The organism is Collinsella sp. TF06-26 (assembly GCF_002232035.1).
GTDB lineage: Bacteria > Actinomycetota > Coriobacteriia > Coriobacteriales > Coriobacteriaceae > Collinsella.
In genome coordinates, this window is record NZ_NKXR01000002.1 from 1 (window position 1) to 213,098 (window position 213,098).

Sequence of the window (213,098 nt, forward strand, 5' to 3'; positions counted from 1 at the left end):
CTGCGGAAACGCGGGGGCCGTTCAGGCTGTTGCGCTGAGATTGAAAATCAACCGGTTTAAAGTCTACTAGATTGGGGGACTCGATCGAGCCAAGTCGACAAAGACAGTTAACCGGCGGCTATTCATGCCTTGATTTAGAACCGCTCGAGAATCTCCGCGGCATTCTCTCGCAGATAGGTATCTAGGTCCGGCACGGCAAACTGCACGTAGCCCCTCTGCGGAGCCTGAATAACCTCTCTTTGTAGCAGCTTAGCCCTAATAGAGCTGACCTCATTGGTCTTTTTGCCCATGCGCTTAGCAATCTCAGATGATTTGAACTGCTGTTATCCTCGCACATGGCCAAAAGGTATTTGATATCGTTGAGTCCAAGTACAGAAATCGCGGGCTCGTGAACAACATCGTGAAAACGAGCCTCTGCCAGCGTAATGCCTTCGATAACATCGCGCTCGCTCACAATGGCACTTTTGGCACGATGCAAGTTGGCGCGCTGCCAAATGGAGTAACCGACCAGTTGTACCAGATAGGCATAGCCCTTAGTGACTTTAGCGGCTCTCGACAGCAAATCGTCCTCTATGGTCAAGCCGGTCGCGATAAAGCTATCGCCCATAGAAAGCGCCACCTCCACCTGGTTGATAGGCGCCAGATCTTCGGGGAGGGCACGACACGAGAATGTAAGTGCCTTGCTCTTAGTAAGATCCATAACACCAGCGGGCGATCCGGCAAATGCGAGAGCAATATCGACTTTCTCCCCTATTAGAAGCTGCACAGCAGAAGCAATAACACGCATATCGTCAATCGGGGCATCCTGCACCTCATCTATGGCGATAAACAGGCCCTTGGAAGACTTTGCGGCCGAGCCAAGCAACTTTCTAAGACTCGACTCTTTGGGCACAACATCGACTTTGGCGGAAACAAAGCCGGCATTTACGCCGACTGAAGCTTAGCTTTATTAGATTATCGCAAACTATATCGGATTATATCGAGTTGTATAAGCCTGTATAAACATATCGTGAAAGTATCGAGCTATCGTAATGCATCTCAGCAATAGCCTAAATGCTGCCTTCTTCCCAACTCGTGGCGAAGTCAAGCTGAGGGCCCTCTACAACCATTGTCTAAAGCGAGAAGAACTCACTCTCGGCAGATAGGTTCGGCCCCAACCACGGATCACCCGTCAAGAAATACTCCGACCAGCGCTGCATAAACAGTGCCTGCTCGCGCTTCCAACGGCGTAGCTTTTCCTCGTTGGCCTCTTCCCTGCCGCGCGAGGTGAACTCGTAGTGGTACAGCTCTGCATAGGGCGTAAAGATGGTGCGGTAGCCGGCCACACCCGAGGGCAAAAGTCTGCGTCGTTAAAACCGACGGCGAGTTCCTCGTTGGAGCCTCCGACCTGCTCAAATACGTCGCGTAGGACCATCTGGCAGGCGCCCGTCACGGCACTGAAGTTGCCCGGGCGCACAGCACGGGCAAGAATAGCTCCCACACTTTGCAAAAGACAACTTTGTAGCTGCAAATTAAATAAACGCAATTCTATGCCCATATCGATACGTCATATGCCAGCAGCGCATTCTATTGGTATGGAAACCGGTTTGAGTCATTGATTTAAACTGGAGCCTCTACAGCAATTAATAGCGCCCTAGACAGCATCAGCACCAGAGACATACCAAACTAGCCATCATCACCGATCTCAAATAATTCGCAACGGTTACCATGTCGGCCTTCGACTCAACCGGCCAGATTACAGCAACCTCGATGATAGTCGTCTTAGTTGCAACAACCGTGGGCGTTACCATGCCTCTAACAGGTTTTGCGTGCCCACGACGCGCTTTCCTAGATGATTATCGACCAATCCGCTACAACCAGTGAACGCTGGTTCGGAACCCCAATCGTCCCACCACCAGCGTAGCGGGATCGTCGTCAAATCACGTATGCGGAAGAAAATGTCAAAAGTCTTGGTTCTACGACAAAGCTTTATTAAACAAATCGAAAGGGCCGATAAAACGCATGATGAAACCAATCAAGAGTTTCCTGAGACCTTCCAACATTAAGCAAATCGCGAACACAGCTGTTGGAACCAGAAGCACCTGCAACATTCCCAGTCTAACGCCGACACGCGTAAAGGGAAACAGCGAGCTCCAAAGCCAACTTTGGATAGGCCCATAGTCAGAAATAAGATAAGTAGCGAAACAAAGTTTCGCTACAGCGTTAACGAAACGGGAGGAAAAATGCGGCATCTTTAAATCGATCAACAAGACCGAAATTGCTATAACTAACGAAAAAATAGACGCCGGTGATCCGAAAAAACCGTTATACAAATTCGCAAAGGTCGAGCCCAGCAAACCATCAAAATGGAATTGACCATAAAACGATATTGCAACTCCCACAAAGGAAGCAATACAACAAGTAACCAGGCGCCGTACATCCACTGTTGACAAATCTACATACCAGCGAATATAGCAAACAAGAACGCAAATTATAATAAAATCAACTAGTAGCCCGTCGATGGGAATCCAAAAGAGCGGCACATAACGCAGGAATCCAAAGGCGAAGACCAGAAAGATTGATAGATAAAGATGTAGTTTCTGGTCCAACACATGCAAAGCCGGAATTAAAAAGGGCAGCAAAAAAACAAGCCAAGCATAGACGGTTACAAACCACCAACTAGAACCAGTAAGAGTTGGTGCAAAAATATCTATCAAATTAGTTGGACTTACTTGAATATCGCCGCGAAGCATGAAGAAAAAACCCAGCACAATACTATAAAAGAGAACCGTGCCTTCGATTGAAGCTATCTGTTTAACAGCTTGTTTAATGGAGTATCCAGCTTTCCCCGCAACAAACCAGATTGTTATGGCAACAAAGCAGCCGACCGCAGTTCTTCCAATTGGATAGAAAAAGATATTGTAGAAAAACCTAGTAAACGAGCTAGGAAATACGGAAACAGAATCAGCGTTGTGAACAACAAAATGATGAGCCATTACCGTCCACATAAGGACAATGCGAAGTAATTCGATACGGGAATCTCGTATTTTTACCATAATGCCCCCAAGTAAAATCAAAGCCTAATAATACCTCGACCTAGAAGCGTTCGAGAATCTCCTCGGCATTCTCTCGCAGATAAATATCTAGGTCCGGCACGGCAAACTGCACGTAGCCTCTCTGTGGCGCCTGAATAACCTCTCTTTGTAGCAATTTTGCCCTAATGGAGCTGACCTCATTGGTCCTTTTACCCATGCGCCTAGCAATCTCGGATGATTTGGACTGTTGTTTGTCCTCGCACATCGCCAAAAGGTATTTGATATCGTTAGGCCCCAGTCCGGAAATCGCTGGCTCGTGAACAACATCGTGAAAACGAGCCTCTGCCAGCGCAATGCCCTCGGTGACGTCGCGCTCGCTCACAATGGCACTTTTGGCACGATGCAAGTTGGCGCGCTGCCAAATGGAATAACCGACCAGCTGCACCAGATAGGCATAGCCCTTAGTGGCCTTAGCGGCTCTCGACAGAAGATTGTCCTCTATGGTCAAACCAGTCGCGACAAAACTATCGCCCATAGAGAGAGCTACCTCCACCTGGTTGATAGGCTCCAGATCTTCGGGGAGGGCACGACGCAAGAACGTAAGCGCCTTGCCGTTAATAAGATCCATAACACCGGCGGGTAAACCGGCAAAGGCAAGTGCGATATCTACTTTTTCCCCTATTAAAAGCTGCACAGCAGAGGCAATAGCGCGCATATCGTCAATCGGGGCGTCCTGAACTTCATCGATAGCAATAAAAAGACCCCGTGATGACTTCGCCGCCGAACTCAGCAACTTTCTAAGGCTCGACTCTTTGGGCACAACGTCGACTTTCGCGGAAACAAAGCCGGCGTTTACGCCGACCGAAGCATTGCCCGCAAGGGAAGAATCAGCAACCTGATCCCTCAAGTCCAGCAATAGGTTAGGGCCAGCAGAGACAATAGCGGTCTTCCACCCAAGCTCTCGAGCACGATCCCTAAGATCACAGAGCAAAACAGTTTTTCCGGAGCCCCTCGGTCCAGCAATGCGCATGAGCCTCGCAGGTGCACCAATTCCCGCATTCAAACTCTCAGTAAACTCAAGGGCAATATCATCACGACCAATTATGCGCGGAGGCTCAGCGCCGGCAGTGGGACGAAACGGGTTATGGAATGCTGTGGCGCTCACTTGTTTGCCTTTCTAGGGAATCGATTATCAATTAATCGTAGCTTTATATTTATATCGTAATTTATATCGGATTTTATCGGTTTGTACATGGCTATATAAACTTATCGCGGAAATATCGCGCTTTCGTAACCTATCCTTGACCCTTGATCCTTGATCCTTGATCACATACGTTACTGGCCAATAACGCCCATCTAATGTGCTGCGATATAATCAAACTCATCAAATGCAAAGCCAACAATCCGAAGGGACCAACGTGCTAACAATTCACTATGGTGATATGGAAAACGTTATCTACAACACGTCGGTTTACTTCGATAACGTCTATTCGCCCCAGTGGTTTCAAGACTCCTTTGCTCAAAGGGTCATTAAATCCATCGACAAAGGCACCGTGGTGGGCCCCAATGCAATCGATACCAAGATTCTAGGCATCATTCCTCCCGAGAAACTATCCAGCGGCACCAAAACGCTGCTGCTTATGTACTTTATGCCGCAGAATATATATAACGCCTCAAATTGCGGTGATAATTGCGCCTACTGGATTCTGAGGATCGCCGCGCAAAGGGATCTAACAATCAATCTCTACCATTTAATGGATTTCGGAAACGGCAAATTCACGGCTGTCATTGCGAACACGGGTGATGTCGTTCACACGATGTTCGACCTTGTCCCCATAGCTGGAAAATGCCTAAGGGAGAACTCCTGATGCGCGGATCATACAAGGTAATTATTCAAAATAACCGGGTTCAGTTTAAACTGACCATCAATAGAAATCTGACCATCATCCAAGGCAACAGTGCTACAGGCAAGACAACTCTGCTTGATATGGTGGCAGCTCACGAAGAGCTTGGGGCACAAAGTGGCGTAACAGTCAGTTGCAAAGTGTCCTGTAAAACAATATCTGGAAAAAATTGGCGCAGAGATCTCCAAGAGATTTCCAGCAGCATTGTTTTTATTGATGAGGGCAATAGTTTTGTTCGATCAAGAGAATTTGCCCATGAAGCAAAACGTAGCTCAAACTACTACGTAATCGTCACCAGAGAGTCACTGCGCCAACTGCCCTATAGCGTTGATGAAATCTACGGTCTTAAGAACACCAACCGAACCACAACGAAGTATCCCGTTTACTCTCGTGTCTACACCTCTACATATCGTATTTACGGTGATACTAAATTTAGAGGCGAGAGGCCCGAGCTTGTCATCGTAGAGGACACAAATTCGGGCTACGAATTCTTCAGTTTGCTATGCAAAAAGAGCAGCATTAAGTGCATCAGCGCGGGAGGAAAATCAAATATTTGCAACTGCATTATGGACGCACCGGAAAACGACATCCTCGTGATTGCCGACGGCGCCGCCTTCGGACCAGAAATTGCGGAAGCAGTTGCTCTATTGCGCCGAAAGAACATCAAGCTATTCCTACCGGAATCGTTTGAATGGCTCGTGTTGAAGTCGGGATTATTCAACAGCAAACACATTAAGGACATGCTGCTTAACCCCGCTGATCATATAGAAAGCTCAAAGTTCTTTAGCTGGGAGAAGTTCTTTACTGCAGAACTCATCGAATGCTCACGAGACACGCGTTTTCGATATGACAAGAGCTGCTTGAACGAGGAGTACTTGAACCCTACCGCTCTTACAGCCCTTGAGGATACTTTGCCGGATCTTGGAATTACTTCGCCCTAAAGCGAGAAGTACTCGCTCTCGAGAGATAGGTTCGGCCCGAGCCACGGGTCACCGTCAAGGAAGAACTCCGGCCAGCGCTGCATGAACAGGGCTTGCTCGCGCTTCCAGCGGCGCAGCTTTTCCTCGTTGGCCTCTTCCCTGCCGCGCGAGGTGAACTCGTAGTGGTACAACTCGGCATAGGGCGTAAAGATGGTGCGGTAGCCCGCCTCCCACACGCGCAGGCAAAAGTCCGCGTCGTTAAAGCCGACGGCGAATTCCTCGTTATAGCCTCCGACCAGCTCAAATACGTCGCGTCGCACCATCTGGCAGGCGCCCGTTACGGCACTGAAGTTACCGGGGCGCACAGCGCGGGCAAGATAGCCCTCGCGCTTTGCCGAGAAGTCCTGGTTGGCATGGGCAAGTGCGCCACGCACGCCAACCACAATGCCGGCATGCTGCACCAGATGATCGGCAAAGTAGAGCTTGGCGCCCACCACGCCCGCATCGGGACGCTGCAGATACCCCATCATTTCTTCGATAAAATCGGGGCTTATGACCTCAGTATCGTTGTTCAGCAGCAGCAGGTAATCGCCCTTGGCATGCTCCACACCAAAGTTGATGATCTGGGAGTAATTGAACTCACCCGGCCAGTACACAACGCGCGCGATGCCCTTGCCTTCGGATGCAGCAGCCACGCGTTCCGGCAGGGTTTCGTAATATGCAAACGTCTCCGGGGCTTCGCTGTTGTTCTCCACCAAGACGATCTCGTAATTGGCATACGTGGCTTTCTGGGCGATCGACATCACACAGGCGTCGAGCGTCTCAATGTGATCCTTGGTCGGAATCACAATGCTCACCAGCGGCGCAGGCTCTGGCAGCGCATAGCGCATGCGGTAGACAAACGGTGTCTCGGTCTCCACGACCGTTCCGTGAACGCCCAGCGCGTTAAAGTGGCGCTGCAGCGCAAGGCGCCCGGCTTCAATAGCATACGGCTTGCTATCGGCAGAGCCATCGGCAGTTGAACCGGGATGCACGCGCCAGTGATACAGCACATGTGCAACGTGCTCAAAGCGCGCGCCGGCTGCAAGGCAGCGAAGCGTCAGGTCGTAATCCTGAGCGCCCGCGACGTCTTCCGGCGACATGCCAATACGGTCGATGAGCGCCTTCCCCACCATCAGAAAATGCGTCACGCAGTTATGGCTATAGAGCAGGTCGACGTTGAGCTTGGTCTTAAATACCGGCTGACCCCACTCCCCCGTTTTCTGGAACATGTCCTCGTCGCAGAACAGGACCTGGGGGCGGTCGCCCTCGGCAGCCTTATTCAGCGCGGAAACATAGTGGAATAATGCGTCCGGCTCCAGGATGTCATCGTGGTCCAAGAACGCGATGTAGTCGCCCATCGCTTGCTCAATACCTGCGTTGGTGTTGACCACAATGCCGCCGTTGCCGGACAACTCGATGCGGCGAACGCGCTCGTCATTGACGTCCGCCGCAAGGTCGGCCACCGCATCCCATTCAGGCGAGGCATCCATAAGAAGCAGTTCCCAGTTGTCATAGCTCTGGGCTAGCACCGAGTCCAGCAGCTCGCGCAGGTAGACCCGATCGGTCTTGTAGCACGGCACCACAATGCTCACGAGCGGCCTATAGGCAAAGGCCGCCGAAGCGACACGCTGGCACGCCAAATCGCCCGGCTTTGCGCGATGCTGCTCAAACCAACGTCGATAAGCTGCGCCGTCTGCACGCGCGTCCTTCATACGGTTCCAGCTGTCGTCGACCATGCCGTTGTACAGGCGACCATCCATGGCGCAAAAACCGCTCTGGATCCGCTCTGTGGGATCGCTCGCAATCGCGACATAATCCCGTATATCCTGAGGCATCTCTACGCTCAGATACGTTTTATTGACACGGCAACCGTTGCGCTGCGGCACATCGAACTGCGATTCAAACACATGCACGGTGGCATCGATGGCATTCATATGCGTATCGAAGATCTGGAGCTCAGGTGCGCACTGGGGGTCTCCCGCCCAGGTGGCCTCATAGCGCCACACCGCGCCGGCGTCTGCCGGCAAATAGCGAATGGCATCGATCTCGTAGCGACCGCAGCATTCGCCACGCTGCGCATCGCGGATAAGCGCGCACAGCGCAGGCTTTGCTTTGTAGTTAATCTTGGATTCCAGCTTGGCCACGCGGCTATCGAGGCAAATGGAGCCCAACCTTTGGCCACCGGATGCAAATGCGACGTCAATCGTAGAGCCGTCCAAAAAGGGAAGCACCAAGACGGCGAGCTCGCGCTCGCAATCGGAAACGAAAGGGCAAAGCGCCAACACACGGCCATGATCGACCGGGAGCACCAGCGACGGCACACAAGAACCGCTCGTCGTCGCATGGGTAAACGCTTGAGAACCCTCCCGCTCAATAAGCGCGGCGACATCCTGACCGGCAAAACGAAGCAGCACAAACAGACGGCCCTGACTGCGGCAAAGTGCCAAACGCTTGATACTCATCTACACTTCTCGCTTTCCCAGGGCGTTCGCCGCCATGCGTTTGCAGGCACCCAGGCGCCCAAACCTCAAGACATCGTAATCGAACATGAGCTTTTTGCATGCACGGGCATTGGGGGCCTTGCTGGTAAGCGCCGCACGCACCATAGCAGCAACAGAAGGAGCGCATTGTGCGAGCGCAGCATCGCTGCCCACGGCAGAACCGTTAAGCGCCGCGACAACGGCAGCAAACACCTTGCCACAGTCCGAACCCAGCAACCTGAGCGCATCGTACAGCACCAGATCGCACAGGAAGTACGCTAGGTCATCGGCATGCTGGACATCGAGACCGTCGCGCTGCCAGTCAGCCAGCACCGCGGAGTAAATCTTCACGTGCTCCAGCAGACGTGTCTCGTCGTCGTAGCGCATGGTGTCCATGAGCGAACCCTTGCGCGCCACGCGGTAGTCATACAGCTTGTTCGAGATAAGCGCGGTTTTGTGCGAACGACCGTACACGGCAAAATCGAAGACCTGGTCCTCGCCATACTTGACGGTTTCGTCGAACACGATCCCGTTACCCAGCAAAAACTCACGCTTGCAGGCGGTGCGCCATGCAAAGGGGCGAGACGCTTCCTTAAACAGCAGGTCGGAGCTATAGCCTTCAAACGACACATCGCGCGGGCTCAGCACATAGTTAAGCCACGGATACCCCGCCTCCAGCGGATACGGATTCGCACCAAAGGTCAAAACATCACAGCGCTCGCGCTCAAAGGCATCGACGATCACGCGGCATGCATCGGGCGTAAAGCGGTCGTCGGAATCCAAAAACGCAACGATAGGCGCCGTGGACGCGGCGATGCCTGCATTACGCGCACTCGACAGGCCGCCGTTCTCCTTATCGACCAGCGTAAAGCGCGCGTCCTTTTCGCAATAGGCAGCCGCAATATCGCGCGAACCATCCGGCGAGCCATCGTTGACCAGCACGCCTTCCCAATCGGGCATGTCCTGCGCAAGCAGAGAGTCCAGGCACCAGGCCAGGCACTCCTCCACGTTATAGATGGGAACGACAACGGAAATCTTGGGGGTAGCCATAGTCACTCGCTCCTACTGTGCGGCCGGAACGTCGTCAGGGTGCGGGTTGTCGCCGTAGGTGCGCTGATACGTCAGCACGCGCCAGACCAGCGGCAGGCCGCCAATCTTAAAGTAATGCTTAAACGTATTGAGCTTGCCCGGCTTCTTAAAGTCAAAGCGCGAATCGATATAGGCGCGGGGCGACTTGACCATCAGGCGCAAGTCGGTCTCGCCACGCGGATCGAACAGCGACAGGTCAAAGCGACCGGCATCCCAATCGGACTTGAGCTCGGGAGAGGCCTTCTCCCAAAACTGCTCGCGCAACTCATCGACGAGGCGCTCATCATTCCAACGGTACGTATCGACCTTCATGCGCATTAAAATGCCCTGGAGTTGAGCCTTAAGCTCGAGGCGTTCATCCAAAAAGCGCTGCATCTCGGCATATTCGTCGCAAACGCAAAACACCTTGTTGGGCGAATTAACGGAGCTCTTCTCGTTATCTTGCCGATAGCACAAAATGGGGTCCGCAATAAACGCGGCACGTTCGGCACAAGCCCAAACTTTAAAGTTAAAGCCTGCGTCCTGATACGAGGCACCCGGCGTGGGAAGGAACCGAATCTGATTGTCGTTGAGGAACTCACGCCGATAGATAGCCGACCAAATGGAAGGTTTGCGGTAGAAGATGCCCGGGCGATCGACGGGGCGATACGCGGCGCCCGTCATATGCTCGTCGATGATCCCAAACAGCTCACGGCGCTCGCTGGGCGTGGACCAATACAGGTAAAAGTCGCCCTTTACCACATCGGCATGCTCAGTATCGGCCTTGGCGACCAGCTTTTGGAGCGAATCCTCAAACATAAAGTCGTCAGACTCAAGGATGCCCACGTACTCACCGCGCGCCATCTCCAGGCCGCGGTTCATCGAGTCGCCGTAGCCGCTGTTGGCTTTGTCGATCATCTTTACACGAGAGTCGCGCTCCATGTACTCGCGGATGATATCCGGCGAGCTATCGGTGGAGCCGTCGTTGATACAGATGATCTCGATGTCCTTGAGCGTCTGAGCCACGGCGGAATCGAGGCACTCGCGCAGGTAGCGTTCGACATTGCAGATGGGGACAAGCAGCGAAACTTTAGGGGTATCAGAGTTCTGCAAGAGAACCTCCTGTTGAATAGCGTGTAACAGGGTTATTTTAGCAGCCGAGTTGCGGCGGGCGGCAGCGCTTGGAATTAAAGAAAGCGCTCCAGGCAGGCTTTGAGACCGCGAGTCGAAAGATAGAACAGCGTTGCGTCTGCCATCGAAACGCCCGCGGTCGCCGCAACGAGCTTGTGGGCAACACGGCGAACGGCGCCCTTAGCAGGCATATCCGCCCACTCCGTTCCCAAAAACGTCGTGAGGTCCATGTTGACGCGAGCCGCCACGCGGTGGAAGTCATCGGAATCCAAGCGCGCCAGGTCGAACACAATGAGGTCCAAAAACCAAGTTATCAGCTCGCCGGGGCACAGGTCCAAAAGACCGTAGGCCGCCCAGTCCTCCAAGACCTCCTCGAGCATCCTCATGTGGGCGTCAAGTTTTTTGGCGCGAGCCTCGACACTGTTGAACTCGTGCGTCGCCGATTCGCTCTCCATCACGTAGTGGTAAAACTTGTCCGGCATGACGACGGTCTTGCGGGCAAGCGCATAAGCCGCAAATTGGAAGACGACGTCCTCGCCCAAAGCCAAGCCGGGGGCGAAGCGAATGCCTTCGCGATTGAGCAGCTCGCGCGAAAAAGCCGCACGGCAGGCATACGGCTGCGCATTCGCATGGAACAGCAACTGGGGATCACGGGCGCCGAAGGTACCGGCTTTGGGGCTCATGAGTTGCTGGACGCGTTTGGGGGCAGCATCGGCTGGTTCACAGACGCCGCCAAAAACGGCGGCCTCGGCATCTACAGACTCCATGGCATGCAGTACGCGCTCGACCGTCTGGGCATCGATGTAATCGTCGGCGTCCACAAAAAAGACGGCCTCGCCCTCGGCGGCATCGATACCGGCATTTCGAGCACACGAGACGCCCGCGTTTTCCTGGTCAATCACCAGTACGCGATCGTCGGCCTGCGCGACCTGGTGCAACACGTTCAACGAATCATCAGTTGAACCGTCGTTGACGCAGACAACCTGAATCGAGCGCTCGGACTGAGCCAACAGCGAATCGAGGCATCGCTGAATGGAGCGCGCAGAGTTGTAAACGGGGACGATAATGGTAGCTTTAGGACACGAGGTCTCTCCCATGCCGACCTACCCCCTCAGCGATTCGATGAGAAAGGCGGCGACCACGCCTGGGCCTCCAACCGAGGCGTAATACTTAGCACGCCCCAAGGCACCATCCGTCGCAAAACTCGGATGCTCGTCAACCCAGCCCTCAGGATCTTTGAGGATGGCAGCAAGATTCGCGCGCTTCCACGGCTTGAGGTCGTCAAGCGAAAACTCCCCCGCGTCCAAGGCCGCCTGAAATTCCTTTGCCATCTGCACCAGGAACTCCTTATAGAACTTAGGCGCCAGGCGCACGTAGTTCCACATATACGAATCGTACTTAATGAGCTGATTGAACTTGAGCATGCGCGCGACATCGCCGCTTGCGTGGTCGCGGGCATAATCCTCTCGAATCCAACGCTCAATCTCGGCATACTCGGTATTGACGCAAAAGACCTTGGCCGAAGAATTGACCGAGGAATTCTCGTTGTCCTGGCGATACGACAACACGGCATCATGCAGGTAAATAGCCTTTTCGGCACACGCGATCACCTTAAAGGCAAATGACGTGTCCTGAAAGGATGCCCCCGGAGTCGGCAGGAACTTGATACCGTTGCGCTCAAGAAAATCACGACGGTACACGGCCGACCAAATCGACGGTTTTTGCTTAAAGAACTGCGTCGTATTGCTGGGATGCACCGGTTTGCCACAATCCCTTGCCTTAAACATCTCGTGCAGCGAACGGCGCTCCTCGGGCTTAGACCAGTAGAAATCAAAGTTCGCCTTCGCAAAGTCGGCATTATTGCTATCGGCGGCCGAGACAAGCTTTTCGAGTGCGTCGGGCGCCATAAAGTCATCGGACTCCAAGATGCCAACGTACTTGCCACGCGCCATCTCCAGACCGTGGTTCATCGAGTCGCCGTAGCCGCTGTTGGCCTTGTCGATCATCTTGACGCGCCCATCGCGCTCCATATACTCGCGGATAATCGCCGGCGAGTTGTCGGTCGACCCGTCGTTAATGCAGATGATCTCAATATCCTTGAGCGTCTGCGCCAGGGCGGAATCGAGACACTCGCGCAGGTAGCGCTGAACATTGTAAATGGGAATAAGCAGCGACAGAACAGGGCTGCCAGAGGCGTTAGTAGACAAATGTGCTCCTTAGGAAATACCTGTCGTTTCATGGTATCAAAGGGTCAGCGCGCCAGCGGACGTTTATATAATCTATGGAGCCTCTTGCGGGCAAAGTAGCCGCACGTCATGCGGCGGGCCCGTGGCAGGTTCCTGCGTTTTATTCAAAGCTTGCCGACAAGGTGCGGTGAGCCTTTACAATAGAACAGTCCCAAGGACGTATTCGATAGCTTCCGCGCAGCGCTCGCCCGCCGCGCGTGAAAGGATATATTGCCCCATGCCTTCAACCCTTCCCGCTCCCATCGATAAGCTCGCCATCGTTGTCGTTACGTACAAGCGCCAGGAACTCCTGGCCAACCTGTTCGACTCCATGACCGAGCTCACGGCAACGCCCTGGCGCATCGTGATTGTCGATAACGAGAATTCGCGCGAGACCGAGGCCATGTGCACCGCATTCAACGAGCGCCTGGCCAGCCTGTGGGGCATCGACACCGAGCAGCCCGACGCGCAGGGCGGCACCGACCGTGTCATCTACGCCCCGCAACTCGAAAACGGCGGCGGTGCGGGTGGCTTCTCCGCCGGCACTAAATGCGCCTACGATCTGGGGGCCCAGTGGTTCTGGGTGATGGACGACGACGTGCTCGTCATCCCCGAAGGCATCGAGCGTCTTGCCAAGTGGACCGACCGCTACGATGTCATCCAGGGTTCGCGCCTGGACTTTGACGGCGGCGCTTTCTTTTGGCAGTACCAGCTCATCCTTTCGCTCGGCATCCCTAACCCCATCGCCAAGTGGGACTTGGGGCCCGAGGGCTACCGCACCATGAACCAACTGTGCTTTGAGGGCGGCATGTTCTCGCGCCGCGTGGTCGACAAGATTGGCCTGCCCGACGCGCGCTTCTTTATCTACGGCGACGATGCCTGCTACGGCTACGTGGCCAGCCAGCACTTCCCCGCCGCCGTGGTTGCCGACGTGGTGCTCAAGCGCGCCCGCGCCGTCTCCAACTGGGACATCGCCGGCAAACGACAGCTCAACTCCACGAGCGACACCAACCGCTACTACATCATGCGCAACCGCGGTTATCTGGCACGCTACATGCAGATCTACGGCGACTACCACCCCGTGCTGTTCCGTCTGGGCAATGCCGCGACCTTCTGCAAGGAGTTCATTCGTCTGGCAGCAGTCGACAAATGCTTTAAGACCGGTATTCCGGCGCTGCGCCGTGGCATGAAGGACGCCCGCAAGATCGTTAAGGACCCCAACTGGAAGCCCATGCCGCCCCTGAAGGACGCCGAGTAGTAAAGGGCTTTCGCCCGCCGCTACAGTCGTTGACACACCACGGACACACGCTGACCGTCAAAACCAAAGCCCCAACGCATGCGCCCGACGGCGGGGCGCGGCACGCGGATATCATCGATGCCGTCGCGCTCGATTTCGAGCAGTGCCTGAACCGCCAACAGTTCCAGGCCCAGGGCATCGACGCCAGGGTCGTACATCATGTTGATCGTAATGAGCGGTCGCTCATCGAGCATGCCGAACGTGTCAGCCACGTCAAACACCCGACCGGTGGGAATCACCTGGATATCCCAGCGATCCGAGACGCCACTTCGCTTGGAGCTGGGATTGCAATAGCCAGGCAGTCCAAAGCAGAGCCCCTGAAGCACCAGATGATAGGCTGTCGGCATATCTGATTGGCCCACATCGATGCCCAGATCGCCGATAGCACAGCTCAAAGCTTGCTTTACAGCGTCCTCGTCTCCTCGACACAGCCCGTCATGGAACGAGTCGATAACTCCAACGTCCTCAACGGCGCACTCAAACCATTCCAGAATTACAAGACGGAGCGCCTGACGCACTTCGTTGTTAGGCAGACGCAGGGAACGAAGGCACGCGCCGTTTTCCGAATGCCCCGTCATGTCCGTCGTAAGAAATCCAGACAGATACAGCGCTGTCCAGATATCTTCGGGCTTGGCGGCATCGGCCTCCTCGGCATGCACATGCACTGGCACCTCAATAAACCCATGCGCCTCAAGTAAATCGAACAATGCGGACAGGCGCATGAGATTCCAGTCGCCGACGCATGCGCTCAGACGGTCGGCGTAACCATACAGATCTGCCCGAACGGGCGCGACGCAACCGCGATGTGCGTAGTCCACCACGCGCTCCGGGCTCGAGCAATAAAAACCACCAAGCAGATAGCCCTCGAGCCACTCACGCGCGTCATCCAGACAGCCGTTGCGACCGATGCAATCCAACAGCACTTGGACTTCGTCGTCCGAAAAACCGAACCATCGATCACACCAACTCGACAACGCTGTCGCCGACCGATAGGAAACCCCACGTTGGGACAACGCAAACTCGGCATGACCGGGGCGTTCGCACATCAGACACGTCAATCGCAACGAGTCGCCGGCATCGGCAATGGTGTCGAACAACATTCGGCTGAGCGACTCTAGGGAATCCACGCTACCGTCGTCCTTAGCGTCCAAACGCTTTGGACATACCGCGTCGTAGTCGTCTATCAGAAGAACAACCTGCTCATCGAAAGCTGCCTGGAGCAGTTTAATAAGCACGCCAAGCGCCGCATCGATCTCCTTATCGCTGGCCACCCCACGCGCCGCCCTCTCGATAAGACGAACCTCACGTCTTGACAGATCAGGCGCGGCAAGCAGCGGCAGTAATCGGGCGCACTCGCGCACGACAGCCCCGCGAATTGCTGCCGCAGCACCAGCGCCATGCCTCGAAGCGGCAGCTGTAAAGTCGAGCATGATGACCGGATAACTCGCGTACTCATCACGATAGCGACCGCCGCCCGCCTGCCAAATCTGGGTACCAGCGAACAGGCTTCGATCCGGCAGCCGGCGATCAGGTCGTTCCAAATAGCACTTGAGCATCGATAAATTCATGCTCTTGCCAAAACCCTTGGGCCGACAGCAAAGCGCAACAGGTGCTTCACTGTCCAATATATCGGCAATAAACATAGTCTTATCGACGAGTAAACACCGATTGATTGCATCGGAAAAGTCGCGTGCATCAACCGGTAGAGCTGCGCTATCCGCATGATTGAGCAACCGTGCACCAAACGCATGAGTAAAACCACAATTCACCTGTTCAGACACCGTAAACTCTCCTTCTAACGCAGCACGATGCCCATTGTAGCGAGCGGGTAGAGCGCAACAATATCGACATGCAAACGTTTCGGGCAGCGGTAGCAACAGACCCCCGAGGGGGCATAACAAATCGTTGCACAACAAAAAAAGGGGGGGGCCGATGCCGCCGCACCGGACCCCGTCTCAAAAGCTTATAGAAAACGATCTGGAAGATTACTCCTCCAAGCCGTCCTCCCCAGAAGCCTTCTTCTGCTGATCGAGCTTATGCTTACCACTTACGATAGACGTAGCGCCCAGTGTGGCCAAGCTTACACTGGCAAGGCTCGCCATCACAATCAGATCACCCGTCTTGGGCATGTTGCCGCCCGAGGACTTGGTAGTTGTAGTCGTCGTGGTCGTGGTGGTCACCGTTTTGGAGTCATTTTGCTCTTGGACCTGGTTGTCAGCACCGCTCTTGTCGTCGTCTTCGGACTGTTTCTTTTCGCCCTCGGCCTTGCTCTTGTCCTTCTCCTCAGATTCAGACTTCTTATCCTCGTCCTTCTTCTGTTCGGACTTGTCGCTCTTCTCCTCAGAGCTAGAACCCTTATCGGATTCGGTCTTCTCGGAAGCCTTGTCCTTGGAGTCGCCCTTTGCGGCTTCGATCTTTTCCGTGGAAACCTGATCAGAGTTGCCCTTGTTCTGGGTCGAGCCGTTATTGACGCCAGCCATCAGCGAAGAGCCCAGCGTAGAACCAAGCTGCTCGGAGAAAGAAGGCTTCTTGTCCGGCGAAGCAACGGGAACGTCCGGCGCCTTATTCGAGTCATCCTTGGAAGCATCGGAACCAGGGGTTGCGTCAGAGCCGGAGCCGTTGTTAGAGCCGGTGCCAACGGACGAATCGCTCGAGCCGGTGGATGAGTTAGAGGTGCCAGCGCCGGTCGAACCAGAAGCGTCGCTGTCCGTATTGCCGGCAGAGCTTGAAGACGAATCGCCCGCAGCAGAGCCGTTTGAATCGGAACCGTTCGAGGTAGAGCCGTTGTTGGTAGTGCCACCAGCAGAGCCATCACCGTCAGCACCGGTCGAGGGCGCATCCATCCTGTCATCGTTGGCATCGTCGCTCGAGTCGTCATTCGAATCAGGCGTCGGCGAGGGCGCCGGCGTAGGTTCGGGCTGCACGGGCGTCGCAGCGGCCTCGTCCTCGGCGATATAAACCAAGCAGTCCTTCAGCTCATTGCGGTAGCGGTTCTTCCAGCCCTCATGATACTGGGGCTGGCTCGAATACTTGGTCGCCACGTTATTGACCACACTGTTGGAAAGCGCCGTCACAAACTCGCGGTCGGACATATCGTTGGAGAGATTCGCCCAACGGAAGAAGTCCCTGCAGCCACCGGTGCCGCACATGTTGGTGATGCTCCACACCATGCCCTTAACGCAATCGGCACGGCCCGAAATATCAATGCCCAGGCCACTCTTGAGCCACGCCTCGGTCACCGCATAGTACGAGTTGTACGCATAGGCATCTTGAAGAGCTGAGAACTCAACAGGATCGATGTTATAAGCGCCCTGGAAGGCCTCCTGCGCAATACGGCCCAACTCGGTGAGCTGGCCGTTCTCGTACATGGCATTGCTCATGTTGGAAATCTCGCTGCCGCGATCAATCGCATCCTTGAGCATGCTGTATTTTTCGGGGTTGTAGTTGTAGGCCTGCTTCATAAACGGAATGAGCGACCAACGACGGTCGAACTGGTAATAACCCAGCGCGTTATAACCGTCACCGTACGAAAAGCCCTGGTTATAGTTGCCGTGACTCTCATATTTGGTGAAGTACTTCATCTCGGGAGTCACGTTAACAAACGAAACGCCCTGGACCGACCTCAGCACGCCCGAAAAGGACTGCTGGGTATAGAGACCCTTATCGATATCGGTCGCATCCGAGGCAACGCCCGGCGTGGGCTCCTCGGCAGCGGCGGGTGCCGGCGCGGAAACGGCGCCAAACGAAAGCGCCAGCGTCAGGCCCGCGACAATCGCAGAATGCTTGGGCTGCATAAGATCCTCCCTGCATTGGTGTAGTTAAAGTGCAGTTTGCAAAGATAAAAATAAGTATTGCAGCTCGCCCGTTGTTGCACAACAACCCCTCGGTAAACGGCAACAACCCTCCGCGAAATCTTAAGGAATTAAACAAACTGGTCGTCGGGCGCCATCAGAAGCTCGCCGTATCGCTCCATCAGCCCGTCCCTCAACTGACAAAAAGCGGGAATATATACGTTCAAGATGCGCTGAATCAAATCTTGAGCGAGCTTGTTGTCATAGATATGGACGTTCGTATTGCGGTCTTTGAGCATATCTAGCCAGGCCGCCTCATCAATAAAGTCGTAGAATCGGTAGGACTCCTTCAAGATGGCACGAGGAGACCCCGACGCGGCAAGCGTGGCGCCCTCATACTCGAGCAGACGCTTAAGGAGCTTCCAGCTCAGTTCAAATTGAAGATTGAACTTATTAATCAAACCACTCTGAACAAAATCATTGTTGAGATCCTGATTGGGCGCATCCTCAAGATTCGCCAAGGCGCTGACAAAGTTCTCATATTTTTTCATACAGAATCACACCATCCCTGGCAATTTCATCGAGCAATTGACGCGATAAGGACTCGTCGAGATTGACGACATCTACATCTAAAAGAGTATCAAGACGCTCCTCGATCAAATATGACAACCGGCCGAAATCCCGGCAACCTGCTACGGCGATGTCAATATCGCTCTTAGGCAAGTTGTCACCTCGAGCGCGGGAACCAAACAGCACAACCTTCTCGGCGTCACATTCCCGAGCAAAAACTTCAATTTGCTTATACACCTTGTCGAGAGATGTCATTTGCAGCCCTACAGCTTAATGTCGAAGTTGATCTCGGGGACGGCAGCAAGGTCGGCCAACGTCACGCCGTCGACGTACTTTTCGATCACGTCGTCCAGACCGCGCCAGAATTTGACGGTCGAGCAAAGATCGCTGCGGGCGCAGCTGTTGTCGATGCCATCGCACGCCACCGGAGCCGTGCTGCCCTCGACGGCGCGCAGGATGTCGCCAGCACGCACCTCGGAGGGATCCTTGGCCATCATGTAGCCGCCGCCCTTGCCGCGCACGCTCTTAAGCAGGCCCGCCTTCATAAGCGGACGAACCAGCTGCTCCAAATACTTTTGCGAGATATGTTCGCGGTCGGCGACCTCGCGCAGGGCAATCTTGCCCTCGGCGTCGCCCAGCGCCGCGATATAGATCATCAGCCGGAGGGCATAGCGGCCCTTGGAAGAAATGAGCATACCTACCCTCCCATTGCATCTGGGACAACATAACCAAGTTTGTTTGTCCCAAATCTTAAGTAAGTGGGACAAACACAACAGGTTATTTTGTCCCAGAATTTGAAAAGTCGAGTGGATTAGTCGGGTTTTCCCTTGACTAACGCCGAACCCATAGTAACTTTATTCCGAGAAGATTCCTAGGGTTTAGTACACCTATGAGTACACCATATACAGAGAGGGACAGCATGAGCGCAAATCCGCTGCTTTCCATCGAAGGTCTGACCGCCTCCGTGGACGAGAAGACCATCCTCCACAACGTCAACCTGCAAGTCGCCGCCGGCGAGACCCATGTGCTGATGGGACCCAACGGCGCCGGCAAGTCCACCCTCGGCCACTTGGTCATGGGCGACCCCGTCTATACCGTGCAGGACGGCCGCATCGTCTTTGACGGCCAGGACATCACCGAGCTCACCACCGACAAGCGTTCGCGCGCCGGCTTGTTCCTGAGCTTCCAGGCCCCGGTCGAGATCCCGGGCGTACCGCTGTCGAGCTTTTTGCGCGCCAGCATCGCCGGCCGCCCCGGCCTGGAGATGAAGGGCAAGGAGTTCCGTCGTCGCGTCAAGGAGCTCGCGGCCGAGCTCAATATGGACACCGCCTACCTCAACCGCGAGCTGGGCGTGGGCTTCTCGGGCGGCGAGAAGAAGAAGGTCGAGATGCTCCAGCTTCTGCTGCTGCAGCCCAAGCTCGCCATCCTGGACGAGACCGACTCGGGCCTGGACGTCGACGCCCTGTCCACCGTCAGCCACGGCATGGACGCCTACCGCAAGAGCTGCGACGGCTCCATGCTCATCATCACGCACAACACGCGCATCCTGGAACACCTGGATGTCGATCGCGTCCACGTTATGGTCAAGGGCCACATCGTGCGCGAGGACGACGCCTCGCTGATCCCCTGGATCGACAAGAACGGCTTTGAGACCTTCGAGCGCGAGGCCGCCGAGCAGCGCGCCCAGGCCGAGGCCGCCGCTGCCGAGCAGCAGGCGTAAAGGGGCGACGCAATGACCAAGAACCGCACCGAGGTCGCGGACATCGACCGCAGCCTCTACGACTTCACCTATGGCGAGGAGGGATTCGAGCGCCTCGACGCCGGCATCACGCCCGACATCGTGCGCGAGATCAGCGCCAAGAAGGACGAGCCGCAATGGATGCTCGACCTGCGCCTAAAGTCCCTCGAGATCTTCAACCGCTTCCCCGATCCGACGTGGGGCCCCTCCATCGAGGGCCTGGACATGGACAACATCGTCACCTACGTCAAACCCAACACCGACCAAAAGCACGACTGGGAGTCGGTGCCCGACGACATCAAGAACACCTTTGAGCGCTTGGGCATTCCCGAGGCTGAGCGCAGCTACCTGGCAGGCGTCGGCGCGCAGTACGACTCCGAGCTCGTCTACCACAACATGCAGGACACGGCGTCCAAGATGGGCATCGTCTACTCCGGTATTGAAGAAGCCCTGCACGATCCACAGTGGGAACCGCTCATCCACGAGAAGTTTATGACGCTCATCCCGCCCACCGACCACAAGTTTGCGGCCCTGCACGGTGCCGTGTGGTCGGGCGGCTCGTTTGTCTACGTGCCCAAGGGCACCAAGCTCGACTTCCCGCTGCAGAGCTACTTCCGCCTCAACGCCAAGGGCGCCGGCCAGTTTGAGCACACGCTCATCATCGTCGAAGACGATGCCGACCTGCACTTTATCGAGGGCTGCTCCGCGCCCAAGTACAACGTGGCCAACCTCCACGCCGGCGCCGTGGAGCTCTTTGTGGGCAAGCGCGCACACCTGCGCTACTCGACCATCGAGAACTGGTCCAAGAACATGTACAACCTCAACACCAAGCGTGCGCGCGTGGACGAGGACGGCGACATCGAGTGGATCAGCGGCTCCTTCGGCAGCCACGTGGGCTACCTGTACCCCATGAGCGTGCTCAATGGCCGCCGCGCCCGCTCGAGCTTTACCGGCATCACTTTTGCCGGCGCCGGCCAGAACCTCGACACCGGCTGCAAGGTCGTGCTCAACGCGCCCGAGACCTCGGCGACCGTCGAGACCAAGGGCATCTCCAAGAGCGGCGGCATCCAGACGTTCCGCAGCTCCATCGTGGCCACGCCCAAGGCCGAGGGCTCCAAGGCAACCGTGAGCTGCCAGTCGCTGATGCTCGACGACCAGAGCCGCTCCGACACCATCCCCGCCATGGACATCCGCGCCAAGAACGTCGATATCGGCCACGAGGCCACCATCGGCCGCATCGGCGACGACAAGGTGTTCTACCTGATGAGCCGCGGCATCTCGGAGGAAGAGGCCCGCACCATGATCGTCAACGGCTTTGCCAACCCGGTCTCCAAAGAGCTGCCGCTGGAGTACGCCGTCGAGATGAACAACCTGATCAAGCTCGAGATGGAAGGAGCGATCGGATAATGAAACAGGAAACCAACACCGCTGCTACCACGCTCGAGCAGGTTAATGCGATGCCTGCTGCCACTTGGGGCTGGCTCAAGATGAACCAGACCAAGCTCGAGCTTTCCGACGAGCTTGTCACCGCTCCCGCCGGGGCCGTTGAGGTCGAGGGCTTGGACGAGCAGTTCTCCGGTGCCGCCGACGCCTTTGACGCCGCCATGGAAGCCATGGTCGAGCGCTTCCCCGAGCGCCGCGCCGCTGCCCCCGGCGACGCCGCCGACCGCGCCCGCATCACGCCCGAGACCGAGCTCGACGTGCCCGCCACCTCTGTCTACCAGGCCGGCGCCATCAAGCTCGAGGAAGAGCTCTCCCCTGCCGAGGCCTTCGAGACCGGCATGGGCGAAGCCGCCTACACCTACCTGGCCGACCACACCACCAAGCGCATCGTCATCGATGTGCCCGCATACCAGCACGCCACGGTTACCGTGCGCGTGAGTGGCGTCGACGCAGCGGCTGCGATTGCCACCATCGACGTCGTCGCCCATCCGCAGTCGACGCTCGACCTGCAGATCGCCCTGGACTCCCCCGTTGCCGGCGAGGGCGTCGTGGGTTCTGCGCTGCGCGTGTGCGCCCACGAGTACGCCACCGTCAACGTGACCTGCACGCAGACGCTCGACGACAGCTGGATCGCACTCGACGACACCGGCCTGTTCCTGGACGAGGGCGCACGCGTCAACGTGCAGCACACCGTCCTGGGTGCCGGTGCCAGCGCCACCGGCCTTGCCGGCGACCTGCTGGGCGACACCGCCAAGGTGACGATCGACACCGATTACCTGGGTGCCCGCGAACAGGTGCGCGACTTTAACTACGAGCTGCGCCATCGCGGCCGCAAGACCGAGTGCGAGATCGACGCCAACGGCGTGCTGACCGGCACGTCCAAGAAGGTCTACCGCGGCACCATCGACCTCGTGCACGGCTGCAAGGGCGCAACCGGCACCGAACGCGAAACCGTGTTGCTGGCCAACAAGGGCGTCGACAACAAGACCGTCCCCGTCATCCTCTGCGACGAGGATGACGTCGCCGGCAACCACGGCGCCACGATCGGTCACGTCCGCGACGAGCAGCTGTTCTACCTCGCCTGCCGCGGCCTCGACCAAAACGCCGCCGAGGACCTGTTCATCCGCGCCAAGCTGGAGGACGCCGCGCTTTCCGCCACCGATGAGCACACCCGCGCCGCCGTCGTCCGCCTGGGCAACAACCTGATCGATAACTTTGAAGAGGAGCTCGCATGATCGATACCGAGCACGTTAAATGCGATACCTGCACCGCCCCCGAGCCCATGGAGCTCGACGCCAGCGACGAGGCTTCGCGCGGCTGGCCCACCGTCGACATCGAGACCAACCCTTACAAGGCGCAGTTCCCGCTGTTCCAGCAGCATCCCGAGATCGCCTTCCTCGATAGCGCTGCCACCGCACAGCGCCCCGCCTGCGTGCTCGACGCCGAGCGCGACTTCTACCAGCGCATGAACGCCAACCCCCTGCGTGGCCTGTACTCGCTGTCTGTCGAGGCCACCGACGCCATCGCCAAGGTCCGCCAGCAGATCGCCGACCTCATCGGCGCTGCCCAGGCCAACGAAGTCGTCTTCACCCGCAACACGAGCGAGTCGCTCAACCTGGTCGCCAAGAGCTTTGCACCCACGGTGCTCGAGCCCGGCGACGAGGTCGTCATCACCATCATGGAGCACCATTCCAACCTGATCCCGTGGCAGCAGGTCTGCCGCGAGACCGGCGCCAAACTCGTCTACCTCTACCCCACCAAGACCGGCCAGCTCACAACCGAGGAGGTTCTGGCCAAGGTTGGCCCCAAGACCAAGATTCTGGCCGTGGGTCAGGTCTCCAACGTGCTAGGCGTCGAGAACCCGGTCAAGAACCTCGGCAAGCTCGTGCACAAGTATGGCGGCTATCTGGTCGTCGACGGCGCGCAGTCGCTGCCGCACATGCCGGTCGACGTGGCCGATCTGGGCGCCGACTTCTTTGCCTTTAGCGCGCACAAGGCCATGGGCCCCATGGGTATCGGCGTGCTGTGGAGCAAGATGGACCTGCTCAACGCCATGCCGCCCATGCTTACCGGTGGCGAAATGATCGATTCGGTCACCGAGCAGGACGCCGTCTGGGCGCCCGTCCCCGAGAAGTTCGAGGCCGGCACGCAGAACGCCGCCGGCATCTTCGCCACAGGCGCCGCCCTCGACTACCTCGTCAACACGGTTGGCTATGAAAACATCCAGGCACGCGAGCAGGCACTCGTCCACTACCTGATGGGCGAGCTCATGCAGCTCGACTTTGTCCAGATCATCGGCTCCATCTACTGGGACAACCATCACGGCGTCGTGAGCTTTAATGTCAAGGGCATCCACCCGCACGATGTCGCGAGCATCATGGACATGGACGGCGTCTGCATCCGCGCCGGTCACCACTGTGCACAGCCACTGCTCACCTGGCTGGGCGTCGAGAACCTCGCCTGCTGCCGCGCCAGCGTAGCCTTCTACAACGACAAGGCCGACATCGACAAGTTCATCGCCGGTCTGCATCACGTTTGGAGTACGTTCAATGGGTAACCTTTACACCTCCACCACGTTCATGGAGCACAACTCACACCCCGACTATAAGTACGAGATGGATGCCCCCACGCACGAGCACGACGGCATCAACCCCAGCTGCGGCGACGAGCTCACCTTGCAGCTGCGCGTCGAGAACAACGTGATCGAGGAGGCCTCCTTTACCGGCCACGGCTGCGCCATCAGCCAGGCCAGCGCCGACATCATGGCCGACCTCATTACCGGCGAGACGGTCGAGGAAGCACGCCGACTGGCAGGGCTATTCCTCGCCATGATTCGCGGCGAGCAGCTCTCCGATGAGGACCTGGAAGACCTGGACGAAGCCGCCCAGCTCCAGGACATCTCGCACATGCCCGCCCGCGTCAAGTGCGCCGAACTCGCCTGGCGCACCCTCGGCGGCATGCTCGAGGGCAAAGCTAACCAGTAGCGGATGTCCCAAATCCAAGCTTTTTGATGGCCGAGCCGCCCGATACGGGCGGCTCGGCTTTTTATAACGAGCACACACAGTCCACGCGTCCGGCGCCCCGCCTGTCATTAAACGCACGGCCAACCGCGAACACGGATGTTCTCCACAGCACCAATGGCTTGCGGCAGGGCCACGGACACTCCACGCAACGTCCCATATCCTGCCCCGCTGGACTCCGGTTCGCTTTGCGTCTGCCACAGACGGGTCCCCTAGGGTGCGGCGTGCATTTTTGCGAGTATTCAGCACGCCAAGCTGTGTGTATACGCATCGGAAGTGTTAATCAACATCTCAAGTCGCCTTTATATTGCGATTTAGAACAAGCATCGAGGTCTCAGGGGGCGCAAACATGAGCTTCGGAGGATCATCGGTAGGCACAAATCGCTTCGGAGCCCGTATGTTTCAAGATTGCGACGGTGCCGACAGTACCACGATGCTGAATACTCCGCTTTTTGCACGGAGTAGACGGGGGTAGGCACAGGCTAAACCTAACTAAGCCGTTATTATATGCATGAAGGCGACCGTTCTATGCAAATCTAGATGCGCAGTTACCGTACCAAGCTTTTAGAACAATAGTTGTGGCGAATGGGCGACCCCGGCTGCGGTGCACAGGCGACCCTACACCACGTTTCCACCAGTCAGCACCGCCGCTGGCGCACGAGCGCGCACGATGCGCGCAGCGGTACTTTTGCCAATCCCCGTATACCGCTCAATCTGACGCACCGTAAATCCGGCATCATGCAATCCAAGAATAACGATATTGCGCTGCGCCGACGATGCGGCTTTAACCTCGTGGAGCGGAACCCCGAGACCCTTCGCCAGCTTTTCGGCAAAGGCGTGCCGCTCCCACTCCGTCTCTTCCAGATCGGGCATCGCAGGCTCGCAGGCATCGGGCGTCGAAAGCGAATAGGCAATAAAGGCCTTGGCAGAACCAAAAAGCTCAAGCACGCAAGACGGGTCGGAAAATCCCCTCGTCATATCGTTGTCATAGGCCCGTAGATACTCGACAAAGCTGCTCCACACATAACGCTCGATTAAGCTGAAGCCAGCCTCCTGCGGATCAGCGTGTACAGAGCGAACAGCCTCCATCACCTGCGAGTCGATATCGAGCGAGCGGCGCTCAAAACGTTCACGAAATAGGCAGCCCGAGCGCCCAGTGCGCTTATTGAACCGACGAGCATACGTCAACAGCAGCCGCTGCATGGCTGCGCTCATTTTGTCCTCGTAATCCAAAAGCACCAGATCCACGCAGTCGCTCATGAGACACCACGCCACAATCGTCACCTGGGCCTCGCGGCAGCAGTTGCGCATCAGCTCCAAAAACTCCCACCGGTCTTCATCGCCCTCAAAGATGAGCTGCTTGCCCACACCGCGGGCACAGACATGGTAAAAGCCGGTAACCGTTCTCCAAACGCGCTGCATGGCGCTCCCTTCGCCGGGATCTGATTGCCATCCAATACAGCACGATTGAAGCGTGCCATCAAAACATTCACGCAAAACAATACACTCGCGCGGCCAAAGGCAGTAAACGGGCGGCGAACGGCACCGTTGCAACAGGTCAGACCCCGCAACGCATACAAGAGCTGACCAAAAGCTTGCCAAAGACGAACCCCCTCTACGGAAGTTCGCGACCACAGAACATATAGTTAAACCGTTTCAATTAAAACTTCCGGACTTCTCGCTACGAAAACTGAGCCGTTCGCCGAATATTCCGTGCATTTCGCGGTATTATAGGGGCTGCATGTCATGTCCCTTTCGAAGGGTCGCCCGGCAATCGCCAGCCACGACCCCCAGACGGGACGCCAACACGATAGAGAGGAGAGGCATGCAGTACTCACAGGAAGTGGAGAACATGTGCCCCGTTGCCAAGGGTGCATACCACGGCCCCGCACCCATCCCCGAGGAGGGCAAGTGGGTCCAGGCTAAGGAGATTTCCGACATCTCCGGTCTTACGCACGGTGTGGGTTGGTGCGCACCTCAGCAGGGCGCCTGCAAGCTCACGCTGAACGTCAAGGACGGCATCATCGAGGAAGCCCTCGTTGAGACCATCGGCTGCTCGGGCATGACCCACTCTGCCGCCATGGCTTCCGAGATCCTTCCCGGTAAGACCATCCTCGAGGCCCTCAACACCGACCTCGTCTGCGACGCCATCAACGTTGCTATGCGCGAGATCTTCCTGCAGATCGTTTACGGCCGCAGCCAGACCGCGTTCTCCGAGGGCGGCCTGCCCGTGGGCGCCTCCCTCGACGACCTCGGCAAGGGCCTTCGCTCTCAGGTCGGCACCATGTTCGGCACCAAGGCCAAGGGCGCTCGTTACCTTGAGCTCGCTCAGGGCTACGTCACCCGCATGGCTCTCAACGACAAGAACGAGATCATCGCATTCGAGTTCCTGAACCTCGGCAAGTTCACCGACGCCGTCAAGGCCGGCAAGACCCCCGAGGAGGCCATCGCTGGCGCTATGGGCCACTATGGTCAGTGGGAGAACGCTGCCAAGTACATCGACCCGCGCACCGACGAGGAGACTCACTCCGTCGCCAGCGTGTTCCCGGTTCACGAGTAGAAAGGGAGGGAAATAACTATGACTGTTACGTTCGAAGGTTACGAGCGCCGCGCTGACAAGATCAACAAGTGCCTCGCCGACAACGGCATCGCCTCCCTCGAGGAAGCTCTGCAGATCTGCACCGACAAGGGCTTCAACCCGCGTGAGATCGTCAACAACACCCAGTCCATCGCCTTCCAGAACGCCGAGTGGGCCTACACCCTCGGTTGCGCTCTCGCTGTCAAGCGTGGCGCCAAGACCGCTTCTGAGGCTGCCGCCATCATCGGCGAGGGCATCCAGGCCTTCACCGTTCCCGGCTCCGTCGCCGAGGACCGCAAGGTCGGTCTGGGCCACGGCAACCTGGGCGCTATGCTGCTCTCCGACGACACCGAGTGCTTCGCCTTCCTGGCTGGCCACGAGTCCTTCGCTGCCGCTGAGGGTGCTATCGGCCTGGCTCTGAACGCCAACAAGGCTCGCAAGAAGCCGCTGCGCGTCATCCTCAACGGTCTGGGCAAGGACGCTGCTCAGATCATCGCCCGCATCAACGGCTTCACCTACGTGAAGACCCAGTTCGACTACTACACGGGCGAGCTCAAGGTCGTCGAGACCATCCCCTACTCCGATGGTCCCCGCGCTGCCGTTAACTGCTACGGCTCCGACGACGTCCGCGAGGGCGTTGCCATCATGTGGCACGAGAACGTCGACATCTCGATCACCGGTAACTCCACCAACCCCACGCGCTTCCAGCACCCCGTCGCTGGCACCTACAAGAAGGAGCGCCTCGAGGCTGGCAAGAAGTACTTCTCCGTCGCTTCTGGTGGCGGCACTGGCCGTACCCTGCACCCGGACAACATGGGCGCCGGCCCTGCCTCTTACGGCATGACCGACACCATGGGTCGCATGCACTCCGACGCCCAGTTCGCCGGTTCTTCCTCCGTGCCTGCGCACGTCGACATGATGGGTCTCATCGGCATGGGCAACAACCCCATGGTCGGTGCCACCGTCGCCTGCGCTGTCGCCGTCGAGGAGGCCCTCAAGGCCTAATCGCGCCCGCGCGATGCTCATATAGTTGAGCTTTGGAGCCGCTACCTTTCGAGGTAGCGGCTCTTTTTGTTTGCGCTGCTGCAGGGTGGCTAACGCCAATATATCAGTTGGGGCGATATACGAGATGTGATGAAATGGAGCATCAGAACGCCCATGACGCCCACCTGCCATATGTGCCCTTTACCGATTTGCCGAGTCTTTGCGGCCCCATTGCCGATCACCCGTGCGACAATGCGCCGGACGAGAAAGGAATCCGATGGAATCGACTGATGTACTGGTAATTGGATCTGGCATTGCGGGACTTTGCGCCGCCATCGAAGCGGCACGCACGGGTGCAACCGTCACTGTGGCAAGCGCCGGCAAGACTATGAGTGGATCGAGCTTCTTCCCCGGAACCTGGGGCCTGGGGCTTATCGGACCCGTTAACGAAGACGACGAACAAGACCTCATCGACACCATCCAGACCGTTGGTGGCGGCGTCGCCGACCCCGAGCTTGTCCAGACGTTTGTCCGCGGCATTCCCCAGGCAATTACATGGCTCGAACGGGATCTGGGTGTTGAACTTCAACGCCCACAAAATGCCGAGAGCGCCCAGCAAAAGCAGTTTATCCCCTGCTTTGACCACAAGACGCGCATGTGGCGCGGCCTCACCCGCAAGCCCCTTGAGGACGCTCTGACGACCCGAATCGAGTCACTCGGCATTCGCCTGCTCCCCCGCCATGAGCTTATCGACCTTGTTGAGGACACGAACGGTAGAATAACCGGAACCGTGCTCTACGACCTCACCGAAAATCGAATCGTGCCCTTTGCTGCCAAGGCCACGATCATCGCAACCGGTGGCACAGGCGGCCTGTTCGAGCGCAGCCTTACGTCGGCTGATGTGCTCAGCTCCTCGCAGGCCATCGCGCTGGCGCACGGCGCAACACTTACTAATATAGAGTTCATGCAGATGATGCCCGGTTTCATCGAGCCCAAGCGCAACCTGGTCTTCAACGAGAAAACCTGGCGCTGCGTACATGTAGACCAGCCGGTAGATATTGCCGACGACAAGCTGGACGACCTGCTTGAGCAACGCTCCGGATACGGTCCCTTCACTTCGCGCCTGGCTTCCAGCGCCATCGATCTCGTCATCGATCAGGCAGGTGTCGAAGGCCTGGCACTCCACTACGACTTCCCCCGCGAGGATGTCCCAGAGTTTGTGCAGACCTTTGCCACCTGGCTGCAAGACGAGCACGGCATCGCCCCGACTGACGAGATGCGCGTTGCGATGTATGCCCACGCCGCTAACGGCGGCATCAAGATCGATAAGACCGCGCAAACGGGCGTTGAGGGCCTCTACGCTTGCGGCGAGGCGACAGGCGGCATGCACGGCGCCGACCGCATTGGTGGCTTGTCAAGCGCCAACGGCATCGTGTTCGGGCGCATCGCAGGCGCATCGGCAGCCCAAGCAGCACAGAAAGAGCCCGAGACAGCCCTGAAGGCGGATATCGCCCTCCCCCAGTACGGCATAGCCGCAACAGATGCCGAACGCCTGACACACAGCCTAAGGCACACGATGAGCACCTATTGCATGATCAACAGGACCGAAACAGGCCTATCCGAGGCACTACACGAGCTTGAAAACATTCAAGATGATGCCACAGCTCTAAATAAGCCGCATGCCAACGACAGCGAAATCGCTGCGCTCGCCCGCATACAGTCGCAGATTCAACTAGCACAGGAAATGGTCAAAGCCATGCGCAACCGAACCGAAAGCCTGGGCTCGCACTATCGAGCGAATTAAACTGGACACCTATCTAAAGCAGAACACAACTAATCGATATCTATGGGCCCCGTGAGCTCGAAGTGGCACGGGGCCCATTCGTGTCCGCACGGCAGCGTATCCTTATTCCGAATACAGAGCGTGCAAAGCCTGCATAGACAATAGACCAGCGAGGAGGAGATATGGACAGTAGAGATATCGAGAAGTGGCGTGTCAAACTTGATAGCTACGCCAATGTGGAAGACGGCGTTGAGTATTGGCTCGCACGCGATTTAATGGAACCCATGGGATACACTCGATGGGAGAACTTCGCCGAAGTTGTTAAGAGGGCAAAAGTCTCGTGCGAAACAAATAAAACTCCAGTTGATTCCCATTTTCGTGACACCACGAAAATGGTAACTGCCGGTGTCGCCGCTCGTGCGGTTAAAGACTACAAGCTTACGCGCTATGCATGCTATTTAATCGCCCAGAACGGAGATTCAAACAAGCCAGAGATTGCACTCGCCCAAGCATACTTTGCCGTGCAGACGCGCCGCCAAGAGCTCATAGAGCAGCGCTTCGCAGAGATTCAGCGCTTACAGGCGCGCCACTCGCTATCCGATTCAGAGAAACAGCTCTCGGGTATTGCATTCAAACGCGGCGTGGACTCCAAAGGATTCGCGATCATCAAGTCGAAGGGCGATGAAGCGTTATTCGGCGGCAGAAGCACGGCGGAAATGAAGCAGCAGCTCGGCATACCCAAGAGCGCGGCATTGGCGGACAGGTTAGCCGATGTCCTCATCAAAGCAAAGGACCTTACGAACTCGATGACGGCCTTCAACGCCGAGGAACACGACCTGTACGGTCTGGACAAGATCAAGCAAGAGCACGTCGAGAACAACACAAGCGTGCGTGGCAGCCTCATCGACCGCGGAATTGTACCCGAGAACCTACCGCCTGCCGAAGATACAAAGAAGCTCGAACGTCGCGTGAAAGCAGACGAGAAAAAGCTCAAGGAGGGTACAGACGGATTCACCGACCCCCAGGGCAGGCTCGACTTGTAAAGCGTCTGTGCCCTTACGGGTTCGGCCTCATGCGAGGTTAATAAAAAAGACAGCCAACCGAAGTTGACCGTCTTAACAATCTTTGGTGGGCCGTCAGGGGGTCGAACCCTGGACCTTGGGATTAAGAGTCCCCTGCTCTACCAACTGAGCTAACGACCCAAAGCTAAAGTCCGTCGTAGCGGACTTTAGAGGAGATATCGTGTGGTGGGCCGTCAGGGGGTCGAACCCTGGACCTTGGGATTAAGAGTCCCCTGCTCTACCAACTGAGCTAACGACCCGATATCAACACGAAGCAAGAACTGGGGTGGGTAAAGGGACTCGAACCCTCGACCTACGGGACCACAACCCGTCGCTCTAGCCAACTGAGCTACACCCACCGTGTCCTGTGCGCTTCGCGCTCGACTATTATTGCAAGGAACGCCACGCGATGCAAGCCCCAATTTTCAAGAATTTTGAAAAGAGTTTTTCGAGACCATTTCGAGCAATTCCCACCGGTTTCATAGGAGTAAACTTGCCCCACTGCAAATGCTCGAAAGGACAAGCATGAAAGAACTCTCCAACCGTACGGCAACGTTTACCGATTCGGTCATCCGCCGCATGACGCGCATCTCCAATAAGTATGGCGCCGTCAACCTGTCGCAGGGCTTCCCCGACTTCGATCCCCCGGCGCAGCTGCTCAACAGCCTGAGCGCCATCGCCAGCGACCCCAAGCCGCTCTATCACCAGTACTCCATCACCTGGGGCTCCCAGGCCATGCGTGAGGCGCTTGCCGCCAAGCAGGAGCACTTTATGGGCATGCCGATCAACCCCAACGAGAACATCGTGGTCACCTGCGGCTCCACCGAGGCCATGATGGCCGCCATGATGACGGTCACGAACCCCGGCGACAAGGTCGTCATCTTCTCGCCATTCTACGAGAACTACGGCGCCGACACGATCCTTTCGGGTGCGGAGCCTATCTACGTGCCGCTCAACCCGCCCACCTTTGACTTTGACCGTGAGGTCCTGGAGGCGGCCTTCCGCGACAACGATCCCAAGGCGATCGTTCTATGCAACCCGTCCAACCCCTGCGGCAAGGTCTTTACCCGCGAGGAGCTCACCCTTATCGCCGACCTGTGCAAAAAGTATGACGCCTACTGCATCACCGACGAGGTCTACGAGCACATCGTCTACGCGCCCCACGAGCACGTGTACATGGCCACGCTGCCCGGCATGTTTGAGCGCACCATCAGCTGCAGCTCGCTATCCAAGACCTACTCCATCACCGGCTGGCGCCTGGGCTACACCATCGCTCCTGCCGAAATCACCGAGCGCATCAAAAAGGTTCACGACTTCCTCACCGTGGGCGCCGCCGCTCCCCTGCAAGAGGCCGTCGTCACCGCCCTCAACTTCGACGACAGCTATTACCAGGAGGTCCTTGACCTCTACACCGCCAAGCGCGACCTATTCTGTCAGGGGCTCGATAGCATCGGTCTTGAGCACAACGTGCCGCAGGGCGCCTACTATGTGATGATGGATATCTCGGAGTTTGGCTATAACAGCGACCTCGACTTCTGCGAGGATTTGGCCTCCAAGGTGGGCGTGGGCGCCGTGCCCGGCTCGAGCTTCTTCCGCGAGCCCGTCAACCATCTGATTCGTTTCCACTTTGCCAAACGAGACGAGACGCTTAACGCGGCACTGGAGAACCTCAAGTCTCTGCGTGATAAAATCGAACCGCGCGGGTAAGGACGGTCAGTAACTAAAGGCACTATAGAAACCTCGTGAACCCGTTGGGCCACGAGGTTTCTTTTTATAGCGACCTCATTTATTTTATTGAGCGCTATACTTTAGTCACGGAGCAACTCGTCCCAGAGAGGAATACTATGGCAGAGCAGCTTATCGGAGCGCTCGAGGCCGGCGGCACCAAGATGGTCTGCGCCACGGGCTATGCAGACGGTATGGTCCTGGAGTGCGAGCAGATCGCGACCACGACCCCGCAGGAGACCGTCGAGGCCGTCAACGCATGGTTTGCGAACAAGGGCATCGCCGCGCTAGGCATCGGCGCCTTTGGCCCCACCGCAGTCAACCCCGCCTCGCCCCAATACGGCAAGATCCTGGAGACGCCCAAAACGGCATGGCGCTACTTTGACCTGCTGGGCACCATCCAAAACGAGCTCAATATTCCCTGCGGCTACGACACCGACGTCAACGTCGCCTGCCTGGGCGAGGTCACCTTTGGTTGCGCCCAGGGCCTCACGGACGTGGTGTATCTGACCATCGGTACCGGTGTGGGCGCTGGCGTGCTCTCGGGCGGTAAGCTCGTGCACGGCATGATGCATCCCGAGGCCGGTCACATCCTGGTCACGCGCGACCCGCGCGACACCATTGGCGAGCACAGCGCCTGCCCCTTCCACGACAACTGCCTCGAGGGCCTCATCGCCGGCCCCGGCGTTAAAAGGCGCTGGGATGGCAAGAGCGCCGGAGACATGGCCGATGACCCGGAGGCCATGGATCTGCTCGCCGGCTATCTGGCGCAGGCGCTCATGACCTTCATCCTGTGCTATGCGCCGCAGAAGATCGTCATCGGTGGCGGCGTGGCCGACCACACCCCCATCGTGCCGCTCGCGCGCAAGAAGTGCGCCGAGATGCTCAACGGCTACATCGTCACGCCCGAGATGGCCGACATTGATAGCTATATCGTCAACAACAGCCTCGAGGGCAAACAGGGCATTATGGGCTGCTTGGCCCTGGGCGCTCAGGCGCTTCAGTAGCAGACGTACCCACAGGGCGTGGCGCGCCCGGCAAATCCGACCTACGGAACGACGCCACCACGCCTCATATAAGCCCTCAAATAAAAAAGGCCGCCTAGGACCAAACAATACGTCCTAGGCGGCTTTTTTGGCGCGCATCAGCGGCCGTAAGAGATATCGGAGCACAACGCCCGTTGCCGCACCACAGCAGTCGATCATCACATCGGTGATCATGCCGGCGCGTCCCGGCACAAAGAGCTGAATCGTCTCGTCGATCGAAGGAATCAGCAGCAGGAACACCGCCGTGGGCAGCAGCACGTCAAAGGTGCGCCGGCCCTCAAAATCAAAGGCGTGCGTTGCCAGGATGCCGAGCACCAAATACTCGGTAAAATGCGCGCACTTACGAACAACAAAGTTGGTCACCCATTCATATGGAAGTCCCACGCCGCGCAGGAAACCGCGGATAGCTTCCATGACCGTTAGGCTCAGCGAACCCGACCCCGAGCCGGGAACCAGCGAATTGCCCCAGATCAAGAGCGCCATCAGGCAGGTCACGACCGCCCATTTTCGATTGATCTTAACCATGCAGAAGTTATGCCTCCGCGCGGAGCGGCGCGAAGCTGGCGGTACCGCCCTCGATAACGCTCAGATAGGCACGGCCCGTACGCTTGGCGGTAGAGGACTGCAGGCGCTCGATCTCTTCCTCGAGGATCTGATTGACGCGCTCGTGACGACGATTTTCCATAATGCCGGCGGCAATAGCCTCGGCTCGCTCGATGCCCTCGCGCGAGATACGGGCGGTATCCTCGGGGAACACAGCGCTGTGACGGCCGACATAGGCGGGTGCAGCAGGCTGAGGGGCAGCGACGGGAGCGGGAGCTGCAACAGGAGCAGGCTCGTCGATCTCGTCCAGAATCGCGGTGGCAGCGGCCCACATGTCCTCGTGGCCCGAGTAATCGGCCATGGGGACATCAACCTCGAGCGAGGCATCCGGAAGGTCGCCGGTGTCGATGCGATCTTGGGCATCAATCGATGCGGTGATGGCTGCAGGCTCATCGAGGTCATCGAGATCGATGTCCGCGGCACCGAAAATGATAGGCATGCTGGCGAGGTTTGCGTTGTACGGCGCAGCCTCAGCCGCCTGCTGCTGGGCAGGAGCGCCCCAAAGCGAGCTTTCGGCGGCACGGCGGGCGGCAACGGCCTCCTCGTCCGCGGTCATGGCTTCATCAACGTACGAATTATCGGCAGAAGCGTTCACGTCCGCCGAGGTGGCGCTGCAGGCGTTATTGGCTGCCGCGTTGGCAACGAGTGCCACAAAAGCCGCCGTGCTGCCCGCAGGGGCGGCCTGGGAGCCAGACACGGCGCGTGCCGCGGCGGCGATGTCGTCGCGATTGAAGGAGCCGGTCTGCCCGCCGTTGGTGAGCTCGTCGATGGCGACTTGATAGACGTCGCGCGAGCGCGCAGGGTCGCAGCTCACCGGCGAATCGTCGTCGAGCATACTGTCGATCATGGACCAAGCCTCGGCCTCGTCCATGGCATCTGCGGCTCGAGCGATGGTAGGGACACCATCATCGGCATGACGGCGCTGGAACGCACCAGTCAGGCCGGAAAGGAATGCCGAGGTAGACTGCTCCGACTGAGCCTGAGAAGCAGAAGCGGCAGCATATGGAGTCGCATCCTGCTGCTGAGCTGGAATCGAGGCGGTCTTGAACTCGCTTTGATGCTGATTGAGATTGGCGGCACCGCCCATGGCATCGGGCTGGAACAGACGCTCTTCACGCTGCGCACGGTACTCGGAGATACCCAGCGAGGCGGCATAGATGCCCACGCCCGCCACCGCACCGACGGCAAAGGGAACAGCGCCCGCGACAACCGTCTCGTTGACCGACGAGAACGGCAGCGTCGCGGCATACATCACCACGGGAGCGGCAAGGCCGATCCCGCAGGAAAGTCCGGCAAGGACTGCTCGTTGTGTTGCATCAGAAGAAGCCATGAGCTCTCCCCATCTTCCAGCACCCAAATCGCATCATTCAGTTGGCTGCGCGAGAGAAGATGAAGCGGGGCTATGCCCCAAAGCAACGGTATATGGTTCGTTTCATCTGCGTTTTCCGTCGCGAAGCTTAAAAGCTATTATGCGAAACCGCCCTGCCGATTGCAAGCGACGATGTCGGATTGAAACGGGAAACCTGCTGCTCGTCGGTCTTACGGTCAATAATAAGCGCGGAGCGGCGCTATAGAAAAGGGCCGAGGCTCAAAGCCCCGACCCTTTATCGCATTGATGACTATCGCTGCGTGTGGATGACAACCTAGAACGTCTGCTCGTAGTCGCTGTGTTTTTTGGCCGAACGCACCAGGAACTCCTGGTTGGTGTTGGTGCCCTTAAGACCCTTGATAAACGATGCGGCCGCGCGCTCGGTGTTGTTCATGCCGGCAAGAATGCGACGCAGACCAAAGACAAACGGACGCATCTGCTCGTCGACCAACAGATCCTCGTTACGCGTACCGGAGGCAACGGGGTCGATAGCCGGGAAGATGCGGCGGTCGGCCAGGTCGCGGTCGAGCTTAAGCTCCATGTTGCCGGTGCCCTTGAACTCCTCGAAAATGACCTCGTCCATCTTGGAACCGGTGTCGATGAGGGCAGAGGCCAGGATGGTGAGCGAGCCGCCGTTCTCGATATTGCGGGCTGCACCCAGGAAGCGCTTGGGCGGATACAATGCCGCCGAATCGACGCCGCCCGAAAGGATGCGGCCTGAGGCGGGCGCCGCCAAGTTGTAGGCGCGGGCGAGGCGCGTGATGGAGTCGAGCACCACCACGACGTCGCCACCCAGCTCTACGATGCGCTTGGCGCGCTCGATGACGAGCTCTGCCACGCGGGTGTGGTTGTCGGCAGGCATATCGAAGGTCGACGCCACAACCTCACCCTTGATAGAACGCTGCATATCGGTGACCTCTTCGGGGCGCTCGTCGACGAGCAGGCAGATGAGGTGCACCTCGGGGTTGTTAATCGAGATGGACTGGCAGATCTTCTTGAGGATCGTGGTCTTGCCGGCCTTGGGCGGGGACACGATCAGGCCGCGCTGGCCCTTGCCGATCGGTGACACGATGTCGATGGCGCGACCGGTAATAGAGTCCTTGCCGTGCTCCATGCGCAGCGGCTCGTTGGGATAGACCGGGGTGAGGTCGCCGAACTTGGGACGGTTGCGAATCTGCTCGGGGTCCAGACCGTTGACGGTCGTGATTTTGGCGAGGCCGGCGCGCTTGTCGCCGCCGCGCGAAGGACGCAGCGAGCCCTCGATGACGTCGCCCGTGCGCAGGCGCGCGGAGCGGATGAGGTAGGCGGGCACGAAGGCGTCGTCGTTGGACTTCATGTAGCCATGGGCGTGGATGATGCCGGAGCTGTCCGGGCGAATCTGCAGAATGCCCTTGATGTCGCGGAAGCCCTCGGCCTTCGCAGCGGTGACGTAGATTTCCTCGACGAGCTCAGCCTTCTTTTTGCCGGTCGTCTCGATCTCGAACTCTTTTGCCTTCTCGCGCAGCTCGGCGACCTTCATGGCCGCAAGCTCCTCGCGCGAAAGCGTTGGCTCGGTGGGAGCGGCATTACGCTCCTTGTTGCGTTGCTTGCGATCGCGCTGGCGGTTGCGACGGTCGTTGTTGCGCTCGTCCTTGCGCTCGTTGCGCTCCTCGTTGCGCTTGTGCTGGCGACGGTTGGGGCGAGCGCCGTCTTCGCCCTCGGCGGGGGCGGCACCATCGGTTGCGGTGGTGTCAACATTGGCCGCAGCGGCGTCATTGGCCTCGGCGCCAGAATCAACCTGCGCTTCGACATCAGCATGCTGCTCGGCGGCCTTGGCCTTAACGGACTTCTTGCGACCGCGCTTGGGCTTCTCGGATGCAGGCTGTTCGACGTCCTGGGGCTCGACGGCATTAGTCGATGCATCGGCGGTCGTCTCGGCGGAATCCTCGGACGCACCCTTCTTGGCAGCCTTAGCCTTGGACGTGCGCTTAGCAGCAGTGCGACGGCTGCGACCGGGACGGACGTCGGCGGGCTCGGCATCGGCAGAAACGGCCTCGGAAGTCGTGGCATCCTGGACGGGTGCATCGGCAGCAGTTGAGGACTTGGCAGTCGCCGCAGCATCCCGAGCGGCGGCGGCTGCGGCTGCGGCCTTCTCGGCCTCGACAAAGGCCTTGGGCTTGCGACCGCGACGGTGCGGGCGCAAAGCCGGATCGACAACGGGAACTTCGCTGGCCTCGACAGGCGCAGCGGGCTCAACAGGCGATGTGCCCTCCCCTGCCGCGGAACGGACCGAAGCCTCAGTGAGCTCGGGGGTTACCTGTTCAGCAACCTGCTCGGCCTTAGCAGCCGTGCGACGGCGTGTGCGCGGTACCGGCTTCTCGGTCGGCTGGTCGGCGACAGGAGTCTCGGTGGCGGCAGGCGTCTCGGGCACAGACGGAGCTGCAAGCTCGGTCAGAGCCGCGGCCTCGCGCTCGGCAGCACGACGGCGGGCGCGCACCACCTGAGCCTCGCTAATCTGCGCCAACGCACGTGCCTGCGCGACCTCATCGGAAATCGGCGCCGAGGAGTCAGCTGCAACGGTGAGCCCGGCGCGCGTCGTGCGCGTGGTACGGCGCTTTGGCTTGGTGACCTCCTCGCCGTCAGCGGCAGGCTTGGCCGTGCGGCGCGTGCGCTTGGGCTTTGCCGGAGCAGCCTCCTCACCAGTTGCAGGCACGGCCTTCTCAGCCGCTACAGGCATAGGCGTCGAAGCAGCCTTAGGCGTCTCAGGAGCCGAGGCTTGCGCGGGCGCCGCGACCTGGTCCGACGCAACCGGTGCAGCGGGAGCGGCCTGCGTCGTCGTTATTTCGTTTTCTTGCTGTTGATCAGACACAGTGTTTGCTCAACTTTCTTTTCAAGCCCTGTGATCACATGCTCCCTGCATAAACCTTCAGGGCGGCTAAACAGTCTAGTTCCGTTCAAAACGACGGACATCATTGATCTGTATCGAGATGATTGCGTCAACTACGCAGCGTTAGTGTAACACAACCGCCGCCACCTGCAACTTAGTCATTGGGGACGTTCTTAAACGACTAGTCAAAAGGGACACTCTTTGTTTGCCACCCACAAATCTGACTGCCTCCGCCAAAACTATGGCGGTTTACTACGATGAATCGCTCAACCGCGACCACTCCGAAACTTGTTGAACTAAAACCGCAGGTAGATGCCTTGCACTTTTTAGCAAAAAGCCGGCGTGGTTAGAATTCCTCAATTCATCGTAGTAAACCGGCATAGTTTCGTATTTCTAGCAGCTCCAAATTCATCAATACGTCGGCGTTTGCGAAAAAAGCCCGACCTCCGTGGGAGATCGGGCTTATAGGCCTCAGTTAAACCAAACCTACACGGTCAAATGACCCGCAGGTTACATCTGCTCGGGCGCGGAAACGCCAACGAGGGTGAGCACCAGGGCGAGCGTCACGCGGACGGCATCGCAAGCGGCCAGACGGGCACGCGAAAGCTCGGGGTCGACGGGACGGCCCTCGCTCGGCAGCACCTGGCAGGCAGCGTAGAAGCTGTGGAAGTCACCGGCGAGTTCCTCGGCAAAGTGGGTCAGACGGAACGGGGCGCGATCGCGAGCACAGCTGGCGATCAGGTCGGTGAGCTCGTTGAGCTTGCGCGAAAGGGCGAGCTCGGTCGGGTCGGTCAGCAGCGAGTAATCGACGTTCTCACCGATGGCCTTGGCGGCAACGGCCTTCATGCCCATCTCGTCGGCCTGCTCGGCGGTAACGTCGGCGGCACGGCGCAGGATGGAGCACACGCGGGCGTGAGCATACTGCACGTAATAGACCGGGTTGGAGTTGTCGCGCTTCTTAACGGCCTCGATGTCGAAGTCGACCATCTGGTTGGAGCTCTTGGAGATGAGCGTGTAGCGAGCGGCATCGGAGCCAACCTCGTCGACGAGCTCCTGAAGGGTCACCATGGTGCCCTTGCGCTTGGACATACGGACGGGCTTGCCGTTACGCAGCAGGTTGACGAGCTGGCCCAGTAGAACCTCGAACTTGCCGGGGTAACCCAGAGCGTCGCAGACGCAGCGGACGCGCTCGATGTAACCGTGGTGGTCGGCGCCCCAGATGTCGATGACGTGGTCGACGCGCTGGAACTTATCCCAGTGATAGGCGACGTCGGAGGCGAAGTAGGTGTACTCGCCGTCGGACTTGATCAGGACGCGGTCCTTGTCGTCGCCCAGATCGGTGGAGCGGAACCACAGGGCGCCGTCCTTGGTGTAGAGGTAGCCCATCTTGTCGAGCTTCTCAAAAGCGCGGTCGACGGCGGAGGTGCCGGCGGTCTCGCCCTCGGTGTCCTTCACATACAGCGAGCGCTCGGAGTACCAACGGTCAAAGTCGCAGTTGACGGCGTGGCAGAGGTCGCGCATGTTGTCGACCATCTTCACGTAGCCGCGCTCACGGAAGCTCTCCATACGCTCCTGCGGATCGGCGTCGACCCACTTGTCGCCGTCGGTGCGCCAGAACTCGGCGGCCTCGTCGATGATGTAGTCGCCGCCGTAAGAGTCCTTGCCCAAGGTCTCGGCAAAGTTGTCCTGATACGGATGGGTCTCGGGGTGCTCGTCGTTCTCGTCGGCAACAAAGGCGTCACGGTCGGCGATCAGCAGCTTGTGAGCCTCCTCGATATCAACGCCCTGCTTGGCGATGATGTCGGCAAGCTGCATATAGCGCGTGCTGATGGAGTTGCCGAAGGTGTTCATCTGAGAGCCGTGGTCGTTGATGTAGAACTCACGCTGGATGTCGTAACCGGCGTGGTCCATAACACGGCAGAGCGAGTCGCCCAGCGCGGCCCAGCGGCCGTGGCCGATGTGCATGGGGCCGACGGGGTTGGCGGAAACAAACTCGACCTGGGTCTTCAGGCCACCACCGACGTTGGACTTAGCGAAGTCCATGCCCTTCTCGCGAGCCTCGCCAAAGATGGCATTCTTGACGGCAACGGAGAGGTAGAAGTTGATGAAGCCGGGGCCTGCGATCTCGACCTTCTCGATCGCGGGGTCCTCGGGCATATGGGCAACGATGGCCTCGGCGATCTTGCGCGGGGCGCAGTGGGCCAGCTTGGCGGACTTCAGGGCCATGGTAGAGGTCCACTCGCCATGAGAAGTGTCAGCCGGTCGCTCGATAGCGCAATCGTCAAGTTCAAATGCGGAAAGGTCGCCGGCCTCCTGGGCCGCAGCAAGCGCAGCGCGTACCAGCTCTTCAATCTTCTCGGGCATAGATCCTCCTTGTGTTAAAGCCCCCGAGCTCTTGGTCACTCGTAGGGCAAAAGCCAGAGTTTGTAGCACTCTATCACAAGCGACGGGCACTGTCGCAGGGTAAAGCTAATAGATATTGCATATGCACAAAAATGACTACAGCTTGCATGGAGTCACTCAAAGATGCCGGTCTGCCTGCAGATTATGCAGGCGTTGAAAATGCATAAAGGTGTGAATGAGCTGTGTCTTTTATCGAATACTCTTACCTATCAGAGTTGTGTGCTTTTCCTGCATAAAGTGAGGATTTGCGCACGTCAGCGTGTTATTCTAGACATACGTAAATTCGTATAAGTTGGAGGTAGCATGTTCTCAATCGGTCAACACGTCATTCATCCGGGTCAGGGAGTCTGCACCGTCGTCGGTTTTAGGGACGACACGCCGCAGCCCATGTTGTTGCTCGAGGCCAAGCAGGGGCATGCGCAGACGATCCTTATGTACCCCGTGGCGCAGGCCGACCGTCTGCATGCCGCCATCTCTCAGCAAGATGCCGAGCATCTGCTGAGCCACTATGACGAGCTGGAGTGCGACACCTTTACCGAGCGCAACAGCTCGCTTGAAGAGACACACTTTAAGCAGCAGCTCAAGCTGGGCGCGCCCGAGACGGTCCGCGTGGCAAAGACCATGATGCACCGCATTCGCCAGGCCGAGGAAGCCGATAAAAAGCCCAGCTCTTACTATATGCGTGTACTCAAGGAAGCCAAGCGCCGCTCCATCGAGGAGTTCGCCGTGGCATTGGGCGTCACCGAGGAGGCCGCCGAAGCCCGCCTAGCCCAAGCCGCCCTCAACTAACCCATCCGCGCCAAAAACCACCACAAAGGGGACAGGCACCTTTGTGGTGGTTTTTTCGTTCTAGTCGTTCTAGTAGTATTCATTCTTATTGATACCCACGAGCACAAGGAGTCTCTTATGGCAGAGCCGCTTACCGCCGGAATCACCCGCGACCGCGCGTTCGAACTGCTCAACGAACACAACAAGGACCCGTTCCACATCACCCATGGCGAGACGGTCGAGGGCACTATGCGCTACTTTGCGCGCGAGTTCGACCCCGAGAACGAGGAGTTTTGGGGCATCGTCGGTCTGCTGCACGACCTGGATTGGGAGGAGCATGAGGACGACCCCATGAACCACACCATCTATGCTGCCGAGATTCTTGAGGGCGAAGGTGCGTCTCCCGAGCTCATTCGCGCCATCCAGACGCACACGTCGGACTTCAACACCTCGCTGCCCAAACCCGAGCTGCAGATGGAAAAGATCCTGTTTGCCTGCGATGAGCTCACCGGCCTGATCGGCGCTGCAGTCATCATGCGCCCGAGCAAGAGCGTTATGGACTTTACGACCAAGTCGCTCAAGAAGAAGTTCAAGGACAAGCGCTTTGCCGCCGGCTGCTCGCGCGACGTGATTTCGCAGGGCGCCGAGATGTTGGGCTGGGAGCTCCCCGAGCTCTTTGACCGCACCATAGCGGCCATGCAGTCCTTCGCCCCCGACCGCGATACCTTCCAGGCCTAACCGCCCACGCCACCTAAAACCGCCACAAAGGGGACAGGCACCTTTGTGGCGGTTTTCGTTTACGAGGGGTTTAGGGGCGGACCTGGCCGGTGCCGCGGAGCTTGTATTTGTAGGTGGTGAGGGCCTCGGCGGCAAAGGGGCCGCGGGCGTGGAGCTTTTGGGTCGAGATGCCAATCTCGGCGCCCAGGCCAAACTCGCCGCCGTCGGTAAAGCGCGTGCTGGCGTTGGCATACACGGCCGAGGCATCGACCTCGTCCAGGAAGCGCTCGCAAGCATCCGTGTCCTCTGCAACGATGGCCTCGGAGTGCATCGTGCCGTAGCGGTTGATGTGCGCGATGGCCTCGTCCTCGTTCGCCACGACCTTCACGCTCATCTCGAGCGCCAGATACTCGCGACCCCAGTCCTCCTCAGTCGCGGCAACGTAGTCATCGCCCTCGGCAAGCCCGGCGTCGGCGCATGCGGCGCACGTGGCCTCGTCGCCATGAATGAGCACGCCGTGGTCATGCAGCACGGCCACGACCGCGGGCAAAAACGCATCGGCCACGGCACGATCAACCAGCAGCGACTCGGCAGCATTGCACACGCCCACGCGCTGGGTCTTGGCATTGACGATAATGTTGAGTGCTTTATCGAAGTCGGCGGATTCATGCACGTAGATGTGGCAGTTACCCGTGCCCGTCTCGATCACCGGAACGAGCGACTCGCGCACGCAGCGCTGGATCAGGCCCGCACCGCCACGCGGAATGAGCACATCGACGACGCCGCGGAGCTTCATGAGCTCGCCGGTGGCCTCGCGGTCGGTAGACTCGATCATCGACACGGCCTCGCGCGGGAAGCCCTTGGCCTCGAGCGCATCGGCCAGCAGTTCGGCAATCATGGCACACGAGTGATAGGCCAGCGAGCCGCCGCGCAGAATGCAGGCGTTGCCGGTGCGGATGCAGATGCCCGCGGCGTCGGCCGTCACGTTGGGGCGCGCCTCGTACACCATGGCGACTAGGCCCAACGGCACGCTCACGCGGGTGAGGTCCACGCCGCTTGCGAGCACGCGGTGGTCGAGCACGCGGCCGACAGGATCGGGCAGCTCGGCGAGCTTCTCCAGGCCGGCGGCCATACCCTCAACGCGCTCGGGCGTCAGCAGCAGACGGTCGAGGAGCCCCGCCGAGGTCCCCGCATCGCGCGCGGCGGACATATCGAGCTCGTTGGCGGCGACGATGGAGTCGACACCGTTGCGCAGTGCTGCGGCCATGGCGCGCACGGCCTCCTGGCGCTGCTCGTCGCTCGCCGTGGCAAGCGAGGCCGACGCTGCCTTAGCGGCAACGGCAAGATCGTGGACATACGTGGCTATATCGACCGACATGGGCGGCCCTTTCTCCTAGAAGTTTGCAACCATGGTAGCCGATTTGCGCATGGCCTCGCCCGCGGCGGTAGAATTGGTCAACCCGAAACACCGCAACGAACGGAAGACTCACATGGCCCTCATCACTTCGTACCACGTCCCCGGCCTGTATGTCGAGGACCACAGCATCGACGTCCCCCTCGACTGGCGCGGCCTGGAGCCGATGCTCCTGGCCGTCGGCAGCACCATGCGCCGCGGCGCTATACCGACACCCATCGCCGGCGCGCCCGAGAGCATCAAGCTCTTCTACCGTGTGGTTTGCGCGCCCGACCGCATCAACGACGACCTGCCGCTGCTCCTGTTTTTGCAGGGCGGCCCCGGCGGCGAGAGCCCGCGTCCGCTGTCGCCCACAAGCGACGGCTGGATCGAGGAGGCCGTCAAGCACTTCCGCGTGGTCCTTCCCGACCAGCGCGGCACCGGACGCAGTAGCTGCGTGGACGGACGCACGATCAAGGCACTGGGTGATCGCGCAACGGCCGCCGGCGCCGATACAGCACGCTCGCAGGCGGACTTCCTCAAGCGTCACCTCGCCAGCTCCATCGTGCGCGATTTTGAGTACCTGCGCCTGGTGGGCTTTGGCGGCAAGCCGTGGGTCACGCTCGGGCAGAGCTACGGCGGCTTTTTGACGCTGAGCTATCTGTCGCTCTTCCCCGAGGGCGTGGCGGCAAGCTTTACCTGTGGTGGCATTCCGCACGTGCCGGCGAGCGCCAGCGAGGTCTACGCGCACACCTTCCCGCGCATGGCCGCCAAGACGCAGCAGTATTACGATCGCTACCCCGCTGACGTCGAGCGCGTGGCAGCCCTGGCCGATGCGCTCGAGGCTCAGAAGCCCGTGCTGCCCGACGGCTCGCCAATGACGGTCGAGCGCCTACAGCTCATGGGCAGCGACTTTGGCATGAAGCCGAGCTTTGAGCGCATGCATTGGATTATCGATCACGCGTTTGTTACAGGCGACGGTACGCTGAGCTGCGGCTCTTCGGTATCCGACAGCTTTTTGATGCGCGCCTTCGAGCGCACCAACACGCGCACGAATCCGCTGTACTGGACGCTGCAGGAGTTCATATACGCCGACGGTGACACTATGCCCATTGGCTGGGCCGCAGCTGAAGAGAAGGCACACCACGCCGAGTTCGACACCCTCGCGCGCCCGCTCATGTTTACCGGCGAGGCCATATTCCCGTGGATGTTCGAGCAGATGCCCGAGCTCAAGCCCTTCAAGCCCGCCATGGACCTGCTGATGGAAGACACCAGCTGGGACAAGATCTATGACCCGCAGCGCCTGGCCTGCAACGAGGTGCCGCTCCAGGCCGCGGTGTACTTCGATGACATGTACGTCGATTCGAGTCTGCAGCTCGACACGCTCAGCCGCGTGGGCAACTCGCACGCCTGGGTAACCAACGAGTTCGAGCACGACGGCCTGCACGGCAGTGTGGTATTCAAGCACCTCTTCGACGAGTCCCTCAACCGCGGAGACCTGCGCCGAATCTTCTAGCAAAGGAGTGTCCCCACCTGCCGGCACAATAGGAACGTCCCCAAGTGCCGGAAAAGGAGAGGCAGCACTGCTGGCAAAACGAGCCGCAGCGCTGCCTCTCTTTATGCAAACACTATCAAGTTGTCCCTATGGATTGCGGGCTTCTCGGCCAGGTCTGCGAGCAGGCGGTTGCTGGCAATCTGGTCCTGGCGGCGGCCGGCTGCAAGCTCCAGCACGTCCGAATCGGCCTCGGCGATACCACGGGCGACAACCATGCCGCTCGGGTCGCACACGTCGAGCACATCGCCCTCGGCAAACTGGCCATCGACCTCGCGAATACCCACCGCGAGCAGCGACGATCCGCGGCTGACCAGCGCCTTCGCGGCGCCGTCATCGACCGTCACCGAGCCGTGCGCCTTGTCGCCCAGTGCAATCCACAACTTGCGCGGCGCAATGTCCAGGCGCTCCGCCGGCGGATCGAACAGCGTACCCACGCTCTCGCCGCGGGCCAGACGCACGAGCGCATCGGGCTCCTCGCCCGAGCAAATCACGCTTTGAATGCCCGCCGTCATGAGAATGCGGCTCGCGCGAATCTTGGTGATCATGCCGCCCGTACCCACCGATGTGGAAGAATCGCCCGCCGAGGCGATAATCTTGGCATCGATCTTATGCACGACCGGGATAAACTCGGCCGTCGGATCCTCATGCGGATTGGCGGTGTAGAGGCCATCGATGTCCGAGAGCGTCACGCACAGATCGGCAGAAACCAGGCAGCTCACAAGCGCCGCCAGCGTGTCGTTGTCGCCAAACTTGATCTCATCGACGGTGACGGTATCGTTCTCGTTGACGACCGGCACCACACCAAGCTCCACAAGGCGAAGCAGGGCGTCGCGCGCGTGCAGGTAGGACGTGCGGCGCGCCGTGTCGTGACGCGTGAGCAGCACGAGCGAGGTGAGCAGGTCGCGCGCATGGAACTCCTCGTCGTAGGCCGACGAGATGATGCACTGACCGGCCGAGGCGCAGGCCTGCAGGCTCGGCAGGTCGCCGACCGGCTTACGGTCGAAGCCCAGCACGGGATAGCCGCAGGCAATGGCGCCCGAGCTCACCACGATCAGGCGCCAGCCAAGCTCGCGCAGCGCTGCGGCCTGGTCGGCAAGCCCGCCGATAAAGGCGCGGTTGACCTTGCCGTCGGCGCCCACCACCGTGGACGAACCGATCTTTACCACCATCGTTTTATAAGAAGTCGTCATACGTCAAACCAATCGAATGTTCAGCGAACGGGCGAGCGAGAAAATAATCCGTGTTCCTCCGTCCCCTTCGGATTATTTTGCCCAGGGGAAGGCCGAAGCCGCGGCCATGTTCTTGCGCACGAGCTCGTCGCGCACCTGAGCCAGGCCCTGTTCCATGCCCACCACATAGGTCTGCGGGTACAGGAAGCGCTTGAAAGCTGCGTCCAGATGATCGAGTGCCCAAGCACAGCGCTCGCGCGCGTCCTGGATGCTCTCACGCGGAGCCACCGCGCTGCCATCGCGCACGATCGGCACCAGCAGCTCGCGATACTCAAGTTCGGACACGTCGGTCACCAGGGCGGCATCATTCACGGCCACGAGGGTATTGCCGCGCGCGGCGCCCTCCCCCGCCAGATGGTCCTCGTCGTAGATCATGTCGCAGACCGGGCCGCCAAAGCCGTCGTAATAACGGCGCACGCGTTGCACACCCGGGATCGTGCGCTTGTATGGCTGCTCAGAGAGCTTGACCACCGGCGTCCATGGATCTGCCTCGCTCGCACGGCGGGCGGAAAGCTTGTACACGCCGCCCAGCGCCGGCTGGTCATAGCAGGTCGCAAGCTTGGTACCCACGCCAAAGCTGTCGATGGGCGCGCCCTGGTCGAGCAGCGACTGAATCGTGTACTCATCCAAATCGTTAGAAACCGAGATCCCCACATAGGGCAGGCCCTCGGCATCAAAACGGCCGCGCACATACTTGGAGAGCTTGGCGAGGTCGCCGGAGTCGATGCGAATGGCCGACAGACGCTCGCCCACCGCTTCCATCTCCTTGGCAACCGTAATGGCATGTTCACAGCCCTCGCGCACGTCATAGGTGTCGATGAGCAGCGTACAGTTCTTGGGGCTCGACTTGGCAAAGGCGCGGAAGGCCTCGAGCTCGGAATCGAAGCTCATCACCCAGCTGTGCGCATGCGTGCCAAAGACGGGAATACCGTAGCGGCGGCCGGCGAGCACATTGGACGTAGAGGAGCAGCCGGCAACGTAGCTCGCGCGCGCGACGGCCAAGCCGCCATCGGGACCCTGAGCGCGGCGCAGGCCAAACTCGGCAACGGGACGGCCGTCCGCCGCCAGCACCACGCGCGCCGTCTTGGTGGCGACAAGCGTCTGGAACCCAACGATGTTGAGCAGCGCCGTCTCGAGCAGCTGGCACTCCAGCGCGGGGCCGGTGACGCGAACCATGGGCTCGCGCGGAAAGACGAGCTCGCCCTCGGGCACGGCGTCGATGTTTACATGCGCACGAAAATCGCGCAGGTAGTCGAGGAATCCAGGCTTGAACATCGCGCCGCCGGCCGGGGCCTGGAGCGAGGCGAGGTAGTCGATGTCCTCGGGCGTAAAGTGCAGATTCTCGACCAGCTCGGGCAGTTCGGCGGTGCCGCACATGACGGCATAGGCGCTGCCAAAAGGATGGTCGCGGTAAAACGCGGTAAAACAACCCTGCTCATTGGCCTTGCCGCTCTCCCACAGGCCCTGGGCCATAGTGAGCTCGTACAGATCGGTGAGCATTGCAATGTCGGTGGGATGCGAGATGTCGGTCAAAGCCATGGGGCGACCTTTCGGATGCGCTGTGCAGAGGTTGAGGGTTGGAAAAGGGCAGAGTGTTCGGGCATGGCACCCAGCGCGAATGGGCTAGAGCAGGCCCATGCTGGTCAGGATCGTGTAGCCCATAAAGATGACAAACGCGATGAGGGCAAGGACAATGATGATTTTTTGAGCCGGCGCCATGCCAGGGATCTCGTTCTCGCCCGTGGGCTCCTTGGAGGTAACCATGCGCTGGGCAAAGGTCATCTCGTCACGGCTCGGCTTGGGCTCGACGGACTTGGAACGAGCGACCTTTTTAGGCTGAGGTTTAGGTGCGGTGGGCGCGGGCTTCGCGGCGGCGGGCTTGGGCGCGGGGGCGACGTTCGCAGCGGCCTCCTCGGCCTTCTCGCACTCGGCACGCAGGGCGGCCAGCTCCTCACGCTCGCGGCGTGCCTCTTCCTGGGCCTCGCGACGAGCTTTCTCGGCGCGGAGCTCTTCCAACTCGGCGCGTTCCTCGGCAGACAGTGGTTGGGACTCAAGCTTGGCCATGGTACAGCCCTTTCTTTTAAAAAAAGCCGCCGACACAATGTCAGCGGCTTATCAAATCCAAGGGTGGAGACGAAGGGAGTCGAACCCTCGGCCTCTGCCATGCGACGGCAGCGCTCTCCCAACTGAGCTACGTCCCCAGGACAAGTTGATATTTTACCTACGGCTCGCCAACTGTCAACGCCCAATACCCAGTCTTTTTGGGACGGGGCTGTTTTAGCTACCCCGACAGACAACGCGAACGGTTTGGTCGAACAGCGGCAGGGGTAGCTAAAACAGCCCCGTCCCAAAAAGACTACTCAAAGAGTCTCGTCCCAGATTAGCTGGTTTGAGCACTAGTAAGAACACCGGTGGTATCGAACGCCGGGGTAAAGCTCTCGTCTACCGCGCCGCCTTCTTGCCAAAACATCGTCGTAAAGCCCAGGTCGTCGGCATGGTCGAGCACCTGCTCATACTCCTCGCGCGTCACGGCGCGCGCCAGGTCGCCGCCTTGTTCGCGCATGAGTGCATTGGGCGTGTACTGGTTCATGACCGAGATCGGCACGTCGCCCACCGTCTGCCACACCAGGTCTAACACGCGGCACGAATCGTCGGCATGCCCCGGCAGCACCAGGTGACGCACGATCATGCCGCGCCTCATGAGCCCGTCCTCGTCTACCAGTTCTCCCCCGCGGCGCTCAATCTCGCGCGCCATCTGGGCCAGACCCGACACGGTCACGCGCGGGTAGTCCTTAATATGAGAAAGCGACTGCGCAAGCCCGGCATCGGCATATTTAAAGTCCGTAAGCCACACGTCGACCAGGTCGCCCAGCGCCGCCACGGCACTCGCGCGCTCGTAACCACTCGTGTTGTAGACAATTGGGATGACCAACCCGCGCGTCCGTGCCGCGGCAATCGTGGCAGGCAACAGGTGCGCATAGTGCGTCGCCGTCACCAGGTTGATGTTATTGGCGCCCTGGTCCTGCAGCTCCAGCATAATCTCGACCAAACGCTCGGGCGAAATCTCAAGACCGAAATTGCCCGTCGAGATCTCGTGGTTTTGGCAGTAGATACATTTGAGCGAACAGCCGCTAAAGAAAATCGTACCCGAGCCGGCCTCGCCCGAGATAGGCGGCTCCTCCCACATATGAAGCGCTGCGCGGGCCACCTTAAGCGTGTTGTCGGCGCCGCACACGCCACGCGTGCCCTCGTCGCGCGCCGCACCGCAACGGCGCGGACACAAATGGCAGGCGGGCGAAAAAAGTTCGGTCAACGACGTCGGCATAAAAACATGCTCCAAAACAATGATTCAGCAGCTCAAACGTAAAGGGACCAACCGCACAGACGGCTCGAGCCCAAGGCGCCGTAATCGTCCGACACGATTTTTATAATGTCAAGACTGGAATCGACAAAGTGCCGCTTTATGATGTAGGTATTCCGCCCCCCGCGGAGCAACTGGGTGAACCGTCGCGTTTATTTAGGGAGCCCACACAGTCGTACCTAGTACAGGTATCCTTCGTTGTTAAGGACGCTGGAACAGTCGATGAGGGCACCCACCTGTTTTAGGTGGGTTCATTTTCGTAACGTGGGGGGTGGTTTTCATTTGCCGAAAACCACCATTACAGCCCATATGGATCCCCGCCGGTATCCCGACAAGCCATCGACAACATCCCAATATCTGGTAAGCGCGTGATTATCGCTGCATGCAATTCCATGCACCCCCGTGGTCGAGTATCATGGGTCAGCTATGCCTTTTTGCGTAGCAACCTTTGACCTTTTCCTTCGACGCTTGGCGGTTTTTAGATTCATGGCTTCATCCCCGAGCTACATACCGTATCTATGCGTGGCAGCGACGGCCTTTATCACGACCTTCCTCACGGTGCCCCTGGTCAAGCGCTTGGCAATTAAGCTCGACGCCGTCGACTACCCTTCTAAGCGCCGCATCAACACCAAGCCCATCCCGCGTTTGGGCGGAACGGCGGTGTTTTTGGGCCTGGTCGTTGCCTGCATTGTGCAAATCCTAGGCACCTGGCACCTAGGCTGGCCGCCCGTCCTGGTGCCGCACCCGCGCCTTCACATTAGCTATCCCATGCTGGCGCTCTCCTTTACCGTCATCTTTGCGACCGGCGCTATCGACGACGTCATCCAGCTCAAGCCCAAGCAAAAGCTGGCCGGACAGGTCCTCGCTGCGCTCATCGCCTGCGTGGGCGGTCTGCGCATCGGCGTCATCGTCAACCCGTTTGCCCCCGGCGAAATCATGCTCGGATGGCTCGCCTACCCCATCACCGTGATCTATCTGGTGGCATTCACCAACATCATTAACCTCATCGACGGCCTCGACGGCTTGGCCACGGGCATCTGCGGCATCGCGTCGTTCACCATGTTTTCGATGGCCGTTCTCTCGGGGCGCATCGACGCCGCCGCGCTCTCCATTGCGCTCTTTGGCGCCTGCCTGGCCTTTTTGCGCTACAACTTCAACCCCGCAAGCATCTTCTTGGGCGACTCGGGATCGCTGCTTCTGGGCTTTGCGCTGGGCTCCATCTCGCTGCTCAACGTGAGCCGCACCGCCGCGCTCACCTCGCTTATCATCCCGCTCATCGTTGCCGGCGTGCCCATCATCGACACGTTTAGCGCCATCGTGCGCCGCAAGCGCGCCCACATTAGCATCGGGCAGGCCGATAAGGGCCACATCCACCACCGTCTCATTCAAGAGGGCTACAACCAAAAGCAGGCAGTGCTCCTCATCTACGCCTGGTGCATTATGCTTTCGGCCGGCGCCGCCGCGATCAACCAGGTCGAGGTGCCCATGCGCGTGCTCATCTTTACCGTGCTCGCCATTGGCTCGGCGGCCTTTGCCAAGCATCTGCATCTGTTTGAGCCCGTGTTGCGTCACCATTACAACAAGCGCACGCACGAGGACGAGCTCGTCACCCCCGACGATCCCGCCTTTAAGCAAGAGGAGCAGGCAGCAGAAGAACGCAAGGAAGAGCGCCACCACAGGCGCTAGGGTAAGCTGCCGAGGATGCGTCCAGACGCCGCCGGCCAAACGTGCAGCCACGCCGCGCCCATCGCACAAGCCGCCGCTCTCCCGCCCCTCGCCTACTTACGACCCGCCCCTCCAATAAACGCGTTATCATCTTGACCCATGAACATACGTTAGGAGCAATCATGCCAAACGAGAACAGCTACGAAGTCGCGCTGCAAAAGAGCAACGCCATTCGCGAGGGCCTGGCCAAAACGCCCGAGAAGTTCACCATGCTCACCGGCGACCGCCCCACCGGCCGTCTGCACCTGGGTCACTACTTCGGCACCCTCAAGGGCCGTGTTGAGCTGCAGAACATGGGCGCCAAGACCAACGTGCTCATCGCCGACTACCAAGTCATCACTGACCGCGATACGACCGAGCACATCCAGGACAACGTGTACAACATGGTCATGGACTACCTTGCCTGCGGCATCGACCCCGACAAGACCATGATCTACGCGCACTCCGCCGTACCCGCCGCAAACCAGCTCATGCTGCCGTTCCTGTCGCTGGTCTCCGAGGCCGAGCTGGCGCGCAACCCCACGGTCAAGGCCGAGATGGAGGCCTCGGGCCACGAGCTCACCGGCCTTCTGCTCACCTACCCGGTGCACCAGGCCTGCGACATCCTGTTCTGCAAGGGCAATGTGGTGCCCGTCGGTCGCGACCAGCTGCCGCACATCGAGCTCACCCGCACCATCGCCCGCCGCTTTAACAACCGCTACGGCAAGGTGTTCCCCGAGGTCGACGCACTGCTGTCCGAGACCCCGCTGCTGCCGGGCCTGGACGGTCGCAAGATGAGCAAGAGCTACGGTAACGCCATCAACATCTCGATGACCGCCGAGGAGACGGCCAAGCGCATCAAGAAGAGCCAGACCGACTCCGAGCGCATGATCACGTTCGATCCCGAGAACCGCCCCGGCGTGTCCGGTCTGCTTTCGACGGCCGCCATCTGCACCGGCCGTTCCGAAGTCGAGATTGCCGAGGAGATTGGCATGGGTGGCTCCGGCCAGCTCAAGAAGTACGTGACCGAGGCCGTCAACGAGTACTTCGCGCCGATCCGCGAGCGTCGCCAGCGCTATGAGAACGATCTGGATTACGTGAAGGACGTGCTGCACGAGGGCAACCGTCGCGCCAATGAGATCGCCGAGCAGACCCTTGCCGAGGTTCAGGACGCCATGGGCATGGTGTACTAGGCAAAGCGCCTTCGCACAACATAGACGGTGAGGCTGAATCCTCACCGAAACAGGAACAGGCCCGCTGGCAGATAGTTGCCAGCGGGCCTGTTCCCGAAGTACACCGTTGAATCGCACAGAGGGGAGGAATGCGAATCAAACTCAACAGGGCAGACTTTTTCATCGCCTATTGCCTGCTCCGTTGCTGAAAACAATATAGTTCACCATGGTTTACTTTGCTGCGACAAACCGCGCCGCCATACCTTCTCCATAAGTTAACCTCGGTAAACCTGCCAAAACCACCACAAAGGGGATAGGCACCTTTGTGGTGGTTTAAGCCACGGCAGAGCCGCTAGAGCCCTGCAGGCCAGCGACAGGCGGCCAAGTCGACGTGCATGTCGTCCTTAAACGCCACACCCTCCCCTAGCAAAAGCTCACGTTGAGCATCGGGACCGCCAAAAGCAAAACCATCGCATATGCGGCCATCGGCAAACACCACGCGGTGACAGGGAATCTCGCCGGGACGCGGATTGCCATGCAGGGCATACCCCACGTACCGCGCACTTCGTGGACGTCCAGCAAGCAGCGCCACCTGACCATACGTGGCGACCATCCCCTCGGGAATCTGCTCGACCACCTCGTACACCCGCTCAAAAAAGCCCTCAGACGCCATTGCTCGCTCCTTTCCACCCGGAATAGCATAAACCACCACAAAGGCGCCTGTCCCCTTTGTGGTGGTTTTGGCAGGTGGGCTAGTTAACGGGCTGGAAGAAGGCAACGGCTACGGCGCCGGGACCTACGTGAGTGCCGATGGTGGCGCCGATGGTGTGGACGGGCAGCTCGCCCTCGGTGTGGTCAGCCCACAGAGCCGCGCTGTCCTCGATATACTTCTTGAGCACCGCATCCGAAAGGCCCGTATAGCCAAGCGCCAGCGGCATGGCAAAGTCGACGCCGCCCGCCTTTTCGACCTTCTGGTTGAGCAGGTTACGACCGTTCTTGGAGCCGCGCGCCTTGCCCAGCTGTACGATCAGACCGTCCTCTACAGCCACCACAGGCTTTACGTTGAGCAGCGTACCCACGGCGCCCGCAGCAGCAGACAGGCGACCGCCGCGCACCAAATACTCCAGCGTCTCGAGCAGGCCGATAACCACCACACGGTCGCGCACGGCCTCGACCGCCGCCGCGATCTGGGCCGCACTACGGCCCTCGTCCACCAGGCGCAGCGCATACTCGACCAGCACGCGCTCGCCCAGGGTGACGTTATTGCTGTCCACGATAAACACGTCGCCGCCCGGTGCCTCGGCAAGTGCAGTGCGGGCGCTCTGATTGGTGCCCGAAAGCTTGGCACCCACGGTAATAATCACCGCCTCGTCGCCGGCCTCACGAACCTCGGCGATGGCCTGCGAAAAGGCGTACGGGTTGACCTGACCGGTCTTGGGCAGCTCATCGCGCTCCACGAGCATCTCGTAAAAGCGCTGATGATCGATGTCGACGCCATCCATATACACATCGGTGCCAAAGGTGACGGACAGCGGCAGAACACGCAGAGCGGGGTGCTCCGCCGGCGACATATCGCTTGCGGAATCGGTAATAATGCGGACGGACATACGAATCCTTTCTTGCGCAGGTCTCGCGCAGGGAATTTTGACAACAATGTCCCGGCACGGCGTGCGCGCTCAAACGGGACGATGCAGTTGCTAGTTGGAAGAAAATGCTTTGGCGGTCTTAGATCTCACGCAGGGTGTTGAGAATCGTACGCAGCGACGCATACATCTGCTCGCGCTGCTCCACACCCATAGCCTTACCGGTGGTGTCGAGCACCTCGCGAATGATGCGGTCCGCCTCGCTCATGCTCTCGCCGCCCAGAGCGGTCAGGCGCACCGGGGCACGATACTTAACGGCCGCATCACCCGAGTCGTCGACCTCGACGTAGCCGCCCTCCTCCAGATGCGCGAGCGTGCGCGAGACGGCGGCACGGGTCACGCCTGCCATGCGAGCCAGGTCAGCGCCAGTCAGGCCGTCCTTGCTGCGCTCAAGATAGTACAGGCACATAACGTCGGAGCCCTTGAGGCCCAGCCTTGCGCCCTCGGATGTCTTAATGCGCTGGATCTCCTTGTAGAGCCCGCTGATCAGTCCGACAAAGTCCTCGAAACGTGTCTCGTCGTTCTGCTGCATGGGAGACGACCGCCTTTCGCTTACATGATGCTAACGGGTAAACATCTTAGCCGCACGAGGCAACACCCATACCCAAATATCCCATTTGTTAACCCATCAACATAAAAACCACCACAAAGGGGACAGGCACCTTTGTGGTGGTTTTGACCGGCGAACATGATCCGCAGGCGTCGTTACAGTTCCACGCAGGGATTGTCGCGGGTCACAAGCGTCTTAACGACAACCGTCGCTCCCAGATAGCGCTCGAGCAACTCGGCGAGACGATCAACGGCAGCCTGGCAATCCCCCATCCGCTCGGGCTCCGCGCACTCAATCGCCAGGAATGCATCGGCCGAATCGTCGGACAGCGCCGTGCGAACGCCATCGCGCCAGTTCCAGCAGCGGCATACGGCGCCCGCATCATCGATGTAGGCGAGCTCGCCGGGCAGCGTCGGGTCATCTGTTTCCTCGCCAAGTGGCAGGAACGCATCGCCGCCGTCAGTCACCTTCAAGCGAAGATCCCCCTCAATCGTATGCAGGTCCTCGCCGCCAACGGGCAGCGCGTAGGTCAGCGACACCGTGTTGTAGATGTCCACCGCGGGCGTAATGTGGCCCACCGGTTTGCCCTTGAGCACGCGCTTGAGCAGGTTCTCAATTGAGCAACGCGCGCCCTTTTTGGTCTTGAACAGCCGATAAGCCTCGCGCCATGCCTTGACCGGTGCGTTCTCGCTGATAGTATCGCTGGTCAGATGACGCTCCGCGTCGATATTGGCGCGGTCGAGCAACGCCGCAATCGCGTCCACGTCCTCTTGAGGAATCTGAGCCGCGGGCTTCATGCCCTTTACGACCACAACACCGACAGCCGCCTGCGGAAATAGCTCCCAAAACGAATCCTCGGCAATAAAGCTCTTCATGCGCTCTCCCTTCATCGTGCGCGCCCGAGCGAGGGCGCCTAAACAAAAAGCGCCCTTACGACGGCCACCTTCAAAGTCCTACGGTGCCGCCACAAGAGCGCTTACGCTGCCCCCATCCGGAGAAGGGGGCAATATGTCAGGCGTATTGTAACCCGAGTCATCCGCGCGAGTAAAACCACCACAAAGGTGCCTGTCCCCTTTATGGTGGTTTTGGGTCTGAAGCAACGCTAGTGTCGGAGTCCCAGCAGGCCGCGGCCGCGATGACGGGCGTCGGCGTGCACCTGAGCGTGCGGACCGGCGGCCTTCACGGACTCGGGCAGGTGCGAGTACTTCTTCTCGAAGTTCTCCTCGAACATCACGGCCAAGTTGTGCGCCGCCTCGTCGTAGCGCGCGGTGCTCTGCCAGTACTGGCGCGGCACCAGGATGCCGTCGGGCACGCCGTGGCACGTGGTGGGAATGTCGACGTTAAAGATATCATCGTGGACGAACTCGCTGTCCTCGATGGTACCGTCGAGGGCGCGGGCCACCAGGGCGCGCGTGTAGGCAAGCTCGATGCGATGGCCCACGCCGTAGCCGCCGCCAATCCAGCCGGTGTTGACCAGGTACACACGCGTGCGGCCGTCGGCGATGCGCTCACCGAGCATCTTGGCATAGACCATGGGGTCGAGCGGCATAAACGGCTCGCCAAACAGCGAAGAGAACGTGGGTGTGGGCTCGGTGACGCCGACCTCGGTGCCGGGGATCTTGGCCGTAAAGCCCGTCACAAAGTGATACATGGCGGCGTCGGCCGTCAGGCGCGAGATGGGCGGCAGCACGCCAAAGGCGTCGCAGGTCAAAAACAGCACGACGCTCGGAGTGGTGCCCATACCCTTGGTCCACGCGTTGGGAATGTGCTCCACAGGGTAGGCCACGCGCGTGTTGTGCGTGACCGAGACGTCATCGTAGTTGGGCTTGCGGCTCTCGTCGAGCACCACGTTTTCGCAGATCGCGCCAAAGCGGACGGCGTTGAAGATCTCAGGCTCGTGGAACGCGTCCAGGCCCTCGCATTTGGCGTAGCAGCCACCCTCGATGTTGAAGATGCCCATGTCGGACCAACCGTGCTCGTCGTCGCCGATCAGTAGGCGCGTGGGGTTGGCCGAAAGCGTGGTCTTGCCGGTGCCAGACAGGCCAAAGAACACGGCGGTCTCGTGCGTGACAGGATCCATGCTGGCCGAGCAGTGCATGGGCAGCACGTCGTCCTCTACGGGCAGCAGGTAGTTCATGACGCTGAAGATGGACTTTTTGATCTCACCGGAGTAACCGGTGCCGGCAACCAGAATCACGCGCTCCTGGAAGTTGATGACCACGGCGGCGCTGGAGTTGAGGCCCTTAATGACGGGATCGCACTGGTAGCCGGGAGCGGCGAGCACGCAAAAGTCCGGCTCACCGGTGCGCGCAATTTCGCGAGCGAGCGGGCGAGCGAGCATCTGCTTAATAAAGAGCGCCTGGCTGGCACGTTCGCAGGCGACAAGCAGGCGACGTGTATGGTTGCGATCGGCACCGGCCATACCGCGCGTGACGAAAACATCGCGCTCGTTGAGGTAGTTGACGATACCGGCCTTGATGGTCTCGTAGCTCTCGATCGAAAGCGGTCGGTTGACGGCGCCCCAGGCGATCTTGCCGTGCACGTCGGGCGTGTCGACGATAAAGCGGTCGTTGGGCGAACGGCCGGTGCGCTCCCCCGTCTCGATCACGAGTGCGCCATTGGATGCCATGCGGCCTTCTTCGCGGCGGATGGCGTGCTCGACGAGCTCCGCGGCGGGTAGATCGACCAGCAGACGGGGCTGATTCTCGGCAGGATCTTCGACCAGCGTAAGACCAAAGTTGGACAAAACTTCTGCAGGGGTAACACCTGGCATGGGGCCTCCTTTAAAAGCGCGACACGTGGACGCGGCGCGCACTTTACTCACGTAAAGCCCGTTGTACCCGATATGCAAAAACGTTTTTGCGGCAACGGCGAAGCGCCCGCCCAACGGTCAAAAATCGCAGGCAAGCGGCCTAGTCGTTAGGGACACTCTTGAACAGGCAACATTCAAGGAGTGTCCCCGAATGCCGGCACTTAGGGACGTTCCCAAAGTGCCGGCACATAAGGAACGTCCCCAAATGCCGTCTACTGAATGGCGCCGCCGAAATTATCGAACAACCTGTTCAAAAACACGACCGAACACCGTCGCGTCTATACTAGAGTGCGGCAATAGAAAGGACTCCGCTTTGAGCATCACGCCCCTCGATAGCATTCGCCGCGCCATCGCCCGCCGCAATGGCGTCGCCGACCCCGCCGTAGCGGGCAGCGGCACCGCAAGGGCCCAGGGCGGACGCATCGAGAACGGCCTGTTCCCCGCCTCCCACACGGCCGAAGAGCTCGCGCGCATCCAGGAGCTGAGCCAGCGCAACGCCGGCGGCCCCGACAGCAGCCAGGCCACACGCCGTCGCCGGCGCGAACGCGATCGGGAGCCCGGCCCCGTCCGCCGCATGGTCAACGCTTGGTGGAACCGCCTGCTCGGAGCCGTCTACGGCGGCGGCTTCTCCACACAAGAAGCCGAGTACGAAGATCACGCCACCCGTCGCGACTACCTTTGGAATACCCTGGGCACCGCCGTGTGGGGCATGGTGTTTCCGTTGCTCACCATCGTGTCTACGCAGCTCGTGGGCGCCGAAGAGGCTGGCAAATTCTCCATCGCCTTTGTCACCGGCACGCTCATAATGATCGCGTGCAACTACGGCGTGCGCAATTTCCAGGTCTCGGACATCGACGAAAAGACGTCCTTTGCCTCTTACCAGCTCAACCGCTGGATCTGCGGAGCGCTCGCGCTGGCATGCGGCCTGGTATACAGCAGCGCCCGCGGCTACGATGCGCAGATGGCCACAATCGGCCTGGGCGTCTACCTGTATAAGGCGATCGACGGCATTGCCGACGTGTACGAGGGCCGCCTGCAGCAGGCCGACAAACTCTACCTGGCCGGCATGAGCCAAACGCTACGATCCGTCGGCGTCATCGCGGTCTTTAGCGTGGCACTGTTCCTCACGCGCAGCATGCCCATCGCCGCCATGGCCATGGGTGTCACCGCCATCGCCTCGCTCGTGCTGGTCACCGCGCCGCTCGCCCTGCTCGAAACCGAAAAATCGCGCCGCGTGAGCCTGCGCGAGGTCGGTCACCTGTTTATCCAGTGCGCCCCGCTTTTTGGCGCGCTGTTCCTGTTCAACCTTATCGAGAGCATGCCCAAGTTCGTGATGGAAGGCACGCTGGCCTACAAGTATCAGCTGTACTTTAATGCCCTGTTCTTTCCGGCGCAGGCTATTTTGTTGAGCATTGGATTTATCTATAAACCGCAGCTTCTGCGTTTGTCGAGCATTTGGGCTAATCCTCGCAAGCGTCGTCGCTTTGACCTGATTATTGTTGCCGTTATGGCACTGATCGTGGTCATCACCAGCGTGTGCGCCGCATTTATGGCAGGTCCCGGTATTCCCCTCATGAGCTTCATGTACGGCCTCAATTTTGAGCGCTACCGCACGCTGGCACTGCTGATGGTTGTCGCCGGCGGCGTCACCGCGGCCATCGACTTTCTCTACGCCATCATCACGGTGCTGCGCCATGCCGGCGACGTCACCAAAATCTACCTGATCTGCTTCGCCGTAAGCGTAGTGCTGCCGGTGATCCTGATCAACCTGCTGGGTCTGATGGGCGCCGTGGTGAGCTACCTAGCCATCATGGCCCTACTCCTGGTGCTGCTGATTATCGAATACGCCCACATCCGCCAACGCATCGAGCGCGACCGCAACCCGTACGGCGCCTAATTGGCGCAATGGGGGGTCTCGTTGCGGACGATTTGCGACACGCAAAACTAAGTGAGTAGACTTTTGCCGAATCCCTGACCACACCGGCAAAACACAAGTCAGTGACCTGCGGTTTTGTTGAGGCAAATTTGCCGGCTGCTCGGCATTTCCAAAAAAGTCTACTCACTTAGCCAGCGGGCAGCCAAAAAAGAACCGTCGCAACGTCGTTTGACTCCGTTGCGACGGTTTTTCGAGCATTTTCGCACTGCCGAGGACGCAGACGTTCCTCATTTCTCGCGCTTACCGAGCAAGAAGGCGCTATTCTCCGAAAGTAGTCAAAAAAGCTCCGTCCCAAATTAGCTACCCTTTGCACCGATTATTCGCCTGGGTTGATATTCGCGTAGAACTCCGCGCCATCATCCAGGCGCAGGATCCCGACGCGGCCGAACTCGGAGCCGGTGGCGGCGGCGCAGTCGATATCGATACGATCGGGCACGCCGGCGGTATCCTCGCCACCCAGGCGCACAATCTGCCCGCGGCCCGACTCCTCATCAAGCCCCGCCAGGCCGCCAACCTCGCAATAGCGCCCAAGCGACACCGTGGGCGTGTGGCCGCTCACCACGACCGGACCCTCGCCCTCGGCAGAAAGCAGTCCCGTCGGCGCATCCCAATAGCCGTGACGAATCCACAGCAGGTCATCGGACGACTGCACCGCGAGCATCTGCTGCAGCAGCTCGCGATCGGCACCCACCGCTCCGACGCCATCGGCACAATCGACGCCATGCTCAAGTAAAAACGCGCGCGCCGCCTTCATCTCGATTCCAGCATGTACCAGCAGATACGGGCGCTCCTCGGTCTCGGCCACCGCGTAGAGCGGCAGCGCGGCCATCCATCGCACGAGCTCCTCGTATGCCTCAAATTCCATGTCGTTGAGCTGCTCGCGCGTCGTCCAGCCACCGTTGATATCCCAGGTCTCGGCATCGAGCGGATCCTGGCCAATGATGGCATCGAGCATGATCTGCTCGTGATTGCCCTTGAGCACGTGGGCGTTGGGCAGCGAGCGCACGAGCTTAATAACGCCGACCGGATCGGGCCCGCGATCGATCATGTCGCCCAACACGTACAGCGTGTCGTCGGACGTCAACGAAATCTTGGACAGGGCCTCGTCAAGCGCACGCACGTGCCCGTGAGCATCAGATGTCACATAGATCGCCATGGTACGCCTCTCCTTGCATTGCGGCCAAAGCCCGGCGCCGCAACTAAAACTTCAAGTTGAACTTAAACGTTACCCATTGTACTCCGTTGCAATAAAGCTGGAAAGGGTTTCCGAGCAGAGGCAAAGACGGCAGCCGTCTATGACGATATCGCGCACGCCCGCAATCCAACCCCATAAACCCACCATCTTTGGGTACAAATAACCGCAGACAACTAACCGTGCCACGCCAACCACCCAGGAGCGGACACCATCCATGAACCAGATCCTTCTTTTTATCGGCCTCGTCATCATTTTGTGCCTGACCATCAAACCCGTCGGCAAAAAGCTCCCCTTCCCCACCCTGCTTATCTTTATCGCGCTCGGCATGCTGCTGGGCGTCAACGGCCCGGCGCATATCGACTTTAGCGACTACGCACTCACCGAAACCGTCTGCAGCACGGCGCTATTGTTCATCATGTTCTACGGCGGCTTTAACACCAACATAGACCGCGCCAAGCCCGTCGCCGCGCCGGCGGTGCTGCTGAGCACGCTCGGCGTCGTCATCACCGCAGGCATCACCGGCGTGTTCGCCCACTTTGTGCTGGGCTTCGACTGGATCGGCGGCCTGCTGCTGGGATCGGTCGTGGCGTCCACCGACGCGGCCAGCGTCTTTAGCGTTCTGCGCGAGCACAGCCTTTCGCTGAGGGGCGGCACCGACTCGCTGCTCGAGGTCGAATCGGGCTCCAACGACCCCGTCGCCTACATGCTCACCGCCGTGCTCGCGACCCTCGCGGCGGGCGGCAATATCGACATTCCCGTGCTGCTGACCAAGCAGATCATCCTGGGCGTGGGGTTGGGCCTTGCCATCGGCTGGACATCCAGCCGTCTGATTGAGCGCGCACACGCAACGGCCGAAGGCGCGCAGACCATCTTCTTGTTCGCCGTGGCCATCGTCGCCTACGCGCTGCCGAGCTACCTGGGCGGCAACGGCTTTTTGGCCGTATACCTTGCAGGCATTGTGCTGGGCGCAAGCGACATCACCGGTAAGGTCGAGATGGCGCACTTTTTTGACACCCTCACCGAGATGGCCGAGATGACCATCTTCTTTTTGCTGGGCCTGCTCGTCACGCCCGCGCGCCTGCCGCAGATGCTGCTGCCGGGCCTGGCGCTCATGGCGTTTATGCTCTTTGCGAGCCGCCCCATCGCCGTCTGTCTGCTGCTGGTGCCCTTTAAGACGAACCCTCGCCAGGTTGCACTCGTAAGCTGGGCGGGCTTGCGCGGCGCGGCTTCGGTCGTCTTTAGCCTCTTTGCCATGGTAGCCGGCGTTCCCGGCGGTCACGACCTGTTTGACCTGGTGTTTGTGATTGCCGTATCGAGCATTGTGGTGCAGGGTTCGCTACTGCCGGCGGTGGCGAAGAAACTCGATATGATCGATGCGGCCGGCGACGTACGCCGCACCTTTAACGACTACCGCGACGAGGACGGCATGTCGTTTGTAAAGCTCAAGGTGGGCGCTGGCCATCCGTTTGCCGGACGCTCGCTCGCGGACATTGGCAGCGCCACAGACATGCTCGTGGTCTTGGTGCTGCGCGACGGGGCGCACCCGGTACTGCCCAACGGCGATACCGTCATCGAGGAAGGCGACCTTCTGGTGATGGCAGCCCCAACGTTCGAAGAGCGTGCCGAGGTTACGCTGCGCGAGGTCACCGTGACGCCCCACGGTCGCCTGGCCGGTCAGCGCCTGCGCGACGTGCCGCAAGGCAAGCACCCCTTTATCGTGGTGATGCTCAAACGCGACGGCCAAACGATCATCCCCGACGGCAACACCCTCATATACGCCGGCGACGAAGCCGTCATCGCCACGCTGGCGTCGTAGTGACCAGGGGTTAGCTAATTTGCGACGAAGAAATCAAGCGCCTAGAGAACCTCATGCCTTCGCTCGCAGATTTGGATTTGCCCGAGGAGTAAAGCACCCCTCCCCCATGTAACCATCCTGTAAATCATAGCGGCGCACTCGGGTTTTGCTGTGATTCGGTCGCGCCTGACGCTCCACTGTGCTAAAGTATCCCGAACGTTCAAACGACTACGAGGGGAACTAGAAGATGGCACGTGTGCACAACTTCTCAGCTGGCCCGGCCGCGCTGCCTACAAGCGTGCTCGCCGAGATCGCCGACGAGATGATGGACTACCGCGGTTGCGGCATGTCCGTACTCGAGATGAGCCATCGATCTAGCATGTACCAGCAGATTATCAACGACGCCGAGGCAACCCTGCGCCGTCTGCTGAGCATCCCCGACAACTACCGCGTCCTGTTTTTGCAGGGCGGCGCCACGCTGCAGTTTGCGGGCATCCCCATGAACCTCATGCGCCGCGGCCGCGCCGGCTACGTCGTGACCGGCAACTTTGCCAACAAGGCGTACAAGGAGGCCGCCAAGTACGGCGAGGCCGTGCTGCTCGCGAGCTCCGAAGACACCAACTTCGACCGCATCCCCGACATGGCCGACATCAACGCGCGTATTGCCGCCGAGGCCACGGGCGACGGGCTCGACTACGTCTACATCTGCCAGAACAACACCATCTTCGGCACCATGTACCACGAGCTGCCCAACTGTGGCGATGTGCCGCTGGTCGCCGATGTCTCGAGCTGCTTTCTGTCGCAGCCGCTCGACGTTGAGCGCTACGGGCTCATTTACGCCGGTGCGCAGAAAAACGCCGGCGCCGCGGGCGTGACCGTGGTCATCGTGCGCGACAACCTGATCGCCGACGACTCGGCCTTTGCGCAGACGCCGCAGTACCTGAACCTTAAGACCCAAGCCGCCAAGGGCTCCATGCTCAACACGCCCAACACCTTTGGCATCTACGTGTGCGGCAAGGTGTTCCATTGGGTTGAACAGACCGGCGGACTTGCCGCCATGGCCGAGCGCAACTGGGCCAAGGCCAACCTGCTCTACGACCTGCTCGAGAACAGCAAACTATTCCACGGCACCGCACAGACAGACAGTCGCTCCATCGCCAACGTCACGTTCCGTACCGGCGATGCCGACCTCGACGCCGCCTTTGTCGCAGGCGCGGCCGAGCACCAGATTCAAAACGTCAAGGGCCATCGCCTGGTGGGCGGCATGCGCGCCAGCGTCTACAACGCCGTAACCATGGAAGACGTGCGGGCACTGGCCTCGTACATGAAGGACTTCGAAGCGCAGCATAGTTTGAGCCCGCGATCTAACTAGCCCGCAACCCGCGGGCCGACCAGCCACTTCAAACCACCCTGCTTAGATCAAAACCTGCTAAGGAGTTTTTCCATGCGTAAGATTAAGACCATCGACGACATCACTAAAGACGGCAAAGTCGAGTTTGGCGAGGGCTACGAGTTTGTGGGCACCGCCGAGGAGGCCGACGCTATCCTGATGCGCTCCACCGACCTGCACGGCTACGAGCTGCCCGAGGGCATCCGCGCCATCGCCCGCTGCGGCGCCGGCGTCAACAACATCCCCGTCGAGGAGTACGCCAGAAAGGGCGTCGTCGTCTTTAACTCTCCCGGTGCCAACAGCAACGCCGTCAAGGAGCTCGTCCTGGGTATGCTGGTGCTTTCGAGCCGCGGCGTCGTGCAGTCGATGAACTGGGTGCGCAACAACGCCGACAACCCCGAGATCCAGGTCGATGCCGAGAAGGCCAAGAAGGCCTTTGTGGGCCGCGAGCTCAAGGGCAAGCGCATCGGCGTCATCGGCCTGGGCAACGTAGGCTCCAAGGTCGCCAACGCCTGTGTCGACCTGGGCATGGACGTTTACGGCTACGATCCGTTCATTTCCGTCGAGCACGCGTGGGTGCTGAGCCGCGAGGTGCAGCGCGTGGGCACGCTCGAGGATCTGTGCCGCGGCTGCGACTACCTCACCGTGCACGTGCCCAGCAAGGCCGATACCATCGGCATGATCAGCACCGAGCAGATCGACCTGCTGGCCCCGGACGCCGTGCTCATCAACTACGCGCGCGAGACCATCATTGACGAGGACGCCGTCGACGCCGCCCTGCGCGCGGGCAAGCTCAGCTGGTTTAGCTGCGACTTTGCCACGCCCAAGACCGTCAAGATGCCCAACACGTTTATCACCACGCATTCGGGCGCCGGCACCGGCGAGGCCGAGGCCAACTGCGCCGACATGGCCATCAGCGAGCTCAAGGATTACCTGGAAAACGGCAACATCGCGCACAGCGTCAACTCCCCCGCCTGCAGCATGGGCAGGGCGCGCGCCGCAAGCCGCATTGCCTGCCTGCATGCCAACGTGCCCAACATGATCGGCCAGATCACGGCCATTCTCGCCAAGGACAACGCCAACGTGCAGCGCATGACCAACGAGTCCGCTGGCGAGAACGCCTACACCATGTTCGACACCGATGAGCACCTGGACGGCAGCACGATCGAGGCACTTAAGCAAATTCCGTCGATGTATCGTGTGCGCGTGATTAAATAGCGCCGGCGCCAATCCTGCCAGACAGACCACGAAGCCCATTCGGCCCCCGTTTTCACGAAACGGGGGCCGATTTTGTTGCTCCGGACGACTTTAAAATGATACCCAGAACAAGTTTTTTCAGATAATCGATAGTGAGGCTCAAGTCGCTAAGCACACCCGCTTTGATAAACAGCTTTATCAGGGACTTTAGTAGGTAAAAATCGATCTCTATGTGCCGAATGTAAGTTGACTGTCCATTTTCCGAAACAACTTATTCTAGATAGCATTTTTAAGGCCCCTCCAAGGCGAAATATAAGTCTTTTTGTGACCAAAACTCTAGTCCGCGCGACCGTTTTCCACCCGCGCGGCTACATTCCTGCCCAATCGATAAAAATCTCCTCACGAAGCCGCCGTTCGAGCTCCTGCTGTCGCGGCGTCTTGTCTTTCAGCGGCACATCGAGATAGGACATGATGAGCTCCATCACCACGCGGAAGGCATCGGAGTCGGCCAGCTGACCATAGGTCATCAGAATGACGGGATATCCCATCGCTTGCAGCGCCGTCGTTCGATCGGAGTCCGAAATCTTGGATTCAATGGATCCGTGAATGGCTTTACCTTGGCATTCAACCAGACACTCTCGGCTGCCGTCCTTATTTGCCAGCAGGATATCGGCATAGCGCCTATCAAGCCCCGAAATCAGGCGGGCGCTGCGCGTCATACGAATCTCAACGTTATTGGTAAGGCGCAGCCCTTCGCCGCCGCGCAACCTCGTAAGGCCAAACAGCATCGAAGCCTGGACCTCGAGCGGCGATGCTGCCACCCCCGTAATGCATTTCGCGGCTCGTATGAACGATTTAGCGCCGCGGAGCCCCCGGACCTTATCGACGAACTCTGTAAGCTCAGAGAGCTCAATCAAGGGAGGTCGTTTCCACAAGTCCGTTGGATTCCCCGAGACATCCTTTACGTTTTCCCAGCCCGACCGTGCGTCACCCCACCGGTCCCCATATGCCTGCACAAGTGCCGACTTTACCTGAGGCGCAATCTTGCACACGGCAAAGGTGCCGCACATCTCATACATGCACATGATTAAACGCTCGTTTGAGACCGAGGAAGCCAGGGTCAGCAGGGTAAAGAGCGGGGACGCGACATCGAGGCCAAACTCTGTCTGTCGCATGGAATCAAACGGCCTCTCCCCGTTCCAAACATGCCTGACAATGCGATCGCCCTTACGTCCGCAGCTGCCCTGCGCCAACACGTGTAACGGGGTGCCCAGGAAATGCGTGACGAGCGGATGCTCACATAGGTGCTCCCTGCGCGGATCGTCTACAGAATCAGGCAGGTCCGGCATTATTGCCAAGACCTGTGGGGGTATCCGGTGATACCGAAAGGCAGATATGTCGCACAGCATGTCGTCCATGAAGGGTACGTACCCGCTGCGTCGCTTGTGAACCCGCTCGGACGGCAAACGCACTGGCTCGGCCTGCGAACGGTAAATACTGCCACGCCCACGTCGCGGATCTCTCAGGAGGCTTACAATCGGTTTGGAAAGCAAACTGATTGTGAGGTTGCATATGGTTGATGAGGACTTTGCCTGGCGGCTTGCGCAGGAGCTTGTGCGGATCGAAAGCTCAGACCCGGGCGCGTATGAGGACGAGATCGAGCGCTTCATTAAGAGGCTCATTGAGCAGCAGCTGGCACAACTTGATAGTTCTGCGCTCGATGCCGTGCAGATTGAGGAGCTCGAAGTGCTGCCCGGGCGCCGCAACCTTAAAGTCACCGTGCCGGGCCAAAGCGACGAGCCGCGGCTGATCTATATCTGCCACATGGATACCGTCACCTTGGGCGATGGCTGGGACGCAGACATCGCACCGCTTGGGGCGGTTGTGCGCGACGATAAACTCTATGGCCGCGGTGCCTGCGATATGAAGGGTGGCCTGGCCTGCGCCATTGCCGCACTGGTCCATACGCTCGAACGCGTGGCGGCGGATGGCGCGCTGCCACGCCGCGGCTTTTCGCTCATCTGCTCGGTCGACGAGGAAGACTTCATGCGCGGCTCAGAGGCCGCGATCGATGCTGGCTGGGTCGGCTCGCGCGAATGGGTGCTGGACACCGAACCCACCGACGGACAGATCCAGGTGGCGCACAAGGGTCGCACGTGGTTCGAGATTGAAATGGCTGGCGTGACGGCGCATGCGAGCCAGCCTTGGAAGGGCGCGGATGCCGTCGCCGCCATGGCCGAGGTCGTGTGTTCGCTCCGTCGCGTGTTTGTGGCGCTGCCCGCGCACGATGAGCTGGGGTCTTCGACCATCACGTTTGGCCAAATCGAGGGCGGATATCGCCCCTATGTCGTGCCCGACCGCGCCAAAGTCTGGGTCGACATGCGTCTGACCCCGCCGACCGATACGGCCGCCGCGACGCGCATGGTAGAGCAGGCCATCGCCGTCGCCGAAGCCGCCGTTCCCGGTTGCCATGGCAGCTACACCGTGACGGGCGACCGCCCCGCCATCGAGCGCGACCCGAACTCTCCCCTTCTAGCAGCGCTCAAGCGTGCCGCCGATGACGTGACGGACGCGGACACGACCGTCGGCTTCTTTACCGGCTACACCGACACCGCCGTCATTGCCGGCAAGACAGGCAACCGCAATTGCATGAGCTACGGTCCCGGGTCGCTCGCGCTCGCACACAAGCCCAACGAATATGTGCCCCATGCCGATATCGTTCGTTGTCAGCAGGTGCTAATCGCGCTCGCCGATAACGTGCTCTGGGACGCGAGCGGCCAAGTTGGGGCATAATAAGCCGCGAACAAACCGACTCGTGCGTTAGGACCGCCCATGAAAGCACTTCCGTTTCCCTGCATCCGCCCGGCTCAGGACCGCGTACTCGAGGCGCTGCCTGCAATGGGCAGCATCCTGAGCGGCAACGATGCTCTGCGCGGAGCCCTTGCCGATGGCCTGATGCTCAAGGACCCGGGTGCGGCGTATTACGTGTACGAATGCTCGGGCGAGCCGGGACGCGTGACGGGTGTCGTGGCGATCTGCCCGACGAGTGTACTTGCGGACGGCAAGGGCGATGCCAGCGCCGACGTGGCCGCCGCCGCGCGCGCGATCGCCGAGCTCAAGGTGCAGCCGCGCCCCGTGTCGCTCGCCTACGAGGCCTCGCCCGTCATGGATATCATCCTGGGCGCCGCCAAAGAGGGCGCGTCGCTCTACGCCGTCACCGACCCCGCGGGCATTACGCACCGCGCGTGGGAGGTCAAGCGCGAGGACGCCGTCGGGGCCATCCGCGCTATGCTCGACCAAGCACCGGAGCCGGCACTGACCGACGACCCCGCCTACGCCGCCGCTCTGACCGGGGCGTCGCAGCTGCTGGCCGATGAGGCCCGTGCCGCCGGAACGTACACCGGCAAGGAGCCGTTCAACTTTACCGTTGCCGTGCTCTTCCCCGCCGCGCAGGTCAGCGGCGCCGCGCCGCAAGTTCCGACAGGTCTGCTCACGCACCAGGTCGCGCGGTTCTAGCAAGACCAGACCGCCCAGCACAAAAATCGGCAGCTCAACAAACAGGGGGCGGAGATGCAGCAGGTACATGCATCTCCGCCCCTTTTGCGTCGAGAAGTAAGTCGGCGACCCGCACCGCCACGCCCAAACTACCCGCGCTGCGGACCCGCGGCAGCCACGAGCGGCTCAAGCCCCAGCTCGCGCGCGTAGTCTTCCTGCGTAAAGATCTCAACCAGTTCAAACGTATCGGTCGTATCGTCAAACACGAAATGCAGCACCGAGCAGTTGCCCGGCACGCGCTCGCGCTCGTCGGCCTCCGTGCCCTTCACGTGATCCAAAAACTCCTTGATGGCCGACCCGTGGCTCACCGCGAGCACGCACGAATGGTCCGGGCGTCGCATGAGCTCGGTCAGCGTCGTCACCATGCGCTCACGCACCTGCATCTGACCCTCGCCGCCAAACTGGCGATAGAAATCGCGCCACGGGCGCTCGGGCATGAGCATCACGCGCTCGGCCTCAAAGTCGCCAAAGAACCACTCACGCAGGCCGTCCAGGCGCTCGTACGCCAAGCCCGGCCACAAGTTGGCGATAGTCTGCTCGGTGCGATGAAGCGTGGAGGTGTAGGCATGATCGGGCTCAATGCCGCGCGCACGTAAAAACATGCCGGCGCGCGCCGCCTGGTCGCAACCCAACTGCGTAAGCGGCGAGTCACTCCAGCCCTGAATAATGCGCTTAAGGTTGAATATCGTCTGTCCATGACGGACCAGATACAGATCTTTATTCATAGGGGTCCTTTCGTTCGTTACCAACCCAAGAGCGAAAACGCCCCGTCGCAATAGCCAAAATGAAGCACGGCACCGTTGTCGGGTAGCTCTCCCCCGCCAGTCACATACTCAAGAAACTCCTGGCAGGCTGAGCCGTGGGAAACCGCCAGCACGCAGTCGTGCTGCGGCCTGGCCATGATGCGGGACAGCGCCGCGACCATGCGCGACTGAAGCTGCACTTCCGACTCACCGCCAAAGGCCACCGGATAATCGCCCCAGGGCTGCGGCGGCATCTCGCGATTTGATGTGCCCTCCAGCGAGCCAAAATGCCACTCACGCAGGTCATCGACCAGCTCAATGGAACGGCCCTCGCCAACGATAAGCTCGGCCGTATGCCGCGCCCGGCCCAACGGCGAGGAATACACATGATCAAAGGCCACGCCACGCGCCGCAAACGCCGTACGCGCCGTCAGCGCCTGCTCGCGCCCGCGCGCCGTAAGCGGCGAATCGTGCCAGCCCTGCAAAATGCTCTGCACATTGAGCTCAGTCTGCCCATGCCGCACCAAATACAGATCTGCCACACACCCTCCCCTCGTACCACCACAAAGGGGACAGGAGCCTTTGTGGTGATTTTGCCGCCGGATTGCACCGCAACGACGCACAATTACAGCAGCACGTCGGCAAGCGGACGCTTGGGTACGTGGTGCACCTGCGCCTCGTCGCGCCAATAATTGATGGAGCCGTCGGGGTTGGAATCGATCGCATCGATCACCTGTGTCTCGGCCGGAACGCCAAAGGCCATGATCAGCTTGAGCTCATACTTGTCGTTATTGAGCCCCATGGCATCGATCGCGTGGGGCGTAAAGGCCTTGAACATGCAGGCTGCCACCTCGGGCGTGGCGCTGCGGGCGGCGAGCATCATCGTCTGCGCGGTAATGCCCGTGTCGACATCGGTAATGGGAGCGGCGGGCTTGCCCGGAACGGCGCGCTCAGCAAGAATCGCGATGTAGCCGGTCGGGCGCTCGCCCTCATCGGGACCCGGCCAATCCTTGAGCGCACCGGCCCATGCAAGCTCGTCAAATACACGCGCGCAGTCCTCTGCACCGCTCACCACGTGAAAGCGCAGACGCTGAGCATTGGCGCCGCAGGGAGCCAGGTGCGCCAGTTCCGCCAGCTCGAGCAAAAACTCGCGCGGCACGCGCATAGACTCGTCAAAGCGGCGGCACGTACGGGCACGACGGACCAGCGCATCAAACGCTTCCAGACCGAGCTTTTCGCAACCTTGCTTTGCCATCGATTCGACACTCGACGGTGCCTCGGGAACTGCTTCGTTCATAGGGACCCCCAATACAAGCCAATTGTCCTTAGGAAAATCTAACCTAAAACGTAGGCAATAACGAACAGGGCTGCAATGTTCTACACCTGTTGAATAGAAAACCGCGACGTGGGGAACAACGGAAACAATTCGGGACCTTTGGGTTACGTTTCGCCCTCCCCGACCCATACGCCAGCGCCTTTAAGCGATACTGGTTGTAACGATCAAGGCTTACGCCGCACGGAAAGGAGACGTTATGGGTATCTTTAGGAACGATGACCAAAAATCGAGCCAGTTTGGATTTGACGAGAAAAGTATGGCGGGCAAAGCCGTCAAGGCCGTGCGCTGGATCTACGCCATCACGGGCGTCGTGGCGCTCATTGCTGGCATCGCGCTGCTTTTTGCACCCGCCAAGTCCCTCGTCTTTTTGACGACCGTCCTTGGTTTTTACTTTGTAATCACCGCTGCCATCAGGCTGTTCACTGCCATTTTTGAGCCGCTGCTGCCCACTGGCTGGCGCGTGACGAGCATCATCTCCAACCTACTCATTATCCTGGGCGGCGTCATAATCCTGCGCAACCAGGCCTTCTCGACCGCGACACTCACCACGATGGTGGTTGTCGTGGCCGGCTTTGGCTGGATTGTCGAAGGTGTCATGTCCATTCTGGAGTCCGAGCTTTCGTCCAACCGCGCCCTTGCCATCCTGAGCGGTGCACTCTCCATCATCGCCGGCATGTTCGTGTTTATCTATCCGCTGTGGTCGGCCAAGATGCTTGTCATCTTTAGTGGCGCCGCGCTGCTGGTGTTTGGCGTAACGCTCATTGTTCGCGCCATTCAATTTGGCAAACTGGTGCACTAGATGCCGCGAACGCTCTTTATTGATGCCGACGCCTGCCCGGTCACGCGCGAGTCGATTGACTGCGCGCGGCGGGCGGGCGTCGCCGTTGTTATCGCCGGCAACAGCACGCAAAACCTGGAACGACACATTCGCCGCGACGACCCACGCGATGCCGAGCACGCGCGACGCGGCTTTTGGGTCACGACGCTCGACGTGAGCGTGGGCGCCGACAGCGCCGACTTTGCCATTGTCGAACGCCTGCAGGCGGGCGACGTGGTCGTGACGCAGGACATTGGCTTGGCGAGCATGGTGCTCGGGCGCGATGCCGCCGCCATCGGTGTGCGCGGGCGCGTCTACGACAAAGCGACCATCGACATGCAGCTGTTTATTCGCCACGAGGAAAAGAAGGTGCGCCGCGCCGGCGGACGCACTCGCGGACCGGCGGCATTTACTAGCGAAGACCGCGACCGCTTTAAACGCAACCTCACCGAGCTGTTGCGCTAACCAAGGTAGATTTTTGGGACATGCCTAAAATCTACCTTTTTGTCTTGAGCGGTGTGAGCGCTCGGAATCCATGGCTCAACAAAAAAACGGGCTTCAAAATGCCATGCGTCGCCGCATTGCGCAGGCGCTGAGCATGGCTATTTGAAGCCCATTTTTTAGGCCTACTTAGAGGCCAACGGCGGAGAGGATGAGGCCCCAGCCAGTGCCGATGACGTACATCATGATCAGGAACACGGCATTTTCGCGGGCGCTGCGGTTGGTGCGGAACAGCACCAGATAACCCACGCCGGCGGAAATGAGCGTGCCGGCGAGCATCGGCGCCAGTTGCAGCGCGCCTTCCAGATACAGCTGTGTAATGACCACGCTCGCCGAGCAATTGGGAATCAGCCCGACAAGCGCCGAACCCAGGACAGCGAGTGTCTCGTTGCCGCGCAGGAACTGCTCGATCGCGGACTCGCCGAACGTCTCGAGCACGGCGACCAGAATCAGCGTCACCAGAAAAATGAATACCGAGACCTGCACGGTGTGCGAGATCGCACTGCGGATGATCGACAGGACAGGCGTCCCTTCGTGGGAGTGAGAGTGACCGTGACCATCATGGTGTTCATGTTCGCCCTCATGACCGTGATCGTGGCCATGTCCGTGTTCGTGCTCGTCCTCGTCTTCATCACAACCGCAATGGTCGCGCTCGCACAGCTCGTGGATGTGGTCGGCGCTCACGCCTGCCTCGGCCACCTCGTCGATGATGTCACCGCCGCTGTGGTCGTCGTGCGCGCAGTTCACGTGGGCCGGGTTGGCCGCGGTTCCCAGCACGGTACGGCGAATCGCCGCGTGCGCGCGGGCGTTACGGCGCAGGCCGCGAATGGCAGCGTCCACGATAAAACCCGTGACCAGTGCGATCAGCGCTTTCGAAGCCAAAAGCATCGCCATAGTCTGCACGGGAACCTGCTCGGCAAGCAACAGCGGCAGCATCTCATCGGAGGTCGAAAGGAACACCGCCACCAACGTGCCCAAGGTCACGACACGGCCGGCGTACAGCGTTGCTGCCATGGCCGAAAATCCGCACTGCGGCACCATGCCCAGCAGCGAGCCAACCACGGGACCCGCAGCGCCGGCGCGCTTGATAGCGCCGTTGACGCGGTCGCCCGCAACGTGCTCAAGTGTCTCGAGAGCAAGATACGTCACCAACAAAAACGGCACCAGCGACAGCGTGTCCTTGCCGGCGTCGAGCAGAATATCAATCAGTAAATCCATGACGGATGGAACCTTTCGTGTCTTTCGGCAGCATTGTAAAAGTCCTAGCGGTCAACTAGGGTATTGTAGTTGTCCCGGGCGCGGTGCCAATAGTTGCCTATGGTAAACTATCATCTCGCCATAACTCAGTAACCTCGAGCCGCACAACGCGGCCCGTCCAAGGAGTAGCATATGAACGTATCGCAAGCACTCGAATACGAGCGCCAGCCGTTTATCCCCATGTTTATCTACGGCGACCACGGCGCCATGGAGTCCGAGCGCCAGAAGGGCGAGGAGGCCCTCAAGGTGCTCGAGACCGAGTACTTTACCGCCGAGGGCGACCCCGGCTTCGACTTTGCCACCGTGCGCGACCTGGCCGACCGCAACCGCGACCTGTGCGACCAGATTGGCGAGGCGCGTCTGCGCAACGTGACGCCCGCGACGCTCTCGCGCGGCCTGTCCGATGCCGACACCTGCGCCGCCATCGGCAAGATGCAAAAGCGCACCGCCGCGTCCGTTATGCGCGAAATCCGCGGCGACCGCGACGCGCTCGGCGTGGCCTACGCCCGCAAGCCCATCCAGGGCACCGTGCTCGGTATCGACATCGAGACCACCGGCCGTGCACCCGAGCGCGGCTATATCATCAACGTGGGCTGGGAGATCATGGAGCTCACCAGCGACGCCGTCCCGCATGACGCCGAGGCACACTACTGCGGCCTGCCCGACATCTACCGCGGCGAGGATGTGCCGTTGTCGAATATCCACCACATCACCTGGGACGACATCGACGGCAAAAAGCCGTTCCGCGAGAACAAAGAGCTGCAAAAGCAGCTGCTCAAGCTTATGAAGAAGTACCCGTACATGGCACACAACGCCGCCTTTGAGGACAGCTGGTTCAAGATCCACCTGGACGGCTACGCCGAGGCACGCCGCGCCGGCAAGATCATCGTCATCGACTCGCGCCAGATCTGCCGCAGCCTGGACGCCGACGTGCGCTCGCTCCCCCGCGAGTCCGCCCCAGCCGCGCTCGAGAACTGGGCGCGCCGCCGTGGAACCCTCGCCGCCGACGCCAACGAGCAGCACCTGGGCTTGGACGACACCGACCTCATGCTCCGCACCGTCCAAGCCGAGTTCAACCTCAAGAACCTATTCGCGAAATAACCGATCCATCTGCGGGAGCGCCTGCCAGGCACAGCGCAATCCGTCTGGGCACACCGGCACGCAGTAAACTAGGGCGCAGCCTTATGGCTGCACCCTAGTTTTCATCAAAACGAGCAAATACGCGTGCTTCACATAGTCGGCAGGTTGGCCCACCTACATTTTTCGAGTTGTTCGGCCAGCTGAACCACTAGTCAAGGCCCCTTGAACCGCAATCGAGCGCTATAGTCGCCCCAATTTCGCAACCAAGCCCTATAAATCTACCTGAATCAATTCGAATAGGACGTTGCGATCGCACCATTCGTATAGGATAAGGCCGAATAACTCAAATTATGTTGGTGAGGCATCTGAGCGGTCGGCAAAAACGCTTAGAAGCTACGAATCCGCAACTAAAGTTCACCAAAATGGGGCAGCCGACAGAAACCTCCCCAGCCGAAGCTGCCCCCCCCTCAATACGACAGCTCAAAAACCCACCGTTCGCAGAAGATAAGCCGCGCCCCAATACCGTTGCCCGAAGTTTCGAGCGTATATGGCGTCCGCTATGCCATCATGCGCGTATGGGAATCGTTCTGTCACATACCACGGCACGCGCTGTATACCAAACAGTCAACTCGCTCGCAAGCCACGCGACCGATCCCATATCTATGGAAAAGATCAAGGTGTCTGCGCCGACCACGTCCAACCTGGAAGCGGCGCGAGCATGGCTCAACAGAAAGAATGTCGATTCTGAAAGCATCCATGTGCTGACGTTTTCCAATAATGCCAAAAGGCACCGCAAGGGCTGCATCTGCCACTGCACGCGCTATACGTTTGATGCAGAAAGCTACCTAGAACTCGAGCCGAACGTCTACATCGTCGATATCAAGCTGTGCGCGTTAGAAGCAGCAGCCGACCTCAACCTTTCGGAGCTCGTTGAGTATTACTTTGAAATCTGCGGCTCCTACGCGCTTGGAACGTCCGACGAAACTCAATATCGCGAGCGCCCAGCCCTAACCAGCGTTGAAGAGCTCAGAGCCTTCTTTTCAGAGGCATCGGGGTATCGTGGATCTAATAAAGCACTTAAGGCACTTTCTTATGTACGCGAAGGCTGTCGCTCCCCACTCGAAACGGCGTTTGTCATGATGCTGACAATGCCCAAGTCAATGGGTGGCTTAGCCATACGCGCTATCAAAACGGACTATCCGATCCCAGTCCCCAAAAGATACGCCGCCCTAACGCGACGGACGGTTTTCTACCTCGACGCGCTGCTCGAAAATTCGATGACCGATATCGAATACAACGGCTTTTACCACGACGAGCCCGAACAGCAATCAATTGACGAGGAACGCCGAAACACGCTGCGAAACATGGGATATGCCGTTATCACAGTTAGTCGTCATTCGTTTTTCAAGCAGTCCGCTTTTAGGCGGGTCATGGAAGCGATTCGCATTCGCGAGAAGATATGGCCCGGTCGACTCCCGGATAACTTCGCCATCCTGCAAGAAACTCTTCGTCAATTTGTCTTGCGGCGCTACTTCGAATACGGTCGCCGCGTCCTGGAGACACTCAAAGAAGAAGAGGCCGCCAAGCGCGAAATTGCAAGCCAATATCCGCAAGCTGATGACCCGAGCATCAACGATGTGCCAGAACCCGACGACATGCAACACGTCGGGGCCCTTGCTGAGGAAATCAATGGGCCTTGGGAATGCGACATGTTCGCAAAAATCGATGAAAACCGCACGGAAGACGACACGATTATTGATCTAATTGAGAATTCGCTCTTCTAAAGGCGATCTCTGCGGATGTCCACCTACATTTTTCGACTTATTCGGCCACCGATGTGCCAGATTGGCTGCAGCAATGCTCAATATAACTTTAGATAAAACTGATTCTGCAGGAACTCCCGTAGAGGAAGAACTGATTCTCGCGGTATTTAACACGATAAAGTACAAATATGAACAGTTCTAATGCTTCTCAAGGTGGCTTTCTTAGCATGCTGGCCGAACATCTCGAAATATGTTGGCGAGCATTGCGTCGATGTCTCCCAACCCGCAGAAAATCGCAGAGGCGGCAAACAGTCATCGAAATTAACGTAAATTGTATTGACATATGAACATGCGCTCATATAATCGGAAGTAAGTTATATGAGCGCATGTTCATATGAAAGGATGTTGCAATGAGCAGCCACGCTGATGAAACAAAGACTGGCATCGAGGCCACCGAGCCGATCGTCCCCACCACCTGCTCGCCCGAGGACCTTCCCGACGAGGAGCTGTTGTACGACCTGGCCGACCTGTTCAAGGTCTTCAGCGACACCACACGCATCAAGATCCTCTATGCCCTCATGGGCCGCGAGCTCTGCGTGGCTGACATCGCCGAAGCGACCGCAACCTCGCAGTCGGCAGTATCGCACCAGCTGCGCACGCTTAAGCAGTCGCACCTGGTCAAGTTCCGCCGCGACGGCCGCAACATTCTCTACTCGCTCGCCGACGATCACGTCTACACCATGCTTAACCAGGGCATGAGCCATATCTGCGAATAGCAATCAACCACGGTATCAGCGCGGCCGGCACCCAGACCGCTAACACAGGGAAAGGAACCCACCATGAAAAAGCAGTTCAAGCTCGACGAGATCGATTGCGCCAACTGCGCGCGCGAGCTTCAGGACGAACTTGCCAAGCTCGAGGGCGTCAAGTCCGTTTCGGTCAACTTTATGACCCAGAAGCTGACGCTCGAGGCCGACGACGCCAAGTTCGACGAGGTCCTGGACCGCGTCGTTGAGTTCACCGCCGACGCCGAGCCGGACTGCGAGATCATTCTCTAACCCGCGCATACGTTGACCTGCGAGGCCGCGCTTGCCGCGGCCTTTGCTCGCGAAATTATATGAGCGAGTGTTCATAAACTCAAATGAGAGGTTTGAATCATGACAGCCGCCGATCCCAAAAAGAAAAAGAAGAAGCGCAAGAAGAAAGAGTCCCTTGAGCATAAGCGCAACCGCATCCTGGTAGCACTGGGCATTTTTGCCGTTGTTTATGCCCTCGACGAGCTCGGCGCCCTCACTATCGCATTTGGGGAGCCCGGCAACATCTACGCCAGCTTTGTGCTGTTCCTCGTGCCGTTTTTGATTGCCGGCTACGACGTACTGCAAAAGGCATTCAATAACATCCGCCGCGGCAAGGCCTTCGACGAGAGCTTCCTCATGGCCGTCGCGACCATCGGCGCGTTTGCCATGGTGCTCTTCCCCGACACCGACCCGCACATGGCCGAAGGCGCCGCTGTCATGCTGTTCTACCAGGTCGGCGAGTTGTTCCAGGCATACGCCGTGGGCAAGAGCCGCAAGTCGATCAGTGCCATGATGGACATCGCGCCCGACTACGCTAACGTCGAGCAAGCCGACGGCGCACTCGAACAGGTCTTTCCCGATGACATCGCCGTCGGCACCGTGATCGTGGTCAAGCCCGGCGAGCGCGTGCCTATCGACGGCGTCATCGTCGAGGGCGAAACCCAGCTCGACACCGCCGCACTCACGGGCGAGTCGGTCCCCCGCCCGGCCAAGACCGGCGACGATATCATCAGCGGTTGCATCAACATGACGGGCCTCATCCACGTGCGCACCACCAAGCCCTTTGGCGAGTCAACCGTCGCGCGTGTTCTGGAGCTCGTGGAGAATGCCAGCGAAAAGAAGGCGCGCACCGAGAACTTCATCACGCGCTTTGCCCGCGTCTACACCCCCGCCGTCACTGGCGCTGCCGCGGTGCTCGCGCTTGGCGGCGGCCTGGTGACTGGCGCTTGGTCCGATTGGATCCTGCGCGGCCTGACCTTCCTGGTCGTCAGCTGCCCGTGCGCCCTCGTGATCAGCGTACCGTTGAGTTTCTTTGGCGGCATCGGCGGCGCGTCCAAGCTGGGCGTTCTCATCAAGGGCTCCAACTACCTCGAGACGCTCGCCGACGTGGACACCATCGTCTTCGACAAAACGGGCACCCTCACCAACGGCACGTTCTCAGTCGTCGCGGTGCACCCCGAGGCTGGCTATACCGAGCAGTCGCTGCTCGAAGTCGCAGCCCTTGCTGAGTCGTTCTCCGATCACCCCATCGCGCAGTCCGTGCGCGACGCCTACCAGGGCGAGGTCGACCCCAAGCGCGTGAGCGACTCCGCCAACGACGCGGGCCACGGCGTGACGGCAACCATCGACGGCAAGCACGTCGTCGTTGGCAACGCCAAAATGCTCGCCGCGGCCGGCGTTGAAGCACCGGACTGTGAGGTTGTCGGCACGATCCTCCACGTGCTCGTTGACGGCGTGTACGCCGGCCACATCGTGATTGCAGACACCGTTAAGGCCGATGCGGAGCAAACGATTCGCGACCTGCATGCCGCCGGTATCAACCGCACCGTCATGCTCACGGGCGACCGCGAGGAGGTTGCAGCGTCTGTGGCCAAGCAACTCGGTCTCGACGAGTTCCACGCGCAGCTCCTGCCGGGCGACAAGGTCGAGCGCGTTGAGGCGCTACTCGCGGCCGAAAGTGGCAAGGGCAAGCTCGCCTTTGTCGGCGACGGTATCAACGACGCTCCTGTGCTTACGCGCGCCGATGTGGGCATTGCCATGGGCGCCATGGGCTCCGACGCCGCGATCGAGGCCGCCGACGTGGTGCTGATGGACGACAAGCCGTCCAACATTTCCCGCGCGATCCGCGTGGCGCGCAAGACCATGTCGATTGTTTGGCAGAACATAATCTTTGCGCTGGGCATTAAGCTGCTGATCCTTGTGCTGGCAGCGCTGGGTATCGCCAATATGTGGCTTGCCGTCTTTGGCGACGTAGGCGTGGCGATCATCGCTATCCTGAACGCCATGCGCGCGATGGGTGTCAAGAACCTGTAGCGCCTGTGGTCCCTCCGGCCGGGACCGGGCTTGGTTTTGAAAACGTCCTCGACCAATGAAGCGCCCCCGTTCTGCTCCTTCGGAGCTACGAACGGGGGCGCTTCTGGTCTGCGGAGTGTTTTCAAAAACCAAGCCCGGTCCCGGCCTGCGGTAACGTTGCTGGCGGTTCTTGGGCATCGCTTGCTGGCGGGGTTCCTTGTCTGAGTTGGACTTGGTTGGCGGGGCTACTGGTCCCGGTCGCTGTCCCGTCCCAGCATCGCCCTCAGCTTCTCAAAGCTTTCCTCGCTCAGGCAGTGCTCCATGTGGCAGCCCTCTTGCGACGCGACCTCAGCCGAAACACCCGCATCCTCCAGCAGCCCCACGAAAAAGCAGTGGCGCTCCCACATTTGACGGGCAACCTCAAGACCGCGTTCCGTCAGATGCACGTCGCGTTTGCCCATCTCCACGTAGCCGGTGCTCTCCAAGGCCGCCATGGCTTTAGAGACGCTTGCTTTGGTTACGCCCAAGTATTCGGCAACGTCGATCGAGCGCACGATGCCCTGACGTTCCGATAGAACGTAGATCGATTCGAGATAGTCTTCTCCGGATTCACGCAGGGCCATGGGCCGCCTTTCGCGATGGCTTCTAGTTAGCCTTTGGATACTTTTGCTTGATTTACTTTACCGCAAAAGTTGCCCATGTCTTACTACTTTGCCTAAAAGTTAGCCGTGTTTCACAAAACGTGCGGGACGAAAACAAAATGGGGACGCCCCGCAAGGAGTGTCCCCAGGCGCCGGGTGCCGGCCCGCAGTTACATCAGCCCAAAGTGCTTGGCGGCGTTGTAGATGCCGTCGTCATCCACGGCGGTCGTCACATAGGTCGCTGCAGCTTTCACGGTCTCCTGCGCGTTGCCCATGGCCACACTTGTGCCCACGGCCGAGAACATCGACAGGTCGTTCTCGCCGTCGCCAAAGGCAATCGCCTCGCTCGCGTCGACACCCAGGCGTTCCAGCGTCGCCGCGACACCCAGGTCCTTACCGCCGTTGGCAGGGATAATGTCGCAGAACAAATCACACCAGCGCGTAGTGAGAGAATGCGACACCGCGTCGGTCACGATATGTTCGTCGGCAGGGTCCACAAAGGCGCAGAACTGGTAGACCGGCGCATCGAAGGCATGCTCAAACGGTTCCTCGTGGTAGACAATCCCCGCGTTGCTGCCGGCCGTCACCACGCGCTCGGACAGGCGGTTCACAAACGAGTTCTCGCCCTGCATACACAGCGAGTCATAGCGCCCCTGCGCCACCTGGTCCACAATCGCCGCGACGTCGTCCGAATCGATCGGGCAGCTGCGGTAAACGCCCTTGGCATCAAAACAGTGCTGACCCGAAAGCGTGATGTACGCATCCCAACCAAGATCGAACAGCCAATCGGGCATCTGATAGGTCGGGCGACCCGTGGCGATCACGCACGCAATCCCCTGCTCATGAAAGCTGTCGAGCACCTGCTGCGCCGACGCCGGAATCCGATGGGTCTTAAAGCTCAGCAACGTGCCGTCGATATCGAAAAACGCGGCCTTGATCATCCTCGCCTACTCCTCGCCCTCGAGCTTTTCGCTCGCCTCGAGCCACGCCATCTCCAGCTCGTCCATGGCGGCATGGGCCTCGTCGATCTTTGCCTGCTGTTCGCCCAGCGCCGTGTAGTTGGTGGGATCGACCTGGGCCATGGCGGCCTCGGCCTCCTCCACGCGGGCGCGCTGCGTCTCCATCTTGCGCTCGAGCGAGCTCACCTCGCGGCGGAGCTTCTGGCGCTCGGCATTGGAAAGTCCGTTGGGCTGGCCGCTCGACTTGGGCTTTTCGGCTGCAACCGCTGCGGCGCCGGTGTCGAACGTGCCGGTCTTGGCGCTCGGCGCGCCCACGGGCTCGCCCTCGGCAGTAGCGTTGCACAGGCGCAGGTACTGGTCGACGCCGCCGGGCATATGCGTCAGATGACCGTCAAGCAGCGCCCACTGCTGGTCGGTCACGCGCTCCATCAAGAAGCGGTCGTGCGTCACCAGGATCAGCGTGCCCGGCCAGCCGTCGAGCAGGTCCTCGACAATCGCCAGCATGTCGGTATCCAAGTCGTTGCCGGGCTCGTCCAGGATAAGCACGTTGGGCTCGTCCAGGATCGTCAGCAGCAGCGACAGGCGACGGCGCTGGCCGCCCGAAAGATCGCCGATGCGGCTCCAGAGCTGCTGCGTCGTAAAGCCCAGGCGCTCGCAGAGCTTCTCGGGCGAGGTCTCCTTGCCGTCGATGACATAATACTTCTTATAGTTGCTCAGAACCTCGCGGATCGTGTCACCCATGTAGGGCTCGAGCTCCTCGAGCTGCTGCGACAGCACGCCAAAGCGCACCGTCTGGCCGATCTTCACGCGGCCGCGCAGGGGCGCGATCTTGCCCTGAATCACGTCGAGCAAGGTCGACTTGCCGGCGCCGTTCTCACCCAGCAGACCATAGCGGTCGCCCGCGCCGATAAGCCAGGTCACATCGGAGAGCACCTGCTTGGGCGCGCCGTCGGTATCGGCATAGCCGGCGTCCACGTCGATCACGTCGATGACCTGTTTGCCCAGGCGACTCACGGCGAGGCGCTTGAGCTCCAGCTCGTCGCGCACGGGCGGCACGTCGGCGATCAGCTCGCGGGCGGCTTCCACGCGAAACTTGGGCTTAGTGGAACGGGCCTGGGCGCCACGGCTCAGCCATGCAAGCTCCTTGCGCGCCATGTTGCGACGGCGCTCCTCGGTAACCGCGGCCATGCGGTCGCGCTCCACGCGCTGAAGGATATATGCGGAGTAACCGCCCTCGAAGGGGTCGACCTGGCCGTCGTGGACCTCCCACATGCTAGTGCAGACCTCGTCCAAGAACCAGCGATCGTGCGTGACCACGAGCATGGCGCCCTGGCCGCGCTGCCAGCGAGCCTTAAGATGGCGTGCAAGCCAGTTGATGGTACGCATGTCCAGGTGGTTGGTGGGCTCGTCGAGCATGAGCACGTCGTAGTCACCGATCAGCAGGCGCGCGAGGTCCACACGACGGCGCTGGCCGCCCGAAAGCTCGCCCACCATGCCCTCCCAGGGCACATCGCTAATAAGGCCAGCGAGGATCTGACGTGTACGCGGGCTCGAGGCCCACTCGTACTCAGGCGTGTCACCGACGACAGCATGATGCACGGTGTCGGTATCGACCAGGTTGTCCTTTTGGCCGAGCAGGCCGATCGTGGTGCCGCGGCGATGCGTCACGCGGCCGTCGTCGGGCTCCAGCGTGCCGGCGAGTACACTCAGCAGCGTCGACTTGCCGTCGCCGTTTTTGCCGACAATACCAATACGGTCGCCCTCGCCCACGCCGAGCGTTACGCTATTAAAAATATGCTTGGTGGGAAACTCTAGGCTGACGGAATCGCATCCCAAAAGAATCGCCATATGCCCTGCTCCTTCGTAGAAATTCAACGTTGTCCATGATAGCAGCGAGCCCCACCCCAAAACCTACCAAAAAGGGACAGGTTTATTTTGGCAGGTTTTATCTGGGCAAACGTCAGGGCGCTCCGAGCACGCTCCATGGTAAAACGTTAACCTGCCAAAATAAACCTGTCCCTTTTTGGCAGGTCGAAGGACGTGAACAACGCAAAAAGGCGGGCCATCTCGTAAAAGAGATGACCCGCCTCTCCAATCAGTCCCGCGGCAACCGTGGCCGCCGCGGGCCTCAAGCATGTCCCGGACTAGGAGAACATGCCGGTGAGGTAATCATTCAGCCGCTTATCCTTGGGCCGTTGGAAAATCTCGTCGGTCTCGTCGTACTCGACCATATCGCCCATGTAGAAAAACGCCGTGCGGTTGGACACGCGCGACGCCTGCTCCATGTTGTGCGTCACGATGACGATGGCGCGGTCGGCCACGATCGACGACATGAGGTCCTCGATCGCCAGCGTCGAGATGGGGTCGAGCGCCGAGCAGGGCTCGTCAAACAGGATTACGTCGGGGTTGAGCGCCAGCGTGCGCGCAATGCACAGACGCTGCTGCTGACCGCCCGAAAGCGCGTAGGCGCTCTTGTCGAGCTTGTCTTTGACCTCGTCCCACAGCGCGGCACCGCGCAGACTTTCCTCGACCATGCGGTCGAGCTCGTCACGGTCGGTGATGCCGTGGCGCTTGGGCGCAAAGGTGATGTTGTCGCGAATGGACTTGCGGAAGGGGTTTGGCTGCTGGAACACCATGCCGATGGAGCGACGCAGCTCGTACGTGTTCTCGGTCTTGGTGTTCACGTTGCGCCCGCGGTAGTTGATCTCGCCCTCCACGCGACAGCGGCGAATCTCGCGATTCATCAGGTTGAGGCTACGCAAGAAGGTCGACTTGCCGCAGCCCGAAGGCCCGATGAGCGCCGTGATCTCACCCTTGTGGAAGTCGAGCGACGTATTGTGCAGCGCATGGTGGTCGCCATAGTACACGTTGACGTCCTTGGCGGAGAGCACGACCTCGTCGCTCACGGCCTTGCCGCTCACGCGCACGCGCCTCTCGCTCTCCCCCACGCTCGACAGAAAGTCCTGGGTCTCGGACGTGGCCGCATCGGTTGCGGGCGTCGCATTCATCTCGCTCATTCGGCCGTCATCCTCCTTGCCAGTTGCTTGCCCACGATACGGGCGACTACGTTAAACAGCAGCACGCAAATCATCAGCAGTGCCGCGGTGCCCCAGACGATCTGCTGGGCCTCGGGGCTGCCCTCGCCATAGATCTTGTAGATGTGCACGGCCAGCGACTCGCCGGGACGGAACACGTTCCAGGCGCAGGTGGGGCTCGACAGGTTAAAGCTCAAGAAGTTGAGGCGGACCGGCGAGCTCATGCCCGAGGTAAAGAGCAGCGCCGCGGCCTCGCCAAACACGCGGCCGGCCGAAAGCACGATGCCGGTCACGATGGCGGGCATGGCCTCGGGAATCAGGATGTGCAGTGTGGCCTCCCAGCGAGTGAGGCCCATGGCCAGGCACGCATCGCGCTGGGCCTGCGGCACGTCCTCGAGCGCCTGCTGAATCACGCGCACCAGGATGGGGATGTTGAACATGGTGAGCGCGACGGCGCCGGAGATGATGGAGTACTTCCAGCCCAGCTGCACCGAGAACACCAGAAAGCCGAACATGCCGACGACGATGGAGGGCAGCGAAGACAACGTCTCGATGGCGGTCGAGGCGATGTCGCGAATGGGACCGTCGGGCGCGTATTCAACTAGGAAGACCGCGCCGCCCAGGCTGATGGGCACCGAGATGATCAGGGTAATCAGCAGCAGATAGAACGAGTCGAACAGCTGGTAGAGCACGCCGCCCTGCGTTCCGTTGGCGCGTGCGGGCTGCGCGAGAAAGCCCGGCTGGAACAGCGTCGAGATACCCTCGAACAGGATGTAGGCCACCATGGAGACGACGATAAGCATGACGATGGCGACAATCGCCGTCAGCACGCCCGTGGCGATACGGTCTTGCCTTTGGACACGCCCGAGTCTCGCCTCGTCGATATGGATGCGCGTGCTAGCCACGAGCCTTCGCCCCCTTGCGGCCAATGAGATGGATGATCAGGATAAAGATGAGGCTCATGCCCATCAGCAGCAGGCCGAGCGCCCACAGGATGTCGTCCTGGGCCGAGCCCTCGGCATAGACCGCCATGGACGTGGTGAGCGTGGTGGTGATGGTAGACGCCGGCGACAGCAGCGACGTCGGCATGGCCTCGATGCCGCCAATGACCATGCGCACGGCGAGCGTCTCGCCAAAGGCGCGGGTCATGCCAAGGATGACTGCGGTCATGAGCGACGGCATGGCGGACTTGAGCACCACGTGCCAGATGGTCTGCCAGCGGGTGTAGCCCAGCGCGAGCGAGCCCTGACGGTAGCTGTCGGGCACAGCGCGCAGGCCATCGACCGAAAGCGTGGTCATCGTCGGCAGAATCATGACCGCCAGTACGATGGCGCCGGGCAAGATGCCCAGACCCGTGCTTACGTGGAAAACGCTCTTCATAAGACCGACGACCACGTGAAAGCCAATCAGGCCAAAGACGACCGAGGGAATGCCGGTCAAAAGCTCAATAAGCGGCTGAAAGACCTTGGAGCCAAACTTAGGCTGGATCTCGACCGCAAAGATGGCAGAGCCGATGGCGATGGGCAGCGCGATGAGCGTGGAGAGCACCATGACCGCAAACGAGGTGACGATCAGGGGCAGGGCGCCGGTGTAGGGCAGGCCGTTTTCGGCTGTGTTGGCCAGATCCCACTTGGTGCCGGCGAAGAACTCTACGACCGAGACGCCGTCCTTGAGAAAAGCCGAGAGGCCCTTTTGGGCGACCATAAAGATGAGCGCGGCAACGACAAGCGTCACGAGCGCTACGCACGCGCCCGTGACGCCCAGGCCCACGTTCTCAAGGTCGCGCTTTGGCAGCTGTTTTGCCATTGCAAACCTTTCCGGGGCGATTACTTATTTAGCGGATACCTTGCCGCTGGCGTCCTTGACGACCTTCATGGCAGAGACTGGGATAAAGCCCTGCTCCTCGACGAGCTTGCCCTGGACGTCGTCGGAAAGCATGAACTCCAGGAAGGCCGTGGTGGCCTCGTCGGCGTCCTTGGAGCAGTACATGTGCTCGGTCGCCCAGATCTTAAAGGAGTCGTCGGTAACGTTTGCGCTCTTGGGCTCGACGCCCTCGACCTTGATGGCGTTGAACTTGGAGTCGTCGAAGTGCGAGAAGTCGAGGTAGGAGATGGCATTGTCGGTGCTGCCCATCTGAGTCTGGACGTCGCCGGACTTGTCGAGCTCGGCGTCGCCCTTAAAGTCGACGGCCTCGTCGCCAAAGACGGCGGCCTCGAAGGTGGCGCGGGTGCCGGAGCCTGCCTTGCGGTTGAGGACGACGATCTTGGCGTCGTCACCGCCGACCTCCTTCCAGTTGGTGATCTGGCCGGAGAAGATGCCCTTGAGCTGCTCGAGGGACAGATCATCGACCTTGACGTTCTTGGAGACGACAGGGCCCATGCCCACGACGGCGACCTCGTGATCGACGAGGCTCTTGACCTGATCGGCCTCGAGCTTGGTCTCGGCGAAGACGTCGGAGTTACCGATAGTAACGGTGCCGGCGGCAACAGCGGTCAGGCCCTTGCCCGAACCGTTGCCCGAACCGGAGACGGAGACGTCGGGATTGGCATCCATAAACTTCTCGGCAGCAGCCTCGACGAGAGCCTGGAACGAGGAGGCGCCGTCGTAGGTCACCTCGCCGGAGACGGACTCGGCAGCAGCGGCGCTGCCCTCAGCAGCGGTGTTGGCGGCGTTGGAGCCGCCGCAACCAACGAGACCGAGACCGACGATACTGGCAAGACCACCAGCGAGGCCGAGGAACTGACGACGAGAATAAGCCTGATCGAGCATGATCTTCCTTTCATACAAGCGACTCGCGGGCACCCTGCCCGCTTTGCTGTTTGGAAAGATACGGTCTCGATCGGGCAGCGCCCGCGTCAGCTGCGCTTTATTACGGGCATCTGATAGACCCTTACCGCAAGCGCGGCTCGGCTTTACAAACGAATAACAAACCCGCCACCAAGCATGACCCGCCTTTTACACCAATAAAAACAAAGTTGCGGTGAAATAGTTCCTGCTTGGCCATCAAATGGCCCATTCTAGGAACTATTCCACCGCAACTTAAAAAGCCCGGACGAAAGGCGTGCTAAGTTGTTAAAACGCCGCAGCCTTAAAGCTCAAGCTCGTTCAAACGTAAGATCGCCACGATATAAATCTTGAGCGCCTGCTTGAGCTGTTCCTCGTTGGCGCACTCGTTGGGACCGTGCATCTGGCCGCCCCACTCGGGCAGCTCCAGACCGGTCTCCTCGGGGCCAAACGAGACGGCGCGGGCAAAGTTGCGCGCGTACGTGCCGCCGCCCATGGCAAAGGGCTCAGCATGCTTGCCCGTAAACTCGTTATAGGTATCAATAAGCGCCTTCACGGCCGGATCGTCGGCAGAGACCGAGAACGGCACCTTCGCACGACCCACACGGCACGTCACGCCAAAACGGCCCACGAGCGGATCGAGCTGCTCGCGGATGGTATCGGCACTCGTGCTGTCGGGGAAGCGCACGTCGATGACCTGCTCAATATGGCCATCCGCCACGCGGATGACGCCAGCGTTGCAGGTAAGCGGGCCAAACGCCGGACTCGTCGCATCGATACCCAGGCCGCGACCATAGGCGTCCGCATGCACAAAGGCCAGGAACTTGACGAACTCGTGCTCGGCAGGCGTCAGCAGGCGCTCGTCGCGTGCACCAAACGCGTCCTCGGCCTCGCGCAGATACGCCACGATCAGCCCGACGGCGTTGATCGTTCCCTCTGGCATCGAGGCATGACCGCCAATGCCGTGGGCGAAAATCTGCGCATGCCCGTTATCGAGCGCCGTGATCTCCAGGCGGTCGCCGTTCTCGACCGGCGCCGGCAGCTCATCGGCGGCAATCGCAAGCTCGCAGATAGACTGCGACGGAATGGCGTTGCTCGCCTCGGCACCGCTCCAGGACACAATGCGCCCGCCGTCGATCTTGGAGCTCACAAATGTCGCCCCAAACTGGCCCTTCTCGGCATTACAGACCGGGAACTCGGCATCGGGCGTAAACAGAAAGTCGGGGTTCGCGTGGTTCTCCAGATAATGGTGAACGTCGGACATGCCCACTTCCTCATCGCAGCCCAGCAGTGCGCGGAAGGTGTAGCGCGGAACAATGCCGTGCTTGAGCAGATAGGCGCCGGCGTAGAGCGACAGCACCGCCGGACCCTTGTCGTCGATAACGCCGCGGCCGAGCAGCCAGCCCTCGCGACGCTCCATCGCAAACGGGTCGGTGTTCCAGCCCGGGCCGGCGGGCACCACGTCCACGTGGCAGATGGTCGCGAGCTGCTTGTCGCCGCGGCCAGGAATATCGGCAATGCCCACATAGCCCTCGTCGTCGCTCGTCTGATAGCCGAGCTTCTGCGCGATGCCGAGCGCACAGTCGAGCGCGTCACGGACCGGGCGGCCAAACGGCGCGCCGGGCTCTGCATCGGCAGAAACTGCCACGGACGGATAGCTCACCAGCTGCTCGATATCGGCGACGACATCTTCCCAGACCTCGTCGACATACTCAGCGACGCTCTGCTCCACCTGATTCATAGACTGCCTCCTTACCAATGAGCGGCAAGCGTACCCGCCCCTCACATTTAGTTCCTAGATAGAGAAAAGTTTAGCAAGCTCGGCCACCGAGTGCACCACTGCATCGGCACCCGCCGCCTCATGCTCACCCGGCGCCGCCGCGCCCGAATAGATGCCGATGCACGGCACGCCCATCGCGTGCGCACCCTCGACGTCGTTAAAGCGATCGCCGATCATCACGGCATCGTCCGCCGTCGCGCCGAGCGCCGCCAGGGCATCGCGAACCGAATCGGCCTTGGTCTCGCGCCCCTGCGGCGGATTCATGCCAACCACGGCTTCGAACTGAGAAAGACCAAGCTCATGCACCATGTCGATGCATTTGGCCTCCATGCGTGACGTCGCCACGGCCATACGCTTGCCCCGGGCGGCCAACTCATCCAGCAGCTCGGGAATCCCATCGAACACGGGGTACTCCTCCGGTCCCAGCTCATCAAAAAAGGCGCGGTACTCGTCGGCCACCACAAGCGACTCCTCGCGGGAAAAGCCGTAAAAGTCGTGAAAGCTCTTCCACAGGGGCGGCCCGATCATGCGGCGCAGATCACCCATCTGCGTCTCCGAAAACCCGCGCGCAGCCAGCGTCTTGCGCGTCGAGGTCATCACTGCCCGACCCGTATCGGCCACCGTGCCGTCAAAATCGAACAGCACAACCGGCCGCTCGCAAAGTTGCAATGCCGCCATCGGCACCCTTCTTCCCCAGTTGATGATTTCCACACCACCGCTTCAAACTGTTGACTATTCAACAATTGAACCTAGCAATGTAGAGCAACTCCACTATACTTGTCGCACCTTGCTTTCAGAAGGCGGCGCTGCCGCGCCCCAACGAAAGGTGCAATTATGTCTTTTGCCATCATAACCGACTCCACGTCGGACATCTCCCCCGCCCGCGCCCAAGAGCTCGGCATTTACGTGATTCCGCTGCATGTGATTATCGAGGGCGAGGACCTGCTCGACCAGGTGCAGATTACCGCCGAGGAGTACGTCGCCCGCATGGCCGGCTCCGAGCAGCTGCCGCACACCTCGCAGCCGAGCGCCGGCGAGTTCAAGGCACTCTTCGACCGCGTACGCGCCGACGGCCACGATAGCGCGATCTTTATCTCGCTATGCAGCGAGTGGTCCGCCTGCTATGCCAACGCATGCCTGACGGCCGAAACCCACGAGCTCGACGTGCGCTGCATCGATTCGCGCACCGGCTCGGGCGCCGAGGGCCTGCTGGTGGAGTACGCGCTGGCCATGCGCGAGGACGGCCGCAGCCTGGACGAGACCGAGGCACAGATCCGCGCGACCCTGCCCGCCGCCCACCTGTTGCTGATTCCGCGCACGCTCGAGAACCTCGTTAAGAACGGCCGCGCGCCCAAGCTCGCCGGCCAGTTGACGCAGATGCTCAACATTCGCCTGGCCGTTTCGCCGGAGTGGAAATCGGGCGAGATCAAGGCCGTCAAAAAGGGCCGCGGCGCCAAGCGCATCGTTGCCAACACCATGACCGATTGCCTCGCATTTTTGGCCGAGCATCCGGGCTCCAGCGTGCGCGTACTCACGACCGGCGCCGCTGAGGAGCAAAAGCTCGTCAGCCAAGCGCTCGCAGGCCGGGACTACGTGGACGCCGGCACCGGCCCCATCGGCTGCACCATCGCCACCCATGTAGGCGTCGACGCCATCGCCATCAGCTACTGCCCTCGTTACCAGCCCATCCACTAGGGGCACCTTTACCACTTGCGGTGGAATAGGAACTGTTTTTGGCTTATCAGCCGCAAATCAATCCCTATTCCACCGCAACTTAGAAATCGGCGATCAGCCCAGCGGACCCTGAAACAGTTCCTGATGAGTGCCCATTCTCACCAGCCTAATCACTGGGTTAGTCTTATGGGGAAGATAAAGAACGACCACATCGACCAAGCCATCGGATAGGTGGAAATCGATGTGGCCGTTGTAGTTTCCGCCCGGGTTTGAGAGCTCGTGGGCGCCATACTCCGCCGGAAGTGACCCATGAGCCACAAGCTCTGCAACCGCCGCTTTAAACTCACTTTTTAGCTGCGGATGCATGCGCATCGTTCGTTTGTAGTCCACCTTAAATTGAGCCTCGACTTTAATCTCGAACATCGCTATTCCTCATCGAGGAATGACATAAGCTCATCAGCGTTATTGAATGACAGGCTATCGTCCGGCAAAATCCCCAGCTCATGAGCCTCGGCGATCACCATGGCGCGCCTCGTCACCTCGTTGGGCACCTCCGCCCTTCCTACAATCTCAAAAGGAATCTTTCGCTGATTTACCAGCTGCCGAACAGCAAGATTGAGATAGGAATTGAGGCTGAGGCCGACCGAATCCAAGAACTCAGTCGCCTGCTCCTTGAGCCCCTCTTCGATTCGAACCGTCGTAGGCTTAACTGTTGCTGTAGACATTTGCGACCTCCTCGCCCTCGTCTTTTACACCAGTATACCCAATACGCATGGCAATCTGATGTTAGATAACATCAGATTGCCATGCGTATTCATGTCGCGTGGGCACGATTGATCTACATCAGCCCGCTGAGCGCAATGTCAACGGCCTCGTTGAGGTCGTCGGTAATGTGTACCAGATCCGGATCGAGCGGGCTAATCATACCGGTGCTCATCACCGGGCCGTTGAGCCAGTCGAACAGGCCCTGCCAGTACTCGCTGCCCACCAACACGAGCGGCATGCGCTTGACCTTGTGCGTTTGCACCAGCGTGAGAACCTCGAACATCTCGTCGAGCGTGCCAAAGCCGCCGGGAAATACGATGGCGCCCGAGCTGTACTTAACGAACATGGTTTTGCGCACAAAGAAGTAGCGGAAGTCCATGCCGAGGTTCACGTATTTGTTGAGCCCGTGCTCGTGCGGCAATTCAATGCCTAGGCCAACTGACTTGCCGTTGACACTCGCCGCTCCCCTGTTGGCCGCTTCCATGATGCCAGGGCCGCCACCGGTGATGACCGCCACGCCACGTTGCGCGATCTTGCGCCCGACGGTGCGCGCCGCCTTGTAGAGCGGATCGGTCTTGGGCGTGCGGGCGCTACCGAAGATAGTCACCGCAGGTCCAAGCTCGGCAAGTGCGCCAAAGCCATCGACAAACTCTGCCTGAATTCGCAGCACGCGCCAGGGGTCGGCGTGCAGCCAGTCAGTCGACTCCTCGGGCGCCAGCAGGTTGGCGTAGGTGTTGTCCTTAGGAATCATGGGGCCGCGCATGACCACGGGGCCGCGGCGGTACGTCTCGTCGTAGGCAGGCTCGCCCTCGACGTTCTCATTCTTAATCATGGGTACTCCTATCGAGAAAAAGAAAAACGGGCGAGGTCGACGCCATGCGTCAAACACCCGCCCGAACATCAACTATTCGGTATGGTACCCACGATGCATCAAGCACTTACAAGCTATCGGCCAGCGGTCGCGCAGCCGGTGTCAGCGAATGTGACGACCGGCTGGCGCTCGACCATTGCCGTTGCCCACGCTCTGCAAGCGTGTCTGTCGCCCTTAGTAATCCACCGCGGCAGGACTATTCATCCAATCGCTCACGAATGCGCCGTAGCGGCCCTCGATAATGGCCTGGCGGGCACGCTGCATAAGGTTGAGCAGGTAGTAGATATTGTGCATCGAAAGCAAAATGCCGCCGAGCATCTCCTTCTGCGTGACCATGTGGCGAATGAGCGCGCGGCTGTAGCCGCCCGTGCACACCGGGCAGGTGCAGGTGGGGTCGATGGGGCCGTCGTCGTGCGCAAAGCGCGCGTTACGGAAGTTAAGGCGACCTTCACTGGAGAACGCCGTACCCATGCGACCGGTGCGCGTCGGCAGCACACAGTCGAACATGTCGATGCCCACGCCCACGCCGCGTACGAGCGTGGTGGGGTTGCCGACACCCATCAGGTAGCGCGGCTTATGCTTGGGCATGTACTCACTCACGAGCGGCGCCAGGGTCTCGAACATGGTCTCGTGATCCTCGCCCACCGAATAGCCACCGATACCATAGCCCGGGAAGTCGCCGCACTCCTCCAGATGGCGCAGCGAACGCAGGCGCAGATCCAGGTGCATGCCGCCCTGAACGATGCCAAAGAGCGCCTGGTCATCGCGGGTATGCGCCTTATAGCAGCGCTCGGCCCACATGCTCGACAGCTCAACGGCGCGCTCAACGTAGGCGCGCGTGGCGGGATAGCCCGGGCACTGGTCGAGCTGCATGCAGATATCGGAGCCGAGTTTCATGGCGATTTCCATGTTGTCCTCGGGCGTCCAAAACACGTGGCGGCCGTCGTAATCGTTGACGATAAAGCGCACGCCCTCATCGGTGAGCTTGACGGCATCGTTGTGGCTGAAGACCTGGAAACCGCCCGAGTCGGTGAGGATGGGGCCGTGCCAGTTCATGAACTTGTGCAGGCCGCCCAGCTCGGCGATGGTATCCTCGCCGGGACGCATGGACAGATGATAGGTATTGGCGAGCACGATCTGGGCGCCGAGCTTCTTGACAGTCTCGGTAGGAATGCCCTTGACGTTTGCCTTGGTGCCCACGGGCATAAAGATCGGCGTCTCGATGTCGCCGTGCGGGGTGTGCAGCACGCCGGCGCGCGCGTGCGTCGTCGGATCCTCGGCAATCAGGTCGAATTTAAAAAGGTTCTGGTCCATAAACTGGAACTCCTTGGTTGCGGTTCATACGCAGACCATTATACGAGCAACCATCGAACCGCACCGACTCGACAGAAACTGGTGCATTAAATGACTACCCATGAGAGGCCTTCTACCAACAACACAAATGCCGATGTTATGGCACCGACAGCGAAAACCCGCCAGGGCGAGCAAGGTACCTTCAAGCAAAATGGCGCCGCAGGTTGAGCATAAGTCAGCGAGCGAGCCGCATTTGAGACAAGGTGACGTGAAACGAAAGGGCGCTGACCTTTCGGTCGCGCCCTTGAAGTTGAACGTCAGATTGTCCAAATGCGGCCCGCGCAGCGTCGGCCCGTTACGGCGTTTGGCAAAACGCCGTAACCCCTACGGCCGCTGGCCCATGCCGCCCTCGAGGGTGACAGTCTCGCCGTTCATATACTTAAAGTCGGGGCCGCAAAGCTGAACGACCACGCGGCCGATCTCCTTCTCGACGTCGCCGTAGTGGCCCGCCGGCGGCATGTGGACGTTGGCCTTGAACGCCTCGGGATAGGCATCCTGGAAGTTCTCGAGCGCAGCAGTCCAGGCAAGCGGGCAAACGATGTTGACGTTGATGCCGTCCTTGCCCCACTCGTTGGCGGCGACGCGAGTCAGGCCGCGGATGCCCTCCTTGGCGGCAGCATAGCTGCACTGGCCATAGTTGCCAAACAGGCCGGCGCCCGAAGCAAAGTTGACCACGGAACCCTTGGTCTCCTTCAGGTGCGGATAGGCCTTCTGCATGTACAGGTAGGTGGCATACAAGCCGGAGTAAATGGCCAGGTTGAACTGGTCCATAGTGTGGTCGGCAATGGTCACGCCCGAGGCGCTGGCCTGAGCGTTGTTAACGACGGCGTCGATGCGACCGAACTCCTCAATCGCCTTGTCGATAACGTTCTGCACGACGGCCTCGTTGTCCTGGCCGGCGGAGACATCGGCCTGAACAGGAAGAACCTTGACGCCGTACTCAGCCTCGAGAGACTCCTTGGCGGCCTCGAGCTTGGCGACGTTGCGGCCGGTGATGACGAGGTTCGCGCCCTCCTTGGCAAAGGCGATATCGATGCCGTAGCCGATGGAGCCAGCGGAGCCGTCCTTGAGCGTGGCCTTGCCGCCGCCGGTGACGATCACGGTCTTACCAGTGAAAAGTCCCATACAAAGTCCTTTCAAATCGCGACGGGCCCGCCCGTCGACTGCGCGCATCCAACTTCACGCGCCAAAAGCTGAAATGCAACTTTAGCGGGTTCAAGTGAATAGAAAAGGCCTCGGTAGGCGAACGGCATAACGTCTTTCGGCGAAGGGATTGTCAAGTACAAACTGGATAAAGTGGCCGAATTTTTGCTATCGACACGAGTCATCGAACACGTTTTGAAACTTTGCTGCGGGGCGCGGGATGTCGGCGCGAGACTTTATCATAGGGTGACAAACAACGATGAGGAGCACATGCCTATGACAGACGAGCTGGACCCCCAGACTCAACAGCATATTGATGATTCCGCAGACGTCACTGCAGATGCCGACGCTGTGACCTGCGATGATATTGACCTCGACGGCCCATTCTTGGACGAAAGCGCTACGGCGGAAACCCCTGGCGCCGAAGATGCAGACGAGCAAAACGACGATGCGCCCGCTCAGGACGACCGCCCCGTACAGGATGCTGCTCCGCAAGCTGCGGGCCCTATCGAGGTTTCTTCGGAAGAAGAGCTCGACGCCGTCATGGACTCCATGATGGATGCCGTCAAAGCGATGAAAGACGCCGTGGCCGACGCTGACGTTGACGCCGAGGAAGAGGAGGCCGCCGAGGCAGCCTCGACCTTCGTACCCGGCGAGACTCCGGTTGCCGACCAGGGCAGCACCATGCCCTCGTTTCTGCAGCTCGAGCATCCCACGATTGGCACCGATGCGGTCGACCCGCACGCAGCAGGCTTTTCTGTGATCGAAGGCGGTACCGGCAATATCGCCGTGCCGCAGACTGCCGATGCGGACGCTGCCGACACCGCTCGCCCGACCGCCCCGCACTCCTCCGCCGCGAGCCGCGATCTGGGGACCGCTGTCTCGAACACTGCGAACGCCGTGGGCACCTTTATCGCCCAGGGTGCCTCGGCCATGCGCGAGATGAACGCCGCGAAAAAGGCACTTGCCGATGCCCGCGCCCACCTGGCCGAACTTGAGCAGCGCATTGCCGATCAGGCCGAGGAACTCGAGACGCGCCAGGATATCGCAGGCCGCTACGATCAGATCGTCGCCGACCAGCGCCAGGCGATTGCCACGGCCCAAAAGACTGCAGCGGCCGCCGAGATTGATCGTGATGCCCACGCCTCCAAAGCGACAGAGCTCAAGGGTCAGCTCGAACAAATGAAGACAGAGGATGACGCGACTGAGCTCCGTCTGAAGGCCGCGCTCGACGCCGTGGAGGCCCGCGAGGCGAGCTCACGCGAGACCGGCAACCGCCTCGTTCGACGTCTTGAGGATTCCAAGCGCATCCGCGACAAGGTGAAGGCAGAGCGAGACGCCGGCATTGCCGCCGCACAACAAACCGTCGACGCCACGCGCGCCCAGCTCGAGACGCTGCGTCATGAGTATGCCGAGCTGCAACGCAATCCCTCGGCAAATCCCGCCAACTATACGGTGCGCACCAGCGAGCTCTCGATGCAGATTTCCGACACGGCAGATGCCCTGCGTAAAGCCGAAGAAGATGTCCCGCGCATCACCGCCGACCTTGAGCACTCGCTTGCCGCAGCCGAGCAGGCCGTCGAGCAGGCTCAAGCCCCTATCGCCGACGCAAAACGCGCGCACCAAGCCGTGACGACCGAAGCCGATGCCGCGCGCGACGAGCTGCAGACGGCGAAGACCGCCGCCGCGACTCGTCAGCGCGAACTGCGCGAGAAGATCGCCGCGGAGGACAAGGCACGCCGCGAGCAGGAGCAGACCATCGCCAACGCCCAAGCAGATGCCGCACATGCACAGTCGATCATCGAACAGGCGACCGAGGTGCACGACCACCCAGAAATCACTGAGTCGCTTGCAGGATCCTTGGCCCGAGACAAAGCCGAACACGCCGAGACCGAGCAAGAAGTCGACCAGCTCGAGGCCGCCGAAGACGACGTACGAGAGCGCACCCGCGACTCACGCATCAAATTCACCGGCGCCATCGTCTGCATCGTCGCCGCAATCCTGGTGATCATCCTAGTCTGGCTGTTCGCAAGCAAGTAGTCATTGGGGACGTTCTTAAACGACTAGTCAAACAAGAACGTCCCCAACGACTAGCCCAATGACGAGAGTGGATAATCTCCCACTTTGAGCCCCCAAGCAGGCCAAAAACGGGAGATTATCCACTCTCATTCTGCAGGCACTCATTTAAGTACGTCCCCAATGAGTACCTGCCGATGCTTTGGCAAAGTCAGCGAAAACGCCCCTAAGCGAGCAAGGTGACGTGAAAGAGGGGGGGGGCATTGACCTTCTGGTCATGCCCGACGATTGAACGTCAGATTGCCGCTTAGGGGGTTTGCAGCGTCGGCCGGTTACGGCGTTTGTAAAACGCCGTAACCTACAAAATGAGCATCGCGTCGCCAAAGCTGAAGAAGCGGTAGCGCTCTTCGATAGCAGCGGCGTAGGCATCCATGATCTGGTCGCGGGTGGCAAGCGCGCTTACGAGCATCATAAGCGTGGAGCGCGGCACGTGGAAGTTCGTGATCAGCGCGTCGACCACGTGATAGGTCGAGCCGGGCATGAGGTAGAGCTGCGTCGTAGCGTTCTCGCGCGCCACGATGTCGCCGCGGCCGAGCGTATCGGCCCCATCCTCGCGGCCCTCAAAATAGCGCGCCGTCACGGCCGGATCGGACACCGGTGCCTCAGCGTCAAAGGCGCTCTCGAGCGAGCGTACTGCGGTGGTGCCGACGGCGATCACGCGGTGCCCCTCGGCCTTCGCCTTATGCACGGCGTCGACAACCTCCTGTGACACGTGGTAGCGCTCGGTGTGCATGACGTGCTGCGTGGGGTCGTCCTCCTCCACCAGACGGAAGGTATCAATACCCACCTCGAGCTCGACGGCGGCAAACTTCGCGCCCTTGGCCTCGATAGCGGCCATGAGCTCGGGGGTAAAGTGCAGACCCGCCGTAGGAGCGGCAGCCGAGTGCTCCTCCTTCATGGCGTAGACGGTCTGGTACTTCTCGGGATCGCCCTCGTAATCGGTAATGTAGGGCGGCAGCGGCACGTGACCGGCAGCATGAATGGCCTCGTCGAGCGTGCGCGGCTCGCCGGCGGCATTGCAGCCGGCCGGCTCAAAGCGCACCAGACGGCCTCCGCGGCTATCGGTGACAAAGTCGATGACCTCGGCCGTCAGCACCACGGGAGCCCCCTCGGGCGCATGGGCGCCACCGGCGCGATACTCAATCTGAGCACCGGGCTTCAGGCGCTTGCCCGGCTTGACCAGGCACTCCCAAACGTGGCCCAGCGGGTCAACATCCTCACGGCGCTTGAGCAGCAGCGTCTCGACCACGCCACCCGAGCCAGCCTTGCGACCGATAAGACGGGCCGGCATCACGCGCGTCTGGTTGATGACGAGCACATCGCCCGGCTCGATATAGTCGATGATGTCGCGGAAGATGCAGTGCTCAACGGTACCGCCATGCTCTAGCGGCGTTCCTGTCTCGGAGCCTTTGCGATCAACCACCAGCAGGCGGCAGGAGTCGCGCGGCTCGGCAGGAGCCTGGGCAATCAGTTCCTCAGGAAGGTTGTAGTCAAAATCATCGGTACGCATAGACACGTCGGATACTCCTTATATAGCTAAAGTCCGCTCTACATCCTAGCAGGCTGACGTCCCAAACGAACTACTTTTTGGCGGCTTTGCGCTCGTCGCGGATGCGGGCGCGATCCATGGCCGCCTCGACCGCCGAGAAACGGCAGCCGCAGTAATTCTGCCGATACATGCCCAGCTCACGCGAACGGCGCGTAGCCTCGGGATAATACGGGCGAAAATCGCGAATCACCGGGGTGAGACCGCGGGCGGCAGCCAGACGCTCCAAAACATCATTGCAGGTATCGAACAGCTGATACGGCGAGACGGCGAGCGTCGTGCCCACAAACTCAAACCCGCGCTCCTGGGCCACGCGGCACGCCTCGGCCAAGCGCAGGGCATAGCACGAGCGACAGCGACGGGGCCGATCGGCACCCAGCGGAGCCACGCCGGCCTCCCAGCGCTCGCGGTCCTCCCCCGCCTCGATGAGCTCGATGTCGCCATCGGCACACCACCGGCGCAGCTCGTCCAGACGCCGCCGCCATTCATCGCGCGGTTGAATATTGGGATTGGTCCAGCAAATCGTGGGCTCAAACCCCTCCTCGCGCAGCAGGCGAACCGGCTCAAGCGAGCATGGTGCACAGCACGCATGCAGCAACAACGACTTCATCGACATCTCCTCCCCCGCAATGATTTTTTAATCCCCGTCCCAGAAAAATCATCCCAAAAAGACTACCTTGCGAAAAAGCGCACGCCAAAGGACGTGTCCTCGCAGGCGGCAATGCGGCGGTCGCGCAGGATCGTCCGCACGTAATACCAGTCGCCCGTGCATCCCGAAAGGTGCAAACCAGCCGCCAGGTAGCACAGCAGCGGATACCCAGAAAACGCAAATCCCAGGGCAAACGCCGCCGTCACAACAACCGTCGGCGCCAGGCAAACCGCCATATACCGCCGGCGCGAATACACAATCCCCTCGGCGCAGGCATAGATCATGCACGTCTCACGGTTCGCTCCAAAAGTCACGTGCGCACTCGCGGGCGCCAGCAGCTTAAAAAACACACCGTGCACCAGCTCGTGCACGGCAAACGACGCCATTGAGACCGCAGCCAAGCCGACTATCCAGCCCAAGACCGCCGTCCAGCCGCCCGCTTCAGCCGCATCCAAGTCCGCAGGCCCGCCCAGCAGCATAAACACCGGCACCAGGCACACGGCAAATACGCCAAGCACGGCCATCCCCCACACGAAGCAGGCGTGCAGAAAATCCTCGTCCTCAAACGCATGTATGTTGGAAATCTCATTCATAGCATCTTAGGATAGCGCCCCTGCCACGCACCCGCCCGCATGTGCGATAATGTCGAACGATATGCACGAATTGACCACCGCGTCGCCAGGCCTTGCGCCCGGCCGCGCTCCCACCATATGCGAAGGAGTCCCATGGCATCCAAATACTCCATGAACGACCGTCCCAGCTGGCCGCGCCGCGCCATCGTTACCGCCGGCGAGCCTTACGGCAACAAAGGCCTGCACTTTGGCCACGTCGGCGGCGTCTTTGTCCCGGCCGACTTCTTTGCCCGCTTCCTTCGCGACCGCCTGGGCCGCGAGAACGTCATCTTCACCTCGGGCACCGACTGCTACGGCTCGCCCATCATGGAGAGCTACCGCAAGCTCAAGGAGAATGAAGGCTACGATAAGTCCATCGGCGAGTATGTCGAGTCCAATCACTCCCGCCAGGCCGCGACCCTCAACAACTACAACATCAGCTGTGACATCTACGGCGGCTCGGGCCTTGAGCCGGCTGCGCAGATTCACAACGAGGTGACCGCGGAGATTATCGAGCGTCTGCACGAGCAGGGCACCATCTCCAAGCGCTCCACGCTGCAGTTCTACGATGCCAAGGCCGGCACGTTCCTCAACGGCCGCCAGGTCATCGGCCGCTGCCCCATCCAGGGCTGCAAGTCCGAGAAGGCTTATGCCGACGAGTGCGATCTGGGCCACCAGTTTGAGCCCGAGGAGCTCATCGCGCCCAAGAGCCAGCTCACCGGCGAGGTGCCCGAGCTGCGCCCGGTCGACAATCTCTACTTTGATCTGCCGGCCTACCTCGACTTTATGAAGACCTATACCGCCAAGCTCGCCCAGAACCCGCAGGTTCGCTCCGTGGTCTCCAAGACCATGGAGGAGTGGCTGCTGCCGGCTCAGCTCTACATCCAGAACAAGTTCCGCGAGGCCTTCGATGCCGTCGAGGACCAGCTCCCCGAGCACACCGTGCTGGAGCCCGAGGGCAACAAGAGCAGCTTTACCGTCACCTTCCCCAGCTGGAAGGAGCGCGACGACGCCCACGCGGTGCTCGCCAACGGCGGCGTGCGCTTCCGCAGCGGCAAGGCGCTCGTGCCCTTCCGCATCACCGGCAACATCGACTGGGGCGTTCCGGTGCCCGAGGTCGACGGCGTGACCGACGTCACCTGCTGGTGCTGGCCCGAGAGCCTGTGGGCGCCCATCAGCTACACTCGCACCGTGCTCGCACGCGATGCCAAGGCCGCCGGCGTGACCGAGGGCGTCGCCGCCCAGGATGCCGCCCTCATGGGCGAGCCCGCCGCCGATTCCACGCAGGTCCCCGCGCCCACCTACCAGCACAGCTCGCTCGACTGGCGCGACTGGTGGTGCTCTGACGACGCGCAGATCTACCAGTTCATCGGTCAGGACAACATCTATTTCTACTGCATCGCGCAAACCGCCATGTGGGAGGCCCTGGGTTGGGACCTTACGCAGAGCACCGTCAGCGCCTGCTACCACCTGCTCTACATGGGCAAAAAGGCCAGCTCGTCCTCGCAGACGCCTCCCCCGCCGGCAGACGACCTGCTCAACCACTACACCTGCGAGCAGATGCGCGCTCACTGGCTGTCGCTCGGCCTGTCCGAGAAGCCAGTGAGCTTTAGCCCCAAGGCATACGACACGCGTGTAACTGGCAAGGACAAGGACGGCAACGAGGTGCGCGCCTGCGACGACAAGCGCGTCATCGATCCGGCCCTTAAGGAGAGCGCCCTTTTGACCGGCGTGTTCAACCGTCTGGCCCGCAGCTGCTTCTACGGCGTCGCCGTCAAGGAGGGCGACGAGAGCCCCTACCGCAACGGCTGCATCCCCGCCGGTGCCGCTTCTGACACCGTGGTCGAAGCCGCCGAGCAGGCAGCTCTCGCCTTTGAGCAAGCCATGTACAAGTTCGAGACGCACCGCGCGCTCGCCGTGTGCGACGACTACCTGCGTGCCGCCAACAAGCGCTGGAGCGACGCCTCTAAGGCCGCCAACAAGCTCGAGGGCGAGCCGGCAAACGCCGCAATGACGCAGGCCCTCGTCGACGCCTTTACCGAGCTGCGCGTGGCGACCGTGCTCATGCACGGCATCGTCCCTGCCGGCTGCGAGCTCATCTGCGAGTACTTCGACGTTGACCCGGTCGCCTTCTTTAGCTGGGATAACATCTTCGCCTCCACGGATGAGTTTGTGGAGAGCCTGGGCGAGAAGCCCGGCGAGCACCGCGTGAAGCCGCTACCCCCGCGCTTCGACTTCTTCAGCAAGCACGAGAGCCAGTACTAAAACACTCGACATGTAATGGAATGGGAAGGAAAGACGGATGTCCAAGCCGCGTCGTCGTAAGCAGAAAAAGCAGGTCAAGGCCGAGCTCAAGCTCAGGCAGTTTGCCGCCACCGAGCTTTCCGACCAGCTTGCCGCCCAACACTCCGCCGCCGATCTGCCGCGCTTTATGGTCGACACGGTCGCCGGCGCCTATGCGCCCGCCGATGCCGAGCTCATGATCAAGGGCTTCGGCGCCGCGGTCACACGCCCGGTCACGCTGCGCGCCAACACGCTCAAGGCGACCGCCGAGGACATCGCCGCCGCGCTCGACGCAGCCGGCATCGCCCACCAAACCGTCGCCTGGTACCCGGACGCTTTCATCCTGCCCGAGGCCCAGGTTTCCGACCTGTGGGACCTCGACATCTACCGCGACGGCAAGATCTACTTGCAAAGTCTGTCGTCCATGATGCCGCCGTTGGTCTTGGGCGCCCAGGCCGGCGAGGACATCCTGGACATGTGCGCGGCCCCCGGCGGCAAGACGACGCAGATCGCCGCCCTCACGCAGGGGCAGGCGCACCTTACCGCCTGCGAGATGAGCATTCCCCGCGCCGAGAAGCTCGAAGCCAACCTCCACCGCCAAGGCGCAAAAAACGTGCCCGTCATGCGCATCGACGCACGCGAGCTCGACGAGTTCTTCCGCTTTGACCGTATCCTGCTCGACGCTCCCTGCACCGGCACGGGCACCGTCGTCAGCGGCAACGAGAAGAGCCTGCGCGGCCTCACCGAGCAGTTGCTGAGCAAGTGCGCCCGCTCGCAGCGAGCACTTCTGGACCGCGCCATGGGAGCCCTCAAACCGGGCGGCACGCTCGTCTATTCGACTTGTTCGATCTTGCCGCAGGAAAACGAGGACGCCCTGCAAGAGGCCCTCGACAAGCATATGGACTGCGAGCTCATCCCCCTCGACGGCACGCCAAGCGAAAGTGAGGCACGCCGCGCCCAGGAAGCTGGCGAGAAGCCGCGCATCGAGTCCAACGCCCTGACCGAGGCCATTGCCGCGGGTCAGGTATCGGCCATCGCCAACGGCCTGCCCGGCACGCTCACCATTCCGCCCAGCCGCGAATTTGAGGGCTTCTACATTGCCCTGATCCGAAAACGCAGCTAGCGTACGGATCCAAAACTCAACAAGCTATCTCCGTGCGCGTTTGTCCTGCTGGTCGCGATGCTGTTTAAGCATCGCGCGCTCCTTGCGTTCGGCCCTTTTGCCCTTAATGGCCGTGACCACAAAGTAGATGACCGCGGCGGCAACGATTGCGCCCACGCATAGGCCAATCGAGCCCAACATTGCCGAAAATTCCATACCGCGTCACCTCTCTTTTAAACGGGACTTTCAAGATAGCACCTCGATCCCCGCCACCACAGCTCCTTCACGTTCGCCGCCCTTCGGTCTAACGGAGGACGCGGCGGGGAAAAATCAACTCGTCAAACGATTTAGCAAGCACAACGCTGCCGGCACCCTGCCGGCCGTCATCACATAGAATCGAGCCTCCATGGATACCCTCAACGATCTAAATGAGCGCGTCGACGCCTTCGTCGGCACCAGCTCCTTCGACACGCCTGCCGCGGCAAACGACCAAGCCCCCATCGATGTGCCCGCCGAGGTTCACGAGGACATTGTCGCCTCGGTCGATTTCTCCGAGGTCGAGCTCGCAGACGAGTTCACCGAACCCCAGGTAGCCGTGACCCCCAACGGACTGCTTCCCATGGAGCCGCTGCCCATCGACGGGCGCCTGCGCAAGGCGGCCCTTCGCATGCCTGACGAGATTGAGGAGGCCAGCGGCTTCACGCTCTTTGGCCGTCGTATCAAATCGCTCATCTACACCACCGACGTCGCGGTCATCCGCAACTCCAACGCCGATGCCGTCTTTGCCGTTTACCCCTTCACGCCGCAGCCGGCCATTACGCAGGCGCTGCTGACCGTCGCCGAGTGCCCGGTCTTCGTAGGCGTGGGCGGTGGCACCACCACCGGTAAGCGCTCCGTGCAGATGGCAGCCGTCTCCGAGATGCAGGGCGCGGCGGGATGCGTGGTCAACTCCCCCGCCACCGCCGAGATGGTCGAGCACATCACCAACATCGCCGACATCCCCGTCATCGCCACGGTCGTTCGTTGCGACGACGATGCTCACGCCAAAGTGCGCGCCGGCGCCAAGATCCTCAACATCGCCGCCGGCAAGAACACGCCGCAGGTCCTGCGTGAACTGCGCGAGCACTATCCCAACCTGCCGCTCATCGCGCCGGGCGGCAAGACGCCCGAGAGCATCCGTGAAACCATCGCCGCCGGAGCCAACGCCATCATCTGGACGCCGCCTTCGGCACAGCAGCTACAGACCGACATGATGCAGCGTTATCGCAAGATGAAGGAAGACGCCACACCTGTCATCTCGCGCGACGATGTACCCATTATCGACCAGGTCGCCGCCGCCGAGGTCAGCCAGGTCGAGAACATGAATCCCGATGTGCCGATTCCCGACGAAGTCATCGAGCGCGTCGCTTCGATCCACGAGCGCGTCGAGGAGCATCGCGCCAACCGCGGCCTCAAGCCGTCACTGCACGGCTTCTTCTTCCGCGGAAAGAAACGCTAGCAAAACATCTTGGCCCGCCCCACAAACGTGAGGCGGGCCGTTTTCGTTTGAGCAATCATGCAGCGACGTGATGGGGCAAATTAATCCACGCGCTTGTCGCCCATAAAGAAGAGCGCCACCGTACCAGGTCCGGTATGCGAGCCAATCAGAGTACCGATGTTATTGATCTCAATCTTGCCTTTAAGCTGCGGAACCTGTTCCTCAATCAGCGCCGCAACTGCCTCGGCATCCTCGCGGCACGCCGAGTGCGACATGATGCACTTACCCGAATAATCCGCACCGTCCTGCACGTGTGCCATCATGGTCTTAGCCATCTCGGAAATCGCGCGCTTCTTAGTGCGAATCTTCTCACGTGGCGACAGCCCACCTTCGCAATCGACCGTCATAAGCGGGCAAATCTTAAGCGCCGTGCCGATGATCGCGCTCGCAGCCGAAATGCGACCGCCGCGCAGGTAGCTCGACAGATCGGTCGAAAAGAACCAGTGGTGCAGGTTGAGTTTGTGCTCCTCGATCCAGGCGGCCGTCTCGTCGAGCGAAGCGCCGCTATCGCGCACGTCGGCGGCGCATTCCGCCAGCAGGCCAAAGCCCGAAGACGCTGCCAGCGAATCGATGACGCGCACCTTGCCGCCCTGGGGATAGCGATCCGCGAGCATCTGCGCCGCAACGCAGGCCGATCCATACGTGCCCGAAATACCCGACGACAACGTCAGGTGCAGCACGTCTTTACCCTCGGCAACAAACGGCTCCCAAAACTCCTCGTACTCGCCCACGCTCACCTGAGACGTCTTGGGCATGGCGCCCGCGGCAATCTGGGCAAAAAACTCGTCCGGCGTAATCGACTGATACAGATCGTCCGTATAGACAACATCGTCGATCTCGTAATGAAAACACACGACAGGGATATTGCGCGATTCAAAGAACTCACGGGTTCGATCGGCGGCGGATTCACAGGTCAGGACAAATTCACTCATATGAGGCTCCTTACTCATTGCTGCGCAAATTATCGCACAGCAAGCGTGAATACGGTACAAATGTCCACTATTTACCAAATAGAGCCAAAGGTGGTGAACATCTTTACCGTCATCATCTCTATCGATCCCGGAGGCATACGTCTGTAAAAACGACCCTACGTCTCCACCCAACCGCCATATCTACCTCAACTAAATCGATTTACCAAACCGTTCGGCCAACAATTCGACCTCCCACCCCCAATCGAAACAAAAGCGGCGCATACTGATAAACGTTTGACGCTGTTTATCAGTTTTACCAACCCCATCGGAAGGTGTTTCATGGTCGCATTCGATCGCAATCCGCAAGACTTCAAGTATCTGCGTCTGCTGTCGAAACAATTTCCCACCGAGCAATCCGCGTTTACCGAGATCATCAATCTCTCGGCCATCCTCAACCTGCCCAAAGGCACCGAGCATTTTATGAGCGACGTGCATGGCGAGTACGAAGCCTTTATGCACATCCTCAACAACTGCTCGGGCGTCGTGCGCGAGCATGTCGACGAGATTTTTGGCGGCACGCTTTCCTTTGACGAAAAGGGCGAGCTGTGCACGCTCATCTACTACCCGCACGAGAAGATCGAGCTGGTCCGCAGCCAGCGCGAGGACTCGCCCACCTGGTACAAGACGATGCTTGACCAACTCATTGTGGTTGCCCGCTCGCTTTCGAGCCGTTATACGCGCTCCAAGGTGCGTAAGGCCATCCCACGCGATTACGCCTATATCATCGACGAGCTGCTGCACACGCACCCGGACGAGAACAACTATCGCGTGCGCTATCACGAGCGCATCGTGGAGTCCATCCTGGAGACCGCAAGCGCCGACGACTTTATCGAGTCGCTTGCCTCGCTCATCAAGCGCCTGGCCGTCGACCACCTGCACCTGGTGGGCGACATCTTCGACCGCGGTGGCGGCGCGGCCAAGATTATGGACCGCCTGCTCACCTACCATTCACTCGACATCCAGTGGGGCAACCACGACCTGCTGTGGATGGGCGCTGCGGCCGGTGAGCCCGCCTGCATCGCCACGGTGCTGCGCAACAACCTACGCTACGACAACTACGAGATCCTGGAGAACGACTACGGCATCTCGCTGCGTGAGCTTGTCGCCTTTGCCGATGCCACCTACACCGCCGGTGAGTCCATCACCCCGCTGATCAAGGCCATCAACGTGCTGCTCTTTAAGCTCGAGGGTCAGATTATCCAGCGCCATCCCGAGTTCGACATGACCGACCGCCTGTTACTCGACAAGATCGACCACGACACCGGCACGGTCACGCTCGCCGACGGCAGCGTGTGGCCGCTCACGACCAACGACTTCCCCACCGTCGACCCGACGGACCCCTATACGCTCACGTCTCAGGAGCAGCACATCATCGACAAGCTCGTGTCCGAGTTTGTCACCGCCGATCACCTGCATCGCCATATCGATTTCCTCTATTCCCACGGCTCGATGTACAAGGTCGCCAACGGCAACCTGCTGTTCCATGGCTGCGTGCCGCTCAACGAAGACGGCACCTTTAGCAGCATGAACTGCCTGGGCACCTGGCACGCTGGCCGCGATTATCTCGATTTTTGCGACCACATCGCCCGCCGCGCCTGGCGCGTGGGCGACCGCGACGCTCTCGACTGGATGTGGTACCTGTGGATTGGCTTTAACTCACCCGCCAGCGGACGCCTGGTGCGCACCTTTGAGCGCGCCTATATCGCCGATAAGAGCACCTGGGTCGAGCCGATGGACCCGTACTTTACGCTTACCAAGTCGCCCTCGGTCTGCGATGACATCATGCGCGAGTTTGGCGTCGCGCCCATGGCATGCTCACCGACCGGTCACATCATCAACGGCCACACGCCCGTTAAAACCACCAAGGGCGAGCAGCCCATCCGCGCCGAGGGCAAGCTGCTGGTCATCGATGGCGGCTTCTGCCGCGCTTACCATCCCAAGACGGGTATCGCCGGCTATACGCTCATCTCGAGCTCGCGCGGCTGCCGCCTCAAGTCGCACCGGGCCTTTACGACGGTTGCCGAGGCACTCACCCGCAACGTCGATATCGAAAGCGAGACCAACCGCTTTGACGAGGCCGACCGTCGCCGCATGGTGAGCGACACCGATTCCGGTGCCAAGATCCGCAGCCAGATCCAGGACCTGCGCCAGCTGCTCGATGCATATAGAAACGGTGCTATCGAGGAGCGCGCCTAGCACCACCCGTGGGGATTGGCTAAACTTGCTGAGTTTGTCATCCCCGCGGCGCCCCGGCGCCACCATAAGGCAGGTACCATGCAAAAGCTCCTTGCGCAGATCATGAAGTTTGGCGTCGTCGGCGTCATTGCCACGGTCATCGACTTTGGCATTATGAATCTGCTCCACTACGGTCTGGACCTCAACATCCTAATCGCCAACACCAGCGGCTTTATCATCTCACTCATCTTTAACTACCTCGCCAGCATGAAGTACGTGTTTGCGCACAAGGAGGGCATGAGCCGCCGCCGCGAGTTCATTATCTTTGTCGTGCTGTCTGTGATCGGTTTGGGACTCAACGACGGCATCGTGCTGGCGCTCAACGCCGGCCTGGGGCTCGAGGCCAATATCGCCAAGATTTGCGCCACCGCGCTGGTCATGGTCTACAACTTTGTGACCCGAAAGATCTTCCTGGAGGGCGAGGAGACCAAGTAGCTCGGCCTCCTCGTTGCACTACGGGGCCCACGGACGACGTGCGTCGAGCGCTGCGTTGTTCGTGGGCCTTGTTCGCTTACGGAAGGATTTGCAACGTTTGCGGATTGTCTCTTGCAAATTTGACGAGTTCGTATAGTTCTTGCCAAAGACCTTACGTTTCCCATGCAAAAGCTCTAAAGTAACTTTTTGCTCGATTCATCAACGCATTGGATGTGATTACGTGCGCAAGGCACTGGCACAACCTCATACCAAGCAGTTCCTCAAGTTCGCTGTCGTGGGTCTTATCTCCTTTGGCATCGACTGGGGCATGCTCATTGCGCTCGTCGAGCTGTTCCACCTCGACTTTTTGATGAGTACCACGCTCTCGTTTATCACGTCCGTCGTGGTCAACTACTGGCTCAGCATGAAGTACGTGTTCGACCACCGCGAGGGCATGAGCCGCAAGCGCGAGTTCACGATCTTCACCATCCTGTCGGTGATCGGCTTGGGCCTCAACGACCTGTACATGTTTGTGGGCGTCACATTTTTGAGCATCGGATACCAGGCCATGAAGGCAATCGCAACGTTCCTGGTCACCTGGTACAACTACTTTAGCCGTCGCTTCTTCCTCGAAGGCGCTCGCTCGTAGTCGATTCAACATTTGCTTGAATGTATAGCCGGTTGGAATTCTCGTTCCAGCCGGTTTTTTTGTTTGCAGAGGTCCCCGGCGACCAAGTCCTCTACGCATGAAAAGCGGGCGGCCCGGATGTTTGTCCGAACCGCCCGCTTGGTGCGATATGTCGAGGTCTCTAGCCCGTTACGTAATACCAGACCACGTTGTCGCCGTTGGAGAGAACGTAGTTGCTGCACGCCGTCATGGGCGTTGTGCCGTTGACGGAGTACATCCAGCCGCTCGTGCCGCCGTACTGTTTCTCGGCCAAACCACCAATCGCGGAGACATACGTGCCGTACGACGAGCCATGTGCGTTGACAGAAAGGCCCAGCGCGCACAGGGCATCGTAGACGGTAGCGCCTTCGTTAAAGGTAAAGGTGCCACCGGAGGACACAGGATTGCCCACAGCACTCGATGTGACCGAAACCGTCACTGTTACGTAGCCGGACTCCTGCGAGCCGCTCTGGCCGCCCGAGGAGGCGTTTCCACCATTAGAGCTGGAGGCTCCATCAGACGACTGGCCGCCGCCCGAAGAAGCACCGCCAGACACATTGGAAGTATCGCCGGCTCCCGTATTCTGGGCAGCGGATTTATCTCCAGACTTCTTGCCGTCCTGACCATCGGACTTCTTGCTATCCGAGTTCTTGTCCGATTCCTTGTTTGAAGACTCGGAATCGTCCTTGGACTTGGACTCATCAGAATGCTTGGACTCGTCTTTTGCGTCATTCGATGACTTGGAATCCTTGGAACTGGCCTCGCCCGAAGTCGTAGTCGAGCCAGACGCCTTGGTGTCCTTGGTGACGACGCTCTCCCCCGTCACGGTCTGAATGATCCAGTCGATGGACCAGGCGCCGCTCTCGGAAGGATGGACGAAGCCCAGCGAGACGACAATCAGAATGGTGCACGCGGCAGTCAGAACGCCAAGGAGCGCTTTACGCCGTGGGGCGGACGCCGCCGAAGCGGCGCCCTGTTGCTTTGCATCGTCGAACTGAATGAACGAGGAATCTGGTTGCTTGGGGTCAGCGTCCTTGGATTTATTGGACACAGCCCTCACCTACCGACGTTTGGTGAACACGAACACGCCGACGATGGCGAGACCGATGACGCCGGCGGCAACGCCAACAATGGCGAGCGGGTTGGTGCCAGTCTCCTGTTCGGAAGCACTAGAGGACTTCTTAGCAGTGGTCGTGGAAGCAGCACCCGTATCGGACTTGGAATCGGACTTCTTGTCGGACTTGCTGTCCTTCTTGTCAGACTTCTTGTCAGACTTCTTCTCGTCCTTCTTATCGGACTTATCGGTGTCCTTCTTGTCGGACTTGTTGTCCTTGGTCTCGGTCTTGGTCGACACCGTCGTCTTGGTCGTCGGCTTATGACCCGGGGCGATAGCGCCGCCGGCCTGCTGGCCCTTCGTGCCGGAGCCGGAACCCGTGCCCGTGCCAGCACCGGAACCGTTGCCAGCGCCACCGTTGCCACCATTAGTGCCAGAACCGCCATTGCCGCCAGGGTTGGTGGCATTCTTGGTCCACTTGGCATACAGCGTCAGATCGGCCGTCACCGGCATACTGAAGTCATACGCCTGCGCGCAAGTCTCATCGGTGAACCAACCGCCGAAAGTGTAGCCATCGCGCGTCGGATCGGCCGGCTTGACCAGCTTGCCATCGGCCGTAGTCTGGAAGTCGACCTTAGAACCCTCGCCAGTCTCAAACGAGACCTTAACGCCACCACTCAGCTTGAAAAGCGTGCCGGAATCGTTGATGTAGTAGAGGTTACCCTTGGCATCGCAGGCAATCGGCGAGTCACAGTAATTGTTGTGTCCCGCCGCGCTAAACGCACCGGTCGCCTGTGCGTCACCCATCTTGTAGCGATACACCCCACCGCCCGAGGTGTAGTTCACATAGTCGGAAGTCGCACCATAGTTGACAGTGAAATAAACGTACGTGCCATCCGCCTGGACACTCACGAGCGGTGCGCCCTTAATGCCACCGGCTGGAAGCACGGAGCCATCGGCAGACGAAACCAACGTCGTAGCAAAGTCATTATCAAGGTCGACAATCGCCAGCGCCGAACCGCCAGAAACCTCGCCACCGACAATCAGCTTATTGCCGTACAGCGTGGGCATGCAGGCACAACCCGTAAGACCAAGATCGATGACGCGTTCTTCGGAAATGCGCGAAGAGGCCCTTGCGTTTGCGTCCGACAGTGCCAGCACGTGGAGCTTGCCGTCACGCGAGATCACATAGGCATGCTTGCCGTCTTTGGACAGTACACAGCTGGAGTTGACGATGGCACCAACCGAAACGCTGCCGAGCACATCACCCGTCGACTTGCTCAGCATCTCAACGGTACCTGCACTCGTCGGAACCAGAATATAGCCGTCGCCCACTGTAGCGCTCGTCCAGTAGTAGCCCTCATCAGCATTAACATGCTGCCAAGAAACAGCGCCGGTCAGTATATTAATACGCGTCAGATGACCGTTATTGTACGTACTCGTTCCATAGTCGACATCAACGGTGCCAACGTAGAGATAGTTGCCATCGACCGTCAACTGGGAATTTGACTGGGCAGATTTGCTCACAGAGTCAGTGACCCAAACCGTCGTCAGCGTATCGGCCGTCAGAGCCTGGACCGCACCGCCGTCGAGCGGGACGATGACCAAGCCTTTCGTATAAATCGGACGCGTGGTGTAGCCAATCGCAGTCTGAAGGTTCGACTCGGCAAGCACCTTGCCCGACTCGGCGTCGATCTTAAGCAAACGCTTGTTCACGGCAAGGTAAACGTTGCCGTTCACGACAATAGGCTCGCTCGCATTGGGATACGTGGCACCCGAGTAGGCCCTCCAATCGAACGTCCAAGGGCTTGCCAGCGTGCCCGTAGGCGTGGACACGTTCTTGACCACCGCATTGGAATTGCCACTCCAGTCGGCTTTCCAATCGGTCGGGCGCGAAGCGCTCGGATCGGCTACGACTTCATCGGGATTAGGAACGGTGTCGCCAGGGGCGTAAGCCCAGACGATTTTGTCGCCCGACTTGAGCACGTAATCGCTATCGAGCTGAGGCCCGGGAACGCCATTAACAAAGAACGACCATGCACCCGACAGCTCGGTGCCATCAAGCGGGGAGACAAGACTATGAACACCCCAATAACCAAATTGGTCGTACATCTTGGACTCAATGCCAATGGCATCGAAGTAGGCAGCGGAAGCGTCCTTGATCGTCGTGCCCTCGACAAACACCTGCGTCGAAGGATCGGTCCAGCGCTGCGCCTTCTCATCCTTCTTACCGATGATCTCCATTGAAACGGAAACCTGGCCGGGCATGGTTCCATCAAAGCCATAGACCCAGGTAACCTTGTCCCCGGCCTTGAGTGTGTAATTGCCCGCGCCGACATTGGCCGCCTGACCGTTAACGAAGAACTGCCAGAATTTCCAAGTGTTTTCGTTAACTTTCTCGCTCGAAAGCGTCACGGTCTTGTTGAACGGTGAAGTCAGCGACTCGAGATACCAGCCGTACGTGCCTTTCCCCGTTTTGGCGCCAATGCCGGCCTTTTTAAAGGCCTGCTCGGAAAGATCAGCAGCGGTCGTGCCCTCTTCCACCAAAGCTGTCGTGGGCTGCGCCCATGTCTGCTGAGCGCCCGAGGCGTCCTGGCCGACAACGGTGCAGCTAACGGAAATCTGATTGGCGGGCGCGGGGTCACCGTACTTCGAGTAGCACCAGACGACGGAGTCGCCGTCCTTGAGCGTGTAGCCGCCGGCGCCGACCGCGGAGGCGCTGCCGTTGACGAACAGCTGCCAGTGCGCGCCGGTCGCCGGGTCGTAGGCGAGCGTGCGGCCCGCGTCGAAGGGCGACGTGATCGAGTTGAGTGCCCAGCCCCAGGAGCCGTTGGGGTCGTAGTCGGCCTTGAGGCCGGCCTGCCTGAAGAGCTGCTCGGAGAGGTCGGCCGCGGTCGAGCCCTCCTTCAGAGCGATCTGCTGCGCGGCGGCCCAGGTCTGCTGGGCGCCCTTGGCGTCGGTGCCGACGACGGAGCACGTGGCCGCGACCTCTTGGCTTGCGGCTTCGGTAGGCTGAGATTCAGCCTCATCGGAAGCGGCTACAACACTTTTGACGTTCTGTTCGGATGAATCCGGCGAAGCAGTAGAAGCCTCGACTGCGGCAGAATCGTCCGACGCTACGCCGTTGCTATCTGCGGCATTCGCCGAAGCGCCATCGTTAACCGACGCATCGCTCGCGTTAGAGCCGGTTTCAGAAACGACACCGTCGGCAGCACCGTCCGCGGCACCCGTGCCCTCGCCCGGCGTCGCAGCCTGAGCCACAGCCTCGGCAATGCCCTCGGCGCCCTCGGCCCACAGCTGAGCCGGCGTGGTGCCAAAGGCCATCGCGAAGGCCAGGAATGCCACCAGGCCGCGCTTGGCTACGCCGCATGCAATCGCGCCACGGCGATGCAACGAGGCGCGCTCGCGCTCGTCCTCAAACATATCCATTTGTCCCCCATTGTCTGTACTTGGAGCGTTGCCTTGAGGCTGCCCCACGTCATCGCGCGTGTTGCGCTCGAGTTCCCCCATCGGGGTCCCCCTTCCCTCCAGAGCCCTATGCACACCGGCGGCATACGCCGCAGCCGCACGCAAGATGGGAGGCGATCCGACTTAACCTTAACGACTCGGGCGCGCCGTCCGATCTGCGACGCGAACATCCCGAGCCAAGAGGAATTACGGTTACTGGTACAGCCGGGGACTTGCACCCCGATTCTCCCAAACGCGCAGGAAAACCGCGCATTCGTGCGTCTCCGCACCACCATCTAGGCCATCGATTATTACCGTCAAAATGGTATCACGCAAAAGGGCCTCGCACGCAGGCGAAGCCCAAGGTAAAAGCTATTGTTTGCGATAGGAAAATGCGGTGACGGCCGCAGCCTCTAGTGCTTGCCGCCGTGGCTGTTGAGCCAGATATTGCGGCCCAGCATAAGCGCCAGCACCAGCGCGCTCACGTAGCCAAAGAAGCCGATGACCGGAATGCCGAGGACAACCGGCTCGATGCGTGCGTAGTACACCACCGACGAACCGATAAACAGACCGGCGATCACGATAGCCATCGACATGCGGTCGATAATTCCGCCCAGCTGTCGCAGCGCCTTATCGCTGCTCATGATCTGCGTGTTCACCTTAAGCTGGCCGCGCGTGAGCATACGCGAAGCCAAGCCCAAATACTCGGCCGCCTCGAGCGAGCCTTTTGCCGCGCGATAGCTGCTCGCGGCCAGATCGCGTCCCATATCACGCACGCGCGCATAGGTGCTCTTCTCGTTTTTGATGTGCGTCTGGATGATCTGGATCATGTTGACGTTGGGCATATACTCGGTCAGCAAACCCTCGAGCGTCACCATGCCGCGGGCGAACATCGTCACCACGCTCGGCAGCTCAACGTCATTTTTGCGCGCCAGATTGAGCAGCGAGGTCAAAAACTCGCCGATATCTAGGTCCTTAAGGTCAAGGCCCGCAAAGTCAGCCACGATAAAGTCAAGATCGGACAAAAAGGCCGAATGATCGAGCTCAGCCGAGTCGCCACGCGTCACGGCGAAGCGCATGAGCGAATCCTTGAGCTTGGGCACGTCACCCTCGGCCACGGCGAAAATCATGTCCTTTACGATACCGCGATCGTGGCTCGACATGCGTCCGACCATGCCCAAGTCGATAAAGTAGACAATGCCGTCCTTGAGGATGATGTTTCCCGCATGCGGGTCGGCATGGAAAAAGCCGTCGTCGAGCACCTGCGTCGAGTAGTCCTCGACAATCGCGGCACCGATCTTTTCCAAGTCATAGCCCTCGGCCACCAAGCGTTCAGGATCGGCGATCGAAATGCCGTCGACGTAATCCATGACCACCACGTGCTCGGTGCACAGGTCCAGATAGGATTTAGGGCACGTCACGCCATGAACGCTCTTATGGAACTCGTAGAAGTCGTTGAGGTTTTTGGCCTCGGCCAAAAAGTTGGTCTCCTCGCGAAACGAGGTCCACAACTCCTCGACTACGCCGTGCAGGTCAACGAATTGATCGGTGTTGACGAACTTGGAAACGATACGCACCACCGAGCGGATGATATCGATGTCCTGCGCCATAACCTGCTGCGCACCGGGGCGCTGCACCTTGACGGCCACGTCCTCGCCCGTCACCAGACGAGCGCGGTGCACCTGCGCGAGCGATGCGCTACCAAGCGGATTGGGGTCGATCGCATCGAACATCTCCCCCAGGCGCAGGCCGTATTCTTCTTCCAGACAACTGAGTACGACCTCGTACGGTACAGGCTCCACGTCGGAGCGCAGACGACGCAGCTCGTCGCAAAAGCGTTGCGGCAGAATCTCGGACCGGTTGGCCAGAATCTGCCCCATCTTGACGAACATGGGGCCGAGTTCCTCAAGCAGGCGGCGCAAACGAACCGGCGTGAGGTTATCCCACGCGCGGTACTTTTTGACCAGGCGAACAATCTGTCCGATGCGCTCGCGGCGACCCGCCGGCGTGAGCTGGTATTCCTCGTCCGGCGCCATCGCGTCGGGCTCCTCGGGGACCATATCGACAGCGCGCGGCTTCTTGCGAGCGCCCGAGACGACGGCATCGACCTCATCGACAACCGCCGCCTCGTCACCCAAGGGATCTAGATTGTTGTAATCGGTGGTGGAATCTGCCATCTGCGCTGCTACTCGGCCTCTTCGGTACCCTTCGCATCGTCGGGCTCAACGGACTCGACGGGCACCGAGGTCACGTTGTCCTCGACCGAATCGACGATGTCGCGCACATGGGCCAGGAAGGCCGTGCGCTCGGGGGCGGTCATAACGCGGACGCGGGCAAGGATGAGCTCGTCGAGCACGCGCTGGGCCGCGGTCTCGCCCTGCATGCCCAAGCGCTCGGCCAGATCGGAGATGGTACCGCCGGCCTGCTCGAACATGTCGGACACGCTGCGGGCGATATCGGGGGTGGCGGTGTCCTTGCGCACCTGCTCGCCCTTGGTATTAAGGTCGTCGAGAACCTTCTTGCCGCCTTCGACAGCAACGGCGGCAGCGCCAAAGCCCACGTTAATGGCGCCGTTAACAAGCTGATCGAGTTTCATAACCATGGTTGTCTCCAATCACAAACAACTGCATTGGCGTTCTTGTACCCAAGATTGAGCGAAAGCGACAAAGCGTTTTAGCGCTATTCAATCGACGGGAAATCCCTACCTCACGTTGTCGTTCATCGCGAAAGAGTTCTTCATGGCGCAGCTCGTGGTGTAGAGCACCTTGCCCAGTAGAGCATCGGTCTCCACGCGCACGAGCTCGGCAAATGCCTCGTTGGCGCGGGCGAGCTCGGCAGGTACCTCGGCCTCGGACAGGGCGGCAACGGCAGCGTCAACGTCGTGAATCTGCTTGTGGCCCATGCCACCGACCTTCTCCTGATACTCCTCGACCGCACGACCGCACTCATGGAAACGGACATCGGCCAGGGCACCGATCAGGCGATTTGCCCAATAGAAATTCTCGGACGTCACGCGAGCCTGCGTGTCGGCATAGTACTCGGGCATGGTCTCGACATTGGCGTACAGCGGCACGAGCGCGTTAAACGAGTTGGAGCCAAACGCCATCCACTGCACGGCGCGATATGCCGGCTGCGCATAGGGGCGCAGCTGCAGCACGGCGAGCTGGCTGTTGCGGTTGATGCCGATGGGACGATAGGCGCCGCGCGTGGCGGGCGTACCCTTGCTGCCGTAGCAGTCGTACTCCGTGCCCTGGTAGTGGCTCGAAAGCACGTACTTGATGTCCTCGATGGTCACCTTGCGCTCAGGCACGCGGCTCCAGGGGATGTCGTCGCTCTCGGGCGTGTAATCGGCGTCGGGACCGTCCCAAACATCGCTGGGGTTGAGGCAGCGCTGCATATACCAGGCGCGCGGCGTGTTGTAGACGTGGTCGCTGTCACTGTGCGAGCCAAAGGCCTCGCGCGGGTTGAAGACCGCGGCGGGACCGTCGCCGTCGGCACCCAACGTCAGGTCCAGATGCCACTCAGCCATCCAGGAGCGCAGGTCGGACGAGCACATGTGGTCGACCTGAGCGCGCTCGGCATCGTCCAGGTCAAAGCTGTCGATACCCAGCTGGTTGGGCATGGTCACATAGGCGTCGTCGGGCACGCGCTTGGCGATCCAGTGGTGGCCGCCGATGGTCTCGAGCCACCAGATCTCGTCCACGTCACTAAAGGCGATGCCGTTGTTCTCGTAGGTGCCATAGCGCTCGAGCAGGTCGCCCAGGATACGCACGCCATCGCGGGCGGACTTGGCATACGGCAGCACCAAGGTCACCATGTCTTCCTCGCCCAGACCGCCGGGCTGCGCCGGAACATAGCCGTCCTCGCCCTCGTTGCCCTTGGCGGGCACATAGTCTACGAGCGGATCGGCGCCGCGGACGCGCTCGTTGGTGGTGAGCGTCTCGGTCGCGGACATGCCAACATTGAGCTCGTTGAAGCCGGCCTCGGCCCAAATGCCATGGCCCGGGACAACGTCGGGGACGCTCGTGTAACGCATGGGATTGTCGGGCAGCTCAACGGTCAGGTGGCTCAGGACACTCGTGTAGACACGCGGCTGCTCGTCGGGATGCACCACGCGCATACGCTTGGGCTCAAACACCCCGTTGGACGAGTCCTCGTTGCGGGCGACAAGCGTCGACCCGTCGTAGCTCGCATTCTTACCAACCAGAATCGTTGTGCACGGCATGCGCATCCTCCTTGAGTGAAGAAATCAAACGATAACAGTGTATCGCTTCGGCGCAGAAAGGGCGAAACCACGGCGCTGGCAACCCCTGTGGTCAAAAAATGCCAAATATGAGTACTGTCACCAATTTAGTAACAGCAATTTTGCTACGTATGGGTGTCGAAAGTCTACATTTGTTCAAAAATTAGATGATGTAATTCCTCATAGGTCCAATAAAATAGGCTCTCTATCGATAATAAATATCGTTAGAGAGCCTATTTGACCTAAAATATATGTGACTATCTTGGCAACAGTACTCATATTTGGCATTTTTTGTCCACGGGGTATAGAGCTAACCCCTCAAACAGCCCAAAACGCCTATTTCGATGCGCGCTCGGCCGCCTCGATCACGTGTTTGGCGAGGATCGCCGTCGTCACAGCGCCCACGCCGCCCGGCACGGGCGTGATGGCGTTAACAACCGGCTCCGCAGCATCAAAATCGACGTCCCCGACCAGCTTGCCAGCGGCCTCGTCCCAATTAATGCCAACATCGATGATCGTCTGGCCCTCGCGAACCGCATCCACGCCAATCGTACGCGCGCGTCCAACGGCCGCAACCACAATGTCGGTAGCACGGCACTCGGCAGCAAGGTCGCGCGTATGCGTGTGGCACGTCGTCACGGTCGCATTGCGCGCCGTAAGCATGGCGGCAACAGGACGCCCGATCACCAGCGAGCGCCCGACCACAGCAACCTTAGCTCCATCCAGCTCAACGCCGTAATGATCCAGCAGAGCAAGCACGGCTTCGGCTGTACAGGGGGCAAAACCCTCGCCGCCCCCCGAAAGCGTGGTGAGTAGCGAAGCGGGCGTCATGGAGTCAACGTCCTTGGCGGGATCGAGCGCTGTGGCGACGGTGTTCTCGTCAAGGCCGGCGGGCAGCGGGCGGAACATCAGACAGCCATGAGCAGACGAATCGGTATTGATGTCCTCGATGGCCGCCAACAGCTCGTCCTGCGAAACATCGGCGGGAAGCAAAACGCGGCGAGCCTCAATGCCAACCTTTTCGCAGCGCTTGAGCGCACCGCGCTCGTAGGATAGGTCGTCCTCGCGTTCACCCACGCGCACGATAGCCAACGTCGGAACAACGCCGCGCTCACGCAAAGCGGCACAGCGAACAGCAAGTTCCTCGGTCAGCGCGCGAGCAACGGGAGCACCCTTCAGCAGTTCAGCCATGGCTATCCTCTCTTCCTTGCAGCGTCGGCGGCGCGGCGCGCCAGCGCATCGGCGCGCGGCAGCCACGTATCCAGCAGCTCATCGCACGCTGCCTCGAGCTCCTCGGCGCGTGCACGATCCTTCATAGACGTGGTGTTCGCAAAGAGCGTCAAGCTCGCGCCCTGCATAGCGGCACGGCAGAACACGGCGCCGCACGCCACATCGGACAGCAGCTGACGCGAACCCTTGTCGGCCATGTCCTCGAGCAGCGCCAGTGCACGCCCGCAGGCATCCATAATGCGATACGGCGGCATAGCGGCCACATGCAGCGCATCCTGAATCGCGGACGCTCGAGCCGGATCGTCACGCGGAATACCGTACGCCGCGGACACCCGCCCATAGGCACGAACGTCCTCGGCAACCAACTCGACAAGCTCCTGGGCCAGCTCATCAGCCTGGGCAAACGCGCGCGTCAGGTCATCCGCGCGATCGGCAAGCGCGGGATTGGTCGCACCGTAGCGGGCAACCATTCCGCACAGCGAGGCGCCCAGCGCGCCCACAAAGGCGCTCGCGCTGCCACCGCCGGGAACCGGCTCGCGCGCGGCCAGCGCCTCGGCAAACCCGCGGCAGGTCTTGTCCATCATCTCTTGGCTCATACACATGCACCTTCAAGTCATATACATCGGTCGGGTGGCAACCGCCGACCGACCGCATCGATCACATAATGCTGCTAAGTCTAGCCCATAAGTACTCGAGCGTCAGCGCACCTGGCCATCGCGGATTACTATGACGAACGATAGGCGTCGGCACCGCAAACATGGGACACATGGCCCACCTTTCGAGACTTCCGGGCAGCGGCAACTGGGGCATACATATAGGTAAGGAGCCCTATGTTGGGGCAAGCTCATCACGGCACCGGACGACGAATGGAGGAATAACCGCACAGTAAACAAAGGCATCATGTGCATGCGCAACCGCCGCCCCAGCGATCCGCGGCACACGATGTCCCTGGCAGACAAGGAGGACGCCACCATGAAGAAAAAGAGCCTATCGATCCTTTCCCTTTGCATCGCCCTCTTTGCCGCGTTTGCCCTTGTCGGCTGCGGCGGGAGCGCATCGGGCGGCGGCAGCGCCCCCAAGAGCGAGAGCAGGGAAAAGGCCCCCGTCGCCAAGAAGACCGACTTTATCTGGTTTAAGGTCGAGATGCCCGAGGGCGTCGGCGTAAGCGACTCCGCCGGCAAGAATGCCGACAGGGTCCAGCTCACCTTCCCCAAAGACGAGAACGCCTCGGCCGATCGTTTTATCCCCGTTTGGAAAAAAGCGCTGACGGCCGAGGAGTCCCACGCCGACCAGGCAGAAAAGAAGGGGGATACGTTCCAGTGGAAGGATGGCGGGTCCGTCGAATATAACGGCAGGACGTGGCTCGTCGGAACGTACAAAGACAACAGCGGCATCTCAACCATCCTTTTTACCGACGTTGAACCAGGAAGCGTCTACGTCCTTATCTCGAACTTCGACCAGCACAAGAAAGGAGCCGAGGCGCTCCTCAACTCCGTCGAGTTCCCCGATGACATGGCAGAGGCAGTTTCCGAGGCACGCGAAGTCGAGATTTCGAGCATCGAGATCAAGTAACGGGACACCCGCACGCGCCTACGCGCACCAGCGCGCATGCGCCCATTAAAACAACGGGCGCCCAACCCGGGGAGGGCCGACAGCATCGGCCCTCCCCTCTTTTGTGCCCGCGCATATTGCCACTTGTCGGCGCAAATCCGGCACCCAGAATGGGACACATGGCCCACCCGAACGAGCCGCTCGCGCGTACAGTAAAGGCAGGTAATCCATGGGCGGTTACAGATCGAGGAGGACACGACCATGAAAAAGAAGGCCTTTGCGATTCTCACCCTCTGCATCAGTCTCTTTGCCGCAGTTGCCCTGGTGGGCTGCGGTGGCAGCGGCGGCGCTACCGGAAGCGGCGGTGGCGGCGGAGCAGAAAAGCCAGCCGTGGATATGCGGACCGATTTCATTTGGTTTAAGGTCGAGGTGCCCGAGGGCGTCGAAATCACGGACGTCGCAGGCGACACGGCCGACAGAGCCCAGTTTAAGTTCACCGAAAGCGAGCACGCGAGCGACCGCTTCATTCCTGTCTTCGACCCCGACAAGAACGCCGACGAGCTGTTCGACTACGAGGCAAAGTGGAAGGCCAACTCCGGATGGACCGAAAGCGACCCCGTTAAATACAACGGCAAGACCTGGCGCAGTGCTTACTTCACGCACTCGGGCGGCGTAACGACTGAGTACTTCACCGACGTTGAGGGCGGCAGCGTCTACGTGCGCATCGACAACGTCGAGGAACACAAGGACGCCGTCGAGACCATGATGAAGTCTCTGGAGTTTGCCGACGACATCGCCGAAGCCAAGACCGAAGCCATGGACGTCAAGCTCGATGATATCGAGATCAAGCGCTAAACGACTGGCGAGCGCAGCGGGAAACACGGGCACAGTGCAAACAAGCGACGATACCCCAGCGCTTCGCACCAAGGGAGGATCGGCTCGCCGGCCCTCCCTTTCTTATGCCGATAGCCGGCGAACGCGAGGGTGCCGGACGCCGGAACCGCCCCAAATGTGGCAACAGTACGAAAACGACAAACACCTCAACACGTCCGCCCACCGATTTATTGCGCCGCGCAGACAATTAAACCAGCATCTTTAAACATCTGGGCAGTATATTGACCAAAACTATCGCATAACCGCACGCTGCGAATGGAGGAGTTATGACCGAACACCATGCCATCAGCCGCCGAGCATTTACGCTGGGCTTAGGTCTTGCGGCGCTGTCGCCGCTTGCAAGCCTGCCAGAAACCGCGGCACCGGGCATTCCCCTGCGAGCGGCATTTGCAGACGACACGCCCAAACCGGCGGAGCACCTCGGTAATTTCGTCATTCGCCTTCGCCCCGCGGGCTATTTTCGCACCGCGAGCGTCAACCAAGACGGCAACGTTCGCGGCAACGTCTGCCACCTGTTTAACGACGGCACGTCCAGCAAGCTCATCCTTGAGAACGTAACGACCAAGAATGACGATACAAACTGGTATGCTATCCGCACCTTGCTCAATTTCGAAGAGCATAAAAAGACGGGCTACAGCATTTGGTCGGTCGACGACGACTCGGACAAAGATGGAAAGGTCATCCACGTATGGGGCGGCGAGTATGACAACAAGCCCAGCCGCGCTTTTGCGTTCGAGTGCCAATCAAACGGAACCTATATCATCCGAGACCGCACGGTCGAGAAAGAAACCGAGAAAAAAGACATTAAGTACTTGGCAATAGAATCGAACGGCAAAGACCAGGACAACAATAAGATCTGCCATAAGAGTAAGAGCATTCCGTGGGAGCTCGAACTTATCGGTTACGACATGAAAAAGAACGATGCCACGGTTAGCAGCCTCGACTGGATCACGTACAGCAGCTACGTCGATGGGCCATGTTGGATGAAATACGTCGACGACAACAAGTTCCTCGACGAGCTGAGCATCCCGGGTACGCACGATTCGGGCACCTGCAGCGTGGACAACGACACTGAGCCCCAATCCTCGCAAGTAAAATGCCAGCAGGATTACATTCCCACGCAGTTGCTCGAGGGAATCCGCTATTTTGATATCCGACTCGGAAAGGGCGACGACCCCGGTATCGACCACGGGATTTTCTACCTACTCAAAAAAGACGGGAACTATCTGCATCTCTCCGATGTCATCGGGTACTTCAAAACGTTTTTGAACGAAAACCCGTCAGAAGCGCTCATCATGCTCGCATCGCGCGGCAACGATGAGGCTACCGACGAAAGCATAACGACGGCCTTCGCCAAGGTTATGGCCGATAACCCCAACCTGTTCTACACATCGAGCCGCGTTCCCACGCTACACGAGGTGCGCGGAAAGATCGTTCTGCTGCGTCGACTTAGGCTCGCCGGCAACAGTGTAAGCGGCCATACGTGGGGCCTCGACCTTACCGAATGGGATGACAAGATCAAGACTCACTCCGACAGCACCACTATGTGTCTCGTCCAAGACGCGCGGGGCTTTGAAGCCGCGGGGGAAACAGGCGACAAAGAGCCCTATTGCACCAAGGTATACGCCCAGGACAAGTACAAACTCACGGGAACCGACAAGCTCAGCTGGGTCGATAATGCACTGAAGGAAACGACCGGGCGCACGCGCAACAAGGTGGACGTCGTGGACGATGGCGAGGCCAAGGTGCAAGCGCAGGAGCGTTGCTGGTCTATCAACTACACCAGCTGCACGGGCTTGTCGCACGGAGGCAATCCTTTTACCTCGGCACGAGTAGTCAACGAGCATCTGTATAAGAGCCCGTACATCAACCCCAGCGGCAACGAGGAAACAAAGTCAGATTACCTCAAGCACATTGGCATCATCGCATCCGACTTTGTTGATGCGGCACTGGCACGGAGCATCTACCAGCGCAATTACAATTACGATACGAAGCACACGCAGTCCGCTTCGTGCTGCCTCCCGACCCGCATGCGCATGACGTACGGCGACTCGCTGAGCGATGCCTCGCTCCAGGATGGCAAGACCGTTGGCGAGGGCCATTTCCGCCTCGTCGACAGCAGCAACGTACTCAACGTGGCGGCTTCGGGCCATGCGTTTACCATCGAATATGTTGATGTCGACGCCTTGGGCAACGAGACCGTTACGGAGCTGCGGGGTCATGTGCCCATCGATATCGATCCGCGCGCGTTGACGCCCCATTTTGAGGGGCTCGAAGGCCTTAAGGCCGGCGAAGACGTGCGCGCCAAGATTGCGGCATCACTCGAGGGCAAGCTCGAAACCGATGCCTGCACGGCCCAGCTCGAGTTTGTGCACGACGCGGACGGCGCTCCGGGCACGGCAATGGTCGAGGGCGAAACATTTGCCGCAGGAACGTACTGGGTGCGCGCGAACGGTCTTTTGGGCGACGCGGCGCAAAACTACAAGCTTGCTAATGACGGAGCCGCGAGCTTTACCGTGACGGCTTCGGGCAACGCAGGCGCTACGGACACCGGCGACGGCAACGGCACCAACGCAGGCGGCGCCGACAAGAACGACAAGGGCAACAAGCGCAAGGGCTCAGGCGAAAAGCTTGCCGGCACAGGCGACGGCTCTGGCATCGCCGCCGGGCTCGCTGCCGCCGCCGTGGCGACGACAGTCGCCGGCGCAGCAATGCTTGCCAGCGACCGCGAAAACGCTGGGGACGACAGCGAATAGGCAAGCCGACCCTTTTGGACACATCGGCTCGACGAGGGGCGCAGGACACCGTTCTGTGCCCCCTGATTTTTACCTTGGCCAGAACGCCGCCATACGCTACATCACCATGTTCAGCGCGTTAACAAACTCCTGGGCCTTCGCACGACTGCTCAGGTTAAAGACACAAGCGGTCAACAGCCTGTTACGCAGGAAAACGTCGCGACCCTTGATCCTGTTGACCCCCGTGATGTCCTTAAGGTAGACAATCTCGGTGTGCCTGTCGCCAAAAGTGCCCTTCTTGAGCACCTCGATACGATTGGGGTAGATCTTAACATCTTTAAACCTACCCGAACCTTTGTCCTGGAATAGCAGCGTGTTGTTGTCCATACGCGTCACTCCCGTGGGGTTCGCTAAAACTGTCTCTATTGCCACATTTTAGTCACCGCAAGGCTCCCATGCGAAGGTGCCAGACAGCACAGCAATTCGTGTCCGCGCGAGGCTTTAAACTAGATGCGATAAAGATGCATTCCACAAGAGGAAAGTGGGGCGACAGTGATGGGCGAACTGGTAAACCGTGGAGAATCGGCAATCGTGCCCGAAGGTTTTTACAAGCAGGTTCCTCGATTCTCAACGCCGCTCGCGACAAGGCCTATACCGCCATTAACTTTGCGATGGTTGAGGCATATTGGGAGATCGGCAAGAGTATTGTTGATGAACAGGGCGGAGAGGAGCGCGCCAAGTATGGCGATGCACTGATCGACGAACTTGCCGTTAGATTGACTAAGGATTTTGGCAGAGGCTTCAACGCCAGAAGCTTAAGATACATGCGTCAGTTTTATCTTGCGTTCCCAATCCGGAACGCACTGCGTTCCGAATTGAATTGGACACATTACCGCAGGTTATCGCGTATAACCGACCCTAATGCTCGAACATGGTACATGAACGAATGCGCCGATTCTCGCTGGAGCACGCGTCAGCTCGAACGCCAGATCAACACCATGTTCCGCGAGCGCCTACTTACCAGCAAGGACAAAGAGGCCGTCACCCAGGAAATCCAAGAGAGCGCCCCGGCTCGTCGCCCCGAGGATATCATCCGCGACCCATATGTACTGGAGTTTTTAGGTTTCTCGGACGATGCTACGTTTCGCGAGAGCGATCTAGAGCAGGCACTCATCACGCATCTTCAGAAGTTCCTGCTGGAGCTTGGTCGTGGCTTCGCTTTCGAGGCGCGCCAAAAGCGCATCACCTTTGATGGGCGCCATTTCTATATTGACCTTGTGTTTTACAACTATCTGATGCGCTGTTTCGTGCTCATCGACCTTAAGACCGATGACCTTACGCATCAGGACCTGGGCCAGATGCAAATGTATGTGAACTACTACACGCGTGAGCTCATGAACGAAGGCGACAATCCGCCCATAGGCATCGTGCTCTGCGCGGACAAAAGCGATTCGATCGTCGAGTACACGCTGCCCGAAGACAACGACCAAGTGTTTGCCGCCAAATACCTGCCGTATCTTCCAAGCAAGGAAGAGCTGGCACGCGAGCTGAGTGCCGAGTACCGCGCCATCAACGAAGCGACTAATGGCGAAGTGCAAGGATAGCAGCACGTTGCGACCGATACCCCCGACGGCGCTCCACATCACCCGGGAAAAGAGGAGCTTTCCATGACACACAGACCGAAAACAACACTGCGCGACTGCATCTATGGGCTTGCCGTCGGTGACGCGCTGGGCGTTCCCTACGAGTTCAGACCTCGTGGCACGTTCGAATGCACCGACATGATCGGCTACGGCACGCACGAGCAGACCGCCGGCACCTGGAGCGACGACACATCTATGACGCTCGCCACCTGCGACTCCATCAGAGAGCTCGGCCGCATTGACACCGAGGACATGCGCGACAAATTCGTGAGCTGGATCGCCAACGACGAGTACACGATTGATGGCGTCTTCGACTACGGAGGAACGACCGCCCGCGCCCTTCGCTCCGGCAAGGGTGGCTCCGGCGAGCGCGACAACGGCAACGGCTCGCTCATGCGCATCGCACCCCTGGCGTTTGCCGATGCAACAGACAAAGAGATCCGTGAGGTCTCTGCAATCACCCACGCTCATAGAACATCGACCGAGTCATGTGTCAAGTTCATCGAACTGTTGAGGTCCGAGATGGACGGCGCGCTCCCCGAATGGACACTCTGTCTGAAAGATGCACCCGAGCACGAAATCAGATCCGGCGGCTTCGTGCGCGACACGCTTAAGGCAGCCACTTGGTGCTTCGTCAACACTAACAGCTACGATGATTGTGTGCTTGCCGCCGTCAACCTGGGCGACGACACCGACACCACCGCAGCCGTCGCAGGCGCCCTCGCCGGCGCAGCATACGGCATGGACGCAATTCCGCAGAAATGGATCGACACCCTGCGCGGTAAAGAGTTGATTGAGAGCTGCTTGTTTTAGGGCGCCATTCAAGAAATAAGGTAGGAGGCATCATGGAGAGGAAGATCGCGAATATCGATGAGTTCCAAATGGGCGAAAACGAGACCCCGATACTCCCAACGGGACTGATGGAGGAAGAAAACCTTTACGTCCTTCCCGACGGGCGCTACCTCCCCTGCGGGGTCTACCGGACCGAAGATGGCGGCTCACTCATTTATGAGCCATCCGGGCTCAGCTTCTTCGGGCAGATGCTTGCTCAATTCAAAGAGAGCTAAAGGCTTGATTGCCCGTCAGATCGACACTGCTCCAAACCAGGGGGTGGATAGGATGTCTCCCACCGCGGCCTGTGAGGTAAAATCTTGACCGCCGCGGAATCCGCCTGCGGGCAACGCTCCGATCTCCGATTGGGGTGAAGCCTATGAACTTGTTTCTTGAAATCCTGCGCCTCTCGATGTATGTGACCGGCATTGCCCGGAACCTCTACTCGATCTGGCGGGAATATAAGCAGTAACGGATAGCGAAGGGAGTCATAGAAAAGGGTCGGTTGCAGCCGACCCTTTAAGACGATAGCACCTGCGTTGCCCGCGCTTCCAAAGTTGACCGACTGAGGAGCGGGTTCCGCGGCACATCCTGATTTTACCCAGTGGCAAGGCTCTTTTACAGCCGTTCCACCGTTTATTTACATCTGCCAATCAAGACGAGACTACTACGCACCTTTATTACACACGATATTTTCAGCCTGGTATAACCAAGTTCAATAATAGAATGCAAATCCAACCACCGTGTCTGATTACAAAAAGATTTTTGCCTTTTCTGCAGCAAACTCTTCCTCGGTAAGCACTCCACTATCACGCAGCGTTGCAAGCCTCTCAAGCCTTGCAACTACATCAATCACTATCCGCCAGCGTCTCAATAGTCTGTGAAACCTGCGGATACCGCTCAAGCTCCTTCGATAGGGCATCGACTATCTCGGCAATATTCTTTGCATTTTTGCCCCCGTTTAATACGTTTGCCCTGACCTTAGATGACGACTTGACAGTAACGCCAGATCCGCCTTCAACTGGAACAACCGAAATACTGATATTTTCGCCCCAAGACCAAAGGCTCATACCAATCTCGGCTGCAACTGTTCTTGTTGTGGGCGATGCACTATCAACTTTTACTTTAGGCAGCTTTTCCATAGCTGCCTTCAAGGCATTAAACGTGTCGTCAGGAGAATACGGTACCTGAAGCTGCTGATCCGCAAAACCCATAATCTGGCCTCCGCTTCTTACAAGATTAAGGCTATCGGCAATGGTAGCACGTTCCCAGCAGTCTTAAATTCGTCTCATGACCTTGCGATGCAGCCCGACGCCCCGGCTCCGCTTCCCTACTTCCCAAAGATCGCAGCGAACAATCCCTTGCGCTTGGGTTTTTCTTCTCGGTAGGAACCCTCGGCAGCCGCTGCCACCTGACGTGGCTGCTCGTCGCCTCCACGGCGCACAATTTGGTACAGGAATGGCGATTTGATGTATTTGACCTCGACGGGCGTGGCGTGAACGGTGCTTTCGCCGGACAGATGCAGGCTCGGATTGAGCGGCGCCACAATATGCGTCTCGCGCTTGTCGCTAAACACCACCGCCGCCGCACGGCCCGTCTGGCCGTTCACGGCAATGCGCACCTGCTCGCCATTACGTCCATCCGACGCGGGACGATCGACAAAGTAGACCGGCACCATAACCAGGCCGTCCTTGTGCTTGCGGGCCTTGCGCGCCCAGGTGCGGATGCTCTTTTTATTGAGCCCCAGGAAAGTCTCGGCATCGTTGCCAACAATGTCGAGCGCCAGCTTGTCAATGACCACCTGGTCCTTGGTGGACGCATCGACGGAGACAACGCGGAAGTCGCCTTCCTGCATGGCCGGGTCGAACGACCCAACCTTGGCAAAGTCCCATGGCTCCAGAATGCCCATAAGGCGAACGTCCAGGTAGTTTGCCCTGGGATATGCCCAGTCGAGCACCTCGTAGTACACCAGGGTCTCCTTGCTCAGGCCCTTGCCCGGGAAGGACGCCATCATGCGCAGGTCCGCGAGCGCCATGGGGAAGTAGAAGAGCATCATGTCGTTTTGAATCGCGTCTTCCACATCGTGACCGGCAAAGGCGTCTGGATATCGGCGCACCAGCTCAAGCGCATTGGCGCGCGCCTGCTGCGGCGTTATCTCGCAGGGAATACCCTGCTCGGGCACATATTCCGCACCAACGCCCATAGTCAGGCGCTTGCTAAACGTCCCCGGCTTGAGCAGGTCGGCGACACCGATCTTATTGCCGCAGGACGGGCACTCAAACACGCGCTGGGTCGACTCGCCCTCAAAGGACGCTCCGCAGAAGGGACAGGGGATGCTCACGTGCGTGGCCTCTTGGAACTCCTGGGCCGTGCCGCGGTCTTCCCACAGCAGATGCTCCAGAACCGACTGATTGCGCCAGTGCTCATTAAAGAAATACCAGTCGGGGTCCACCGGGCGCTCGAGCTGCGACACATGCGTGAGCTTAAGCAGCCCATCGACAACCGTCAGTGGCGTATGGCGAATGCCCAGGGCGCTCTTGGGCTCCCCCGCATCGGCCTGCCACGGAACGACCGTGCCGCAATAGGCGCACTCAAAGCTGCGTTTAGCCTGGTGTGAGTACATAGGGCCGCCGCAGTTTTGGCATTTAATGGCAAACATCTCGTCCATGAATACGTCCTCCTTTGCACTGGGGCTGTCGACATTAAGTATGTTGGGCAGGTAAGCACGTGCCCATACCCATGTGGCCCAAAATCGAGCACCCAGGCAGACGAGAAGGCTCGCTCGTTAGCACCGGCAGACTATTGCTGCATTTTCTGAGTATCGGTGCACGGCGCCCCCGCGCGAGCTACACTATCCCCTTAAACATGATTGTGAGGACGACCGCTATGCTATTTGTAAATCGGCTGGTACATACGCTTGTTCCCGGCAGCGAGGGCGAGCCGGTCGATACCTCCCGCCGCACCAACGCGGGCTTCGCCGCAAGCCTCATCTGCATTGGCCTCAACATCACCTTGTGCCTGGCCAAGGGCATCGCGGGCCTGCTCGCTGGCTCCGTCTCCCTCATCGCCGACGCTTTCAACAACCTCTCCGATGCCTCGAGCAACATCGTGAGCCTGCTCGGGTTCCGCCTCGCCAGCCGCCCGGCAGACGAAGGCCACCCCTATGGCCACGGCCGCTACGAGTACCTCGCCGGCTTGTTTGTCGCCGTCCTGGTTTGCGCCGTCGGCATCAACCTGATCCTCGAGTCGGTCACCAAGATCATCAAGCCTTCCCCCACCGCTTACACGCTCGTTTCCCTTGCGGCACTGGCTACATCCATGCTCGTTAAGCTCTGGATGGCCGCATTCAACCGCGCGCTGGGCAACCGTATCGATTCCGAAACACTCATTGCCACAGCACAGGACTCCAAAAACGACGTCATCACCTCGGGCTCGGTCTTGGTGGCGGCGCTTATTTCGCAGACGACCGGCTTTGACCTCGATGGCTGGGCAGGCCTGGGTGTGGGCATCTTCATCTGCATCAGCGGCATGGGCCTAGTGCGCGACGCCATCAGCCCGTTGCTGGGGCAAGCGCCCGACCCCAAGCTCGTCCAGGCAATCCGCGACAAGATCATGTCCTATCCGCAGGTCTTGGGCACACACGACCTGATGGTGCACGACTACGGCCCCGGTCGTCAGTTTGCCAGCGCTCACGTGGAGATGCCCGGCGAGGGCGACGCATTTGAGCACCACGAGATCCTGGACACCATCGAGCACGACATCAAGCGCCAGATGGGCATTGGCATCACGCTGCACTGCGACCCCATCGCGACAACCGGCGATGATTTGCGCGGCTGGGTCAAGCGCGGCGTTATGCAGATCGACCCCGCGCTCTCCATCCACGACCTGCACGAGCACGACGGGTTCGTTTCGTTTGACCTGGTGCGCCCCGACGGCTTTGACATATCCGACGAGGAGCTGCTGGAGCTCGTCACGCGCATCGTGCACGAGCGCCGACCCAATGCCTCATGCGTCGTTACGTTTGACTCGGGCTTTAGCTCGCCCGACCGTCCGGCTGAACAGCTGTAGCCCGCTTAACAGCTAGTTTCCCTGCGCGCCCGAGATGCCGTTTTGCAGTGCATTCCAGGCACCCGTCGCCATGTCGCCCAAGTTCTGCGCGGTGTCGCCCAGGTTTTGTGCCGTATCGCCCAGCTCTTGCGCCTTGTCTCCCAACTCCTGTGCCTTGTTGCTCAAGTCCTCCAGCGTATTGGAACTCGAGCTGTCGGTACCGCTTTGGCCGTCGGGCGAGTTGCCCGAGCTATTCTTGTGCGTGAGTTGAATTTCGAGGTTGCCGCTGTCGTTATAGTAAGCAGAAGTAACGACCCAGTTGGCATCGATGACGGGCGTTGAGCCATCATCAGTCAGGACCACGGCATTCGAAAGATTGGCGCCGCGCGACTTGAGAAGTTTCTTGGCGTTGGACCAGTACTGCCCCGGGATATCGCTCAGATCGACGGTGCTAGACGAGGCGGACTCGGTTTGCTCGGCAGCGGTATCAGCCGTTGAACTCCCTCGCTTGTTGAGCATGCCCGACACAATGGCAAACACAACCGACAGCGCAAAGAAGATCGCCAGCACGATGAGGATCTTCTTGATCACGCTCGACGAACGCGACGGCTTCTTCTCCTCGTCCTCGCCATATTGCGGAATCGACTTGGGGTACTCGCGATACGGCTCGCGCGACTCGTAGCGAGACTGCGCCGTGCGAGGCATATACGTCGTCTGCTGAGGCTGCGGAATGGGATTTTGCGGCAGGTCATCATAGGGATTCGGCGTCGAGGCGGCATAAGAATCCTGCGGCGCGTAATCAAACGGGTCCGGAGCTGCGTTGCCATAGGGGCCTTGCGAAGATACAGCATAAGAATCCCGCGCTGTGTCGCCATAGCCCATAACCCGGGTTGGCTCGGCAGAAGGCTGCGTCGCGGCGGGGTCGGTATAACCGGGGTTGGGAACAACGCGGGTCGCATCGGCGCTATCGCCAGCCTGCGCAGAACCGTAGCCGCCCATCACGGTTGTCTTGTCCTGATCCATGCAACGATTCCTTTCCGTCGCCCGTAAGCATCAAGTTATCCATGCATTCTACCCGCGCAAAAGCCCGTGACGGACAGAGCCCGTCCATATCTACAAGACAAGCGCGGCTAGAAAACAAAAGCCCCGCCGGGCCTTGGTAGGCGCGACGGGGCGGGCAAGCAGCTATGGGCAACAAGCTTAGAACAGGCCGGTGATGTTGCCGTCGTTGTCGACGTCGATGTTCTCAGCCGCGGGGACCTTGGGCAGGCCCGGCATGGTCAGAACACTGCCGGTCAGTGCGACCACAAAGTGGGCACCGGCGGAAACCTTGAGCTCACGCACCGTGATGCGGAAGTTCTCGGGAGCGCCCAGGGCCTTGGCGTTGTCGCTAAAGCTGTACTGCGTCTTGGCCACGCACACCGGCAGGTTGCCAAAGCCGTTCTCGCGCAGCTCGGCGAGCTGGCGCTTGGCGGCCGGCGTAAAGTCAACACCGTCGGCGCGGTAGACCTTGGTGGCAATGGCCTCAAGAGCGTCGGCCACATCGGCGCCGTCCTCATAGGCAAACTTGAGCTCGCTCGGCTGCTCAATCAGACGCATGACCTCATCGGCAAGCTCGAGCGCGCCCTCGCCGCCCTTGGCCCAGACCTCGGAAAGCTTAACGTTGACGCCGAGCTTCTGGCACTCGGACTCGATGAGCGCAAGCTCGGCCTCGGTGTCCGTCGGGAAGCGGTTGATGGCGACTACGCAGGGCAGACCATAAACGTTCTGGATGTTGTCGACGTGACGCAGCAGGTTGGGCATGCCGGCCTTGAGTGCCTCGAGGTTCTCCTCGTTGAGGTCGGCCTTGGCGACGCCACCGTTGTACTTCAGCGCACGAGCGGTCGCGACGACCACGACGGCGCTGGGGCGAACGCCCGTCATGCGGCACTTGATGTCGAGGAACTTCTCGGCACCCAGATCGGCACCGAAGCCGGCCTCGGTAATGGCGACATCGCCAAAGCGCATCGCCATACGCGTGGCCATGATAGAGTTGCAGCCGTGGGCAATGTTGGCGAAGGGACCGCCGTGGACAAACGCGGGCGTGCCCTCGAGCGTTTGCACCAAGTTGGGCTTGAGCGCGTCCTTAAGCAACGCGGCCATGGCACCCTGGGCCTTAAGGTCGCGGGCACGGACGGGCTCGCCGGCAAAGCTGTAGCCGACGACGATCTCGCCCAGGCGCTCCTTGAGGTCGTTAATGCTCGTAGACAGGCACAGGATTGCCATGACCTCGGAGGCGACGGTGATATCGAAGCCGTCCTCGCGCGGCACGCCCTGGGCCTTACCGCCAATGCCGTCGATGACGTGGCGCAGCTGACGGTCGTTCATATCGACGACGCGCTTCCAAGTGATGCGCTTAACGTCAATACCGAGCTGGTTGCCCTGTTGAATGTGGTTGTCGAGCATGGCGGCCAGCAGGTTGTTGGCAGCACCGATGGCATGGAAGTCACCGGTAAAGTGCAGGTTGATATCCTCCATGGGGATGACCTGAGCCCAGCCGCCGCCGGCAGCACCGCCCTTAACGCCAAAGACGGGGCCAAGCGAAGGCTCGCGCAGGGCCACGGCGCTCTTGACGCCGCGACGGCGCAGGCCGTCGGCCAGACCGATGGTCGTGGTGGTCTTGCCCTCGCCCGCAGGCGTTGGGTTGATAGCGGTCACGAGGACGAGCTTGGCCTGGTGATCAGTCGGCTCGTTGAGCAGGGAATAATCGACCTTAGCCTTGTCGAAGCCGTACGGAATCAGGTGCTTAACGTCGACGCCGGCGTTCTTGGCCACCTCGGTAATAGGCAGCGGCGTGACAGAACGTGCGATTTCGATGTCAGTAGGCATGGGCGGTCCTTTCGTTACCGAATGAGAAAAAGACCAATTCAGCATAGCACGGGCGCGCAATAGTAAAACACCCGTAACCGATGAATGGCGATATGTTTATCCAATGCTCAGCGATAGCTTAACAACCCGCCAAAACAAAGCGCCCTAAACGGTAGGTTCAATCCCCAAGTGCTCAAAGGTGCGAAGCGTTGCCTGGCGGCCCTGGGGCGTGCGAATCATCAACCCGCACTGCAGCAGATACGGCTCATAGACATCCTCGAGCGTGCCCGGGTCCTCGCCCACCGCGCTGGCAAGGGTCGTAAGTCCCACGGCACGACCGGAGAACGTCTTAGCGAGCGTCTCCAAAATGCGAATATCCATCCAGTCCAGACCGAGCTCGTCGATCTCGAAGAACTCGAGCGCCTGGCGACAGATATCGAGCTCGATGGGGCCGTTGCCGCGCACCTGTGCGTAATCGCGCACGCGCTTGAGCAGGCGGTTGGCAAGACGTGGCGTGCCGCGCGAACGCGAGCCGATCTCGAGTGCACTGGGATGGTCGATCGTCACGCTCAGGATAGTCGCCGAGCGCGTCACAATCTGCGCGAGTTCCTCGACCGTGTAGTAATCCAGGCGATATGAAATGCCAAAGCGGTCGCGCAACGGGCCGGTCAACATGCCTGAGCGGGTCGTTGCTGCTACCAGCGTAAACTTGGGGATATCCAGGCGAATCGAGCGCGCCGCCGGACCCTTGCCAATCACGATATCGAGGGCAAAGTCCTCCATCGCGGGGTACAGGACTTCCTCGACCGAACGGTTGAGGCGGTGGATCTCGTCGATAAACAGCACATCACCCGGCTGCAAGTTAGTAAGGATGGCCGCCAGGTCGCCCGTGCGCGCGATGGCGGGGCCACTCGTGGTCTTGATCTGAGCGCCCAGCTCGTTGGCGATAACCGTAGCCAGCGTGGTCTTGCCCAGACCCGGAGGGCCCGAGAAGATCACGTGGTCGAGCGTCTCGCCACGGCTCTGCGCCGCTTCGATCAACACGCGCAGGCTCTGCTTGATATGCTCCTGGCCGCAGTAATCGTCCAGGCGCTGGGGGCGCAAAGTGCGATCGACATCGAGGTCCTCGGCCGTCAGCTCCGAGCCCACCATGCGCTCGCCGTGCGCCATGGATGCCGCCGGCGAGTTGCCGGGCGTCGCCCACAGGTCCTGAGAGTCATCGGCTTCCCACATCACGCATCCATTCCGAGTCGCTTAAGCGCCGCGCCGAGCAAATCCTCGACACGCATATCCTGCCCATCATACCCGCTCAGGGCAACATCGGTCTCCTGCGGGCTAAAGCCCATGGAAAGGAGCGCCGCACGGGCGTCATCGATGGCCGAGGGAGCGGCAGCGGGCACGGGCATCGCAACCTGGCCGGGAATCACGTCGACCGGCACAAAGCCCTTGTCCTTGGCAAAGGTGCTCTTGAGCTCCAGGATCAGACGCTGAGCTGTCTTTTTGCCCACACCGGGCACCTTGGCCATGCCCTTGTCGTCCTCGGCCATCACCAGCGAATACAATTGCCCCACGGTATAGGTGGAAAGCACGGCGAGCGCCAAGCGCGGGCCAACGCCCGAGACAGACACGAGCCGATCGAACATCGTGCGCTCATCCTTAGAGGAAAAACCGAAAAGTGTCATGGCGTCCTCGCGCACCTGCATACGCGTGTAGAGGCGGACCTCGCCGCCGGGCGTCGGCAACATGGCCGCAGTGCTGCCCGAGATGCCGAGCTCAAAGCCAACGCCCGACACATCGACGACAGCAGAGCTCATCGTGGCCTCGACAAGCGTTCCGTGGAGCTGGGAGATCATCAGTATCCGGTTCCTCTCTGTTGATAGAACTCGCCGCCGGTAAGCGCCCGGGTGCGGCTGAGGTTAACGTGGCAGATGGCGCAGGCCAGGGCATCGGCGGCATGGTCGGGATGCGGGTCGTGATCGAGCTGCGTGAGCGTACGAACCATATACGCGACCTGCCGTTTGTCCGCAGCGCCGGTGCCCACAACAGCCTGCTTAATCTGCATAGGCGTATACTCGCCAATCTCGAGCGCGCATTCCGAAAGCGCCACGAGCGCGGCGCCACGGGCATGCGCCGTAGGGATGGCCGAGCGAACGTTGGCGCCAAAGTAAATGCTCTCGATAGCAGCGGTATCGGGTCGATAGCGCTCCACGACACCCTTGAGGTCGCGGGCGATATGCGACAGGCGCACCGCGAGCGGACTGCCTGCGCTGGTCTCGATGCAGCCATAGGCACGGCAGCGAACCTCGCCACGCCGCTCCTCGATAATCCCCCAACCCGTATGAGCCAAACCGGGGTCGATGCCCAAAATAACCAAGCCAACCTCCCCTCGCCACAAGCGCAGCGCAAGACAAGGCCCCGCGCATCATTCACGAACGTCTGTTCTAGAATAACACAACGGGGGCAAAGTGCTTAAAGCAAGATAGATTCGGCAGAAGCAATGTGTGTAAGAGAATCTCTCCCGCAATGTTTCCGTCTGCCCTAGTTCTGGCTAAAGAACGGGAACTGCCTCGGATCCACCGGCGGATGCGGCATCGGCGTGCCCTGGGGTCCACCCTGCGGGCCACCCTGGCCGCCCATCATCTTATCGATGGCGTCCTGAACCTCGCCCTCGAACTTTTTCATGCCCTCGTGCAAACGACGCTGACCGTCCTCAGAGCGCAGCTCCTCCATCTGCTCGGGCGAAATACCCAGCAGCTCACCCAAAATGCCCATCATCTCACCGCGCATACGGTCACTCGTATCGTCGTCGGCAAAGCGACGCACCTCGGCGCGCGCCAGCGAATCAACCGTCATGCGCTCCTTGCCGTTGAGCCCCAGATCGGACCACGCAAGCATGTACGGCCAGGCGCGCTCGGCAAACGAACGGGCAGAGACGATCGGCACCGTCGGCAGCATGCGGCGGGCGGCCTCGCCCTGACGCACGAGCATCAGCAGCAGCGAGCAGGCCTCAGGCTTGCCAGCGGCCATCGGGATGTCGTCGAAAGATCGATTGCGGTCCACGTGCGACTCGAGCGCACCATCGACCTCACCCGGCTCGAGCCCGCCGAGCAGCTGTGCCGCGCGGTCGAGCATATCGACCGGACCGTCGAGCGTCGAGAGCGCCTGCGCCAGCACTCGCTCCATACAATCTTCCACCGCGTTGAGCGTCACGAGCTCTTGGGGCACCACGGCAGACGTGCGGTTGCGCACGCGCGCCACAAACTCAAGCGTCGACAGGTACACATCGCCAAAGGGCGCGTAATCGCCCTGGTAGCCGCCGCAAAGCGCCGGCGCCGCCAGCGCGTACTCGGTTTTGGACAGCGGACTCAACGCCATCGCACCCAGCTCGAGCGCCGTGTCCTCCAGCATGAGGCCCAGCGTGCGAGAGCGCAGGCGCTCGGCGTCGCCCGCCGACACATCGCGGTCGAGCACGCGCGCGGCATCCGGCGCATCGCGCTCAACCGTGCGAATATGCAGGCGCTCGGCAATGGCGCGAACGGCGGCACAGCGAGCAGCCTCGGCCTCCTCCTGCGCCGGCGTAAAGATGCGGTTGCGCCCCAGCACCAGGCCAATCACATTACGTGGGCCCAGAGCGTCGACGGCCAGCGCCGCCAGCAGGGACGACGGCAAGTCGCCCTCGAGTGCCACCACGGCGCGCGACGCACCGTGGGCCCGGGCGTTGTCGCGCACGGCGAGCACCAGCGCCTGCCACAGCCACTCCTCGGAACGGAACTCGGGCAGTTCGTGATCTTCCAGGGCATCGAGCATCACGCCGCGCTGAATCTCCTGAACCAGCAGGCTCTCCTCAAAACACGGCGCTTGGGCCACCACGCGACCGCAGTCGTCGAGCACAAACGAACCGCCGGTATACACCGACTCGTCATAGGCACCGACCGGCGCCATACAGGCAAACCACACGCTGCGCTTGGATGCGATCTTGCGGTAGGCGCCGCTGCGAACGGCGGCAATGGCGGCAGTCTCGCGGTCGGTCATGTCAAACGCATTGAATTGGAAATACGCAATGAGGTCAACACCGGTCGGCAACATCTCGAGTTCGCGGTCCAAGTCAAAAATCACGGCGATGCGCACGCCGTCCACGTCGAACACCGGCGGCGCCCAACGCGTGTCGTTGTTCTCGCCACGCTGCAGGGCAATGCTCGAACGCGCCGGCACCACATGACCGTCCTTGAGCATCATGTAGTCGAGCAGCGGCTGACCCTCAAACGAAACCGCCGCGGGCACGATGCAGATCATGTCAAGCTCCTGGATGCGCTCGGCGACACCAGTCAAGCCGGCAAGCATGTCGTGCTCAAAGTCGGCAGCGCCCACCAGGCCACCGGGCATGGCGCCCATAAAGAGCGGAGCCGGAACGCACAGCACGCGCGCCCCGCGCTCGTGGGCCAGACGAGCCTGGTCCTCGATGCGGCCGCAAATGCCCTCAATATCACCCAGGCGCATATCGATCTGTGCAAGCGCGAGCTTCATGGCTCAGCCCTTTCCGTCGTAAACCATCGAAATCGTAGTAAAAGCGCCGGCCGCATGATGCAGTCGGCGCTCGCATGTGCATATGCTAGCTATGATACCCCGAGCGGGGGCGCGCTCCTAGAACGTCGCGGACCACAGCCCGTGCAGGTTGCAGTAGGCATAGACGGTACCGGTCTTGGAACCGCCGGCAAAAAACGTCGCGGGCTTCATGCCGGGCTCAAGGTAATGGACCTCTAAGCGGCCCTCGGCCTCAAGGGCGATCCACTCAATATAGTGCTCGGGCAGGCTGGGGTGCTCGACCGAGCCAACGCGTGCGCGAATCACGTGACCGTCGCGCTCGGTCTCGACAACAGGCACGTGCTTCTCGTGCGCCGCGTCCTCAGTGTTTGCGGTCAGTTCCGTGCAACCGGCAGGGGTTGCAACGTCGTTGCCAAGGGCGGCAATGAGCTTACCGTCGGGGTCCTTAAAGAATTTCGCCATGATGTTCTCCTTTGCTGACGTGCCAATGTTCTTGATGGTTCTTATGCCCAAAGGCAGACAAACCATCCACGGCATTGCAAATGAACACATAACGGGCGGGGACGATGGGGCAGCGTGCGCTATCCGCCCTGGCGGCCCCACCCGAGCGGGTTAGCGCCCGTCGCCGCCCAGCAGCGCCAGAACATCTTCGCGGGTAAACAGCGCCGACGAGATGCCGTCGCCGCCGAGCACGCTGTTGACCAGGTCGCGCTTGGACTCCTGCATCTGCATAATGCGCTCCTCGATCGTGTCCTTGGCGATGAGCTTGTACACGGTCACGGTATGTTGCTGGCCAATACGGTGCGCGCGGTCGGTCGCCTGGTCCTGCGCCGCCACGTTCCACCACGGGTCGTAGTGGATGACCACGTCGGCCGCCGTCAGGTTAAGGCCCACGCCGCCCGCCTTGAGCGAAATCAAAAAGACCGGAACCTCGCCCGCTTGGAACTGCGCGACCATCTTGGCGCGGCTCTCCTTAGACGAAGCGCCCGTGAGCTTAAGGAAGGCGATGTCCTCCTTGGCCAAGCGCTTACCGATGATATCGAGCATACCTGTAAACTGGCTGAACAACAGGATGCGATGCCCGCCGTCGAGTGCGCCGTGCACGAGCTCCATACACGTATCGAGCTTGGCGCTCCCCGCCTTGTAATCCTCGTAGTGTAGACGCGGGTCGCAGCAGATCTGGCGCAGCTTGGTGAGCTCGGCGAGCACCTTGAGCTTGTCCTTCTTAAACTCCCCAGCCTCGCGGTGCTGCACCTGCTGGGCGATGCGGTCCTGGTTGGCCAGGTAGAGCTTGCGTTGCTCGCCGGTAAGCTGTGCCATGACGGTGTCCTCGATCTTCTCGGGCAGGTCGGCCACCACGTCTTCCTTAACACGGCGCAGCACAAACGGCGACACGAGCGCCTGCAGGCGAGCGGCGCTATCGCCCTCGGCATGCTCGACGGGGCTCTCAAAGCGCTTGGCAAACGACTCGCGCGTCCCCAAAAGGCCCGGCATCAAAAAGTCGAAGATGCTCCAAAGCTCGGACAAGCGGTTTTCGATGGGCGTGCCCGTCAGGGCAAAGCGCACGCCGGCAGGCAGGCGCTTTGCGGCGCGCGCCACCTGCGTGAGCGGGTTTTTAATGTACTGGGCCTCATCGAGCACCACGCGGGCAAAATCCTGCTCGACGTACTCGTCGATATCGCGCCGCATAAGATCATACGACGTCACAACCACGCTATGCTCGGCCACGCCGGCAATCTGTACACGACGTTGAGCTTTGGCGCCCACGATGGCGCACACATCGAGCGACGGGGCAAAGCGCTCCAGCTCGGCGGTCCAGTTGTACACGAGTGAGGCCGGGCATACCACGAGCGTGGGCTTGGTGTCCCCCGCCTCCACGCGCGCCAGAATATGCGCAATCATCTGGAGCGTTTTGCCCAGGCCCATGTCGTCGGCCAAGATGCCGCCAAGGCCCAGGTGTTCGAGCGAGCCGAGCCACTGGTATCCGTCGACCTGGTAGCCGCGCATCGTTGCCTTGAGCGAGGCGGGTACCGTAAAGTCCATCTTGCCGAGCGTGTCCAGGCGCTCGACGGTGCGGCGGAACGCGGCGTCGCGATCGGCCTCGAGCGCCGGCGTGCGCGCGAGCATGCTATCGACAAAAAGGGTGCTCGACGCGGGAAGCGACACGCCGTCGAGCAGGTCGACGGCATCGACACCCAGATCTTCGGCAAGGCCAAACGCGGCGCGCGCTCCCTCATCCAGGCGCACGATGTCGCCGGACGTCAGGCGCGCAAACGTCTGGTGGCGCTTGTACGAATCGAGATAGACGGCAAGGTCCGCGGCCGAAAGCCCGCTCGCGCCCAGCTCGACGTCGAGCAGGTTACTCTTGACGGTCGCACGCACCGAAAGCTTGGGCGCAGGGCGGACCGAGACCTGGCGCAGACGGTCACTGAGCATGACCTCACCCAGCTCGGACAGGGCGGACAGACCCTCGGTCAGCAGACAGAACAGGCTCTCATCATCGCGCTCCTCAAACGCCAGACCGCCCTTGTAGAAATCGAAGTACAGGGCCGCTGTATCCATAACGCGAAACTCCGCCACCTCGTCGCGGGGTGGCACACCGGGGCGCTGCTCTTCGAAGGGGCTGCCCGGAGCGCCCAGGCTAAAGAGATCCGCCGACCAATCGCCGTAGGTAACCGTAATTATGCAGGTCACGAGCCCATCGTCGACACCGATCGCCATAGCAAAGCTCGGCTCGGGTGCCACGGTATCGAGCGCGGCGGGCGCGGTGAGGTCGGTGTAGTCGCGCAAAATGGGCAGCGCCATACGGCAGAACTCACCCACCTGCTCGGCGGCAATATGGGCGGGCGTGCGGCACGGCAGCAAGCGCGACAAAAAAGGTGCGGCATGCTGAGCAAATGCAGCGTCGGTACGGCGCGCGCGGCGCGTGTCAACCAAGTAGGCGGCATCGCCCGACGCAAAGCAGTACATATCGGCGGGCAGGCGCAGGTCATAGCTACCACCAGCCGCCGGCGCGATTTTGGCGGCAAGCAGCGGTGGGCGCTTAGCGGATGCCTCGTCCTCCCCTTGCGGAGACAGCTCAACCGCCACGTCGTAGGTGCGATGCGTCGTCATCCCCCGCGACCAGGCGGGCTCAAAGGAGATGGTCTGGCCGCGCAGTAGGTCCAGCACATATACGATGCTATGCTCGGACAGCGGCAACTGACGCTCGGCAACAAAACCGCTGCGGGCAAAGTCGTACGACGCCGAACGCGAGCTTGTGATGTCATCGAGATAGGCAACTGTCGTCACAACAAGGTTGAGCAGCTTTGCCGATGTTTCGTCAAAGGCCTCAGGTGAATGGACAAACGTGAGCTTCTTGCCATAGGAGAACGTGCCGCCGCGCACGTAGGCATCGGCCATGCCGTCGATGTCCTTGACCACGTAGGAGACCGATCCACAGCGAATGCGGAACTCGAGCGCCCAGCTAAAGCGGTCAGCGAACAGCGGATTGTAGTACGGCACCAACGAGGGCTCCAATGCCGCTTTGGGGGCGTCGGGATCAACGGCACCGGCAAGCTTGCGGCGCATGCTCGCCAGCTCATCCATGCGCGCGTCCGAAAGATCGGAGAGCGCCGCCACAAGGCTCGGGCTCGTGGGGACGGGCGCCGGAAAGGGAAAGTTGGGGTTGACGGCCGGCGCTTTGGGTGCGGTGCGCGCGGGCTGTTTCGACTGCGCCGTAAACGTGCGAACCGGCGTGCGCAAACCTTCGACGGGCTCGGCGCCGCTGGCATCCAAATACGCCAGAGCCGTGGCAATAGCGTGCTTGCACATACCGGGGTAACGATAGGCGGCGGGGCAATCGCAGTCGTAGTCGATCACCTCGTGCTCGTCCATGTCGAGCGCCACGTGCGTCTTGTACAGGTCGCCACGCGAACCGCGCACCGAGCCCTCGACCGTCACGTTTTTGGAGAAGCGCGAGCCGCTGTCCTCGATCGACAGCACGGCGCCGTTGAGCATGAGCGAACGCCCCTTCATAAAGGTGCCGCTCAACGCCGCCTCTTTGCGAAGCGCCTGCACAAACGTCCCCTGCGCCATCACTTCCTCCAATCTCACCCGGGGTAGCTTAGATCACCGTCACGCGACCCTGGTTACCCACAATGGCCTTGGCCTCGGCCAGCAGCGGAATCGAGCGCGCGTTGACCTTGGCAGGCACCTCGGCGCGCAGCACGCGCCCGTCCACCTGCTCGATAAAGATCTCCACGCGGTCGCCGCCCGGGTTAGCGGTGAGCACCGTGGCAAGACGCGCCATATTGCCCTGGCTAAAGCGGCTGTTGGGCACCATGACCTCAAACACCTTGGGCTTGTTGTTCTCCTCGTTGAGCTCCAGCGGCACAATCTCCTGCGCGATGATCTGGTCGCCGCGGTCCGAGCGCTCGAGCTTGCCCTTGATGCGCACAAAGGCGTCGGACAGCTGCGCGCCGGTCTCGGGATCGACCTCGCCGTACAGATACCCCTCGGCCTCCTTGTAGGTCTTGGGGAACACCACGACCGTGGCCTCGCCTTCCATGTCCTCGAGCTGCACGATGCCCATGGGGTCACCGTTTTTGGTCACGCGCTTGGACACGCTCGAGACCATGCCGGCCCACCACAGCGCCTTGCCCTCGGGAATCTCCTGGTTGATGGTGCCGCCCGTAGGATTCTGAACTTCGTAGCCGGTATCGATCTGCGAGAACGAGAAGTCGCGCGCCTTGGCTAGTGCATACTCAAACGGGCGCAGCGGGTGGTCCGAGACATAGATGCCCAGAACCTCCTTCTCCTGGCTCAGCTTAAGGTGGCGGTCCCACTCCTGGCCGTCCGGATCGGGCACGCTCACCTCAAAGCCCGAGCCCTCAACGTCGCCAAACATGTCGAAGAACGAGGTCTGGCCGCTCGCGCGGTCCTTCTGGCGCTTTATCGCGGCGTCGATGATGTTCTCGGGGTTGTTCTTGTCCACAAAGTGCATCATCTGACGACGCGGATACCCCGTGGAGTCGAAGGCGCCTGCCTTGATCAGCGATTCGATTACGCGACGGTTGGCCTGGCTCGAGTCCACGCGCTCGACAAAGTCGTGCAGTGTCTTAAACGGACCGCCCGCCTCGCGCTCGGCGATAATCGCCTGCGCCACGCCGGTGCCCACGCCGCGGATGCCGGCCAGACCAAAGCGCACGCCCTCCTTGGTAGCCGTGAACTCGGTGCCGGACTCGTTGACATCTGGCGACAGCACGGGGATGCCGTCGTGACGGCACGCCGAGACGTAGTGCACGATCTTGTCGGTCTTGCCCGTATAGGACGTCAGAACGGCCGCCATGTACTCGTGCGGATAGTGCGCCTTGAGCCACGCCGTCTGCATAACCAGGATGGCGTAGCCGGCGGAGTGCGACTTGTTGAAGGCGTAGGATGCGAACTCGAGAACATCGTCCCAAATCTTCTGGGCGACCTCGCGCGTGTAGTTGTTCTTGATAGCGCCGTTCATCCAGTGGTCGTAGGTGGTCTCGTCCGATCCATCCTCCCAGTGCAGCACCGTCGACGTGAGCAGCTTGATCTTTTTCTTAGCCACGGGCTTACGGATACGCGAGTCCGATTCGCCCTTGGAGAAGCCGCACATCTCGACGGAGATGAGCATAACCTGTTCCTGGTAGACCATGGTGCCGTAGGTTTCGCCCAGGATGTCGTCCAGGCGGTCGTCGTAGGAGACGGCCGGCTCCTTGCCGTTCATACGGTTGATGTAGGACGAAACCATGCCGGCGCCCAGCGGGCCCGGGCGGTACAGGGCGATCAATGCCACGACGTGCTTGTACTCGGTGGGCTTCATGTTCTTGATCGTGGCCGTCATGCCGGCGGACTCGACCTGGAAGACGCCGGCGGTATGGCCGGAGCCCATGAGCTTAAAGATCTCGGGGTCGTCAAAGGGGATCTCTTCCTCTTTGATGTCGATGCCGAAGTTCTTTTTGATGTTTGCCTTGGCCTTGGAGATAACCGTCAGCGTGCGCAGGCCCAAGAAGTCCATCTTGAGCAGGCCCATGTCGGCAACGGTATGACCTTCGTACTGGGTAATCTCGACGCCGCCCTTGGTGTCGAGCTTGGTGGGCACGTGCTCGTTGACGGGGTCGCGGCAGATCAGAACGGCGCACGCGTGCACACCCTCGCCACGGGTAAGGCCCTCAATCGAGAGCGCCGTGTCGATGATGCGGCGGGCGTCGTCGTCCTTTTTATAGGCCTCGGCAAAATCGGGGTTAAACAGGTCCTCTTTGCCGGGTTGCTTTTCGAGCACCTGCTTGAGCTTGACCTTGGGGTCGCTCGAGACCATCTTGGACAGACGCTGGCCCATGTAGACCGGGTAGTCCAGGACGCGCGCAGCGTCGTTGATGGCCTGCTTGGCCTTAATGGTCGAGTAGGTGATGACGTGGGTGACCTTCTCGGGGCCGTAGAGCTGGCGAACGTGCTCCACGACCTCGAGGCGCCGCTCATCGTCGAAGTCCATATCGATATCGGGCATCTCGGTACGCTGCGGGGACAGGAACCTCTCGAACATCAGACCGTTCTCGAGCGGGTCGAACGCGGTGATGTTCATGGCGTAGGCGACGATAGCGCCGGCGGCCGAGCCACGGCCGGGGCCGACGCCGATGCCGTTGTCCTTGGCCCATTGCACGTACTCGGCAACGATCAAGAAGTAGGCGGCAAAGCCCTTGTCGCAGATGACTTTGTATTCGTACTCAAAGCGCTCTTTGATGTTGACGCCACCAATCTCGCGCGTGGCCCAGTCGTCGCCGTAGTGCTGGCGCAGGCCCTTCTCGCACTCGCGGCGGAACTGGCTCTCGTGCGTCTCGCCGGGATCGAGCAGCGGGAAGCGCGGCAGGATGATGGAGTCCCAGTCCAGCTCAACGTAGCACTTGTCGGCGATCTCGAGCGTGTTGTCGCAGGCCTCGGGGCAATACGGGAACATCGCCCGCATCTCCTCCTCGGTCTTCATGTAAAACTCCGAGCCAGTCATGCGCATGCGGTTGGGGTCGTCGACCTTGGCGTTCATGCCGATGCACATGATGACGTCCTGCACGGGAGCGTCCTCGCGGCGCAGGTAGTGGAAGTCGTTGGTGGCGATGACCTTGACGCCTACCTGCTTGGCGATGTCGATGAGCGTGCGGTCCATCTGCTCATCGGTCAGGCCGTTGTCGGTGGTGATGCCGTGTTCCTGGATCTCGATATAAAAGTCGCCAGGTTCGAAGGTATCACGGAAGGTCTCGGCCCACTTGATGGCGCCCTCCATGTCACCGCGGTCGATGTATTTGGGAATGATGCCCGCGATGCAGGCGCTGGTGCAGATCATGCCCTTGGCGTGGCGGCGCAGGTTGTCGAGCGTCACGCGGGGCTTGTAGTAAAAGCCCTGCACGGCTGCCTCGGAGACCGTCTGCATCAGGTTGACGTAGCCCTCCTGGTCCTTGGCCAGAAGGATCATGTGGTAGAGCTCAGGCTTATGGTCGCGGGCAAGGGTCTCGTCCGGCGTAAAGTAGACCTCGCAGCCAAAGATGGGCTTGATGACCAGGGGCGGCTTGAGCTCGTCGATGTTGCCCTTCTCGTCCCACATGGCCATGTCCTTCACATACTGGGCATGCTCGCGCGGGTTTTCCTCGGGATCGGGCTCCACCAGCTCGTCGCGGCGATCCTTTTCCAAGAAGGCCTTGTCGTGGCTCCAGGTTTTGTACTCGGGCGTGTTGTGGTTGACGGCGTCGCAGGCCAGCGCCAGGTCGGGCACGCCATACATGTAGCCGTGGTCGGTAATGGCGACGGCGGGCATGCCCAGCTCTACGGCACGGTTGACCATATCCTGGATACGGGTTGCGCCGTCGAGCATGGAGAAAACGGTGTGGTTGTGCAGATGGACGAATGCCATGTGATGAGCTCCGATGCGGGTTCGTGTTCTGACTGAACGATTTTACCGCACGGCGCGGATAGCACCCGAACCTAGCCAAACCCACACGGGCAGTCTTTTTGGGACCTTCAAAAAGGGGAATGAGGGCATCCAGATATATCGAGTATTACTGGGACCCCGGCGATGCGCGGAATGATTTGTGACGAATAGTCATGTCCATCAAGAAGGCTCGACGCTTCGGATAGCTCGTCAATCGATATATCAATTCTTGGAGACCTGTATTCCAACCATTTTTAATGAAACAACGGCGGTAATTGCTATCGCGATTGCACCAATAATACCGAGCGCTATCTGAATGGGATATAACCCCAACACATGTCCAAATATGGAGAAAAACACTGCAGAAAAGAGAGCCCTTACCAGAGACGCGACGGAAAGGATCGTCGCGCGGAGATCGTCCGCTATAGCGTCTTGGATTAAGTTTTCCGAAGTGATGTACACCACTTCTGGGAGAAAACAAAGCACCATGCTAAGGCCAAACAAACACAGCGGATTTGAAGCGAACCACGGAAGAATCATGAAAAGGCCAGCCTCGATTAGCATCGAGCCGAGCATGGTATTTCTTTTCCCGAAACGCAATGAGAAGAAATCTGCTGCAATGTAGGCCGTCGCATTTACTGCATAGGATGCCCCGAAAAAGATTCCTATTATGGAGACGGGAGCATCAAATGCGTCGAATACCAACTGATTCAAGTTGTAATAACTCCCATAGAATCCATCGAGCATGCTTGTGCCGATTAGAAGAAGCAACACCGCAAAAGCGGATTCTCCAATGCACCAGGTTTCGCGTCTGAAGATCTTGGCTACGTCAAACCTTCCCTTTTCAGAGCTTTCAGAACGGGTCGCTTCCGTCCTCTCAATGGGATACAGAAGGAAAAGCTGCAGGAGATAGAAAACGGAGACACATACGTAGAGGGCGCTCCAAGATACTTGGGCAATGAAAGATCCGAGCACAATTGCCATTCCCGTAGCGATTGATTGTGCGGCAAGCAGCCGAGCATTGATGGTGAGGAAGCGCTCTCCTTGACCGGCATTCCGGGCAATTTCATATAAAAGTGCTTGTTCGGATCCCGATTGAAGGGAGTAGGCGAGTGCCTCAACAAGGGAAAGCACGACAAGAAAGGGGCCTGAGAGCAACAGCATGCCAGCCGTATGGAAGAAAAGCAGCAGCACGCCCACTTGAATCGAAAACTTCTTTCCAAAGAAATCGCCTATCAGCCCTGTTGGCAGCTCGAGGACGACCGTTGCAATGTTAAACAGGGCTTGATAAAGCGCGATTTCCGTGACAGGCATTCCTTTCTCCGCAAGGAAAAGTAGAAACACTCCCCGATTTAAAACAAATCCCGCGAGAACGAAAAAGGCGGAATAGATGTGCAGTTGCGTAGCGGCATTCTTATTCATTTGGCACTTCCAACAACATTTTTTGTCGGGCTGTTCGCTACTGACTCGAAACCCGAAGCGTTCACGGTTTCCGATGAAGAGTCACCTTACCTTTTGCGGTATGGGCGCTTCTCGTACTTATAGCCGTTGAGCTTGTTGCGGCTGGGACACTTGCCCGTGGCGTTCTCGATATCCTGCATGATGGACCCCGCCAGAGCGTCAAAAAGCTCCTCCGGCGTCACCTTAAGCGTTTTGGTGAGCTGCATGATGGCCCCTTATTCGTTTGAACCGTTCGGGCCATTGTACCGCCCCAAGCTCTCCCATGCGTTGCGGTGCCATTTGGACGATTGAGGGCCTTACGGCCGCAAAACCAACCAAATAGCACCATAAAGCCTGAGGTGGCTAGAGGCTGTAGGTGACTACTTGAGGCTCGCAGGGGTTGGCGGGGTCGACTTGCTCCACGCGGACGAACTTGACGGTCACGGCCTCAAAGCCCGCCTTGTGCAACACATCGGAGTAGACGCGCGCCTGCAGGGCGTGCTTCTCCTGCAGCTGTTCCGGCGTCTCGTCCGGCGTCCCGCCCGTCTTGTAGTCGATGACCAGCGCGCATGACGAATCCGCCGGGTTCGTCGCCAAAGCGTCGATGGCGCCCTCGGCATATGCACCGTAGCGGGCGATGTCCTCGTCCTCGCAGCCCAGCGAGAAGAACGGCACCTCGGCGCGAACGCACGGCCACGCGAGCAGGTCGGCACGAGCAGCCGACTTGAGCCAGCGGTCCAGGGCAACGTCGAAGCGTTCGCGCTGCTCCGGCGTCAGGCACCACAGGCGCGCCAGCGCATCGGCACGCTCAGCGGGCAGCGCATCGGCACCCATCTCGATCAGCCACTGGCAGGCGGCATGGAACGCCGAGCCCAGCGCCATGGGGTTGCCGGCGGGCTCAACGGCGGCCACGTCTGCATCGGCCATCTCCGAGCCATCCGACTCCGCATCATCGCCGGACTCGTCCATGGGCACACGCGCCTCGGCGGCACGGTCTTCTGTCTCGGCATGGAGCGCCGCGGCGATTGACGAGTAGCTATACGAGTCACGCGCCGGGAACGGACAGGCGCCCATGCGCACGCCCACTGCCTGGGGATACACAAGCTCAAACGAATCGGGCTCGGGGTCGGCAGGACCGGGCACAGTTGAGTGCGCAGCATTATCAGCAACATCGACATCGCCGCGAACAAGCCTACCCTCGGCATCCAGCGAAGCGTTAGCCTCAAACGCCTGCTCGCCAAAGGTAAAGTCCGCCAGCGAGATGAGCTCGTAATCGCCCGGCTTGGAGTTGTCGAACACCAAACGGTCGCTATCGAGCTGCGGCATGTCCAGACTGTCGGTCGGCAGGATGCGACGCAGCACGTCGTAGGTCAGATCGGTCTCGGCATCGAAGGTCGGCGCACACACCTTGCCGCGGCTCACGCCGGCATCCATCGCCAGAATGACCAACTCGCGCGCTCGCGTCATGGCGACGTAGAGCAAGCGGGCCCGCTCCTCGAGCGAGAGCCGCAGGTCATCGTTGCGCAGGCGAACGAATGCCTCGGCGGGAGAACCTGTCGCGCAGACATCCTCCATGAGCTCCGGCGACAGCCACAGCGACGTGCCCTTGCCCTTAAACGCATGCTCAAACTGCTTTTTGACGTCGTCGCCCTTCACAAAGGTTCCGTCGGCGAGCTTAACGCCGTCGAAGCGTGCCGGCAGCGCCACGACCTGCGCCCCGCCGTCGACGCGACCCATCTGTGCCGCACCGGACGATTTGCGCACGCCAAAACACTCGGCGACCGCCACGACCGGATATTCCAGACCCTTGGAGGCGTGCACCGTCATGATGCGTACCGCGCCGTCGCCCTCCTCGTTGAGGGCACCCGGGGCTTCCTTGCCCGCCAAAAAGCGGTCGAAGGCCAGCGCGATGGAACGCGGCGAGTTACCGAACTCGGCCTCGGCCTCAACCACAGCATCAAGCGCCTTGAGCACGTTGGCGGCGATGGCCTTGCCCTCGGGGCCACGCTGTGCCAGACGCACAAACCAACCGGAGGCGTTGACCACGTCGCGCGCGATGGCAGCGAACGAATCGCGGCCCACGCGACGAAGCGCATACCGCAGCACCTCGCGGGCGCGCGTCACGAGCGGCAAGTCTTGCAAACCCGGCACGTCGAAATCGCTCATGATGCCCGCGTCGATATTCCGGCGCGAGGTCTCCCCCGTCTCGCTATCGAGCTTGGTCGCCAGCGCCAGGAACTCCTGGGCGCCGAGCGCAAACATCGGCGAGGCGAGCAGCGGCATAAGGCCCTGCGCCGTATCGGCCGGGTTGGCGAGCGCGCAGACTAGGGCGCGCACCGTCTGCACCTCGGCTGCCTGGGCAAAGACCGAGCCACCCGCGATCACGCAGTCGAGCCCCTGGTCGCGGAAAGCCTGGGCATAAACGTCGGCGTTTGTCATGCGGCCCAGCAGCAGCACCATGCCGCCCTGGGGCTGGCCGGCATCGGCAAGCGCGCGGAACCGCTCCGCGATCGCGCGGGCCTTGGCCTGTGTGCGCTCCTGCGTACTGCCGCCGGCAACAAAGAGCGCCTGGCGACGCGAGGCGTCCGCTACCAGCGTGTCCTTGCGGCCGTCGCTCGCCTCAAGATCCAAAAAGCCCTGCATGAGGCCGCCGTCATCGCCGTCGAAGACGCGTGCCACGTAACGCAGCACCTCGTCATGGCTGCGGAAGTTGCGCACGAGCTTGACGAGCTCGCCGGCGGGGACATCGGCAGCAGCGCCAGCGACGGCCGCCGCCTCGGCCGTCCCCGAGGCGTCCACTTTGCGCTCCTGGCGGCGGAAGACCTCGACCTCGGCGCCGCGGAAACGATAGATCGACTGCTGTGCATCGCCCACGGTACACAGCGCACGCTCGCCCGCGCCGGTCAGGTAACGGATCAGGTCGACCTGCATCTGGTCGGTATCCTGAAACTCATCGATCATGACCATCTTAAAGCGGCCCTCGTATGCCTCTCGGATGGCCGGGTAATCGCGCAGGGCCTCGTAGGCCATGCGCAGCAGGTCGTTGTTGTCGAGGGCAGACTGGGCAGCCTTGAGCGCGCGGTACTCAGCCTCTACAGAGCGGGCCAAGCCCACCAGCGCATCGAGCGCCGGACCGCCGCAGGCAAGCACGATATTGATAAACGCATCGGCAGCCTCGGCCTTGAGCAGCTCGACCTGCTCCTTGGGGAACGCCTTGCTCGCGCGCGGCATGGTGCACGACATCATGAGTCGTGCCGCATCGGCCATGGTCTTGCCGCTCGCCTCGAACGCGTCGATGGCATCGAGCGCCATCTGCGCTTTCTCGGTCGCGGCCTTGCTCGCACCCAACGCCGCGCGATAGGCGTCGGCAAGCGCAGAGGTGTCGGCCTGGCCGCGCGCCACGCACACATCGTCCATGCCGCCCGGCAGCTGGCTCGATAGCTCCAGCAGGTCGCGCACCAGACCTTTGATGGTGGTACCGGCGCCAAACGGCCCGCCCTCGCCCGCCATGGGATACCAAGCGTAGAGGGCCTTAAGCGAGGCGGCGAGCTCAGGCGCGGCATCGGGCGCCGTCGCGCGCCCCAGCACATGCTCGACAGCCTGATCCATAAGCTCATCGGTATCGGTGAGCACCGTGAATTCGGGATCGATGCCCAGCTCCAGCGCGTGCGTGCGCAGGATACGCGAGCACATACCGTGAATGGTCGAAATCCAAGCGTCGTCGACGGTCAGGGCCTCTTCGTCCATACCCTCTTCGATAAGCGCGCGGCGCACACGGTCGCGAATCTCGGCCGCGGCGTCTTTGGTAAAGGTAATGGCGAGCACCTGGTCCAGGTGCTCGACAAACGGACCGGATTCGGGCGAGAGCGCGTAGACGATGCGGCGCGTGAGGGTAAAGGTCTTGCCCGAGCCGGCGCCCGCCGAGACAAACAGCGGACGGTCGAGCGTTTTGACGATCTGCAGCTGTTGCGGCATCAAAGTCGAAAGATCCATGGTCTACACGTCCCTCCTTACAAACGTTCCTTCGTGGTTATACGAGCAGCGCGCATGCGCGGCCTGAGCCGACGTCGGGTCGACGGCGGCAACGTTGCCCGCCTCGAGCTCGCGCAGACGCTCGGCAATGCCGGTCTCCACGCGATCGAGCAGCGCATCGAAGTCCATGTTGCCGCCCTCGCCGGGAAAGCCCTTCTTAAGGCCTGGGATGCGGCCGTCGCCGCGCTCTTCCTCAAGCAACTCGGCGCTCGCCGCACCGCGCAGCGCGGGCTTGCCGCCCTTGGTCGAAAAATAGAGTGCGGCGCGGGTATCCAGATCCAGAGCCCGGCGCATGGCCTGCGCGTAGATGAGTGTCTGAGTATGGGGCGGCAACCAGCGCGGGTCGTCGATGGGGGCCTCGCCCGACTCCTCGTCGCGCACCGTGGGATCGGCGAGCTTAAACTCCTCGACACCCGAACGATGCTTGTAGTCGATTACCACGGCGCGATTCTCGGCATCCACATCCACGCGGTCGATGCGCCCGCCGAGCGGCCAGCCGGCATACTCGACCTGGAGCTCGTTGAACGCAAACTCCAGGTAGCGCGGCGCGAAGGGCGCGAGCGCCTCGGACTCGTAGGCAAGCACACCCTCCAGCTGCGGCAAAATCTCGGCCACCTGGCGCTCCTCCACTGGAGAGAGCGGCACCAGCGGGCCCTCGGTACCGCGCTTGCCGGCGTGCTCGGCCAGGGTCTCGGCAAAGACCTCGTGCAGCAGCTCCTTCGCGCGCGGCAGATTCATGGGCGTCACGCGCTCCATGCCCTCCTGGGGCAGACGGGCATGCAAGTGCTCCAGCATGTCATGGACAAAGTTGCCCTTCTCCATGTTGCCAAAGCCCGCATCGATGGACTGAGGTTTGACGCGATACGAGACGAACCAGCATAACGGGCAGGCGGAATAGGCCTCGATCTGCGAGGCGGACGTCAGGCGCGGCACGAGTGGCGCGTCCTCGCCCTCGCCATCGCGACGACGCAGGACCAAATACGGCACGGCCTCGGCACTCAGATGCTGAGGGGCTTCACAGGCCACGCGCTCGCGCTTGAGACCTTCGCCCGCCGCGGGATCGAAGTCCCTTACGATATCACCCTCACCCACGCACTTCGCCTTGTCGGCGCCAGCGGTCTTAGCGTCGTCAGCTGCTTTAGCAGCTTCAGCGGCCTCGGCAGCGCCAGCGGCCTCGGCATGCGCCCGCAACTCAGTCCACACGGCAGCCGGGTAGCACTCGCGCGCCTGGCGATCGTGCGTCACGCGGGCAAGCGTAACCGGACCGCGCGCGGCCTGCATCGCGCGACCAAAGCGTACGCGCAACAAGGCGGCAGGCTCAAGCGTCACACCGCTGCGATCTAACTCTGCCGTCAGCGTGGCCAGCGGGCCCTCCTCATGTGAGAGCGGATAACTGTCCAGGTCGACGTCGGCAAGCAGCACGGCATCGTAGCTATCGGGGCGCAGGCCTGCCGCATCGGCAAGCGATGCAAAGCGCACTTGGGCGCGCGGCGCGCGGTCGACCTCGTAGGTCTCGTAATCGTAGGCGGTGCTACGCTTGTCTACCTTGGTGCGAATGCCATCGAGCACGGGCACGGTCGCGGCCTGCGATACGTCGAGCGCGCGAGCATCGTTCATAAGGATGTCGATGACGTGGCGCAGCAGAGCCACCTCCGCCTGGCGACGGGCTTGGCCATCCAAGCTGCCCAGCGAGCGATCGGGCAACCCCTCGGCAACGGCAAGCATGGCCTTGAGCGCCGTCACGGGCTTGTCACGCCACAGCGCCTGGAACACGTCCGAGACCACGCACGGCACGTTCTTAAACCAGTTCTCGTCGCTCGCCGCCTTGCGCGCGCCCCTCACCTGGCCTTGGACGCTCTGCAGCAGGCTCTTAACGCCCGCGGTAGTCTTGCTGCGCGAGAGACGCATATTCTTATCGAAGGTACGGGCATTGACGGCATCAGCGCCCGAAAGCGGACTGTAAATCCAGTCGGTAAGCTCCGGCGCGGGCCACCACTCAGTCTTAGAAGCTGCCCCTTCGTCGGCGGCCTTCATACGCTCGATCAGGTTGGCGAGCGCCGTGAACTGCCTGCCCGCAATGGATTGAGAAAACGCCGTGAACTCAACTGTCTCGGCAGCGATATGACGAGCCGCCAGACGAGAGGCGAGCTCACCGAACAGCTGGGGTGCCCGGGCAGAAACAACGAGCACGCGTACGGGGTCGGCGGGCGTTGCAGCAGCCTTATCGTCCTTGGACTCCTTGTGCGTTTTCACCAACTTATCGATGGCGTCCGCATAAGCATGGGCACGGGCATGGGGGCCGGCGACCTCAATAAAGGCAGGCTGAGCGGCGGTCCCGCAAGCGGCATCAGACGCGACGGCGTCCTCCCTCAGCGGCGCGGCCTCGAACAGCACACCGCGGGCATCAAATGCCGCGGCAAGCTCCTCGCGCATCGCCGCCTGCTCGCAGGCAAGCAGTACGACGACCTCTCCCCCATTGTTCGCCACGGCAGACAGCAGCTCGAGCAGGCCGTGCGTAAACGACGTGATACCGCGCACGCATACGGCGCGGGTGCACGCCGGCAGGTTATCGGCCAGGGCATCGGCCATAATGTCAGCCGCCTCGCAGGGCTCGACCATATCTCGACGGTCCAAACCACCCGCGTAGGCACGCAAAAGCTCGAACACACGAGCCTCGGCATCGCTTTTTGGCTCAGGCTGGCAATTGTTACCACGGCATCGCTCGGTACCCGTCCCTGCAACGCCCGGCAACACGTCGCGGGCCATGCGCGCAAGCATGCGCACTGTGCCCTGGCTGCGCGAAAGCGGCTGCAGGTCGGCATCGTCGAGACGCGTGACCATGTCCGAAAACAGCATCTGACGCTGCAGGTTGTCGACGAAACCGCGCCCGTCGCCCAAAAGCTCCCACAGCGAGCGAAGCCACGATGTAGGCGTCTTGTAGTCAATACCCAGCGAAACGCCGGCTTCCGCCGCATCATGACGGCACAGGTCGAGCTCAGCAAACGTTGGCGCCAGCAGCACGGCACGCCCGTGGCGGGCAATAAGGTCGGCAAGCAGCGCCGCCTCGGCATCGCTCAAATCCGCGCCGGCGTTGGTGGTATAGATTCGAACAGGCATGGTCCTCCACTCAAACCGTTCGCAATATTCAATGTTTCCATCCTACCCGCCCGCGCGGACAGATTTGCCCCACGCCAACAGATTTGACCCCTTGGAGACGGAGGAAAATGGATCACCGAGGAGGTCAGTCTAACCCAGCGATCCGTTTTCCTCCGTCCCCAAAGGATCAAAAAACCGCCCCCGAAGGGACGGTTCTGCGCAATTCGTTTGTTGCCGCTGGCCTACTCGCCATCCTCCAGTTTGATGAGGATCTTGCGATAGCCGCCGTACTCGCCGTTGAGTGCCTTTGAAACGCGGCTCACCGTAGTGGACGAAGCGCCGGTGCGGGCCTGAACCTCAACATAAGGCTCGCCCTCATCCAGATAACGCGCAACCTGCAGACGTTGCGAAAGATCGCAGATCTCGCGCGGCGTGCAGATATCGGTCAAAAACGCCTGGATATCCTTCTCGTCATCCAAAAGACTAAATGCGTGGACCAGCTGCTTGACATCAGGCTTGTCAAACATGTTCTCGATATTCATCGATCACCGCCAAACCCGCCAAAAGGCATCGAAGTTGATACTGACATCGGGCATCGTTCGCCCGTTCTATGCAATAGGGCAACGCGTGTGGCTTTTGCCCGTAGCAGTTTAGCACACCACCAAACTAAAGCGACAAAACTCTCTGCCAGCGGCGCGTTTTTCAGGACGAACGCCGTTTTGAAACCGAATGCGCACGTAAGCTCCACGAATATCTGAGACAATGGGCGGCCGAACAAGGCGGCACACCCGAGCGGCCGTCCAAGCTGCCGCAGCAAACCGCTTCACGCGACACCGACGCACCCTGCGCAAGAAAGGATTCACACCATGCGCTTTATGCTTAACTGGCTCTTTACCTCGATCGCCATCGCGATTGCCACGTTCCTCGTCCCCGGCATCCAGCCCTTCGGTTTTGCCGAGGCCTGGGTCTGTTTCGCCTTCGTGGGACTGTTCCTGAACATCGTCGATTCGCTCGTCAAGCCGTTTCTGACGGTTATCTCGCTGCCGCTCACGATCATTACGCTGGGTATTTTTCAGCTCGTAGTCAACAGCTTTATGCTCGAGCTGGCCAGCTATCTGTCGGTCAATCTGCTGGGCGCGGGTATCTCCATCGCCAGCTTTGGATCGGCCTTTATGGGCAGCATCCTGGTGTCCATCATGCGCAGCATTCTCGATAGCATCGCCGAGGGCTAAAACGGCCATTCCGGCCGCGCCCGTCTCAACAGCCCAAAACGAAGGCCGCCCATCGCAAAAATGGGCGGCCTTCTTATTTGCCAAGTCTCAAAGGGCGAGAGAATCTGCCATTTCCACCCTGTCCCCACATGGCAGGTGTGGGTTAGATGACGTAATCGTAGCCTTCATTGGGAGCGACAAGTTGATCGAGCGTCACACCGTCGAGGTAGTCGTTGATGAGCTTGTCAAGGTTCTTCCACACGTCGAGCGTGGGGCACTCATCAGATCGCGAGCAACCCTTGCAGTCGCCATCCAGGCAGGCGACCGGCGCCAGGCTGCCCTCGGTCAGGCGCAAGATCTCGCCCACCGTGTACTGCTCGGGCGGGCGCGTAAGCACGTAGCCGCCGCCCTTGCCGCGCATGCCCGAGAGCATATTGGCGCGCACGAGCGTCGCCAGAATATTCTCGAGGTACTTCTCCGAAATCCCCTGGCGCGCCGCGATCTCTTTGAGCGGGATGCGACCGGCCGCCTGATGCTCGGCCAGGTCGACCATAACGCGCAGGGCATATCTGCCCTTTGTGGAAACCAACATATATAGTGCTGCCTTTCGGTCTTTTAGTCCGTTGAAATTCTAGCCGAAAAATTGGCTTTGAAAATACCCGTTCCGGTCAAGATGGTTAATCAACTTGCAATAATCTCCTATTTCCTATTGCATTACTAGGCTTTGGTGTCTACTATGCTTCCCAACAGCTAAACGAACAACCTATAAGGTTTATGGGTTTAGCTGCTAGACACACCGTAAAACCACACGGTATCCAGTCATTTGAACACTTTGGAGGTTCATCATGAGCAAGGTTTACACGTCCATCGATCAGCTTATCGGCCACACCCCGCTCCTGGAGCTCACCCACTTTGAGGCCGATGAGGACCTCAAGGCCCGCGTGCTCGTCAAGCTGGAATACTTCAACCCCGCCGGATCCGTTAAAGACCGCGTCGCCAAGAACATGATTGACGAGGCCGAGAAGGCAGGCAAGCTCGTGCGTGGCGGCGACTACACCATCATCGAGCCCACGAGCGGCAACACCGGCGTCGGCATCGCCTCGGTGGCGGCCGCCCGCGGCTACAAGGTGATCATCACCATGCCCGAGACCATGTCCGTCGAGCGCCGCAAGCTGATGCAGGCATACGGTGCGCAGCTCGTGCTCACCGACGGCTCCAAAGGCATGAAGGGCGCTATCGCCAAGGCCGAAGAGTTGCAGAAGGAGACCCCCAACAGCATCATCGCCGGCCAGTTTGTGAACCCCGCGAACCCGGCCATTCACAAGGCCACGACCGGCCCCGAGATCTGGGACGACACCGACGGCAAGGTCGACATCTTCGTCGCCGGCGTCGGCACCGGCGGCACCGTGACCGGCGTGGGCGAGTTCCTCAAGGAGCAAAACCCCGAGATTCAGGTCGTCGCCGTCGAGCCCGCCACCTCCCCGGTGCTCTCTAAGGGCCAGGCCGGCCCGCACAAGATCCAGGGTATCGGTGCCGGCTTTGTGCCCGACGTCCTCGACACCCAGGTCTACGACGAGATCATCCCCGTCGAGAACGACGACGCCTTTGCCACCGGCCGCGCCGTGGGCCACAAGGAGGGCGTGCTCGTGGGCATTTCGTCCGGCGCCGCCGTGTGGGCCGCACTGCAGCTGGCCAAGCGCCCCGAGAACGAGGGCAAGACCATCGTGGCGCTGCTCGCCGACACCGGCGAGCGCTACCTGTCCACGGCACTCTTCCAGGACTAGAGCTCTCGTTCTTAGAACGAGTCCAAGGCACGCCGGTCTCCCCTCTCTTCTGGCAGCCTGAGCTCATCCCAACAGGGTGTCCCACAGGACGCCCGAACTTGCTACAATGTCTGCGGCGCGGAACCAGCCTCCCGCGCCGCTTTTCTTTTTTGGCCACATGCCACCAAGGAGAACCTCCTCATGCACAACAAGCGCGTGCTCGTCGCCATGAGCGGCGGCGTCGATTCCAGCGTGACCGCGTATCTGCTCAAAAGCCAGGGCTACGAATGTGTCGGCGCCACCATGCGCCTCACCTGCCCCGCACCCGACCCCGCCACGGGCATGAGTAAGGTCGACCGCGACATCGCCGACGCAGAGGCCGTCGCCGAGCGCATAGGCATTCCCCACCATGTGCTCGACTTGCAGCAAACCTTCGACCGTAACGTAATCGAGCGCTTTGTGAACGCCTACCAGGAGGGGCTGACGCCCAATCCGTGCATTATCTGCAACCGCCACATTAAGTTTGGCGCGCTGCTCGATGCAGCGCTGGACATGGGCTGCGACTACATCGCCACGGGCCATTACGCCAAAACAAGCCAGGCGGCAGACGGCACCTGGCAGCTGCATCGCGGCGAGGACCCCAAAAAGGACCAGAGTTACTTTTTGTATTCGCTTACGCAGGAGCGTCTGGCGCGCACGATTTTTCCGCTGGCGGGTCTGGACAAGGAGCGCAACGTGCGCCGGATTGCCGCCGAGCAGGGCTTCATCAACGCCAAGAAGGCCGAAAGCGAGGATATCTGCTTTATTCCAGACGGTAACTACGCGGGCTATATCGAGCGCCGCTGCGGACATCCCGCTGCACCGGGCGACATTGTGTGGCGCGACGGCAGCGTGGTCGGGCGCCACAACGGCGCGCTGCGCTACACCATCGGCCAGCGCAAAGGCCTGGGCGTCGCGATGGCGCATCCCGTGTACGTAACGGGTGTCGACGCCGTCAACAACACCGTGCATCTGGGCGAGGCCGAGGACCTGACGGCCACGGCGCTCACGGCCAACGACTGGATTTGGAGCGCCCCTGCCGACCACATGGAAGCCGAGCTGGATGCCGGCGGCATCCGCGTGGGCGCCAAGTACCGCTACCGACAGAAAGACCAGGCAGCGATCCTTACGCACGGCGAAGACGGGCAAATGTTGCTGACCTTTGACGAGCCGCAGCGCGCCATCGCCCCCGGCCAGGCTGTCGTTATATACCGCGGCGACATCGTCCTGGGCGGCGGCACCGTGACCGGCGCACTTAAGTAGCCGCGGGTTTATCGCTGCACGTGTCGAAGTACCTCAACAGCGGCACCAACCTCGATTATGCGACGCTCGAGGCCGCGGCGGATGGCCTCGAGTCGACCCTCCGCCGTGGCCCATTCGCTCTGCGAAAGAATCTCGATCGCCTCATCAACAAATCCGTTGAGCCGCGATGAATCGAACCAATCGAGCGAGTCCGCAAGCGCCAGCTGGACGGAAGGGTCGGGCCCAAACGGCTTAGCGGAAAACCCAAACTCCCCAGCTGCGAGCACGGCAGTTGGTACGTTATACCACAGGCAGTTGCCGCTATCGAACAGCGGAGCAGGTTTTATCTCCAGGGTGTCGACATTGCGGATGATGCCGAAGTTTCGCCAATGGCGGTCGCTGTTGGCCAAAAGGGCATCGCAGACAATCATCTGCGACATAGACCTTCTCACAGCGGCCTCACCGACACCATGCTTGCCGAGGTAGCAACAGTACCGGTCGTACGTCGAGTTTCCCCGCTGACTACCAAGTACGCCCTTAACGTAAACAGCCGGAACGTATTCCTCGCGGCCGTCAAGAAAGTCGTCGCACAGACACACAGGGCCATCGAATATGCGCTCAACCGCGTAAGGAACAAACTCCCCCTTGGAAAGCAAGCGACGATGTAGAGCCGTTGCAACCGCCTCGTTAAAGGGACGCTGATCGTCCATCCCGCACCCTTTAGCCAAAACGCGAATGCCGTTTCGGATCATCCACGATTTAGGGAGCTCGCCCTCGGACGTGTTATCCGGATTTTTTAGACCGATGCCTTCCAGCCAACCCGAACGCTCTTCGGGCGCCGATCGCTCAAATTCGTTCTCAAAGTAATTGATGCTTTGCCATTTGAGTTCGACGCAATCGGCCGGCCGCAGCCAATAACAATCCGAAAGCGATAAGCCCAGGCACCGAACCGGAACCTCGATGCCATTGGCAATTCCCAGTTCACGATAGCGCGAGACGAGTCCAGGGCGGACGTCAGGCACCGACCGATGGCTCCACCACACGTTGAGCTCCCGTTTATTCACCGTAGGAGAAGAGCTCGAGCATGTGCCAAACGGCATTCGTTGCGCATCGAGGACCTCGGCGATTTCGAAGGGAAACTCACGCGTCGGATCAAATGAGACATGCGCGATCTCATGGTCGGCCGACATCAGCGTAAACTTGCGTCCCACATCAGCCGCAGGACGGCGTCCTCGCTTGCGGACCTTTTGGTAGGCGGTCGCAGAATTGTACTCGACCATCTTCCGGCCGCCCACAATATCGCACACAAGCGTCCCCGATGCGGCAAGTTGCGATATGCGGGCTTTCGTAACGCCCAACAGGCGGGCGGCATCACCCATAGATAAGTACTCAGACGTATCCATACACCGCATCACCTCGTTAAGTAATTTACACGTTTAGTTAATAGATTACATACATCATAATACTAAACAGCCCAAAGCGAAAAAAGGCCCGAAAAACGGGCCTTAGTGATTGGTCAGCCGAGTCGCAAGCTGCTCCCCTAGCGCTGCACGTAGGCGCGGACGAGCTCGTAGGTGTTGCGCACGCCGTCAATGTGGCTGCGCTCGTAGTTGTGGCTCGCGTACACGCCGGGGCCGATCAGGCCGTGACGGATATCGTAACCGGCCGAAAGCGTGGCCTCGACGTCGGAACCGTAATGCGGGTACACATCGATGGCGTAATCGAGCTCCAGCTCGCGCGCGATGTTGGACAGCGTGGTTACCAGGTCGTAGTTGTACGGACCGCCCGAATCCTTGGCGCAAATCGACACCATGCGCTCGGTGCAGCCCAGGTCGTCGCCCACGCAGCCCATGTCAACGCTGATCATCTCGCGCGTGTCGGCCGGCACAAAGGCACCGCCGTGGCCGACCTCCTCGTACACGGTAAAGAGCAGCGACACCTTACGCGAGAGGGTCACCTCGCCGTCGGCAACGGCGCGAGCCAAACCCAGCAGAATCGACGCCGACAGCTTGTCATCCAGGAAGCGGCTCTTGATGTAGCCACTCTCCGTCACCGTGGTGCGCGGATCCATAGCGATGATATCGCCCGTCTGAATACCCAGCTCGAGCACATCGTCTTTGCTGTCAACGTTCTCGTCGAGCAAGATCTCCATGTTCTTCTCGATGGTCTTGACCGGTTCATCGGCCACGTGCGCCGAAGGCTCGGTGTTGAGGACCACACCCGTATACACATTGCCGTCACGCGTGTAGACGGTGCAGTTCTCGCCATCGGCCGTAGACCACTGGTGCCCGCCGAGCGTCGTGGGACGCAAGCGACCATTGTCCTTAATGGAGCGCACCATGGCGCCCAGGGTATCGACATGGCTCGCCAATACGAGCGGCTCGCCCTCGCCGCCAAGTTCAACCAGCACGTTACCCTTATTAGAACGCTCAGGCCCAAAGCCCATATCGCGCAGGGTCTCCATTAGATAATCAGTCGCCGCACGGGTATAGCCCGTAGGCGAAGCAATCGAGGTAAGCGCCTTCAACTGCTCAGCAATATAGGAGAGCGTAGAATCCATCTGGGACACCAAAGTCACCCTTTCATATCGAATTAAACCCACAGCAACAATACCACCACGCACATTTATTTACCCAGAGAGACAACCCATCGAGCTCCCCAGAGCTGCGCCCGTCACGATAACGAGCCGGCAGGCCCCTGCCCGTTAGCCCCACAATCTTTCCGCAGGACGGAGGAAGCCCCCGCCGCACGAAGTGCGCAGCGGGGGCTTCCGACATGTCCGAGGACGATTCTGGGGCTAACGGGCGGGGCCCGCCGAACCAGGTTAAGCAGCCGGGCAGATCTTCTTGAAGAGCTCGATAACGTCGTCGAGCGTCGCCTCGCGCGGGTTACCCGGGAAGCAGGCGTCGGCCATGGCGTCCTTGGCCAGGACCTCGATCTCGTCGGCCTTCATGGCCTCGCAGACGTGCGGGATGTTCACGTCGGCAGAGAGCTGCTTAACGGCGGCGATGGCGGCGTCGGCGGCCTCGTCGGTGCTCATGCCCGTGGTGTCAACGCCCATGGCGACGGCGACCTTGGCCAGGCGCTCGGCGCAAACCGGCTTGTTGAACTCCATGGCGATCGGCAGCAGCATGGCGCAAGCGACGCCGTGCGGAGTGTCGTAGTGAGCGGACAGGGTGTGAGCCATGGCGTGGTCGATGCCCAGGCCAACGTTGGAGAAGCCCATGCCGGCGACATACTGACCAAGAGCCATGCCCTCGCGGCCGGAGCCGGGCTGGCCGAACTTGGCCTCGGCAACGGAGTCGCGCAGGTTCTCGCTGATCAGCTTAATAGCCTCAAAGTGGAACATGTCGGAGAGCTCCCAAGCGCCCTTGGTGGTGTAGCCCTCGATGGCGTGGGTCAGAGCGTCCATGCCAGTGGAAGCGGTCAGGCCGGCGGGCATGGAAGCCATCATGTCGGGGTCGACGACGGCGACCTCAGGGGCGTCGTTGGTGTCGACGCACACGAACTTGCGGACCTTCTCGGGGTCGGTGATGACGTAGTTGATGGTTACCTCGGCAGCGGTACCGGCGGTCGTCGGCACGGCGATGGTGAACACAGCGTGGTTCTTAGTCGGAGCAACGCCCTCGAGGCTGCGGACATCGGCGAACTCGGGGTTGTTGATGATGATGCCGATAGCCTTGGCGGTGTCCATGGAGGAGCCACCACCGATGGTCACGATAGCGTCAGCCTCGGCGGCCTTAAAGGCCTCGACGCCGTCCTTGACGTTCTGGATGGTGGGGTTGGGCTTAATCTCGGAGTAGAGGCTCCAAGCAATACCGGCGGCGTCGAGCTCGTCGGTTACCTTGGCGGTAACGCCAAACTTGACCAGGTCGGGGTCGGAGCAGACGAAGATCTTCTTGTAGCCACGACGCTGGAGCTCGCCGGGGATCTCCTTGATGGCGCCAGAACCATGATAAGAAATGGTGTTGAGAACGAAACGATTAGCCATTGATAGCCTCCCATCGTGTGCGGGGCGCCCATTACGCCCCACGCTATGTGTCCCATCCTAACGCTTTTGAAACAAAAAATTCATGAGAACGTCAAAAGTGTTAAAGCGTTTCAACATAATAACGGAGCCCCAGTCCTTCCCTCCCGACTGCAGCGAAGGCTAGATTATAGGAGCAATTGCCCAAAGAATACGACCAACTCAGTCTATAAATTGTTTCTGTTTTAGCAATATATGTTTGACAATACGTTTATAAAAGGATACTTTATAGTAATTAATATGCATGCAGCAAATAGTGTCATTCATTTTGTTAGAAATTGCCCATGCGGTTATTGCAGCTGCATGTACTGCAACATACAGCGTAATTCTCCGCACGAAGCAGAAGACGGTTCCAATTCGATCGAGGCGATGACGCGTGATGGCTACTGGTCCTAAATCGAGCAAGACGGCTACAAACGAATATCGAATCTCAATTGAAGGTAACCCTTATCCGCATGCTCTGGCTCTCGTCAACCCAGCGGGAGACAACCTCAACATCAAAAGACATGGGTTCACGGGTCCACTAGGACAGCTATTGAGTCTTAAATACACCGTTTATGACGATGCAAATGAAAAGCTCTTTACTGTCGTCGACGGTGGTTTTAGTAACATGCCCAGGGTTGCGCTCATCATCGAACACAAGGAAGTTGCGGTGTTCGATTATGGCCTAAACAGACTTGAGATGAAGTGCGTAACGAACATACCGAATTACACAATAAAAGGTAACTTCCTATTTGGAGATTACGATATATTCAGTCAACGGGAAGTGAAGCTATCTTCAGTTAACGTCCTTCAATGTGATAAACAATCGTGCTTTAACATACAGGTTTTGGATAAAGCCGAATTAGCCGCCGCAATTGGAATACCCACAGCCATTGCCCTTCTGAGGGCTCGGATTGAAGAGCATCTCGAATAAATTGCAAAAAGCAGTTCGTAACAACATTCAGGAGCTAGATAGTTTTTTCTGGCTCCTGAAGCTGTACTACATAGAGATGAAAAATAATGCGGCAAAGGGGCTGTCCCTTTGCCGCATTCGGTTACTTTCGGCAGCCCTCTTTCCAAGCCTCGGCCGCAACCTTCCAGCGAAAACGCAAGTCGCGCTCGCGGTCGATAAACATGATGGCAAACGCGACAAACAGCAGCACGCTCGCCACGACGATGGCGTGCAGGCCCATGCGCTCAATACACCAGTTGCCCAACACAGCGCCAAACACAAAGGTAAAGATCACGCCAAAGTACAGCAGGCCGTTTTCCAAAAAGCCACGCTTATGGGTAATGATGTAGTCGTCCACGTTTTGCAAGGCATTACGGAGGTTGCCGATACACATGGTCGTGGCGATGCCGTGTCCATGAATCTTGCGGAAACTCTCGACCTGCATACCGCAGGCAAACGAAGTAAGGCAGTTGGCGAGCAGGTTGAAATCGCCGCCCGGGATAAAGCTCACGCCCAGCAAGATAACAGCTTCAAAAAACACCGTCACCTGGCGCCAGTGAATCACGCTGCCAAAACGCTCGTGTACCAGGTCGGCAAGCATAATGCCCACGGCAAACGACACCACGGGGAAGAAATAGCGTCCCGCGAGCGCCCAATTACCCTCCGAGATGCTCACGCCCACCAACAAGATGTTGCCTGTCTGCGCGTTGGCGAAAACATGATCGCGCCCAATGTACGAATACACGTCCATAAAGCCACCGGCGAGCGCCAGAATGATGCCCAGCTCGATGGACTCCGATATCTGCTTGGCACGCTGCATCGTCGTGCGGCCTCCTTGTTGACGACCCTCTCGTGCGTTGGCGGAGACATGGCCGCCGTTCATACTGTAACCCATTGACAACATGGCGTGCGCGCGAGACGGGCTCCCCAACGCGCAGATACACAGTCTGGAAACAAACGGCGGGCGCGGCGCCACACCCGCATCGACACGCCGATCCGCCAGCCCATGTACTCCACCAGTCTTTTTAGCCCCGTCCCAAAAAGACTGGTTACAATTACGTGCAGCATACAAACACCGGGAGGGATCGTGGCAAATAAGCCTCAGCACGCTCAGAACAACCAGCGCAGTCAGCAGGGCAAACAGGGCCAGCAGCAAAAGCGCGGCAGCAAGGCGCAGGGTGGGCACACCACTCATGCTCCAGCAGCGCCCTCACGCCCCTGGCGACCGGGCCGCGACAAGTTCCTCCCCGTCAGCCGCGCCGACATGGATGCGCGTGGCTGGGACCAGTGCGACTTCGTCTATATCTGCGGCGACGCCTATGTGGATCACCCCAGCTTTGGCATGGCCATCATCAGCCGCGTGCTCGATGCGCATGGCTACAAGGTGGGTATCATCTGCCAGCCCGACTGGACCGACCCCGCCAGCATCACGGTGCTCGGCGAGCCGCGCCTGGGCTTTCTCGTCAGCGCCGGCAACATGGACTCCATGGTCAACCACTATTCGGTGACCAAGCACCGCCGCCACACCGACGCCTATACCCCTGGTGGCGAGGAGGGGCGCCGTCCCAATCGTGCCGTCACGGTCTACGGCAACCTCATCCGTCAGACGTTTAAGGATACCCCCATCATCATCGGCGGCATCGAGGCAAGCCTGCGCCGCCTGGCCCACTACGACTACTGGCAGGACAAGCTCAAGCGCTCGGTACTGCTCGACTCGGGCGCCGACATCCTCATCTACGGCATGGGCGAGCACGCGATTGTCGAGATCGCCGACGCGCTCGATGCCGGGCTGCCCGTCGACCAGATTTCTTATATCAACGGCACCGTCTACCGCACCAACTCGCTCGACGAGGTCTACGACTACGACCTGCTGCCCAGCTGGGACGACCTTGCCGCCGACAAGCTCAACTACGCACGCAGCTTTAACGTGCAGCAGCAGAACATGGACCCCATCACCGGTCATCGCCTGGTAGAGCCCTACCCCAACAGCGTCTATGTGGTGCAAAACCCGCCGTCGGCGACGCTCACCACAGACGAGATGGACGAGGTGGCCGAGCTCCCCTACGCACGCGATTGGCATCCCGACTACGACGCAGCGGGCGGCGTGCCGGCCTTTGCCGAGATCAAGTTTTCCATTAGTTCCAACCGCGGCTGTTTTGGCGAGTGCTCGTTTTGCGCCCTCACCTTCCACCAGGGCCGCGTGTTGCAGATGCGCAGCCACGACTCGATCATGCGCGAGGCCGAGCTGCTCACGCGCGATCCCGAGTTTAAGGGCTATATCAACGACGTGGGCGGACCGACGGCAAACTTTAGCCGTCCCGCCTGCGACAAGCAGATCAAGCACGGCGTGTGCAAGAACAAGCGCTGCCTATGGCCGAGCGTGTGCAAGAACATGGTGGTCGACGAAAGCGGCTACACGCAGCTGTTGCGCGATCTGCGCCAGTTGCCGGGCGTCAAAAAGGTCTTCGTCCGCAGCGGCATCCGCTTTGACTACACCATGGCCGACGCCTCGGACGAGTTTTTGCGCGAGCTGTTGGAGCACCATGTCTCGGGCCAGCTACGCGTGGCACCCGAGCACGTGAGCGATGCGGTGCTCTCCGTAATGGGCAAACCGAGCCGCGCCGTCTACGATGCGTTCTGTCGTAAATTTGAACGCTTGAACCGCGAATACGGACTCAAGCAGTACGTGGTGCCGTATCTGATCTCGAGCCACCCCGGCTCGACGATGAAGGAAGCTGTGGACCTTGCCGAGGCCGTGCGCGACATGGGCTACATGCCCGAGCAGGTGCAGGACTTCTACCCCACCCCGTCCACCATGTCGACCTGCATGTACTACACCGGCGTGGACCCACGCACCATGCAGCCGATCTACGTGGCACGCGACCCGCACGAGAAGGCCATGCAGCGTGCGCTCATCCAATACCGCAAGCCCGAGAACTACAAGCTCGTACGCGAGGCACTGGAAAAGGCCGGCCGCCGCGATCTGATTGGCTACACCAAGCATTGCCTGATTCGCCCCGTGCCCCCGCGCCCGGGCGAGACGTCTGCTGGCGGGGGGCATGGCACCGGCAAGAAGGGCGGCAAGGCCCACGGTGGCGTTGGCGGCGCTGGCAAGGGACCCAAAGGCAGCAAGGGTCACGGCGGCATGTCGCGTGCGCAGAACACCGCAGGCCGCAACCGTGCAGCCCAGGGGCGCCAGGGCGCTAACGGAGGCGGACGCCGCAATTAGGGCAGCGATGCGCTCGCTGCGTCCATCCCACACGCTTGGCGCAGCGAGCGCATTGCCTCAACGAGGATGACGCCGGCGATAGCGACCGTGATTGCCACGTCGAGCGGCGTGTTCACAAACCACAACAGGCCCATGAGGTACGACCCGGCGTTAAAGGCAAAATGCAGCAGAATCGTATAGCGAAGCTTTCCGGTCGTAACGAGCACCCAGCCAAAGATGAGGCCGGCGGCGCCCGCGTAGCAACCCTGCACCCAATTCATGTGCATAAAACCGAAGATCGCCGCCTGCAGCACAATCGCCGCGGCGATGCCCCAGGTACTCGGGGCCGCCCAGGGCACTATGGCGCTGTCTTGCGCGTTCGCGCGACGCCGGCGCTTCCAAAGTGGGCGGCACTGCGGATTAAACGCTCGGAGCGAAAACTCAAAAATAATGCCGCGTACCAGCAGCTCTTCGCAAAATGGGGCGCCGAGCACCGTAGTCAGTACGGCGAGATAGCTGGTGTCGCCCATGCCCGTCTCCTCGACAAGCTCGCTGTAGTCGGCCGCAGCATCGGGCAACAGCGACAGCACGGCATCGGTCACGTAGCCAACGACCACCTGCAGGGCCAGGCCAATCACGATAACGCAGGCGATGCGCTTCCATGCCCCACGCGCTCCCCCGCCGAGCGGATGCTCGCTTTGCCGGCGTGCCATAAATGAACGCGGCCAAAGATAACGCCACCACAGCAGCGCCATCAAAAACGATGCCGTCTGCGCGACGGCCTGAAGCAATTGAATGTCGAGGTCATCGATCGAAAAACCCATGAACACCGATGCGACGCCAAGGGCGGAGAACAAAACGACGCTCAGGGCAATATCGGCAGCGACGACGCCAAAACAGGCAAGCGCCCAAATCATCGCATTGAGCATGCCAACCTCCTCAAAACCCGGCACTTAGGGACGTTCCTTAACTGCCGGCAGAAAAGGAACGTCCCCAAGTGCCGGCAGTTTGGGACAGTCATTCTTGATGAGAATCGGGCGCAGTGCCAAAAGCCCCGTTGGGCGAGATGTCGAACGGGAAGGTGCCGCAGCGATTGAACGCAGCGATAAACATGCGGATGGCGTTGGACGGCGTGGTACCCACGAGCTGGGTTGCCGCCGCGAAGGCTGCCTTCTCCTCGGGCAAGACCTTCGCGACTACAGGGGTCATGTGTTCTGCCATGGCGCTTCCTTTTTGAAACGACGGTAGTGCGGATAGATGCGGGCCACGCGGCTGGGCGACGGGCTGTGAAGGCAACCCGATTGGCCCGCATCCGGAGTTTGTTTCTGCGGCGTTGGTATTACTTGGTATTCCTAAGTATTACCCCGCAGATAGAATACCACATCTGCTCCACTCCAAAGGTAGATTTCTACCAAGTTGGTGCATATGAACCTGTCGCCCTTCTCACCAAACGGCAATGCCCCGTCCACGCAAATACGCGAACGGGGCATTGTTCAAATTGTGCCGTCAGTGACTCTTTTGCGCCAGCGGCCTTCTAGCTCTAGCTAAGCTCGGGCCAGTAACCCTTGTTAGCCTCGATCATGTCGTCGAGGACTTCCTTGGCAACCTTCATCGAAGGCACGGTCTTGTTGAGCGTAAAGGCCTTGAGCGCCTTCTCGTACGAACCCTCGATCGTGGCCTCGACCACGAGCTTCTCGGAGTTCAGCTGCTGCATCATAAGACCCTGCTGGAACAGCGGAATGTTGTCGCGGCTGATGACCTCGGGGCCGTTCTTGCCAATGTAGGCAGGCAGCTCGACCATGGCGTCGTAGGGCATGTTGGGGATAGCGCCCTTGTTCTCGCAAATGACCAGGAAGCGCTGCTTGGTGTCGTTCTTCAGAGCGATGGCCAGGTCGGCAATCCAGTCGCCGTGGCTGCCCGCATAGAACGTGCTCTCGTCGATCTCGCCCGTCTTCTCGTAATGGTCGATGCCGTCAAAGAGGTTCTTCTCGCGCGTCTCCTCAACCTCGTTTGCACGAGTGCGCTCGGGGTTGGAATGCTCGACGAACTCCTTCTGCTGCAGGTAGTAGTTCAGGTACGTGTTGGGCAGGTACTCCGGGAAGCACTCCATGATCTCGTACTCGCCCTTCCAGACGTAGTACCAGCTGCCCTTGGTGTGGCGGTTCTGCTCGGGGTGCTCGTCGGTGGCTTCCTCGGGCTTCTTGGACATCAGCGAGCTCATGCCCTTGAGGTACGAATCGGGCAGCAGGATCTCATGCTCCTTGATGTACTCGCGCAGCTGCGGGAGCACCTCCTCGCCCTTGTGGCGAATCGAGGTGAACCAACCAAAGTGGTTGAGGCCAAAGTAATCGTACTCGACATCCTTCTTGTCGATATCGAGTGCGGCGCAAACCACGTCGATGATCGCGATCGGCATGTCGCAGATGTTGATGATGCGAGCGTTGGGACGCAGCACGCGGCAGCCCTCGGAGACGATGGCAGCGGGGTTGGAGTAGTTGAGAATCCAGTAGTCCTTCTTGGCGTACTTCTCAACGTCATCGATCAGCTCGACCATGGGGAAGATGGTGCGCATGCCGTAGGCAAGGCCGCCGCAGCCGCAGGTCTCCTGACCAACGCAGCCGTGACGCAGCGGAATCTTCTCGTCCTGCTCGCGCATGGCATAGCCGCCCACGCGCATCTGGGCAAACACGAAGCTCGCGTCGGTAAAAGCCGTCTCCTTGTCGGTGGTCACCGTGAGCTTGATGTCCAGGCCAAGGTCCTCGTGCAAAATCCAGTCCACGAGCACGCCGATCTTGCGCTGGCGCTCCTCGTTGATGTCGTACAGACGAATCTCGTCAACGTCGAGCTCGTCCTTGCGCAGGGCGATGGACTTGACGATGCCGGGGGTAAAGGTGGATCCGCCACCACACAGAGTAATGATCATTGTTTACTGCTCCTTCTCAATTGCGTTTTCGACCTTGTCGCGCATCTCGGCAACCTTCATGCCAAAGATGATCTGGATATTGTTGCCGTTGCGGTTGATGCCGCTGTTGGGCACGTGGTTGATGAGGCTCTCATCGATGAGGTCCGGGTTCTTAACGTTCACGCGGAGACGCGTAAAGCAGTTCTCGAGCTCCTCGATGTTGTCCTTGCCGCCAAGACCTGCGACCAGGTCGGCAATGCCCGCATCGACGCCCTCTGCGGGAGCCGCGGCAACAGCGCCCTGCTTCACCGCGACAGACGCGGCGGCCTCGCCCTCGGCAACGGACTCGGCGAGCTCGGACTCCTCCTCGCGACCAGGCGTGTGGAGGTTGAGCTTCTTAATGAGGAAGGTAAAGAGGAAGAAGTACAGAGCGGCGTTGACGACTCCGAGCACGAGCATCATCGGCCAGTTGGTCTTATCGACACCGAGGACCAGGTTGGAAACCACGATGTTGATGATGCCGCCTGCAGTCGAAGCGGGCACGGAGAGGACCTTGAGCAGGACCAGGAAGATGCCGGAAAGAACCGAGTGAACGACAAAGAGCACGGGAGCGGCAAAGACAAAGAGGAAGTCCATGGGCTCGGTGACACAGGAGAGCACAGCGGTGATGATCAGCGGGATGATAACGGCCTTGGTCTTATCCTTGTTCCCCTTGTAAGCGGTGAAGATAAAGGCGAGACCGATACCGATGTAGGGCCACAGGTTGTTGAAGGTGTAGCTGTTGAAGTAGGTGCTATCGGAGAAGGGCTGGCCCGTCATTGCCATCTCGGCGACACGGATGGGATAGGCGCCGGCGATAACCTGATCACCCAGCGTAAGGGTGCCGCCCACATCGGAGAACTGGAACGGGGTGTAGATGAGGTGGTGCAGACCGGTGGGAACGAGCAGCTTGTTGAGCATGCCGTAGATAAACAGACCAATGTTGCCCGACTCCTTAATGATGCCGGCAACGGAGGAGATGGCACCCTGAACCGGAGGCCAAACGATGCAGAAGCCAGCGCCCATGATCCAGGAGATGATGATCATGATCAGGAACGGAAAGCGAACGCCCGAGAACATCGAAAGGGCAATGGGGAACTGCTTATTCGAGTACTTGTTGAACACGGCACCGGTGATGCAACCAAGAATGATGCCGCCAAACACGCCGGTATCGAGCACCTGAATGCCCATAACGGTGCTCTGGCCGGTTCCGGTAAGGCCGAGCATGCCGCTCGCTTCGGCAAGAGAGCCAGTGGCGTTGAGCACGATGTTATTGGCCTGCAGGAACAGGAAGAACGACATCAGGGCGATCAGCGAAGCATGGCCCTTGTTCTTCTTTGCCATGGCGCCGGCGATGCCCACGCAGAACAGAATCGAGAGGTTGTTGATGATAAACATCAGCGACTGATAGACAACGGCGCCCACAAGCTGGAACGGACCGGAGCCCAGCACGGGAATCACGGCGCAGATGGTCTTGTTGGTCAGAATGATGCCCACGATGAGCAGAATGCCGGCAACCGAGAGATACATCATCGGCTGAACGATCGACTTCGCGAACACCTCCAACGGCGCTTTGAAATTGAACTTCTTTTTTGCGGTCATAGCGGTACTCCCCTTCCTTTTCCGCAAATTAAGACAGATGTGCCCTGGACAAGGCCATAAGCCCTGCCTTATATCAATCGATGTGTGGGCACGTTATGCCTAGAGACCAGGTTCTCCAAGCAGGTTAACAATGTGATATGCGAGATAACTCTTCTCGGCATCGGTAACGACAACGTTATAGGCAGACGACAAGTGGGCGGCTATGGCGTCCGCGCACGAGAACGCGCACGGATACTTAGTTTCATCGATTCGGAACAGCGCATCGTCATTGATCTGCCCGGCCGCGGGGTCAAGCGCCCGCTGTGCGAAAAACTGCAGGTGGCGGACGAAACGCTCATAGGGCAACGAGGTGTCGTCGAGGGTCGCAGCGTAACGATCGGAAACAATCGCGAGTACGTCGCGAACAAGCTGGACCGAGATGATGAGACGGTCGGAGCGTTGCGGCATGGTGGCGTTGACGATATGCAGCGTAATAAAACCCTGCTCTTCTTCGCTCATCTGGATGCCCATATACTCCTTGACAATCTGCAGCGCACGGCCCGCAAGCGCATACTCCTTGCGATAGAACTGTTGGATCTCGAGCAGCAACGGATTCTCACAGGGGACGCCCTTGCGCTCGCGCTCCAAAGCAAGGCCGATATGGTCTGCGAGAGCAATGAGGATCTTGTCGTTGATATCAACATTGAGCTCTCGACGGAGCATCTGAACAATGTCCTCGGCAATCACGAGGTTGACGGTGGGAATGGACTCCAAAAGATGTGCCAAGCGGTCAATCGTACGCGAATCCTGAGAAGTACCCTCCTGCAGCGCATAGGTCTTTTCGACCGATGTTTCATCGATAGCGTCGCCGGCATGACGGCCAAAGCAGAGACCTCGACCGATGACAATGAGCTCGGAGCCATCGTCCGAAGTGACCATTGCGACGTTATTGTTAAAAACTCGCTTGATAACCACGGTACCCACCACAAGAATTTACTCGGAAAGCCAGACGACAGGCTCTTTAACAGCAACAGGGCCGGAAGCATGCTCACGAAGAGTCGAGTTCTCCGAGCGCTCGCACACGATAACGAAGACCGTAGGATCGAAGCCGGCGGCGCGAACCACGTCGAAATCGACCTCGACGAGGGGCTGGCCCGCGTCGACATGGTCACCCTGGGCAACAAGCGCATGGAAGCCCTTGCCCTCAAGCTTAACAGTATCGATTCCGATATGCAGCATCACCTGAGCAGAGCTGTCGTCGGGCATGATGCCCAGCGCGTGCTCAGTCGGGAACAGCGCCGCGATGGTACCGGAGACAGGAGCGCACACCGTTCCCTCTTGGGGAACCACGGCAACGCCATCGCCCACTGCACGGCTGCTAAAAGCGGGGTCCTTGGTATTTTCTAGATGAACAAGCTCGCCGGAAACAGGGGCGAGGATTTCGAACTCGGAAGCCGCAGTCGTCTGCTTATCCGAGCCACCCATCAGGCGAGAAAAGAAACCCATGGTGGCATGTCCCTTCATAAATATAGCCCAACCAAAATCAATCGAATGCGCCCATTGAGACGCGCGCGATCAAAGACTTTGGTTAGGCCCACGTCCGAGGGGACTCGGTAACCTTCCGCATTTCTTTTTACGGGGGTTATTGTAGACAAGCCCAAAGCCGGAACAATCATTATGACCGGCGAACGGTATTTTTTCTCCGATAAACGGTATTTAGGCAGCACCTAGGGACACTCCTTGTTTGCTGCATTGAGGACAGGTAACTTTGCACCAATCATGAGTTGCGGTGAAATAGGGACTGAAAAGCCGCCCAAAAGGCCAAAACAGTCCGTATTCCACCGCAACTTCAAGACGTTGGTGCAGATTAACCTGACCTCTTTGCACCAAAAAGGGCCCCGAGCATAGTCTGCTCGGGGCCCCTTGGTTCACCTCGCTCTAGCGGGCGATGCGTGTGTTACTTGCGCTTGCCGCCGCCGTCACCGGGGCGACGGGAGCTACCGCCGCGCTTGCCGCCACGATTGTTACCATAGCTGCCACGGTTATCGCGACCGCCGGCACGACCGCCACGGGAACCGGCCTGGTTGCCGCCGCGACCACCACGGTAGCCGCCGCGACGCTCTTCGCGGGTATCGTCGTAGTTGCGCCAGTCATCGCGACGATCGCGGCTGGCACGCGGATCACGGCGATCGCGCGGCTCACCAGAACGACCGGCACCGCTGCGCCCGCCATTGCCGCGAGCACCCTCGCGACGCTCGCCACCGCGGCCACCGCGCTCTTCAAAGCGCTTGCCGCCACGGGACTCACCGCTGCGGGTGCCACGCTCACCACGACCCTCGCCGCCGCGACGCTCGTCACGGCCACCGCGCTCGCCATCGCGACCGGAACGACGACGGTCGCCCGAGCCGCGCTTGCCGCCACGCGAGCCACGGCCCTCGTCCTCGCGCTCAACACGGCGACGACCTCCACGGTCCTCGTCCTCGCGACGGCGGCGATGCGCCTCGCCCTGGAACTGCTTGGCACGACGCTCGGCACGGTTACCGCGCGGGGCCTGCTCGACGGCAGCGGCACCGCCGCGCTCCTCGGCAGCTACCTCGCGGGCCACGCTCTCAACAGCCTCGTCTACGCGAGCCTGAACGCCCTCGCGCACGCGGGTCTTGCCGCCGCGCTTGGGACGGCTCGGACGCTCGCCGTCGCCGCGACGCTCGTCACGACCGCGGTTGGAACGACCGGCCACATCACCGTAATCGTCGCCGTTGCGCTTGCCGTCGCGACGCGCCTGCTCAAGCTTCTTCTTGCTCTTGGACTTGCCTCGCTTGGTCTTCTTCTTCACCTTAAAGGCCGCAGGGTCGCGCTCGGGATCAACCGCGGGTGGATTGGGGCCCACGTGCAGGTCGCCGGCCTCGTAGATGTCGGCGGTCTTGTCCATGAGCTTCTCAATCTCGTAGAACTCATCGACGTCCTGCTCGGTCACAAACGTAATGGCCCAGCCCAGCTCGCCGGCGCGGCCCGTGCGGCCAATGCGGTGGATGTAGTCGGTCGGCTCGGCCGGCACGTCAAAGTTCACGACGTAGCGCACGTCGCTAATGTCGATGCCGCGGGCAAGCACGTCGGTTGCCACCAACACGTCGACGGTACCGTCGCGGAAGGCCGAAAGCGCGCGCTCGCGCTGGGCCTGGCTGCGGTTGCCGTGAATCGCGGCGGCCTTGATGCCCTTACGCTCCAGACGACGGCAGCAGCTGTCGGCGCGATGCTTGGTACGCATAAAGACGATGGTGCGCTCCGGGCCTTCCTTTTTGAGGAACTCGGGCAGCAGGTTGTTCTTGGCCTCGATGGACACCGGGAACACAAACTGGTCGACGGTGTCGGCGGTCGACGTGGCCGGTGCGATCTCCACGCGAGCCGGGTCGCTCACCAGGTCGGTGATCTCGCCCACAGCCTCCTCGTCAAGTGTGGCCGAGAACAGCAGCGTCTGGCGCTCGGCCGGCGTCTCGCGCACAATGCGGCGGACGGCGGGCAAAAAGCCCATGTCGAGCATGCGGTCGGCCTCGTCGAGCACCAGCACCTTGACCTCGTCCAGGTGGCAGGCGCCCTGCTCGATCAGATCGACCAGACGGCCCGGCGTGGCGACTAGGATGTCGCAGCCGTACTTGAGGGCAGCGGTCTGCGGCTTGTAGCTCACGCCGCCCACGACGGTCACGGCGACATGACCGGTGACGTCGGCGATCTTGCTCGCGACCTCGTCGATCTGCTGGGCAAGCTCGCGCGTGGGGGTGATGACGAGCATCACGGGGCCGCGGCCGTTGCCCTCGGGCTTTTTAGCGCCGCGACGGCGGTTGCGGCCGCTGCGCTCGCGCACAGGCTTGGGCGGAGCGATGTGCTCCAGATTGTTCATGGTCGGCAGCAAAAAGGCGGCCGTCTTGCCGGTGCCGGTCTGAGCGGCGGCAAGCAGGTCGCGGCCTTCGAGCACCACGGGGATCGAGCCGGCCTGCACGGGCGTCGGCGCCGTGTAGCCCAGGTTCTCGATAGCACGAAGCATCTCGTCAGAAAGGCCCAGCTCGTCAAAGGCGGGCAGGCTCTCGGTAGCGGACTCGACGGCCTGGGCAGCATTGGCCTCATCGGCGGAATCGAAGGCAGCCTGGGTCATGGCCTCGCGGGTCTCGTCCAGGATCTCGGCGTCGGTGACGTCGGATACAGAATTACGCATATGTTGTTGTTCCTTATCTGCACGCGCAATGGGCACGGCATGCGGCCGCGCGGGCGTGCTTGGTAGTGCGCTAATACATACAAAAACGGGTGCGCACAGAGAGGACGTTGCTCAGCACGCTGGCGATCGCTTTGGCAGCCCTATCACGCGCCGTCCAGACGCAGCGGCCCTAAGCGATGGAGCAGATTCGCCGCGGGTTAGTATACCCGTACTCCGTATGCCCCCACGTAAACCACAGATGACGGAGCGGACGAGGCGGGCCTGGGCCGATTGTCTCAATCTGTAACAGTTACGAGACAAAACCGGGTCTACACGTTACAGATTGAGACGAACTCAAACATCGCAAAACATAATCTCGATCTGTAACAGTTAGAGGTCATTTTCCCCGCTAGATGTTACAGATCGAGATGTTTGACATGAGCTGCCAACGATTGAGCAGCCACCCTCATCTGTAACGAAATGTCATACATTTCTTTCTATACTGGACACCCCCAGGGGGTATGGGTGTATAGTATCGGCAGGTTAACAATTCCAACACCGAACCACGGAAAGGAGAAGCCATGGCTCAAGATAAGTTCGACGTGGGCGGCATGACATGCGCCGCCTGCCAGGCACATGTGGACCGCGCCGTGAGCAAGCTCGACGGCGTCCAAAGTGTCGCGGTCAACCTACTCGCCGGTTCCATGATGGTCGACTACGACCCCGCGCAGGTCTCCCCCGACGATATCTGCACCGCCGTCGACCGCGCGGGCTATTCGGCCTCGCCCGTCAGCACGGGCACCGATGCCGCCAACTCAAACGGCAACGCGCAAGCCAGGTCCGGCGCCGCCCATATGGAGTCGCCGACCAAAAAGCTGGAGGCCGCCGCCTCTGCCATGCGCACCCGCCTCATCGTCTCGATTGCCTTCCTCATTCCGCTGTTCTACATAGGCATGGGACACATGCTCGGCTGGCCGCTGCCCGGCATCTTCACCGACCACATCCACAGCATGACGCTCGCCCTCACCGAGCTTGTCCTGCTCATCCCCATCGTCTATGTCAACGACGCGTACTTTATCAACGGGTTTAAATCGCTCGTTCACGGCGCGCCCACCATGGACGCTCTCATCGCCGTCGGCGCCACCGCTTCCGTCGCCTGGTCGCTCTATGCCATGTTCATCATAGCCGACCAGTTAGCCGCGGGTCAGGTCCACGAGGCCATGATGACGGGCATGGACAATCTGTATTTTGAGAGCGCCGGCACGATCCTGTCGCTCGTCACCGTGGGTAAATACCTCGAGACGCGCAGCAAATCCAAGACCGGCGGCGCGATCGAAGCGCTCATCGACCTGGCGCCCAAGACCGCGACCGTCGTTGCCGATGACGGCAGCGAGGCCACTGTGGACGTCGACGCCATCCTTCCCGGCCAGGTCCTGCGCGTGCGCCCCGGCGAGTCCGTCCCCGTCGATGGCGTGGTGCTCGAGGGCAGCTCGGCCGTGGACGAGAGCGCGCTCACCGGCGAGTCCATCCCCGTGGAAAAAGCCGCCGGCGACACCGTCAACGCCGCCACCGTCAACCGCACCGGATCGTTTACCTTCCGCGCCACACGCGTGGGCGCCGACACGTCGCTCGCCAAGATCATCCAGCTCGTCGAGGACGCCAACGCCACCAAGGCGCCTATCGCCCGCCTGGCCGACAAGGTCGCCGGCGTGTTTGTGCCCGTGGTGTTTGCGATCTCGGCCGTGACCTTTGTGACGTGGATGGCGCTGACCGGCAGCGTGAACGAGGCGCTCACCTCCGCCGTGGCCGTGTTGGTGATCAGCTGCCCGTGCGCGCTGGGCCTGGCCACGCCCGTCGCCATCATGGTGAGCACCGGCAAGGGCGCCGAGATGGGCATTCTGTTTAAGAGCGCCGAGGCGTTGGAGAATCTGCGCAGCGTGGGCACCGTGGTGCTCGATAAGACGGGCACCGTCACCCGCGGCAAGCCGGCCGTGACCGATATTGTGGTTGCCGCGCGCGCCGACGGCTCGCCTGTTATGAGCGAAAAGGCGCTGCTCAAGCTTGCCGCCGCACTAGAGCGCCAGAGTGAGCACCCACTGGCCGAGGCGATTATGGCCGAGTGCGAGACGCGCGGAATCGCCGCACGCATGGTCGAGGACTTTGCCGCCGTGCCCGGGCGAGGCGTCACGGCGCGCGAGGGGCAGAATGTCATCGCAGCCGGCAACGTGCGCTTCATGGGCGAGTTGGGCGCTGCCGTGCCTACGGACCTTGCCGAGCAATTTGCCACCGAGGGCAAAACGCCGCTGTTCTTTGCCAAGAACGGTGAGCTTGTCGGCACCATTGCCGTGGCCGACGAGGTCAAGGAGACGAGTGCTGCTGCCATTGCCGCGCTGCGCTCGCTTGGCGTCGACGTGCGCATGCTCACCGGCGACAACCGCGTGACGGCCGAGGCCATCGCCCGCCGCGTGGGACTGAACAGCAAGGAGGTCATCGCCGACGTTCTGCCCGCCGACAAGGAGCGCCACGTGCGCGAATTGCAGGATGCGGGCGACAAGGTCGCCATGGTGGGCGACGGCATCAACGACTCCCCCGCCCTAGCGCGCGCCGACGTGGGCCTTGCGATCGGCACCGGAGCCGACATCGCCAAGGAGGGGGCAGATGTGGTGCTCATGCGCAGCGACCTCATGGACGTCGCCCGCGCCATCGAACTTTCGCGCGCCACGATCCGCAACATCAAGCAGGACCTGTTCTGGGCGCTGTTCTATAACGGCATCGGCATTCCGCTCGCCGCAGGCGTGTTCTTCCCCCTCACCGGCTGGCAGCTCTCGCCGATGTTTGGCGCCGCGGCCATGAGCCTGTCGAGCGTGTGCGTCGTGTCCAACGCTTTGCGCCTGCGAACCTTTAAGCCCAAGACGGCACGCTGAGGCACCCGACCTTGCCCCTCAAACCGTCGCTCGCGTACCCAAGTACGCTTCGCTCCTCTTTCGGGGCAATCTCGGGCACCTCAGCGCACCTTTAAGATGACTCTGTTCACGACTAAACTGTCAGAAAACCTCAATCGATAAGGAGTACAACCATGAACTACACGATCAAAACCTCGGGCCTTATGTGCGGCCACTGCGACGCTACTGTCGAGACGGCACTGCTCAACGTTGCCGGCGTGACCGACGCCGATGCCGATCACGAGACTCAGACCGTACAGGTGGAGTGCGCCGACACCGTGACCGCCGAGCAGCTCGCCGCCGCCGTCGAAGCCGCGGGCGAGAAGTTCCACGCCCTGTCCGTGACCGCCGCGTAGCAGCTGCCGCACCAACAGACACCGCTGCCCAACCAGCCCCTCAGAAGTTGCGGTGAAATAGTTCCGGTTTAAACGCTTTAAGCCTTCAATCAGGAACTATTTCACCGCAACTGAGGGTGAGGCATTTGAAGGATTGACCAGAAACGAGGACCCGCCATGATGGCAGACCATAAATCGGTGACCCGCATGCTCAAAACGGCACGTGGTCAGATCGACGGCATCCTGCGGATGGTCGAGGAGGACCGCTACTGCGTCGATATTTCTACGCAGCTCATGGCAACGCAGGCGCTCATTGCGCGCATCAACGCCGACGTGCTCAAGGCGCATATCGAGGGCTGCGTGACTTCGGCAATCGAATCGGGCGACGAGGAGCTCAAGGCCGCCAAGCTTGCCGAGATTGAACGCGTCGTCGACAAGCTCTCCAAGTAATTGGGGCATTGGGAACAATCTTCTTTGCACCGTCTTGGTGTTCTGGGGACAGGTATGCTTGCACCACACTGGTGCAGATTAACCTGTCCCCCTTGCTCTAAATCGGGTATAAAGGCGTGCAGCATATCGAACGAAAGGCAATGTGCATGAATGACTTTATGAAGGGTCGCAATGGCGCCGATGAACTCACCGTCGTGTTGGGCTTCGCAGGCATTATCATCGCGATGATCGGGTCGATGGCCCGTATCCAGTGGCTCAGCTGGATCGCCATCGCCGTGATCGCGCTCGGCGTGCTGCGCGGTCTGTCCAAAAACATCGACGCGCGCCGCAAGGAGAACGATGCCTTTGTCACGGCGACCGCAAACGTCCCCGGCCTAGGTAAGTTCGTCGCCAGCTTGGGTGGCGGCGCCGCGGCTGCCAACGCCTCGCGCGCGGCCGGCACCAGCAAGGAAGACTTTGAGCGCGCCAAGCGAACGGCCAAGAAGATGTGGAAGGGCCGCAAGACCACGGCCTACCTTAAGTGCCCTAACTGCGGTCAGATGCTGTCCGTCCCCAAGGGCAAGGGCAAGATCCGCGTCACCTGCCCCAAGTGCCACGCCAAGATGGAAACACGCTCCTAGGCATCGCGCCGTGGGGCAAATGAATCAGTAGTGTTTGTCTCAAATCTGAAGCATTTATTCGATAAAAAAGCCGAGGCCTCTTGCTGAGACCTCGGCTTTTTTGTATAAGGCGGCGGCGTTCGACGAGCCGACTGTCCCCCGTCACACCGGCGCTTACGCCACGCCGTCGCGGGCGAGCTCCTCGGCCAGCGCTTCGGCGGGCATGGCCATAATCGCGTCGAGCTCGGCGTCCACCTCAGGTATGCGCTTCACCTTGAGCTTTCGCGCCAGGTTGCCGCGGCACATCACGTGCATTGGCTCACGCAGAGCGCGCAGGTCATCGAGCGGGTTCTCGCGCGTCACCAGGATATCGGCGGCCTTACCGCACTCAATCTTGCCGGTCTCGCCGCCCAGCCCCAGCAGCTCGGCGTTGACCTGCGTGGCCGTATGCAGCGCAAACGCATTGCTCACGCCCACGTACTTGGCAAAATAGGCCACCTCGCGCCACATGTCGTACTGGGTCACGAACGGGCAGCTCGAGTCCGTGCCCAGGCCCACCTTAACGCCTGCATCCAGGGCGACGCGAGCGCTCTCGATAATGCCCGAGCACACGATGTCGCCGTTCTTCTTTTGCGTGTCGGTCGAATGGGTCTTTTCCGGATCGAGCAACACAAACGGCAGCGCCGGACTAATCGTACAGGTCACACTCGGCGCACGTCCCTCGAGCTGTGTTCCCGCGGCGCCGCGGTACAGCTCCAGAATCTCAGGCGTCATCGGAGCGCCGTGCTCGATTGTGTCGACGCCGGCCTGGAGCGCGGCCTTCACACCTTCGGTGCTCTCGACATGGGCCATGACCGAAAGGCCAACCTCGTGCGCCGCCTTGCACGCCGCCGCGGCGACATCGATCGGCATGCGCAGCACGCCCGGCTCGCCCACTTCGGTCGCGTCGAACACGCCACCCGTCACGAACAACTTGATGACATCGGCACCGCGCGCATACAGATCGCGCACCTGTTCGGCCGCCTCGTCGGGGGTATTGGCGACCTGCGCGAACAGCCCCGCGCCGTGGCCACCCGGCACCGTGACGCCCGTCCCCGGCGCCACCAGACGCGGACCCTGATACTTGCCGGCGTCGATGGCGTTGCGCACGGCCAGATCGGCAAGCAGCGGGTCGCCCGCGCCGCGCACCGTGGTCACGCCACTTGCCAGCTGCTGCTGCGCGCTGCCTTTGAGAATGTGGCGCACGATGGCGCGCCCCACGGGATTATCGAGCTTCTTCATCAGCGCGCCCGCATCGCCCGCCGAAACCGGCTTGCCCGAGCCGCACAAATGCACATGCATATTGATGAGGCCTGGCATGAGATACGCCCCTGCCAGGTCGATGACCTCGGCCCCCGCCGGAGCCTGCGCCACAGCACTCGGCCCCATCCACGTGATGACGCCGCGCTCAACAGCCACGGCCATATCGGGCTGCGGCTCCATATGTTCCGAACCATCCAGGACGGTCGCATTGATAAACAACGTGGAACGATCAGCAGACGCCATATCGAGCTCCTCCCCCTTAGAAACTTCAACATTTGTCCATTATTACCCAGTTCGGCAGGATTGCTGCGGACATATCGGTTAACGGAGAAAGGAGGAGATGCGGAGAATGGAATGCGTTGCAGCCCCATCCCAGCGACATCCGGGAAATGTCTAGATCTGTAACAGGTGGACCGTCTTTAACCTTCCAAATGTTACAGATCGAGATCTTTCGGCACCGCGTCCAACCTTTGTCTCGATCTGTAACAGTTAGAGCGGTTTTTGGCCGTTAGATGTTACAGATTAAGATATTCTCCAGCCCTGTCGTCAAACGTCTAAATCTGTAACAGTTAGACAGGTTTTCGGCCTCTAGATGTTACAGATTGAGAACTTTCACCAGGCGCCAACCTTCTGTCTCGATCTGTAACAGTTACGAGACCAAACGGCCCCCTGTTGTTACAGATCAAGACAAACTCGGCAGGAACAACCACATCCGCGTCAGTTGCACCCCTCAGCGCCCATACCACTGCCGCCTCCACTGCTCAGCCAAATCGGCCCACTGCGGAATGCCCGCCAGTCTCATCTTTTCAGCCAGCTTCCCCGGATTCTTGAGCTCATCAAACGTAAACCTCAGCACCTTATGCCCGAGCATCGTCAGATGAGACTCTCGCTGACGTTCTGCCACGAACGGGTCGACCGACTCCCGACCCTCGTCGTTCTGTAAGGCGTACTTTCCCTTTCCATCGAGCTCGCCAATCACGCACGTCCCGTCCTCGAGCCTCCAGAAATAATCAACGCGAAACACTTGGCTCGAATCAAGCGGGTCACGAAACTTCACCTGCAACTCTGGCACCGGAAAACCGTATGCAATAAAGAACGCCCGGAACCGAGACTCGCCACCGTTTTCGGACAGCCCGTCCGCATGCGACGCAATCACCTGAGCTCTGCGATACCCGTGTCTGCCCTCGCAATCGGCCTGGAGCCGTTCGCAGAGGTCGTCGCGCGATATGCCCTTCGCCCGCAGCGCAGAATCGGCGATCGCCAGACCATACGAAAACGGCGCACGCAGCAGACAATCCTCTACCGTGCGCCAAAACGGCGTCACTCGCACGCCGTCGACGCGCTCAAGCGCACCCGCCGCCTGCGGACGCAACAGCCGGCATCCCGCACTCAGCGGCACCGAGCAACCTGTCTTAACAAGAAATCGCGGTCCAAGCAGATCATTCGGCACCTCCAGACCCCACAAAAGTGCCGCGTCATAACCCCAAAACGCCCAATCGGGATGAAATTCTGCAAGCCCTTTGATGGTCCGCAGTGCTCGCTCCGCCGGCGTCAGTACAACCCAATCATGTTGCAAGCAGAACAAATACGGCTCGGGCTCCGCAATATCATCAGTTCCCACATGACGCCGCAGCCACATGAGCTCGGCATTGTCGTGTGTCGCAAGCAGCACGCCTTGTTCAGCCGCCTCCGTGAGCCTGGCAAGCATCCTATTCCGCGCCAACGTGTTACGTGTTGCATGCTTGTGTTTGAAAACGGTATTAGACACTTCCATCACCGCCACATCGGAGAAATGGACCTTTGTCACCGTTGCCTCCGCTGATAAACGTCTTGATATGTAACAGTTAGACGTTCTCCAGGCCCCTAAACGTTACAGATTTAGACAAACCAGCGGCGCCCAAGTATTCGTCTCGATCTGTACCAGGTAGACCGGTTTTTTGTCCCTAAACGTTACAGATCGAGACATAAAGGCAGAAGGCAAGGCAGGCGACAACCGTCCATCCCCTACTCCCATTCCTGTTCGTAGATGTTGAGCGACTTCACATACCGCCCCTGGGCACCCATGATGTCGCGGACCAGACGCAAGAAGAAGCTGATGCACGAGGTGTCAAAGCCGTCCTGCAGATCCTCGGGATGCACCGCACCAGGCCCATCGACCGCCGTGTCGTTCAGGCGCGCGATGTCATACAGGTAGAGCTGTCCCGCCGTAAGCCAGGCATCGTCGACGCAGGCGAGGCGCACCGCAATCGCGCCGTCGTTCCAATGCTCCTTCTGCACGATATGCGGGTCGTAGACATCAAAGCGATGATCGGTGCGCGTGTCCTTCAGCACGACCATGCCGGACGCAGGATTCTTGTCCAAAATGCCAAAGCGCGAGAAATACTGCGTGTCGCGTACCTGCTCGAGCCGCTTGAGCGAGGCAGGCGAAAGCGATGCCGGCGGCTCGTCAACATATAGCTCGAGCAGCGTTTTGCCATGGCGATAGGGGCGCTCAAACAGCAGCCAATCGGTAAACGCCATGTTGTAGGCCATGATTTCGTTTTGCGAAGGCTCGGCGCAATAGCTGAGCCACGGGTCGACAATGATCTCGAACTGTTCGCGCGCCGGCTCCAGGAATTGAAACTTCCGCAGCATCCAAAAGTGAGCCATGTCGGCAATATCGTTGCCGACGGCTTCAGCCAGCTCTGCTCGGTCAAAAACTTGGTCAGTCATGGCATCCTCCTCAAACTGATGGACCTCAATTTGAGCTTACGGGGAGGGTGGGCAACCGAGGCAAGCGCGGGCAAAATAGGCCTTCGACTGCAAACCAGATGCTAACCAAACACTTGACGGGACACTTGACCGAATGAGTCCACCGCAACAAAACCGCAGGTAGACATAGACAGCCAACCCGCCCTTTTGAGCCAGATGCCCGCAGCCACCACAGAAACAACAGGTGACCACAGCCCAAGAAGTCGACAAATGAACACCCGTACGTCGACAAACGAGCAAATCGCTCGCAAAGAGTGTCCCCAACGACTAGACAAAAAAATGACTAGTCATTGAGGACGTTCTTAAATGACTACTTTACAGCTCCAGCGCCTCGGCGACCTCGGCTGCGCAGGCCAGGGCATCGGCCATAGCACTCACCACGAGCGAGCTGCCGTTGCGGGCGTCACCGGCCACGTACACCGGTGCGGCATCCGCGGCGACGCCGTCGACACGCGCCGCAAGATGCGAGCCCTCGGCAGCCATCACCGGCAGCGGACGACCAGCGGTGGCAACAGGCACGCCGACAGCGTCGAACACGCTGTGCTCCGGGCCCGTAAAGCCACAGGCGATGAGCACCAGCTGCGCCGGCACCTCGCGCTCGGAACCCGCGATGCGCTCGGGCTTTCCCGCCGACCAGTCCAGATCGACCACGCGCAGACCCGCAGCCGCGCCCTTCTTGTCCAGCAGCACCTCGAGGGTGTCCACGCCCCAGGCACGCATCTCGCCACCCATGGCGGCAATGGCCTCCTGCTGGCCATAGTCGGTCTTCTTCACATTGGGCCACTGCGGCCAGGGGTTGCTCGCCGCGCGCTTATCGGGCGCAGCCGGCAAGAACTCAAACTGGCGCACGCTGCGCGCACCCTGGCGCACCGCGGTACCCACGCAGTCGTTGCCCGTATCGCCACCGCCAATGACCACGACGTCCAGGCCGCGCGCGTTCACCGCGGGCTCGCCGCCATCGAGCACCGAGACGGTCGAAGCCGTCAGGTAGTCCACCGCGTACACCACGCCCGGAGCATCCACGTTCGCAGCCGAAAGCCCGCGCGGGGCACGGGCACCAGCAGCCACCACGACAGCGTCAAAGCCATCGAGCTTGGCTGCCACCGCAGGGTCCGTCACGTCGGCGCCCAGCTCAAACACAATGCCCAACTCACGCATGAGCGCCACGCGACGCTCGACCACGGACTTCTCGAGCTTCATGTTGGGAATGCCGTACATGAGCAGACCGCCCGGGCGGTCGTCGCGCTCAAACACCGTCACGCGAGCACCGCGACGCGCAAGCTCCCATGCTGCCACCAGACCAGCAGGACCGGAGCCCACCACGGCAACCGTGGGTGCGCCCTCCCCTGCCGGCTCAAAGCGACGCGGACCGCCGTTGGCCCACTCATGGTCGCTGATCGCACGCTCGTTGTCATGGATCGTCGTGGGCTCGCCATCGACCGAACCCAGGTTGCACGCGGCCTCGCACAGCGCCGGGCACACGCGACTCGTGAACTCGGGCATGGGCGAGGTAAGTGACAGGCGCTCGGCAGCCTCGTCCCAACGGCCGCGGTACACCAGCTCGTTCCACTCGGGAATCAGGTTGTGCAGCGGACAGCCGCTCGGACGTGCCTTGCCAAAGCTCGCGCCCATCTGACAAAACGCCACGCCGCACATCATGCAACGGCTCGCCTGGGCACGGCGCGCGTCGTCGTCGATCTCCACGTACAGCGGATCGAAATCGCGGCTGCGCTCCTCCACGGGGCGAAGCTCGTGGGTCACGCGATCGATATCAAGAAAAGCACCGGGCTTACCCATGGCACTTACGCCTCCTTCTTGGTCGAAGCAACAGAGCTGGCAGCCACGGACGCAGCACCCGCAGCACCGCCCGCAACATCGAAGCGAGCGACATCCGCGGCACTCGCGCGACCGGTCACGATGTCAAACGCCAGCTCCTCGGCCTGCGCATGCGTCTTGCCGGCAGCCTCGCCCGCGGAGACAATCGCCAGCACGCGCTCGTACTCGGTCGGAATGACCTTCACAAAGTGCTTGCTCATCGTCTCAAAGCTGTAGAGCAGCTTAATGCCGCGCGGGCTCTGCGTCGCGTCCACGTGCTCCTGGATGAGCTCGCGAATCTGCGCCAGCTCGCCGGCCGTCGGGGCCTTGAGCTCAACGCTCTCGTGGTTCACGCGGGCACTGAGCGTGCCGTACTGGTCAAAGACATAGGCCACGCCGCCTGTCATGCCGGCAGCAAAATTCTGCCCGACCTCGCCCAGGATGAGCGCCAGACCGCCCGTCATGTACTCGCAGCCATGGTTGCCGCAGCCCTCGACCACCACGGTGGCACCGGAGTTGCGCACGGCAAAACGCTGGCCGGCAAGACCGTTAATGAAGCCGCGGCCGCTCGTGGCGCCAAAGAACGCAACGTTGCCCACGATGATGTTCTCGTCGAACTTGTAGGTCGCATGCGGGTTGGGGCGCACCGACACCTCGCCGCCCGAAAGGCCCTTGCCAAAGTAGTCGTTGGCGTCGCCGCACACGTTGAGCGTAATGCCACGCGGCAGGAAGGCGCCAAAGCTCTGACCAGCCGAGCCATCGCAATCGATGGTGATGGAGCCGGCGGGCAGGCCCTCGGGATGCGCCTTGGTCACCGCGTTGCCCAGGATGGTGCCCACGCAGCGGTTGACGTTGGCGATATCGGCGCGGAAGCGAATCGGACGCAGGTGCGCACGGGCATCGGCCGTATAGGGCACAAACAACGTGGAGTCGAGCGTCTTGTCGAGCTCACTGTCCGCGGCCATCTGCGGCAGGAAGTGGCGACCGTCGGCACCCGGGATATGAGCACCGAACTCGCAGGTCGCGCTCGCCAGCACGGGCGACAGATCGAGCAGGTTGGCCTTGCGGTTGCCCGGGACCTCGATCTGGCGCAGGCACTCGGGATGGCCAACCATCTCGTCGACGGTGCGGAAGCCCAGGCTCGCCATGACCTCGCGCAGCTGCTCGGCAACAAAGAGCATAAAGTGCTCAACGTGCTCGGGCTTACCGCGGAAGCCGCGACGCAGACGGCAGTTTTGCGTGGCGATGCCGGCCGGGCAGGTATCCTGCTGGCAGTCGCGCTGCATGAGGCAGCCCATGGAGATGAGCGGCATGGTCGCAAAGCCAAACTCCTCGGCGCCCAGCAAGCAGGCGACGGCAACATCGGTGCCGTCCATGAGCTTGCCGTCGGCCTCGAGCACCACGCGTGAGCGCAGACCGTTTTGCAGCAGCGTCTGCTGGGCCTCGGCAAGACCAAGCTCCAGCGGCAGACCCGCATGCCAGATGGAGTCGCGCGCCGCGGCACCCGAGCCGCCATTGTGGCCGCTGATCAAGATCTTGTCGGCAGCACCCTTGGCCACACCGGTGGCGATGGTGCCGACGCCGGCCTCGCTGACCAGCTTGACCGACACGCGCGCGCCGGGGTTGGCGTTCTTAAGGTCAAAGATCAGCTCTGCCAGGTCCTCGATGGAGTAGATGTCGTGGTGCGGCGGAGGCGAGATCAGGCCAATGCCGGGCGTGGACTGACGGACCTCGGCGATCCAGGGATAGACCTTCTTGCCGGGCAGGTGGCCGCCCTCGCCGGGCTTGGCGCCCTGGGCCATCTTGATCTGAATCTCGAAGGCGCTGCAAAGATAGCGGCTCGTCACGCCAAAGCGCGCACTTGCCACCTGCTTGATGGCGGAGTTCTTTGAGTCACCGTTAGCCAGCGGGGTCTCGCGACGCGGATCCTCACCGCCCTCGCCCGAGTTGGAGCGTCCATGCAGGCGGTTCATGGCGATGGCCATGCACTCATGCGCCTCTTTGCTGATGGAGCCATACGACATGGCGCCGGTGTTAAAGCGGCGGACGATGTTGAGCGCGGGCTCCACCTCGTCGAGCGAAACCGGCGTGCGGCCGCTGGCATTAAAGTCGAGCAAGTCGCGCAGGCGCACGGCACGGCCGGTGCGGTGCAGGCGGGCGCTGTACTCCTTAAAGGTGTCGTAGCTGTCCTCACGGCAGGCGGTCTGCAGCAGGTAGACAGTCTGCGGATCGATGAGGTGATCCTCGCCGCCGAGCGGGCGCCACTTGGTCAGACCCAGCGTGGGCAACTGATCAGGAGCCGGGCTCTTAAGGATAGCGAGCGCGGCGTCGTAGCGCTCGTTTTGCTCGCGCTCAACGTCCTCGACACCCATACCGCCCACACGGCTCACCGTGCCGGCGAAGTACGCGTTGACGAACTCCGGCGTAAAGCCCACGGCCTCGAAGATCTGCGCCGAATGGTAGCTCTGCACCGTGGAGATGCCCATCTTGGACATGATGGAAACGATGCCGGCGGTCGCAGCCTTGTTGTAGTTGTCGATGCCCTGCCCGGCCGTCACGTCCAGGTCGCCGCGTGCCGCCAGATCGCGGATGCACGCATGTGCGTTGTACGGATAGATACCGCTCGCGGAGTAGCCCACCAGCGCCGCAAAGTCGTGCGGGGACACGGCGTCGCCGCACTCCACCACGATGTCGGCAAAGGTACGCACGCCGGCGCGGATCAGGTGGTTGTGCACGCAGCCCACGGCGAGCAGCGACGGCACGGGCACCTCGCCCGCAGCGGCACGATCGCTCAACACCACAATGTTCACGCCGTCGCGGACCGCAGCCTCAACGTCCTCGGCAAGCTGTTTGAGCGCAGCCTGCAGCGCGCCCTCGCCGGCATCGCGGCGATAGACGGCACGGAAACGACGGGTCTTAAAGCCAACACGGTCGATGGCACAGATATGCTCGAACTCTTCCTCGTTGAGCAATGGGCGCTCCAAGCGCACCAGCTGACAGGCCGTGCGGGAATCCTCGAGCAGGTTGCCGTGGTTGCCCAGGTAGAGCGTGGTCGAAGTCACCATGTGCTCGCGCAGGGCATCGATCGGAGGATTCGTGACCTGAGCGAACAGCTGATAGAAGTAGTCAAAGAACGAACGCGTCTTCTTGGACAGGCAGGCCAACGGCGCATCGATACCCATCGAGGCGAGCGGGGCCTTGCCCTGCTGGGCCATGGGGCGCACGACCTCGTCAACATCATCCCAGTGATAGCCGAGCTTGGCCATGCGCACGGCGGCGGGCACCTCGGCATCCTCGGCGGGCGCGGGCGCGGCGGGCTCATCGAGCGCGTCGACGGTCAGTGTCTCCTCGGCAATCCAGTCGCGGTAGGGCTTCTCCTTGGCATAGCGGGCGCGCAGCTCGTCGTTGTAGATCACGCGGCCGCGGGCAAAATCGACCTCGAGCATCTGGCCCGGTCCCAGGCAGCCGCTCGTCAGGATGTTCTCGGGGCTCACCTCGATGGTGCCCACCTCGCTTGCCAGCATAAAGCGGCCATCGCGCGTCACGTAGTAGCGGGCGGGGCGCAAGCCGTTGCGGTCGAGGGCGGCGCCCAGCGTGCGACCGTCGGTAAAGGCGATGGCCGCCGGGCCGTCCCAGGGCTCCATGAGCATGGACTGGTAAGCGTCGTAGGCGCGGCGTTCCTCACTCAGGCTATCGTTGTGGTCCCACGGCTCGGGCAGCAACATGGACGCGGCACGCGTGAGCGGGCGACCGTTCATGACCAAGAATTCGAGCACGTTGTCCAGAATCGCGGAGTCGGAACCCTCGCGGTTGATGATGGGCATCACGCGCTTAAGATCGTGCTGCAGCACGGGGCTGTACAGGTTGGGTTCGCGGGCGCGAATCCAGTTGACGTTGCCCTTGAGGGTGTTGATCTCGCCGTTATGGATGATAAAGCGGTTGGGGTGCGCACGCTCCCAGCTGGGCGTGGTGTTGGTGGAGTAGCGCGAGTGGACGAGCGCCACGGCCGTTTTGACGGCGGCGTCGTTGAGGTCGATGAAGAAGCGGCGCATCTGCGTGGCGACCAGCATGCCCTTGTACACGATGGTGCGCGAGCTCATGGAGCACACATAGAAGATCTTGTCGCGCAGGGCAAACTCGGCGTCGGCCTTCTTTTCGATGGTGCGGCGGCACACGTACAGGCGACGCTCGAAGGCATCGCCGGCGGGCGTGTCGTCGGGGCGGCCCAGGAAGGCCTGCAGGATGGTGGGCATGCAGGCACGCGCCGTCTCGCCCAAGTCGTGCGGGTCGACCGGCACCTCGCGCCAAAAGAGCAGCGGCACGCCGGCCTCGGCGCAGCCCTCCTCAAACACGCGGCGGGCATCCTCTACGCCTTTGTCGTCCTGCGGGAAGAACAGCATGGCCACGCCATAGTCGCCCTCTGCCGGCAGAATCTGGCCGCACTTTTGAGCCTCTTTACGGAAAAAGTGATGCGGAACCTGGAACAGGATACCGGCACCGTCGCCGGTGTTCTTCTCGAGTCCCGTGCCGCCGCGGTGCTCCAAGTTGACCAGAATGGACAGCGCGTCGTCCAGAATCTGGTGATGGCGCTCACCGTTGATATCGGCAAGTGCGCCGATGCCACATGCATCGTGGTCGAATTCGGGGCGATAAAGGCCCTGCTGTTGAGCGGAATCTGCCTGCATCGCGATCCTCCCCTAGATATTTAGACAGTCAGTTGAATAGGCATAGTAGGAGCATCAGGGCATCGTTGTGTTTCCCGCCCGTTTCGAAACAATCGCGTAACGCACACCTTACGAGTGGGCACCGCCGACCTCAAGGGCGGCAACAAGGCGCCCAAGTTCGGCTTGTAAGCTCACCGCTTCAAACATCTCAATCTGTAACAGGAGGAACCGATTTTGGCGCCTAGATGTTACAGATTGAGATTTTCTGCGGGACGGTTTTGGTTTGTCTCGATCTGTAACACGAAGGGTCGGTTTTGGCGGCAAACTGTTACAGATCGAGACATTTCGGCAGCCCCCTTTCACCATCCCATTCAAATACAACAATTTTGTTAGTCTTGGTTAACTTTTAAGCTTAAAACGGGTATCCTTTGCGGCGTCAAGCAAACGGCACGCACACCGTGCCAGATCAAGGAGGCCCCTATGGCGCACCAAGCAGACCAGCAGACGATGCAACTCGTCCTCATCCGTCACGGAGAGTCCGAGTGGAACAAGCTCAACCTGTTCACCGGCTGGACCGATGTTGAGCTCACCGACACGGGCCGCGAAGAAGCCGCAGCAGGCGGTCGAGCCCTCAAAGAAGCCGGTTTCGACTTTGACGTCTGCTACACTTCGCGCCTCAAGCGCGCGATCCACACCCTCAACATCGTGCTCGGCCAAATGGATCGCGAGTGGCTGCCCGTCATCAAATCCTGGAAGCTCAACGAGCGCCACTACGGAGCGTTGCAGGGTCTCAACAAGGCCGATGCCGCGGCGGAGCACGGCGACGAGCAGGTGCTCATCTGGCGCCGCTCCTTCGATATCTGCCCGCCGGCACTCGAGCCGAACGACGCGCGCGATCCCCACACCCAGGAGCAATACCGTGATGTCGCGCCCGATCAGCTGCCCTATACCGAATGCCTCAAGGACACGATCGCCCGCGCCTGGCCCTATTTCGAAGACGAGATTCGCCCCCAGATGCTCGCCGGCAAGCGCGTACTCATCGCCGCACACGGCAACTCCCTGCGCTCACTCGTCATGAAGCTCGAGCACCTCACGCCCGAGGAGATCCTCAAGGTCAACATCCCCACCGGCGTGCCGCTCGTCTACACCTTCGACACCGATTTCAACGTCCTCGACAAGCGCTACATCGGCGACCCGGCGACCATCGCCGCCAAGATCGACGCCGTGGCCAATCAGGGCAAAGCACACAAGTAGCCCCAACCCAAAACCGACGCGTGGCGCCGCACGGCCCAGATGCGACGTCACGCCGCCCATACACAGGAGCGCACCATGCTCAACCATCTCAAACAACACTTTGGCTCCCCGCGCACTGGCGGTCATGGCGGGCTCGACATTGCGCGGCACATCGGCCCCGGACTGCTCGTAACCGTCGGCTTTATCGACCCGGGCAACTGGGCCTCCAACATGGCCGCGGGCTCGCAGTTTGGCTACGCGCTGCTGTGGATCGTCACGCTGTCCACGATTATGCTCATTGTGCTGCAGCACAACGCGGCACACTTGGGTATCGCCACGGGCGCCTGTCTTGCCGAGGCCACGACCCGCTTTCTCCCCCGCATCGTGGGACGCGCGGTGCTCGGCAGCGCCTATCTCGCGACCATCGCCACCGCCATGGCCGAAGTCCTGGGCGGCGCGATTGCCCTTCAAATGCTCTTTGGGCTGCCCGTGCGCGCGGGCTGCGTCATCGTGGCGGCAGTATCGATGGCGATGCTCATGACGAGCTCCTACAAGCGCGCCGAGCGATGGATCATCGCCTTCGTCGGCGTGGTAGGACTCTCGTTTTTGGCCGAGCTTGCGCTGGTCAAGGTCGACTGGCCGCAGGCCGCCGCAAGCTGGATCACGCCCAGTATGCCCACTGGCTCTGCCGCGATTATCGTGAGTGTCCTGGGTGCGGTCGTTATGCCCCACAACCTTTTTCTGCACTCCGAGGTCATCCAATCCATGCACTTCGAAGGCCAAGGCGAGCAAGTTATCGAAGAACGCCTGCGCTACGAGCTCTTCGACACGCTCTTTTCGATGGGCGTGGGCTGGGCAATCAACTCGGCAATGGTCATCCTGGCCGCAACGACCTTCTTTGCGCACGGCATTGTCGTAGACGACCTCGCCGTCGCAGCGGCCACGCTCTCCCCCATTCTGGGCCCGGCAAGCGCGACCATCTTTGCCGTGGCGCTACTGTTTGCGGGCCTCTCGAGCAGCGTGACAGCGGGCATGGCGGCGGGAACCATCACTGCGGGCATGTTCGACGAGGAATACGACATCCACGACCGACATTCCTCGGTCGGGGTGGCGGCCTGTTTCGCCGGAGCAGTGGCGGCGTGCCTGGTCGTTCCAAATCCCTTTGAAGGTCTCATCTGGAGTCAGGCACTGCTGTCGCTTCAGCTGCCGATTACGGTCTTTGTGCTCATACGACTCACCAGTTCACGCCGCGTCATGGGCAAATACGCCAATTCGCGCCCGCTCAACACGCTGCTTGTAGGGATCGGTGCCATCGTGACGATTCTCGATATCGTGTTGTTGACAGGGATGTAATGGGGCGGGGCACTTACCCAGTCAAACGTCTCGATCTGTAACATCTAGACCCGCTTTTAATGTCTAGATGTTACAGATCGAGATCATTCCGAGGGACAGCTCCGTTTGTCTCAATCTGTAACACGTAGACCCCGTTTTCACTGCTAGATGTTACAGATTGAGACAAACGGTCGGCCGGACTCACAACAGACAGGATCGGTCAACAGCAACCGTGATCCCTTGGCGACGGAGGAAAAGGGCCCCGGCCGAGAATTCGACCGGGGCCCTTGGACAGAGCTATGTTCGGCTTTCGCCGTGTGTCTGCGAGCTACTCCTCGACGAGCTCAAACTGATCGGGACCGACGCCGCACACCGGGCACACATAATCCTCGGGCAGCTCGGGCGTATCGACCTCAACCTCGTAACCGCAAACGACGCACACGAACTTATACGTCTTCTTCTCCTCAGCCATGATGTTCTCCTCTCGAACGCGACTGGTGATGTACTTCATTTATCAGTATAGATTCTCAATAATATAATGCAAGTATTTTTAAAACATTTCTAGCCTTGATACGAGGACGCCTTCGGAGGCGTCTTGCCCTTCAGGACCTTATGGTAGTAATCGTAGGTGAGCGGCGTCTCGTCGCTTAGGCGCTCGGCATCCTCGACCTCGCCGATAAACAGTAGATGCGTGCCCACATCCACAGTGTCGATCAAACGGCAGCTAAACAGCGCCGCCGCATGCTTGGGCACATAAGGCATGCCGAGAGCAGTCTCGCGAGTCTCGTACTTGGCAAACTTGTCATAGTCGCTGCTGGTGCGGAACCCAAAGTTACCGATATAGAGCATATCGGCCGTCTGATCGATCACGGTCAGCGCGAACGCTTTGGCCGAAGCGATGACGCCCGAGGTGACGTTGTCCTTGTTCACGGCAACCGAAATGCGCGGCGGCATGGACGTCACCTGCACCGCAGTGTTGATGACGCAGCCGGCGCGCAGCCCGTCTGCCGCGGCGCTCACCACGTACAGACCGCTCGGCATGGTAAAGAACGCAGTTTTGTCCATAACAATCACTCCCCTAACCCGGGTTGGAACCTCATGGATGTATGTACCCACAAAAAAAGCGGCGCCCATAACGGACGCCGCCTTTGAGACATATGTGTCAAAACAGTATAAGCAAGATGAGACGCCCGCAGTTGCGGTGAAATAGGGACTGAATAGCCCCTCAAACAGGCAAAACAGTCCGTATTCCACCGCAACTTACACAGAGCGCCTAGCGATTACGCTCCTTAAGTGCGCGGTCAATCTCGCGTTGAACATCGCGCTTGGCCATATCCTCGCGCTTGTCGTAAAGCTTCTTGCCGCGGCCTAGGCCCAGCAGCAGCTTTACGCGGCCGTCGGTATTAAAGTAGAGCTCCAACGGTACCAGCGCATAACCACGGTTACGAAGTTTGCCGTCGAGAAAGTCAATCTCCTTGCGGTGCAGCAGCAGACGACGACGGCGATCAGGGTCGCGGTTCCACACGCCACCATGGCTATAAGGGTGAATATGCAGACCCACGAGCCAGCACTCGCCGCCACGGATCAGTGCAAAGGTGTCGGTGATCTGGCACGCGCGCTCGCGAATCGACTTGACCTCGGTGCCACTCAGCTCAATGCCGCACTCAAAGGTCTCATCGATAAAGTACTCGTGGTGTGCCGAGCGATTCTTGGAGATGAGCTTGCGCTCGCGCTTACTGGGCATCGCCGGCCTCCTTGGCGCCATCGGAACCCTTGCCCGCAGCGTCGCGCTTTACCTTGCGCTCAGCATTGAGCTCGGCGTCGCTCTCGCGCACCAGTTTGATAATCGCTGCGCAGGCCTCCTCGCCCACCAGGTCGCGAGCACGCACCGTCAGGCGCGTCGCCTCCTGCTTGTCGCCGTCGCTCGCAGCATCGGTCGCACACATGATCAGGCAAATGGCAATCTCGGCCGAAGGCGAGGTCGGCACGCCCTGCAGGGCGAGCTCACCCATCACGTGCTCGTCGCTCTCCTCGGCGGCATCGGGATAGGCAGTATGAATCTTGTTGAGCAGGCGCGTCGTATGCGCATCGCCAGGCGCTAAGCGTAGTGCCAAACGCGCACAACCCACGGCGGCCGAGACATTCTCGGTCTCGGGCTCCAAGAAGTACTGCCCCAGGTTGGCATAAGCACGGGCGGCACACTTACCGTCGCTCGCACGCTCCAGCACCGAAAACGAAAGCGAAGCCCACTCCTGCTTGTCCTCGAGCGCGCGGAACAGCTCGGCCAGATCCAGGCGATAGTTGCAGTTCATGGGGTCCCAACGCACAGCCTGCATCAGGGCATTACGAGCACTCACATAATCCTGCTGGCGAATGTAGGCAAACGCCATGTCGGAATACAGGCGATCAAAGGGCACCTCGACCTGCACCAGCTCGCGCGGATCCTTTTCCACGCGGCGGTAGGCCAGACGCTCAAACTTGCTATCGAAGCTAAAGTACTGACGGTTCTCCTCCGTCTTGCACTCGGCGTCGATATACTCCTCGGCGAGCTCAACCAGACGCTCCAGCAGCGGCGTCGCCGTGGTCAGGTCGCCCTGCGCCAGATAGTTCTCGGCATACGTGATGTCTTGCAAGCTGATGGGCAGATCCATGACTACTCCTCGATCTGGGCGAAACACGGCAGGCGCCGTATAAACGGTCGATACACAAAACCCGGGTCTCTTGCGAGGCCCGGGCGTTCATTTTGTGGTAGCCCGTACCAGATTCGAACTGGTGATCTCCGCCTTGAGAGGGCGGCGTCCTAAACCGCTAGACGAACGGGCCATATGTAGCAAATGCAATGGCTGGGATGGAGGGAGTCGAACCCCCATTGACGGAACCAGAATCCGCTGTCCTGCCATTAGACGACATCCCAATGACTGCATCGCTGCGCTCGGCTGTGCCTTTGCGCAAGAAAGAAATATACGGGAAGTCCGGCCGTGACGCAAGCCCCAATTTTGAATTTTTTGAAATTCAGTCAAATACGGCCAACACGTGAAGGACCTGTGAAGCGCCAGCGACACGTACGGCGCCAAAGCCCGTAAAACATCCCGCATCTACCGCTGGTAGATTACAACAATGTAGCACTCACGGCTGATGGCACAATCGAACCGTCATCATTGCACGGATATCGAGGCGCCATGGACGAAGAGCTTGATTACCTATGGGAGACCCTGGGCCTCGAGATCACTGCTGACCTTTGGCCCGAACGGGACAAAATCCATCCCACTCTGCGCCCCGCCATCACGGTGATGCAGGCAAACTACCGCCGTGCATCCTTTTTGATCATGCGGATGTCATGGCACGCGGGACTCCCCGACCTTAAGCGAATCCAGGCAAGCCTCGTCGAGCTGTCCGGTATGCCGACTGTCATATCCGAGGCGCACCTGGAGCAGCGACAGCGCGAGCGACTGCAACAGCAGCGGATCCCCTTTATCTGCCCCGGCGTTCAGGCATATCTGCCCTTTATGGACGAGGAGTACTGGAGCGGCAAGCCCAACAAGCACGTAAAGGTCTACGATCCGCACGAATGGGCACAGCTCGATGATTGAGCCGAGCGAGCCCGCCGATGGAAAACACGTCCCACCCTGAGTACTCAAAACGGGTCGCACTTTCCGCAGCCGCTACAGCAACGCCTCGACCCAAGCCGATTCCCTAAAGCCGGGAATCGCAAAGTCGTCGCCCACCAACAGCGGACGCTTGACCAGCATGCCGTCGGTCGCCAGCAGCTCGTAGCACTCCCGATCCGTCATGCCCGCATCTAGACGCGCCTTCAGGCCCAGCTCTCGATATTTCATGCCCGACGAATTAAAGAAGCGCCGCACCGGCAGTCCCGAACGAGCAATCCAGGTCGCAAGCTCATCAGCCGTGGGATTGTCCAAAACGATATCGCGGTCGATATACTCTACCCCGTGTTCGTCCAGCCATGCCTTGGCCTTCTTACAGGTCGAGCACTTGGGATATTCAACAAACAATACCGCCATGGGATTTCCTTTCTTAGAGAAAACAGGTGTCCGGAAAACTGCACATCGACGACCACTCGCGATTGCAGCCGTTATTGTAGTCAATGTCGAAGCATAGGCAGTCGCGATGTCTCGTCTTAAGGCTAGCGCCTCGCATGGGCGCCGATGGGGCGCGTCTCGTGGTGCACCCATGCGGAGACCAGCAATACCAACAGCATCGCGGTGACATAGCCCGCAGCATCGAATCCTAAATCGATAACGTCGAAATGCCTGCCGGGAACAAAGATCTTATGTACCTGATCGCCAACGGAGCAGACGGCGCAAAAGAGCAACACGGGCACGCAACGGGAGCATACGCTCCACGGACGCCCGGAAAAGCAAACCACGACCACCGAGGCGAACAATCCGACGAAGAAAAACTCTACGGTATGGGCAACGCGACGGACGTTCGCGCCCACCCACATGCGAATGGAGGCAAGTCGGCCAGACCGGACATTCGAAGCAGCCGAATCGGTGCCCCCGGTCATCCCGTTCTCGGTCTGAGCTTCACCCGTGGCATCGGCAGCCTGTACGCCCGTAGCCTGACCCTCCACCACACGCGCGGTGGACTCGCTCAGCAACGACGTCTGCACCGCGTTTTGCTCCGTCAGCACCCAGATGCCCGCCAGCGTTGCAGCGAACAGAATGATCGCGGTCCATCCGATTATTTGTTTTACGCGCGCCAAGGGCCTACCTCCTTTTTTGAATATCAGCGAGTGTAGCCCCAAATGACATCGTCACCGTATCAAAATTTGAATCGCAACAGGAAGCGACAAAGCGACGCAAACCCCTACCCCGCCTCGCGCATCCAGCGATCGAACGTCCCCACGCACACGCCCAGGCACTTTGCTGCCTGGCTGCGGGTAATATCGCCCGCCTCATAGCTATCGCGCACCAGCTCAAACTGAGGAGGGCACGGCTTGCGAGGTCGACCGAAACGGACCCCTCGCGCCCGCGCCGCTGCAATTCCCTCCGCTTGGCGCCGATGGATATTCTCGCGCTCCACCTGCGCCACGTAGCTCAGCAGTTGCAGCACAATATCGGCAATCAGGGTATTAGTCACATCCGGCGTGCCGCTTGCCCTGGCGCGCGTGTCAAGCAATGGCATGTCCAACACCACAATGGCAACCCCGAGCTCCTTGGTAATGCGACGCCATTCCTCAAGAATCTCGGAGTAATTACGACCAAGTCGGTCGATAGAAAGCACCACCAGCACGTCCCCGTCTCCCAGGACGTGCAGCAGCTCGCGATAGCGCGGTCGATCGAAGTCCTTGCCGCTCGCATGGTCGGCATAAATATTCGCCGAGCCCACGCCATAGGCGCCCAGCGCATCCAGCTGCCGATTAAGATTCTGATCGCGCGAACTCACCCGCGCATAACCATACACCGTCGCCATCTCATCCCCGCTTTCTTGTAAACCTGCCAAAAAGGGACAGGTTTATTTTGGTAGGTTTTACCTCTCAAATAGCAGGTAAGCGGGCGGCCGAGCAGACGGCAAGGTAGCCATGATCCAAATGCGGAGGGCGGCCCCGAAAGACCGCCCTCCGCTCTCCCGCCATGAGTCGAGATTTGGCTAATGGATAAGCTTAAAGTCCAAGTGCCCACGCGTGGTATTGACGCGCGAGACCTCGATAATCACGCGCTGACCCAGTTCATAGCGAGTCCCCGTGTCGGCACCTGTGAGCGTGAGCGCATCCTCGTCGAACTCGAACCACTCGTTGCCCAGGCTCTTGATCGAAACCAAGCCTTCGACCTGCGTCAGGTCCAAGCGCACAAAGAGGCCCATGCTGCTAACCCACGAGACGGTTCCGGCATAGCGCTCGCCCAGACGGTCCTCATAGTACTGGGCAATCTTGATCTTTTGCGTCGCATGGCTAGCGGCATCTGCCGCGCGCTCGGCATCGCTGCATGCGCGGCAGATCTGCGGCAGAATGCGCGGCAGCGACTCGCGCCCCTTGCCGATCAGCCGCGGCGTACGGACCAGGGCGTCCTTGCCGCCGAGCTGCTCATAGGCCAACTGCAGTTTGAGCACGCGGTGCACCACCAGATCGGGGTAGCGACGGATGGGACTCGTAAAGTGACAGTAGCACGGCGCGGCGAGCGCAAAGTGGCCCTCGTTGCGCGGCTTGTACAGTGCGCGCTGCATGCTGCGCAGAAGCAGCGTGTTGACGAGCGGTGCGTTGGCCGTACCGGCGGCAGCATCAACTGCAGCCTGTAGCTCATCGGGACTCCCCAGGGCGATACCGGCAGCACGGCGATCGTCGATGATGCCTAGCTGCGCCAGCGCAACGGCGGCACCGTGCAGGCTATCGGGGCTCGGATCCTCATGCACGCGATAGCAGGCCTCGATATCACGGTCTGCCAGCCACTCTGCAACGCACTCGTTGGCGAGTAGCATGGCTTCCTCGATAAGCGACGTGGCACACGAACGCTCGCGCGCCACAATCTGCACGGGTACTCCGTCCTCATCCAATAGAGCGCGAATCTCGGCCGTGTCAAAATCGACTGAGCCGCGGGCACGACGAATACGACGGCGAAGTTCGGCGAGTTCGTTGGCGGCGACAAGGAAATCGCCGAGGTCGACGTTATAGCCGCGAGCAGTTTCCTCGCACGCAAGACCGCGCTCAAGCGCCTCCTCGCGCGAGGCCTCAGCAGCCGCAACATCCTCAGCGGCGCCTTCCAGCACCGAATACTCAACCGCGCCGGCACGCACCAGCAGCGCCTCGGCGCCGTCATAGTCCATACGCACACGCGAGCGAATCACGCTGGGGTAAGGATCGTAATGCCGCACGCGACCCTGCGCATCGAGCTCAATGTCAACGGTAAACGCAAGACGGTCCTCGTCAGGGCGAAGCGAGCATAGGTCACAGGACAGGCGTTCGGGCAGCATGGGAAGCACGCGATCGGCCAGATACACCGATGTCGTACGATGGCGAGCCTCAAGATCGATATGCCCGTCCCAAGCCACATAGTGAGAAACGTCAGCGATATGCACACCCAGCTTGTAGCCACCCTCGGGCGTGCGCTCAAGCGAAATGGCATCGTCAAAGTCGCGCGCGTCGACCGGGTCGATCGTGATGACAAAGCGGTCGCGCAGATCGCGGCGGAGCGGGTCCTTAAGCGCCGCGGACACATCGAGCGAAAGCCCCTCGGCCTCGTCCAGCGCGGCCTCGGGATAGCTATCGGTATAGCCGTAACGCGCCATCACGTATTGAACGCCCAAATCGGGCGCGTCATCTCCGCCAATGCGGCGTTCGATCGTCACGGTGCCCGATTCCAGGCGCGTCGGGTAGGTCAAAATGCGCGCGACAACGGCATCACCCGGGTGGACGCCCAGACGATCCGCCGAGGTATCCTCGGGCAGAATGAAGAAGTCGGCCTTCAGGCGCGAATCGAGCGGCTCGATCACACCGAGCGGACCAGCGGTCTGGTACGTACCCACCACGCTTATGGCTGCGCGCTCAACCACGCCTTCGATCACGGCGCGCCGCTCACCGTGCGGGCTGTTCTTAATGCTCACGGCAACGGTATCGCCATCCATGATCTCGCGCTTACCGCGGCCCATAACCTTGTAGTCGCCGCTCTCGGTTATGACATAGGCGCCATGCTCATGGAGCTGCACGCGCCCGGTCAGGCTCGGACGGCGTTCGCTGCGCACCGGCCCACGCTTATTGCGAGCACCGCGCTTATGCTTGTTATTGCGCCCCATGGCGCCTCCTTGCTATCGATGACGAACTCCAAAGAGTCTACCCAAATGATTCGCTTTCCTGCCGTCCCCTAGAGATCAAAAAACGGGCCGCCCCATAAGAGACGACCCGTTGGAAGGGATGAATTCCAGGCATGCCTACACGCGCAGGTAGCGGCGCATGGCTATGGCAGAACCAAAGAGACCGATAATCACACCGACCAGAATCAGCGCAGCATAGGTCACCAGGTAGTACTGCATCGGCAGGGCAAACGACATCCAGCCGATGCTCTCCTGCAAACGCGGAATCATCAGATTGCGCAGCAGCTCCAGAACGCCGATGGAAAGCAGCGAGCCCAAAATGGCCTGCAGTACGCCCTCGGTGATAAACGGGCCGCGAATGAAGCCGTTGCTGGCGCCGACCAGACGCATAATCGCAATCTCACGACGACGCGCCGTGATGGACAGGCGAATCGTGTTGTTGATGAAGATGAATGCGATAAAGGTCAAAAGGCCAACGAGCACCACGGCGGCGATGCGGATGTAGTTGGTCACCTGGAACAGGCGGCTCACTTCCTCTTGGCCGTACAGCACGCTCGCGTTGACGTCGCCGTCATCCGCGATCTTCTGGAAGTCGGCGTTCTTCTTGAGCTTCTGGGCCGTGCTCTCGACCTTGGACGGATCGTCCATCTCAATTGCAAACGAAGCCGGCAGCGGGTTCTGGCCATCGAGCGCGCTCATGGTGGCGTCGGCGTTGCCCGACATCTTGCTCGTATACTCGGCCAGCGCGTCGTCCTTGTCCTTATAGGTCACGGACTTGACGTTATTCCACGTCTTAAGCTCGGCCTCAAAAGCCTGAACATCGGCCTGATCGGCGTCATCGCTAATGAACGCGTTGATGACAACCTGATCCTCGACGGTGCCGATCACGGAGTTCAGCATCGCGGAGCCCATGATGAACAGGCCGATGATAAACAGCGAAAGGAAGATCGTGATGACGGCGCCGAGCGAGGTAGTCCAGTTACGGAAGAAGTGACTGATTGCCTCTTTGAAGGAGTAGCCCACGTTAGTTGGTGCCATAGTTGCCGTAACCTCCCCTCTCCTGGTCGCGGATAACGTGGCCGCCCTCGAGGGCGATCACGCGACGGTGCATGCTATCGACCATCTCGCGGTCGTGCGTGGCGACGATCACGGTGGTGCCGGTGCGGTTAATACGCTCGAGCAGCTTCATGATGCCCAGCGAGATCGCCGGGTCGAGGTTACCCGTGGGCTCGTCGCAGATCAGCAGCGGCGGACGGTTGACCATAGCGCGGGCGACGGCGACGCGCTGCTGCTCGCCACCGGAAAGCTGGTCGGGCAGCGAGTCCATCTGATCGGCCAGACCGACCAGACGCAGCACCTCCGGCACCTGGCTGCGAATGACGCCCTTGGGCTTGCCGATGCACTGCAGGGCAAACGCCACGTTTTCGTAGGCGGTCTTTTGCGGCAGAAGCTTAAAGTCCTGGAACACGGCACCAATCTGGCGGCGCAGGAACGGAACCTTGCGGTTCTTGATCTTCATGAGGTCCTGACCGGCAACCAAGATGCGGCCGCTCGTCGGCTTGACGTCGCGGTTGAGCGTCGACAGCAGCGTGGTCTTACCCGAGCCGGAATGACCGACCAGGAAGACGAACTCGCCCGGATAGATCTCGATGTTGATGTCGTCGAGTGCAGGCTTGTTGGGCTGTGCCGGATAGATCTTGGTGACATGCTCCATAAGGATGACGGGCTCGACACCGGCCTGCTTGGCCATCTTCTTGCGGCTGGCCTGCGGATCGATGGGCGCAAACACCGACGTAAAATCGGGGTTGTTGAGCGCGTTATCGAGGCTTGCGACCTCGGCTGCCTGATCGCTCTCGACCACCGGGGCAGCAGGCTGCGTGGGATCGGGAATAGCGGCAAAGAGGCCGGACTGCGCAGGCTGAGGAGCCGGTGTCGCAGGAGCCATGGGGTCGGGAATGCCGGCCATGCTAGGCTGCGGCGCGGCGGCGCCAGCCTGAGGCTGCTCCACGCGAGCGGTCACAGCCTGAACGGGCTCAAAACCCGCCGTGCCGGAAAGCGCGACATCGCTGGTGGGATTGTAGGCAAAGGGATCGGATGCCGGCTGTGCCTGATCTGCCGGCTGAGTGGGGGCCTGAGCAACAGGCTGGCCCTCTGAATCCGGAGTGGCGAAACGACTGCCCTGGACGCCTGTCAGCGTCTTGGGGGCATCATCGCCCGCACCGGAGGTACGGAAGTGGTTACCCACTGGTGCTCCTTATCGTCGTGCGTTTAAACTACATGAGCGCTTTGTATTTTAGCAGCATTAGCTTTGCTGCACATAAGAAGCATGGCGGGCTTTGGGATCCCACCGGCCGGGCGCAGGGTTACCTCCCAAATCGTCCTCGCGCATGGCCGGCATTTGTCCTGCTCCTGCGGAGCTGCGGACAAACGCCGGCCTGCGCTGCGGAAAGATTTGGGAGGTAACCCTGCGCCCGGCCTGCGGCTACTATGGGGCCGACGCACCAACTTGAGATGCTGCGCATACAAAGTTGGAAGGGTCTGAATTGCACTTTGTTGGGATGGGCCCGTTTCCCCATGGGAACCTTGCTTGGCAGGACTCTATTTTAAATTCAGCATAAACAGGGGCGCCCTCTTTGAGGACGCCCCTGTTCTGGCTTGTTTGTGGTTGTCAACGTGATACTTTGCCTCGTCTTGCCTTATGCCAAGAACTCCTTGGTGGTCGCCACGATGTTGGCGGCGTCCAGGCCGTACTTGTGCAGGAGCTCGGCACCCGGACCGGACTCGCCAAAGGTGTCGTTGACGCCAATCTTCTTGAGCGGCGTCGGGCACTGCTCACACAGAACGTCGGCAACGGCGCTGCCCAGGCCACCGATCACGGAGTGCTCCTCGACGGTCACGACGTGACCGGTCTTGGTGGCGCTCTTGACGATCAGGTCGGCGTCGATGGGCTTGATGGTGTGCATGTTGATGACCTCGGCATCGATGCCCTCGGCAGCGAGCTGCTCGGCGGCCTCGAGGGCCTCGCCGACCATTAGGCCGCAGGCGATGATGGTGACGTCGGTGCCCTCGCGCATGACGATGCCCTTGCCTACCTCGAACTTGTAGGTCTCGGGGTCGTTGATGACCGGCGAGGCCAGACGGGCAAAGCGCATGTACACGGGGCCGTCGCACTCGTAGGCGGCGCGCGTCACGGCGCGGGCCTCCACGTCGTCGGCGGGAACGATAACGGTCATGCCGGGGATGACGCGCATGAGGGCGATATCCTCGCAGCACTGGTGCGTGGCGCCGTCCTCGCCCACCGAGATACCGGCGTGCGTGGCACCTATCTTAACGTTAAGGTGCGGATAGCCGATGGAGTTGCGGACCTGCTCAAAGGCGCGGCCAGCGGCAAACATGGCAAAGGTGCTCGCGAAGGCGACGCGGCCGGTGGTCGCGATACCGGCGGCAACACCCATCAGGTTGCTCTCGGCAATGCCCACATCGAAGAAGCGGTCGGGGCAGGCTGCCTTAAACTTGCCGGTCTGCGTGGCGGCGGCCAGATCGGCGTCGAGGACCACAAAGTCATCGTGCTCGTTGGCGAGCTCGACGAGGGCCTCGCCGTAGCTTACGCGCGTGGCGATTTTCTTGACGTCTGCCATCCTAGAGCTCCTCTCCGGCGGCCGTGAGCTCTGCCATGGCCTGCTCAAACTGTTCATCATTGGGGGCCTTGCCGTGCCAACCAACCTGGTTCTCCATAAAGGACACGCCCTTGCCCTTCAGGGTCTCGGCGATAATGGCGGTCGGCTGGCCCTTGGTAGCGCGAGCCTCGGCAAAGGCGGCGCGGATCTGATCGAAATCGTTGCCGTCGGCAAGCTCCACCACGTGGAACTTAAAGGCGCGGAACTTGTCGGCGAGCGGCATGGGGTCGTTGACCTCCTCGACGGGACCGTCGATCTGCAGGCCGTTGTGGTCGACGATCACACAGAGGTTGTCGAGCTGCTGGTTGCCGGCAAACATGGCGGCCTCCCAGACCTGGCCCTCCTCGCTCTCGCCATCGCCCAGCAGGGCGTACGTGCGATAAGTATCGCCCCAGTGCTTGGCGGCGAGCGCCATCCCGACGGCGGCGGAGACGCCCTGGCCGAGCGAACCGGTGGACATGTCAACGCCCGGAGTGTCGTTCATGTTGGGATGACCCTGCAGGTGGCTGCCGATGTGGCGCAGCGTCTCAAGATCCTCCTTGGGGAAGAACCCACGCTCGGCGAGCACAGCGTACAGACCAGGTGCACAGTGGCCCTTGGAAAGCACAAAGCGATCGCGGTCGGCCTTGCGGGGATGGGCCGGGTCGACGTTCATTTCCTCAAAGTACAGATAGGTCATGATGTCGGCAGCGCCGAGCGAACCGCCCGGATGGCCGGACTTGGCAGCGTGCACGCCGGTGACGATGCCCTTCCTTACCTCGTTGGCAACCTTTTTGAGCTCTTCGTCGCTCATTGTGCCTTCCTTTCATCCTCATTAGACAAAATGCGCACGGCACCGAAGGTAATCCCAACACAGCCGCAATGCACGTACGTCATTCATTATGCTGGAAACTGATGGCTTTACCAGAGTTTTTATCATTATTTGAACAATTTAGCAGGCAGAACCGCTGATGAAACGGTTTATCAATGTGAACGTCTTTTGGATGGGACGCGGTCGGCCCTACGCGCTAATGTCCTTGAATCCCTCGCCGAAAGCTTCCGTAACGTCGGCGACCGTCACAATGGCGTGAGGATCGCGCTCGCGCACGATCGTCTTGAGGGTATTGAGCTCTCGACGGTTCACGATGACCATGATCACCGGCTTCTCGGCACCCGAATACATGCCAGTCGCCTTAAACTTGGTACAACCACGACCCAGGCCATACATGATATCGGCAGCGATATCAGGGAACTTGTCCGAGATGATGAGTACCATACGGCGTTTGTTGCCACCATCGACCACGGCATCGATCACGTAGCCGCTAATGACCATCGAAAGGCCTGCATATAGTGCATTTTCGATTGAAAAGACCGGAGCCGACAGCGCGCATACGGCAACATCGATCGCCATGACGGTCGAGCCCACGGGCAGTGAGGTATTACGCGAGATGATTTGGCCAATCGTGTCCGAGCCGCCGGTGTTGGCGCCGGCGCGCAGCACCATGCCGTAACCGATGCCTGTAATAATGCCGCCCCACATGGCAGGGAGCATCAGGTCCGCATCCGCCAGAGGTGCTACAAACGGGGCGAACAGATCGGTAAAGAAGCCCAGCAGCACAAAGCCCGTCGCGGTCTGCACCACGTAGAACATGCCGCCCTCGCGCATAACGACCAGCAGCAGCAAGGCGTTCATCACGATCGTCTGAATACCAACGGGAAGCGATAGACCGCGCGATGCGCCGACCGCCTGGATAATGGTGGCAAGGCCCGTAACGCCACCGGCAGCAAGGCCGTTGGGAATCAAAAACAGGTCGGTCGCAATAGCGGCCAGAGCGCACCCCAACATAATCTGGGGCAGGTCGTGAAAGAAGTTCATCGAAAGAATGCGCTTAATGTCCAGACGATATGCCATGCTGCCTCCCTCAAAAAAGCGCACCCAAACGGATGCGCTTCGAACTTCTTGCTGTATTCGATTCTACCGATTCGCCGGACAAAAACCACCCCTGCGCAGGGTTTATTCCGGATACAAACCCGTCCAACCGTTGGGCTTAGCATCGGCTTGAAGCCGCCCGATGTTTTAGATCTCCGAGCCTTCTGCATCGGCGTTGCCGGTGGCCCAGCGATGATAGCCAATAACAAACGGGTCCAGGTCGCCATCGTCAAGAACTGCCTCGACGTTGCTGGTCTCAACGCCCGTGCGTAGGTCCTTAACCATCTGATACGGGTAGAGCACGTAGCTGCGGATCTGGTTGCCAAAACCAATCGTGGTTTTGGGTCCGCGAATCTCATCCAGGGCCTCGGCGCGCTTCTCGAGCTCAATCTCGTACAGGCGAGCCTTGAGGATCTGCATGCACGCGGCCTTGTTCTGGATCTGGCTGCGCTCGTTTTGGCAGGTGACCACAATGCCGCTGGGGAAATGCGTCACGCGCACGGCGGAGTCGGTGGTGTTAACGCCCTGACCGCCCGGGCCGCTCGCGTGGTACACGTCCACGCGGATGTCATCGGGACTGATTTCGATGTCGATATCATCGGGTAGCACGGGGATGACCTCGACGCCGGCAAACGTGGTCTGGCGGCGCTTCTTGTCGTCGGTGGGGCTAATGCGAACCAAGCGGTGGACGCCGGCCTCGGCGCGCAGCATGCCAAATGCGTCCTTGCCCTCGACGGTAAAGGTCGCGCGGTCGATGCCGATGACCTCAGCAGCGGGGCAGTCGTTAATCGTGACCTTCCAGCCGCGACGCTGGCAGTACTTCATGTACATCTTAAAGAGCATGAAGGTCCAGTCCTGGGCCTCCAGACCACCCTGTCCGGGCTTGATGGTCACAATGGCATCGCCGTGATCGAACTCACCGGTAAACCAGCTCGAAAGCTCAAGCTCATCGATGGCACGGGCCAGGCGCTCAGCCGTGGCTGTAGCCTCCTCGCGAAGAGCGGCGGCATCGGGGTCATCCCCCATCTCCTCGGCAAGCTCCAGCGCGGCGCGGGCATCGGAAAGCTCGCCGCGCGCGTTGTCCACGGCGGCGATATCTTCCTTGGTGCGCGCGATTTCCTCCATGGTGGCACGGGCGGCGTCGGCGTCATCCCAAAAGCCGGGGGCCACGCTTTTGGCCTCGAGCTCGGTCACGCGCGTGCGCTTTTCGTCCAAGTGGAGATACGACTCGACCTCGCCGAGCCGGTCCGCAAACGCGTCCAGCTCGGCGAGCGTTACCTCTAAAGCCTCAGCCATTAACGATTCCTGCCGTGGCAGTACTTAAACTTCTTGCCGCTACCGCAGGGGCACGGGTCGTTGCGGCCCACGTTGACGTACGGATCGTCGCTCTCGGACTTGCGATAGGTGGTCACCTTGCCACCGTTGTTGACGGCAGCCGGTCCGCCTTGAACAGCCGTGCGGGCCTGCACCTGCGCCTGCTTGCGCAGCACCGAGTCGCCGTTGTCACCATCGACCTCGGCAGGACCGGAGAAGCGCGCGCCCTCGAGCGCGGGCTCCTCCTTGTGCTCCACGGCACGCGGGGCAGCCTTGATCTCGATGCGCAGAACCGTGCGCAGGTAATCCTCATACATGGTATCGACGAGTATCTGGAACGCGCCGTAGGCCTCGGTCTTGTACTCAACCAGCGGGTCGCGCTGGCCAAAGCCGCGCAGGCCGATGCCGGTCTTGAGGTAGTCCATCTCCTGCAGGTAGTTCATCCAGCGGGTATCGATGACGCGCAGCATGACCTGGGTATTGAGCTCGCGCATCAGGTCCTCGCCCAAGCGCTCGGCCTTCATGTTGTAGCACTTCTCTACGTAAGCCAGGACATCGGCAGCCAGAGCCTCATAATCCTCGTCGGGGAACTTCGGCGTATCGATGTGGCCGGTGAGCTCCACAACCCACTTGCGCAGGCCCTCCAGGTCGCGCTCGCCATCGTGACTGTCCTTGGTGCAGAACTCCTGAACGCAGCGGTACACGGTGTCGTGCATGACCTCGGTGATGTGGTCGGTCAGGTCCTTGCCGTCCAGAATCTTATTGCGCTCAGCGTAGATGACCTGGCGCTGCTTGTTCATGACGTCGTCGTACTCAAGGACGCTCTTGCGCATGGAGAAGTTGATGCTCTCGACCTTGTGCTGGGCGCTCTCGACGGCCTTGGAGATGATCTTGTGCTGGATGGGCATGTCGTCGCCCATGTCGGCCGTGACCATCATCTTGGAGACGCGGTCCATCTTGTCGCCGCCGAACAGGCGCATGAGGTCGTCCTCGAGCGACAGGTAGAACTGGGTCTCGCCCGGATCGCCCTGACGGCCGGAGCGGCCGCGCAGCTGGTTGTCGATACGACGGGACTCGTGGCGCTCGGTGCCGATAACGGTCAGGCCGCCGGCGGCAAGCACGCGCTCGCGCTCGGCCTTGCAGGTCTCCTTGGCCTCGGCGTTAAACTGCTCAAGCTGCTCGGGCGTCACGTCCTCCATGGTCAGGCCCTCGTACTCAAGGCGCTCGCGCACCAGCTCGTCGGGGTTGCCGCCCAACAGGATGTCGGTACCACGACCGGCCATGTTGGTAGCGATGGTCACGGCGCCGTAGCGTCCGGCCTGGGCAACGATATGAGCCTCGCGCTCATGGTGCTTGGCGTTGAGGACCTCGTGCGCGATGCCGCGCTTGGTAAGGGCGGCCGACAGCTTCTCGGAGCTCTCGATGGAGACGGTGCCCACCAGGACCGGCTGGCCCTTGGCGTGACGCTGCTCGACATCGTCGGCGACGGCGTTGTACTTGGCTTGAATGGTACGGTACACCAGGTCCTCGTGGTCAACACGCTGAACGGGTTTGTTGGAGGGGATGACCTCGACGGGCAGCTTGTAGATCTCGCGGAACTCGGCATCCTCGGTGAGTGCCGTACCGGTCATGCCGGAGAGCTTGTCATACAGACGGAAGTAGTTCTGCAAGGTGATAGTGGCCAGCGTCTGGTTCTCCTCGCGTACAAGCACGCCCTCTTTGGCCTCGATGGCCTGGTGCAGGCCCTCGGAGTAACGGCGGCCTTCCATAATGCGGCCGGTGAACTCGTCGACGATCTTGACCTCGCCGTTGGTGACCACATACTGCTTGTCGCGGTGGAACATGTACTGGGCCTTCAGCGCCTGCTGCAGGTGGTTGACCAGCTGGCCGGAGAGATCGGCATAGATGTCATCGATACCCAGGCGGCGCTCGATCTTCTTAAGACCGCGCTCGGTGGCAGCGATGGTGTGCTTGGCCTCGTCCATGACGTAGTCGCCCGTGGGTTCAACGTCCTCGGTGGCGGTAAGCATGTCGTGCGACACGTCCTCGCCGCGCTCAAGGCCGCGCACGGCGCGCGCGAAGTCCTTGTAGGTACTGGCGGACTTGGTGCCAGCGCCCGAGATGATCAGCGGGGTGCGAGCCTCATCGATCAGGATGGAGTCAACCTCGTCGACGATGGCGTAGTTGTGGCCGCGCTGCACGCGCTGCTCGGGACGGGTAACCATGTTGTCGCGCAGGTAATCAAAGCCGAACTCGGAGTTGGTGCCGTAGGTGACGTCGGCCTGGTAGGCCGGGCGCTTGAGCTCGAGCGGCATGTTGTTCTGGAGCAGACCGACGGTCATGCCCAGGTACTTATAGATGCGGCCCATCCACTCGGAGTCGCGCTTGGCAAGGTAATCATTGACAGTAACGACGTGCACGCCCTTGCCGGCAATAGCGTTGAGATAGCCGGCCAACGTGGAGACGAGGGTCTTGCCTTCGCCAGTCTTCATCTCGGCGATGTGGCCCTCATGCAGTGCCATGGCGCCAATGAGCTGCACGTCAAAGTGGCGCATACCCATGGTGCGCTTGGAAGCCTCACGCACGGTGGCAAAGGCCTCGGGGAGCATGTCGTCGAGCGACTCGCCGTTAGCGTAACGCTCGCGGAACTTATCGGTCTGGCCGCGGAGCTCCTCCTCGGTCATCTTCTCAAACTGGGGCTCAAGACCGTTGATCTGGTCGACGATCTTGTAGTAGCGCTTAAGGTCCTTATCGGATCCAAAGGACAGCAGCTTTGACATGAATCCCATGTGGTTTTCCTTTTTGGCCATCGCCCGCGGCATGAAACCTTGGACGAGTTAAACACAGATATTTGTACTTTAGCCAAACAAGGCGCCGCCTATGCGGTCGACACGCTCGACCACGTAATAACTACGACAGCCCGCCAAAAAGGGACTGGTTTATTTTGGCAGCTTTTATCTGGGAAAACGCTGTCTCTCTGCCATTTGGTGCAAATCAACCTGTCCCCTTCGCACCAACCTGGTGCAATGGGGACGGGTTAGCTTGCACCAATAAAAAGAAAAGGGCCGCGCACCCAAACGGATGCGCGGCCCTCATGCCATGAATGCGAGTGTTTCCGCGGCGAGCTATTTACTCAGCAGCCTCGGTGGTCTCGGCCTCGGCAGCGGCCTCCTCGACGGGAGCCTCTGCGGGAGCCTCGGCGGCCTGCTTGGCAGCCTCCTCGGCAAACTTAGCAGCACGCTTGGCCTTCTCGGCAGCCTTAGCCTCAGCGGCGGCCTTGCGAGCGGCCTCGGCCTCAGCAGCCTTGGCAGCCTTGGCAGCCTTGGCCTCCTCGGCCTTCTTGAGCTGGGCGGCAGCGGCGCCACCGAACTTGTCGGCGAAGCGCTGGACGCGTCCACCGGTGTCGACGAACTTCTGCTGGCCGGTGTAGAACGGGTGGCACTCGTTGCAAAGCTCAACCTTCATCTCGGACACGGTAGCGTGCGTCTTGAAGGTGTTGCCGCAGGAGCACGTCACCGTGCACTCGACATACTGGGGATGGATACCCTGCTTCATGGTAGGACTCCTTATTGGTCAGGCGCTGGTTACCGATCAGCGCATAAGGCGTCTTGGTTTCCGACCAAGACAACAAACTCGGCTATGGTACCACGGCGCCGAGCGTCCCACAAAAGGTTCACGGTCTTTTCGGCACAACACGAGCTGGACCTTAAATATCAACTTCATCCGAACACTCCCCCACATTCATCTCTCGTATGTATCGAGGTATTCCTGCTTGAGCGTCTGCGAGGACGACTTGATCTTTTCCACGAGCGTGCCGGCCTCGATGAAGTAGAACGAGTTGGTGAGGTCTGCCAGGTCGTCGAGCAGATGGCTTGAAATGAGCACGCTTCGTCCCCGCGCCACCTCGCTGCGCATCGCGTCGCAGGAGGTTTTCCGCTTTCCCGGATCGAGGCCGTTCAGCGGTTCATCGAGGATGAGGTACGGGCAATCGGTCGCTATCGCCATGGCAAGCTTTACCTGCTGCTTCATTCCTGTCGAGAGTTTACGGGTCGGCTTGTCGAGATATGGGGAGATTCCGAGGGAGTCGCAGAGCGAGTCGATGTCGGCGGCCGATTTCCACGCCTCCCTAACGAAAGCAAGGTGCTCGATGGCCGATAGCGTGGGATAGAGATCCGCGCTGCCCGAAGAGCTCAGGTAGACGAGTTCTGCAAATTCGGCTGATCGGCGTTGGCAGATTCCGTCTGCCGCCAGGCTTCCCGAGCGGATGCGGGTGGGAAATTGGCCCGACAGCGCTTCAAGAAGGGTGGTTTTCCCCGAGCCGTTGGGAGCGACGAGGCCCGCCGCCGTTCCCGGGCTCAGGAAAAGCGACCCGATTGAAAGTACCGTCGTGCTCCCGTATCCCACGCTCGCGTCCAGAAGCTCGATCCCATGGCGCTTTTTCGCGGGTCCAGGCTGTTTGGGGGAACGTGCCGCAACGGCGCCGACCGCAAAAAGGACCGCGACGTATGCCAGGGCCACGGCAAGCATCGATGCGCTGCCTGAACCGGAGCCAATGAATTCTGTCGGGAAGCATCCTACGTAACCCGTTGCCTCGATAGGCGAGAACACGGCCAGCGGCAGGAGCCCGAGCACGGCATTATGCCCTAGTGCCGAATCGGACAATAACGGGAATGCCGGGGCCGCGACAAGCAGCGCGGAGGTAAGGGGGCCCGCGAGGACGCGCCTCGTTGCGGTCGATAGGACGGCGGAGAAAACGGATATCAAGGTTCCGCCCGCAAGCAGCGCGAGAAGCAGGGTCGTGAAGACGTTTCCCGCGGTCGTGGTGGCAAGCGCGCCGTCATGGAAGAAGGCGATCGGGTACCCAATTTGCCCGAAGCCGTTTAGGGCCAAGGCGTAAATGCCCCCGGGTGCGAGGCCGACGAGGAGCATCGCGGTCCCCGCGGCGATTATCGAGAACACGATCTGGATAAGGCGCCGGAATTTGGGCGCGGGCGCCTTCGCCGCCAGGGTCGCAGGCCTTGTGGCCCCGAGCAGGAGTATCGACGAGAGAAGGAAGGGAATGAAGGGAAGGAAAGACGGCACCGCGGCAATGGCGTAAGGCAGGAAGGAAAGGAACGGCAGGTCGCTTGCGGAGGCCGGGATATCCGTGATGCCGGAGCTGCTCAGGGCACGGCAATATGCGAGCGCCGCGTCATTGGTCTCTTGGTCTCCCACGATGGACCCGGATTGGAAGCCTTCGTCCATGAGCGCGTAGTAGCTCTCGGCAGAATCGAGAAAGGCGGCGTCGGTTTGAGCGGCAAGGGCGGCGTTCGCGTATCTTGCAAGCTCCGCGTCAGCTTGCTGCTCTGGAGATAGGTCTGTGCCGCTGGCCTGGGGTGCGCGCGTATTGAATGCGTCGACAAAGCCCTGCATGCCCTGCTTCATAAAGAAGGGCCCGTAGATGGGTGAATTGAACGCAATGGGGATGGAGAAGGCTGCAGCGAGAACGAGCGTAGAGATCCATACGGCCCTGTCTCTTAGGATTAGTTTGAGAAGAAGTCGACAGTACATTTAGAAGCACCTACGTTCCTCAAAGAATTGTTAGATTAAAAGTAACAGACCG

Annotated in this window: 171 protein-coding genes and 6 tRNA genes; 59 read left to right on the forward strand and 118 right to left on the reverse strand. The window is 60.3% G+C overall.

The features are described from left to right. Positions 1-181 precede the first annotated feature (181 nt). The 4 genes from CHY22_RS01650 to CHY22_RS01665 all read right to left on the reverse strand — a co-directional run bounded on the left by CHY22_RS01650 (position 182) and on the right by CHY22_RS01665 (position 4,179). Entirely contained in the window at positions 182-892 is a 711-nt protein-coding gene (locus tag CHY22_RS01650) for a hypothetical protein (protein ID WP_143759196.1), read from the reverse strand. Positions 893-1,112: 220 nt separating this feature from the next. Then, positions 1,113-1,337: a hypothetical protein gene (locus CHY22_RS01655; RefSeq protein ID WP_089571978.1), complete on the reverse strand. Its 225-nt coding sequence runs from the start codon at positions 1,335-1,337 to the stop codon at positions 1,113-1,115. Between the two features lie 618 nt (positions 1,338-1,955). Next, on the reverse strand, positions 1,956-3,035 hold the full coding sequence (locus CHY22_RS01660) for an acyltransferase family protein (RefSeq protein ID WP_089571979.1): 1,080 nt from the start codon (positions 3,033-3,035) through the stop codon (positions 1,956-1,958). 40 nt (positions 3,036-3,075) lie between these two features. Beyond that, a complete protein-coding gene (locus CHY22_RS01665; RefSeq protein ID WP_233502809.1) occupies positions 3,076-4,179 on the reverse strand; it encodes an ATP-binding protein in 1,104 nt (367 codons plus the stop codon). 277 nt (positions 4,180-4,456) lie between these two features. Here CHY22_RS01665 and CHY22_RS01670 point away from each other — a divergent pair, with 277 nt between their 5' ends. Next, positions 4,457-4,882: a DUF4869 domain-containing protein gene (locus CHY22_RS01670; protein WP_199408725.1), complete on the forward strand. Its 426-nt coding sequence runs from the start codon at positions 4,457-4,459 to the stop codon at positions 4,880-4,882. Next, entirely contained in the window at positions 4,882-5,859 is a 978-nt protein-coding gene (locus CHY22_RS01675; protein ID WP_089571984.1) for a hypothetical protein, read from the forward strand. Before CHY22_RS01670 ends, CHY22_RS01675 begins: the two co-directional genes overlap by 1 nt. Here the strand turns inward: CHY22_RS01675 and CHY22_RS01680 are convergent. The 5 genes from CHY22_RS01680 to CHY22_RS01700 all read right to left on the reverse strand — a co-directional run bounded on the left by CHY22_RS01680 (position 5,856) and on the right by CHY22_RS01700 (position 12,766). Beyond that, entirely contained in the window at positions 5,856-8,342 is a 2,487-nt protein-coding gene (locus CHY22_RS01680; protein ID WP_089571987.1) for a glycosyltransferase family 2 protein, read from the reverse strand. The genes CHY22_RS01675 and CHY22_RS01680 overlap by 4 nt on opposite strands. Continuing rightward, the gene (locus tag CHY22_RS01685; protein ID WP_089571989.1) at positions 8,343-9,410 is read right to left on the reverse strand and encodes a glycosyltransferase; all 1,068 of its coding nucleotides are present in this window, start codon (positions 9,408-9,410) and stop codon (positions 8,343-8,345) included. Positions 9,411-9,422: 12 nt separating this feature from the next. Continuing rightward, complete coding sequence (locus CHY22_RS01690) at positions 9,423-10,541, reverse strand: glycosyltransferase family 2 protein (RefSeq protein WP_158551153.1); 1,119 nt, start codon at positions 10,539-10,541, stop codon at positions 9,423-9,425. A 74-nt stretch (positions 10,542-10,615) separates the two neighbouring features. Further along, a complete protein-coding gene (locus CHY22_RS01695) occupies positions 10,616-11,656 on the reverse strand; it encodes a glycosyltransferase (protein ID WP_089571993.1) in 1,041 nt (346 codons plus the stop codon). Between the two features lie 6 nt (positions 11,657-11,662). Next, positions 11,663-12,766: a glycosyltransferase gene (locus tag CHY22_RS01700; RefSeq protein WP_089571995.1), complete on the reverse strand. Its 1,104-nt coding sequence runs from the start codon at positions 12,764-12,766 to the stop codon at positions 11,663-11,665. 256 nt (positions 12,767-13,022) lie between these two features. Between CHY22_RS01700 and CHY22_RS01705 the strand changes: the two genes are divergently transcribed. Continuing rightward, the gene (locus CHY22_RS01705; RefSeq protein WP_089571997.1) at positions 13,023-14,042 is read left to right on the forward strand and encodes a glycosyltransferase; all 1,020 of its coding nucleotides are present in this window, start codon (positions 13,023-13,025) and stop codon (positions 14,040-14,042) included. 20 nt (positions 14,043-14,062) lie between these two features. Here CHY22_RS01705 and CHY22_RS01710 read toward each other — a convergent pair whose 3' ends face one another. The 5 genes from CHY22_RS01710 to CHY22_RS01730 form a co-directional block, all read right to left on the reverse strand. Further along, positions 14,063-15,862 carry an AAA family ATPase gene (locus CHY22_RS01710; RefSeq protein ID WP_089572000.1) on the reverse strand — a complete coding sequence of 600 codons (1,800 nt, stop codon included), beginning with the start codon at positions 15,860-15,862 and terminating at the stop codon, positions 14,063-14,065. Positions 15,863-16,066: 204 nt separating this feature from the next. After that, on the reverse strand, positions 16,067-17,875 hold the full coding sequence (locus CHY22_RS10045) for a hypothetical protein (RefSeq protein WP_089572002.1): 1,809 nt from the start codon (positions 17,873-17,875) through the stop codon (positions 16,067-16,069). Positions 17,876-18,003: 128 nt separating this feature from the next. Then, positions 18,004-18,423 carry an HI0074 family nucleotidyltransferase substrate-binding subunit gene (locus tag CHY22_RS01720; protein ID WP_089572004.1) on the reverse strand — a complete coding sequence of 140 codons (420 nt, stop codon included), beginning with the start codon at positions 18,421-18,423 and terminating at the stop codon, positions 18,004-18,006. Continuing rightward, positions 18,410-18,697, reverse strand: coding sequence for a nucleotidyltransferase domain-containing protein (locus tag CHY22_RS01725; RefSeq protein ID WP_089572006.1), 288 nt, complete (start codon positions 18,695-18,697; stop codon positions 18,410-18,412). The genes CHY22_RS01720 and CHY22_RS01725 overlap by 14 nt, the downstream gene beginning before the upstream one ends. Positions 18,698-18,705: 8 nt before the next feature. Then, positions 18,706-19,137 (reverse strand): Rrf2 family transcriptional regulator, encoded by a 432-nt coding sequence (locus tag CHY22_RS01730; RefSeq protein WP_089572008.1) that lies wholly within the window; start codon positions 19,135-19,137, stop codon positions 18,706-18,708. Positions 19,138-19,361: 224 nt separating this feature from the next. On the opposite strand from CHY22_RS01730, the gene sufC reads away from it, so the two are divergent. From sufC to sufU, 5 genes are read left to right on the forward strand one after another with little or no spacing between them, the layout of a single operon-like run. Further along, positions 19,362-20,162, forward strand: a complete 801-nt coding sequence (gene sufC / locus CHY22_RS01735) for a Fe-S cluster assembly ATPase SufC (RefSeq protein ID WP_089572009.1) — start codon at positions 19,362-19,364, stop codon at positions 20,160-20,162. 12 nt (positions 20,163-20,174) lie between these two features. Next, complete coding sequence (gene sufB, locus CHY22_RS01740; protein ID WP_022094821.1) at positions 20,175-21,587, forward strand: Fe-S cluster assembly protein SufB; 1,413 nt, start codon at positions 20,175-20,177, stop codon at positions 21,585-21,587. After that, the gene (locus tag CHY22_RS01745) at positions 21,587-22,858 is read left to right on the forward strand and encodes a SufD family Fe-S cluster assembly protein (RefSeq protein WP_089572011.1); all 1,272 of its coding nucleotides are present in this window, start codon (positions 21,587-21,589) and stop codon (positions 22,856-22,858) included. Before sufB ends, CHY22_RS01745 begins: the two co-directional genes overlap by 1 nt. Further along, complete coding sequence (locus CHY22_RS01750; RefSeq protein ID WP_199408726.1) at positions 22,855-24,180, forward strand: SufS family cysteine desulfurase; 1,326 nt, start codon at positions 22,855-22,857, stop codon at positions 24,178-24,180. Before CHY22_RS01745 ends, CHY22_RS01750 begins: the two co-directional genes overlap by 4 nt. Beyond that, positions 24,173-24,607 carry a Fe-S cluster assembly sulfur transfer protein SufU gene (sufU, locus tag CHY22_RS01755; protein WP_089572013.1) on the forward strand — a complete coding sequence of 145 codons (435 nt, stop codon included), beginning with the start codon at positions 24,173-24,175 and terminating at the stop codon, positions 24,605-24,607. Before CHY22_RS01750 ends, sufU begins: the two co-directional genes overlap by 8 nt. 654 nt (positions 24,608-25,261) lie before the next feature. Here the strand turns inward: sufU and CHY22_RS01760 are convergent. Beyond that, complete coding sequence (locus CHY22_RS01760; protein ID WP_089572015.1) at positions 25,262-26,065, reverse strand: transposase; 804 nt, start codon at positions 26,063-26,065, stop codon at positions 25,262-25,264. Between the two features lie 403 nt (positions 26,066-26,468). On the opposite strand from CHY22_RS01760, the gene CHY22_RS01765 reads away from it, so the two are divergent. The 4 genes from CHY22_RS01765 (at position 26,469) to dinD (ending at position 31,031) form a co-directional block, all read left to right on the forward strand. After that, a complete protein-coding gene (locus CHY22_RS01765) occupies positions 26,469-27,203 on the forward strand; it encodes a nitrogen-fixing protein NifU (RefSeq protein ID WP_006235554.1) in 735 nt (244 codons plus the stop codon). Positions 27,204-27,221: 18 nt separating this feature from the next. Continuing rightward, positions 27,222-28,226: a GGGtGRT protein gene (locus CHY22_RS01770; RefSeq protein ID WP_055252290.1), complete on the forward strand. Its 1,005-nt coding sequence runs from the start codon at positions 27,222-27,224 to the stop codon at positions 28,224-28,226. Positions 28,227-28,482: 256 nt separating this feature from the next. Then, positions 28,483-30,009 (forward strand): FAD-binding protein, encoded by a 1,527-nt coding sequence (locus CHY22_RS01775; RefSeq protein ID WP_089572016.1) that lies wholly within the window; start codon positions 28,483-28,485, stop codon positions 30,007-30,009. Between the two features lie 161 nt (positions 30,010-30,170). Beyond that, positions 30,171-31,031, forward strand: coding sequence for a DNA damage-inducible protein D (dinD, locus tag CHY22_RS01780; protein WP_089572018.1), 861 nt, complete (start codon positions 30,171-30,173; stop codon positions 31,029-31,031). Positions 31,032-31,114: 83 nt separating this feature from the next. On the opposite strand, the gene CHY22_RS01785 is transcribed toward dinD, so the two are convergent. The 3 genes from CHY22_RS01785 to CHY22_RS01795 form a co-directional block, all read right to left on the reverse strand. After that, positions 31,115-31,190, reverse strand: a tRNA-Lys gene (locus CHY22_RS01785). Positions 31,191-31,233: 43 nt separating this feature from the next. Further along, a tRNA-Lys gene (locus CHY22_RS01790) sits at positions 31,234-31,309 on the reverse strand. 22 nt (positions 31,310-31,331) lie between these two features. Continuing rightward, positions 31,332-31,408, reverse strand: a tRNA-His gene (locus tag CHY22_RS01795). A 166-nt stretch (positions 31,409-31,574) separates the two neighbouring features. On the opposite strand from CHY22_RS01795, the gene CHY22_RS01800 reads away from it, so the two are divergent. Next, a complete protein-coding gene (locus tag CHY22_RS01800) occupies positions 31,575-32,756 on the forward strand; it encodes an aminotransferase class I/II-fold pyridoxal phosphate-dependent enzyme (RefSeq protein ID WP_089572020.1) in 1,182 nt (393 codons plus the stop codon). Between the two features lie 137 nt (positions 32,757-32,893). Continuing rightward, on the forward strand, positions 32,894-33,781 hold the full coding sequence (locus tag CHY22_RS01805) for an ROK family protein (RefSeq protein WP_089572022.1): 888 nt from the start codon (positions 32,894-32,896) through the stop codon (positions 33,779-33,781). A gap of 114 nt (positions 33,782-33,895) precedes the next feature. Here the strand turns inward: CHY22_RS01805 and CHY22_RS01810 are convergent, their stop codons facing one another. From CHY22_RS01810 to argS, 4 genes are all read right to left on the reverse strand, one after another. Next, entirely contained in the window at positions 33,896-34,345 is a 450-nt protein-coding gene (locus CHY22_RS01810; RefSeq protein ID WP_089572024.1) for a VanZ family protein, read from the reverse strand. Positions 34,346-34,352: 7 nt separating this feature from the next. Further along, a complete protein-coding gene (locus tag CHY22_RS01815) occupies positions 34,353-35,753 on the reverse strand; it encodes a hypothetical protein (protein WP_055252331.1) in 1,401 nt (466 codons plus the stop codon). 313 nt (positions 35,754-36,066) lie between these two features. Then, entirely contained in the window at positions 36,067-38,508 is a 2,442-nt protein-coding gene (gene rho, locus CHY22_RS01820; RefSeq protein WP_089572026.1) for a transcription termination factor Rho, read from the reverse strand. A 660-nt stretch (positions 38,509-39,168) separates the two neighbouring features. Beyond that, complete coding sequence (gene argS / locus CHY22_RS01825) at positions 39,169-41,022, reverse strand: arginine--tRNA ligase (protein ID WP_089572028.1); 1,854 nt, start codon at positions 41,020-41,022, stop codon at positions 39,169-39,171. A 342-nt stretch (positions 41,023-41,364) separates the two neighbouring features. Here argS and CHY22_RS01830 point away from each other — a divergent pair, with 342 nt between their 5' ends. Then, complete coding sequence (locus CHY22_RS01830; protein ID WP_089572030.1) at positions 41,365-41,850, forward strand: CarD family transcriptional regulator; 486 nt, start codon at positions 41,365-41,367, stop codon at positions 41,848-41,850. A gap of 117 nt (positions 41,851-41,967) precedes the next feature. Continuing rightward, the gene (locus tag CHY22_RS01835; protein WP_089572031.1) at positions 41,968-42,567 is read left to right on the forward strand and encodes an HD domain-containing protein; all 600 of its coding nucleotides are present in this window, start codon (positions 41,968-41,970) and stop codon (positions 42,565-42,567) included. A 70-nt stretch (positions 42,568-42,637) separates the two neighbouring features. On the opposite strand, the gene CHY22_RS01840 is transcribed toward CHY22_RS01835, so the two are convergent. After that, positions 42,638-43,924: a glutamate-5-semialdehyde dehydrogenase gene (locus CHY22_RS01840; RefSeq protein ID WP_089572033.1), complete on the reverse strand. Its 1,287-nt coding sequence runs from the start codon at positions 43,922-43,924 to the stop codon at positions 42,638-42,640. A gap of 112 nt (positions 43,925-44,036) precedes the next feature. Here CHY22_RS01840 and CHY22_RS01845 point away from each other — a divergent pair, with 112 nt between their 5' ends. Beyond that, positions 44,037-45,455, forward strand: coding sequence for an alpha/beta fold hydrolase (locus CHY22_RS01845; RefSeq protein ID WP_089572035.1), 1,419 nt, complete (start codon positions 44,037-44,039; stop codon positions 45,453-45,455). A 101-nt stretch (positions 45,456-45,556) separates the two neighbouring features. Here the strand turns inward: CHY22_RS01845 and proB are convergent, their stop codons facing one another. The 5 genes from proB to CHY22_RS01870 form a co-directional block, all read right to left on the reverse strand. Continuing rightward, positions 45,557-46,684: a glutamate 5-kinase gene (gene proB / locus CHY22_RS01850; protein WP_089572036.1), complete on the reverse strand. Its 1,128-nt coding sequence runs from the start codon at positions 46,682-46,684 to the stop codon at positions 45,557-45,559. Positions 46,685-46,756: 72 nt separating this feature from the next. Then, positions 46,757-48,262, reverse strand: coding sequence for a nicotinate phosphoribosyltransferase (locus CHY22_RS01855; RefSeq protein WP_089572038.1), 1,506 nt, complete (start codon positions 48,260-48,262; stop codon positions 46,757-46,759). Positions 48,263-48,346: 84 nt separating this feature from the next. Beyond that, entirely contained in the window at positions 48,347-48,787 is a 441-nt protein-coding gene (locus tag CHY22_RS01860; protein WP_089572040.1) for a hypothetical protein, read from the reverse strand. A 64-nt stretch (positions 48,788-48,851) separates the two neighbouring features. Then, a tRNA-Ala gene (locus CHY22_RS01865) sits at positions 48,852-48,924 on the reverse strand. Positions 48,925-49,103: 179 nt separating this feature from the next. Next, on the reverse strand, positions 49,104-50,048 hold the full coding sequence (locus CHY22_RS01870; RefSeq protein WP_089572042.1) for a radical SAM protein: 945 nt from the start codon (positions 50,046-50,048) through the stop codon (positions 49,104-49,106). A 522-nt stretch (positions 50,049-50,570) separates the two neighbouring features. Here CHY22_RS01870 and CHY22_RS01875 point away from each other — a divergent pair. Both CHY22_RS01875 and trpS read left to right on the forward strand, forming a co-directional pair. Continuing rightward, positions 50,571-51,770, forward strand: a complete 1,200-nt coding sequence (locus CHY22_RS01875) for an MraY family glycosyltransferase (protein WP_089572043.1) — start codon at positions 50,571-50,573, stop codon at positions 51,768-51,770. 161 nt (positions 51,771-51,931) lie between these two features. Continuing rightward, positions 51,932-52,981 carry a tryptophan--tRNA ligase gene (gene trpS / locus CHY22_RS01880; RefSeq protein ID WP_089572045.1) on the forward strand — a complete coding sequence of 350 codons (1,050 nt, stop codon included), beginning with the start codon at positions 51,932-51,934 and terminating at the stop codon, positions 52,979-52,981. A 331-nt stretch (positions 52,982-53,312) separates the two neighbouring features. Here the strand turns inward: trpS and CHY22_RS01885 are convergent, their stop codons facing one another. From CHY22_RS01885 to pckA, 5 genes are all read right to left on the reverse strand, one after another. Then, positions 53,313-53,633 carry an MGMT family protein gene (locus tag CHY22_RS01885; RefSeq protein WP_089572047.1) on the reverse strand — a complete coding sequence of 107 codons (321 nt, stop codon included), beginning with the start codon at positions 53,631-53,633 and terminating at the stop codon, positions 53,313-53,315. Between the two features lie 79 nt (positions 53,634-53,712). After that, positions 53,713-54,567, reverse strand: coding sequence for a DegV family protein (locus tag CHY22_RS01890; RefSeq protein ID WP_089572049.1), 855 nt, complete (start codon positions 54,565-54,567; stop codon positions 53,713-53,715). 118 nt (positions 54,568-54,685) lie between these two features. Further along, entirely contained in the window at positions 54,686-55,135 is a 450-nt protein-coding gene (locus CHY22_RS01895; RefSeq protein ID WP_022093866.1) for a MarR family transcriptional regulator, read from the reverse strand. 173 nt (positions 55,136-55,308) lie between these two features. Further along, positions 55,309-56,028, reverse strand: coding sequence for a phenylalanine--tRNA ligase beta subunit-related protein (locus CHY22_RS01900; protein ID WP_089572051.1), 720 nt, complete (start codon positions 56,026-56,028; stop codon positions 55,309-55,311). 227 nt (positions 56,029-56,255) lie between these two features. Next, the gene (gene pckA / locus CHY22_RS01905) at positions 56,256-57,926 is read right to left on the reverse strand and encodes a phosphoenolpyruvate carboxykinase (ATP) (protein ID WP_199408728.1); all 1,671 of its coding nucleotides are present in this window, start codon (positions 57,924-57,926) and stop codon (positions 56,256-56,258) included. A gap of 352 nt (positions 57,927-58,278) precedes the next feature. Between pckA and CHY22_RS01910 the strand changes: the two genes are divergently transcribed. Continuing rightward, positions 58,279-59,862 (forward strand): lipopolysaccharide biosynthesis protein, encoded by a 1,584-nt coding sequence (locus CHY22_RS01910; RefSeq protein WP_311774666.1) that lies wholly within the window; start codon positions 58,279-58,281, stop codon positions 59,860-59,862. A 355-nt stretch (positions 59,863-60,217) separates the two neighbouring features. Here the strand turns inward: CHY22_RS01910 and CHY22_RS01915 are convergent, their stop codons facing one another. Further along, a complete protein-coding gene (locus tag CHY22_RS01915) occupies positions 60,218-61,057 on the reverse strand; it encodes a metallophosphoesterase family protein (RefSeq protein WP_089572054.1) in 840 nt (279 codons plus the stop codon). 253 nt (positions 61,058-61,310) lie between these two features. Here CHY22_RS01915 and CHY22_RS01925 point away from each other — a divergent pair, with 253 nt between their 5' ends. The 3 genes from CHY22_RS01925 to CHY22_RS01935 all read left to right on the forward strand — a co-directional run bounded on the left by CHY22_RS01925 (position 61,311) and on the right by CHY22_RS01935 (position 65,499). Continuing rightward, positions 61,311-62,912, forward strand: a complete 1,602-nt coding sequence (locus CHY22_RS01925) for a potassium/proton antiporter (protein ID WP_089572058.1) — start codon at positions 61,311-61,313, stop codon at positions 62,910-62,912. Between the two features lie 226 nt (positions 62,913-63,138). Beyond that, entirely contained in the window at positions 63,139-64,263 is a 1,125-nt protein-coding gene (serC, locus tag CHY22_RS01930; RefSeq protein WP_089572060.1) for a 3-phosphoserine/phosphohydroxythreonine transaminase, read from the forward strand. A gap of 72 nt (positions 64,264-64,335) precedes the next feature. Further along, positions 64,336-65,499 (forward strand): phosphoglycerate dehydrogenase, encoded by a 1,164-nt coding sequence (locus CHY22_RS01935; protein WP_089572062.1) that lies wholly within the window; start codon positions 64,336-64,338, stop codon positions 65,497-65,499. 347 nt (positions 65,500-65,846) lie between these two features. On the opposite strand, the gene CHY22_RS01940 is transcribed toward CHY22_RS01935, so the two are convergent. Then, positions 65,847-66,653 (reverse strand): hypothetical protein, encoded by an 807-nt coding sequence (locus CHY22_RS01940; RefSeq protein WP_143759198.1) that lies wholly within the window; start codon positions 66,651-66,653, stop codon positions 65,847-65,849. A gap of 397 nt (positions 66,654-67,050) precedes the next feature. On the opposite strand from CHY22_RS01940, the gene CHY22_RS01945 reads away from it, so the two are divergent. Both CHY22_RS01945 and CHY22_RS01950 read left to right on the forward strand, forming a co-directional pair. After that, positions 67,051-68,271 (forward strand): M20 family metallopeptidase, encoded by a 1,221-nt coding sequence (locus tag CHY22_RS01945; RefSeq protein WP_089572065.1) that lies wholly within the window; start codon positions 67,051-67,053, stop codon positions 68,269-68,271. A 39-nt stretch (positions 68,272-68,310) separates the two neighbouring features. Next, positions 68,311-68,994, forward strand: a complete 684-nt coding sequence (locus CHY22_RS01950; RefSeq protein WP_089572066.1) for a DUF1015 family protein — start codon at positions 68,311-68,313, stop codon at positions 68,992-68,994. Between the two features lie 128 nt (positions 68,995-69,122). On the opposite strand, the gene CHY22_RS01955 is transcribed toward CHY22_RS01950, so the two are convergent. The 3 genes from CHY22_RS01955 to CHY22_RS01965 all read right to left on the reverse strand — a co-directional run bounded on the left by CHY22_RS01955 (position 69,123) and on the right by CHY22_RS01965 (position 71,073). Then, the gene (locus tag CHY22_RS01955; RefSeq protein WP_089572068.1) at positions 69,123-69,758 is read right to left on the reverse strand and encodes a histidine phosphatase family protein; all 636 of its coding nucleotides are present in this window, start codon (positions 69,756-69,758) and stop codon (positions 69,123-69,125) included. A 17-nt stretch (positions 69,759-69,775) separates the two neighbouring features. Continuing rightward, the gene (locus CHY22_RS01960; protein ID WP_055252053.1) at positions 69,776-70,318 is read right to left on the reverse strand and encodes a histidine phosphatase family protein; all 543 of its coding nucleotides are present in this window, start codon (positions 70,316-70,318) and stop codon (positions 69,776-69,778) included. 83 nt (positions 70,319-70,401) lie between these two features. Further along, entirely contained in the window at positions 70,402-71,073 is a 672-nt protein-coding gene (locus tag CHY22_RS01965) for a nitroreductase family protein (RefSeq protein WP_158551154.1), read from the reverse strand. 235 nt (positions 71,074-71,308) lie between these two features. Here CHY22_RS01965 and CHY22_RS01970 point away from each other — a divergent pair, with 235 nt between their 5' ends. Next, entirely contained in the window at positions 71,309-71,911 is a 603-nt protein-coding gene (locus CHY22_RS01970; RefSeq protein WP_089572072.1) for a DUF308 domain-containing protein, read from the forward strand. Next, positions 71,912-72,394, forward strand: a complete 483-nt coding sequence (locus CHY22_RS01975; RefSeq protein WP_089572074.1) for a DUF188 domain-containing protein — start codon at positions 71,912-71,914, stop codon at positions 72,392-72,394. A 165-nt stretch (positions 72,395-72,559) separates the two neighbouring features. On the opposite strand, the gene CHY22_RS01980 is transcribed toward CHY22_RS01975, so the two are convergent. After that, positions 72,560-73,648, reverse strand: coding sequence for a putative manganese transporter (locus tag CHY22_RS01980; RefSeq protein WP_089572076.1), 1,089 nt, complete (start codon positions 73,646-73,648; stop codon positions 72,560-72,562). Positions 73,649-73,819: 171 nt separating this feature from the next. Here CHY22_RS01980 and CHY22_RS01985 point away from each other — a divergent pair, with 171 nt between their 5' ends. The 5 genes from CHY22_RS01985 to CHY22_RS02005 all read left to right on the forward strand — a co-directional run bounded on the left by CHY22_RS01985 (position 73,820) and on the right by CHY22_RS02005 (position 79,640). Then, positions 73,820-74,788 (forward strand): DNA polymerase III subunit epsilon, encoded by a 969-nt coding sequence (locus CHY22_RS01985; RefSeq protein ID WP_089572078.1) that lies wholly within the window; start codon positions 73,820-73,822, stop codon positions 74,786-74,788. A gap of 641 nt (positions 74,789-75,429) precedes the next feature. Next, positions 75,430-76,551: a hypothetical protein gene (locus tag CHY22_RS01990; RefSeq protein ID WP_117817598.1), complete on the forward strand. Its 1,122-nt coding sequence runs from the start codon at positions 75,430-75,432 to the stop codon at positions 76,549-76,551. Positions 76,552-76,940: 389 nt separating this feature from the next. After that, positions 76,941-77,306, forward strand: coding sequence for a metalloregulator ArsR/SmtB family transcription factor (locus tag CHY22_RS01995; protein WP_055252065.1), 366 nt, complete (start codon positions 76,941-76,943; stop codon positions 77,304-77,306). A gap of 63 nt (positions 77,307-77,369) precedes the next feature. Beyond that, a complete protein-coding gene (locus CHY22_RS02000) occupies positions 77,370-77,588 on the forward strand; it encodes a heavy metal-associated domain-containing protein (RefSeq protein WP_089572082.1) in 219 nt (72 codons plus the stop codon). Positions 77,589-77,687: 99 nt separating this feature from the next. After that, complete coding sequence (locus CHY22_RS02005; protein WP_199408729.1) at positions 77,688-79,640, forward strand: heavy metal translocating P-type ATPase; 1,953 nt, start codon at positions 77,688-77,690, stop codon at positions 79,638-79,640. A 224-nt stretch (positions 79,641-79,864) separates the two neighbouring features. On the opposite strand, the gene CHY22_RS02010 is transcribed toward CHY22_RS02005, so the two are convergent. The 9 genes from CHY22_RS02010 to CHY22_RS02050 all read right to left on the reverse strand — a co-directional run bounded on the left by CHY22_RS02010 (position 79,865) and on the right by CHY22_RS02050 (position 89,496). After that, a complete protein-coding gene (locus tag CHY22_RS02010; protein ID WP_089572084.1) occupies positions 79,865-80,242 on the reverse strand; it encodes a metal-dependent transcriptional regulator in 378 nt (125 codons plus the stop codon). Between the two features lie 188 nt (positions 80,243-80,430). Then, positions 80,431-81,201: a Cof-type HAD-IIB family hydrolase gene (locus CHY22_RS02015; RefSeq protein ID WP_089572086.1), complete on the reverse strand. Its 771-nt coding sequence runs from the start codon at positions 81,199-81,201 to the stop codon at positions 80,431-80,433. Positions 81,202-81,207: 6 nt separating this feature from the next. Then, on the reverse strand, positions 81,208-83,067 hold the full coding sequence (locus CHY22_RS02020; protein ID WP_089572088.1) for an ABC-F family ATP-binding cassette domain-containing protein: 1,860 nt from the start codon (positions 83,065-83,067) through the stop codon (positions 81,208-81,210). Positions 83,068-83,363: 296 nt separating this feature from the next. Further along, entirely contained in the window at positions 83,364-84,236 is an 873-nt protein-coding gene (gene pstB / locus CHY22_RS02025) for a phosphate ABC transporter ATP-binding protein PstB (protein ID WP_089572089.1), read from the reverse strand. Continuing rightward, on the reverse strand, positions 84,233-85,159 hold the full coding sequence (gene pstA, locus CHY22_RS02030) for a phosphate ABC transporter permease PstA (protein ID WP_199408730.1): 927 nt from the start codon (positions 85,157-85,159) through the stop codon (positions 84,233-84,235). Before pstA ends, pstB begins: the two co-directional genes overlap by 4 nt. Next, the gene (gene pstC / locus CHY22_RS02035) at positions 85,152-86,060 is read right to left on the reverse strand and encodes a phosphate ABC transporter permease subunit PstC (RefSeq protein ID WP_089572093.1); all 909 of its coding nucleotides are present in this window, start codon (positions 86,058-86,060) and stop codon (positions 85,152-85,154) included. The genes pstA and pstC overlap by 8 nt, the downstream gene beginning before the upstream one ends. Positions 86,061-86,084: 24 nt before the next feature. Next, positions 86,085-87,023, reverse strand: coding sequence for a phosphate ABC transporter substrate-binding protein (locus CHY22_RS02040; protein ID WP_089572095.1), 939 nt, complete (start codon positions 87,021-87,023; stop codon positions 86,085-86,087). A gap of 319 nt (positions 87,024-87,342) precedes the next feature. Continuing rightward, positions 87,343-88,779, reverse strand: a complete 1,437-nt coding sequence (locus tag CHY22_RS02045; RefSeq protein ID WP_089572097.1) for a M20 family metallopeptidase — start codon at positions 88,777-88,779, stop codon at positions 87,343-87,345. Between the two features lie 54 nt (positions 88,780-88,833). Further along, positions 88,834-89,496 carry an HAD hydrolase-like protein gene (locus CHY22_RS02050; RefSeq protein WP_089572099.1) on the reverse strand — a complete coding sequence of 221 codons (663 nt, stop codon included), beginning with the start codon at positions 89,494-89,496 and terminating at the stop codon, positions 88,834-88,836. A 156-nt stretch (positions 89,497-89,652) separates the two neighbouring features. On the opposite strand from CHY22_RS02050, the gene CHY22_RS02055 reads away from it, so the two are divergent. Further along, the gene (locus CHY22_RS02055; protein WP_089572101.1) at positions 89,653-90,513 is read left to right on the forward strand and encodes a DegV family protein; all 861 of its coding nucleotides are present in this window, start codon (positions 89,653-89,655) and stop codon (positions 90,511-90,513) included. Between the two features lie 93 nt (positions 90,514-90,606). Here CHY22_RS02055 and CHY22_RS02060 read toward each other — a convergent pair whose 3' ends face one another. The 5 genes from CHY22_RS02060 to CHY22_RS02080 form a co-directional block, all read right to left on the reverse strand. Further along, positions 90,607-90,915, reverse strand: a complete 309-nt coding sequence (locus CHY22_RS02060) for a type II toxin-antitoxin system YafQ family toxin (protein ID WP_055250871.1) — start codon at positions 90,913-90,915, stop codon at positions 90,607-90,609. A gap of 2 nt (positions 90,916-90,917) precedes the next feature. Then, positions 90,918-91,217 (reverse strand): type II toxin-antitoxin system RelB/DinJ family antitoxin, encoded by a 300-nt coding sequence (locus tag CHY22_RS02065; protein ID WP_055250873.1) that lies wholly within the window; start codon positions 91,215-91,217, stop codon positions 90,918-90,920. A gap of 113 nt (positions 91,218-91,330) precedes the next feature. Beyond that, complete coding sequence (locus CHY22_RS02070) at positions 91,331-92,089, reverse strand: TIGR00730 family Rossman fold protein (RefSeq protein WP_089572102.1); 759 nt, start codon at positions 92,087-92,089, stop codon at positions 91,331-91,333. Positions 92,090-92,302: 213 nt separating this feature from the next. After that, positions 92,303-93,442, reverse strand: coding sequence for a tRNA guanosine(34) transglycosylase Tgt (gene tgt, locus CHY22_RS02075; RefSeq protein ID WP_055250876.1), 1,140 nt, complete (start codon positions 93,440-93,442; stop codon positions 92,303-92,305). A gap of 363 nt (positions 93,443-93,805) precedes the next feature. Next, complete coding sequence (locus tag CHY22_RS02080; RefSeq protein WP_006235414.1) at positions 93,806-94,606, reverse strand: SDR family oxidoreductase; 801 nt, start codon at positions 94,604-94,606, stop codon at positions 93,806-93,808. A 294-nt stretch (positions 94,607-94,900) separates the two neighbouring features. Between CHY22_RS02080 and CHY22_RS02085 the strand changes: the two genes are divergently transcribed. Next, a complete protein-coding gene (locus tag CHY22_RS02085) occupies positions 94,901-96,664 on the forward strand; it encodes a hypothetical protein (RefSeq protein ID WP_089572104.1) in 1,764 nt (587 codons plus the stop codon). Between the two features lie 334 nt (positions 96,665-96,998). Here the strand turns inward: CHY22_RS02085 and queA are convergent, their stop codons facing one another. The 3 genes from queA to CHY22_RS02100 form a co-directional block, all read right to left on the reverse strand. After that, positions 96,999-98,210, reverse strand: a complete 1,212-nt coding sequence (gene queA, locus CHY22_RS02090) for a tRNA preQ1(34) S-adenosylmethionine ribosyltransferase-isomerase QueA (protein ID WP_089572106.1) — start codon at positions 98,208-98,210, stop codon at positions 96,999-97,001. 70 nt (positions 98,211-98,280) lie between these two features. After that, positions 98,281-98,856, reverse strand: a complete 576-nt coding sequence (locus CHY22_RS02095; RefSeq protein WP_089572108.1) for an epoxyqueuosine reductase QueH — start codon at positions 98,854-98,856, stop codon at positions 98,281-98,283. A gap of 62 nt (positions 98,857-98,918) precedes the next feature. After that, positions 98,919-99,488, reverse strand: a complete 570-nt coding sequence (locus CHY22_RS02100) for a DUF3267 domain-containing protein (protein ID WP_089572110.1) — start codon at positions 99,486-99,488, stop codon at positions 98,919-98,921. A gap of 132 nt (positions 99,489-99,620) precedes the next feature. Between CHY22_RS02100 and CHY22_RS02105 the strand changes: the two genes are divergently transcribed. Continuing rightward, positions 99,621-101,771, forward strand: coding sequence for a class I tRNA ligase family protein (locus tag CHY22_RS02105; RefSeq protein WP_089572112.1), 2,151 nt, complete (start codon positions 99,621-99,623; stop codon positions 101,769-101,771). A gap of 37 nt (positions 101,772-101,808) precedes the next feature. After that, the gene (locus CHY22_RS02110) at positions 101,809-102,912 is read left to right on the forward strand and encodes an RsmB/NOP family class I SAM-dependent RNA methyltransferase (RefSeq protein WP_089572114.1); all 1,104 of its coding nucleotides are present in this window, start codon (positions 101,809-101,811) and stop codon (positions 102,910-102,912) included. A 24-nt stretch (positions 102,913-102,936) separates the two neighbouring features. Here CHY22_RS02110 and CHY22_RS10050 read toward each other — a convergent pair whose 3' ends face one another. After that, positions 102,937-103,107, reverse strand: coding sequence for a hypothetical protein (locus tag CHY22_RS10050; RefSeq protein ID WP_158550943.1), 171 nt, complete (start codon positions 103,105-103,107; stop codon positions 102,937-102,939). A 190-nt stretch (positions 103,108-103,297) separates the two neighbouring features. Here CHY22_RS10050 and CHY22_RS02115 point away from each other — a divergent pair, with 190 nt between their 5' ends. Continuing rightward, a complete protein-coding gene (locus CHY22_RS02115; protein ID WP_089572116.1) occupies positions 103,298-104,389 on the forward strand; it encodes a hypothetical protein in 1,092 nt (363 codons plus the stop codon). An 80-nt stretch (positions 104,390-104,469) separates the two neighbouring features. Here the strand turns inward: CHY22_RS02115 and CHY22_RS02120 are convergent, their stop codons facing one another. Beyond that, complete coding sequence (locus CHY22_RS02120; protein ID WP_089572118.1) at positions 104,470-105,360, reverse strand: DegV family protein; 891 nt, start codon at positions 105,358-105,360, stop codon at positions 104,470-104,472. Between the two features lie 318 nt (positions 105,361-105,678). On the opposite strand from CHY22_RS02120, the gene CHY22_RS02125 reads away from it, so the two are divergent. The 3 genes from CHY22_RS02125 to CHY22_RS02135 all read left to right on the forward strand — a co-directional run bounded on the left by CHY22_RS02125 (position 105,679) and on the right by CHY22_RS02135 (position 108,697). Continuing rightward, complete coding sequence (locus CHY22_RS02125) at positions 105,679-107,595, forward strand: fructose-1,6-bisphosphatase (protein ID WP_089572120.1); 1,917 nt, start codon at positions 105,679-105,681, stop codon at positions 107,593-107,595. Between the two features lie 78 nt (positions 107,596-107,673). Continuing rightward, positions 107,674-108,069 carry a GtrA family protein gene (locus CHY22_RS02130; protein ID WP_089572122.1) on the forward strand — a complete coding sequence of 132 codons (396 nt, stop codon included), beginning with the start codon at positions 107,674-107,676 and terminating at the stop codon, positions 108,067-108,069. A gap of 220 nt (positions 108,070-108,289) precedes the next feature. Beyond that, complete coding sequence (locus CHY22_RS02135) at positions 108,290-108,697, forward strand: GtrA family protein (protein WP_089572124.1); 408 nt, start codon at positions 108,290-108,292, stop codon at positions 108,695-108,697. Positions 108,698-108,857: 160 nt separating this feature from the next. Here the strand turns inward: CHY22_RS02135 and CHY22_RS02140 are convergent, their stop codons facing one another. From CHY22_RS02140 to CHY22_RS02170, 7 genes are all read right to left on the reverse strand, one after another. Continuing rightward, positions 108,858-109,766, reverse strand: a complete 909-nt coding sequence (locus CHY22_RS02140) for a DUF4430 domain-containing protein (RefSeq protein ID WP_233502810.1) — start codon at positions 109,764-109,766, stop codon at positions 108,858-108,860. Between the two features lie 9 nt (positions 109,767-109,775). Then, on the reverse strand, positions 109,776-113,198 hold the full coding sequence (locus CHY22_RS02145; protein WP_158551155.1) for a DUF4430 domain-containing protein: 3,423 nt from the start codon (positions 113,196-113,198) through the stop codon (positions 109,776-109,778). Between the two features lie 431 nt (positions 113,199-113,629). Next, positions 113,630-115,393, reverse strand: coding sequence for a lipopolysaccharide core heptose(II) kinase RfaY (locus tag CHY22_RS02150; protein ID WP_089572128.1), 1,764 nt, complete (start codon positions 115,391-115,393; stop codon positions 113,630-113,632). 8 nt (positions 115,394-115,401) lie between these two features. After that, positions 115,402-115,818, reverse strand: a complete 417-nt coding sequence (locus CHY22_RS02155; RefSeq protein ID WP_089572130.1) for a hypothetical protein — start codon at positions 115,816-115,818, stop codon at positions 115,402-115,404. 99 nt (positions 115,819-115,917) lie between these two features. Beyond that, on the reverse strand, positions 115,918-117,441 hold the full coding sequence (locus CHY22_RS02160) for a C69 family dipeptidase (RefSeq protein ID WP_089572132.1): 1,524 nt from the start codon (positions 117,439-117,441) through the stop codon (positions 115,918-115,920). 354 nt (positions 117,442-117,795) lie between these two features. Next, positions 117,796-118,650: a bifunctional 5,10-methylenetetrahydrofolate dehydrogenase/5,10-methenyltetrahydrofolate cyclohydrolase gene (locus CHY22_RS02165; RefSeq protein WP_089572134.1), complete on the reverse strand. Its 855-nt coding sequence runs from the start codon at positions 118,648-118,650 to the stop codon at positions 117,796-117,798. Positions 118,651-118,652: 2 nt separating this feature from the next. Then, positions 118,653-119,285 (reverse strand): cyclodeaminase/cyclohydrolase family protein, encoded by a 633-nt coding sequence (locus tag CHY22_RS02170; RefSeq protein ID WP_158551156.1) that lies wholly within the window; start codon positions 119,283-119,285, stop codon positions 118,653-118,655. Positions 119,286-119,661: 376 nt separating this feature from the next. Here CHY22_RS02170 and CHY22_RS02175 point away from each other — a divergent pair, with 376 nt between their 5' ends. The 3 genes from CHY22_RS02175 (at position 119,662) to CHY22_RS02185 (ending at position 123,890) form a co-directional block, all read left to right on the forward strand. Further along, positions 119,662-120,261 carry a hypothetical protein gene (locus CHY22_RS02175; protein WP_143759199.1) on the forward strand — a complete coding sequence of 200 codons (600 nt, stop codon included), beginning with the start codon at positions 119,662-119,664 and terminating at the stop codon, positions 120,259-120,261. A 240-nt stretch (positions 120,262-120,501) separates the two neighbouring features. Then, positions 120,502-121,095: a hypothetical protein gene (locus tag CHY22_RS02180; RefSeq protein ID WP_089572140.1), complete on the forward strand. Its 594-nt coding sequence runs from the start codon at positions 120,502-120,504 to the stop codon at positions 121,093-121,095. A gap of 305 nt (positions 121,096-121,400) precedes the next feature. Then, positions 121,401-123,890 carry a phosphatidylinositol-specific phospholipase C gene (locus CHY22_RS02185; protein WP_089572142.1) on the forward strand — a complete coding sequence of 830 codons (2,490 nt, stop codon included), beginning with the start codon at positions 121,401-121,403 and terminating at the stop codon, positions 123,888-123,890. A 96-nt stretch (positions 123,891-123,986) separates the two neighbouring features. Here CHY22_RS02185 and CHY22_RS02190 read toward each other — a convergent pair whose 3' ends face one another. Next, positions 123,987-124,256: a hypothetical protein gene (locus CHY22_RS02190; RefSeq protein ID WP_089572144.1), complete on the reverse strand. Its 270-nt coding sequence runs from the start codon at positions 124,254-124,256 to the stop codon at positions 123,987-123,989. Positions 124,257-124,390: 134 nt separating this feature from the next. On the opposite strand from CHY22_RS02190, the gene CHY22_RS02195 reads away from it, so the two are divergent. The 3 genes from CHY22_RS02195 to CHY22_RS02205 all read left to right on the forward strand — a co-directional run bounded on the left by CHY22_RS02195 (position 124,391) and on the right by CHY22_RS02205 (position 126,579). Then, positions 124,391-125,473: a PDDEXK nuclease domain-containing protein gene (locus CHY22_RS02195; protein WP_168170411.1), complete on the forward strand. Its 1,083-nt coding sequence runs from the start codon at positions 124,391-124,393 to the stop codon at positions 125,471-125,473. 63 nt (positions 125,474-125,536) lie between these two features. Further along, complete coding sequence (locus CHY22_RS02200; protein WP_089572146.1) at positions 125,537-126,325, forward strand: ADP-ribosylglycohydrolase family protein; 789 nt, start codon at positions 125,537-125,539, stop codon at positions 126,323-126,325. Positions 126,326-126,357: 32 nt separating this feature from the next. Then, on the forward strand, positions 126,358-126,579 hold the full coding sequence (locus tag CHY22_RS02205) for a hypothetical protein (RefSeq protein WP_089572148.1): 222 nt from the start codon (positions 126,358-126,360) through the stop codon (positions 126,577-126,579). Between the two features lie 612 nt (positions 126,580-127,191). On the opposite strand, the gene CHY22_RS09920 is transcribed toward CHY22_RS02205, so the two are convergent. Both CHY22_RS09920 and CHY22_RS10055 read right to left on the reverse strand, forming a co-directional pair. Further along, positions 127,192-127,557: a DUF1499 domain-containing protein gene (locus tag CHY22_RS09920; RefSeq protein ID WP_143759200.1), complete on the reverse strand. Its 366-nt coding sequence runs from the start codon at positions 127,555-127,557 to the stop codon at positions 127,192-127,194. A gap of 116 nt (positions 127,558-127,673) precedes the next feature. Then, positions 127,674-129,011 (reverse strand): hypothetical protein, encoded by a 1,338-nt coding sequence (locus tag CHY22_RS10055; protein WP_089572151.1) that lies wholly within the window; start codon positions 129,009-129,011, stop codon positions 127,674-127,676. A 218-nt stretch (positions 129,012-129,229) separates the two neighbouring features. On the opposite strand from CHY22_RS10055, the gene CHY22_RS02220 reads away from it, so the two are divergent. Beyond that, a complete protein-coding gene (locus CHY22_RS02220; protein WP_089572153.1) occupies positions 129,230-130,411 on the forward strand; it encodes a cation diffusion facilitator family transporter in 1,182 nt (393 codons plus the stop codon). Positions 130,412-130,423: 12 nt separating this feature from the next. Here CHY22_RS02220 and CHY22_RS02225 read toward each other — a convergent pair whose 3' ends face one another. From CHY22_RS02225 to CHY22_RS02290, 14 genes are all read right to left on the reverse strand, one after another. Beyond that, the gene (locus CHY22_RS02225) at positions 130,424-131,413 is read right to left on the reverse strand and encodes a hypothetical protein (RefSeq protein ID WP_089572154.1); all 990 of its coding nucleotides are present in this window, start codon (positions 131,411-131,413) and stop codon (positions 130,424-130,426) included. A gap of 177 nt (positions 131,414-131,590) precedes the next feature. Beyond that, complete coding sequence (locus CHY22_RS02230; protein ID WP_089572156.1) at positions 131,591-133,258, reverse strand: formate--tetrahydrofolate ligase; 1,668 nt, start codon at positions 133,256-133,258, stop codon at positions 131,591-131,593. 144 nt (positions 133,259-133,402) lie between these two features. Next, a complete protein-coding gene (gene ruvB, locus CHY22_RS02235) occupies positions 133,403-134,470 on the reverse strand; it encodes a Holliday junction branch migration DNA helicase RuvB (protein ID WP_089572158.1) in 1,068 nt (355 codons plus the stop codon). Continuing rightward, positions 134,470-135,090 carry a Holliday junction branch migration protein RuvA gene (gene ruvA / locus CHY22_RS02240; protein WP_089572159.1) on the reverse strand — a complete coding sequence of 207 codons (621 nt, stop codon included), beginning with the start codon at positions 135,088-135,090 and terminating at the stop codon, positions 134,470-134,472. The genes ruvB and ruvA overlap by 1 nt, the downstream gene beginning before the upstream one ends. Beyond that, entirely contained in the window at positions 135,090-135,611 is a 522-nt protein-coding gene (gene ruvC / locus CHY22_RS02245; RefSeq protein ID WP_035137351.1) for a crossover junction endodeoxyribonuclease RuvC, read from the reverse strand. The genes ruvA and ruvC overlap by 1 nt, the downstream gene beginning before the upstream one ends. Positions 135,612-135,775: 164 nt before the next feature. Continuing rightward, positions 135,776-137,761 (reverse strand): hypothetical protein, encoded by a 1,986-nt coding sequence (locus CHY22_RS02250; RefSeq protein ID WP_089572161.1) that lies wholly within the window; start codon positions 137,759-137,761, stop codon positions 135,776-135,778. 117 nt (positions 137,762-137,878) lie between these two features. After that, on the reverse strand, positions 137,879-138,241 hold the full coding sequence (locus CHY22_RS02255; RefSeq protein ID WP_089572163.1) for a desulfoferrodoxin family protein: 363 nt from the start codon (positions 138,239-138,241) through the stop codon (positions 137,879-137,881). A 150-nt stretch (positions 138,242-138,391) separates the two neighbouring features. Continuing rightward, positions 138,392-141,856, reverse strand: coding sequence for an SNF2-related protein (locus tag CHY22_RS02260; RefSeq protein WP_089572164.1), 3,465 nt, complete (start codon positions 141,854-141,856; stop codon positions 138,392-138,394). A gap of 28 nt (positions 141,857-141,884) precedes the next feature. After that, entirely contained in the window at positions 141,885-145,688 is a 3,804-nt protein-coding gene (gene dnaE / locus CHY22_RS02265; RefSeq protein ID WP_089572165.1) for a DNA polymerase III subunit alpha, read from the reverse strand. Between the two features lie 240 nt (positions 145,689-145,928). After that, positions 145,929-147,128: an MFS transporter gene (locus tag CHY22_RS02270; protein WP_089572167.1), complete on the reverse strand. Its 1,200-nt coding sequence runs from the start codon at positions 147,126-147,128 to the stop codon at positions 145,929-145,931. Positions 147,129-147,214: 86 nt separating this feature from the next. Then, on the reverse strand, positions 147,215-147,373 hold the full coding sequence (locus CHY22_RS02275; protein ID WP_089572169.1) for a DUF3284 domain-containing protein: 159 nt from the start codon (positions 147,371-147,373) through the stop codon (positions 147,215-147,217). 136 nt (positions 147,374-147,509) lie between these two features. After that, positions 147,510-151,139, reverse strand: a complete 3,630-nt coding sequence (locus CHY22_RS02280) for a UvrD-helicase domain-containing protein (protein WP_089572171.1) — start codon at positions 151,137-151,139, stop codon at positions 147,510-147,512. Positions 151,140-151,142: 3 nt separating this feature from the next. Further along, a complete protein-coding gene (locus tag CHY22_RS02285; protein ID WP_089572173.1) occupies positions 151,143-154,295 on the reverse strand; it encodes a PD-(D/E)XK nuclease family protein in 3,153 nt (1,050 codons plus the stop codon). Between the two features lie 221 nt (positions 154,296-154,516). After that, positions 154,517-154,816 (reverse strand): YerC/YecD family TrpR-related protein, encoded by a 300-nt coding sequence (locus CHY22_RS02290; protein ID WP_022094855.1) that lies wholly within the window; start codon positions 154,814-154,816, stop codon positions 154,517-154,519. A gap of 324 nt (positions 154,817-155,140) precedes the next feature. Here CHY22_RS02290 and CHY22_RS02295 point away from each other — a divergent pair, with 324 nt between their 5' ends. Then, positions 155,141-155,506 carry a phage holin family protein gene (locus tag CHY22_RS02295; RefSeq protein ID WP_055250947.1) on the forward strand — a complete coding sequence of 122 codons (366 nt, stop codon included), beginning with the start codon at positions 155,141-155,143 and terminating at the stop codon, positions 155,504-155,506. Positions 155,507-155,648: 142 nt separating this feature from the next. Here the strand turns inward: CHY22_RS02295 and CHY22_RS02300 are convergent, their stop codons facing one another. Further along, positions 155,649-156,077 (reverse strand): Rrf2 family transcriptional regulator, encoded by a 429-nt coding sequence (locus CHY22_RS02300; protein ID WP_089572175.1) that lies wholly within the window; start codon positions 156,075-156,077, stop codon positions 155,649-155,651. Between the two features lie 253 nt (positions 156,078-156,330). Here CHY22_RS02300 and cysK point away from each other — a divergent pair, with 253 nt between their 5' ends. Further along, complete coding sequence (gene cysK / locus CHY22_RS02305) at positions 156,331-157,269, forward strand: cysteine synthase A (RefSeq protein ID WP_089572177.1); 939 nt, start codon at positions 156,331-156,333, stop codon at positions 157,267-157,269. Positions 157,270-157,449: 180 nt separating this feature from the next. Continuing rightward, positions 157,450-158,550, forward strand: coding sequence for a tRNA 2-thiouridine(34) synthase MnmA (gene mnmA / locus CHY22_RS02310; RefSeq protein WP_117633777.1), 1,101 nt, complete (start codon positions 157,450-157,452; stop codon positions 158,548-158,550). Positions 158,551-158,558: 8 nt separating this feature from the next. Here mnmA and CHY22_RS02315 read toward each other — a convergent pair whose 3' ends face one another. The 3 genes from CHY22_RS02315 to fucO form a co-directional block, all read right to left on the reverse strand. Beyond that, on the reverse strand, positions 158,559-159,908 hold the full coding sequence (locus tag CHY22_RS02315) for a DNA-binding protein (protein ID WP_143759201.1): 1,350 nt from the start codon (positions 159,906-159,908) through the stop codon (positions 158,559-158,561). A gap of 161 nt (positions 159,909-160,069) precedes the next feature. Beyond that, positions 160,070-161,089, reverse strand: a complete 1,020-nt coding sequence (locus CHY22_RS02320; RefSeq protein WP_089572259.1) for a M42 family metallopeptidase — start codon at positions 161,087-161,089, stop codon at positions 160,070-160,072. A gap of 264 nt (positions 161,090-161,353) precedes the next feature. Next, positions 161,354-162,520 (reverse strand): lactaldehyde reductase, encoded by a 1,167-nt coding sequence (gene fucO, locus CHY22_RS02325; protein ID WP_089572181.1) that lies wholly within the window; start codon positions 162,518-162,520, stop codon positions 161,354-161,356. A 415-nt stretch (positions 162,521-162,935) separates the two neighbouring features. Between fucO and CHY22_RS02330 the strand changes: the two genes are divergently transcribed. Continuing rightward, a complete protein-coding gene (locus CHY22_RS02330; RefSeq protein ID WP_117639794.1) occupies positions 162,936-163,472 on the forward strand; it encodes a hypothetical protein in 537 nt (178 codons plus the stop codon). A gap of 121 nt (positions 163,473-163,593) precedes the next feature. On the opposite strand, the gene CHY22_RS02335 is transcribed toward CHY22_RS02330, so the two are convergent. Further along, on the reverse strand, positions 163,594-164,310 hold the full coding sequence (locus CHY22_RS02335; RefSeq protein WP_089572184.1) for a YoaK family protein: 717 nt from the start codon (positions 164,308-164,310) through the stop codon (positions 163,594-163,596). A 267-nt stretch (positions 164,311-164,577) separates the two neighbouring features. Between CHY22_RS02335 and CHY22_RS02340 the strand changes: the two genes are divergently transcribed. Next, positions 164,578-166,719: a YgiQ family radical SAM protein gene (locus CHY22_RS02340; RefSeq protein ID WP_233502363.1), complete on the forward strand. Its 2,142-nt coding sequence runs from the start codon at positions 164,578-164,580 to the stop codon at positions 166,717-166,719. Here the strand turns inward: CHY22_RS02340 and CHY22_RS02345 are convergent. The 7 genes from CHY22_RS02345 to CHY22_RS02375 form a co-directional block, all read right to left on the reverse strand. Then, positions 166,716-167,627: a type II CAAX endopeptidase family protein gene (locus CHY22_RS02345; protein WP_118449910.1), complete on the reverse strand. Its 912-nt coding sequence runs from the start codon at positions 167,625-167,627 to the stop codon at positions 166,716-166,718. The two genes, CHY22_RS02340 and CHY22_RS02345, sit on opposite strands and share 4 nt — an antisense overlap. Positions 167,628-167,715: 88 nt before the next feature. Then, positions 167,716-167,919 (reverse strand): hypothetical protein, encoded by a 204-nt coding sequence (locus CHY22_RS02350; protein WP_089572188.1) that lies wholly within the window; start codon positions 167,917-167,919, stop codon positions 167,716-167,718. 319 nt (positions 167,920-168,238) lie between these two features. Further along, entirely contained in the window at positions 168,239-169,621 is a 1,383-nt protein-coding gene (locus tag CHY22_RS02355; protein WP_089572190.1) for a 6-phospho-alpha-glucosidase, read from the reverse strand. 3 nt (positions 169,622-169,624) lie between these two features. After that, on the reverse strand, positions 169,625-171,241 hold the full coding sequence (locus CHY22_RS02360) for a PTS transporter subunit EIIC (protein WP_089572192.1): 1,617 nt from the start codon (positions 171,239-171,241) through the stop codon (positions 169,625-169,627). Positions 171,242-171,340: 99 nt separating this feature from the next. Then, positions 171,341-172,195: a PRD domain-containing protein gene (locus CHY22_RS02365; protein ID WP_233502374.1), complete on the reverse strand. Its 855-nt coding sequence runs from the start codon at positions 172,193-172,195 to the stop codon at positions 171,341-171,343. A gap of 18 nt (positions 172,196-172,213) precedes the next feature. Beyond that, the gene (locus tag CHY22_RS02370) at positions 172,214-172,726 is read right to left on the reverse strand and encodes a PTS glucose transporter subunit IIA (protein WP_158548948.1); all 513 of its coding nucleotides are present in this window, start codon (positions 172,724-172,726) and stop codon (positions 172,214-172,216) included. A 451-nt stretch (positions 172,727-173,177) separates the two neighbouring features. Then, positions 173,178-175,427, reverse strand: coding sequence for a DEAD/DEAH box helicase (locus CHY22_RS02375; protein WP_089572197.1), 2,250 nt, complete (start codon positions 175,425-175,427; stop codon positions 173,178-173,180). A gap of 560 nt (positions 175,428-175,987) precedes the next feature. Between CHY22_RS02375 and CHY22_RS02380 the strand changes: the two genes are divergently transcribed. The 4 genes from CHY22_RS02380 (at position 175,988) to CHY22_RS02395 (ending at position 179,753) form a co-directional block, all read left to right on the forward strand. Continuing rightward, positions 175,988-178,330, forward strand: a complete 2,343-nt coding sequence (locus CHY22_RS02380; RefSeq protein ID WP_089572199.1) for a heavy metal translocating P-type ATPase — start codon at positions 175,988-175,990, stop codon at positions 178,328-178,330. A gap of 152 nt (positions 178,331-178,482) precedes the next feature. Further along, positions 178,483-178,704 carry a heavy metal-associated domain-containing protein gene (locus CHY22_RS02385; RefSeq protein WP_089572201.1) on the forward strand — a complete coding sequence of 74 codons (222 nt, stop codon included), beginning with the start codon at positions 178,483-178,485 and terminating at the stop codon, positions 178,702-178,704. 156 nt (positions 178,705-178,860) lie between these two features. Beyond that, a complete protein-coding gene (locus CHY22_RS02390; protein ID WP_089572203.1) occupies positions 178,861-179,133 on the forward strand; it encodes a metal-sensing transcriptional repressor in 273 nt (90 codons plus the stop codon). Positions 179,134-179,279: 146 nt separating this feature from the next. Continuing rightward, positions 179,280-179,753 carry a hypothetical protein gene (locus CHY22_RS02395; RefSeq protein WP_089572264.1) on the forward strand — a complete coding sequence of 158 codons (474 nt, stop codon included), beginning with the start codon at positions 179,280-179,282 and terminating at the stop codon, positions 179,751-179,753. 153 nt (positions 179,754-179,906) lie between these two features. Here the strand turns inward: CHY22_RS02395 and CHY22_RS02400 are convergent, their stop codons facing one another. The 5 genes from CHY22_RS02400 to gltB form a co-directional block, all read right to left on the reverse strand. Continuing rightward, entirely contained in the window at positions 179,907-181,277 is a 1,371-nt protein-coding gene (locus tag CHY22_RS02400; RefSeq protein ID WP_089572205.1) for an amidohydrolase family protein, read from the reverse strand. A gap of 487 nt (positions 181,278-181,764) precedes the next feature. Continuing rightward, a complete protein-coding gene (locus CHY22_RS02405; protein WP_089572207.1) occupies positions 181,765-182,841 on the reverse strand; it encodes a hypothetical protein in 1,077 nt (358 codons plus the stop codon). A gap of 197 nt (positions 182,842-183,038) precedes the next feature. After that, a complete protein-coding gene (locus CHY22_RS02410) occupies positions 183,039-183,746 on the reverse strand; it encodes a hypothetical protein (RefSeq protein ID WP_089572209.1) in 708 nt (235 codons plus the stop codon). Positions 183,747-184,100: 354 nt separating this feature from the next. Next, positions 184,101-185,582, reverse strand: a complete 1,482-nt coding sequence (locus tag CHY22_RS02415) for a glutamate synthase subunit beta (RefSeq protein ID WP_089572211.1) — start codon at positions 185,580-185,582, stop codon at positions 184,101-184,103. Positions 185,583-185,587: 5 nt separating this feature from the next. Continuing rightward, entirely contained in the window at positions 185,588-190,285 is a 4,698-nt protein-coding gene (gene gltB / locus CHY22_RS02420) for a glutamate synthase large subunit (RefSeq protein ID WP_089572213.1), read from the reverse strand. 459 nt (positions 190,286-190,744) lie between these two features. Here gltB and gpmA point away from each other — a divergent pair, with 459 nt between their 5' ends. Together gpmA and CHY22_RS02430 are read left to right on the forward strand one after the other, a co-directional pair. Next, complete coding sequence (gpmA, locus tag CHY22_RS02425; RefSeq protein ID WP_089572215.1) at positions 190,745-191,518, forward strand: 2,3-diphosphoglycerate-dependent phosphoglycerate mutase; 774 nt, start codon at positions 190,745-190,747, stop codon at positions 191,516-191,518. Between the two features lie 75 nt (positions 191,519-191,593). Continuing rightward, positions 191,594-192,850 (forward strand): Nramp family divalent metal transporter, encoded by a 1,257-nt coding sequence (locus tag CHY22_RS02430; RefSeq protein ID WP_089572217.1) that lies wholly within the window; start codon positions 191,594-191,596, stop codon positions 192,848-192,850. A gap of 307 nt (positions 192,851-193,157) precedes the next feature. Here CHY22_RS02430 and CHY22_RS02435 read toward each other — a convergent pair whose 3' ends face one another. The 6 genes from CHY22_RS02435 to CHY22_RS02460 all read right to left on the reverse strand — a co-directional run bounded on the left by CHY22_RS02435 (position 193,158) and on the right by CHY22_RS02460 (position 195,743). After that, on the reverse strand, positions 193,158-193,301 hold the full coding sequence (locus CHY22_RS02435; protein WP_055251878.1) for a rubredoxin-like domain-containing protein: 144 nt from the start codon (positions 193,299-193,301) through the stop codon (positions 193,158-193,160). A gap of 89 nt (positions 193,302-193,390) precedes the next feature. Beyond that, a complete protein-coding gene (locus CHY22_RS02440; protein WP_089572218.1) occupies positions 193,391-193,894 on the reverse strand; it encodes a flavin reductase family protein in 504 nt (167 codons plus the stop codon). Positions 193,895-194,102: 208 nt separating this feature from the next. Next, complete coding sequence (gene smpB, locus CHY22_RS02445; RefSeq protein ID WP_006235325.1) at positions 194,103-194,573, reverse strand: SsrA-binding protein SmpB; 471 nt, start codon at positions 194,571-194,573, stop codon at positions 194,103-194,105. Next, positions 194,563-195,480 carry a hypothetical protein gene (locus tag CHY22_RS02450; protein WP_089572220.1) on the reverse strand — a complete coding sequence of 306 codons (918 nt, stop codon included), beginning with the start codon at positions 195,478-195,480 and terminating at the stop codon, positions 194,563-194,565. The genes smpB and CHY22_RS02450 overlap by 11 nt, the downstream gene beginning before the upstream one ends. A gap of 95 nt (positions 195,481-195,575) precedes the next feature. Next, positions 195,576-195,652, reverse strand: a tRNA-Glu gene (locus tag CHY22_RS02455). Between the two features lie 17 nt (positions 195,653-195,669). After that, positions 195,670-195,743, reverse strand: a tRNA-Gln gene (locus CHY22_RS02460). Between the two features lie 265 nt (positions 195,744-196,008). Here CHY22_RS02460 and CHY22_RS02465 point away from each other — a divergent pair. After that, positions 196,009-196,419, forward strand: coding sequence for a hypothetical protein (locus CHY22_RS02465; protein ID WP_089572222.1), 411 nt, complete (start codon positions 196,009-196,011; stop codon positions 196,417-196,419). 72 nt (positions 196,420-196,491) lie between these two features. Here CHY22_RS02465 and CHY22_RS02470 read toward each other — a convergent pair whose 3' ends face one another. The 13 genes from CHY22_RS02470 to CHY22_RS02530 all read right to left on the reverse strand — a co-directional run bounded on the left by CHY22_RS02470 (position 196,492) and on the right by CHY22_RS02530 (position 212,920). Further along, positions 196,492-196,851 (reverse strand): arsenate reductase family protein, encoded by a 360-nt coding sequence (locus CHY22_RS02470; RefSeq protein ID WP_089572223.1) that lies wholly within the window; start codon positions 196,849-196,851, stop codon positions 196,492-196,494. A gap of 122 nt (positions 196,852-196,973) precedes the next feature. Beyond that, entirely contained in the window at positions 196,974-197,555 is a 582-nt protein-coding gene (locus tag CHY22_RS02475) for a VanZ family protein (protein WP_158551209.1), read from the reverse strand. A gap of 104 nt (positions 197,556-197,659) precedes the next feature. Beyond that, positions 197,660-198,265 carry a recombinase family protein gene (locus CHY22_RS02480; RefSeq protein ID WP_089572227.1) on the reverse strand — a complete coding sequence of 202 codons (606 nt, stop codon included), beginning with the start codon at positions 198,263-198,265 and terminating at the stop codon, positions 197,660-197,662. A gap of 177 nt (positions 198,266-198,442) precedes the next feature. Further along, positions 198,443-200,578: an RNB domain-containing ribonuclease gene (locus CHY22_RS02485; protein WP_089572229.1), complete on the reverse strand. Its 2,136-nt coding sequence runs from the start codon at positions 200,576-200,578 to the stop codon at positions 198,443-198,445. Positions 200,579-200,713: 135 nt separating this feature from the next. Continuing rightward, positions 200,714-201,634 carry a permease-like cell division protein FtsX gene (ftsX, locus tag CHY22_RS02490; RefSeq protein WP_089572231.1) on the reverse strand — a complete coding sequence of 307 codons (921 nt, stop codon included), beginning with the start codon at positions 201,632-201,634 and terminating at the stop codon, positions 200,714-200,716. Continuing rightward, positions 201,621-202,841 carry a cell division ATP-binding protein FtsE gene (ftsE, locus tag CHY22_RS02495; protein WP_089572233.1) on the reverse strand — a complete coding sequence of 407 codons (1,221 nt, stop codon included), beginning with the start codon at positions 202,839-202,841 and terminating at the stop codon, positions 201,621-201,623. The genes ftsX and ftsE overlap by 14 nt, the downstream gene beginning before the upstream one ends. 451 nt (positions 202,842-203,292) lie before the next feature. After that, entirely contained in the window at positions 203,293-204,234 is a 942-nt protein-coding gene (locus CHY22_RS02500; RefSeq protein ID WP_089572234.1) for a transketolase family protein, read from the reverse strand. 1 nt (position 204,235) lies between these two features. Further along, on the reverse strand, positions 204,236-205,066 hold the full coding sequence (locus CHY22_RS02505) for a transketolase (protein WP_089572236.1): 831 nt from the start codon (positions 205,064-205,066) through the stop codon (positions 204,236-204,238). Between the two features lie 207 nt (positions 205,067-205,273). After that, positions 205,274-206,164, reverse strand: coding sequence for a YitT family protein (locus CHY22_RS02510; RefSeq protein WP_089572238.1), 891 nt, complete (start codon positions 206,162-206,164; stop codon positions 205,274-205,276). Positions 206,165-206,329: 165 nt separating this feature from the next. Next, the gene (gene prfB, locus CHY22_RS02515) at positions 206,330-207,478 is read right to left on the reverse strand and encodes a peptide chain release factor 2 (protein ID WP_089572239.1); all 1,149 of its coding nucleotides are present in this window, start codon (positions 207,476-207,478) and stop codon (positions 206,330-206,332) included. Beyond that, entirely contained in the window at positions 207,478-210,285 is a 2,808-nt protein-coding gene (secA, locus tag CHY22_RS02520; RefSeq protein ID WP_089572242.1) for a preprotein translocase subunit SecA, read from the reverse strand. Before secA ends, prfB begins: the two co-directional genes overlap by 1 nt. Positions 210,286-210,625: 340 nt before the next feature. Next, complete coding sequence (gene rpmE / locus CHY22_RS02525) at positions 210,626-211,051, reverse strand: 50S ribosomal protein L31 (RefSeq protein ID WP_006235303.1); 426 nt, start codon at positions 211,049-211,051, stop codon at positions 210,626-210,628. Between the two features lie 186 nt (positions 211,052-211,237). Then, complete coding sequence (locus CHY22_RS02530; protein ID WP_168170413.1) at positions 211,238-212,920, reverse strand: ABC transporter ATP-binding protein; 1,683 nt, start codon at positions 212,918-212,920, stop codon at positions 211,238-211,240. Positions 212,921-213,098: the final 178 nt, after the last annotated feature.

Coding starts and splice junctions, on each gene's coding strand:
- CHY22_RS01660 (WP_089571979.1), bottom strand. CDS start 3,035: ATGGTAAAAATACGAGATTCCCGTATCGAATTACTTCGCATTGTCCTT.
- CHY22_RS01670 (WP_199408725.1), top strand. CDS start 4,457: ATGGAAAACGTTATCTACAACACGTCGGTTTACTTCGATAACGTCTAT.
- CHY22_RS01675 (WP_089571984.1), top strand. CDS start 4,882: ATGCGCGGATCATACAAGGTAATTATTCAAAATAACCGGGTTCAGTTT.
- CHY22_RS01680 (WP_089571987.1), bottom strand. CDS start 8,342: ATGAGTATCAAGCGTTTGGCACTTTGCCGCAGTCAGGGCCGTCTGTTT.
- CHY22_RS01685 (WP_089571989.1), bottom strand. CDS start 9,410: ATGGCTACCCCCAAGATTTCCGTTGTCGTTCCCATCTATAACGTGGAG.
- CHY22_RS01695 (WP_089571993.1), bottom strand. CDS start 11,656: ATGGGAGAGACCTCGTGTCCTAAAGCTACCATTATCGTCCCCGTTTAC.
- CHY22_RS01705 (WP_089571997.1), top strand. CDS start 13,023: ATGCCTTCAACCCTTCCCGCTCCCATCGATAAGCTCGCCATCGTTGTC.
- CHY22_RS10045 (WP_089572002.1), bottom strand. CDS start 17,875: ATGCAGCCCAAGCATTCTGCGATTGTCGCGGGCCTGACGCTGGCGCTT.
- CHY22_RS01720 (WP_089572004.1), bottom strand. CDS start 18,423: ATGAAAAAATATGAGAACTTTGTCAGCGCCTTGGCGAATCTTGAGGAT.
- CHY22_RS01725 (WP_089572006.1), bottom strand. CDS start 18,697: ATGACATCTCTCGACAAGGTGTATAAGCAAATTGAAGTTTTTGCTCGG.
- CHY22_RS01730 (WP_089572008.1), bottom strand. CDS start 19,137: ATGCTCATTTCTTCCAAGGGCCGCTATGCCCTCCGGCTGATGATCTAT.
- sufC (WP_089572009.1), top strand. CDS start 19,362: ATGAGCGCAAATCCGCTGCTTTCCATCGAAGGTCTGACCGCCTCCGTG.
- sufB (WP_022094821.1), top strand. CDS start 20,175: ATGACCAAGAACCGCACCGAGGTCGCGGACATCGACCGCAGCCTCTAC.
- CHY22_RS01745 (WP_089572011.1), top strand. CDS start 21,587: ATGAAACAGGAAACCAACACCGCTGCTACCACGCTCGAGCAGGTTAAT.
- CHY22_RS01750 (WP_199408726.1), top strand. CDS start 22,855: ATGATCGATACCGAGCACGTTAAATGCGATACCTGCACCGCCCCCGAG.
- sufU (WP_089572013.1), top strand. CDS start 24,173: ATGGGTAACCTTTACACCTCCACCACGTTCATGGAGCACAACTCACAC.
- CHY22_RS01760 (WP_089572015.1), bottom strand. CDS start 26,065: ATGCAGCGCGTTTGGAGAACGGTTACCGGCTTTTACCATGTCTGTGCC.
- CHY22_RS01765 (WP_006235554.1), top strand. CDS start 26,469: ATGCAGTACTCACAGGAAGTGGAGAACATGTGCCCCGTTGCCAAGGGT.
- CHY22_RS01770 (WP_055252290.1), top strand. CDS start 27,222: ATGACTGTTACGTTCGAAGGTTACGAGCGCCGCGCTGACAAGATCAAC.
- CHY22_RS01775 (WP_089572016.1), top strand. CDS start 28,483: ATGGAATCGACTGATGTACTGGTAATTGGATCTGGCATTGCGGGACTT.
- dinD (WP_089572018.1), top strand. CDS start 30,171: ATGGACAGTAGAGATATCGAGAAGTGGCGTGTCAAACTTGATAGCTAC.
- CHY22_RS01800 (WP_089572020.1), top strand. CDS start 31,575: ATGAAAGAACTCTCCAACCGTACGGCAACGTTTACCGATTCGGTCATC.
- CHY22_RS01805 (WP_089572022.1), top strand. CDS start 32,894: ATGGCAGAGCAGCTTATCGGAGCGCTCGAGGCCGGCGGCACCAAGATG.
- CHY22_RS01810 (WP_089572024.1), bottom strand. CDS start 34,345: ATGGTTAAGATCAATCGAAAATGGGCGGTCGTGACCTGCCTGATGGCG.
- CHY22_RS01815 (WP_055252331.1), bottom strand. CDS start 35,753: ATGGCTTCTTCTGATGCAACACAACGAGCAGTCCTTGCCGGACTTTCC.
- rho (WP_089572026.1), bottom strand. CDS start 38,508: ATGCCTGTAGCGGCTGAGAAGGCCGTGCCTGCAACTGGTGAGGAGGCT.
- argS (WP_089572028.1), bottom strand. CDS start 41,022: ATGCCCGAGAAGATTGAAGAGCTGGTACGCGCTGCGCTTGCTGCGGCC.
- CHY22_RS01830 (WP_089572030.1), top strand. CDS start 41,365: ATGTTCTCAATCGGTCAACACGTCATTCATCCGGGTCAGGGAGTCTGC.
- CHY22_RS01835 (WP_089572031.1), top strand. CDS start 41,968: ATGGCAGAGCCGCTTACCGCCGGAATCACCCGCGACCGCGCGTTCGAA.
- CHY22_RS01840 (WP_089572033.1), bottom strand. CDS start 43,924: ATGTCGGTCGATATAGCCACGTATGTCCACGATCTTGCCGTTGCCGCT.
- CHY22_RS01845 (WP_089572035.1), top strand. CDS start 44,037: ATGGCCCTCATCACTTCGTACCACGTCCCCGGCCTGTATGTCGAGGAC.
- proB (WP_089572036.1), bottom strand. CDS start 46,684: ATGACGACTTCTTATAAAACGATGGTGGTAAAGATCGGTTCGTCCACG.
- CHY22_RS01855 (WP_089572038.1), bottom strand. CDS start 48,262: ATGGCTTTGACCGACATCTCGCATCCCACCGACATTGCAATGCTCACC.
- CHY22_RS01860 (WP_089572040.1), bottom strand. CDS start 48,787: ATGGCCAAGCTTGAGTCCCAACCACTGTCTGCCGAGGAACGCGCCGAG.
- CHY22_RS01870 (WP_089572042.1), bottom strand. CDS start 50,048: ATGCCGACGTCGTTGACCGAACTTTTTTCGCCCGCCTGCCATTTGTGT.
- CHY22_RS01875 (WP_089572043.1), top strand. CDS start 50,571: ATGGCTTCATCCCCGAGCTACATACCGTATCTATGCGTGGCAGCGACG.
- trpS (WP_089572045.1), top strand. CDS start 51,932: ATGCCAAACGAGAACAGCTACGAAGTCGCGCTGCAAAAGAGCAACGCC.
- CHY22_RS01885 (WP_089572047.1), bottom strand. CDS start 53,633: ATGGCGTCTGAGGGCTTTTTTGAGCGGGTGTACGAGGTGGTCGAGCAG.
- CHY22_RS01890 (WP_089572049.1), bottom strand. CDS start 54,567: ATGTCCGTCCGCATTATTACCGATTCCGCAAGCGATATGTCGCCGGCG.
- CHY22_RS01895 (WP_022093866.1), bottom strand. CDS start 55,135: ATGCAGCAGAACGACGAGACACGTTTCGAGGACTTTGTCGGACTGATC.
- CHY22_RS01900 (WP_089572051.1), bottom strand. CDS start 56,028: ATGAAGAGCTTTATTGCCGAGGATTCGTTTTGGGAGCTATTTCCGCAG.
- pckA (WP_199408728.1), bottom strand. CDS start 57,926: ATGCCAGGTGTTACCCCTGCAGAAGTTTTGTCCAACTTTGGTCTTACG.
- CHY22_RS01915 (WP_089572054.1), bottom strand. CDS start 61,057: ATGGCGATCTATGTGACATCTGATGCTCACGGGCACGTGCGTGCGCTT.
- CHY22_RS01925 (WP_089572058.1), top strand. CDS start 61,311: ATGAACCAGATCCTTCTTTTTATCGGCCTCGTCATCATTTTGTGCCTG.
- serC (WP_089572060.1), top strand. CDS start 63,139: ATGGCACGTGTGCACAACTTCTCAGCTGGCCCGGCCGCGCTGCCTACA.
- CHY22_RS01935 (WP_089572062.1), top strand. CDS start 64,336: ATGCGTAAGATTAAGACCATCGACGACATCACTAAAGACGGCAAAGTC.
- CHY22_RS01940 (WP_143759198.1), bottom strand. CDS start 66,653: ATGCGACAGACAGAGTTTGGCCTCGATGTCGCGTCCCCGCTCTTTACC.
- CHY22_RS01945 (WP_089572065.1), top strand. CDS start 67,051: ATGGTTGATGAGGACTTTGCCTGGCGGCTTGCGCAGGAGCTTGTGCGG.
- CHY22_RS01950 (WP_089572066.1), top strand. CDS start 68,311: ATGAAAGCACTTCCGTTTCCCTGCATCCGCCCGGCTCAGGACCGCGTA.
- CHY22_RS01955 (WP_089572068.1), bottom strand. CDS start 69,758: ATGAATAAAGATCTGTATCTGGTCCGTCATGGACAGACGATATTCAAC.
- CHY22_RS01965 (WP_158551154.1), bottom strand. CDS start 71,073: ATGAACGAAGCAGTTCCCGAGGCACCGTCGAGTGTCGAATCGATGGCA.
- CHY22_RS01970 (WP_089572072.1), top strand. CDS start 71,309: ATGGGTATCTTTAGGAACGATGACCAAAAATCGAGCCAGTTTGGATTT.
- CHY22_RS01975 (WP_089572074.1), top strand. CDS start 71,912: ATGCCGCGAACGCTCTTTATTGATGCCGACGCCTGCCCGGTCACGCGC.
- CHY22_RS01980 (WP_089572076.1), bottom strand. CDS start 73,648: ATGGATTTACTGATTGATATTCTGCTCGACGCCGGCAAGGACACGCTG.
- CHY22_RS01985 (WP_089572078.1), top strand. CDS start 73,820: ATGAACGTATCGCAAGCACTCGAATACGAGCGCCAGCCGTTTATCCCC.
- CHY22_RS01990 (WP_117817598.1), top strand. CDS start 75,430: ATGGAAAAGATCAAGGTGTCTGCGCCGACCACGTCCAACCTGGAAGCG.
- CHY22_RS01995 (WP_055252065.1), top strand. CDS start 76,941: ATGAGCAGCCACGCTGATGAAACAAAGACTGGCATCGAGGCCACCGAG.
- CHY22_RS02000 (WP_089572082.1), top strand. CDS start 77,370: ATGAAAAAGCAGTTCAAGCTCGACGAGATCGATTGCGCCAACTGCGCG.
- CHY22_RS02005 (WP_199408729.1), top strand. CDS start 77,688: ATGACAGCCGCCGATCCCAAAAAGAAAAAGAAGAAGCGCAAGAAGAAA.
- CHY22_RS02010 (WP_089572084.1), bottom strand. CDS start 80,242: ATGGCCCTGCGTGAATCCGGAGAAGACTATCTCGAATCGATCTACGTT.
- CHY22_RS02015 (WP_089572086.1), bottom strand. CDS start 81,201: ATGATCAAGGCCGCGTTTTTCGATATCGACGGCACGTTGCTGAGCTTT.
- CHY22_RS02020 (WP_089572088.1), bottom strand. CDS start 83,067: ATGGCGATTCTTTTGGGATGCGATTCCGTCAGCCTAGAGTTTCCCACC.
- pstB (WP_089572089.1), bottom strand. CDS start 84,236: ATGAGCGAGATGAATGCGACGCCCGCAACCGATGCGGCCACGTCCGAG.
- pstC (WP_089572093.1), bottom strand. CDS start 86,060: ATGGCAAAACAGCTGCCAAAGCGCGACCTTGAGAACGTGGGCCTGGGC.
- CHY22_RS02040 (WP_089572095.1), bottom strand. CDS start 87,023: ATGCTCGATCAGGCTTATTCTCGTCGTCAGTTCCTCGGCCTCGCTGGT.
- CHY22_RS02045 (WP_089572097.1), bottom strand. CDS start 88,779: ATGAATCAGGTGGAGCAGAGCGTCGCTGAGTATGTCGACGAGGTCTGG.
- CHY22_RS02050 (WP_089572099.1), bottom strand. CDS start 89,496: ATGGCGGCATTGCAACTTTGCGAGCGGCCGGTTGTGCTGTTCGATTTT.
- CHY22_RS02055 (WP_089572101.1), top strand. CDS start 89,653: ATGTCTTTTGCCATCATAACCGACTCCACGTCGGACATCTCCCCCGCC.
- CHY22_RS02060 (WP_055250871.1), bottom strand. CDS start 90,915: ATGTTCGAGATTAAAGTCGAGGCTCAATTTAAGGTGGACTACAAACGA.
- CHY22_RS02065 (WP_055250873.1), bottom strand. CDS start 91,217: ATGTCTACAGCAACAGTTAAGCCTACGACGGTTCGAATCGAAGAGGGG.
- CHY22_RS02070 (WP_089572102.1), bottom strand. CDS start 92,089: ATGATTAAGAATGAGAACGTCGAGGGCGAGCCTGCCTACGACGAGACG.
- tgt (WP_055250876.1), bottom strand. CDS start 93,442: ATGGACCAGAACCTTTTTAAATTCGACCTGATTGCCGAGGATCCGACG.
- CHY22_RS02080 (WP_006235414.1), bottom strand. CDS start 94,606: ATGGGACTTTTCACTGGTAAGACCGTGATCGTCACCGGCGGCGGCAAG.
- CHY22_RS02085 (WP_089572104.1), top strand. CDS start 94,901: ATGACAGACGAGCTGGACCCCCAGACTCAACAGCATATTGATGATTCC.
- queA (WP_089572106.1), bottom strand. CDS start 98,210: ATGCGTACCGATGATTTTGACTACAACCTTCCTGAGGAACTGATTGCC.
- CHY22_RS02095 (WP_089572108.1), bottom strand. CDS start 98,856: ATGAAGTCGTTGTTGCTGCATGCGTGCTGTGCACCATGCTCGCTTGAG.
- CHY22_RS02100 (WP_089572110.1), bottom strand. CDS start 99,488: ATGAATGAGATTTCCAACATACATGCGTTTGAGGACGAGGATTTTCTG.
- CHY22_RS02105 (WP_089572112.1), top strand. CDS start 99,621: ATGGCATCCAAATACTCCATGAACGACCGTCCCAGCTGGCCGCGCCGC.
- CHY22_RS02110 (WP_089572114.1), top strand. CDS start 101,809: ATGTCCAAGCCGCGTCGTCGTAAGCAGAAAAAGCAGGTCAAGGCCGAG.
- CHY22_RS10050 (WP_158550943.1), bottom strand. CDS start 103,107: ATGGAATTTTCGGCAATGTTGGGCTCGATTGGCCTATGCGTGGGCGCA.
- CHY22_RS02115 (WP_089572116.1), top strand. CDS start 103,298: ATGGATACCCTCAACGATCTAAATGAGCGCGTCGACGCCTTCGTCGGC.
- CHY22_RS02120 (WP_089572118.1), bottom strand. CDS start 105,360: ATGAGTGAATTTGTCCTGACCTGTGAATCCGCCGCCGATCGAACCCGT.
- CHY22_RS02125 (WP_089572120.1), top strand. CDS start 105,679: ATGGTCGCATTCGATCGCAATCCGCAAGACTTCAAGTATCTGCGTCTG.
- CHY22_RS02130 (WP_089572122.1), top strand. CDS start 107,674: ATGCAAAAGCTCCTTGCGCAGATCATGAAGTTTGGCGTCGTCGGCGTC.
- CHY22_RS02145 (WP_158551155.1), bottom strand. CDS start 113,198: ATGGATATGTTTGAGGACGAGCGCGAGCGCGCCTCGTTGCATCGCCGT.
- CHY22_RS02150 (WP_089572128.1), bottom strand. CDS start 115,393: ATGGCAGATTCCACCACCGATTACAACAATCTAGATCCCTTGGGTGAC.
- CHY22_RS02155 (WP_089572130.1), bottom strand. CDS start 115,818: ATGGTTATGAAACTCGATCAGCTTGTTAACGGCGCCATTAACGTGGGC.
- CHY22_RS02160 (WP_089572132.1), bottom strand. CDS start 117,441: ATGCCGTGCACAACGATTCTGGTTGGTAAGAATGCGAGCTACGACGGG.
- CHY22_RS02165 (WP_089572134.1), bottom strand. CDS start 118,650: ATGGCTGAACTGCTGAAGGGTGCTCCCGTTGCTCGCGCGCTGACCGAG.
- CHY22_RS02170 (WP_158551156.1), bottom strand. CDS start 119,285: ATGAGCCAAGAGATGATGGACAAGACCTGCCGCGGGTTTGCCGAGGCG.
- CHY22_RS02175 (WP_143759199.1), top strand. CDS start 119,662: ATGAAGAAAAAGAGCCTATCGATCCTTTCCCTTTGCATCGCCCTCTTT.
- CHY22_RS02180 (WP_089572140.1), top strand. CDS start 120,502: ATGAAAAAGAAGGCCTTTGCGATTCTCACCCTCTGCATCAGTCTCTTT.
- CHY22_RS02185 (WP_089572142.1), top strand. CDS start 121,401: ATGACCGAACACCATGCCATCAGCCGCCGAGCATTTACGCTGGGCTTA.
- CHY22_RS02190 (WP_089572144.1), bottom strand. CDS start 124,256: ATGGACAACAACACGCTGCTATTCCAGGACAAAGGTTCGGGTAGGTTT.
- CHY22_RS02195 (WP_168170411.1), top strand. CDS start 124,391: ATGCATTCCACAAGAGGAAAGTGGGGCGACAGTGATGGGCGAACTGGT.
- CHY22_RS02200 (WP_089572146.1), top strand. CDS start 125,537: ATGACACACAGACCGAAAACAACACTGCGCGACTGCATCTATGGGCTT.
- CHY22_RS02205 (WP_089572148.1), top strand. CDS start 126,358: ATGGAGAGGAAGATCGCGAATATCGATGAGTTCCAAATGGGCGAAAAC.
- CHY22_RS09920 (WP_143759200.1), bottom strand. CDS start 127,557: ATGGGTTTTGCGGATCAGCAGCTTCAGGTACCGTATTCTCCTGACGAC.
- CHY22_RS10055 (WP_089572151.1), bottom strand. CDS start 129,011: ATGGACGAGATGTTTGCCATTAAATGCCAAAACTGCGGCGGCCCTATG.
- CHY22_RS02220 (WP_089572153.1), top strand. CDS start 129,230: ATGCTATTTGTAAATCGGCTGGTACATACGCTTGTTCCCGGCAGCGAG.
- CHY22_RS02225 (WP_089572154.1), bottom strand. CDS start 131,413: ATGGATCAGGACAAGACAACCGTGATGGGCGGCTACGGTTCTGCGCAG.
- CHY22_RS02230 (WP_089572156.1), bottom strand. CDS start 133,258: ATGCCTACTGACATCGAAATCGCACGTTCTGTCACGCCGCTGCCTATT.
- ruvB (WP_089572158.1), bottom strand. CDS start 134,470: ATGTGGGAAGCCGATGACTCTCAGGACCTGTGGGCGACGCCCGGCAAC.
- ruvA (WP_089572159.1), bottom strand. CDS start 135,090: ATGATCTCCCAGCTCCACGGAACGCTTGTCGAGGCCACGATGAGCTCT.
- CHY22_RS02250 (WP_089572161.1), bottom strand. CDS start 137,761: ATGAAGCTCGCGCTTGCACAGATCGATATGCGCCTGGGTGATATTGAG.
- CHY22_RS02255 (WP_089572163.1), bottom strand. CDS start 138,241: ATGGCGAAATTCTTTAAGGACCCCGACGGTAAGCTCATTGCCGCCCTT.
- CHY22_RS02260 (WP_089572164.1), bottom strand. CDS start 141,856: ATGGCGCAGGGGACGTTTGTGCAGGCGCTTCGCAAAGAGGCGGCGTTG.
- dnaE (WP_089572165.1), bottom strand. CDS start 145,688: ATGGCATTCGTCCATCTGCACAACCACACCGTTTTCTCCATGCTCGAC.
- CHY22_RS02270 (WP_089572167.1), bottom strand. CDS start 147,128: ATGAATAAGAATGCCGCTACGCAACTGCACATCTATTCCGCCTTTTTC.
- CHY22_RS02275 (WP_089572169.1), bottom strand. CDS start 147,373: ATGCAGCTCACCAAAACGCTTAAGGTGACGCCGGAGGAGCTTTTTGAC.
- CHY22_RS02280 (WP_089572171.1), bottom strand. CDS start 151,139: ATGGATCTTTCGACTTTGATGCCGCAACAGCTGCAGATCGTCAAAACG.
- CHY22_RS02285 (WP_089572173.1), bottom strand. CDS start 154,295: ATGCCTGTTCGAATCTATACCACCAACGCCGGCGCGGATTTGAGCGAT.
- CHY22_RS02290 (WP_022094855.1), bottom strand. CDS start 154,816: ATGAATATCGAGAACATGTTTGACAAGCCTGATGTCAAGCAGCTGGTC.
- CHY22_RS02295 (WP_055250947.1), top strand. CDS start 155,141: ATGCGCTTTATGCTTAACTGGCTCTTTACCTCGATCGCCATCGCGATT.
- CHY22_RS02300 (WP_089572175.1), bottom strand. CDS start 156,077: ATGTTGGTTTCCACAAAGGGCAGATATGCCCTGCGCGTTATGGTCGAC.
- cysK (WP_089572177.1), top strand. CDS start 156,331: ATGAGCAAGGTTTACACGTCCATCGATCAGCTTATCGGCCACACCCCG.
- mnmA (WP_117633777.1), top strand. CDS start 157,450: ATGCACAACAAGCGCGTGCTCGTCGCCATGAGCGGCGGCGTCGATTCC.
- CHY22_RS02315 (WP_143759201.1), bottom strand. CDS start 159,908: ATGGGTGATGCCGCCCGCCTGTTGGGCGTTACGAAAGCCCGCATATCG.
- CHY22_RS02320 (WP_089572259.1), bottom strand. CDS start 161,089: ATGGATTCTACGCTCTCCTATATTGCTGAGCAGTTGAAGGCGCTTACC.
- fucO (WP_089572181.1), bottom strand. CDS start 162,520: ATGGCTAATCGTTTCGTTCTCAACACCATTTCTTATCATGGTTCTGGC.
- CHY22_RS02330 (WP_117639794.1), top strand. CDS start 162,936: ATGGCTACTGGTCCTAAATCGAGCAAGACGGCTACAAACGAATATCGA.
- CHY22_RS02335 (WP_089572184.1), bottom strand. CDS start 164,310: ATGCAGCGTGCCAAGCAGATATCGGAGTCCATCGAGCTGGGCATCATT.
- CHY22_RS02345 (WP_118449910.1), bottom strand. CDS start 167,627: ATGCTCAATGCGATGATTTGGGCGCTTGCCTGTTTTGGCGTCGTCGCT.
- CHY22_RS02350 (WP_089572188.1), bottom strand. CDS start 167,919: ATGGCAGAACACATGACCCCTGTAGTCGCGAAGGTCTTGCCCGAGGAG.
- CHY22_RS02355 (WP_089572190.1), bottom strand. CDS start 169,621: ATGATCATTACTCTGTGTGGTGGCGGATCCACCTTTACCCCCGGCATC.
- CHY22_RS02360 (WP_089572192.1), bottom strand. CDS start 171,241: ATGACCGCAAAAAAGAAGTTCAATTTCAAAGCGCCGTTGGAGGTGTTC.
- CHY22_RS02370 (WP_158548948.1), bottom strand. CDS start 172,726: ATGGGTTTCTTTTCTCGCCTGATGGGTGGCTCGGATAAGCAGACGACT.
- CHY22_RS02375 (WP_089572197.1), bottom strand. CDS start 175,427: ATGCGTAATTCTGTATCCGACGTCACCGACGCCGAGATCCTGGACGAG.
- CHY22_RS02380 (WP_089572199.1), top strand. CDS start 175,988: ATGGCTCAAGATAAGTTCGACGTGGGCGGCATGACATGCGCCGCCTGC.
- CHY22_RS02385 (WP_089572201.1), top strand. CDS start 178,483: ATGAACTACACGATCAAAACCTCGGGCCTTATGTGCGGCCACTGCGAC.
- CHY22_RS02390 (WP_089572203.1), top strand. CDS start 178,861: ATGATGGCAGACCATAAATCGGTGACCCGCATGCTCAAAACGGCACGT.
- CHY22_RS02395 (WP_089572264.1), top strand. CDS start 179,280: ATGAATGACTTTATGAAGGGTCGCAATGGCGCCGATGAACTCACCGTC.
- CHY22_RS02400 (WP_089572205.1), bottom strand. CDS start 181,277: ATGGCGTCTGCTGATCGTTCCACGTTGTTTATCAATGCGACCGTCCTG.
- CHY22_RS02410 (WP_089572209.1), bottom strand. CDS start 183,746: ATGACTGACCAAGTTTTTGACCGAGCAGAGCTGGCTGAAGCCGTCGGC.
- CHY22_RS02415 (WP_089572211.1), bottom strand. CDS start 185,582: ATGGGTAAGCCCGGTGCTTTTCTTGATATCGATCGCGTGACCCACGAG.
- gltB (WP_089572213.1), bottom strand. CDS start 190,285: ATGCAGGCAGATTCCGCTCAACAGCAGGGCCTTTATCGCCCCGAATTC.
- gpmA (WP_089572215.1), top strand. CDS start 190,745: ATGGCGCACCAAGCAGACCAGCAGACGATGCAACTCGTCCTCATCCGT.
- CHY22_RS02430 (WP_089572217.1), top strand. CDS start 191,594: ATGCTCAACCATCTCAAACAACACTTTGGCTCCCCGCGCACTGGCGGT.
- CHY22_RS02435 (WP_055251878.1), bottom strand. CDS start 193,301: ATGGCTGAGGAGAAGAAGACGTATAAGTTCGTGTGCGTCGTTTGCGGT.
- CHY22_RS02440 (WP_089572218.1), bottom strand. CDS start 193,894: ATGGACAAAACTGCGTTCTTTACCATGCCGAGCGGTCTGTACGTGGTG.
- smpB (WP_006235325.1), bottom strand. CDS start 194,573: ATGCCCAGTAAGCGCGAGCGCAAGCTCATCTCCAAGAATCGCTCGGCA.
- CHY22_RS02450 (WP_089572220.1), bottom strand. CDS start 195,480: ATGGATCTGCCCATCAGCTTGCAAGACATCACGTATGCCGAGAACTAT.
- CHY22_RS02465 (WP_089572222.1), top strand. CDS start 196,009: ATGGACGAAGAGCTTGATTACCTATGGGAGACCCTGGGCCTCGAGATC.
- CHY22_RS02470 (WP_089572223.1), bottom strand. CDS start 196,851: ATGGCGGTATTGTTTGTTGAATATCCCAAGTGCTCGACCTGTAAGAAG.
- CHY22_RS02480 (WP_089572227.1), bottom strand. CDS start 198,265: ATGGCGACGGTGTATGGTTATGCGCGGGTGAGTTCGCGCGATCAGAAT.
- CHY22_RS02485 (WP_089572229.1), bottom strand. CDS start 200,578: ATGGGGCGCAATAACAAGCATAAGCGCGGTGCTCGCAATAAGCGTGGG.
- ftsX (WP_089572231.1), bottom strand. CDS start 201,634: ATGGCACCAACTAACGTGGGCTACTCCTTCAAAGAGGCAATCAGTCAC.
- CHY22_RS02500 (WP_089572234.1), bottom strand. CDS start 204,234: ATGGCAGACGTCAAGAAAATCGCCACGCGCGTAAGCTACGGCGAGGCC.
- CHY22_RS02505 (WP_089572236.1), bottom strand. CDS start 205,066: ATGAGCGACGAAGAGCTCAAAAAGGTTGCCAACGAGGTAAGGAAGGGC.
- CHY22_RS02510 (WP_089572238.1), bottom strand. CDS start 206,164: ATGGCATATCGTCTGGACATTAAGCGCATTCTTTCGATGAACTTCTTT.
- prfB (WP_089572239.1), bottom strand. CDS start 207,478: ATGGCTGAGGCTTTAGAGGTAACGCTCGCCGAGCTGGACGCGTTTGCG.
- secA (WP_089572242.1), bottom strand. CDS start 210,285: ATGGGATTCATGTCAAAGCTGCTGTCCTTTGGATCCGATAAGGACCTT.
- rpmE (WP_006235303.1), bottom strand. CDS start 211,051: ATGAAGCAGGGTATCCATCCCCAGTATGTCGAGTGCACGGTGACGTGC.
- CHY22_RS02530 (WP_168170413.1), bottom strand. CDS start 212,920: ATGAAGCAGGGCATGCAGGGCTTTGTCGACGCATTCAATACGCGCGCA.